This window comes from Leptospira montravelensis (assembly GCF_004770045.1).
Lineage (GTDB): Bacteria > Spirochaetota > Leptospiria > Leptospirales > Leptospiraceae > Leptospira_A > Leptospira_A montravelensis.
Map to the genome: position 1 here is coordinate 56,903 of NZ_RQFO01000011.1, position 199,049 is coordinate 255,951.

The window sequence follows — 199,049 nt, forward strand, 5'->3', positions numbered from 1 at the left end:
TTTTTAATGATTAAAAATGGGCAACTAAGTGCTAATAATCGGAACTTTAGTAGGTTATTTGCTGTCATTTATTTGATTATAATTAGCTGTATTTTTTACTGTTTTTGGCACCCAGTCTATTTTCTCCTTCTTTTTTGGGTGGCGGTTTTCGATTTCACTGTTTCTAGATGTCTTTGGGGTGTACGGTCCTTGGGGATACGCCGATTTCTTTTGTTTGTTTCTTTAGCAAATAGCCTAGGGATCTTGTTTTTCTTTAAATATGGTCATTTTATTGCTGAAAATTGGGCAAATATTTTTGGCTTAGTCCCTGCTTCTCCCGATTTTTGGAACCAATGGTTGCTTCCGGTAGGGATTTCCTTTTACACCTTTCAGTCTATATCCTACGTTGTGGACGTATACCAGAAAGAACTAGAGCCAGAGAGCAATTTTTTCTCCTATTTGTTGTTTCTTTGTTTTTTCCCCCAGCTGGTAGCAGGTCCCATCGTAACGGCAAAGTCCTTTTTGCCCCAAATTCGCAGACCGCTTCCCTTCCTTAGGATCCCTATTTTCTTTGCAACCTTTCTGATTTTGTTAGGCCTTTTTAAAAAAATGGTTTTGGCAGACCATTTGGCCGAAACTTCTGATTTTGTTTTTGTTCGACCAGCGGACATGGCAACCAAGGGACTTTGGATTGGGATGTTTTCTTACTCCTTACAAATCTATTGTGATTTTTCAGGATACACCGATATTGCCCAAGGCGCGGCACTTCTCTTTGGGTTTCGGTTGCCAGAGAATTTTAGGATGCCCTACCTTTCGGCAGGATTTTCCGAATTTTGGACTCGCTGGCATATTTCCCTTTCCCAGTGGCTGAAAAAATACATTTATATTTCGCTTGGGGGAAATCGTATTGGCAGGGTTTTTACATACAGGAATTTATTTTTAGTGATGGCCATTGGTGGCCTTTGGCACGGTGCTTCCTGGAATTTTGTCATCTGGGGGGGCTGTCATGGGATATTACTCATTTTGGAAAGATGGGTAACAATTCAGTTCCCATATAGACTTCCCTCCTATTTGCGGCCCGTTCGAATCTTGGGAACTTTTCTTTTTGTAAGTTTTCTTTGGATTTTTTTTCGAAGCACGGATATTACTTCCTCCCTGTGCTACCTACAGGGACTTTTTATCAAAAAAGAGGGTTTTTCACTTCCGTATACTTTTGAAATGAATTTTCTTTACTGCGGTTTTGTAATTTTGTTAGGCCATATTTGGGCTAGTTTTTATTTTAAAGACAACAAGCAATTGTTAGATGGTTTTCGAAAATGGGAAAATTCCTTAGGAAAAGTGGCTATTTTTGGTGTTTTGGCTGCAATTTCTCTCGTTTTGATAATTTTGTTTTCTGCCGATAGTAAGCCGTTTGTGTATTTTGTATTTTAGGTGGGTATATGAAACAGAGGTTCTTATTTATATGCCTTTTTTTAATTTCTTTGGTAACCTTTGATTTTTTGGTTTTTAAAAAATTGCAATTTTTTTTGCCAAATGAATCTCCTTGGAACACAAACCATTTTTTCAATTTTTTGTATGAATATGAAAGAATCAGACACTTGCCGAAAACCAAAAAGAGAATCATCGTTGTCGGAAGTTCTGTTGCTTATTATTCCATTGATGCAACCAAATTAAAAGAGACATTGCGGAAGGATTTTGATTTAGATCTGGATGTATTTTATTTAGCTTACGCAGGGAATAGTCCGCTATATGTATATTTATTACTTAATTGGTTAAATCCTTTAAAACCTGACCTTGTGGTTTATCCGGTTAATTTTATAGACTATAGACTTCACCGAACCTATGTTATCTTTCCCGAGGGGAAAAACGATTCAGTGGACGAATCGGAAGTGATTAAGGATGCGCTTACCTTTGGAGAAGCTCCTCAATCGCTTTGGGTATTTCCTTGGGAAACACTAAAGGAAGTTGGCCCCTCTATGGACTGGGATACTTGGTCTCGTTATGTGATTTCCTCTGGGTTTTCGTTTTATCGTTATAAAGATATTTATCTGCAAAATTTGCAAAATTTAATCCAACACCGTTTTGGGCGAAATACCAGTTATCATGCGTATGCAGGTGTTCAAATTCCGGAAGGTATCAGCGGTCTAGGTTGGACCGGGCAAGAATTTAGTTTTTATCCGACTGAGAAGATCAAAAACAAAGGATTTTGGGTGGAAGTGACTCCTTTTCTTTTGGCGGGAAAACCCTGCCGAATGAAAGTTTCCAATGGGATCACTACCCAAGAGATCCTTCTTGCTAAAGCAGGATGGGTTCGTATTTCCCTGGACCCAAAATTTTTCGATAAACGAAAATTGATCACGGCAAAACTCGAACGTGTGTGGTTTGCCAATGAGGCTATGGGTGCGTATTTGGATTATCATTTTGATCCGATGGGGGTTCGGCTCGAACAGACCTTTGGGTTGGAAAATGCTAAGTCGGGAATCCAATACGAAAGGGAACCAAGAACGGAGGATTTTCGTTACATCGGTATGAAAGACAAAGAATACAGAAAGTACTTCTATTACCGATTGTTGGAAGGATTGGAAAAACGGCCCGGGATTGGCTACCTTGTCGCCTTAAAATTGGCAAAAGAGAAAATCCGTGAAGAATCATTTCGACCGTATTTTCACTTTCGCTACTTGAAAAAAATTGCAGACCATTTCCGTGAAAGAAACCTACCTTTTTTACTCATTAATAATCCAGAAAATCCCATTTCACTGGAGTGGTATGAAGATTCCCAGTGGTATAAAGACCATCTTGCCTATTTACAATCCTTGGAAGGAGGGTCGGTCCATTATTGGGACATACACCGAAGTTTGCCCATGCAAGGGTTCTCTGACTTCCATCATTTTACTTATGTCGGAATGGAACAAATGAATCCGATTTATGCTAAAAGAATTGGAAATCTCTTTCCGAAATAGGATGTTTTTCAATCCTTACATTAGATAAGGAATTTTATGGAAAAAATCAAAGTTGGAGTCCTGGGAGCAACAGGTTCCGTCGGTCAAAGATTCATTCAACTTTTGGAGAATCACCCTTATTTCACGGTGACTCATTTGGCAGCTTCGGAAAAAAGTGCCGGCCAAACGTACGGTGAGGTAATGAAATCTCGTTGGAAGATTTCATCTGATATCCCGGCATATGCAAAAGACATTATTATTTCTTTACCAAATCCGGAAGTGACTAAGGGCGTACAACTCGTGTTTAGTGGTCTGGATGCATCGATTGCAGGAGAAGTGGAAACTGCTTATGCAGAAGCCGGTGTGATGGTTCTTTCCAATTCTAAAAATCATAGAATGGATCCGAACGTGCCGATTCTTTCTGCAGAAGTCAACGCCCACCATTTGGATGTTTTGAAATTTCAAAAAACCAAAGGTAAAATTATTACCAATTCCAATTGTACCATTATGGGAGTTACAATTTCTCTCAAACCTTTGATGGATGCTTTTGGATTAAAATCTGTTATGTTATTTTCTATGCAGGCCATTTCAGGTGCAGGATATCCAGGAGTTCCGACAATGGACATTCTTGGAAATGTTGTCCCTTTCATTGGTGGAGAAGAAGACAAAGCCGAAGTAGAACCACAAAAATGTTTGGGAACTGTGGAAGGGGGAGTCATCAAATCAGCTGATTTTAAAATTTCTGCCCATTGCAATCGTGTTCCGGTTTTTGACGGACATACTGTTTGTGTCTCTGTTTCTTTTGATAAAAAGCCAAAAAAAGAAGATATTCTAAAAGTTTGGGCCGATTTTCAAGGAGAACCTCAGAAATTGGGATTGCCGTTTGCACCAAATCCGGCTATTCTTTACCGCGAAGAAAACGATAGGCCTCAACCCCGTCTTGATTTAGAGACTGGTAGAGGAATGACAACAGTTGTCGGAAGGCTAAGGGAAGATCCAATTTTGGATTGGAAATGGGTGGTGCTTTCGCATAACACGATTCGAGGTGCTGCAGGAGCTGCCATTTTGAATGCAGAGTTATTGTATAAAAAAGGATTTTTTAACTAAGGACAATCACAGATACCATGTTAGATCCAAACCTCCCTGAATTAAAAGTTATGGATTACACAGCCTGTCTCCAAAAGGTGCAGGCTATGGATTCACGGGGAGATTTCTCATACAAAGGGATCTATAAAGTTTTACTAGTGATCTTTGAGTGGACTGACAAGTTTCTACAAAACAGAGTCCTTCCCAATGTAGAACAAATTGAACGTGATAGTTCCATAGATCGTGACCGTACTGAAAGTTATGTGATCGATCTTAGTTACAAACAAAATCCGGCCATCATCAGAAAGATGAACGTCCTAGAGTTTCATCCCAATGAACCTGGGGATCCGGAAAATCCGAAGACCTTTATCAAACACAATACCGTATTTGCAAGGCCTACAACTTCTGATGGAGGGACTGCCTTCCGTTATGCGCTCGGCCTGAATGAACTTTCTACAGCAGCCATCAAAGGTTGGTTTAATGAAAAAAGAAAGTATCCCGGTAAAGAAAAGATGCGTAAAGTTATCAAAGCGGCCGTGGATTCTAACAGGTTATTTGATACTTATGCCTCTACCGAAATTGGAAATTTGTTTCAATGCCCTTATGACAAAACAAAGGCCCAAAAAGATGCAACGATTGTCATTCATCTCAAGCCAATTTTAAAACAATTGGTAGATGACAAGATCCTGTTTTTCTTTCGTAACGATTCCGCTTCTCGGCCAGCAAACAAAAGTGTATTTCTTTATAATAAACCTTCTGAAATTGCAGACCGTTATGATGGTTATATTGATTATACAAAAAATACGATTTACCCTGCCTTAAAAAATCTTGGGGTTATGGGCGAGGTGACAGAAGACTCATGGAATAGTCCACGTAATCTTTTAATAGAAATTAAAGGATATATGAATGATTCTTATGGGGATCAAAAAACTCTGATAGAAGAATGTTTGGTTTTAAACGAAATCATAGAAAAAGATAAAGAAAGAGAAGAAAAACAAAAACGAAAACAGCAGGTTGACGATTTAATGGCTTTTCTTGCTGAAGCAGGTAGAATCGTTGAGGTTAACTTACTTCGTGTGAGTGGGGAACCATTAACAGATGAGTTTCGTGCTACTTTACTTTCTCAACCAGAACTTTTATATACTGAGTATGCAGATAATAGAATTTATAATGAATTTATACTTCATAAATCTTGTATTCCTCAAGCAATCGAGTCCGCAAAAAGGACATTTCAAATTAAACATTCTGATTTAGAAATCAGGGTATTAAATCAAATGAATGTGACTCTTCACCTGAATGATGAAAGTCCGAAACGATTGTTAGAAGAAATTGAGGCCCAAAGTCTTTTCCAGTTTCTTCCTTTTTTTACAAGAATTTGGCGGATGATTATGGGGAGTATGATTGTCCATAAGTTTGAAATCCCTCCTATCAAAGCAAGATTGCAACAACAGCTGAACAGAGATTTGGCGAGTCAAAAAGCTAAAAAAATATCACAAGAAAAAGAGCGATTGGTAAAGGCCCGTCTGAAAGATCGCGAAGAAGCGGAAAAAGATGCCGAAAAAAAATCCAAACAATCGCAACAAGCAGCTAATTCCACTTCAGGATTTAATGGTGGAGAAGAAGAATCTACTGAGCCTGTCAAACAAGGTAGCCCTGAAGAAGAAAAAAAATGGAAAGAGTCCATTGAGGCAATCATTCGTATTTTAGATGAAGCATGGGAGTTTGGTGTATATCCAGACCGTGAGTATGTGCTTTCGAAATTAAACGGAAAGTTTACTGAAGAAAATTTGATCTTTTTCTTAAAGAAATTTGGTGGAAAGGAAATCTACAGTTTTCCGATTCGAAACCAAAGAGAAAAGTTCCCTTGGCCGATTCTTGTTTCTACGGGTTATCTGAAGAAATATGGTAAAAAACTTTTAGAAAAAGTGACGGCTGAAAGTGAACGCCAACGAAGCGAAAAATTTCCAAACCAAGAGAAATTTGACATTGCGGAATCGCAATTAGACTTTCTTAATAGAATCTTACCTCGGTTAAAACCTTAAAATTATGCCTGCTATTGAACAACTAAGAGCTCGAAAAACAAAAATCGTTTGCACCATTGGTCCTGCGACTGCCTCCAAAGAAATGATCCGAAGTTTAGCTTTGGCAGGAATGAATATCGCAAGAATCAATATGAGTCATGGCGACCATGAATTTCATAGAAAGATCATTCGAATTATTAAGTCTTTAAACAAAGATGAATTACATAAACATCCAATTTCCATCCTGCTTGATACACAAGGACCAGAAATTCGAACGGGAGATGTTCAAAATGACCTTCACTTAAAAGTGGGTGAGACATTTACTTTTCATATCATTCCTGGAATGGAAGCAGAGGCACAAAGTGTTTTTGTAAATTATCGTGATATTGTAAAAGATTTAAAAGTAGGTGATAAAGTCACTGTTGACAACGGTCTCATCAATCTTGCTGTACAAGAGATTCGAGAAAATGAACTCGTTTGTACCGTGTTAGATGGTGGAAAGCTAGGGTCAAGAAAACATATCAATCTACCTGGAATTCGTGTTAATTTGCCTTCTATAACTCCAAAAGATTTAAAAGACATTATATTTGGATTAGAAGAAGATATTGATTTTGTGGCTTTGTCATTTGTTCGTTCCCAGGAAGACGTAATACAATTACGTGGGATCATAGATGAAAAAAATCACCATGCACAAATCATTGCAAAAATTGAAGACCAAGAAGGTTTAAAAAACCTTGATGCCATTATCCGCGAATCTGATGGGATTATGGTGGCCCGTGGGGATTTGGGTGTGGAAATTGAAATCGAAGAACTCCCGATTGTTCAAAGACGGATCATCAAACGTTGCCAAGAAGAAGGGAAACGTGTCATCGTTGCTACTCACTTATTAGAGTCGATGATTCAGAATCCTTCTCCTACAAGGGCAGAAGTCACTGACGTTGCCAATGCTGTGTATGAAGAGGCTGATGCAATTATGTTGTCAGGTGAAACTGCAATGGGAAAATTCCCTGTGCGTTGCGTGGAGATGTTAGATAAAATTGCACGCCGTATGGAGCTTTCGATTAACCTCGGTCTTGCGGCCCAAAGAAAACCTAAAGACCAAAAAGAAGAGATGGCGCGTTCTGCAGCAAATTTAGCTGATTCCATGCAAGCCCATGCCATAATTGCCATCACTCGACGCGGCATCACAGCAAACAATTTAGCGTCATTTCATCCGAAATATCCAATTGTACATGCATTTACAAATATGACCTCTGTTAGGCGAAAACTTTGGCTGACAAGAGGTGTAATTCCTTATCGAGTCGATTTTTCTTCTGATCCAGAAAAAACCATTAAACTTGCCATCCAAACTCTTGTGAATAATGGATACCTGCAAATGGGAGAAAAGGTGGTCATCCTTTCCGATATCATTGCAGGGGAAGACAGAGTCGAAACCATCCAAGTCCGCGAAGTTAAATAACCTAACTCCAATGGTTTTCCGGAATCTGATTTCTGTGTTGGTAGTAATATCAACATGGATTTCCGGTACCTTACTTGCAGAAGAAAGAAAATCCGATGTTCCCGAATGGTTAGGTGAGTTTAAGAAATTAGACGAGAAAGAACTAACCAATAAAAAAGAAGGTTGGTATGCGACGGGTCTTCCTTTGTTTGGAAATGATGCCGTAAATGGATCAGGCCTCGGAATCCTTGCCAATATCTTTTATAACGGAACCAAATCTGATTCTTCCTTTAAGTATACTCCTTACGAACATTTGTTCAATGTAGGTGTATACCGAACAAACAGAGGGACACAAAATAATTATCTTGCTTGGGATGCGCCGTATTTTGCCGATACAGCCTACCGACTTAGGGCATACGTCGGACATGATGCCAGTTTTTATAATCAGTATTTTGGTGTGGGAACTGAAAGTTTACAGCCTCTGTATTTCAAAGATCGTAACGCCGATGGCAGTCGGATCACTCGAAACGCTACCTATTCTGATTTTGAAAATGCAAATTCTTATGCACGTAACCGTGGGCCGGGGAAAGAGTTTACCTCAAACCAACATTATCATGATTACCAATTTGAAACTACCTATGGACAATTTGCAGCAGACAAAACGATATTTCAAGTTTTCAGGGTATGGGGAGGGGTGGAGTTTTCGAAAAATTCTGTTAGGCGGTATGACGGAACTTCCACTGAAGCGCGGGAACCATTAACCAATGTGAAAGTTCCTGCCATTGAAGATAGTTCGAAACTCACTGAGGATGCAAGTGCTGGAAAAATCATAGGTTTACAAGGTGGAAATTTAAACTATGTTCGTGCTGGGATTGCTTATGATACAAGAGATTATGAGCCCGATCCCGATCGTGGTTGGCTCATTGAATACAATATCAATAAAGCAGAAAGAACCATTGGATCTGATTTTAATTATTTAAGACATTTCGCACAAGTGAAGAATTTTTACCAACCCTTCCCGAAACTTTTTGAAGAGTTTGTCATCGCGCAACGTGCGGCACTTACAAAAATTGAAGGAGAGGTTCCATTTTTTGAATATCGTTATCTTTTTTCCATTGATGGCCCGTTTGGTGCACTGGGTGGGCAAAACACACTCCGTGGGTATAGACAAGAACGTTTTTTTGGACCAGTGATTGGATTTTATAATATAGAATTACGATATCGGGTAGGAAGTTTTTCGTTTTGGGACCAATTTTTTCAATTGAGTATTGTCCCATTTTATGATGTGGGCCGTGTTTGGGACAAACTTCGAGATGTGAATGCAGTAGGCTACAAACATGCACGTGGATTGGGATTACGGCTGATTTGGGACCAAGCAACCGTAATCCTATTTGACTACGCTTATTCCAGAGAAGACCAATTGTTTTACTTAGACATTGGTCATACATTTTAAAAGCTAGTGACCAATTTAATTGAATCTATCTTTACGGATAACTTCAACATCATTCATAAAAATCACCATCGGGTATTTATCGATGTATTTCTCTGCAATAATTTCAAAAATTTTTTTTGCTTTTGTTTCCGAAACCAAAGATTCCAATCGAATATTTTTTCCTTCCCAAGACGTTAGGTGTTTCTGATTAATACCTTCGCCGATTGCATCGCTTATAGTATAACCTTTAACTGCTACAGATTTTAGGTCCATAACTAGTCTATCTTGAATTGCTTCATCTGCGATAATCGTAATCAATTTTGCTTTTTCTAATTTCATATTAAACTCCGTAAAGATACTTGGAGACCGCAAGATAGAGTGGTAATCCAATTGATAAATTGAAAGGGAAGGTGATCGCAAGAGAAGACGTTAGGTATACGGCAGGACTTGCTTCAGGAATAGCGATCCGAATGGCGGCAGGTGCGGCAATGTATGAGGCACTAGCGCTAAGCGTTGCCAGGATGGTGGCTCCACCCATCGAAAGGCCTACCGTTTTACCTAAAATTAAACCGACCATCCCGTTACAAATGGGGAAAAGAATCCCAAAGGCAATTAGGAATACTCCGGCTTTTTTTAAGTCAGTAATTCTACGACCTGTGACAATACCAACTTCCAGTAAGAATAGAATCAACATCCCTCTGAAAGGAACTTCAAATAAAGGGGCAAATTGTTCGTGCCCTTTTTTACCTGAAATCATACCGATGATTAGGCCACCAATCAAAAGTAAGGTGCCTTTCCCTGTAAATAGTTCGTGTGCCACTTTTTTCCAGGACATACTTTCTTTTTCTTTTGAGGAATTGATTTTGAGTATAAAGAGTGCCACTATAATTGCCGGTATTTCCATAATGGCTAACATACTTGGCATATAACCTTCATAAGGAATATGTAACGATTCCAAAAATGCAAGTGCTTCACTAAAAGTTACTGCTGACACCGAGCCATAATGTGCTGATAACGCAGCTGCATTTTCTTTATCATACCCACCCAATTTGGTGAGTATGTAATATGCTATGATTGGAATTGATATACAAAGAGTTAAAGCAGCTATGGCAGGTTTGAAAAATTCCTCAATAGTTGTGCTGTTTAGTTTGACCCCTCCTTTTAGTCCAATGGCAAAGAGTAAGTAAATTGTGATTCCCGTATACATCCCATCGGGAAATTTTAGATCGCTTTTCACAAGTGTGGCGAAGATTCCTAATAAAAAGGCGAGGAACATCGGTGTTTGGAGATTGGCAATTAGAGAATTGAGTATTTCCATTGGAGTACCTATTTTGTGATAGAAAGAATATAATCTTCATCTAAAAAACTTACTTTTCCTGTTTCCAAATCATAAACAGCTCCAACAATTAAGAGTTTTCCACTGTTGTATTGTTTGGAAAGAATCGGATCAAGTTTTCTAAGAGAGGTAACTTGTAAGGCAACGTTTGCTTTTACTGCATTTTGTAACCAATCACCTTCTAAGTGTTTTGTTTTTTCTGCAGCAGGTTTGATTGCATTTGTCAGAGTGATGATATGGCCTGGTACTTCATTTGATTTGCAAGCCGCGTCTACAGCACCACACTTGGAATGACCTAAAACTACCACTAAGTTCACACCGAGGACAGCCACAGAAAATTCGATAGATCCCCAAGATGCATAAGTGGAGACTTGGCCTGCTGTTCTTATGATGAATAAATCACCGAGTCCTTGATCGAATACAATTTCGTTTGGCACTCTGGAATCGGAACATCCAATGATGGTCGCAAACGGAAATTGTTTTTTAGAAACTTCTCGAATTCTTTCTGGGGACTGGTTGGGGCGTTTTGCTTTTCCTTCGGTGAATCGGTTGTTCCCATCGATTAACCTTTGTAAGGCAACATCTGCCGGAACACCGGTTGCACTTTCTGCAAAGAGATTGGAAGAAAGTGTCCAAAAAACAAAACACAAAATCCACTGGTAACTTTTCATTTTGATTCTCCTTCGATTTTTCCTTTTTTGAAAAAGTCCTACTTTTGCCAAATTAGACTAATAGGAAAAAATATTCACGAAAAAAAATTCGTATAAAATCGAGAGATACAAAAAATAGTGTGGATTGTTAAAATGAATCGGTAAATCCCTAAGAAAAAGGAACCCACTTTCGCAGGTTCCTTTGATCCGAGTGTTTCTTACTTCATCGGAACTTCAATGACGAGAAGTTCCGATTTTACTTCAGCTTGGAATTTGTATGTATCGTTTCCCCAGTATCCAACTGCATCTCTACGTTCCAAGAGTGTATCTTCGACTTTTAGTTTACCACTAATCACAAACGCAAAGATACCTTGGCCAGGAGAATGGACGGCATAAGAAAGTTCCTTCCCGGGATCTAAAGTAGCCAAAGAAAAATATGCGTCTTGGTTGATCCAAACGGCATCCTCATCAACGGGGGAAACAACGGTTTGGAATTTGTTGATTCGACCCGCTTCCGAGAAGGTTTTTTGGGCATAACGTGGTTCGATTCCAGCTACTTTGGGAAGAATCCATATTTGCAAAAAATTGACTTTTTTCTCGTTACTATGGTTGAACTCCGAGTGAAGGATGCCGGAACCCGCAGACATAATTTGTACGTCCCCAGTGCGAATGATACCATTCGTACCTGTACTATCTTTGTGAGCAAGCTCACCAAATAAGGGAATAGAAACGATTTCCATATTTTGGTGTGGGTGAGTACCAAAACCCATACTTGGTTCGACTATGTCATCGTTCAGTACGCGAAGTGCGCCAAAGTTTGTTTTTTCAGGATGGTACCAATGGCCAAAGCTAAAGGAGTGATGGCTATCCAACCATCCGAAATTAACGTGTCCACGCTCCGATGCAGGATGGAGTTTTTTATGTACGGAATTGTGATCGGTATTTAATGCTTCCATATTGAATAGTTTAATATTAAACTATATTTAGTCAACAGAGTTTTGTTTTCAGAAAGCAAAAAAAGAAAATCACTTCCCTTTCACTTTCCCTTCCCAATCATCATCCTATGTCGAGAACTAGTTTAGAATCTATAAAAACAAAAAAGACCTGGGTAGAATTAGGACCTGTGTATGTGAATCGAGTCAGGTTTCTTTTGGCTGGATTCTATATCATCGCTACTCTTGGATCATTTAAAACATCTACTACATTGCAAACCATGAGTTATTTGGTCGGAATTACTTGTATGTTTTTATATGGAGGGCTGCAGGCTTATCTTTTTAAAAAGGAAAGGTTAAATGCTTTTTTCCCTAAGTTACTCATAATTTTGGACATCTCTGTTTTATTTGCAGTCACTGCCTCTGGGCTTATGGGAGGAAGTACGGTTGCTGCGGATTTAATTAAGTCACCAACCTTATATGCGTTATACTACTTTTATGTAGTATATTCTGCATTTTTATTTTCTAAACGAACACTTCTGATGAGTACATATTATTCTGCATTTTGTTTGATTCTTATTCTTGTGATTGGTTTTGGGCAAGGGGTTGAATTTAAAGAAGCAGAAGATCTTCAAAGTCAAAAAGGAACCGTTGCTATCTCGAATGAAGTTTTTAAAATCCTCTTTTTGATTTGTTTTGGATATTTAACCTCTGCCGTTCTCAATTTATTAAACGAAATTAAAAACGAATCAGAAGAAAGACAAAAAATAGCAGAAACGGAAAGAACGACAGCAGACAACTTAAACCGTGATTTGGTAAAAATTGGTTCTGAATTATTTAAAACTTTAAAATCAATTCGTGAAATAGCTACAGATTTTAATTTTCAAATAGAATCTCAAGATAAGTCCATTCATGAGTTGACAGATTTCGTTTCTTCCTTTTCCGAGAGTATTCAATCCTCGGTGGACAATATTGGAAAACAACACAACCAAATTACATTGTTAAATCACAAGTCGGATACTCTCAAACAAAGTATTTCGGAAATTGGGGTCGTGGTGGAAGAGTTGAATTCGAATATGAGTGACTTCCAAGAAAGAAGTAATGTCCTTTCAGGAACCGTCAAAAATTTAGAGGAAAGGCTTAGATCTGTCAATGAATCTCAAAAAGAAGTGAGCGAAGTAAATGATATCATGGCAGAAATTGCAGATAGAACCAACTTACTGGCGCTCAATGCCTCTATTGAAGCCGCAAGAGCGGGAGAACATGGTCGAGGATTTGCAGTAGTCGCACAAGAAGTAGCAAAATTAGCAGAAAATTCGAATGAAAATGCTACTAAAATTAAAAAAATCATTACAAATTCAAATAGGTTTATTCAGGAAGGGACTGAACTTGCTTCTGTTTCTCTAAAACAAACAGAAACACTTCAATCTAAGTATGAACTGTTGAGTGGGGTGATACGAACAGCAACGAATAAAATCAGTTCCCAAAAAAACATAAATAATGAAGTACTTGAATCATTGGATTTAATTGAATCGATTTCAAAACAACTAGATATGGAATCAAAAGTTTTAAATCGAGATAAAGATCAGATGATTACAGTTGTGCAAAAAATGGAAGAAATCAACAGAGAAGTTGTGATTAATGCTAGAAAAGTAGGTGAGAATACTCTAAGTTTGGAAAAACAAGCCGAAGATTTGGCAGTTCACCGCTAATATTGATGAAGTCAAAGATTCTAATATTCTTATTTATTACTGCACCAACAATGATTGCGGCAGATCCTGGGCCCAAACGATTCGGATTTATTGTTGGTGTGAGTGAATATAAAAATTTGACACTCGGCGATTTGAAAACGGCTAAAAACGATGCTTTAGGCATGACTAAAATTTTGTTCAGTTACGGTTCTTATAATCGTATCCAGACGTTGGTTCAGGAAGGTTCGGCAAATTCAACTCCTACAAAATATAATATTTTGTCTAATTTTGAAGCCATGTTAGAGGAAACAAACCCCGATGATTTATTGGTGTTTTATTTTTCAGGGCATGGGGTTGTTGATTACAATGACCGGGTCTATTTACTTCCAGAAGACGCTAATCCATCAGCTCCATTCGAATCAGGAATTGCAGTAGAACAACTTCTTGAAATGACAAGGAAGTTTAAGATAAAACGAGTTATCTTTTTTATTGATGCATGTCGTAATCCAGATGATGGGAAAGGTGAAGAAGGCAGGAAATTTTTAGTGGAAACTGCCTTTCGTGATTCGGAAATCGTATCAGTTTTTTATTCCACAAAAGTTGGATACTCTAGTTTTGAAGATCCAAAGTCGGGTTATGGAATCTTTACCAAGTTTCTTATTTATGGATTGGAAGGTAGAGCGGATTCAAACTTTAACGGAGAAGTTTCGTATTCGGAATTATCAAATTATGTCATTACTTCATTGAAGGAATGGAGTAAAACCAACCAAAAATTACAAAAACCATACACAAAAGAATATGCGGAGAAATCCGAGGATACTGTTTTAACTTATGCGGTCAATCCTGAGACTTCTTTGACGGACGCCCCGCTGTTTAATCCATACAATCCTACTTATGCCTTCCGATCGTTTTTGTTTCCTGGTTGGGGACAGTATGCTCGCGGACAAGAGGATAAAGGTAAAGTATATATGTCTATCTTTACCTTGGGAGTTCTTTATGCAGGACTTCAATATAAAACTTACATGCAAGATAAATCTAATTACGAGTCAGCCCTAGGTATTCCTCCCAACCCTCGAGTAACGGAAACTGTCACATTAAATTACTACTTAATTGAACCATATCGACAGAAGATGGAGTCTTCCCGAGCTCACTTGTCACAAGCCCTCACCGTACTTCTTGTTTTGTGGTCGGCAAATGTGTTTGATTTTTATCTGTTGGGACCCAATCCTAAGGAAAAGTCAGGAGTTTTACTCGAGTTTGATTGGGAAAACCAAGGTGTTATGGGAATCGACAGGGTTGGGAAGTTAGGATATGCGATGCGGTTTTAATTTACTATTAGCATTACTATTAGTTCACTGTAATATAAAAAATACTTCGCAAAATATATTTGATCCCACTACTTTTGCAGGAGGTACCGCTGCCGTCTTGTCTACGTTAGTTTCACAAGACCAAGTAGAGATTAATTCCCGATACAATCCCACTGATTATCCTTCTTTTGTAAAAACTGAAATTTTGGATTTGGATTTAAACCGTCCAGTAGCAATTCACTTTGCAAAGAACCATTTCCGCATTTCCGAGAATTATAAGGATGACTTGGTTTTGCGGGATGTTTTCCCATTATCTGAAAATAAAATTCGCGTATTATTTTCAGTTTCCTCTCGGTCGGAATGGAGAGACCCAATTTCAATATTCATTCAGAAACCAGACTCAATGGATAATTTCTCTTTTTCTGGGAAAGTATTGGAATTCAAATTTCCTTATCCGCGTTATATCGGTAACATATCCGAAGCAAAAGGTCAAATAACAACAATTCCATTGTTAGATGGCAGAATCCTCTTAGTAGGAGGTGTTTCTATCTTTGGAAACACGCTCCCCACAGTAGAGATATTTAATCCTGAATTAGGGACTTCAACAGTTCTTCCTTCGTTAAGCAAAAGTTTGACGGGAATGGCAATTTGTTCTGATCCAAAAGGGAATGTTTATGTTTCTGGCGGGAAAACTACAAGGGTAGATCCTTCCGCAGATTCTCAGATCAACGATCGAATATATAGAATTAATGGAAACAATCAAACTGTGGTCGAACTTCCGATACCAATGCAAAGGAGAAGAGTTGGTCATACAATGCTTTGTTTGTCTAATGGTGATTTACTTATTTCTGGTGGGCAATTTCGAGTTGGGAGTGATGAAAATGCAATCTCCAACGATCATGAATATATTTCTATCCAAAACGGAACTTCCACTTTATTAGATTCATCAGCAAACTTCCCAGTAAATACAGTGTTTCATTTTGCAGCGTATGATGAAAATAAACAACGTGTATTGTTTTTTGGAGGTAAGGACCGGCTCGCGGTATATGCACTTTATTCAAAATTTATATATAGTTTAGATCTTAATTCTAAAAGTTTTAACACCTTACCAGCCGTACTTCCTACTTCCAGATCAAATGTAACAAGTATATCTGTATCTGGTGGAGATCGATTGATTTTGGGAGGTGTTACGGGAAGTGGAGTGGGTTCTCGAAGTATTGAATCCTGGACCGAAGAAGGATCTATCACAAAAACTCATGGTTTTACAAGTAGAATCAAAAATGGTAGCTCAATTGCTCCGTTTTCAAATTCGCAAGTTCTTTACACTGGTGGTGTAGATACTTATTATAAATCAGGAATTTTAGAACTTTACGACCATATAGAGAAAAAAAACTTTATTGTTGATACAATGATGAATGCACGTTCGGAACATTCAGCGATCCAAACTACAAAGGGGATTGTAATATTCGGCGATTCTGCATTGGATGATACAAGGGTGGAGTTGTATGGCAAAGACTAAGATTCTTTTCCTAATTGCTTTATTCGTATCTTGTAAAATAGGGACAGGGAAAAATTTATTTGATCCAAATTCTCCTGCCAGTTTAGGCCTTCTGCTTTTAGGTTCGGAACCAGTGGTTACAATGGAATTTTCAACCAATCGGGTGCAACCTGGTGGAGTCATGTATGTATCCACTAACCATGATTTTACGACAAAAACAGAAGGATTAAAATTGCCAATATCTGGGATTAGTGACAGCCCAATTTCAAAAATAATTCCACGTAGTAAATATTTGTATGAGATCCGGATGAAACCATCTGTTACTACAGGTAGATTTCGTATTAACTTAAAGGATTATTATCTAAACGAATCTCTTCAAGTGAATCCTGAGAGTTTTGAATTCGAAATTGATTCAGAACCTCCTATCCTGGAACTCCGTACTGGAAACGGAATCGATATTTCGGAATTGGAATCTGGATTTTTGGATATTGTAGCAAACGAAGATATTGTCTGGGATGGTAATCTGTCTCAAGTTGGCCTCTCAGGTACTGCGAAAAATACTTTAGTTGTGTCGGACGTCATTACTTCGGAACGCAACATACGTTTGTTATTTGCTGGAAATCCGAATTCAAATGGTGGGATATTAACTATTTCTTTCGCAGACATTAAAGACAAAGCATCCAATTCTCAGGGAACATTGATGTTGCCAATTAATGTTTATGCTTTTAAAAGTGGGCCAAACTTAAATGTGGCAAGAAGGTCTTGCGTTGGTGTTGAGTTAGACGATGGTAGGCGTTTAGTTCTTGGGGGAAGGGCAAAAAAAGATGTTATGATCAATGGGAATGGAACATTAAGTCATGCAGAATTCTACGATTCCGTTTCCAAAAAGTTCGTACAAGGGCCGGATATGGTGTATCGACGCCAAGAATTTGATGCAGTTAAACTCCTTGATGGAAGAATTTTTGTTTCCGCAGGGTTAGGTGGTAAAATTGGTCCTTCCAATGATGCTTTAACTTCCACGGAAGTTTTTGATCCTATCTCCAATACTTGGACTGAGGGACCGCAACTAGCCGATCCGCGATTGTTTCATAAGATGACAGTGCTCCCCAATGGCGATGTTCTCGTTGTTGGAGGATTGAGTCCATATAAACCAATTCAATCTGTTGGATCAGTGGAACTAGTTCATATCACAAATAATCCAGCTACAATGACTGTAGAACCTATTGGTAATCTTAGTGATTCTCGAGGTAAACATACTCAAATTCTATCCCATGAGGCTGGGAAAGTCATTATCTTCGGGGGAGAACGTTCCGATGTGTTTGGACCATTGACAAATGACTTCACACCGAATGCGTTAGAAACAATTGAAATATATGATATCAATACAAAAACTCTATCCAAGTCTACAGCCAAATTATACAAAAGATTTAATCATTTTGTCCACAGGTTGAAAAATGGAGAGATACTCATTTTTGGTGGAGTGAATTCTCGGTTTGATAATGCCCAACCAGTATTACGGGCTCAAATTTATAACCCGATAACCGATACCATTCGTGATCATAAAAATTTACTTTTTGGAAGAGAGTGGGGTTCTTCATTTATTTTTCCTTATGGTAAGGATCAATTGATTGTTGCCGGTGGTTTAGAATATCGAACAGTCAATGGCTCTACATTTGATTCGATACATGATACCGAGTCATGGTCGGAATCAAACAACCGATTTTATATGACGAGTCGTTCTCTAAATGCTCGTTGGGATGGTTGCGACATTCGTTACAATTCTGTTGGTGGTGGAATGATTCTTGGCGGTAGAATTGGAGATATCCTTGGGAATACAGAGGAATACAGTTTTGAATAAATTTGTTTTTCCTTTCTTGTTATTTACCATTGGATGTATGATCCCCGAGAAATACGGGAACCCTTTTGATCAAAAAGCAAGTGGCGTTTTATTCCTCAGTGCTTTTTTTGATTCAGCGCCTTTCCATTGCGTGAATCAATCAAATCAAAAATCACTTGGAACAGTGGATCAGGTTTTGCTACAGTGTAACCGCGATCTTGCCAATATTGATTCTAACTATCTTGCAGAGTCGAACCATGTTGTTTTTTCAAATGTAAGTTTTGCAAAAATTGATAAAGATCGTCTACTTGTAAAATTTGATCCTTTAACCGCAGATGGGAAGTATGAACTGAATTTATTGGGTGTGGTTTCTAATTCCGGTGAGACACTTGTTGAAGATAAACTTCCGATTATTGTTGATACACAAATTCCAACCATATCTTTAGTTGGTTACATTCCCATTACTGATTATACTTTTTTTTCACCACATTATTGGGATTTTACGACATCTGAGCCACTTGCAAATTTTGGCCCTCCTATTTTAAGTGGATCGTTAGCTTCAAAAGTAATTCTGCGATCAGTTCAAAAAGTGAATGAAACTACGTACCGTGTTTACTTCGAAGATAATTTTTCTTCGAATAGTCCTGGTTCGCTTACTATGCATTTTTACAATTCAAAAGATAATGCTGGTAATGAAGTGTCAAATTCACTAACGATACAATTCATTGGTTTAGTGCAAGGTCCTAATTTAAATCATGGTCGGTCCGAATTTGAAGCATTTCAAAATGCCAATGGTGATGTGATTGCCATTTATGGTTTTGCTTCGAGCGCAGAAATACTAAGAAAAGGTTCGTCCAGTTTTGTTCTTACGAATCCAAGTTTGCCAGTCATTTCTCGTGGTGAACGAGGAGTGATGTTAGATGGAAAGAATCTTTTGATTACGGGTGGAATTCAAGCCCCCAGTCCTTATGCGGTCACTTCGAGTTATATTTTTGATACGGAAACAACAACCTTCGCTCCAACTGGGAATATGAATGGACGTAGGCATTTACACAATATAGTAAAACTTCAAGATGGACGCGTAATGGTATTAGGTGGAATTAGCGAATATGATTTTGACCCTATGACACCTTATAGTTTTATTACTTTAAACACTGCAGAGATATATAATCCAACGACAGGTCTATTTACTGAAATATCGAATCGAATGATGACTCCCAGATCATTTTCATGTTCCGTGTTGCTTGATGATGGCCGTGTATTTATCATTGGTGGAACGGATGGAATTTTTGCACCTAAAGACACTACAGAATTTTTTGATCCTAATACACAGACATTTTCTTGGGGACCAACATTGCCTGTACCAGTAGGTGCATTAAAATGTACGAAACTAACCGATGGGAATGTGCTCATTTACGGAGCACAATTGTCAAACTTAAACAATTCTACCATGTTATATGATCTTACTCGAAATCAGATTCTAACAGTTGCTAATTCAAAGTTTAGAAGAGAATGGAGTTTTGCTCAAGAGTTGCCAGATGGTGGAATTCTTTTTTATGGTGGTGGGTATAGATACAATACAAGTGAACCGAGCCGAGTAATGGAAAAACTAGATTACGGGAAAAGTAATAATTTTTTCGATATGGGAATGGCTAAGTACAGTGTTACAAAACATAGTGGTGTGAAATTTTCTGATGGAACTTTGTTTTTTCTTGGTGGAGAAATTGGAGGAGCATTCAATTTGGAAACAGAGTATTACGGTTTATCTAACTAGTTTTTTATGCCTCACGATAACGGCCTTATTTATGGTTCATTTAAAAAAATTTGTATCCCTGAATCAGAATTAAAGGCAGAAGCAGAGATTCTTCGGCCTTTTTTAACTTCCCTGAAAATTGATTGGGAGACAGGTCAAATATCCGACAGCCAGTTGGCTTTCCAAATCGTTTTATTGTATTTAGAGAGACGTGTAAAAAAACATCCCTTCCTAAGAATGGGGAAACCACTTCCCAATCGTAATCAGTCTCAGGAATTTTTAGAAGTAGTTAGATTTTATGGGATGCCTGATACTGTACGTTTTGCACTTTGGAAATGGAATATAGGTGAATGGGATATTCGATTAATCGATTATAATCCTAGTTCTTTAGAAATGTTGGAATCACAAAGTAATGGTTATCGATATTCAACCATCAGTTGGATTCATGCGTTCGAAGGGAATTTAGTTGAAGGAAAACGTGATGCGTTTGAACATTTGCTTCACGACTTGGCTCATGCCTATATGTTTTTCCGAGAAGATTATGATTTTGAAGGACAAAAACGTTTTTTTCAAGGAATGTATTTAGATTATTCTAAGTATGAGAATATATTAGAGACCAATCCTATTTTTCGTACTAAGTTTGATTATTGTATATCTGATATGAATTCTCATCCTGCGCACCTATCTGCCTATTGGAACGCTATTCGGCGAGAAGCAGGAATTTTTGTTCAATGATAAAGTATAGATATTAAAGTTTGGGATTGTTTTTGTGTCGGTCTATATCTCGTTTTGTATTTTTTTTAATCGTCGTTCTAATGGCATCTTGAAGAGAGATCCCCATTTGGTTTGCTAAACAAGTAAGTACAAATAAAATATCACCAATTTCGTTTGGTATGTTGTTTTCTGCTTCTCCTGATTTGAAAGATTGGTCTCCATACTTTCTTGCCATTAGTCTCGACAGTTCGCCGACTTCTTCCATGAGAATGGCTAGGTTTGTAAGCTCTGAAAAATATCTGACTCCTATATTCTGAATCCAATCGTTTACTTCCGATTGCATTTGGTTTAGAGTGATATCATCGTTTCCCAAGTTTTTTCTCCAAATCTTTCGCGAGGATTTTTGTGAATTCATACATTCCTGCTTCATTTAAATGAATTAAATCAAAACAGTATTTTCCGTTGGAATCTCCAAGGGAATCTTGAAGGTCCATTTCATCAAGTGGTTGGTATGGAGTTAATGCATTTGATAATCCATCATGCCAAACCTTCATTCTTCCTTCGTTATTGACTTTTCGAATTACATCAGAATAAGGAGCAAAGACATTGATAATGTGTATTTTGCGTTCTCCTATGAATTGATACATTTTTTTTAATCTTCTAAAGTATCTTTCGGTATCTTCTGTGGCATTAGAATCTTGAGGAACTACACTTGCAATTCCACAAGTTTCAAACAACATTCTCCTATGGTCAGGATTGGATGCTTTGGGAATTTCTAAAGGCTGGTGTAAGGCCAATCGATTGAGACAATCTTCTACACTTGTTAAGTGGTATTCGTCAATGGACTCTGGATGATCGTTTTCATAATCCCAAGGATTCAAATTTGGGTTTTTGTTTTTTCTTGCAATTGCTTTAAATCTTTCATTAAAGTTAATCACCAAATCAGACAAATCTTTGCGATAAGCAACAGATTTAAAAATCAGATAAAGATAGTTCGAAAATTCTAGATTGTATTCGAAGTCAAGGACAGTGGGAATGGCCTTGAAGTTTCCAAGTTCCGATAACATCGCAAGTGTCGGATCCACTATATACTTTCTATCGACCCAGGGCATGCCCGGTTCCATCACATGGAGTATGATTTTTACGTTAGGGAATTTGTCTAAGTACTCTTCTAAAATCCGATGTTGCACTACAAGTTCTGAACCTCGAACTGCAATCGACTGAGTTTTCCAGCCTGATTTTATTAGTTCTTCGTTTAACATGCGTATGCTAATTCCTTCGAAGGCAACCGATGTTCCCACTATCAAAATATCTGGATCCAAAACATCTCGTTTGGAAACTACATGTTCAGTAACTCGATTGATATTAGATGCATAGGAATTTTTCTTTAAATAAGGTTTGTACAAACCAAATTGTAGTAAACATTCCATTGTTAGTAAAAAGATGATTGCAGTGACTAATTTTTTATCAGTCAGAAATGAGATGGTTTCTTTATGTAAGCTCATAATTAAAATTGAAAGTAGAGAAAGTTCTGACTTTCAGTTACTCCAAAAAGTAATAATAACAATACGTTAACAATAACAAAGGTTGTGTATTTTAGCCAATTTCCAGTCAGAAGCGTAGGAATTTGTCTTTTCGAAAAAACATAACTCGCCGTAAAACAAATCAATAGCAAAATTCCAAATCTATAATTATTCCACCTGGCTATTGGAGCTACGGAATCATTTAAGAAAAGCAGAGCTTTCATCATAGGAATAGCTTTTTCCATTGTTTCCGCTCGGAACATGATAAAACCAAATGCCAAACAGAACATGGTAAAAACTCGCGCAAATAAATCATAAACTCGACCACCTTTCCCGTTCAGAAACTTTGCAAGTGTTGTATCACTATAGAATTTGTGAGAAAGTAACATGGTTCCTTGCCAGATTCCCCATCCTACATAATGATAGGCTGCACCATGCCATAACCCAGCAAATAACCAGGTGATCATAATGTTTCGAATGTACATGATAACACTCACTCTTGAACCACCTAACGGAATGTAGATGTAATCTCTAATCCATGTGGAAAAAGAAATATGCCACCGGGACCAGTGGTCTGCGATATTTCTGCAGGACATAGGGAAGTTGAAGTTTGGATTGAATTGGAATCCAAAGAGTCTAGCAACTCCTATGGCAATGTCTGTATAACCTGCAAAGTCAAAATAAATTTGCCATCCGAAGGCAAGAGCACCTGTCCAAATTTCGATTGAGTTTAAGTTTTGGTAATTTGAAAACGTTGAGTCTACCACACGAGCTAGGTTGTCTGCGAAGACGATTTTTCGAGTGAATCCGATTAAGATTAATGCGAAGGCAGCATCAATATTCTCTTTATATACACCGAGACGAAAATCTAAGTCGCGAAAAAAAGTTTCTGCACGTACGATGGGTCCCGCAACCAATTGCGGGAAAAAAGCAACATACAGTGCAAAATCAAGAAAGGATTTCCTGGCTTCAATTTTTCGATTGTATACATCGATGGTATAACTCATTGATTGGAATGTATAAAAGGAAATTCCTACAGGAAGTATGATGTTTTGTTTTGCGAATTGGAAGTCACCTAAGAGATGGATGTCGTTAATGACTCCTAATAGAAAGTCTGTATATTTGAAAAATCCAAGTGTTCCAATGTTGACAACAAGAGATAATACAAGTAACCATCCTCTGGCACTATCCCCATCTTGTTTTTTTTCAATCAGTCTTGCGGCAAAGTAATCAATAATCGTTGAGAAAATTAAAATAAAAACATAGGGATTGATCTTATAATCACAAAAAAGTCTATCTGTAAAAAATTTGAAACCATCGGAAGCCATCGCCGTACAAGAAATAGACGATGGTTGCCAAGCCATGTAAAAGTAATAACTGGTAAGTAGAAAAAAAAGTTTTTGCCAACGATTTTTTAAAAGATTCCCAACAATGATTGTGATAAAGAAAAAGACTAAAAATTCAAACGAGTTAAATAACATTTTTTTATCCTAGCGGTAAATTGATTCTTCGGCTAATTTTTCAACAGGTCCCTGAATTCCTTCTGTGTAGCCAAATTTTGGGCCAATGGATCTGGGAAGGGTAGAAAAGGTAAAATTGGTACTGAAATAAAATAGGAATAAGATCAAATAAACTGTGTGGAGTATAGCATTAGAAAATTTTGGCAACAATGGGATCGATAATGATTTTAAAGTATAGGAGTTTAAGATCCATAGTGCAATGGTTGTGCCAACCCAAAATTCGAAAAAATAACCTTCCCACCATGTATAAAATCCAATGGAAGGTAGGATCCAAAACATCATTACCAATAGTTCTTGTTTATAACGTGCCCACATAGTACGGAAATTCAAAATTCCCAAACATAAACTAAAAATCCAGAATAAAAGATTTAAATTGTAGGGTAGGTGTTTCGGGTTTTGGAAGTCAAAAAGGTTCACCCGAAATTTTGGAATGACGTTCTGGAATACTAGAAACGCATCTCCTATGCCTCGATAGAAATACAATACATAGTTTTTTTCTTCGCCGAGACTAGTTCCCCAACGGTTGATGGCAGCATATAAGAACATCCAAAATGAAAAATGTTTTTCATCAAGGGGGCCAAGACCTCGTTTTAGGATAATGAATCCAACAAATAAGTAGGAGAGGATGGTGGCAACACCAAGGCATGTTAAATAGACAAATATGGTTCGAAGTTTTTTCCCCAATGATCTGTTAGGTGAAAGAAATACCGCCATTGGAACCATTCCAAAATGAATCACATTCGATTGATGAAAGTAAATACTAAAAAGTTGAATCACCCATAGAATGATTAAATGTTTTGCTTTTAGCCCTGATTTTAAAAAGTAAACTGTAAATAAAAATAAAAGAGCCATCAAACAGGAATGAATGAGTGGTGTGTCATTGTGTAAACTATAGAACCAAAAAGCTTGGCTTACTTGAATGACTAGGGCTAATATGATTCCTAAAACTAAATCTTTATACAGTTTGTAATAAATCCAAATAAAAAGCCCAAGAAAAAATAAGGAAAAACTAAGAATCCGTAATCGTAAAAAGAACATGATATCCGTAGTTGGATAAATGGATCTAAGCATTTTCCAATACAGAAGTCCCGATGATTCAAATCCTAAATGATGTGGATTAAAAAAAGCAGATTCTATCCTATCTTTTTGGATATTAAGAGCGTAAACACAAGAATCCCAATCGAAGGCTCGGGATAGATACCTAAGATGAAATAAAAATAGAAATAAAAGTAAAAGGAGAATGAATAACTTTTTCAAAAGTTTTATTCCACTCTAACGTTTTAATATCCGATTCACGATGGATTTATTTTTTCGATAAGGAAAAAAATATGGAGTTCTCAATAGTGTTTTTCCATTTTTTTCCCAAACCAATCGGTTCCATCCTAAAAAATCACTAAGTCCACCATGTTCGTATCCTAATTCTAAAACATCAGTTTCTAAGTTAAACTTAATTAGTTTTTTGCCGAATCCAAATTTCTGAATTTGCCAAACTTCATTTTTTACAAAGACGGTTCGTATGTTCCATCGATTCAAAAGGCGACTCATATCGATTAAGAGAGAAATTGCAATATAGAAATAAACAAAAGCGGATAGATAATGGTAATATCTAAGTTCATCTAAAAATGGAATTTTTAAAACTTTAGTAATTTCTAAAACTCCTACAAACCAATAAAAAAACTTACCCAAATAGTAAATATAAGGCAAACTATATGTAAAAAATAAAACAGCAAATAGAATGAGTAATAAAGAAGGAATCGGATTTATCGTTAACTCATCGTATAATGATGTCCCAAAGTAAGCGATTTCTCTTTTGCTTCGGAATTCCTTCCATTTCGATATCCATTTCTTGATGATTTTCACTGAAAAATTACCTCTTCAATTTTTTTTGCTGTTTCTTCCCATGTCCATTGTTTGGCGGGAAATTTGGGAGACCTTGATTTTTTGGGGCCAGACATCAGTTCAAAACTACGAGTCCAATCCTTTGTTTCTTTGGCAGGAACATAGAGATCACATTTGTCTGAGAGAATTTCTTTAAAAACAGGAATATCGGAAGCAACACAACGTTTGTCCTCTAACATTGCTTCCAGCAGTGGAAGACCAAAACCTTCATGTAGGGAAGGGAAGAAAAAGGCCTTACATTGTTTAAATGCTTCTGCCAGAGTTGCATCATCAGGATTTTCTATAAATTGAATTCCTAGGTTTTGGATTTTTGGATCTTTTAATTTTTGGTATAAAAAATCACCTTCTTCTCCCCAACCTTTTCGTCCCATAATCAGAAGCGAGTTTTTGTCCTTTGGATATTTGGTTTTAAAATCTAAAAAAGCATCTACTAATCGATTGATGTTTTTTCTTGGTTCTAAAGTACCTACTGTTAGAAAAAATTCTTTTGGAAAAGTAACTTTTGATTTTGGTAATTTCTGTTTGGAAACACCAGGATAAACTAATATACATTTTTTTTCACAATCTGGACGAAAGGTCGCGATTTCCCTTTTTGTATTCTTTGACAGACAAAAAATTTTATCTGCATTTTTTAAGGTGATAGGTGAAAGTAGTTTGTGTTGCCAAAAGTTCCACTTAGCCATAGTTTCCGGTGCGGAAATAAAATTAAGGTCATGATAATTCACATAACTTGGTATAGGAAGTTTTAGAATCGGTAACATCTGTATGGTGGCCCAAAAAACTTCTATTCCATCTTGTTTAAGACGTTTGGGTAAAACAAAATTCAAATAAATGGGGCCTGGAATTTTTTTGGATTCTAAAACTACTTTTGTATTGGGTCCGAGTAGGTCTTGAAAGATCGGATGAATCGGTTTGTTTGTATAAAGAAAAAATTCTTTTTTTGAATATTTGGGTAAAATGACTTTGAGTACTTCGGCCAAATACCGAGAATTCCCAGTCATCCCGTAGGCCAGTGGCCTAACATCAATTCCGATTTTCTGTTTCACTTAGTGTAAACCTTACAATATAAAAATACAAGAGACTGGTGGAATAAAATAAAATAGAAAACATAGATAATGCCGCTTCGATTTTTGAACCTACAAAGGTTCTATGCGAAAGAAGCGGTAAAGATAGAATTAAGAGAAGAATATAAATTTCCTTTTTGTCCTTAGAGGAACTAAGCACTTGGTTCAGGATAAAATATATAGGAACCAAACAAATGATAAAACTATGAATCCAACTAATTCCACTAAAAAGAGCAGAAATTAAAAACAATAGAGAAATGATTTCCCATTTTTTATTTTTCTTTCTCCAGAGTAATAAAAGAGGAATCCCAAACAGTATAATAAAAACAAGTTGGATGAATTTTAACATGGGAAGCGATAAAACTAAAAAAGGTAAACTGTAGGTGGGTTGGTTCATCATATCCGCACCTGGAACAAAATACTTAGCAAGGGTCGAACTTAGAGATTGGTTATTTTTCCAAGAACGAAGTAGAGGGTTACTAAAAGCATTTCCTAAAATTTCAGTAATCCATTCGTTTGTCATCTGAATGGTATAGTCCCAATTGTAAAGAAGTGGAGTTGCATTCCAAACAAAGATTCCCAGTAGAAACCAAAAGATTCGTTTGTATTGCTTTTCATATATAAATACAAAAAGGAAAACGAGTGGGGTAATCTTTATGCTTGTCGCAAGGGCCAAGATCATTCCACTTTGCCAATCCGATTTTGAGATAAGAGATACTAACACGAGTAAGATAAGCAGTAATCCTACTTGGTTATTTTGGATATGGCTTTCTAAAAAACGAAAGTTGAAAAGGATTGTGGTGAGTAGAATTAAATAAGGAAATGAAGACTTTGGGTTGGTAATTTCTTTATTTTGGAAAATAAGATAAAGAATGGCTAATAAAGAAATCCAACTTACGATTTCAAAGATAAGAGCTGCATTTGGTTCTGAGAGATAGGTAAAAGGGATGAGTAAAAAGGAAAATAGTGGCGGATAAATATAGGTTGCTGTTTCGTTTTGAAGCGCCGTTAATAGGTGAAAATTTTCAGGTAAGAATAGGTCTTCCATCTTTTTGACTTTGGACTGGAGTTCAAAGGCGGCATCAAACCGGTATAGGTTCTCACCTGTGGCCCAACGCTCTGCGGCATGGTAATAATCCAAAAAATCCGATTTTTGTTTGGATCTAGAAACGGATAGGACAAGAAAAATCACAAGCAGAATGCTGAGTATCCATTTCCCACGTTTCTCTAGGGTTTCTAAAAAATTCCACATAGTTCTCCTACCATTCCCAATATTTCTGGTTAATTGACAAGGTTTTCCCAAGGCTATACAAAGATGGATTTTTTACAGGAATTCGATTTTAACCTACCCGATGAACAAATTGCCAAATTTCCCTTAGAAAATCGAGATCAGTCTCGGCTTTTAGTGGTAAACATAGGGCAATCAAAGTTTTGGGAAGCACCATTGTTTCGAGACATTCAATCACTGGTTCGCCCCGGTGATGTTTTTGTTTATAATGAGACAAAAGTATCATCACGCCGAGTGTATTTACAAGTGGAATCTGGTCGCATCCATGAATCGATCTTTTTGGAATCGTTGGATCCATCTGAAAAAAGTTGGTTATGTATCTTAAAAAATAGGGCAAAATTAAAGTTAGGTGAGAAACTATTTCCCGTTGGTTTTAATGACTACCAGTTTTCTTATCAAGGTCCAAAAGAAGAACTTTCCATTTTATTTTCCGAAATTCCCATTTCTGATTCTGATTTTGGAATTTTTGGAAATATCCCAATTCCACCCTATCTCAAACGTAATGTGACAGAAGAAGATAAAATCCGATACCAGACTATTTTTGCCAACCGTTCAGGATCTGTTGCAGCACCTACCGCCGGATTACATTTTACAGAAGAATTAAAAGAGAACCTAAATAAGAAGGGTGCTGAATTTGTCCCTGTGGAATTGCAAATTGGTTATGGGACATTTCGTCCTCTGACTCCCGAACAATGGGAATCAAAAACCTTACATAGGGAAAAGTATTTTGTTTCCGAGTCCACAGCATCAAAGTTAAACGGTGCAAGAAAGGAAGGTAGAAGGATCATTGCAGTGGGAACCACTACACTTCGCGTCTTAGAAACTGTATTTGATTCTCAATTAAAGAAATATAAGGTGGGATCAAGTCAAACTGACATCTTTTTGTCGCCAGGAGACAATATTCAATCCGTACAAGGCCTGATCACAAACTTTCACTTACCTAAATCCAGCTTATTGCTTTTAGTCAGTGCGTTTGCCAATACCCAACTTGTGTTGGATGCTTATCAGTATGCACTACAGAACGGGTTTCGTTTTTATTCATATGGCGATTCAATGTTCCTTTTCCAAAAATAGATTTACATTCATCCGAATTTAGGAAATATGTTTCATAGTCTCTTTATGTACTCCCCGAAATCTTCGGTATTTGTTTCCTTATTCTCAGGCTTAGGTCTTCTGGGGGTTGTTTTTTTTGCACCCTTAAAAGACTCTGGTATCAGAGAAGCTGATGCGTCTAACTTACGTGAGTCGGACTATGTTTCCTCACGCCAAGTAAGATTGGGATATGAAACAAATGTTGAGGAGAGCCGATCTTCCGAATATAAAAGTAATCTAAAGTTCCTTTCTACAAATCCTTTATCCAGGTCTAAAAAAGAAGGCCAAACCCCTTCGCAGTGGAATCCATTTGCAAACACGGGCTCAAAATTAGAATTTGATTTTTCTCCCCAGACAACTTTAGTTTGGGATGCGAAGTTAAGTGGAGAACCATCTCTTTCTCAACCTTCTCTTGTAGGTCCAGTGCATCCATCGGCAGCTCTTATTTTTCGACAAATTGAGGCCAATAAACGGTCATTATATGACCCTAGGCAATCGTATGAATTTCAGGGAAGTTTTAATCCATCGCAATTTTTGAAAGTTCAAACTGCCGTTTACAATGTAAAAACAGAAAATCCTGTTACCGCCTATGGTGCAGAAGGTGGTAAGTTTTCTTTTTTTTTCGGTAGTGACAAAATCCAATTAAATGTAAAATATAATTATATAAATCCCAGGCCCGGCACTGTTCCTCATGGCCAATTCGGATTTGGTTCTGCTCAGGACAATGCCTCTCTTGGTCTTATCTTCTTTTTAGGTTCGTCTAAAAGTTATTCACTCTACGTTGGAAATCAGATTTTCAATGTCTTTAATGATCCGCTTTTACAAATTAAAGATCAAAATGGTAGGTCTCCAGAAACTTTCTCTGCCTCTTTTCGTGGGAAACATCCAGGAAAACTAAAAACCACTTTTTTTCTTAATTTTCAGAACCAATTTTATAAAGACGGTTTGCTAATTGGGGTTCCCGGTGGTTATATGTATGGGAATGGGTTTAATGGAAAATCGTTTTATGAATATGTTACATCGCTTGGGATGGAACTTGCATTTTAAAATTTTATTTTTTGTTTTTATATTGCTTGGCGTTAGCGCTTGTTATTTGGGAGAGGAGAGGGAATCTAAACCTCAGAAAAAAACCGTTCCCCCTTTGGAACAACTGGCAGTTTCACTTTCAGAGAAAGGGTTTTACTTCCAACCACAAAGACTTGTTGTTTTAACTTTTTTAGACCAGGAAGGCAAAAAAAGCCCCTATGGTGAAATCCTTGCAGAGAAACTAACCACAGAACTTGTAAAAAAAGACAGATTCCAAATCTTAGACCGTTTGGCCAACCAAAAGGTTTTAAAAGAAGCCGGTCTAGGTCTTGATTCTCCTACCGACACCGCCACCTTGCGCAAAATAGGCGATGTTTTGAAACTGGACGTTATCATCACAGGAATTGTGACTCCATACCAAGACGGAGTTTTTGTCAATACGAGGCTTATCGAAATTCAATCTGGACTTATCCTCAAAGCGGATGAAGTTTATGTCCGTATTGACGGTTAAAAAAGAAACTGGTTCTCACTATGGAGCCAAATTTACTGATTTTAGCACTCGTAGTTTAATTTTCGATTGATTCCCTTTTTTCCTGCGGTCTGATAGGTATAAGAGGTTCAGATGGCATTTGATATAGAAATGATTGCGGCACGTTATTCCAAAATGGAAGCGGCCATCGCACAAGCCAGGAAGGTAGTGGGTCGACCCCTCACACTTACAGAAAAGATTTTATACAACCACCTTTGGGATGGAAATCCAACAAAGAGTTTTGGTCGCGGTGTCGACTACGTTGACTTTGCACCAGACCGTGTGGCAATGCAAGATGCAACAGCGCAAATGGCGCTTCTCCAATTTATGCAAGCTGGTCGTAAAAAAGTAGCGGTTCCCTCCACCGTTCACTGTGACCACTTAATCACGGCAAAAGACGAATCCGGTGTGGATCTTGGAATTGCTGTCAAAGAAAACAAAGAAGTTTATGATTTTTTATCCTCCGTTTCTAATAAATATGGAATCGGTTTTTGGAAACCAGGTGCAGGTATTATCCACCAAGTAGTATTAGAAAATTATGCCTTCCCAGGTGGAATGATGATCGGAACTGATTCTCATACAGTGAATGCTGGGGGACTTGGAATGGTTGCCATTGGTGTTGGTGGAGCTGACGCTTGTGATGTGATGGCCGGCCTTGCTTGGGAACTCAAATGGCCAAAAGCAATCGGTGTCAAACTTACTGGAAAGTTAAATGGTTGGACATCCGCAAAAGATGTAATCTTAAAAGTGGCAGGTATCCTCACTGTGAAAGGGGGAACTGGTGCGATTGTAGAATACTTTGGTCCAGGTGCCGAAGCCCTCTCTTGTACGGGTAAAGGTACAATCTGTAACATGGGAGCAGAAATTGGAGCAACCACTTCTACTTTCGGTTATGATGAATCAATGGAACGTTACTTGAGATCCACTAACAGAAGTGATGTGGCAGACCTTGCTAACAAATACAAAGCTCACTTAACTGCTGACCCAGAAGTGTATGCCGATCCTTCCAAATACTTTGACCAAGTGATTGAAATTGATCTTAATACATTAGAACCTTATGTAAACGGTCCATTCACGCCTGACCTTGCCACTCCTATTTCCAAAATGAAAGAAGAGGCGGCAAAAAATGGTTGGCCACTCAAAGTAGAAGTAGGTCTTATCGGATCTTGCACTAACTCTTCTTATGAAGATATCTCGAGAGCCGCATCTCTTGCCAAACAAGTAGCTGCCAAAGGTTTAAAAACCAAAGCAGAATTTACAATCACTCCTGGATCAGAACTAGTTCGGTACACCATCCAAAGAGATGGTTTTATCGATTCCTTCCATAAAATTGGAGCGAAAGTTTTCTCTAATGCTTGTGGACCTTGTATTGGAATGTGGTCTCGCGTGGGTGCAGAAAAAAAGGAAAAGAACACCATTGTTCACTCCTTCAATCGTAACTTCCAAGCCCGCCAAGATGGAAACCCAAACACTTATGCTTTTGTGGCTTCCCCAGAAATCACAACGGCACTTGCCATCGCTGGGGACTTAGGTTTTAATCCACTCACTGACACTTTAACTAACGAAAAAGGGGAACAAGTAAAATTGGACCCACCTACCGGGGAAGAACTTCCTAACAAAGGTTTTGCGGTAGAGGATGCAGGTTTTGTGGCTCCGGCGGCAGATGGTTCAGGAGTGCAAGTCATTGTGGATCCAACATCCACAAGATTACAACTTCTTGCTCCATTCAAAGCGTGGGAAGGCACAGATCTCAAAGGTCTAAAACTACTCATCAAAGCCAAAGGAAAATGTACAACAGACCATATTTCGATGGCGGGTCCTTGGCTTAAGTTTCGTGGTCACTTGGATAATATTTCCAATAACCTTCTCATTGGTGCTACTAACATCTTTAATGGCAAAACTAATGAAGTAAAAAACCAACTGAACGGAAACTACGAACCGGTTCCGCAAACCCAAAGAGCTTACAAAGCACAAGGGATTGGATCTATTGTGGTTGGGGATGAAAACTACGGCGAAGGTTCTTCACGGGAACATGCGGCAATGGAACCAAGACATTTAGGTGTTAGAGCCGTTCTCGTAAAATCCTTTGCTAGGATTCACGAAACTAACTTGAAAAAACAAGGGATGTTAGCACTTACCTTTGCAAACAAAGAAGACTACGATAAAATCCAAGAAGATGATGTGATTGATATAGTAGGACTCACAAGTTTTGCCGAAGGAAAACCGCTTACACTTGTTCTTAATCATAAGGATGGGAAAAAGGATGAAATTTCTGTGAACCATACTTACAATGCGCAACAAATCGAATGGTTCAAAGCAGGTGCTGCTTTGAATTTGATGAAAGCGTAAGTAAAAACCAAAGAACAAAACCTAACAGTCGCCAGGTCCAGTTGATCTGGCGATTTTTCCTTCTCCTGTATGCCAAAACAAAAATCCAAACCGAATGCCACCCATGAGGAAACCCTAATCTGGACGGGTGTTTCGTCCAACCAAACCAAGGCTCAGAAAGAGTTTAACGATGCTCTGCGTAAACATAAGGAAACCTTAGAACGTTCAAAAGAAATTGAACCTTTATTTCGACTAGTCAATGAAACTTATTTGAATGATGTTTTGCCGGAGTTGGAAAAACAGAAAAAGTTAGAGAAGGAACGATTTGCCCTTATGTGTTCCATTCTCCTAGAAGAAAAACTTTCCTTTGGAAAAATGCAAAGAGAATTCCTTCGCCGTTACCTTTTGGAAATGTGTAACGATTCCATGATGGATGACACAAATTTTTATGGGCCACTGCGTGATCAGTTAGAAACCAAATTTGAAAAGATGGAGAGGCTACGGTATAAAAATCAAATGGAAGCCAGGATAAAAAATACCTTTGGCATTGACATTGATTTGGATGACATGAATCGTACTGGGTTTGATTCAGAAGAGGAAAGAGAGTCGCACGAAGAAAAGTATAGAGAGTTTCGCGAAAAATATGAAGAATACCGATCGGAATATTTTAGAGGAAGAGATTCCAATTCAAATCACCGCAAAAAAACAAAAACGCAAAACCAAAAAGAAAAAAAACAATTAGAAGCAGAACAATTGCTTAGCACAGACATCAACACCTTATTCAAAAATTTAGCTAAACTCATCCATCCTGACAAAGAACAAGATCCTGTATTAAGGGAACGTAAATCTAAACTTATGACCAAACTTTCTAGTGCAAGAGATACAATGAATATTGCAGAAATTTTAGAAATTAAGTTACAGGTAGATGAACTATTACCAAACCAACAAACTAATGTATCATTTCACGATACTTCCATCAAACGATTTGTTGGTATCATCAAATCAAAAATACGCGAATTAGAAGATTCTATCAAACAGAGATTTTTTTCTCATCCACTTATGGCTGATTTTTCTGAAAAAAAGATCAGTAAGGAATCGTTGGATAAATATCTAAAACGAGTTAAACTAGACAATCAAATGGTGACGAAGGCCTATGAAAAGGAAGTAACCCAACTGACTTTGGAACCAAAATACATTAAAGAAATGATCAAAGAATTACAAAGTCTTGGGGTTCAATTTTAGTGAAAGGATTCTTAAATAAAAAAAGTTTTGGCTTCGGTAAAAATGGCAAAAAGTTTGATGACTCGTATTGGTCGGATATCTACGGCAATGGTTTGGATGTAGATGGTTCTTATAATGCAAAACAACATGCGGAATATTTAAAAGCGCTCTTTCAATTAATGGAAATCCCTGTTTACAAAATGGCCGATTTTGGATTTGGAAAAGCCATTTTACTGCGAGAGATGGTAAAAACATTTTCTCCCGTAAAAGTATATGCAGTGGATGCATCCAAAGAAGCTTACGAAGATCTAAAGAAAAAAGACTGGGTCAAAAAATCTGATAAGTATCATATTTATCACGAATCTCTAGAGACACTCAAACTCCCCAAATTGGAAAAAGAACCAGTGGAACTTGGGATTTGCAATTCAGTGATTCAGTATTTGCCAGATTCGATGATTCCCGGTGTTTTGGAAAAAATGGCAAAGTATTGTAATTATTTGTATTTTACAGTACCAACTAACGAGGATTATTTGGCTATGAAAGAAGAAATGAATTTCATGGATCCTTATGCATTTTCTAGGTCCAAAAAAAAATATAGAAAATGGATTTCTCGGGATTTTGAAATCGTAGGTTATAATCTTTTGCAAAGTAAATGGCTTGGTGAAAAAGGTTTTAAAGAAGATTTTTTTCGAATTTAATCGCCAATTTCAGTTCGCTTATCCAAATGAATGTTTGGAATCAATGAATACAAGCCTTCTTTTTTAGTGTCTATCTATGTTTGATTTATCCTTATATTTTTCCATAAAGTTTGTAGTATTCACTTTTTTCGGGAATCCGATTAGTTTTGTCGAACTCCTCGGCACAAGCACGGGACTTCTTTGTGTTTACTTAGCTTCTAGAAATCATATCCTTACTTGGCCTTTTGGGATTTTGACATCTATTTGTTTTTTCTTTCTATTTTTTCAAATCCAACTTTATTCCGATATGTTCTTACAAATTTATTTTTTTGGATCTAGTGTGTATGGTTGGATCGTTTGGCGTAAAAGAACGGGTGCTTATATAAAAATCCAATCTTTAGGCAGATCAAAAAACTTGGTTCTTGTTTTTGTGATTTTTTTTGGAACTTATATTTTGGGAGCAATCACAAGTAGATTACCAATTTGGTTACCAAACATATTTACAAGACCGCCTGAGTTTTTGTATTGGGATGCATTTACTACAGTGGCAAGTATCATTGCTAATTTTTTACTGGCTCAAAGAAAGTTGGAGTCATGGTTTTTATGGGTGTTTGTGGATGTAGTTTGTATCACCATTTATTCCTTAAAGGAAATTCCCTTTGTGACATTGGAATACATTGTGTTTTTACTCATCGCATTTTATGGATGTTACCATTGGTATCAGGAATATAAACTAAATCCTCCTTCCATTGAAGGATAACTTGAAAAATATGCAAAGAACTAAAGGAATTTGTATATTTGGACCGACTTCATTATACTGAAAGTTGATCCAAAATTGTTTTATGGAAATGGTTTGGATCACAGGTTAACTTTTGATTTTTCTACCTTCAGGTCGTAAATACCAAGAGATCACTGTGAGTGATAGAAGTAGTAAAGAAGGAAATATTTCTCCAAAAGCATGGCCACAGACAATATGCGAAATGGCTGCCCCAGACATCGCAAAGAAAAATCCCGCGTAAGCCCATTCTTTAAGTAGAACAAAATTTGGTGTAAGCACTGCGACTACACCTAGCAGTTTCCAAACCCCAAGAAGCGTAAGAAAGTAAGTAGGGTAACCTAGTTGATTGATTTTTTCCACTTCTTCGGGAAGTTTGATTAGTTGTACAATCGCTGTGGATACCATCCCGAGTGACAACCAAAGGGTAAAGAACCAATAAGCTATTTTTTTTGATTTTTCTGACATCTGATTTCTCCTAAATTAATATATAATCCTTGTTTGTCGGTTTTCCTTACTAAATCCTTTGAAAAGGCAAAAGATTTTTGCAAAATAAGTTTAACTTTAGTCGTTTAAACCCTTACCTTTTAGAATATTAGGTATTTGTTTTTCGATTCTTTCTAAAAACTCAAATTTAGTTTGTTGGATGAGTATTTTTTTCGGATCTTTGAGTAAGGCACCTTTAAAAAATAAAATCGCAAAGTATTCTTTGAATCCGTGAATTAGGAATATGTTTTGTCCATTTAAAGTATAACAGGGTTGTCCCCATTTGATTTCTTCTTGTAATCTAATTTCTAATACAATTGATCTTAAGATTTGAAATTCCTGTTTCCAGTTTTTGATTTTTTGGAAATATAAATCGACTTGGTTCATTTTGGAATTTGTTTGTTTCATTTCAAATGGCTCCAATTTCCTTCTGATCTATTACATGAAAGTTACTAATTAAACTTTCTCACTAAGGACTTGTTCCAATCGGTTGTGCGCCATGTTGATTCCTTGTGCAAATGGCATCTTTAAAATTTGGTCCCTTTGTTCGACTGACTTATAAATAATGTGCATGATTAGTTTGCTTTTAGTTTCTGAAATTTTCAGAAATTCAAAAAACTCAAGTTGGATTGGGAAATTTGTGTTTTCCATTTCGAAGGTTCGCACAAAACTTTCATTTTCTTTTATATTGAGTAAAACACCATTGGCTCGAAACAATACGATTCCATCTGGGTTTTTAGTTTCAAAGATCCAACTTCCATGATTTTTTGCTTCAAACTTTAGGACTTTGTTCCCCATCCATTGTTCGATGAGTTCTGGTTCTGTGTGGGCTTTAAAAACTAAAGAAGTTGGTAAATCAAATTCACGTTCGATTCTTAGCTCTTGTTTCCCGTCTTCTGCATAAACTTTTGTTTTGAGTTCCATTTGTTTCTCCTATCTTGTTTCGACATTTACCCTTTTTTTTGGTAATTCTTCATTACCGATTCCAATTTGTTAAACCGGTCATCCCAAAGTTTTTGGAAAGGTTCAATAAAGTTTGCAATCTCTTTCATTTTATTTGGGTTTAGGTGGTAATAAATCTCACGGCCGTTAGGTTCCTTTTTTAACAATTCGCATTCAGTTAAAATTTGTAAATGTTTGGAAACCGTAGGTCGTTTGGTATCAAACTGTGAGGCAATGGCTCCGGCCGTCATAGACTGGGTGGCCACAAGGAGGAGGATGGCTCGCCTTGTGGGATCTGCAATTGCCTGAAAAACATCTCTTCGTAAATCCATTGTGTAGCCATTTGACTAATCAATAATATGTAGTCATTTGGCAACACTTTTTTTGATCGGGAGGGAGTAGTTTCGAAAATCTTTGTTTGTTTTCGATTGACTTAGTCCGTTAGATTAGCTAATCTATAGGTATGGAATATAACATTCATGATGCGAAATCCAATCTTTCGAAGCTCATCGTCCAGGCAATTGAGGGTAAGGAAGTGGTGATTTCCAAAGCGGGAAAACCAGTTGTGAAGTTAGTGCGAATTACTTCTGATAAGAAGAAGAAACGAGAGATAGGGATCTACCAAGGGAAAACAAAGATATCAAAAGAATTTTTTGAACCTCTTCCTAGTGATGAAATCTCAGGCTTTTTCTCTTGAGGTATTTATTAGATACACATACATATTTATGGATATTATATGAACCGGCGAACCTTTCTAAAAAGGTTTTGCGAATTATCGAAAATCCAGAAAATGAGTTGTATTTGAGTGTAGCCAGTATCTGGGAAATCATCATTAAATTTAAATTAGGAAAACTTAATCTACAAAATTCTCCGGATAAAATCATTCCAGAATCGTTAGCTGCCATTGATTGTAATGTTTTGGAGATAACGATGGGGCATACATTTGGACTTCTCAATTTGCCTGATTTACACAAAGATCCGTTTGACCGTATTTTGGTTTGTCAATCAAACTATGAAAAGATGGCGATCTTGACAAAGGATTCGCTGATTACTCAATACAAAGGGAATGTCATCTGGTGAAGAAAATGTTAGTAAATAGGGAGTAATAGATAGATGAAGATTCAGAAAGAGATGAAAAAATGTGCTATATCGTTAAAGTTATTCTCGATTCTTATAATACTTTCTTTGCTATCATGTAGGTTCTTTTCTAAAAATGATCCTGATTTTGTAGATGATATAATCGACGGACCAGAGAAATTCCAATTTGATCCAAACAAACTGCCAGTGATTGGTAAGACAACCGAACAAGAATTACTTGAAATATATCCCAGACCTTGGTCGAGAATGACATTTCAAAAACCAATCGCTAAAGAAATCTTGGGACGTAAGTTTGAAATGAAGAAAATTATCAGTTATGTAAATTATATAACCTCGTCTTTACCAAATGGTGGATATGTGGGTACAGATTATTTATATTTCCATGTATTCTTTGATAAAGATGGAATTGTACAACAATATATAATAGATCATAAAATTAATGAAAAAGTGGATAGAAACAGCCCATGGATTCAAGGTAAATTTTCCAATATTAAAGATAAAAAAAATTGGAAGAAAAGCGAGCTCTGGCCAGAAAGTGGCGATGACGGGGATTGTTATTGGGCACAGAGAAGAGACAGAATAAAATATCATCAAAGTGAGCAGATTGAATGTCGTTATTGGGATGCAGTTCCTGTGTATTAACTTATTTTCTGTATCGTTTTCCGAGGCTTGTAAAAGCTATCATAGTGAGTAAAATATTTTTGCTGTTATGTGATGAGTAAAGGACTTAAAAATATCATTGGAATACAAATAGTGTTTATGGATACAATAGCTCGATTTTCAATTCCCATTCAGGAAAAGCAGCCGAAGTAATCTTCCCATTTGTATTTTCCGTAATACAAAATAGAGAATACTTCCCGGCCTTTAAAGTAAAAACTTCAATCACCTTCTGTTCCGGGAAAACCAGCCAATACTCACGGACTTTATATTTTTCATGGTTTGATTTTTCCTATATCGATTCCAATTCCTTTCGTTTTCCAAAAACCAAGTAGAAAAATTAGATCCCGCGCCAGGGCATACGAAGGGCTTGGTCTGCCTTTAGGCAGACGGGAGCGAATGCGGACCCCGCAGTACGCCCGGTCGTTTTTACAAATGAGGTTGGTTCTACCAAAAAATTCGAGGCGCCCACTCACAAAAAGCAAAGTAGGCACTTGTTCCTTAAGAAGGTTTGGTTGGTTGTGAATTAAGTTTGAATTTAGGTCCTAACTATTTTTTTTGATTTTGTCGGCAACAAACGCTTTATAGGCGGGACTACCAAAACTTACGTCCATACGTATGATTTCTGGGGCAATGTAAGGATGACGTTTCATAATGTATTCTTCGATCGCATTGTACTTGTCAGCTTTTGCTTTGAGAAGGATTTTGTTTTCAGTATCGACAGTGATTTTTCCTTCCCATAAAAAAACAAGTTCCACTTCAGGGAAGATGGTTCCGGAAACAATAATTCCTTGTTCTAACATTTCGGAGATATGTTCTTCGGCCATATCGCGATCGCCAATTGTGGTAAATACTAAGATTTCATCGGAAGCCATAGATAGTCCTTCTTTGTTTTTACAAAGATCGGCTTTGCGAGGCGAAACCCTTATTCTTTTGAGGATTTATTTTGTAAGTAGGACTGGATTCCTTCTTTTACTTGGTCTACCATTCCTGATTCGCGAACGGACCTTACCATTCGTTGCCAGAATTTGATTTTGCCTTCAAACTCATTCCAACCAAGTTGTAAATCCATTCGTTTGATTTTTAGTAACATCCTAAGTTCAGTGAGAGACATGTCTTTTGGATCTTTGTCTAAATACCGTTCGTGGTCTGTTAGGGGATTGAATCTCATGGAATTATTTTTTCTTTAAAACGAGTGATAAAAAGAAAATTGCAAAAATTAAAAATCCAAATCCTGTTCCAAAACTAGAAAGGATGGGATCTCCTGCCGCCAAATACTTTTGAATGCTTAAATACACACCGTAGGATATGTAAACTAGACCTAGGAAAATTAGGAAAAAAGCAGTGAAAACCCAAACAGAAGACAAAACCAAATTTCTAATATAAATTTGGAGGTTTTTCTGGATGTAAATCACCATCACTTCGCCGTACGCAAAAACCTTGGCGACTAATTCTTCGAAGGCGGCTTTGATTCCGCCTTTTTTTCGATGTTTCGTGTGTTTCTCGTCCAATTATTTCTTCTTAAAGATCAGGCCAAGTGCGAGTCCAAGACCAAGACCTACACCAAATCCAATGATTGCGGCTTTTTGTGGGTGTTCTTTTACATAAGAACCTACGTTGTCTATGACTTCTTTTGCTTTGATAGAAGCCTCTTCACTGGCTTTACCTAACTTTTGTTTGATGTCGCTTACTTGTTCCATATACTTCTCCTTGGCTCTTTGTTCAATTTCTTTGGCTTTTTTCTCATACAACTTAATTTCGTCGATGAGGGATTTGTCCTTCTTCACTTCTTCCATATTGTTTAGTCGGGAACCACAATGTTTTCGAAATTGTCTGTGAAACGATATCCGATTCCCCAAATGGTTTCGATCCATTCTGGTTGTGCGGAATTTTTTTCTAGTTTAGAACGAATCCGTTTGATATGGCTGTCGATCATCCTTTCAAATCCATCCCATTCCACTCCCCAAACCGATTCCAAAATCATTTCACGAGAAAAAACTTTTCCTGGAGATCCTGCTAGCAGTTGTAAGATGTCAAATTCCTTTCTAGAAATGTTGATGATGTTTTCGTTGAGAGTGACACGTCTGCGGATGGAATCAATTTTTAGAGCGCCACGAATGATTTCTCCTGCTTGGCCCACATTGGGTTTGATTCCAATTTTTTTATCCCATCTTCTAAAGAACACATCCACTCTTGTTTTTAGTTCGCGAACGGAAAATGGTTTTGTGATGTAATCATCAGCGCCTAACTCAAGTCCCATGATGCGATCGATTTCTTCTGTCCTTGCGGATAAAATGAAAATCGGAGTACTTTCATCGGCTTTTCGGATACTACGGCAAATCTCCATTCCATCAATGTCCGGTAGAGATAAATCCAGAATCACTAAATCAGGATGATTGGACTTGTAAAATTTCAAACCTTCTTCGCCGTTTTCAAAAACGGAGGTTGTGTAATGAGCAGAATCGAGTGATTTCCGAATTAGGTTCCCAATATCCGGATCATCCTCAATTACCAAAATATTTTTCATGTTTTTCCCTTGAGTTCTTTCTCAATTTGGTTCTTGTAGTAGAAAAAAAAAGTAAAAAATGGAATCGGGAACACAAAGAGAAGCAAAATCGTGGGCGATGTTCGCCATCACAGGACCGAGGCTTAGGCCGCAGGAACTGACGGAAAAATTGGGCATCCAACCGGACTATTACCACGGAGCGGATGTAAAAGACATCGAAAATATGACAATTCCGAGTCATTGGCAGATCAATTCTAAATTGGGACCCGAATTTCCAGTATTAGATCATATATGGGATTTGCTTAAAACTTTAGCACCTGTTCGAAAAGAACTAAAAGAATTCACCGAAAGTTATGAATCTACCATTTACGTTTCTGTAGAGTTTGCCTCCGAGTTCACAAAAGGAGTGATCCTCGACAAAAGGACTATGCTTTTGTTAGGTGAGTTGGGCGTGAATTTGGAAATTATTCCCTGGGAACTCGATGAGACTCTTTAAGGATCGCAGGGCTCGGAAAAACAAGTCGAACTAGCTCAAATCGTTTTAAATACATATAACTAGAAATGGGTAATCCGAGTAGTACTAGAACCCTTTTTTTTAATCTTAGGTCACGAGCCATATTTAAAAGTTTGGTAAGAAGAGTGATGGGAAGATAAGGAAGGTTGGTAAGATCCATTTGAATATGAGACCTTGTTTGGAAAAACAACATATGCATGACAGAATCCAATTCTTCTTCCAATTCGCTGTGAACGTCCTTAGACAAAATAACAATTTCATACGCGTTTTGCACTTCTCGAATATTGAGGTATTTTGTTTTTTTTGCCATTGGAGGTAATGGTATGATTTCACTTACAAAAGATACAGTTATTTTTCGATCTCAAGTTTTCAAAATGGTACGTGAGATTCTATCGCGAAATGAGTTTTTGGAGGTAGATACACCGACGTTAAAACCCGTAGTGGGTATGGAACCATATTTAGATCCTTTTGAAGTGCGTTCGCCAAACGGGAAAGAAACAGGATACCTCATCACTTCTCCCGAATACAGTTTAAAACAAATGATGGCAACAGGCCTAGATCGAATCTTTGAACTTGCTCATACTTACAGGTCGGGAGAGATGGGAAGTGGGGTTCATTCCAAAGAGTTTGTGATGTTAGAGCTCTATGCAAAAGAAATGGATGATGTGATTCTACGTCATTTTATCGAAAAATTCCTGAGAGAATTGATTTATACTTTTGGAAGAGAAAAAGATAAGAAAAACCTTTCGAAACCGAATTGGATTCGTCACCTCTCTGTGGAAGAAGTATTTTTACAGAACCTTGGACATGGTTTTTTAAAAGAAGATCTAATCAAAACCATTGTCTCAAAAAAATTATCGAATGTGCCTGTTTCAGAACTGAATCGGTGGCAATACGAGGATCTTTTCTTTTTAGTTTTTTTAAATCTGGTAGAGCCTAAGTTAGGTGATGGAATTGTCTTTTTATACGACTATCCACCTGAATGTGCGGCCCTTGCCAAAATTGTAGATGGTGTTGCTAAAAGATTTGAGATTTATTGGGATGGAATGGAACTTGCCAATGCATTTTATGAACTTAGCGATGTAAATGAACAGAAAAAACGTTTTAGCGAAGAACAGAAGTTACGTGCCAATTTGGGGAAGGAAGTATTTCCTATGGATGAGGATTTTTTGGGAAGTTTAGGGAATGGTTTTCCAGATTGTTCTGGAATTTCGATTGGGATGGACCGACTGATTTTAAAATTATCTGGTAAAAACGGACTAAAAGAGATTAGCCCGTATTGGATAGAAATTTAGATTTTTTGGTTTAATCTTCTTCTTGGAATTTTTCACAAGACTCTGGAACTTTTCCTTCTTCTAATTCGGTACAAGAAAATGCCGCCATGTCTTTGGCACATTTTTTCATATCTTCCATATCTTGTTTGGTGAGTTTTTTAGTAGGTTGGTTGGTTGCCGGTTTTTGACCTTCAACAACGTAGTTTTTATAACGAGATTCACAGACGTTCCCATTGACAAATTGAGACTCGATCATTTTCCTTTGGTCTGCGGGAAGATCTTTCAATTTTTCTTTCATACACTCAGACGATTTTGCACACATTTTTTTGGAGAGAGCTTGGAATTCTTTTGCATCCTTTAATGTTTGTGAGGTGATAAGAAAAGGAAGAAAAAAGAGAGAAATAAAAAATATTTTTTTCATGAAAGAAGTTTACCGTTTCTAGTCATTTGGTAAAGAAAAAAATGAAGAAAAAAGATTGAAACCAAATCCAAATGATTCTAGTATTCTCGACCATGAAAACGATCACTTGCGTATTAATATTTTGTTTTTCCTTACCCATTGTGGCTCAAAACTTGACAGAGAGAAATCCTGTTAGTATTTCTACCGAACCTACCACAGTCGAAGAGTTCAAATCCTTACAATCGAAAGTGTCCTCCTCACCAGAAGGAGGAGTTGCAATGTTAGTCCTTGCCATCTCCATGTATGGCAAAAATTCAGAATTGGGAACAAAAGCTGTGATCCTTTCTGTTCTCTCTAAAAACAGACAAAAGTCTACTAAACCTTCCGCGGTAGAGGGAATGGACTTGGGAGGAAGTGACAAATATTTATTAGGACAACTTGATAAATATAAGATGTTATCCAATGGATATTGGAAAGGGGCAGAACCAACTAACGGTTATACGCCGAGTCTGCCTTTGACAGTCGAAACTTTCACAAACCCCTATTCAGGTGAGGAATCAGCGGGGAAGCTGAAACTTTTTGTTGCTACACGTGGAGCTTCCAGTTTTCGGCCAGTATCAATGGAAAAAGATGTGGATGGACTTTGGCGAGCCAAAGAAATGAGTTCTCTATTTGTGGGAATGATGCCACCTAAATAAATGTTAGATTCTATTCTATTATTACACCCAGTGGTTTTGGCACTTCTTGCCACTGGGTTTACTTGGTTTTGTACAGCTTTCGGGGCAGGATTTGTTTTTTTCTTTCGCACGGTGCCAAGGCCTGTGTTTAATGCCATGCTTGGTTTTGCATCCGGGATCATGATTGCTGCCAGTTTTTGGTCTCTACTTTTGCCATCGATTGAACTATCCGAAAAGGCAGGAAATCTCGCATGGTTTCATGTAAGTCTTGGCTTTTTATCAGGTGGGCTTTCTTTGTATTTATTACATAAACTCCTGCCCCATTTGCATGTTGGATTAGAAGAAAATCGTTTGGAAGGAGGGAAGTCTTCTTTCCAAAGAAGTTTACTTTTAATTCTTGCGATTACTCTTCACAATATTCCGGAAGGTTTGGCCGTGGGAGTCGCCTTTGGTGCGCTTGGTGATGGATTTTCATATGAAGCACTGATGGCAGCGGTTGTTGTTGCTTTTGGAATCGGAATCCAAAATATTCCAGAAGGTGCTGCTGTTTCCATTCCCTTGTTACGCGAGGGATTTAGCGCGCGGAAAAGTTTCTGGTACGGACAACTCTCTGGGTTTGTGGAACCAATTGGGGGAATTTTAGGTGCCGCTCTTGTTTTTTATGTAGAAAGTTTATTACCTTTTGCTCTCTCGTTTGCGGCAGGGGCTATGATTTTTGTAGTTGTGGAAGAATTGATTCCTGAATCCCATACGGGTAAGGAAACGGAAATGTCTACACTCGGTGCCATGTTTGGGTTTGTTCTGATGATGGCTCTTGATGTCGGGCTTGGTTAAACTTTTAGAATAATTTGAATATTCTACGATACTTAAAAGTATTCTTGCCAATTTCTATAGATTCCCGTAAAATGATCAAAAAGTAAATAAGGTATATTACGGCTGTTATACTAAGTTTCATTTTTTTTATTTCCTTTTCTATTTATGGTTATATAGAAAATAATATAAGGAAGATAATATGAGAATCTTTAAAAAAATCATTCTATTGGGAATGACGTTACTATTGTTTCAATGTGCCAACACGTCTTATTACCAAACTTGGGGAAAACATAAGGTGCGCTTGAATGGTTTTTCGGCAAACGAAGGTTACAGCGTAAGCGAATCATTCGATATCACTTTCACAAGGGTGTATATGTTTTGGGGACTATCTAATATTAGGGATAAAACTTTGGATGAATTGTTGACTGAAGTGTATCTCAAACACCCTAATTCGAGTATTGGCGACTTGAAAATTACCGAAGAATATGAACTGTCTGATAGTTTTTATGATATGTTTACATTTGGAATTCTACGTCCCTATACGCTTCATATTAAAGGGAATATATATTCGTATTCAAAAGGGAGCAATTTAAAATGAAAAAAATATATTCATTAATTTTAGTATCCTTCTTATTATTTAATATTGACTGTGCCTCTTATCAATATGAAATTAGAGATACCAAAATACCAATCAGCTTTTCTTATGAACTAGAAAAGGATGAAAAATATAGACATTTCTCCATCGAAACTAAACTATCTTGGTTTCTCTTTGATACACAACCTATTGATACCTTAGACCTGGATGAAATTATAAGAAATCAACTTCCTAATGCGAAGAAAATTTTTAATCTTAGGATTTATTCTAAAGAGAATGTTATGGATTCTTTTATTAGAACACTGACGACAGGTGCACAAATTCTTTTAGCTTCCAATCGGGCCTTATATTCACAAAGGACGATTGTAATTGAAGGTCTGGTTGTGGAATAATTTTTAGTATTTAAATATTTTGACAATCAGCTAGTTGTATTAAAATGAATAGAATGAAATTTGCTAAAGTTTTCTTTTTAGTTATCTCTTTATTGCTTTTGCATCAATGTATCACAAATTCTGGCTGGAAATGCGTGAACCAATGCAAAGATAATTTTGGTGAATACACAGCAGGCGTAAATGACCAATACATTGGCCCAACTGTTGAAAGTCCCAAGTTGAGTAAAAGTATTTTTTCCTTTGGTAATATTTTCCCATATGGCAAAGGCAAACTCATTTATGGAAAAGAAACTCCCGGTTACAAACGTGCCTTTCATGACACTGGCGATTCTTATGAAGGAAATTTTGGATGGGATAAAGCGTTGATGTATAGTGTTAACAGAGTATCATAGATCTTACCCCGCTAACAAATACAAAGGGTATCTAAACGTTAAGGATATTCCTATTGACTAAATATTGAGAAAGGATTGAATGTAGAAGTAAAAATCGTTTCAGTTCATTGTGAAACTACAACTACATGCACAGTCACTAAAACCATCATAAGATAAGTAAACTGTGCTAAAGGATTATAGCGAGATTCTGTCGTTAATCACAATTGGTTTATAATAAATTTGTTATGTATTATTTTTTAGAAATTCTCATCCTTGTGCTGCGTTGGAAATTTCCTGTCAAGCCTCCGATGTGGCAAAACGATCGGCATAGGCACCAGGTTCTACAATGGTTACTTTGATTCCAAAGGGTTTCACTTCGCTCGCCAAACTTTCATGAATCGCTTCGAAGGCCCATTTGGAAGAACATTAATATCCAATCAAAGGCGCCGATACAAGGCCCATCGTGCTGGAAACACCAATGATATGACTTCCACCACACGTTTGACCTGATCGGGTTTTGTGACATCGAGCTCTAAAGTTAGAACTTGATCACCATATTTATCTTTTAGGTCTGTTAAGTTTGATAAAGAACGTGCGGTGACCGCCACAGTGCAAGCTCCGACTCTTTATCGTTTGTTTGGTGATTTGCGAGGATTACTGCCGAGTGTTATATCTCTTTCGGAGGGAGAACGCACCCTCCTGAAAGAGATATTAGATAGAATCGCAAACCAAAAATAACTAATATCTGTAGGAAAAACATTTGCAAATCGATATTTGTTTTTTGGTTCTGCTATACCTTTTAGTAGTGTATCTTTAATTCTCTATTCCCAACTCACCACCACTTTTCCAAAATGTTTTCCTGTTTGTAAATATTGTAAGGCTTCTGGAACTTCATCCCAACCGTACACTTTGTCCACAACTGGTTTCATTTTGTTTTGTTCGATGGCTCGGTTCATTTTTTCAAAATCAGCACGGCTTCCCACAATCACACCTTGCACTTTGACTCCTTGCATAAGAATCGGGTAAAGAGAAAGGCTTGATTCTCCACCAGCAAGGACACCAATCAGTGCAATGGTTCCGTACGGTTTGACACTCATCATAGATTTTTGCATGGTGCCGGCACCACCCACTTCGATGATGAGATCGGCTCCTGCCATTTTAGTTACTTTTCGAACATCTCGTTCCCAGTTGGTTTTGGTTGCATAGTTGATGGTAACATCCGCGCCGAGGGTTTTGGCACGTTCCAGTTTTTCATCACTGGAAGAAGTAATGATGACTCGAGCACCCATCATTTTTGCAAATTGTAAGGCAAATAGAGAGACACCTCCAGTGCCAAGACAAAGCACATCGGATCCAGGTCCAATCCCTCCAAAATTCACAACGGCATTATAAGCGGTTAAGCCCGCACAACCTAAGGTGGCTGCTTCCTTGTCTGTAAGGTGGCTAGGTGTGGAGACAAGTCCATCTTCTTGGAATTTCCCAAAATTCGCTAAACAGCCGTCATGTGGGCCGCCGAGAGTGGAACGGAGGTTGTCCATATTAGGTGCCCCATCCATCCACTTCTGGGCAAAGATGGGAAGCACCCGGTCTCCTTTTTTCCAAAGAGTGACCTCAGAACCAACGGCTTCCACCACACCGGCTCCATCAGAACAAGGAATGAGGGGAAGTTTTTGCCTCGGGTTATAAGTTCCAATCACCATTAAATAATCTCGATAATTCAGTGAAGTCGCAGTTAGGCGAACTAAAACTTCTTTGGGAGACAATGATTCAGAAAGATCCCTTGTTGATTTTTTTAGATTTTCTAATCCGAACGATCCTTGGATTTCCCAAACTTGATTTAACATATACCCTCTAAAAATTTAGAATCAAAATTCACTCGTCAGATCCTCGTCTGTCCTTATCCTTTGTCGAGTGGGAATCAGAAGAAAGGGGCCTTATGAAAAAAGATTTTTGGAACGATAGGGTGGTAGTGATCACTGGAGCAACAAGTGGGATAGGAAAGGCCTTGTATGAAGAATTGGCTAAATTTCCCTGTGAATTGGTTCTTGTAGCAAGAAGGGCTGCCGAAATTACCGAACCCAAAAACAAACACGAAGGTGTTATCATTCACAAAGTGGCCTGTGATCTCGCTGATCCCACATCTGTATTAGATGCCACCCAGTGGATTGGAAAACAAATTCCTAAAATTGATGTTTTGTTTAATAATGCAGGAATCACGGCGCATGGTCGTTTTGACTCCCTTTCGATGGAGGTGTATCGCAAAACCTTTGCCACAAATTTTTTTGGCCCGGTCCAATTCATCCGTGGTCTTTTACCTCTTCTCCTTACTGCCAAAGGAAATATTGTCACCACATCCACAGTCTCGGCTCTTTACGGAGTGCCAGGTCGTGCGGCATATTCTGCATCTAAGTCTGCTTTACATGCGGCACTTGAATCCCTTAGGATCGAAACAATGGATGCGGGACTTGGTGTATCCCTAGTTTGTGTTCCTTATACAGACACGGCTCTTCGTACTTCAGGACTCGACGCAAGTGGAGGGATTTTATCGGAGGCACCCGCAAAAGGAAAACGAAAGAGTGCAAAAGAAGTGGCTCATGTTTTAATGTCTGTAGCCAAAGACAAAGAAGCAAGGCTTGTGACATTCAACTTGTCAGGAAAATTTTTGGAATGGATGCGATTTTTCTCTCCTAAGTTTTTAGAAAAAATTCTTTATAAAAAACTTTATGAGGACTTCAAACCACACTGACCTCCGTCTAAACCAAGGTATAGGGAGAGAATCTATCCTTTGGAAAATTTATTGTTTTCGTATTTAGCGGCTGTTATATTTACATTTCTCTTTATGTGTCTTATGTGGTTTTGGGGAAAATCCAGGGACAACTACGCCGTCATTGATGTAGGTTGGGGACTTGTGATTGCAGGGATTGCCAGTATCCTTGTTTTATTGGGAAGAGGAAACGTTTTTGCAAAAATCGCAATCCTTGTTCCCGTTTGGATCTGGGCTCTACGTTTGTCTGGGTTCCTATACTGGACTCGCATTCGTACAAACCATCCAGAAGACAAAAGGTACGCTGGATTTCGGAAAGACTACGGTGACAAAGTCCATAGTAAGATGTTCACCAACGTGTTTCTATTACAAGGTTTTCTTGCACTTTTTCTTTCTTTTCCTTTTTACTTTGCCGCGCAGTGGAACTTATTTCCCAACACTGGGATGATGGGGCCTAACGGGTATTTGATGGTGGTTCTTGGTTGGATTTTCTTTGTGGTAGGGGTCATCGGGGAAGGAATCGCCGATAGGGACCTTCATCAATTTGTAGCAGATCCGAAAAACAAAGGCAAAGTCTGTGATTTAGGTCTTTGGAAGTATACAAGACATCCCAATTATTTTTTTGAATGGGTAATATGGCTTGGGATTGGGATCATTCCGATTCTTTCTACGCCTTGGGCTGCCCTTTCGCTTTTTACCCCAGTCTTTATGTTTGTATTGTTACGATTTGTTTCCGGTGTTCCATTTGCAGAAAAATATTCCCTTCTTTCCAAAGGTGATGTTTTTCGCGAATACATGCGCACCACAAATGCATTTTTCCCTTGGTTTCCCAAACAAAAATAATAAAGGATAATACATGAATTTTACGGATTCAAAAGAAAAAGAAGGAAGTTCTTCTTTTAACATCAACTCACTTTTAGAAAAGGATATCTTTCCTGATTGGCTCATTCGGTTTCGCATCCGCCAACTATTGAAACTTCGGATTCGCCAAGAGAGAAAGGAGAATGTTACGGCTGGGCTCCAACACAAAATGAACTATGTGAACGAGTTAAAGAAATCTCCGATTGCCGTACATACAGAAGCGGCAAACGAACAACATTACGAAGTTCCCAGTGATTTTTTTACTTATGTTATGGGGCCTAGGATGAAGTATTCTTCTGGGTATTGGCAAAGTCTTGATACAAGTTTTGCTGAATCTGAAGAAGAGATGTTACGAATCACAGTGGAGCGAGCGGAGATTCAAAATGGAATGAAAGTTTTGGATTTAGGTTGTGGTTGGGGAAGTATATCTCTCTACATTGCAGAAAAATTTCCGAAATGTAAGGTTACAGGTGTTTCCAACTCGCGTACACAAAAAGAATTTATTGATAAACGTGCCAAAGAACGTGGATTAAAAAATCTAACCATCATCACAAAAGACATGAACGATTTTACCACCAAAGACAAGTTTGATCGGATTGTTTCCGTAGAAATGTTAGAACATATGAAAAACTACGAAAAACTCTTTGAGAAACTATCGAAGTTTCTTGTGGCAGATGGAAAGTTTTTCGTACATATCTTCACTCATAAGGAATTTGCTTATCCGTTTGAAGTCATTGATGAAACGGATTGGATGGCAAAATATTTTTTTACAGGTGGGCAGATGCCATCGGATGATTTATTTTTATACTTCCAAAAAGATTTCCTTATCGAAAACCATTGGGTTGTGAATGGGACTCATTATGCGAGAACGAGTGAAGCTTGGTATGATAATATGATAGAAAACAAGGACAAACTAATGCCTATCCTTGCGAATACTTACGGCGAAAAAGAAAAAACCAAATGGTTTGTCTATTGGAAAGTTTTCTTTCTCGCCTGTGCTGAGTTATGGGGTTACCGAAACGGTGAAGAGTGGTTTGTGAGCCACTACTTGTTTCGAAAACGCTGAGTTTTTTTCCCAGCAGCTTTTACGTAAACGCCACCTTCTTTTTTAGAAGAGGGTGCGCTGCTACTACGGCGAGAATCCCCACCTCTTTCGCTTCTTTCTCCGCGTTCACTTCTGTCACTGTTGGATCTGCCACCTCGGTATCCACCGCGACCGCCGCCACCACCAGATCCACCTTCATCACGGCGTCGTCTTCCACCAGATCCACCACCAGGAGGCATTTCGCTCCATTCCGCAGGTGTTTTTCCGATTTTTTCCGGTCCACTGATTTTGGTTTTATCAAGCATAGTCGAAAGGAGTTTTAGAGCTAACGAACGTTTGTCGTCTAACTTTAAAAGTTTTTCTAAAACTTCTTCTGCGTCAGCATGAATTTCTGTTTCCACAACTTTGTTTAAAAAGTCTTCTTCTCTTCTTGCAAGTACTTCCTTTTTGGTTGGAAGGGCCGCAATGGTAAGATTGGTTCCAGAAGTCCCTTTGAGTCGGATGAGGGCACGAGATTCTCTCGTTGTCACAAGAGTCACAGCTTTTCCCGATTTTCCGGCACGACCTGTACGACCAATTCTATGAGTATAACTTTCGCTATCAAAAGGTAAGTGGTAGTTGATCACAAGTGACAAATCTTTTACATCTAGTCCACGTGCCGCAACGTCAGTGGCAACGAGGATTTTCACTCGGCCATCATGTAGGCTTTTTAAAACTTGTTCTCTTTGTTTTTGGTTTAGATCTCCGTGAAGTGCTTCCACAGGGTATCCTTTAAAACTGAGAGTAGATTTTAAATCATCTGCTTCTTTCTTCGTTTTTGTGAAGATGATTGCCTTATATGGATTTTCATAATCCAAAATTCGAACTACAGAAATTTCTCGTTCTGCTTCATCGATCACGTAGTACACTTGTTCGATGTTCTTAGAAGATTTTTCTGTTGCTGCAATTTTTACATGTGCAGGGTGCGTTTGGTATTTACTTGCCAACTTCTTAATCGGCTCCGGCATAGTTGCGGAGAAAAGTAAAGTTTGTCGTTTGGTTGGCAGTAGATTAAAGATGGATTCAATATCATCCATAAAGCCCATATCGAGCATTTCATCTGCTTCATCCAAAATTACCATGGAAGGTTTGAAGTTTTTAAGTTCCTTTCCTTTCAATAGGTCGAGAAGTCTTCCAGGAGTTGCAACGGCAACTTGGGCACCTTTGGCCACTTGTGTGATTTGTTTAGAATAGGAACTTCCGCCATAGATAGTGGTGGTTTTGATTCCTAAATGTTTTCCCAATTTAAACAATTCATCAGATACTTGCAGAGCAAGTTCACGAGTTGGAGTGAGGACAAGCACTTGCATGCCATCGTTCACACTAATTCGGTTCAAACAGGGGAGTCCGTAAGCTGCAGTTTTTCCGGTACCGGTCTGCGCTTGTGCGATTAAATCTTTTCCTTCCAATACGAGCGGAATCGCTTGTTTTTGGATAGGGCTTGGTGATTCGAAGCCTGCATCAGTGATTCCTTGTAGTATTTCAGGACGTAATCCGAAGGATTGGAAGTCATTTCCAACTTCGGTGTCATTCTTAGTCATGGAAATAGGATACAATAAAAAAACGGCCTAAAAAAGAAAGGGAAAAACTACCATACCGCCAAAGGACAACGTTACGGGTGTTTTTTGGCAATTTCTGTCAAATGGGCGTATAATTCTTCTTTTAGGTAGGGTTTGGGCATAAAATATTCAAATCCTGAGTTTAGAATTTGTTCTTTTTCCTCTGGCATACAAAGCCCAGTACAAGCAAAAAGAACAGGTCGATTTGGTTTTCCGCTGATTCCCTTCGCAATTTCAGTTCCGTGTTTCCCTGGCATTTCGATGTCCAAAAAGGCGATATCGTAGGGAGAATGGAGTAGTTCTCTTTCTGTATCAAATCCATTGCTTGTTTCTTTGATTTCAAATCCGAAGGGTTTTAAATAACTTTTAAGGACTTTCCTGTTCAGATCGTTGTCATCGGCGATAAGTACTTTTTGTTGTTTAGAAAATTTTGGTATTTGGTTCAGATTGGTTGCCAAGGCACAAGAATTGTTCCCATTTTTTTCCTCTAATTTCCAAAGGATGGGAATCGTTACTTTAAAAGTAGAACCTTCACCTAACTTAGATTCTACTTCAACGGCTCCCTCCAACTCTTCCAATGAAAGTTTAACAATGGATAGTCCAAGGCCAGATCCTGATATCCCACATCCTTCTGGAACGAATTGGTTGTATTTCTGAAAGAGTTTGTCCTTAACCTCAGGAGAAATGCCAGGACCTGTGTCTTTTACTTCTATCAACAAAATTCCCTTTTCATTCGTTTTTGTTTCCAGAGACACGGAGCAAGTGATTTCTCCTTTGTTTGTAAATTTAACTGCATTGGCGGTTAGATTCCATAAAATCTTTTCGATTTTTCTTTTGTCTGAATGAATTAGTAAATTTTGATTCGTAAAGTTTTGAAGTTTAAATTCTAATTGTTTCCGTTTGGTTTCTGTTTTGAAAAAAGAATCTAAAATATGTAAACATTGATAAAGTTCAAACCATTCAAGATTCGAAACACTGGCATTCTCTTCTAGTCTTGAGATTTCAATTGTATCATTGACTAAATGTAAAATGACTTCTCCAGCATTTTTGATATGATCCACATAACCGAGAATGGTTGGATCTAAATCCGTTTCACGAATCATTTCCGACATACCAAGTAGGGAATTTAATGGGTTCCTAATATCATGACTAATCGCTGCAATAAAATCACGTTTGGCGGCGGTGGCTCTTTCTGCAGATAATTTTTCTATTTCTAAACGTTCAGTTGCCTTTCGCATTTGTAAGAGACGAATGGTTTGTTTTCCAAGAAGGCGAAGCATTTGGATTTGATTTTCATTGAGTTCTCTCGGTTTGTTATCAATCACACATAAAGTTCCGAGTTTAATGTGGTCATCGAGAGCCAGTGGGATCCCGGCATAGAAGATTACATTGGGAGCTTCATTCACTAAGGGATTATTTTTAAACCGAGGGTCTAGTTTCGCATTGGGAACAACAAAAAGTTCATCTCCTAAAATTGCATGGGAACAAAAGGCAAGGGACCTGGGAGTTTCTCGTGTATGTAATCCATGATGCGATTTGAACCATTGTCTTGTTTCATCAATGAGACTAACAAGTGAAATAGGAACATTACAAATCATCGATGCAAGTTTTGTAATTTCATCAAACATCTCCTCTTCGGGAGTGTCTAGAATTTCGAGCCCTTTTAACGCCGAAAGACGCGCGGTCTCATTTTTCGGTAAAGGGGCGATCATCATACCTATCTTAGACGAAATCATTTTCGTATAAAGAAAAGCAAAATTTTTGAAATCCAATCGGTCTAACCACTATGAAACGAGCCTTTCTTCCCATTTTATTTTGTTTCTTTTTTGTACTCGGATGGTTTGTGATACCTTCCTGTTCTGAATCCTCTTCTCATTCTCCAAAAAAAATAGAGAATCCTGAACTCCGAAAAAAACTCACCGATCTTCAATACCGTGTTACACAAGAAGGTGAAACGGAACCTGCTTTTCAGAATGAATATTGGGACAATCATGAAGAAGGAATCTATGTTGATATTGTTTCGAAAGAACCTCTCTTTAGTTCGAAAGACAAGTTTGAATCGGGGACAGGTTGGCCAAGTTTTACAAAGCCGCTTGTAGGTGGCAATGTGGTGGAAGTCGCTGATCATTCTTATGGGATGACACGAACCGAAGTACGTTCTAAAAAAGCCAATTCTCATTTGGGCCATGTATTTGATGATGGACCCGCGCCAACAAACAAACGTTACTGCATGAATTCGGCTGCGATGGAGTTTATCCCCAAAGGTAAACTAAAAGAAAGAGGCTATGGGTCTTTTCTTTCGGAATAGATTCAATCAGGTAAGGAATAGGGTAGGTTCTTCTAATAAAGTTTTGCTCAAAGTTATCAACTAAAAAATAGTCGATATCGAACCGATAAACCTTAGGTTTTTACGCCCAAAGATTCATCATAAATTCTTCATCGTTACGTAGAGAGATCAGTTTGTATTTGGTTTCGTGGATATCTTCTCTAGAAACTTCTCGTTTCCAACGAATATCCACTTTTAGTTTGCGAACACGGGTTTGGAGTTCTAAAAGTTCCCAAATGGAGTCTTCCATTTCTTTTCTGTAAAGATTACTAAAAAGGGGAGCTACTTGGTCTGGAGTGTCCATTTTCAAAAGTTCAATATGAGTTAGGTCATGGATATTTTGCAGGGCCCAAATATGTAGTGTGAGAGTAGTGATTCTTTCGAGTTGGGAAATTTCATCCTTTGTGTTTCTTGTTACCTGTTGTTTAAAAAAACGAATTCGTTTTTCTAGGTAGGTTATGAGATCCGATTTAGGAATTTCTCGCCCTTTCCATTTTTCCCAATCGGCTTTTAGATCTTCATAAAGGCCTTCGCCGTAGAACACGGATGAGGCTTCCATCAGTTGTAAACTACCTGGTTCCGAAATTTTGATTCTATGACGAAGAGAATCGGCATCCCCTGCAATCATATTTACAGGAGCCACATCTTCCAACTTTTGTAAGGCACGGGAGATGGAATCAATGAATTGGGATTTCATCTGGTCTGTAGAATGAGCCACCAAATAAAAATTGAGGTCGGATTCCGAGTGAAAATCCCCACGTTCGCGGGAACCATAAAAAAGGATTTGGTAGGGTTTGGTCGAGGGGATGAGTTCTAATTCATCCAAAACTTGCGCATAGAGGTTAGGGTTTAGTGCTTCAAATTCCATAGTTCATTCAAAGTATAATTTCATTCGAGAAAGATTTTCTAATATGGCTTTGAAGGCGCGGTCGCGTTCTTCTTTGCCGGGAAAAGGAAGGGATTTTACATTATTGAGATCTTGGTAAATGATTTCAATCGAAGGTTGGTTAGGATTTTTTTTGATAGAGGCAACGTAATCCAAATTGATAACTTCCGATTCACCGAGTTTTAGCCACATAGAAATTCTCCTCATAGCCTAAGGGTTCCATTCTATTTGCCTAATCTTTTTTTCTAAAAAATGAGGCTTTGTTAGGATTCTTGTGCCTAGTACAATTCCAAAGATTGGAGGACCATTTGGTGGAGATCCTTGGCTAGTTCTTTGGGATCTGTGGTTTGGGAAGTAATGGTCTCAAAAACGAGTAAAAATCCGTTATGGATTCCTTCCCAACGTGCATAAAGTTGCGAATCCTTGTAGGGATAAACAAGGACACTGCATTTTTTGGATCCCCAAACAAAATAAGATACATCTGGGTTTTTGTTTTCTTCTTTATAAAAATAGGGGAATTGGGACTGGTTCTCTCGGTCCGTGGAAGATAAACGTAACCAAAGGATGTTTTGTCCTTCCCCCAAACGAATTTCATAACTATTCCCTGTCCCAAAAATGGATCCAGATTTTAGAAGTTCAAAGTTTTCTTTTGCCACCCATACGGCATGGTAGGTAAGGCGTAGCTCTTTGGTTAGGTGATGGTTTTTTGTTTCTACCTTGGGACTAGAATGGGTAGTTTCTATGTTTTTTTCTTTCGGTGGTTCCTGAACACTTTGGCAGGCGTTGGTTAAAAATAATGAAAGTATAAAAATGATTTTAATGTCCGACTTCATATTCATCTCCTAAATAGTTTTGAAACAGATATCCACTTGGTGTTTTCTTTTGTAAATAGTTAGGAGAGAGAAGCACTTTTCCCCCACCACCAGTAAGATCTTTTACATAATTGGGAATAGTGATTCCAGAATGATAACCACGGAGTTTTCGATAGATTTCAATTCCTCTTTCTATGGGTACAACAAAGTCAGAACTTCCAAATACTTCATCACATTGGTGGAGGTAATAAGGTTTAATTCCTATACTGATTAGTTTGTAGTTGAGCTCTGACAAAATTTTTTCATCATCATTGATTCCCGATAATAAAACAGATTGGTTAAAAATAGATACAAAACCTGTTTTGATCATTCGCATAACATACATTTTAGTTTCTTCCGAAATTTCATTCGGATGGTTAAAATGAGTGACCATATACAAAGGAAAATGTTTGGCAAAAACTTCGTTTAAAGATTCTGTCAGTCGCATTGGCATAGTGACTGGGTGTCGGGTGTGAATCCTTACTTGATTGATATGAGGGATAGATTTTAATTCCCCCAAAAGATAATCAAGGGAAGAATCGGATAAGGTAAGTGGATCTCCACCGGACAGGATGACCTCTCTTACTTCTGTATGAGTTTTAAAGTAGGAAAGGGCTTTCTCCCATTCGCTTCGATTGGGAGTTTCTTCCGGATCTGATACCTTTCGTTTCCTGGTGCAAAATCGACAGTACACAGCACAGACATGAGAAATGTACCAAATCGCACGGTCTGGATAACGGTGGGTCACTCCTTTCACAGGCATATAACGTTCTTCTGCTAGGGGATCTTCTACTTCGTTTGGTTTTTTTCTAAGTTCACCTGATCGAGGGATGATTTGTTTTCGAATGGGACAGTTGGGATTTTTTTTGTCGATCCTTTCTAAATAATAGGGAGTGACGGCAAAACTAAATTCCGCAAGTGCGGGGGTAAAACTTTCCCTCTCTTCTTCGGTTAGAGTTAGTTTTTCTTCCAAATCGCCAAGGGTAGTGATTCGGTTTTGTAATTGCCATTTCCAATCCGACCAGGTCATCGCTTATGACCATACTTAGGTTGACACAGGGCCAAGTCCCTCGGATTTTGTTTACGAGTAACGAAATTATGAACTTAGGCATTACAGAAGTAAAAAAAGGAATGATCCTCAAGATCGAGAATGAGCTTTATTCCGTCGTCAAAACCGAGTTTGTGAATCCTGGAAAGGGTTCTGCATTCATCCGTACCAAACTAAAAAATATTATCCGTGATTCTTCGATTGAAAGAACTTTCAAAGCAGCAGAAAAATTGGAAAGTGTGGATTTAGAGCGCCGTAAAATGCAGTATTGTTATGCGGATGGCGACCAAATCATTTTTATGGACGTCAACGATTACGAACAAATCCCGGTTTCCAAAGATTATGTGGAAGACATCCTTCCTTTTATGAAAGAGGAAACTCCGGTTGAAGTATCATTTTATAATGACAAACCAATTGGTGTCACACCTCCTAACTTTGCTATATTGGAAGTAACTTATGCAGAAGATGGTCTCAAAGGAGATACTACTGGTCTTGCGCTCAAACGAGTGACTGTGGAAACTGGTGGAGAAGTTCAAGTTCCTATCTTTATCAAACAAGGGGACACTGTTAAAATTGACCTCAGAGATTTGAGTTACGTGGAGCGCGTGAACAAATAGATTTGGATTCTCACCTTTCCTTACAGGAACTGACCAAACTTTCCCATACTTATTATGAAAGGCAGTGGATGTATGCCACTGCTGGGAATCTCTCCGCTCGCGCTGGAGATAATTTTTGGATCACGGCCTCTGGAAAACATAAGGGAGAACTTACAGACAAAGACTTTGTTTGTGTTTCTGTAAACGACGGATCCTTGGTTTCTGCAAGTGCGGGACTCAAACCCTCAGCAGAAACTAGCATCCATCAGGTGGTGTATTCTAAAATGGACGATGCGGGGGCTGCCCTCCATGTTCACACTTTAGATTCTAATCTTTTAGAATTTGGAATTGGGAAAGAAGAAGGTTTCCGAGACATCCCTCTCCCTCCGATTGAAATCATCAAAGCCTTTGGAATTTGGGATGAAAAACCTAATTTAAAATTTCCAGTTTTTTATAATCATACAAATGTACCCACCATTGCTTCAGAAATCAAACGTTACATGGAAACCAAAGGGAAACCACAAGTTCCCTTTCTTCTCATCGAAGGCCACGGTCCCACGGTCTGGGGAAAAACTATAGCGGAAGCCAACAAACATTTGGAAGCTGTTCATTTTCTATTACAAGTGATGGCTAGACGTATATGAAACCGAAAGCCCAAGTTTATATTTTTGGAATTGGTTCCGGAATTGGACAAGGGCTTTACCACCGATTTTTAGAAGACAAATCTGTTTCTCTCTATGGATTCTCCCGAAAAGGAGAACTTCCACTCAATGTATTTTCAAAAAAAGAAAATGGAACTTTTGTTTTTGATGCCACAAAAAAAGAAGATCTAAGAACATTAGAAATTTCACTTTCAGAGAAATATGGATTTAAAAAAGAACCAACTGCACCTAATTACATGCAAACAGAACTTTATGTTTATTTTGCTTTAGGTGACGGAATCTTTGGGCCCATTGACTTACTGAAGAAAAAAGATCTCGATGCCCATTTCCAACTCAATGTTCATTCTCTTCTTTTATTATCTAAATATTTTTCGCAAAATTTGCCTTTCTTTCAACAAGCTACTTTTGTGTTTTTAGGATCCACCGCGGGAAAACAAGGTTTTCCAGAATCGGCAGCTTATTGTGCCTCCAAACATGCGGTTCTTGGAATTGCCAGGGCGTTGCGAGAAGAGTGGAAACCATTCGGAGCCAAGGTGGTCCATGTGAGTTTAGGGGCAGTTGCCACTGAAATCTGGGACACTAGACCCCAGTTTGACAAGAATGATATGGTTTCTATTTCGGACATTTCCGAGTATTTGTGGAGTATTTCCCACTTGCCTAAATCGATCTTTGTGGATGACTTATCCATTACCCCAAGAAAAGGAATTTTGTAGGTCCGATGGAAATCAAGGAATCGATTGTTCTCGTGACAGGTGGCAGTGGCGGGATTGGAAGGGAAATTGTAAGGACTCTCGTCCTAGCAGGTTTTTCTGTTTGGAATTTGGACAAAGTCCGCCCCAGTTCCCCGATCCTCCAAGAAACCTATCGTGAACTGGATTTATCGGAAACACCTTTTGTAGTAGAGAGGGGACTTTCCAAAATCATCCAAGAGAGTTCCGAAGTGGGAGACCTCTATGGACTTGTCCATAATGCAGGATTTGGTGGCCCTTACCATCCCATCACTGAAGTTTCCATCGAAGAATGGGATTCTATTTTCAGAATCAACCTAAACAGTTTGTTCCTACTTTCTAAGTTATTACTTCCCATTTTTAAAACTCATAATTTTGGAAGGATAGTGGCCATCGCTTCTTCTTTATCCATTGTAGGTTCAGCCAATTCAGTTGCATATTCTTCATCCAAACATGGGTTAGTTGGTTTTATTCGTTCCGTTGCTGATGAATGGGGGAAGTTTGGGATCACCGCCAATGCAGTGAGCCCCGGTTATGTCGATACCAATATGGGAATCCAAGAAGACCAAGTTTCTGATCATAAATCGAAAATTATAGAACAGACACCTGTTAGGCGAATTGCAGAACCATCCGAAATAGCTCGTGTAGTCAATTTCCTTCTTCAAAAAGAATCTGGATATATTTCTGGATCGAATTGGACCGTCGATGGCGGACTCACTGCCATTTAATTTATGAGAATATCACCTCCGCACGACCATTTTTTGCAACTAACAACGAAAGAAACGTTAGGAAGGTCTTCTGGGATCATCTTACAAAAAGAAGCTTTGTCTATAATGAAGACTGTGGAAGTGCAAAGTTCGCGCGAAAATATTGAGGCAGGTCATTTATTTCGTCCTACCGATCCCAATTTCGAAAAACTAAAAATGGATCATGAAACTGCAATGGATGCCATGTGGCAACTGATTGATTATGGTCTAACTACGCAACTTTTTGAAATAAAGTTCGATGCGGATGTGGGTGAGTTACGATTAGTTACTTTTCTTGTAGGTCTTCCGGGCGGAATGCCATTGGAAGAACCTTATAAATTACTAATAGCAAGATCTACTGATCACTTATTCCAATACATTCAAGCCAAACGAATCTTAACAGAAGATACTTGGCGCCTTGTTTTAAACAAATTAGCTGATATTGATTATAATGAAGAAAGTGGTTCTGGTGATGAATTGGATCGTTTATTGGATCCAAAGCAATTCCCCTTGCAGCCGTCAGCTGAAATGTTGAAACGGTCCCGAGGACTAATCGTTGACGAGTTTGATGCAGATCCTAGAATCGTAGTCCTTCCTCATGTTGGATTTTATACGGTTCCGGAAGTGGAAGCGGCAAACTTTTTACAAATTGCCAATGAGTATTTGGTAACCAAAGTGGAACCGTTGGCAAAGGCCTTTGACACTGAAATTCGTTTGGCATTTGATCGAATTCATTCGACGACACCAGTGACTAGTGTAAACGCAGAACCAAGTGAAATAGATCTAATTCGTTCTAAAATTGATACATTGTATGAATTTAAAGAAATTCTGAAAGAAAATGGATTTTATCCGTTAATTCATAACCTAAGAAAAGTAGCCGAGATGGCTGCCAAGTATGCGGAAGTGGAAAAAAAACGGGAAGTAGACCGGCTCCTAAAAGTTTATATGAAAATGTTGGATAGCCAGTTCGACTTTGATTCTAGACTCCTTCGTATCAATTTGGAAAAAGATAACGAACACGATACAATCATTGTTGATTTACTCCGAAAAAATCCGAAAGTGCTTTCTGCCGAATGGTTTGATCAAGATGCAAAAATTGCCATCTTTGTGAATAACAATGAAAATAACATCAAAGACATTAACCATTTAATTTTCCAAAATTATAGGTTCACAACAGAACATATTTTATATTTGAAAGCCATCATTGAATTGAATGAAAAAGAACTAAAACCTTTGTTCAAAGATGATGAATTTGTAAAAACCTATGGTAAAAATTTACAATCAGTGTATTTTAAATACATACCTTGGTTTTATAAACTTTTTTATTTTTTAGGTGTGACTCCCATTGTAAACTCTGGGTATGCGAAAGCGAAATCAATTCTTACTTATGCGCAGATGGACCGTCAGTTTTTGTATCAGAAACGCAGGGAAAATTTTTATAAGAAGAAACTAAGGGAAAGGGAAGAACGTTTAGAAAAAGAAAAAAAACAACAACTCAAACGGGCATTAGTTTCTGCTTTGAGTGATGCGTATTTTCAGAAAAATTGTTTGCCATCAGTGGATTGGTTAGGTTCAAATTATCCAGCGTTTTCAGCTGAGACCTTAGAGAAAATGATCCCCGATTTTGCATTTTTATCCACAACAGGGAAAACAGTTAAACCAAATTCCGTAATTTTATTTCCTAATTCTCCTGAATTTGACTCGCTTAACAAACGTTTAAAGGAGTTGTTTAATCAGTGGACAAGGGGAGAAATTGATCCTCCCGTAGAAGACCCTGAATTATTGGTTCAAATTCGTGGATTGATTTAAAATCAATACCAACGTTTGATCCTAAAGTAAAGTAACATCAAAATCCCTAAAAATCCCATAGCTCCCAGTGCGGTAATAAAACCATATTCCCATTCTAAGGTTGGGATATGGCGAAAGTTCATTCCATAAATTCCTGCAACGAGTGACATGGGTAACATGATCGCAGTCATAATGGTAAGTATTTTCATGATTTCATTTGTTTTTCGAGTGGAGATAGCAATGTGAGCCTCAAGAGCGGAGGAAATTGATTCAATATTGCTATCAACTAATTCTAAAATACGAAGCGAATGGTCACGTACATCTCGAAAGAAGGCATCAGCTTCATCACTAAAAAAACTGTTTTTGATTTTTTCTAAGTCTTCTAATACTTCTTTGTTTTGTAACATCCCTTTTTTAATGGAAAGTAGGCTTGCTCTCAAACTATAAACGTTACTGATATCCAAAGATTTTGCATTCCCAAAAATCTGTTCTTCAAAATGTTCAATTCTTTCTTCAATTTTTTGTGTGATGGCCAGTGTATGATCTGTTTCAATGTCTAGAATTTTATGAACAATAAACTCATAACCGCGAGAGAGAATTTTATTGTTAACCTTCCACTGGTCAATGATATCGCCGATGCTATCACGATAATCCAATGTTAAAGAAATGATTTGGTTTGGAGTTAGGATGAAGTTAAAGTTTTTTTGAGTGAGTTGGTTCCTTTCAAAATGAAAACCACGGAATACAAAAAAAATATAGTTTGGAAAAATTTCTAATTTAATCCGACTATTGGGGTTTAGAATGTCTTCAATAGTTAATTGGTGGATATCATGTTTTTGGAAAAGGAACATGAGTTTTTCTTCATTCTCCGCCGTGATATGTATCCAATGTTTCGGATGTCTATGTGAAAGCGGGAGAGGTCTATCGAGAAGCACTTCATCTTTACTGGAGGGAGTTAAAATGTAATTAAAGAGAGCTGGCATTTATACAATATTCCTTAAGAAAAATTCTCTGAGTTCTTTTCTGTCTTCTGTGCAGTCTTCTGCGATCACAAATTTTTTTGTTTTATAAAACCCTGAAGCAGTGATCATCGATTCCTTGATTTTCCCGGCACGGGAAAGGATAAGATGGAATTTTTCGCCGGGCCTCAAGTTTTTTTCCAATTTTTGTAAGGTGTTTACGGTTGCTCGTTTCCCGTTGATGGCAAGGATTTCGTCATCTAACATCAAATCAAAAGAGTCCATATCTGATTTGTGAAGGAGTTTTTGGATATAAAGGTTCCCGTTTTTTTCTTTTGTTTTGAAACCTGTTTCTCCCACCATATCGGTTTGAATTCTTTGGATCCCAATGAAATCTAAATAATAGTCTATAGGAATTGGTTTCGGTGATTCTAAATATTCGTTGAACTCTGTTTTAAGATCTACTCCCGTGACATCCTTGATAGTATCAAAGAACTCTTGTTTGGTGAATCCTCTTTTTTTTGTTTTAACAAAAACTTCGTTTAGTTTATGGAATACATGGCGAATTGTTTTTCTTTCTTTGGATTCTTTTAGCAAAAACAAATTCATACATAATGCAATAACACCACCTTTGGTATAATAGGAAACCGTGATATTGTGACTATTCCCATTTCGCTTATAGTACTTTGTCCATGCCGTAAAGGAAGACTCTTCAAGACTCATCCAAAAATCAGCCTCGTTGTCTTCCAAAGCAAATATATCGGACTGGAGTTTAGATAAATATTCTTCTTTTGACAAAAAACCAGAATGATATAAAAAATAGGCATCATAAAAACTAGTAAAACCTTCTGCAATCCATAACTCTCTTGTTAAGTTTGGTTTCTGATAATCAAAAGGCCCCAGTGCTATCGGGCGAATTCGTTTAATATTCCAAAGATGAAAGTATTCATGAGATAGAAGTTCTAGTAATTTTTTATATTCCTCTTCATCAGAAATAAGTTCTGGGTTAAAGTAATTGATACTTGATGCTTTATGTTCCAACCCACCATAAGCTGGTAAACTAAGGTTCAATACAAACAAATAATAAGGATTTGGACTTTCCATCATCCATTCTATTTGAGTTTCTGTAATTCGTTTTAGATCGAGGGCTAACTTGGTTTTAAAATCAAAATTTACATCCCCTTCAATGAGTAATTCATGTTTGGTGGTGCCTGCCGTAAAAAAAACAGAATTTTGTTTACTCAAGTGAAATGGGGAATCGAATAGTTCATCAAAATTTTCTGCGACAAAAAGATGGGAATCGTTTTCGCTGCGAGTTAAACTGGAATACACAAAAGGGAACTGGTTAGAAACCTGGAATTGTATAGTAGAAGAATGTTCCAGTTTACCTTCGGGATACAAAAAAAGTGCAGGTGGGTTGATAAATCCAAACTCTGTTTCTAGATAATTGGTCCTAACAGTAAAGTCTTCGAAAGCGTAGATGATATAGGAAATTTCAATTTCACCTGGAAGGTTTTTAAGTTTCCAACGGTGTAGATCCACCATTTCCCAAAAAACGGGTTCATTCGTTTTAGAGTTCTTAACTTCGAACTTGTGCAGGTGGGTTGCGTAGTCTCGGATCATGTAAGAACCTGGAGTCCAACAAGGTAAACAGAAAGTCATTTCAGGTTCTTGTGTTTTGACGCGGAGCCTAACTTGAAAGTAGTGTTTGAAGAGATCAAAAATGGAAACTTCAAAATCCAGTTGGAGCGGGTTAGACTGGTTTTCACTCTCTAAGGTTTTTTCCTCTTGTTCTTTTGCCATTCTTACACTATCTTCTTTTATTTTTAGTTTTGATCAAATGTTTTCTTGACGTTATTTCTTTATAGTACTAGAAAAGGCTTAGCTAAGGTATAAGCAAAGGAGGTGGTCTATTTGGATAGTAGTTGTTACAACAAAAGATTTTTGACTCGCGAGGTGGCTGGGCAATAACGCCTCAAGCTTTGTTGCAAAACCGACCAGACACAGTCTTTCCAAGTTCCAAACGGGTGGTCTCCTTTGGGCGAATGCAGTCGCTTGGAAAGATTCCTTCTTTTCTTTTTCGATTCTAAAATTCTTAAACAGTCAGTTTTTATGTATTTGGTCCCTAAAGCACCTATAAATTGAATTTTAGTAATACTTCTGATAATTTTGAACTAATTCCTGTCATGCGAAGAGAATTGGCAGACATGGTTTCCGATTGTTCCGATAAAATTTGTGACCCATTGGATATATTGATGGTCATATTAGATAATTCATAAGTGGCTCTTTTTTGTTCTTCAGTTGATTGTTGGATGGATTCAACAAGAGAAGTGATTTCTTCGATTTCCGTATATATTTGATCTGTTTTTGTTTTTTGATCTTGAATGAGGGGAACAATGTCTTTGGCCTTTTCAAAGATTACAGATACCTCTTTAATTATTTCGCGAAGTAAATCGATGAGTTTTGTGACTTGGTTGCTTCCATTTTGGATGGAGTCTAATGCTTCTGCTGACAAAGTATTGATTTGCGATACAGACTCTGCTGCTTGCGAAGCTAATTTAGAAATTTCTTCTGCTACGACGGCAAACCCACGACCGGACTCACCAGCCCTTGCTGCTTCGATTGCAGCGTTTAACGCTAGTAAACTTGTCTTTTCGGAAATATTGGAAATGACATCAGAAAATTCAGTAATGGCCAAAGACTTTTCTTCGATTTCTTCAATGGCCTGAGAAGTTAGACCTGCCATAGTCCGTCCTTCCTCAGCTTTTTTGTTGGCACCAACTGCAATCTCACCAAATGATTCCACTTCTTTTGTGATTTTTTGGACAAGAGCCTGGATCGCGTGGAGTGAATTGTTAATGGATTTGGAATTATTAACCGCATGTTGTACATTGGAATTGATTGTTTCGGAGGAGGCATTAAGTTCTTCAACTGTGGCACTGGCTTCTTCAGAAGAGGCAGCCTGGCTTTGAGCTAAATCAGAAAGTTCAATGATTGTGTTTTCCATAAATTTGGAAGTATCAGTAAGGTCTGAACCAGATGTTTGTGCCACACTTAAAATATGCCTGATGTTTGTCACCATACCCACCACAGCTTCTACTAAATGGCCTATTTCATCTTTTTTTTCATCGACTATTGCTTTCGATAGATTCCCGTTAGCTGCATCTTTAGTAAATCCAATCAATGTTTGTAGTCTTTTATCCACTAAATTACGAAAGATTGCCATATTTGCAAGAGTAGAAAAAAGAATTCCAGTGGCACCAAGGCCTAAAGCAATCCAAAAAATAAATTGGATTTCGTTTGTGATTCGAACTTGCGGATAAGATACTCGGAGGGTCCAGGGAGCTGTGTTTTCTATGAGTTGTATGGGTAAACTTACATGGAAATATTCGGAATCGGAATAACTTTGTTTTTCCTTAGAAGACATCGCTAAATTAATATATGTATCTTCTTCATCCTTCCATTGTACATCCTTTTTGTCTGGATGGATTCCATTAAATAAAACATAACCATTACTGGCAACAAGTGTGATCTTTACTGCCCCATCTAATATTTTTAAATTTTGAAGATAGGTTCGAATGGTTTCTAAGGAAAGATCAGCTCCCGCAATACCTAAAAAATTTTGATTTCTGATGACAGGATAAACAAGTGAAATCATAGTGATATCTTTTCCGTCCACTTTATAATCAAAGGGAGGAATCAGTTCTGGTTTTCTATTTTTTTTGGGGAGTTGGTAAAATTCGGATTCTGGAAGATCAAACCCAACCACAGGTTCAATAATAATTTTGTTATTTGCTTTCACTGCATAAGGAATCAAACGACCGGAGTTATCATGAAATTTCGCATTGCGATAGTTAGAGTCTCTTCCATCAAAAGCATTTGGTTCAAAAACTACGTAAGTCCCAAGGATAGAGGCATTAGATGACGTCATTACTTTTAAAATTTTGAATACTCGTTCCCGATCTAAGATGTTTGTTTCTTCTAGAATTTGTTTTAGCAAATAAACTTCACCAAGTGGAGCTGATAAATAGTTTCCAACATCAAGTGAAATTTTGTCGGCAAGGTTGGAAATTTTTTCCAGTGCATCTTCTTTTGCATTTTTGTAAATAACATAAGAGATTAGTGTGAGGATTACTCCTAATGAAAAAAGTGTGATGATGGAAGAACCTAGTGCTAACTTCTGTTTGATGCTCATTCTGTTGGATTTCTATTCCTAAGTGAATGTTACATTATGTAGAATAAGTTGTTTTCTCAACTCATTTCTAATAGAGGTTCTAGTTTTTCTGGATAACTACTTACTCCTAAAAGATTTTTATCAGGATCAAAAAAATAAATAGTATAATCAGTTCTTCCTTGGATATTGCTCTGTTTTAAAAATTGAGTCCATTTAGATTGATCGATTACTTGATAGGAAAAAACAAGGGCACGAGGGGACTTATTTTCTCCATCTTCTAACATAACGATGATAGAACCAAACTGAATCCAAACAGAACGTAAAATCCCAGATTCATAATGGAATTCTTTTAATTTGTGGGAACCTGGAATTTTTAGGTAAAAATCTGCTAAATGGGAAGGATTGGGAGTTCCTATGGCAATATGGTGGATCATTTTTTTGTTTTCAAATCCCTTTCTAAAATAGAAGTTATCATGAAATCTATGTATCGGAGTTTTTCATGAAAAAATCCCTCATTTTGGCGCTCGCTCTCGGGCTTTTCTTGGCTAATTGTAAATCCAAAGTGTATACCCAAGAAGAGTGTGAGTCTGCTCTCGCTAGCACTTTTGTTCAAATTGAAGAAGAAGCTAAAAAGAACCCAGCGGCTGCACCAGTTCTCGCAGGATTACAACAAGGTAAACAAAAAATGATCGATCAGTGTATGGAAGGAAAATTTGATCCTAACTGTTTGAAAAATGCTCCAGGTTTTGCTGGCATTATGGGTTGTGTAAAAAAATAATAATTCTACAGATCCTACCGGGGATTCGCATTCCCGGTTTTTGTTTCTTCTTCTAAACTTTCAAAACCACCAGGTTCTTTGTAACAACCGTGCGTCCGGTAAGGACCATCTTCAAAAAATCGAATTAATTGTGCATACCGTTTCCCTTCGCGTAAACATTGTTTGCAGATAAAGGGACGAATGGCCCAGTCTTGGCATTCTTCTGGCCTAAAACTTGGGAACACTCGTAAAAGAGGTTTGGATAATTCCTCTGAAGGATTTGCCCCCATCGCAAAACCAAACAACAAAAAGGTTCCCAATAGCAAAGTTAGTTTCATTCAATTAAACTATCGGGATTTCCTAGGTTTTTCAGGATGGGCTTGTGAGAGAAAATACAAGTACAGAATGGAAAGGGGTAACTCTCGTACTTATGGGAGCACTTTTATTTAGCGCAAAAGCTGTGATAGTTAAGTTGACTTACCGGTATGAAATTTCAGCCATCGGATCCCTTTTTTTTCGCATGGTCTTTGCCTTTCCTTTTTTAGTTTGGATTGCTTGGAAGGCTGAAAAAGAAGAGGGAAAAACGATACTTTCCAAAAAGGATGTGATCCAGGTGGTCTTTATGGGTGTCGTAGGATATTACTTAGCGAGCCTTTTTGATTTTTTAGGACTCAAGTACATCAGTGCCGGACTTGAAAGGATCATCCTTTTTATTTATCCCACTCTAGTCGTGATCTTATCATTTTTATTTTTGAAAAAGAAAATCCACCTGAGGGAAGTATTTTCTCTCGTGCTTACTTATACAGGTGTTTCTTTGGCCTATGGACAAGATGTTCAACTTGGTTCTGCCAAAGAAGTGAGCCTCGGGGCTTTTTTTATTTTACTTTCTGCTCTTACTTATGCTATTTATCTAATGGGTAGTGGCTCTATCATTCCAAAGTTAGGTGCAAAAAAATACACAGCATGGGCTTTAATTACCTCTTCTTTTGCTGTATTTATCCATTATGCAATTTTTGGTAGTTACAAGGAACTCATCCAACCATTCTCATTCTACGCACTTGCATTTATTATGGGAACTGTAAATACTGTGATCCCAGCCATTTTTGTATCTGAAGGAATTAAACGTGTGGGCAGCAAAACAGCCGCTATAGTTGGCTCGGTTGGACCAATGTCGACTCTTTTCTTGGCATATTGGCTACTAGACGAACCCATTACCATACTACATAGTATTGGTACATTATTCGTACTTACGGGAGTTTTTTGGATTAGTACGGCAAAAAAAGCAAAAGAAGTCTCTGTTTAGGAGAGAAATTTCCTTTCCAATTGTTTAAAATTGGTAGAGAATTAAGGATCTATATGAAGTTACGTAACCTACTGCTCATACTCGTATTTGCCATAACAGCCTCGCAATCCGAACTGTATGCACAATTTACTTGTGAAGGATCAGCCTGTAGTTTTTTACCAACACCGCTTACGGAAGCAGGGAATGGTACCCTTAGAAAATTTGAAAAAGAATACTTAAACGAAGTACTCAAAACTAATTTAGAAGCCGGATTTTTAGCGAATATCGGCGCCAGTAATATAGGAACCGGTATGGTTCGCCGAGTTCAATTCGGTGTCAGTGCTTCGGCAGCTGGATACAAAAAAGACGACATTCAAATTCAAGATAATTATATTAAATTCCCCAAACTTCCGAACGTAGGTGGTGCTGTGATTCCATCTTTCCATTTGGATTTTAATCCTGGGTGGTTATTCGGAACTTCTGAAGGAGGATACATCCGTCGGATGGGGATTTTTCTTCATGGTATGAACGTAGCTGTTTCAGAAGATCAAATTCAATCAGCTTCTAATAACAAAAATTACGAAGGCCGCATCGCCGTACGGTCGTATGGTGGTATGATTCGATACCAATTGTTAGAAAAAGAAGGTTTTTTAATGAACCTAATTACTTGGAATGGAATCAACGTAGGTGTGGGTCACCATGTTATGGAACAAAATATGAGTCTTAGTTACCTCGAAGGTAAAGCAGCTCAAATTGAATTCCAAGGGGTCAAAGGGAAATGGGGAGGGGATACAAACTTCCAATTTAATACAAAAGTGCAAACCACGAATGTCGACCTTCGTACTGGTCTTGGTTTATTTTGGATCGCCAATGTCATTGTGGGTGGGGGTTATAGTTGGAATTCGGGGAGTAACTCTGCAAATTTAAGCAGGAGAGGACCTTTCTTAATCAATACGAATGAATCCCAACCATTGGAATTGCCTAGGGAATACCAATCAGCAGTAAACAAAGAACTTTTGGCACAAAATCCCAATGCCACTCTCGGATTTAGAGCTAGTAGCGAATCTAACTCCAAACGAGGAATTGGATACGGGATAGTAGGATTAGAATTTGATTTGTATCTTCTAAAAGTGATTGCCGAAGGGTTGTACGGAGGAAAGGACCTTTACTCTGCCAATCTGGGTATCAAACTCGCTTTTTAGTAAAACTTCGGGGAAATCCATAAAACCTTGCCATAAGGATCGTAGAAATTACCCTTCGTCTTAGGTCTAAGTTTTAATGAAGTTATACAAACGCTACACAAGGGCATTTACTCTCGCATCTCAGGTTTTCTCTTTGGGCATTGTTGTTCCCATCGGAATCGCACTGATCCTTTTCTATGTTGATTTAAGTCCTAAACAAGTGAAAACTTTCGTTGGTGCCGCCATTGCGGCAGCCCTTGTGAGTTTGCTTCTTCCTGCGCTCATCTTTCCTAAAAAACTAAAGGCTATTAAAAAGGGACTAGTTGAACTAGAATCGCAATCCGAAAAAGATCCCAAAACCTATGTGGCTGTTTGGGATCTGATTGCGAAGATGCCTGTAGTAGGGGCTTTGGTCGGGAGTGCCCAATGGGCTCTTTCCCTTCCTATTGTGCTCGGTCCGCTTCTACTTTTAGAAGAAACTAGTAAGTCAGATTCTTTTTATATCGTAAGTATTCTAATCTTAACGGCAATTCTCAATGTCATTTCTTCGTTTATTTTACTCGAAAAATCATCACATATTGTTTTGGACGATGATATCTTTCAGGCAGAATTAAAAGAAAGTATTTCACCTTATTATAGAAACCTTAGAAATACAGTACCAATTATATTCTCACTCATGGTTATGGTGCTTTCTATTTTCCTTTTGATTTATGCATTTAACGTCAATGCTAAGTCATTGGAAAAAGCTTTTTCCAACCAATTGTATAATTTTAATCAAAGTAATGAAGCGGGAATTAATGTTTATTTTGAGTCAGTGGAAGCTAACTTAAAAGAAGTAGCATCTTTACCTACCACCAAATTAGCCCTTGAAACCAAAAATTACAAATTAGCGGAACCAATCCTTGCGAAAGTGCTAAGTGATTCACAACTACTTTTAGAAAATGCATTTATTGCTTCCTTTGCGGATGGTTTTCCTATTGTCGCTTCTGGTCTTTCGAATGGAACTAGCGTTGGTTATTCCTTAGCTTCCAATCCAGACCTTCTAGAAAATATAAATGCAGCCAAAGAAGGGAAAAGTCATGTTGGTGTTGCTGTAAAATCTCCATTTAACGGTGATATAGTGATTATTGTCACAAATCCGGTAAAAAATGCAAATGGTACTGTGATTGGAATCGTAGGTATGCCATTTCTTGTGGGAAAAGCAATGGAATCCTTTCTAAAAAATGTAAAAATTGGAACTTCCGGTTATTCCTTTTTACTCGATAAAAATTCTACGATGGTTTATCATCCCAATCCTAAATACTTAATGCATAGTTTTAAAAATACGGAATTTGACGAACGCGCGAAAAAAGCGGGGGAATCGGATTCTTTTCGTAATCCTTGGGAAGGATCTACCTTTTTACTCAGACGAAAGATCAGTGAAAAGTATGGACTTCAGTTTTTTTCAACAATTGATTTGAAAGAAATTGAAGTGGAAAGTCTTTCTTCTCTTCGTGGGTTAACAATCATTAGTATCATTGGTGCTGTATTCATTGCCATCTCCATTTATTTATTGTTTACTGCTCGATTCAAACCAATGAAAACTGTAGGTAAAATTCTACATGATATTGAAATTGGAGACCTCCGTCATAATGCTAAGATGGAATCTTCTGATGAGTTTGCAAGGCTTGCTCGTGGTCTTAACGCTACATTAAAACAAATTTCCGAAGTAGTGGGTTCCAATCAGGTATTTTCAGAAGACCTAGCTTCTTCTGCAGAACAAATGTCAGCGTCACTCAATATGTTATCTTCTAATGCTCAAACACAAGCGGCTTCTGCAGAAGAAATTTCAGCTTCCATTGAAGAGATTTCGGCAGCAGTTCAAAACGTAGATGCCCAAGCTGAAGATCAGTTTTGTAAAGTTGATTTTTTAAAATTAAAAATGGCAGAATTATCCACTTTGATTGAAGCCACTGGTAGACAAGTAGGGAAAGCTTCTAAAGACGTAACGCTTATTTCAGAAGAAGCAAGGTCTGGGCAAACTTCTTTGGATTCCATGCGAAATTCAATTACCAAAATCAGTAACAGTTCCGAAGAAATTGGAAGTGTGATTGAAATTATCAATAATATCTCCGAACAAATCAACTTACTTGCGTTAAATGCGGCAATTGAGGCTGCAAGAGCTGGTGTTTATGGAAGAGGATTTGCTGTGGTCGCCGATGAAATTGGGAAGTTGGCTGAAAAAACAGCTATGTCCATCGGTGATATTGGAGAACTCATCCAAGCCAATGAAAAAGAAATTGACAACGGCCGAGAAAATATTGAAACCACCATTTCCCTCATCCAAAGAATCATCCAAGGTGTGAACTCCTTTAATGAAATGACAGATTCGATTGAGGCCAGTACAAAAGAGCAGCTCGTCATCAATCAAAAAGTTGGGGAAGAGGTAGACAAGGTGAACCAAATCAGCCAAGCCATCCGACTTTCAATGGAAGAACAGAAAAATGCGATCGGGGAAGTGGCCCAAGCGATTTTTAGCATCAATGACTTAACCCAAGGCACGGCGGCAGGACTTGAAGAAATGACCGCCACTTCCAATGGGATTGCTAATTTGGCAGAAACACTGAAAAAGAAGATCAATTTCTTCAAAATATCATAAAAATAACCCCATTTTTCGGCCTTTCATCAAAAAGATGGGCCAAAAAATCGCTTGCCGGAATCTACATATCAAGATTTCTTGATATGTAGATATCTTGGATATGGCTATTGAAACGCTCCCACAATCTAGACCCTCTGGTCATTTACTTTCTGCCACCAAGGCCATTTCCGACGAAACACGGATTCGTATCCTCCATATCCTGAGTTTTGGGGCCTTTTCTGTGAACGAAGTGGTGGAAATCCTTGGGATGGGCCAATCTCGGATCTCAAGGCATTTAAAAATATTAACTGAGGCAGGCCTGATTGGGTCACGTCGAGAAGGGAGCCTTGTGTATAGTTTCCTTCCAGAGGAAGAAGAGTCAGATTTAAAATTCCCTCTAGAACTCACCAAACTATTATTATCATATAAAGAAGATTTACCTTCCAGAGAAAGAGACCAAAGGATGGTTCATCAGATTTTGGAAACCAGAGAAAGGAAATCCAAATCCTTCTTTGATGGAGTGGCGGAAAGTTGGGAAAAATTACAGGAAGAAACACTCCATCCCAAACTATACAGGTCTTGGATTTTACAAGAACTACCTCTTTGTGAAAATATTTTGGATTTGGGCTGTGGTCCGGGAGGCCTAATTCCCTTTCTTTTAAACAAAGCAAAACATGTTACGGGAGTGGATAACTCCTCTAAAATGATTGAAAGTGCTACTTCCCATTATGGGAAAAATCCAAGTGTCAGTCTCATCCAAACACCAATGGAACATCTGCCTTTGTCAACTAATTCCTGTGATGCGGTAGTTGCTTCAATGGTGATGCATCATATTTCTCATCCACCTACTGTTTTGGAAGAGGTCGCAAGGGTACTAAAACCAGGTGGGGTTTTGTGTATCGTTGATTTAGGAAAACACAATGCGGAATATATGCGGGATAATTTTGCAGACCTTTGGCTTGGATTTGAACCAGAACTTTTTGAGTCATGGCTTTCGAATGCAGGTTTTAGCGTAGGGTCAATGAATGAGATCTCAACAGAATCAAGTTTTAAAATTTTAACTATCAAAGCAACAAAGGAATAAGGAGGACACTATGTCCATAGCAACTGAAACGAAAACGGAAAGATTGCCATATAAAGTGAAGGATATCTCTCTTGCAGAATGGGGAAGAGAAGAGATCATTTTGGCAGAAAAAGAAATGCCGGGCCTTATGGCTCTTCGCAAAGAATTCGGAACTTCTAAACCATTGAAAGGTGCTAGAATTTGCGGATCTCTTCACATGACGATCCAAACAGCGGTTTTAATTGAAACCTTGGCTGCATTAGGTGCTGACATTCGTTGGTCCTCTTGTAACATTTTTTCAACACAAGATCACGCAGCAGCAGCAATTGCAAAAGCGGGAATTCCTGTATTTGCATGGAAAGGGGAAACTGAAGAAGAATATTGGTGGTGTATTGAACAAACACTATTTTTCGAAGGTGGAAAAGGACCAAACATGATCCTTGATGACGGTCATGACCTAACTCACTACATCCATGAAAAATACCCACAACTTCTAACAGAAATTAAAGGTGTTTCGGAAGAAACAACTACAGGTGTGATTGCACTTCATAAAAAATTGAAAGCGGGAACTTTGAAAATCCCTGCAATCAACGTAAATGACTCTGTCACAAAATCTAAATTTGACAACCTATACGGTTGCCGTGAATCCCTTGCTGACGGAATCAAACGTGCAACAGACGTGATGTTAGCTGGGAAGGTGGCACTTGTTTGTGGTTATGGTGATGTAGGAAAAGGTTCTGCGGCTTCCCTTCGTAACTTTGGTGCACGTGTGATTGTCACAGAAATCGATCCAATTTGTGCTCTTCAAGCGGTGATGGAAGGATACCAAGTTTTACGTGTAGAAGATGTAATCGAAAATGCTGACATCATTGTCACAGCAACTGGAAATGATGATATCATTTCACTTGAACACATGAAAGCTATGAAAGACGGTGCGATCCTTTGTAATATTGGTCACTTTGATACTGAAATTCAAATGTCTCGTTTGAACTCTGAAAAAGATGTGATTAAAAAAGAAATCAAACCACAAGTTGATAAATACACTTTCCCTAATGGAAGATCGATCATCGTTCTTGCGGAAGGTCGTTTGGTAAACCTTGGTTGTGCGACTGGTCACCCATCTTTTGTGATGTCAAGTTCTTTCACAAACCAAGTTTTGGCTCAAATCGAACTTTACACTACTAAATATGAGTTAGGTGTTTACCGCCTTCCTAAACATTTAGATGAAAAAGTAGCTGCTCTTCATTTGGAACAACTGGGTGTTCGTTTAACAAAACTAACTCAAAAACAAGCTGATTATATCAGTGTTCCACTCGAAGGTCCGTACAAACCAGACCACTACCGATACTAAAAAATAAGCTCTTTTTGGTTAAGACCAGAAAGAGCAATGGAGTTTCTCATGGCTTATGTTGTAACTGAAATTTGCGTTGATTGTAAATACACAAGTTGTGCTGCAGTATGTCCGGTCGAAGCTTTTCATGAAGCTCCGGACACTCTGTACATCGATCCAGACACTTGTATTGACTGTAATGCTTGTCAATATGAATGCCCGATTGATGCAATTTTTCCGGACTACGATGTCCCGGAAAAACACAAACCTTCGATTGAAGTCAATGCAAAAGAAGCAAATAAATTCCCGGTCATAGTAACCACTAAACCACCTCTAAAAGGTGCAAAGTGTTCTGATCCGAGCAAATAATTGATTTTTAGAGTATGTGGTCTTTTGGCCATGTACTCTTTTTCCTATATACTGATATAATAATATGAAATTTGAATATACCAATCCTTCTGCAAAATCCCTTTTAAAATTGATTAACGAGAGAATTCTCGTATTAGATGGTGCTATGGGTACCATGATCCAAAGACATTCTTTGGAAGAGGATGATTTCCGTGGGGATCGTTTTAAGGATTGGCCCGTTTCCATCAAAGGAAACAATGATGTTCTCGCCATCACACGTCCTGATATCATCGAATCTGTCCACTTAGAATATTTGGAAGCTGGTGCTGATATCATTGAAACCAATACATTCAGTTCCAATATTGTTTCGCAAGCGGACTATCAAATGGAATCGGCAGTAAGGGATCTAAATCTGGCTGCCGTACAGTGTGCAAAAAATGCAGTGGCCAAATACAAAGAAAAAACGGGAAAAACGGATGTTTTCATTGCAGGGTCCATTGGACCAACAGTAAAAACAGCATCTCTATCACCAGATGTAAATAATCCTGCATTTCGCGCAGTCACCTTTGATGAGTTAGTGGATTGTTTTCATGAACAAGTATCGGCACTTCTTGATGGTGGTGTAGATTTACTTTTACCAGAAACCAATATTGATACTTTAAATTTAAAAGCATGTATATTTGCGATTGAGAAAGTATTTGAAGAACGTAAAATTCGAATTCCTGTTGTACTTTCTGTAACGATCACAGATGCCTCTGGCCGAACTCTCTCGGGCCAAACAGGGGAAGCATTTTATATTTCGATCAAACATGCAAAAGCACTAGCAGTGGGCATCAACTGTGCGCTAGGTGCAGGAGAGATGCGTCCTTATATCGAGGAACTTTCTCGTGTGGCTGATTGTTATGTGTCTTGTTATCCCAATGCAGGACTTCCCAATGCCTTCGGTGGTTATGACCAAACTCCTGAAGAATTTGGTGGTTGGATGAAAAACTTTGCAGAAGCAGGTTTTCTTAATATTGTGGGAGGATGTTGTGGAACAACACCTGACCATATCCGAGCGGCAAAAGAAGCTGTTTCTGGAATTGCTCCCCGTCCCCTAAAAGAACAACCGAAACTCAGTGCTTTTGCGGGCCTGGAACCTTTGAAACTGACCAAAGACCAAGGCTTTATAAACGTGGGTGAAAGGAACAACGTCACAGGCTCTCCTAAATTCAAAAAACTCATCTTAGATGGAAATTTTGAAGAAGCAGTACAAGTCGCCTTACAACAAGTCCAAGCTGGTGCCAATATCATTGATATCAACTTTGACGAAGCTCTCCTTGATGGGGAAGCTTCTATGACTAAGTTTTTAAACTTAATTGCTGGGGAACCAGACATTGCACGAGTCCCGTTTATGGTCGATTCTTCAAAATGGTCTGTACTACTTGCGGGTCTAAAATGTATCCAAGGAAAACCCATTGTAAACTCAATCTCTTTGAAAGAGGGAGAAGAAGTTTTTTTAAGTCATGCTCGCACTATTCAAAGGTTTGGAGCCGCAGCGATTGTGATGGCATTCGACGAACAAGGACAGGCGGCAACTAAAGATGATAAAGTCCGTATCTGTAAAAGGGCATACGATTTACTTGTCGAAAAATTAGACTTTGATCCAACAGATATTATCTTTGATCCAAACATCCTGACAGTGGCCACAGGGATAGAAGAACATAATAATTATGCGATGGATTTTATCGAAGCCACTCGTGAAATTAAAAAAGTTTGCCCTGGTGCGAAAGTATCAGGTGGTCTCAGTAATATTTCTTTTTCATTCCGTGGGAATAATCCCGTTCGGGAAGCGATGCACTCAGCATTTTTATACCATGCCATCCAAGCAGGAATGGATATGGCCATTGTGAATGCAGGGATGTTAGAAGTTTACGAACAAATCCCCAAAGACTTATTGGAACTAGTAGAAGATGTACTTCTAAACCGTAGGCCAGATGCCACTGAACGTTTGATTGAAGCTGCTGGAAGTTTCCACGGGGAAGCCAAGGTTCAAAAGAAGGATGATGTGTGGAGGAGTGGATCTGTAGAAGAGCGCCTAACGCATGCTCTTGTGAAAGGGATTGATGAATTTGTCACTCAAGATACAGAAGAAGCACGACTTAGTTTTGCAAAACCTCTCGAAGTGATCGAAGGGCCCCTCATGAATGGAATGAAAGTAGTAGGGGAACTTTTTGGAGCCGGTAAGATGTTTCTTCCTCAAGTGGTAAAAAGCGCAAGGGTTATGAAAAAGGCTGTTGCTTATTTACTCCCTTATATGGAAGAAGAAAAACGAAACCAAAAAGACGAAAGCAAACAAGCTAAATTTCTAATTGCTACTGTAAAAGGAGATGTCCACGATATTGGAAAAAATATTGTAGGTGTGGTTTTGGCATGTAACAACTATGAGGTGATTGACCTCGGAGTGATGGTTCCCTGTGAAAAGATTTTAGAAACTGCTAAAAGAGAAAATGTAGCGGCAATTGGTCTTTCGGGCCTCATTACACCTTCCCTTGATGAAATGGTATATGTGGCCAAAGAAATGGAACGCCAAGGATTCCAAGTTCCTCTCCTCATTGGTGGGGCAACCACTTCGCCAGCCCACACTGCTGTAAAAATTGCCGAACAATATTCAAAACCTGTGCTTCATGTGATGGATGCATCTCGAGTTGTGAACGTAATGAACAGTGCCCTCAATCCACAAACCGCAGTGGATTATGCAAAACAAGTTGTAGAAGAACAATCAAAAATTCGTGAAGAATTTTATTCGAGAGAAAACGAAAGAAACATTTTACCAATTGAAAGTGCAATTAAAAACAAATTTCTCGCGGATTGGGATTCTTATACGCCACCGAAACCTAGTTTTACTGGTGTTAAAAAAATTGAAGATGTCACCTTACAAGATTTACTTCCTTTTGTTGATTGGTCTCCCTTCTTTTTGGCTTGGGAATTAAAGGGTCGTTACCCACAAATTTTAAAAGATCCTGTCATTGGAAAAGAAGCCACATCTCTGTTTAATGATGCGCAAATCATCTTAAAAGAAATGTTAGAAAATCCAAATCTTAAACCGAGAGCCGTAGTGGGGATGTTCCCTGCTGTTTCTCTAGGGGAAGTGGTAGAAATTTTCGAAGATGATTCCAAAACAAAATCTTTGGGAACCTATCCAATGTTACGCCAACAAACTACCAAAATGACAAATCAACCAAACTATAGTTTGGCGGATTTTATTGCTCCAAAAGATAAAAAGAAAAATGATTATATTGGATATTTTGCAGTCACTGCCGGTCATGGAATTGAAGAATTAGCAAGATCCTACGAAGCAAAACAAGATGATTACAATTCCATTTTGGTGAAAGCACTTGCAGACCGATTTGCAGAAGCCTTTGCTGAATATATGCACCACCGTATGCGAGAAGAATGGGGATTTGGAAAGGATGAGAATTTAACCAAAGAAGACCTCATTCGAGAAAAGTATCGTGGCATTCGTCCGGCACCTGGGTATCCCGCATGTCCTGACCATACCGAAAAAAGAAAAATTTGGAAACTTCTGGACGTCGAAAAAAATGCAGGAATTCAACTGACCGAATCCTGTGCGATGTGGCCTGCAAGTAGTGTGAGTGGCTATTATTTCTCACATCCGGAATCTCGTTATTTTGCCATTGGTAAAATTAATGAAGACCAAGTGGTAAACTACGCGAAGGACAAAGAAATGGAAATTTCGGAAGTGGAACGTTGGTTGTCACCAATTCTCAACTATGATCCTTCTCGTAAGTCTAAGTCTTAAAGACTTAGTCTATGACTAAAGTTAGGAGGGTTCTGTGAGTTTCATTCAAAACAACCACAACCACGGATGGAAATCTGTCGCCAAAGGAACGCTTGGTGGTGGGTTTCCTTTTCATTCCAAACTAGCCACTTGGTTGCGAGAATATACAAATATACCCCAAGATACCGAATTAGAAATTCTAGAAGTAAGTTGTGGGGAAACCAGTTGTCCAACAGAAGAAACTATGATTGTTTGGCAGGATCAAAAATTTCGAATTTCCAGGAAAAAAGAAAACATATCAAAAATGGATGTGGATTTGTCTTGGAAACGGTTTGTGAACAAAGTATAATGAGAATTTAGAAAAGTTTTTTCATTCCCAAAAATATATAAACGATTCGATTGAATTGACACCAGAAGCTGGGTTGTCGCCACTACGATTCAGAGAATTTTCCCAAATGTAATTCCGCACTTACGTGCGATTGACTTTGCGAAAGATGTCATTCGTTATTGTTCTGAATACGATTTTAATATATATTTGATGCCCATTAAAATTGATTTAGGGGTTTATTTAAATGGTATATTCAAATCTTAAAGAAAAGTACAATTAACAAAAGCCGGTTGAGTAATTTTCCATTTTGTCTTTTCCCCGCACAAGGGATCGAAGCGAAAATCCTTTCCAGAGTTAGAAAAGTGATCGATACAATAATGAATTTGGAAAGATTGTAGCGGAGAGCCCGGTCGTTCTAGAATTAGGTTCTGGTATCACATCAAATTCGATGTGCCCAAAGGGAAAATAAATCAATTTATGAATTCACAAATTCAGTTTTTAAAAAACAATCCAAAGTATATTTTTTTAATCGATGGTCTTGGTGCCATCCTTTCGGGAGTGTTACTTTTTTTCGTCCTTCCTTTGTATGCAGATTTACTTGGTATGCCAATTGACACACTGTATACTTTATCAATCTTACCTTTTGTTTATGCCGTTTATTCTTTGTTATGTTATTTTTTAAATCCTTTTCAGTGGAAATTTTATTTACGAGTGATTGCCATAGCCAATTTTTTCTACTGCACTTTCACTATGTTTTATTTGGTTATGAATTTAGACCAAACTACGACTCTATGTGAAATTTATTTTGTTTTGGAAATGTTGGTGGTCGTGAGTTTAGCTAGTTTTGAGTGGAAGTTAACGAATGACTAACTAATTAGCGTGTTTGGATGGTGCCACTGGCATATAGTATTTGAGGCCTAAGTTTCCTTGGATTTCTGGCGCCCAAAGGTCATCCAATGTGCGGCCCGCTTCCCTTGCGTTGAGTGGAACTCTCACCATTCCTTCTAGAGTCAGGTTACTATTGGAGATACTGATTCCTGGTGTTACGTAAACCTGTCTTCCCACAAAGTTGGTTCTAGAAGGTTCTTGTGCGCGAATGGAAGAGTTAAATCGGTTGGCGTACTCTGAAGAATCAAACCTATGTAATTCGGAAAGTTGTAAAAATAGTTCCCAACGAGAGTTTTTGATAAAGGAAAACAAATTGCGATTGAGTCGGTATTTGATCCGAACTTTTGACTCTGCTACATCCACATAACCGGAACCACCTTGGTTCAAAGACATTCCCATGCTAAGACCCAAATCAAAGGTAAATCCATTTCGATAATACACATAAGTCACATTGGGTTGGTAGGAAAGTAGGGCCGAGTTCATACGTTCCGGACGGACATCAAAGTTTCCTTCAGGATTTCTGTATGGGTTCGTTGTTGCGAATGGAATGACAGGGGAAAAAATTTGGATCCCAGCCATTGGGTCATTGGATTTTGGAAGTTTGCCATCGAATCCAAGTTCCAATTCTTTTGGGAATCGAAAAGGGATTAGGATCGCCAAATTCCCGTTATGTGAACCTCCGACTTGGAACAAAGAAGCTCTAGGATCGGAAAAAGAATAACTAGAAAAGAAAGGTAACCCTTGCGCAAAAATAGTATGGCTCGTCATAGAGGCGAGAATGGTTGTAAGTACTATCTTTTTAAGCATCTAAAAGCATTTCTGCCTGCTTTTCCTTAGTTTGGCAATGAAATTTGCTTTCTTCTCGCTCTTTTTTTGTTATAAGTGGATGCGATGAATGAAAATGATACCAAGGTTGAACAATTTGGACCCTGCACCATCCCAAACCCAGCAGGGTATGACTACTGGACCGAAGATAATTCCGTTGTACTTTTCCAAACCATATTTTCAGGGCCAGAGGACGCTAGAAAAACCGTAGAAACAAGCCCCGTATTTTTTGAACAAGCAGGCCCTAAAGAGAAAATCTATTTTCGCCCTGAAGAAGTCACTGCGGGGATTGTGACTTGCGGTGGACTTTGCCCTGGAATCAACGATGTAATCCGTGCTCTTGTGATGGAATTACATTATCGTTACAAAGTGCCACGTATTTTGGGTTTTCCTTTTGGATACGAAGGCCTTGTGAAAAAATATGGGCATAGGCCAGTAGAACTCACTCCCGATAAGGTAGCTCATATCATGAACTTTGGTGGTTCGATATTAGGATCATCTCGTGGTAGTCAAAATATTGGAGATATGGTCGATACATTATTCCTCTATGGAGTGAAGATGCTTTTTTGTATTGGTGGTGATGGCACTCTTCGTGGTGCGCAGGCCATCCAAGAAGAAATTCGCAAACGAAAAGAAGACATTGCCATTGTTGGGATTCCCAAAACAATCGATAACGATATCAACTACGTCCAAAAAACCTTTGGGTTCTCGACTGCTTTTAGTAAGGCGGTAGAAGCAGTAAATTGTGCTCATGAAGAAGCAAAAGGGGCACCGAATGGAATAGGTCTTGTGAAACTTATGGGACGCCATTCTGGTTTCATAGCTGTGAATGCAGCACTTGCTTCCAAAAATGTAAATTTTGTCCTCATCCCAGAACTTGATTTTGATTTAGAAGGAGAGGGTGCCTTTCTTACCGTTCTAAAAGAAAGAATCCAAAGAAGAGGTCATGCCGTGGTGATTTTAGCGGAAGGTGCCGGTCAAAAGTTCTTTGAAGATAAGGGCGAAAAAGATTTATCAGGAAACAAAAAGTTGGCGGACATAGGAATATTTATCAAAGATAAAATTACTGAGTATTTTAAAAAGGAAGGAGTGAACCTCAATTTAAAATACATAGATCCTAGTTATATCATTCGTTCGGTTCCTGCCAACGCGGAAGACTCTGTGTTTTGCGGGTTTCTTGCTCAAAATGCAGTCCATGCTGCTTTTGCTGGAAGGACTGGATGTGTAGTAGGGATCTGGAACAATGTGTTCACGGTTATGCCCATCTCCCTTGCCATTGCAGAAAGAAAGGTACTACGACCAGAAAGAAGTACACTCTGGCGGGCTCTTCTTTCTTCGACGGGCCAACCCAATGAGATGAAGGCGAAAGGCTGATCATTATGATCAGCTGTTCTCAACCTTCTTCTGAAATTTAAGAATATTATCTCGAATTTCTTCTTCTTTTTTATGGAGTTCTTTTAGAAACTCTGTATCCAAAATCATTTCTGGTTTTTTGATGAACTTACTTTCGTCATAGTTATCAATTTCGTATAACAGATCTTCGATGTTGGATTCAACTTTTACCAAACTTTGGATGGATTCCACTACCTTTTTGTTTACAAATAGAATCTCTTTGAATCGTAAAATATAATGTTGGAATCTATTTTCGCGGATCATTGCTTGGCGTTGCATTTCTTTTACAATTTCGCGTTCTTTGAGAACTTCTTTTTTCTCAACAAGGATCTGGTTTTTGAAAATGCGAATTAGATTTTCTGTTTCTAGTTTATAATTTTCAAAACTGCTGTTATGGTTGTTTTGTAGGTCATCCAATTGTTTTCGGAATTCTTTTTCTCGCAACCGGTCTTGTTCTTTGCGTAACTTGTCGGATGCCTGTAACGCGTTTTTGACACGTGTTTCAATGACAGCATCTAACATGGCTTTGTGCAGTTTATCCAATCGTAAGGACACTGCCATTGCATATAAAATGCGTTTCATAAAAACTCCTTTATTATTAGTTTAGACGAATAATAAAGAGAGAAAGGTCATCGTGTGGTTCTGCTTCTCCCACAAATTCACTTACTTTTTGTAAAATAGCTTGCCTGATGACTTCTGGCGGATCGTTGATATGAGATAGAATTACCGATTCGAGTCTTTCTTCTGAAAAAAGTTCCTCTTTTATGTTCATAGCTTCTGTAACACCATCTGTATACAGAACCAATAGATCACCCGGCAAATAACTCACAGTATGTTCTGAAAATTCGCAATGCCCAATTCCCATCGGTTGGCCTTTGCCAGAAAGATGTTGGATTTTATGATGTTTTTTGCGATAGATGATTTGTAAGTTATGACCTGCAGAAGAATAAGTTAATTCTTTTTTAGTCATATTGATTCTCACAAGCATCGCAGTGACAAACATAAGAAATCCCGATTTATCTTGTAAGATCTGGTTTGCATTAAAGAGCGCTTCACTTGTGGAAGTTGTTTTCGCCACCTCTTGTTGTAAAACCGTTTTAGAAAACTCCATAAAAAGAGCTGCAGGAGTTCCTTTTCCCGAAACATCAGCAATGATGACAGACACTTCATCTTTTCCATGTACTACCATATCATAGAAGTCCCCGCCAATTTCACGGGAGGCTTGGTAGTAAGTATCAAATTCTAATAGGGAATACTGTTTTGGGATAATAGGGAGTGAATGTTTTTGAATCATAGCGGCAACTTGCATGTCACGATCAATGTTTTTCAAACGTTCACTTTGTATCTTTACTTGTAAGGCAGTATAAGCTTCCCCCACTTGGTTTGTAAGAGTTCTTAAAATCCGAATGTCCATCTCATCAAATCTTGTACGAGATGTTTTGTCTGAAACTATTAGAGAACCTAACCATTCTTTGTTTTTTAAAATGGGGAATAGGATCATACTATGTTGAAACAAACCTTTGTGAGTCAGTTGCATTCCTTGGGGTGAGTTTGCAGTGATAATTTTAAAACCTTTAAACATCCAATCTGCTTTGTCTGCAAAAAGTAGAACTTCTACATCTTCGTCATGGATTTGGTCAGAAAACCCTTTTGATTTAGTACGTGGCAGGCCTTTTTTTTCAATCTTTTCAAAGTGAAGGGAAACTCTATCTACTTGTAAAACATCAGAAATGGTTTTTACAGCAAGGTCCATAAATTCGTCGGAACTTTGGATATTGGCAAGTGCTTGCGAGATTTGGAATAAACCATTGAGTTCGTTGGCTCTTAAATTAAGGCTATCGATTAGAAGGCGATTTTTAACGGCAATTGCTGCTAAGTTAGAAAGATATTTTAGAATTTTAATATCGGTATGATTGAATTCCCGGTTGTCGAGAGAGTTGACTGCTTCGAGTACACCTTGTACTTCTCCTTGCGCAACCATAGGTACACAAAGTAAGTTCCTCGTGACATACCCCACTTTTTGGTCAATGGCCTTAAAAATTCTTGGATCGTTGGCGGCATCGTTCACAATCTCTGGTTTGAGAGTTTCGAGCACCATTCCTGCGATCCCTTTTCCCCTAGGAACTGTTAGGTGGGCAAGTGATTCTTCTTTTAAACCACTAGTGGTATTAAAAACTAACTGATCATTTTCTTTATCATAAAGGAGTAGGGAAGAACCTTCCGTTTGGAGAACATCACGAGTGATTCCCATGATCTCACTAAGTAGTGTGTCCAAATCTTCATGAGAATTGATGCGGCTTGTAATGTCTGAAATCAGACCTAATGTCAGTAGTTTTGTAGGCATCCGAATCTATCCTTGTTCGATCAAACTTCCAATCCCTTGGTTGGTCAAAATTTCAATTAAGACGGAATGGGCAACACGTCCGTCGATGATGTGGGCTCTTTTGACTCCTGAGTCAATGGCGCGCAAACAACACTCTACTTTTGGTATCATGCCACCAGAGATCTGTCCACTTTTTATATGGTCGTGAATATCCGCTTTTTTGAGACCCGTTACCAATTGGCCATCGATCAGAATTCCTGGAGTGTCAGTGAGTAAAATGAGTTTGTCTGCATGAAGTGCTTCTGCGATGGCTCCAGCCATTGTATCTGCATTGATATTTAAAGTTTGTCCTTCTTTTGACATGGCAACAGGTGAGATAATAGGTATAAAACCTTCTCGTTGTAAGGTGAGTAAAATATTGGAATCAACTTCAGTTACTTCGCCCACAAGACCCAAATCCACTTTTTGAACCTTACCGTCTTCTGCTTCCACTTCCATTAGGTATTTTTCAGCGATAGCAAGCCCCCCATCTTTTCCAGAGAGACCCACTGGTTTCCCACCTTTTTCTTGGATGAGAGAAACAATTTGTTTGTTTACTTTTCCCGTAAGGACCATCTCCACCACTTCCATTGTGGGTTCGTCAGTCACCCGATGTCCACGAATGAACTGTGTATTGAGATTAAGAGATTTGATTAGGGCATTGATTTCTGGTCCACCACCGTGAACCACAACAGGATTGATTCCTAAATATTTTAAAAGTACAATATCCTCAGCAAAAGAAGCTTTTAATTCTTCTTCCACCATCGCCGCCCCGCCGTATTTGATGACAATGGTTTTTCCAGAATATTTGATCAAATAAGGAAGTGCTTCCAAGATATGATTGATTTTTTCAGAATGGTGGTTCATAAAAGTCCTCATTTATGATAATGAAATTTAAAGCCGCCGCAGTGCAAGTCACAAGTACAGCAAGAGTCTCAAATAACCTAACTAAGTGTAGGCAACTCGTAGAGGAGGCGGCAAGTGCTGGTGCCAAGGTCATTGGTCTTCCTGAAAATTTTTCCTTTATGGGAAGTGAGACCGAGAAAAAAAATCTTCTTGGTCAAATTGAAGAAGAAACAAATGTTTTTTTACAAGAAACAGCAAAAGACCTGGGGATCTATCTTCTCGGAGGAGGTTTTCCTACCCAAGCACCTACAGGAAAAGTATACAATACTGCTATCATGAGAGATCCTGAAGGAAAAGAAGTGTTTCGGTATCACAAAGCCCATTTATTCAACGCTGTGGTGGGCGATGGTTTTAATTATAGCGAATCCAATTCCACAGAAAGTGGGGGAAAGGTTCCCGATGTGATCCAAACTGAATACGGAAAAATCTCTTCCGCCATTTGTTATGACCTTCGTTTTCCTGAGCTCTTTCGTGCGCTCTCCAAAAAAGGAGTCGAACTTTGTTTTTTGCCAGCAGCCTTTACTGTTCCTACGGGGGAGGCACACTGGCATGTACTCCTACGGGCTCGTGCCATTGAGAATTTTATGTATGTCATCGCACCGGGCCAGACAGGAGTCCACGATCCACATGGGAACCGAAAGACCTTTGGCCATTCTCTCATCATTTCGCCTTGGGGGGAAATTTTAGATGAGATTCACAATACGGAAGGATTTGCGATTGCGGAAATCGACTTACAAAAGTTAAGCGAAATCAGAAACCAACTTCCTAGTTTAAACCATCGTTTGTTTTAGAAAAAGGATTTTTTTATGGGAGAGGCCTTTTTCATAAGAATAAAATCTTTCATAACTTTTTCCGCTGCCTTTTGTTTTTCCATGTGTACGAAATGTCCGCATTCAGAAAATAACACTGCTTTGACATGAGGAGTGGTTCTTTCTAGTTCCATTACATCCTTTCCTGGAATGATCGGATCCTCTTCTCCTCGCATAATGAGTGTCGGAACTTGATTTCCAAAAACTAAGGGACGAATGTCCGTTCTGTCTAACATTTCCAGGATCATTAGGATTTGTCTTGGATTCAAACATTCAAATTGTGGATTGTAATCTTTTAAAAATTGTTTGATATCTTCGCGTGCATGGAAAGCGCTCGAATCAAACACTCCATAGGAAAACCCAATTTGTAAGGCTTTGGGAAGGGCCTTTCCAATTTTGAATCCAAAATCAAAAAAACTACCTAAGTTCGCACGGAGTCCCATAACTCCAATTTTTAAAATTCCAGGTACGGGTCCGTGGACAAAAGGTGCTATCGAAATGACTTGTTTAATCCTTTGTGGGAAAAGGGAAGCAATGGCAAGGACAGCCATCCCACCTGTCGAATGACCCACAAGAGTAATGTCTTTTTCACCTGCAGAGGCCCAAATTCCTTGTGCCTGTGTTTCTAAAAAGTCTTGGAGGGTGAGCCCTTTTTTTTGATCAAAAATTTCTGCTGGATAATGACCAACTAAGTCAAGTTCAATGACATCTCCAAACTGGCGAAAAAAAGGAATGTTAAGACCCCAATAACCAGCGGCAGAACACCAACCACCAATAAGGACAATTATTTCTTTTGCCTTGGGGTTTAACGACTTATGCTTAACGTAAGTTAGTCTATGATTTTTCCAGTTATATATTTGTCTCTCTGACATAATTTCCTCTAGTCTTCAATGATACGAGGGAAAGATCCCAAAATTCTTGTGACCACTTCGTAGTTAATAGTCCCAGTCCAAGCGGCATGATCATCAGCAGAAATGAATTCATTTCCTGACTTACCCAAAATGACAACATCATCACCAAGTTTTGCATCAGGAATATGTGTGATATCAAGCATTGTCATATTCATACAAATCCGACCTAAAATTTTTGCTCGTTCTCCACGAACTAACATATATCCATGATTCGAAAGTTTCCGATCCAGTCCCTCATAGTATCCGACGGGAACAACTGCCAATTTTGTATCATGTGTAGTTTTATAAGTAGATCCGTAGCCAATAAATGTACCTTGGCTCAGATTCTGGATGTGTTGGATTTGGGTTCTCCAACTAAGTGCTGGTTTTAACATCCCCACATCTTTTTTCATAAGAGATAAGGACAATTTTGTTTCAAGACTTGGCCAAAGTCCATAGAGAGAAATTCCCACACGAACCAAATCCATCCTTGCTTCTGAAAATAACATAGCAGACGCAGACGAGGCGCAGTGGCAAATAAGATCAATAAACCCGTGTTTAGCGAATGTGTCGATTGTATCTTGAAACTTACTTAATTGTAACATGGAATAACTATGTTCTGTAAAATCTTCGGTGCTCGCAAAGTGGGTGGCTATCCCCGAAAGCGGGAGTTTTTTTTCAAAAATTTCTTTGGCCAGGGCATCAGCATCGCTTGCGGGAATTCCAAGCCTTGACATCCCTGTGTCCACTTTTAAATGAATTTTAGGTGTAGGGGAAAGTTTGGCGAGAGTCTCAATTTCATCAATTCGAGAGACCATAACCCAAAAATTTTCATCTGCCAATGATTCCTTTCTTTCTTTCAGATCAGGAATGCTCCCCATTATCAGAACAGTGGCTTTGGTAAAAACGCGCCGAATGGAAAGAGCTTCCTCTAGGGAATTGACCCCCAAATAATCGGCACCTGCATCGAGGGCGATGGAAGCTGTGGCAAGAAGGCCGTGCCCATAGGCGTTGGATTTGATAATAGCAGTAAACTTGGTTTTGGGTCCAATCAGCTTTCGAAAGAGGGCAATATTGTGGCTAAACGCCGACCTTGAGAGGTAAATCCGAGAAGAGAGCACGTTCCCATTTTTTTTTACTTTTCTCTTCTGTCGCTTCAGATATTTCTATTTTTGCATGACTCTGAATCCATCTGAACTTCCATCGTTTCCTTCCTTTCCCCATTGGAAAGGGATCTCCCAGTATTTCCCCGTACAGAATGATTCCGTCTGGTTGAATTATTGTGGGACCACCCCCGTTTCTACTTATGCCATTGATATGATGAATCTCTACTTTCAGGAATATGCAAGGTATGGGATTTTTGCCCCCAGTTTTGCAGAACCTGTGATTAAGTCGAAAATCAAAGGTTATATTTCAGAAATTCTAAGTTGCGATCCATCGGAAATTGGGATTGTACATAACACAAGTGAGGGGATGAACCTTTATTCTCATAGCATTCAAATTCCAAAGGGAAAACGAATCCTTGTTTTGGAAAATGAATACCCTAGTAATGTTTATCCCTGGGAACATTGGAAAGAAAAGGGAGTTGGTTTAGATTTTATCCCAGTGGGAAAAACTCCCGATGAATTTTTAACAAATCTCAAAACCGAATTAGGAAAAGGGGATGTATACATTCTTAGCCTATCGCCTGTTCATTGGTGTACGGGAGTGGTTTTTGATATGGAAGCCGTTTCCAAACTTTGTGAAACAAACTCCACCAAACTTGTAATTGACGGAAGCCAAGCCGTAGGTCATATCCCACTTGATTTTGGGAAATTGAAAGTGGCATTTTGTGCTTTTGCCGCTTGGAAGTGGTTACTTGGACCATTGGGTTTGGGAGTGGTGTATTTATCCAAGGAAGAATCTAAAGGTTTTAAACTGATCTTTAAAGGCCAAGCCAGTGTCGTCAACGATTCCAACTATTTCCCTTATCGGGATGAGTGGAAACCCGCTGCCGACCAATTTGAACAAAGTACCATCAATTTCAATGATTGGATTTATTTTTATGCCTCACTAAAGATGTTATCAACTCTTGGGTTTACTCGGGTTAGGGAACGGATTTATGAAGTGGCAGGAATGTTTAAGGACGCAATTCACGATCTTGGATTTACTTTAGAATCAGATGCATTTCCCCAAATAAAAACAGGAATCCTTGCCATCACAGGACATAAGGATCCGTCCAAATTCCAACCGGAAGCCATCCAGGCCTTTCTAAAACAAAGGAAAATCACAACAGCGGTGCGTTTAGGACGGTTACGAATGGCTCCTCATATTGCTATTGAAGAAGAACATGTGACCCGTGTGAAAGAAGCCTTATCTGACTACCTAAACCAAAGTTAGGTGGAAATTGTTTTCTAAAATTAAATATGCTCACACAAATATCTAAATTCATAGTCAATGCCTTCCCCCTTGTGCTTCTTTTGATTTCGGGGATTGGTTTTGTATCTCCCGACAATATCATTTGGTTCAAAGGCCCTTGGATCACTTATAGTTTAGGTGCCATTATGCTTGGGATGGGACTCACTCTGGAAGCAGAAGATTTTATTCGTATTTTAAAACAACCAAAACCAATTCTAATTGGAACAGTATTACAATATACGATTATGCCAATCCTTGGATATTCTCTCGGATATTTGTTCCAACTACCACAAGCATTTGCTGTAGGGCTAATCCTTGTCTCATGTTGTCCCGGAGGAACGGCATCCAATGTGATCACATTTTTGTCCAAAGCGGATGTGCCTTTAAGTGTTACTTTAACTTCTGTTTCTACAATCCTTGGAATTTTAATGACTCCCTTTCTTGTTGCGGTTCTTATTGGGAGTCGATTGGAGATTGATCGGTTGGGACTTGTATTGACAACCTTCCAAGTGATTTTAGTTCCCGTAGGTTTAGGATTATTCTTAAAATCCCTTTTCCCAAAACTTACCAAAGAGGTTCAGGATTTTTTCCCCGTACTTTCTGTACTCTTGATTGCGATGATCGTGGCTTCGATCATTGCCAGTGGAAAAGAAACCATCCTAAATTCTGACTTTCGTATCTTTTTTGCAGTGATCCTTTTGCATTTAGGTGGGTTTGGATTTGGTGGAATTTTTAGCCTGTATCTGACAAAGAATGCAAAAACAGCCAAAACCATCTCCATCGAAGTAGGGATGCAAAATTCGGGGCTTGGGGCCGTGCTCGCCAGGACTCATTTTCTCGATCCGAACACCGCCATTCCTAGTGCTTTATCGAGTTTGACCCATTCGCTTCTGGGAAGTCTATTTGCTACCTATTTCAGAAAGGAACAGAAAAAACCCTCTATTGTCGATTGACTATATATGGGGTCGGTACGTCATGGCATAAATTATGAGAGAAATCATAAAACTAACCTGTGTCCCATGTGCGATACCTGGGCGGTCAAATTACTTCCAGACTAAAAACAAGAAGACTAAGTCGGAAAAACTTGTGACTAAAAAATATTGCAAATTTTGCAAATCACATACGGATCACAAGGAAACCAAAGTCTAAGGGATAAGATGCCTAAACCAGCTGCAAAATCTTCATCATCAGAGAAGGGAGTGGACAAAAAGTTCATTGAAGAGGTGCGAGAGCTCCTCCAAGAGAAAAAAGAGTCCCTCTTAATCAAACTCAATCAGTGGGAAGACACTAGTTCTCCTTCTGGATTGAAAGAGATGGGTGATATTGCCGATATCGCATCCGAACTCAATTCAGAGGCTCTAACTTCTGTTTTGACTGAAAACGAAATTGAAACACTACGTGAGATTGAACTTGCGTTAGAAAAGATCGAAAACGGAACCTACGGGATCTGCGAAGGAACTAAGAAAAAAATTCCACTCGCTAGACTCAAGGCCATCCCGTGGACGAGATTCACTGTGGAATTTGCAGAACAAATGGCAAAGAGCCGTAACCGTGCCGGTGGATACCGCATGGATTCTTTATCTGCATACCCAGTTACCGGAATGGATGTGGATTCTCTGGACTAAGAGAATCCTTACTTCTTTTTTCGAACCTGGTCTCGAATTCTCCCGCTTCTTAAAATTTTACAATTGATTCGTCACGTAAGCCACTAAACTCTTTCTATCGTGAGTTTTCTAGGCCGCCTTCGATCGTTACCGATTTATGACCTCCTTTTCTTTTTTTTCTGTACCTTCTCCTTATGGAGCCTTCACAGATATGTAGAACCGGTCCCTGTTTCATCCTTCTATCCTTCCTTTCTTTTACAATTTGCCTTTGGATTTTTTCCTCAATTATATCAGAGGAAATGGGGTAGGATCTTTACCGCACTGGGAGTGTTTACGTTTTTACGCCTTCCGTATCTTTCCGGTTTGCCGATGTTGGGTTCCTATCAGTTGGTGGGTTTGTTTCTTGGAGCTATTTTAGGAATTTGGACTAGGGAATTCATTTTAGTCCTTCTCGGTAGAAATGAAATTGCCCTACCCAAACAATCCGATCAAATTTTAACCGACTGGATGATTCGTAATCCCACAGGTAAATCCACTCTTCCTATTTGGTATTCCACTTACTTTGGGATTGTATTTTTTATTTTGATTCTTACAGTGCTTTGTTTTTTCCAATACCAAGGTCTTGGTTTGGTAACAGGACTTGGGATCCAAGAGTATTTATATTTTCCATCTCTTTCTTCTAGAGAAGCTATGGGCCTTTCTTGTAAAATCTTAGTGCCAGTTTCACTTGTGATCCTATATCTTTTTTCAGAAGAAAGATCTATGCCTACACCATCTAAAGATAGTTTGTCGGAGCAAATTAGGTTCGGGATTTTTTTAGGTTTTGGGATCAATTTACTTGTGATGTGTATCCAATCTGTATGGAGTTTGGATTTTTTTTCTAAAGGGACTTTAGAAAGTGTGAGTGCAGGCCGTACAACAGGCCTCTTACAAGATTCAGGTTCTGCTTCCTGGATTTTACCAATCCTTTCATTATTATGGATTTCAAAACTTGTCAATACTTGGCGTAAATCCAAAGAAAGATTCAGTTTGATACTTGCCATATTCACTTTCTTTTTTGTCACTTGGCTTGGTTTAAAACAAGGAAAAGCATTTTGGGTTATATGGACAATTTCCATTGCGATTGGGATGATCCACCTAACGACTGATCTCTGGATTGTATCCATTACAAAAAAAAGAATCACTAGGATTGGATTGTATTTTTTAATTCCCATAGTTGGTTTTTTTACTTTGTATGGGCTCAGTTTTTTACAAAAAGATTGGGACCTAGTTGAGTTATCCAAAAGAACTATGACCGCCATTCCTGTTTGGAAATCGGATCCATATTTGGCTCTAAAAAGAATGGATGTAGTTCGAGCAGAACTTCTTACCATTTGTATAGAAGGAATCAAAAACAATCCTTGGTTAGGAAATGGAATTGGGTCTTTTCCACTGGCCATGCTTGACCCGTTTCGCATAGGTACAAAAACATCTAGTCCACTCATCGACTTCCCACCCAATTTTTATCTTTGGTTGGTGTATGATTTGGGAATTTTAGGTGCCATTGTATTTTTATTTTATATAGGATTGTTTCTCTGGGAAAGAGGGCTTTGGAAACAAACCTTACTTCTTGTTTTGCCACTATTTTTTGGAGTTCAGATACAAAACTCTGATGGTGCCTTTCTTTGTTTTTACCTAATCCTTCTTGGTGAAAAAGGAACAGGGTATTCTCTTTCTTTTGATAAACTGAGAAAAACCATTTGGTTTTCTCCTTTGCTCCTGATCCTTTCTGTCGGTCTTCCTCTAAACTACGCTTTATTTTATTCACAAAGGTACTGGGATTTTGGAATTGGTTCCGAGTTTCGAAAAACGCAGTTAAAAGAATTTCAAACTGCAGCCACATTGCCGCCAAGAGCACCTAACTTTGAATATGAGTTTCACGGAAAAGTATGGGAATGGAAATTGTCAGAATTTGGATCTGCCAGGTCAGGTAGAATTTTTTTAGAAACAAACAACAGAAGTCCTGTTGTTGAAATTTTGTTTTTAAACTCTGATCGAAATATCATCAAACAAGAGTTATTTGCAGAATCGAAACAAGGATACGAATGGACAGGAGAATGTCCGAAAGGAGCCTCCTTTATCCGATTAAAATCAAGATCTAAATTAGAATTTCGATTGCCCAGGTCTCAGTTTGATGGGAACAATCGAATCCAATTTTAAATACTTAAACCAACCTTCGAATGTATAAATCCTTGGTGATTTTGGCGACAGTTTTCCCATCTTCACCGACTACTTGGGTTTCATAGGTTCGAATGGTTTTTTTCTCTTTTTTTAAGAGTTCCTTTAAATCATCAAATTCACTATTTGGAATATGGAAGGTGGCGGTAACCGTGCCTTCCCCTGGTTTGACAAAATCGATTTTTGCCCCTTTGTCCCAAACCATATAATCTTTTCCAAGATTCATCATAAGTAAAAACATAAAAAACGGATCACACATAGAGTAAAGGGAACCACCGAAATGAGTGCCCACATAATTCGTGTTTGATAAAATCAGCGGCATAGATACTACCATTGTATTGTTGTCTACGAGTTTCGGTAGAATGTTTGCACCTTCATAGGGTTTGAACATTCGGAATGCTTGTTCAAAACCGTAGGTTTGTTCTAAAAATTGCCATAAAGGATGGACTTTGTATTCCAGTAGGATTTCCCTGTGTCTCATAAAAACAAGATTGAATAGTATAGAACGAACGGTCTACTATTTCTTCTTTGTTTTAAAAGTAGGTAATGATAAAAATTATGTTTTTGGTAAACTAAATAAGTTCATCTGCTCCATTTGAAATTTCGCCTAATTTTCTTTTCATAGTAAAACTAAGTTGTAAAATTTCTTGTTGGGCATCTCGTATATCTTCACATTCTTTTTGAATTGTATCCGATAGTGTTTGTATGTCTTCTAAATTCGTATGAATCGTAATGATTTCGCCGTAAACTTCACCTGAGGTATCTCTGACTCTTTCTGCTACATCATCAAGAGTTTTTGCTTTGGAAAGGATCGCACCACCTCTTGATTTTAGTTCTTGAATGGATTGAATGACCTCTGCAATCGTACCGTGGACAATGTGAATTTCGTTCGCAATAAACTGGAATGCATTACCAGATTCAATTCCCAATTTTTCTGCTTTCCCATAATCGCTTACATTTTCTTTAAGTATCGTTGTGATTTGTTTTGCATTGTTTGCTGTCACAGTTGATAACTTACCAATTTCGTCTGCGATTACAGTAAAACCTTTTCCTTCTGAACCCGAATGAGTTGCTTCAATGGCAGCATTAATTGCAAGTAAGTTTGTTTCTTTAGAAACGCCGTTGATCAAATCAATCAGTTTTAAAATACTCCCAGAAGATTCACTAAACTTCCTTATAGTTTTATTTGTATCTTCTACCTTCAAACGACCGTCCCTACTTAGAAATACAAGATTTTCCATCGTTTCATTTCTGCTTTGGATTTCTGCAATGACGATGTTTACAATATCAAACATAATATTGATTTCTTCTGAAGTTTTTCCAACTGCATCCATTAGTTTTACTTCCTCTAGAGCAAGTTGTGAAACGATTTTATATACATTGTTTATATCTTGTCCAGTCGTGTGGATTTTATCATTCAAATCTAAAATATGTTTTGTAATTGTGTCCATTCGTTCTTTGACCGAAGAACTGTGTTGTAAAAGTGTACCAGAAAAATCGTTTATATTGATGCCTCGTCCTGAAAGTAAAAGTAAGGGATCTACCATTTGGGACTTTGGTCCCACCCAATCTCTTATCATTTTACGTTTTTTACGCAGAAGAAAAAAGGAAAAGGCTGTAAGTAAAATGATTCCTCCACTGGTTAAAACGGAGAAAGTAAGAGGAATGCCACTCATGGCAACTAGCACGAGGTTTGTAACAGTAAAAACAACCAGGATTAATGCTAAGTAAATTTCTAAACGTACGATCTGTGGATAAATCTCATATTTTTCGTTTTGTAATTCCTGTTTGAATTTATCATTTCCCATTTGTGAATCAAAAATCGCTTTTTTTATATTTTTTTTAGAGGAATTAATTCATTTCTCTATCTAATCTATTAGACTATGATATTTACCAAAAGGGAAATTGAAGAACACTATCCTCTTGCTGAAAGATTACGATTAGAAAAAGCAAAATCTCAAAACTCCGTCATCTATTGGATCAATGAGTTGGTTCGTAACCAAGTGCGTGGAGCGGAGGATGTTACTAGCCTGATCGAAGTGACTAAAGATTTGATTGCACAGGTGGAAGCTTTGTACGCAGAAAAAGAAAATTCTGCATCCAATGAAACAACAATCCAGTCCAATCTTCCGGAAGCAGAGTTATTAGAAAACCAACTTGTTAGCTTATATGAAGAAAAGGAATTATTGTTTTCGAAAACCAAAACAAATTCTATGGAAGAGGTAATTGCTCTTATCCAAGGAATGGAAGAACAATTAAATTCTATGTATTCTGAATACGAAACTTAAAAAAAAATAGGAACTAAATTGATGAGCAAATTTATAGACACAAATACTCTAAGTAAACTGGGAACCTTAACACAATCAGAAGCAGATGCGGCTCCATTCGGAATTGTTAAGGTTGATCAGAACGGAAAAATTTTATTATATAATAAATATGAATCAGAATTAGCAAATGTACCGATACAAACGGCAGTCGGTAAAAACTTTTTTACTGAAGTGGCTATTTGCACTAACAACAGAATTTTTTATGGTAGATTTAAAGAAGGAATGGTTACAGGCGACTTGGACATTGCCTTCAATTATGTATTCACCTATAAAATGAAACCTACTAATGTTGTGATCCATTTATATCATGATAAATCATCAGATTCTAATTGGATCTTTGTTAAACTGAGGTAATGATTCCTTATTTTAATAAGTAGAGTTTTTCCTGAATATACTCTTTTATCCCAGATAAACTAGCAAAGTAACTGGTTTGTTTGTCTTCATCTGGGATTTTATGTTTTATTTTATTTTCTAACTTTAATATAAGTTCTGTATATTGAATTGAGTCCATTCCATAATCATAAACTAAATGTTTATTGTCTTCAGGTTGTATTCCGAGAATTGATTCTAAAATTTCGGTTACACTGGAATGAGAATCGATAGATCTAGTGGTTTTCAAATTTGATTTTCGGTTTTGTAAGAGCCTATATTCCTCATTACAAAGTTTGGTGATGGTTGGGTAGTCAGGTTTGCCATTCGGAAGTTTAGGAATAGAATCATTTTTTAAAACTATTCTTGGTACGTGACTATCCGGTAACTCCTTTCGCAAAATTTTTAAAATTTCTGCCCCGGACAATGGTCCAGTCGAAAAAAGACCTATCGTTTCCCCAAAACCAAAACTGTCTGTTACAGGAACACAAAGAAACTCTCCTTCAAGGGAGAGTCCCAGGATTTCAGATTCGATCCGATCTAAAGAAACTCTTTTCCCGTTGTGTTTAATGATTCTATCTTTTCTTCCAAGAAGATACCAACCAAGTTCGGACCAATTTCCTGAGTCTCCAGTCGCATAATATGTATTTGATGGAAGGGAATGTTTGGTCCATCCTTCTTTTTCTAAAAGAAAGGTCTCGTGTGAAAGAAAGGGACTTTGTATTAGGAGTTCGGTTTCCTCAGATCCAGATGTGAACTTAGTTTGTACCGCAGGTAGAATTTGAAACCGATTTTGTCTGAGTGGGTCTCTATAGCCGATTCCTCCAGTTTCTGTTGATCCATAAATTTCAAGAACGGAAACTCCACCCATGTCACGTAAACTCCGAGACAAAGGAACAGGAAACTTCATTCCAGAAACAACCGCAGATTTAGGTAGCGGTTTGCCTGAAGACAAGGTTGATTGTAACTTGGGAGCGGAAGTGATCCAGAGTTTTTTATTTTCCGAACTTGGTTCACAATCGATAGAGACACCCAATCGTTTGGGAATTAAGTAACCCCAAAGTAAACCGTAGAGATGACAGAGGGGAACTTGTACGTGAATCTTACCGGCGTTTTGGTAGAGGGCTTGAATTTCTGCTAAATTTGCCCAATAAAAAATTTCTTGTTCTATTTCGTTCCAATGTTTTGAAACCATTTTGGGAAGTCCTGTGGACCCTGATGTCACAAGACAAAAGGCCTTAGAGGTAGTAAAAGAAGGTAGAGAGAAGGTCGTTAAATGTTCTTCGAGTTTGGTTCCTTTCCAAAGTGGATCAACCAGGATAGGATTTTGGGAAGTTAAATCGGATTCAAAGTTTCCAGATAGAAAATATTCGTTGTCTGCGAATCGAAGGACAGAGGTCATAAAACAAAAAATCCTTCCCCCAGCGAACGAAGGAAGGATTTCTTAGGAAAGTTAGATTTATATTTAGGCTGCTTGTTGTTTTTCCAATCGTTTTTTCATTAGAAACCCAAGAGCCGCTCCCACAACAATCAAACTTGCCGAAACTTCGAAAGCGTTTTTGCGAACTGCTTTGATAAGGTAGGCAGAGAATCCATTGTCAACATAGAAGTCGCTCACCCGAACCACATAAGAAGGTCGGCTTGCGGTTGGAATTTGGTCTACATGTAAATACCAGTCTTTATGTTCTACGCCATTGGAAGTCATCCAAGTGTTGAAGAAGTAATAACCTGTCGTTGAAGATTTCCGAATGTCTGCCCCTTCTGTTGGGTGGTTAAAAACTCCAGGAACTACAATGGCCCAAGGGAAACCATTTTTGTCTAGGTAGGAGTCCTTACCTTTAGCATCTTTAAAATATCCAGGACGATAAATTTGTCTAAACACACCGTCTGTCTTTTGGTTGATCGCTAAGAAGTAATTTAAGTGTCCACCCACTAAGTTTTTAGTTACATTCAAGTCTACTGGTTCTTCAAATGTAATGGTAACTTGAGCTGTCACTCCGCGAACAAAGTCATTGATAGAAAAAGTGGTTCCCGCACTTGGCGCATTTTTTTTGCCAAATAATGTTTTGTCAGAGCTTGGTAAAAGCAGGACTCCTCGTTTGAGTTGTGCGGAATTTAAATTACCACCGGTGCAATCACCCGCAACATTTGCAGTGTACTTAGGCGCTGAAGCACAGCCGTTCCATGTGTTCCCACTTCCATCCAAATAACTTACTTGAACGTTCGCATTTGTAGGAACATCTAAAGCAAGTCTCAATTCATGGTTGTATCCTGCACCTTTGGCTACGTGAGTATACGTTCCGCGAATCGTCTTAACTTTGTTTGTTGGAGTTTTGTCCATTTCTGTGCTGAAAATTGTGGAATGGTCATTTAAGTCCGCATCTCCCGCAGATGGATACATGTCCTCGAATGCAATAGTATATCTACCGGATCTAGCGGTAGAGGCAAGGCTTGGATCTTCTGGAAATTCATCATAAACATTAGCAATTCCATCACAGTCTGTATCAACCGCTTGCACACAACCATTCACAGGTTGGAAATTAGTTGTACCAACATTGACGACTGGCGCTACTACAACCGTGCCAGTTCCCGACGTAGAACCAGTTGCAGGTTGTTGTACGGGAGCTGATCCTGTAATTTCCACCACTTCTCCTGTTGTAGGATTCACACCAATAATGCTAACATCCACTGTATTCACCGTAGGGGGAACACTGATAGGGATGGTAACGGAACCATTGGAATCTGTTGTTCCTGTTCCCACTACATTTGGTTCACCAGTCGTTGTGGATTCAGTCACAGTGACTGGTGCATTTGCCACTGGGCCAGCTTCGTTAGCAACTACGACAGTGACTGGAACCGTAATATTGGTTTCAAAATTAAAACTGCCACCACTGGTTTGGTCCACGACCACAACGGTTGTGTCATTATTGACAGTAGTAGGTGCTGGGGTGGCCACTTCGGGAGTGGTTGATGAGGATTGGTCCCCATTTGTATTATTACTTGTAGTGTCACCAGTTGTATTTCCTTCTGGTGAAGTCACTTGCGTTGGGTCAGTCGTTTCTAATCCGACTACAGTAAAGGCTCCATCTCCCGCACTTGCGGTTTCCGCTTTCGTTTCTGTGGAACCGTCTCCTAGTCCCAAAAAGGGAAGGAGTAATAAACCCTTCTTCTTATTGGAACAATCCAAAATTAAGAGAGGAATTGATAAAAGAACTAACCATCGTTTCATATTGAAATTTCCTATTATATAGTGAATTAAACGACAAAAGTTTGAAAAAATCAACGTGTATTTAGGAAAAATTAGGGAAATCCATTGGAATTTTGGGGGAAAGTACGAACACGGATCAAAAAAAGTACAGCTGGACAAACAAATTAGACATAAGTCCGATCAATTTGTCATATAACTTTAATTTGTTGCAACATGGGCCACAGCATTCCCAAAAACAAAATTTTGAAATCGAACATTTTGAAATCCCAATTCCAATAAAATTTTTGCCAATGTTTCTTGGTCGGGATACACTTTTGAGGAGTGCGGGAGATAATCGAACATCTCGTTTTCTTTTCCGTAGAGTAAATACCCAAAAATAGGAACCACTTTGAAAAAGTAAAAATCTGCAAAGAATTTAAGAAATTTGGGTCTCACTCGTCCCACATCTAAATTCACAAATACCCCATCTTTTTTTAACACACGTTTGATCTCGAGCAGGCATTTTTTTAAATCAGAAACATTTCGTAGACCAAACCCCATAGTCACAATATCAAAGCTGCCATCGGCAAATTGGCTTAGATCCATTGCGTCTCCGATGAGGAGTTTGACTTTTGGGTTTTCTGGGATTTTATGGATGGCAAAGGATAACATCTTTTCCGAAAAATCAAGTCCCACCACTCGTTCCAAGTTTTTGTCTTTGGAAAGGCGAAGTGTGATGTCTCCCGTCCCACAACAAAGGTCTAAGGCCGATTTTGCCGTAGGAACGCTTTTTTTGGCCTCTCTCACTACCCAATCTTTCCAACGGCGATGGAGAAAAAAGCTATTCCAATCATTAAACCTGTCATAGGCCTTAGCGATTCCATCAAAATTGGTTCGTACATATTCGGGTTTCTTTTCCTGGGATGGCAGTTGGTATTGGTTCATAGAGGTCGATACATCCATGAATTGGACATTTTCAATTCCCGCAATTTTGATTTTTGTTCTTCTTTTTTGTTTTTCTCTTTCCTCGTTTTATTTTTTCTTTCGAACCATACTTGGACTAAGGAAATTAGAAGACAAAAATTTTAGATTGGAAGTTTTCCCAAAAGAACCAACGGAAGCGGAAGTGGAATTGTTTTTTTCTCCCTTAGAAAGGACCGTCCGTTGGTTACCAACCATTGCTTCTCTTTCGATGTTACTAGGGCTTTTAGGAACTGTCATTGGTATAAACTCAGCTTTTGGCTCAATGGAAGCCCAGGGGAAAGTTAGTTTAGAAGTACTTGCTGGTGGGATTAAAGATGCATTAAACACCACGATTGTAGGGCTACTTGTGGCGATCCCATCTTTGTATTTTCATCGATTTACAGAAAACAAAATTCGATATATTTCCGAACTAATGGTAAATGATTTTTCTACTAAAGGTCCATGAAACTCCGTAAATCAATTTCAGATTCGTCAATTGATATCAGTAGTCTGATAGATGTATTGTTTATATTGTTGATTTTTTTAATGTTAGCTGTTAGGTTTACGGAAACTACCTCTACTATGCAATTGGATCTCCCAAAAACTAATACAGAGTCCATAGGTGAAGAAACTCCCACCTTCAAAATTCAAATCAATCATTTAGGGACAATTTTTATTGATAGTAAGGAAACAAACAAAGATTCATTAACAATCGTTATTCCAAAAAATGTAGAAGGAAAATCTTCAATCGTTTTGGAAGTGGATAAAAGGGCAGTTTTTGAAAACTTTGTTTTTGTAACGGATTTGTTAAAATCGAAGGGTTACCAAAAAATAAATATCATTACTCTGAAGGATTAGTGGATTGAACTAAATCAATCAAGAATTTGTATTTTTTGTTTTTCACTTTTTGTTCTAAGATTTTTTTCCCTTTATCTTCTGTTTGGATCTTATCTAACAAACCAATTAGTTGGCCGAAGTTTTGGATCCTGATTAATTGTAAGATTTCTTTTTTTAATTCTGGTGGAGATACCTTCAAAAATGTTTGTACAAATTCTACTTCAGGTTCCTCGGGTTTTGTAACATGCTCAAGTTGGTTTGTATGTGTGGGACCAATTTTTGATTTTTGCAATAATGGTTCTGGAATGACATCTAATCGTGTTAATGGGATCTCAAACCAAAATTCAGAACCTTGATCGAGAATACTGTTTACACTTATGGTTCCTCCTAAAAATTCCACTAACTGGTGACAAATGGATAAGCCGAGCCCTGTTCCTTCCTTATAAGAACTACCTTGTTCTGTTTGTTGGAAAGCTTCAAAAATAGAATGCAATTGGTCGTTAGGAATTCCAATTCCAGTATCTCGAACAATAAACTTTACCATATCAAAAGAATGTCCTGGGTCACTTTCGATTTTAATTTCTAAGCTGACAGATCCTTGATTTGTAAATTTTAATGCGTTCCCCAATAAGTTAACAAGTATTTGTCGTATTTTTTGTAGATCTGCTATGTAATAAGAAGTTACAATTACGGAAGCGTTTAATAGTTCGAAACTAATGGATTTTTCCGAAAAACGGTAGGAGAACATAGAGAACAAAGTGTCCCAAAGTTGCACTAAAGAAAACGGTTCTCTAAATTCAGTCATTTTGCCGGCTTCAATTTTTGAAAGATCCAAAATATCATTAATCATTCCAAGTAGATGAACTCCATTTTCATACAATGAATTTACATAACCTTTTAGGTGGTCAGGTAAGTTTGGATCTTTTTCTAATATTTGTGAAAAACCGATTACTGCATGAAGGGGAGTTCTAAGTTCATGTGTAATTTTAGAAAAGAAAGCGGACTTGGAACGATTTGCTTTAATTGCTGCTTCGACAGCTTTTTGTAATCTTTTGTTTTGTAATTGGATTTTTTGCGAATAGTCGTTTAATTTATCTTCCGCTAGTTTTCGATCTGTGATATCAAAGACAGTAGATTTGCTAATAATGAAATTACCGGCTTTATCAAAAGTTGCAGTCGTATTCAAACTCACGAAAAAAGTAGATTTGTCCTTTCTCACAAACTCTAATTCTACGCCCGTTAGGTTTTCATTAGGAAATGAATCTGTTATCAGTCGGTATTTGTCTCGGCTACTTTCCGTGAGTAATTCGTTAAATTTAAAATTACCAACAATTTCTTCTCTAGTATAACCTAACCAATCTAGTTCTGTATCGTTTATGGAAACGATTATATTATTTTTATCTAATGAGTGATAACCACATGGTGCGTTATTATATAGATCCAAAATCCTTTCATAGGATTTCATTAAATTCTCTTCGGCTATTTTTCGATTAGTGATATCGTTTCCAATTGATAACACTTCGTAAGGATACCCAAATTCATTTTTTAAAATACGATTTGACCAAGTAACCGTGCGTTTATCATTTTTCCCAATAAAAACATCATATTCTTGTCGAATATTTTGTTCCGGTCTATGGAAGATATTCCATAACTGGGACTTTACTTCGTTGGATTTTTCGAAAGGTATTTGGAACAAATCTAAAACTACATCTTTACCCTCTGCATCTTCTTTTCCAATTTGAAAAAATTCTTCCGCGTAAGGATTGATCGAATGAATTTTGAAATCGGGGCTCCATCGAATGATGATTGAGTTTGCGGTATCATAAATATCTTGGTATTGTTTTTCCTTTTCGCGGATGGTGCGTTCTATTTCTTCTGAATTGTTTAAATTCTTTCTAAAAAGGATTAACCTAAGTTTTTTTTCTCTCCTGTATGCATTGTGATAATAATAGGCGACTAACAACAATCCAGAAGCAATCAAAATCGCTAAGAGTTCATCGATCATTTGATTTCCAATAATAACATAGTCATATCATCTGCCACTTTTCCGTTTGAATACACCAGGACTTCTTCCTGAACCGATTCGAGGAATTCTTTTGATGGCAAGTGAATTCTGTTTTCAATGATTTCAGAAAATTTTAAATCACCTAGGTAATCTTCGTTTTCATTGGGAACTTCAAACATTCCATCGGAAAACAAAAATAATCTGTCCCCTGAAATTAAAAAAATATCTTCGTTTTCCGTATTCAGTTGGTCAGGAAACATCATGAGACAAAATCCTTTTGTTCCTAGTTTTATGATCTTTTGATCACGAATTAGAAACATATTATGGTGTCCTGCCATCGAATAAGAGAGTAAGTTTTCTTCGGCTTTATATCTTAAGTAGATAGCACTGATAAAATGAGTACTAATCAGAGGCGTAAGAGTGTGATGAATCCAATATAAACTTTCGCTAGGTGATAAAAAAGATTTATCCATAGTTTTAAAGGTGATGATGGCCATTAGAGAAACCATTGCAGCGGCAATTCCGTGGCCAGTTACATCTCCAAATAAAATATCTAAATCTCCAGAAGGTAACAAATCATAGGTGATAAGGTCTCCACCAACCAATTCCATAGGTTTATAGGAAGTATAAATTTGATAAAGAGGAGAAGGTGGGAACTGAAAAGTGACTAAATTTTCTTGGTTCGATTTTGCAAGTTCCAAATCTTTCTGAATTGCCTGTAATAAATCAATCCTTTCCTTTTCTAAAGTTTTGATTTTTATATGGGTACGGATCCTGGCTAAAATTTCTGATTCTTGAAAAGGTTTTGTAATATAATCGACAGCTCCTGTTTCCAATCCTTTGACTATATCACTCGTTTCATTTAAGGCAGATAAAAATAGGATAGGAGTATTTTTGGATCTATCCATACAAAGCAGTTGTTTGGCGACATCAAGCCCACTGATTCCTGGAAGAAGAATATCCAGTAAAATTAAGTCAAAGTCGAGTGCTTCTGCCAGCTCTAAAGCATATTCGCCGTCATAAGCGACTGCAACTTCATATCCTTGATTCAGTAAAATATGCGTAATAATTTCAATATTTGTTTCGTTGTCATCGACAACCAAAATCTTTGCCGCTTGCTTCGTGTGCACAATTCATGAAGGATTTGATAAAAAAAACATTTGGCAAGAGATTTTTGATTTCGTTTGCTTCTATTAGACAAGAGAAATGAAAAAGATCATCCACATTGATATGGACGCGTTTTATGCGTCAGTGGAACAAAGAGATTTTCCCGAAATGCGCGGGAGACCTGTTGTTGTGGGTGGATCTCCGCATTCGAGAGGAGTGGTTTGTGCTGCCAGTTACGAAGCAAGAAAGTTTGGGGTTCGTTCCGCTATTTCTTGTTACCAGGCTTATAAACTTTGTCCTGAAGCTATATTTACTCCCCCAAGATTTGAAGTTTATAAATCGGTTTCAAAAGAAATCCGGTCCATTTTTTTAGAATACACAGACCTAGTAGAACCACTATCTTTAGACGAGGCATACTTAGATGTAACATCTAATAAATTGAATATTCCTCTTGCGAGTACAATTGCCAAAGAAATTAGAAAAAAGATATTTGAAAAAACCGGACTCACTTGTTCAGCAGGAGTCGCTCAAAATAAGTTTTTAGCTAAAATGGCTTCTGAAAAAAATAAACCTAACGGTCTTTATGTGGTTTTGCCTGGGGAAGAAAAAAAGTTTTTGGCTGATTTACCTTTAAATCATTTTTTTGGGATCGGGAAAAAAACCTACGAACGGCTTTCCCAATTAGGTTATACAAAGGGTTCAGAACTCCGCGAAGCGGAGGAATCTATTTTAATTCAAGAATTTGGAAAGATGGGTGCTGTGTTTTACCGGATGGCAAGAGGGCTTGATGACCGGGAAGTGATTCCTTTTCGCGATCCCAAATCGATTGGAGTAGAAACTACCTTTTCCCATGATTCTGGAGATTTTTCTTTTTTGATTCTTACATTAGAATCCTTATCGAAGGAATTAGAAGAGAGAATGGGACGTAAAAACAAACAAGGAAAAACTCTCACTTTAAAAACAAAATTTGAAGATTTTACAGTGAAACAAAAATCTATTTCTTCCGATTCCGTTTTCTACTTGGCAGACAACCTTTTCCAACAATCCTCGAATTTGTTGGCAAATGTTTGGAAGGAAAATACAGATCCATTCAAAAAAATTCGGCTCTTAGGAATTTCTGTTACTAACTTTGTTTCAGAAACGAAAGATCAGGACCAACCATCTCTTTTCGGTTAAACTATGTTAGAAAATGAAAACGAATTAGAACCTCTTGGACCTTTACAAGTACTGCGAGTCAAAGGAGACCCTGATGCACCAACGGTGGTTTTATTTCATGGTTATGGTGCCAGTGCATTTGATTTATTTCCCATTCATGAAGTATTAGTCACAGACCAAAAATTCAATTGGGTTTTTCCTCATGGACATTTAAGTGTTCCTCTTATGCCAGGGTATTCGGGTCGTGCTTGGTTCCCGATTGATATGGCAGCTTTGGAAGAAGCAATCCGCAAAAATGATTTCAGAAATTTTGCAGATAAAGACCCAGAAGGAATGGAAGTAGCAAGACAGGCCGCCTACTTGATGTTAGATGCTCTTGGAGTCCCTTGGAACCAATTAATCCTTGGTGGATTTTCCCAAGGCGCTATGCTTGCAACAGACTTAACACTTAGAAAAGAAGATGTATCTAAAGGACTTATGATTCTTTCTGGTGCACTTGTGAATGAATCTCTTTGGAAAGATTTGGCACCTAAAAAATCTATTTTACGATTTTTCCAATCCCACGGAGAATTTGACCCTATCCTTGGTTATGCGAATGCTAAAAAATTAGAGAAGTTACTTCGTAGCGCAGGACTACTAGGTGAATTTATCGCATTTAATGGTGGTCATGAAATTCCGGCACCAGTGATCCAAGGAATCAGTCGATATTTGAACAGTTTATCATAAATTTTCCTTGGTACACCCAATTCGGATCAGTCTAACTGTTTGGATGGTCTTTATGAAACAGTTTCTCATTTCGTTCCTTTGTATTGGCTTATGGCAAGGCATTTATGCCCAAGGTTTTGATCATAAACATTCTGTTTGGGATTCCATCCTAAAAAAGAATGTGAAGAATGGACTTGTTTCTTATAAAGGAATTCAATCGGAAGAGGGCACTTTTCGACAGTATTTGGAATCGCTTTCTAAGGTAACAGAAGCCCAATACCAAGGTTTTAATGAAAAAGAAAAAATTAGTTTTTTAATCAATGCATACAATGCATTCACAGTAAAACTAATATTGGATCATTATCCTGTAGAAAGCATTACTGAAATTGGATCTCCATTTTCCAAAATTAATTTAGCGCGTGGAATCCCTTGGAAAAAAGAATTCTTTACTCTCCTTGGCAAATCCAGACATCTAGATTGGATTGAACATGAAAAGTTAAGAAAGGATTTTAATGAACCTAGGATTCACTTTGCCATTGTTTGTGCTTCCATTGGTTGTCCCATTTTAGTTTCTGAATCCTACACACCAATGACTCTCGAGAAACAACTCCAATCTGCTAAACTTGGGTTTTTAAAAAATCCCAAAAAGAATTCTTACGATAAATCCACAAACACTTTGTATTTAAGTAAAATTTTTAATTGGTTCCAAACAGATTTTACAAAAAAAACCACTCTCATTCAATATTTGCAGGAAGGGTTTGAAGAAACAATTAAACCAGATGCGAAAATTGTTTATAACGAATACAATTGGGACTTGAACGAATTAAAATAAGTAATAAGATACCTTACCAATCTCAGCAATATCTACAATGAATCAATAGATCACGGATTCATTAATTGTAATGGATTGGTAAAACTTTCCAATGCCAAACTGCGAAAGGATTAACTAAGAAACTAACTCAAATTCGTAAGTGATTTTTGCGGTTTTTTCGAGTGTTTTGGCAACGGAACAGTATTTTTCTAAACTAAGATCAATTGCACGTTTTACCTGTTCTTCTTTAAAATCACCTTTTACTTTAAACTTCAAATGGATGTTTTTAAATAGATTGGCTTCTTCCACTTTTTCTCTGTCTGCATCGACTTCTACGGAATAGTCTTTTACTTCGATTCTGTGTTTGTTTAGAATCATCAAAACATCAATGCTACTGCATCCAGCAAGACCCATAATCAAAAGTTCCATAGGCCTTGGACCAGAATTTTTTCCGCCTATTTCGGGGGAGGCATCAATAAGAATGGAATTACCAGATTCATTCGTTGCTTCTAATACGTATGGAGATTCAATGCGACTTAGTTTGATATGCATAAGTATAAAATAGGCGGGTGAAAAAACCCGCCAAGTTTAAATTACTTATTTGGTTGTGGTGTGTAACGCAAATAAGGTTTGATGGTTCTAAATCCCTTAGGAAATTTTTTCTTAGCATCTTCATCAGAAACAGAAGGAACGATGATTGTGTCTTCGCCATCTTTCCAGTTTGCAGGAGTTGCTACGCTAAACTGTGAAGTGAGTTGTAAAGAATCAATCACACGTAAAAGTTCATCAAAGTTTCTTCCAGTGGAAGCAGGATAAGTAAGAGTTAATTTTACTTTTTTGTCAGGTCCTACAACAAATACAGAACGAACAGTTGTTGTTTCACTTGCATTCGGGTGAATCATATCATAAAGGTTTGATACCTTACGATCTGCATCCGCAATGATAGGGTAGTTTACTTTGGTACCTTGTGTTTCGTTGATATCAGAGATCCAACCTTTGTGGCTGTCTACAGGGTCAACGGAAAGTGCGATCACTTTTACATTACGTTTTTCAAACTCTGGTTTAATTTTTGCCACGTATCCTAGTTCTGTAGTACAAACTGGAGTGTAGTCTTTTGGGTGAGAGAATAAAATCCCCCAACCTTGTCCTAAATATTCATGAAAGTCAATTTTGCCTTCAGAGGTTTCCGCTTGGAAATTCGGTGCTTCGTCGCCTAAACGTAGTGCCATAGTTTGTCTCCTGTAAGATGAGTGATTCCAATTCTAAAATCCACCTCTGAAAATGCAAGAAAATGTTATACTTTATTGGATGAAATTTCCATTTTATTGAAATATTTCGCAGATTTCCTACTTTTTTGTCCTTGTAAATGCACCGTCCCAATCTGGTTCTGGGGGAGTTTCTAAGTAATATTGGCACCTTTCCCAAAGGAGTTTGCAGGCTTCATCTCCATTTGTGGTCAGTAAGGTGTAGAATTTTTTCCCTGCTTCCTCAAACTTTCGATTCAAATAAGAGAAAAGGGCAGATTCGTAGGCTTCCACGAATTTATGATCTTCTTCTGTTTCATCGCCTTTTTTGGTTCGGATTTCGAATAAAGTAACGGGTTTGGATTTTCCTTTCACTCGCACAATATCCAACTTTCTTGTAAAAAAATGGTCTTTGACTTCATCATGAACAAATTCCGAAACCAAAATACAAACTCCATAATCTTTTCCAGCCGCTTCTAACCGTGCCGCCAAGTTAACAGTATCACCCATCATTGTATAAGAAGCTAGGGCATCGGTTCCCATAAACCCAACCTTCGCATAACCCATGTTTAGTCCAATGCGGAACTTCATCGTATGGGCTTCTGGAATGTATTTATTTTTTTCGATCCATTCTTTTTTTAATACCTCAAGTTTATCACGCATTTCAACACTGGCAGATACAGCTTTTAAACAATGATTCTCTACATCTAGTGGGGCATTAAATACTCCCACGATGGCATCCCCAATGTATTTATCCAAAACTCCATCATGATGTTTTAAGATGATGGTCATTGCTGATAAATATTCATTGAGAAGATTGGCAAGTTCCTTTGAATTTAATTTTTCAGAAATGGTGCTAAATCCAGCAATATCGGAAAAGAAGGCGGTGATGATTTTTTCACTTCCTTGTTTTAGTTTTTCTAAATCTTTAAGGGCTTCCCCGACCACCACCGGGTCCACCATACTTCCGAGAACTCCTCGCATTTTTTCACGTTCCTTTAATCCGGAAACCATCTGGTTTAGTGCGACTGTTAGGTTCCCAAATTCATCATTCCCTCCATCATCAAAATGGACGTGAAGATTCCCTTGGCCAACATCTTCTGCACTTCGAATGATATTTCGAATTTTTTGAACCACCACTCCAGAGATAAAAATAGCAAATAGAATTGCCACCAAACAAATGGTAATGGCTGTGAATACAATTTGATTTCTATTGTCTTTGATGGCACGAATTCCATCTGTCCTATCAACCAATGTTCGAATCAGGCCTGAAAAATTATCACGTAAAACAAGATTGGGAACATTTTCCGATTCCAAAAGATGAGTCCCATCTAACTTCCACATGATCTCTTCTGATTCACTTCGGGAATGACCAAAACTTCCATCCGGGAATAGTTTCTTTAGTTCTTTTGTGGGAGTTTCTTGTTCCGCATTTAATATCCATTTGCGAATGGCTTTCCAACGGTTCCTTTGGATTTCTCGAACTTCTGGATCTTGGTAATAACGTTCGTATTCAGTGGGATCTGTTTTGAATTTCATCAAAACCCAGTCTTCCAAGGTGACATCTCGCAAACTGCGCAAGGCCTCAATTTTTTCCCAAGTTTCTAAGGGAATGGGGTAGTTTTCCGTAACTTCGTCAAAAATTTTGTCTCTTTCTGCTATGAGTTCACCGTAAGATTTATAAAAACTGGTAAAAAGTTTGTCCTTTGCAGGTGGAATCGGAGGTTTTGCATTTTTCAAAAACTGGATTCTTTCTCTCAGTTTTGGAATGAGTTCTGTTAGTTCTTTTGTGATTCGGTAATCTTCCTTGATGACTTCTCTGTAATCTCCTAAACTAGATTTAATACTACTTAGGTTAAATGCTCTTTTGGTTGAATTCTGGTGTCGAAAGAGGGGAGAATGAAGGGCTTGGATTTCTCTATCTTCCCATTCGTAAACATACTGTTTTTCATTTTCGTCAAGGGACGAAATATCATCAGATAAACGTTGGAAGGATTCCACCAAACTTTCTTCCATTGGTCCAAACTGGTCCATTTTAGCGAGTGGAGATGTATTGTCTATGATCTGTGTATCAAAGGAAGCAAGGGAAGTTTCCCCTTGGATCATTGCCGAAAGTGGAAAGGTTTGGATGCGAAAGAGTTTGGTATCAAGACCCAGTTCTTCTAATTTTCTTTTTTTGGAATCAGCATAGAACTTTGCAATAAATAGATCTAGTTGTGATTTATGATTTCGAATTTCTTTTTTTAGATTTTTTAAATTCGTTTCCCATTTTAATTTTTCGTCTGGATCTTCTGGTGGAGTTTGTTTTTGAATTTCAATATACTTAGCTTCATTTCGAACATACGAAGAAGCTAAACTAACAAGTGTATTCCATTCTTTTTCACTGATATTTCGATTTGCTGCTTCTCTAAGTTGGTGGCGAATTTCTCTTTCCAATACATCTACATCATCTTTTGTCAGATATACGGAAAAAAAGGTATCCACTTTTTTTATCACTTTGGAAGTTCCAAGAGAACCAAAGAGATTGGTTTGAAATCCGAAGACAGATACCGTTTTTTTTTGGGTCACTACTTTCGCAGTTCGATATTTTTTTAGTTCTTCTCTTTGTTTTTCTATTCTAGATTTGAATTCTTCGATCCGAATTAAGTTTTGCGAAATATTCTCAATCTCCATCACCAAACTTGCGATAAAATTTTTGGAGACTGCTGCTTGTTTTTCATAACTCTCAGAGAGGATGGCCGTCTGTTGGCGAACCGTGATGATGGAAAGTAAAAGGATGGTCAGGGCAATTAAGGTACCAGTAAACCATGCAAGTTTGGCTCTAATTCCTTCGGAAAGGATTTTCCAGACTGAAGTGAGTCCGGATTGGATCATTTTAAAGAATTCCATAGGGATGAATGAAACATGAGATCGTGACTTTTCAAAGCAAGATTTTTTGTATTCCACGTTTTGCTCTGTTAGGTGAAAAATATCAAAGAACTTTGTGATAGAATCTTATTGTCAATTTTTCCTTGCTATTTTCCACTTTGTCGGTATTGTTTTTTTAGCAAATGTCCATCAATCGTTTCGATTTACTCGCCATCGGGGGCGGTCCTGCCGCACAAAAAGCTGCTATCCAAGCAAGCAAAATGGGAAAAAAAGCAGCCATTATAGAGAAAGACCCTTACTTGGGAGGAGGTTGTGTCCATTACGGAACCATCCCTTCCAAATCTTTACAAGAAACAAGTAGGTTCTATCGTAACTTAAAATTGTCCAACCTTCACGGACTACAATCACCCAAACCGGCCATGCTTACCTTGCAGGAACTGATGTTTCGTGCAGGGACTGTGATTGAAAAAGAAGAAGATGTCACCCGCGAACAAATGATCCAAAACCGTGTCACGACACTTACCGGTTGGGGAAAGATCGTAGATGCCCACCACGTAGAAGTCACAGACTCTGCTGGTAGGAAAAAAGTTTATGAAACCGAGAACATTCTTATAGCAACGGGCAGTAGTCCTCGTAGGCCAACGAATGAAAATATTCCATTTGAAGATGGACTCGTATATGACAGTGATGGGCTCTTTGCAATGAAAAAGATGCCTACCTCTTTGGCAGTGGTAGGAGCAGGAATCATTGGATCAGAATACGCCACGATTTTTGCGCACATAGGCGTGCAGGTCCACCTTTTCGATTCCCAAAGTCGAATCCTTGGTTTTTTAGATGAAGATGTATCAAGTGAAATGACTCGGATTATGCAACAGTCTGGGATTTCAATCCATGTGGATTCATCCATTACAAAGTACAACAAACTTCCCAATGAGGAAGGTTTTGAACTCACGACTAACAGAGGCGAGGTGGTCCGAGTCAATCAAGTCCTCATTTCTCGCGGACGTTTTGGGAATGTCGATAATTTAGGTTTAGAATCGGTGGGAATCATTCCTAATGATCGAAAACAAATTTTGGTGAATGAAAACTATCAAACCAATAACCCCAATATCTATGCTTGTGGGGATGTCATAGGATTTCCTAGTTTAGCTTCTGTTTCTATGTATCAGGGTGCATACGTCGCAAAACACATGTTTGGTCATCCTTCTGTTCCTGTAGATTCCGAAGAATTTCCAATTGGAATTTATACTCTTCCCGAGATTGCAACCATTGGACCTACAGAAGAAGCTCTCAAAGCTCGTGGGGTTTCTTATGGAGTGGGAATGGCAAAATTTGACACCATTACACGTGCCCAAATCAGCGGGGACCAAGTGGGGCTTTTAAAAATCCTTTTTGATAAAAAATCCAGACGAGTTTTGGGAGTGCATATCATTTCTGACAAAGCAACAGAGCTCATTGCACTCGGGCAATGTGTGGTCAATCTGAAGGCACCCATTGAGTACTTTACCGAACACATTTTTAATTATCCTACAATGATTGGTGCTTATAAAAACGCAGCAAATGACGCCCTTTTAAGAGAAAAATAATCTGGTTCCCTTGAGAATCTGACCTTTCCTGTTTGTTTACTTTTATAGAGAGGAACGGGATTTTACTTGTCAGAGACTCGGTTTTACCAACACATACAAGATTGTGTCAGACAAAGCTGTCTCTATGAGTCAAATTTATGAAAGAAGCCATAAACGTATTTATGACTTCCTCTACAAGTACACTCAAAATGCGGACACGGCAATGGATTTGATGCAGGATAGTTTCTTAAGTTTCCATAAGCACTATAGCGAAGCCGGCCTCTCGGAAGAGAAGTCCGTTATGGTTTTGTATACCATCGCACGCAATTTATCTATCAATTATGCTAAAAAATTTTCCACAACAAAAGAGATTGTCTCTGATGAAATCGAGTTTCATAGCCACAATCCAAAACTAGAAACGAGAGCAGAATACCAAGACTTAGAAGATAGGCTTTATTCTTTTTTGGGAGAACTGTCAGAAGAAGAACGTTCGGCTTTATTACTTAAAAATGTGGAAGGATTTCAGTTAGTGCAAATCGCTGAGGTCTTGGGAGTTTCGGTTTCTACGGCATCTCGTTTGGTCATAAGGGCCACAGAGAAAGTGTTGGCCATCGCCAAAAGAGAAAATCTGGTACCGGATTAGAATCAATGAACGAATTTGAGAAACAACAGACATTCGCTAAATGGGAAGAACTCTTACGTAAACCTTCCAAGGTTACAGAGTCCAGAGAATTCCCTACTTGGGAAGTTGTTTCCAAACGAAACATCCAATTCGAATATATACCCCAAAAAAGTTCTGTTTCTAATGTAATTTCTTTTTTCCGCAAACCAATTGGACTCACGTTAGTTGGTGGGTCTGCTTTATCCTTGGCTGCCGCACTAGTCTTTGTTTTTTTACTGAATCCATCCAATGAAAAACTGTCGGAAGTTGCAAATGCATCTGTGGCCAAAACTTCAAAAGCAATCGTTTCTCCATTGAAAGTCATTGTTTCTTCTGTAAAAGGGAAGGTGTCTGTTTTGCCAGAAGGAAGTTCTCATCCTGTGGCCCTTGTAAAAAACTATCAATTGGTATCAGGGGATGTCATCATTACTGATGGAAACTCGCAAAGCGATTTAGATTTTGAAACTGGATCTTGGATGCGCATCACACCAAATTCAGAAGTCATTTTGGATCAAATCGAAAAAACAGAAGATGCCCAAACCCAAAAGTTTTCAGTGAAAAAGGGGAAGATCTTTGCTTCTGTTTCCAAACTATCAAAGGACAGCCAATTCGTTGTGCAAGCCGGGGAACATCTTACGCAAGTTAGAGGAACAGTATTTAGTGTTCAATTTGATGGGACGTTAGAGGTAGTATCAGTTCGAGAAGGTTCTGTCTCAGTGGGAGATCTGATCCTAAGTTCGAAGCAACAGACCATTGTGAAACTAGGTGAAAATCCGGTATTGGCTGCTCCAGTCAGCGCTAAAGAAGACAAAGAACTCAAAGCCTTTCAAACACAAACAATTCTTGCACGTGAGTCCAAACTGTACGAAGAACATGCAAGATTAGAACTTGTACGATTAGAAGATGGAACAGAATACCGTGGAGTGATTCTTGGACAATCAGAAACACATCTGCACTTCCAGGGACTAGAAGGTTTGATCGAAATCCCGATCCAAAAGATATTAGAAACAGAAAAAATTCGTTAATCTTTATAAGTTTTTGACAATATTGTCTTTTTATGAGAGGGTCTTTCCTAACACCCAAGGGGAATACCTTAAAAGAAGCCATGTCTCAAAATCACAAAAAAACCTTTCGTTTTCATTATCTCATCGATAAGGAATTCCAATTAAAGTTTTTAGCGCATTATTCGCTTTTGTTTATATCCGGGGTACTAGTGACTTTAGGTTTTCTCTATTGGTTGAACCAGTCAAAATATGACGGTGGCGCCGTATTTCGTCTTCGACAAGATGCACAAACTGTTTATTGGAAAATTGAGAACGAAGACGCGGGTCCAGGCGAAGCAAAAGAGAAATTTGTTCCTAGGGAAATTTACCTTCCAAACTACGACCACCAATTGAATATGTATACCATTCAATTCGATGCGGTGGTGACACTTTCCATTCTTTATTTACTCTTAATCACTGTGTTCTCCGTTTTCAAATCTCACAAAATGGCAGGCCCCGTTTTTAGTATCAAACGGTCTTTGCAGCGAATGGCTTCGGGAGAACCTATTGAAACCATTCGCATCCGGAAAGGTGATGAGTTCCAAGAACTTGTTCAAGTGCTGAATGAAGTCATTCAAAAACGTGTGAGTGACGGTTCAAAAAAGTAACTTTAATTAAACTATGTCACATTGATGCCTACTTTGCCCCCGCCCTGAATTGGGTGGTGGAGGTGGGCTAGTGGGCTTTGACAAACCACGCCTAACAGAAAATCCATAAAACCGCAAGAAAGATCCGCGATTCCCCATTTTTTATCCTGAATGGTTCATGTTTTTGATCTCTTCGAATACTTTTACTTTTGAAGCATTATTTCGATTTCAGATACTATCAATTATGAAGCAATATGGGACTTCCCATAATTGATCTTATGTCACATAATAGGAAGTAGCGGTATGAATGTACTCTTACATCTTTTACAGTTTTGTCTCAATACATGCTTTACAAAAAGGCTTCACACACGTAACGGAATCAAAAACATCCATGTCTATGGGTTTATTCAAGTGATTCCCACTGGAAACATTGACTGCGGTGTAATGGTTCCTTATTTTGTACCGCAGGTTTTTTTCTTAATGTCTTCGCATAGGTATGAACCTATCAGTCGTTCGGCGTCACATTGAAATTTAGCATCCGCTTTAGTTTCTGCACTCCCAGTGACCGCAGATGACCTTTCTCCGCAATAAGTATAGGATTGGTATACAACAAGGGAACAAGCCAGGTAGTCTAAATCGGCCCTTTCACAAGCCTCATAAGAAGGATTGGTTTTTGTACATTGGTTAAAGATGAAAAACAATAGGAAAAGTAAACTAAAACGAAGGAATACCACTGCCATTTAGACAGGAAGGGAAGAAAAAGAATTTAATTTTTTATAGTTGAATATAGACTTCGATTTGTAGAAGAAAATTTCCACACGAAAATACGGTAACGGTGGAAATAGAAATCATTTGACCCCACAAAGAGCATGTAGGGACAACCGTAAAATTACAGAAGAATTAACTAATTGGTTTTTTTCTTCAAATGTAGGTCTTCTGTTGCGTTTTGGTTTTCCGTATTTGAATTAAAATTCTTTTTGATTTTTGAATCTAAAAGTGTACGAACTGTTTCTCCAATTTTTGCATCATTACTATACTGGCTTAAATACGCATTCACCTGATCTGACTTTTTCCCAATGAATCCATCGCGGTAAGAACGCGCAGAGAACTTGCGCAAACTAGGATGGAGTGTTTGGTTTGCCACGTTACTTTTAAGAAAGGTTTCTGATTCTCCATCTGGATAGTGAGAAAGGAGCAACAAGGATCGCTCTTTCACATAAATCCGAACTCCAGGTTCTTCACTGAGAGTTCGAAGATAGGGAGCCGGATAACTCACAATGGATTCCATCGAACGTTTCATGTCTTCCAATTCAACATGCCCGGTTTGGCTTAAAATACGTTTGATTTTTTGGTAACGGTTGGGATCCAAAGATTCTGCAACCAAAGTTGATTGCAGAAGGAGTAAAGTTAAAATCCATTTCATCATATTCATTATCATATCCTTAATACGTCAATGGGTTGTTACGTAAGAGCCACCCCTGCTCGCCTGTTAGTTGTCCTTGGTCGGTAACACCATCTCCTGCCCAGAACATCAAATTGTATCCACCCGCATTGGTAAATCCCGTTCCAATACATTCGTCAATATCAACAACATTATTGTTATAAACTGTATTAGCATACGAGGATGAGCAAGAAGGAGTATCGCGAATTGGATCACGAGCATTTAAACCAGTAGGAGAAAGGGAATTATAACCGCCTCTTTCGTTGATATGAAAAAGTCCCAAAAAGTGTCCGGCTTCGTGTGCCATTGTATTCCCAAGGAAGACCAAATCAGCATTCGAGAGTAAACCTCCAGCGGATCCGGAAGATCTATGCGGTTCGATGAAGAGAATCATACCAGACTTTTTACTTCCTGTAACTCCTGGAAGGCCAGGAATCCCTGAAGAAATTCCAAGAACACCTCCCACTTGGGTTTCATCCGCCGTTAGGTAAATGTTAAGTGATGTTGCTACTTGGGAAGAACCTGTTGATGTATATAGTTTTGTAAGGGAAGCTGTGACATTTCCCATATCATTATCCAAATTCGCTATGGTTTGAAATTCTGCTGCAGTCACAGTAGTGGCAGTAAACTGAAGGTCTATTTTAACAGAGTTTTGTGCATACACTTGGGTCATTCGATCCACTGCTGCTTGAATCCCTGCAACAGTTGGAGTCGCATAGGTTCCAGCAACAAAGATCAAATTAACATTCAGTTTTTTGCGATATGTCCAAACTTTGTCCAACCCATTGGTGGAAGAAGTTCCCTCGGATGAAGTAAATGCTTGGTCTTCCAAAAGCATTGGATTACAACTGGACACCGTTGTGACTGTCGCATTGGTAGAAGCTAACGAAACAATTGTATTCGGTTCAAACTTTAGAGCAAATGTTAAGGATGGATTGTATGTGGGAATCGCTTGTGCTCCATCTTCAAGTGACAAATAATCCGTAGAATAACGCGAATATGGTATCATTCCAGACATGGAAGTTGTACCGCGAGAATCTCTGCTACTCATAAGTGGATTACCATCATAATCATATAGATAACCCAATACTAGTCCCGATGAATTTGAATGTGGTTGGTTCATATAATATACAATACTTGGCCTAGAAACAGTAGTGACTATATCTACTGTACTTCCCCAATATAAAGTTCCGCCATTGATGGCTTGAGAACCTGCATTTGAACTTTTGGTTACGTTTGCAATGATTGGGCTACAGGGAGAAGATGGAACATTCCCGGTACCAGAGAGGTTCACTGTGTAAGTTCCTTCATTATTATCATTATTTGTGATTTGGAAAGTGGAGGTCCTTGCCCCAGCAGCTGTTGGTGTGAAACGAACTTTGAATGTCAAAGTAGAGCCTTCTAAAATAGTATTTGCAGAAGGTTGACTAACAATCTCAAAATCAGATGCATTCCCACCAGTGATCAAAACTCTAGGAGTTCCTGTTAGGTTGAGTGTTGCATTCCCTTGGTTTTGGATTGTGACGGTTGTATCAGAGGTGCCAGTTCCTACTCGCACAGTCCCGAAAGATGCCATAGATCCACCGCTGGCAATATCCACGCTACCTACTTGTAAATTGATTTCTGGGGCTGGGGCTGCTGTACCCGTTCCTGAGAGATTGATCACAAAAGTAGCTTCATCCGCATCGTTCGAAAGGATGTTGAGTGCAGCAGTTTTCGTCCCTGTGGAACTTGGATTAAATCGCATTGTGAACGAACTATTCCCACCAGCAGCAACATTCAAAGGAAGTGTTCCTGGTGTAATTGTGAATTGGGACGTGTCTCCTGAAGCCAATGTGATATTGGAAACATTCAACGCAGCAGTTCCTTGGTTGCGAATGTTGACTGTCACATTGGAACCGGAAAGACCTTCTTGTACGGAAGTAAATGTATAAGTATCACTACTAGTTTTCTCAACGTTTGCCACTGTTACTGAAATCTCAGGTGTTGGTACAGGAGTAGCAGTGCCAGTGATGTTGATTTGGAACGTTGGTGTTGTAGGATCGTTAGAAACAATCGAGATTTGCGCTGATTTAACTCCAACAGCTGCATTCGGGTTGAATTGGATGGTAAAATTCACTGTTTCATTTAGTTCTAATTCTAAATCAGAAGGTTGAACAATCACAAACATGGAAGCATCCGTTCCACTCTTCGTAATTGCTGGTGGACCAACTAAACTGAGTTTCTCTTTTCCGTAGTTTTTAATGGTGAATGTAACTGGGGTTCCTGAAGTACTAATGACTACAGATCCTAAGTTCGCTGTACCAGAATTGAAAATTTGACTTCCGTCTCGAAATAATTGTAACTGTGGAGTTGCAGTTGGTGGTTCTGGAGGATTGGAAACGGTCTCTGGCGCTGCAGATGAACCTCCAAAACCTAACAAAGCAAAAGCAGCTCCTCCACCTCCACCGCCTCCAGCAGGGCAACCGATCGTAAATAATGATATAAATGTTAAGAATATTAGTAGATTCAGTTTATGATTCATAAGCAGTGTACGCATAATTGTTTACCTATAATTTTTTAATACGAATTTCTTTCAACCGTACCTTTGCGTGTTTTGGAATTGGAAACCACGATAAATGTTTTTATAACGAATTCAGAACGTGCATTCTGGTTGGTAACAAAAAAAATAATTTTTGGGGACCAGTGAGACGATTCCATCCCTCACCCGCTACCCCTAGTTTGGCGGTCAGTCTTCTTCAGGCGGACTCACCATACCATTTTTAGGGATTTCCTTACGATGACGAATGTCATTTTCGCACTCCAAATGCCTGTAAGACGATAGAGAGGGAATGGTTTTGTCAGTAATTTTGCTATGATCGAGATCGTATTCCCAGTATTTGGTGAGGTTCCCTTGCCAATCATATGGAACCATTTTGTAAAATAAAAAATCTTTTGTTGGGAAAGATTTTGTTTGTTGGATCTCCAAATGTAATATCCCTTGAAAAAAATTCGGGATAGGGAAAAAATACAAACAACCAACAAGTAACATTTCTTCGTTGTATTCCGATTTCGTAGAAAGAGGCAAAAAAAATGGTTCCTTTGGTTTTGCTAGCGGAAGTGGAAATATACGTAACCTTTGTTTTGTGGTATCTTTGTTATTTTCGAATGTTAAGTTCACAGAAATTTCTTCTACATTCCCTATGGATTGGTCTTTGCCTCGAACCAATCGTAAGACTAAATAACTTTCTTTATCCTCCAAGTTTGTGGGAGAAATTGGAATACTTTTCTCTTTCTCTAAAATAGAATTTGTTATACAATTTGAGTCAAAAAGAAACAGAAGAAGTAAAAAACCAAAGGAGAAAGATCGATTCATCCAACTTACTGATTGCATTCCCTTTTGTTTCATGTTAAAATCAAGTATGGTATACTACTTAATTCTCACAACCATTCCTATAGCCATCATTTCGGCATTTTTTATCCATTGGTATACGTTACAAGGGGAAACAAATCCACTCAAACGTTTAGAACTTTCCCGTGGAATTTATCTAGGTTTTTCCTTTCAAATCCTACTTTTTGCTTGGTTATTATTCCAACTGGGTCATGCGCGATTTTCTTACCCTTTATATGCCATAGGATTTTCTTTTTTAGGAGATTGGTTTAACCTTCAATTTCCGATTGCCACAAAACAAATGGAAGATCCGGTCCTTGGTGGAATTTTTAGTTTTGCCATCGCCCAAGTTTTCTTTTTGTTATCCTTTTGGAAATTAACCACCTGGAATGAAATATATACGGGTGTATTGCCTTATGCGGTAACCATTGTTTTATTGATTTTACCAGCGCTCATTTTTTATTTTAGAGTGTACAATCCCAATCGTTCCAAATGGGTCATGGCCTCTGCGTTTGTTTATGGATTGGTTTTGTGTTTTTTTGTATCCTTATGTTTTAACGCCTATCTAGTATTTGGTGGAGTTTGGATTTATTTAGCCATAGGAGCCGGTTTTTTCCTTCTCTCTGATGCTGTGATGGGAGAAACAACGATCAATGGAACAAGGCACCCTAGGTGGGAATTTCAAGTTCCTTGGGTCACCTACTTGATTGCCCAAAGTTTTTTACTCGTGGGATTCTTTTTAGTTTCTCATACAAGGCATTTAGGTTAAAGAAAACCAAATAAGTATCTATTCGTTTTTTTAGAATTATATTTCAGAAATTACGACAAATCATTGTTTGGTGAAACAAGTTTGGACTGTTCCCAGGCAATGATCATTCGTTTTCGATTCGGATCCCACCTGTATCCGCCAAACAAACCTGAGGTTTGGATCACACGATGACAAGGGATAAGGTAGGCAATGGGATTTTTACCGATTGCGGTTCCCACAGCCCTTTGCGCAGATGGTTGCCCTATCGTCGCGGCAATGTCTCCATAAGTGAAAAGACTTCCCATTGGTATTTTTAATAAAGATTTCCAAACTTTAAATTGGAATTCTGTTCCATAAAGATAAAGGGGAATAGGAGTTTCGGGAATTATAAATTTTTGAAAGTAATCTTTTAATTTTTGGTGTTCCTTAGATTCCCCTTCTTTCCAAATCGCATTTGGAAATTCTTTTTTAGAATCTTTGATCCCTTGTTCCAGTGTATCAATAAATTGAAGGGATTGGATTCCTCGTTCTGATGAAACTAAAAGAATATCTCCAAAAGAAGAAGGAAATACTTCATATTGTAAAATCAATCCTTCCCCTCCTCGTTTGAATTCACCAGGAGTCATGGCTTCTAGTTTAACAAATAAATCATGTAACCTTCCTGTGCTGGATAATCCTAGAGAATACGTTGTATCCAAAAGATTTGATTCTTTTAGCAGCTGTTTGGCGTGTGTTACAGTCACAAATTGTAAAAACTCCTTTGGTGAAACACCAGCCCAAGTCCGAAATACTTTTTGAAAATGGAAGGGACTTAAAGAAACTCGTTCAGCCAAAACATCTAAATTGGGTTGTTCTTCAAAATGTTCCAAAACATATTCGATGGAGTTTTTTATGATTTCGTAGTGTTTGTGATTGGAATCCACAAGGAAATCTTAACGAATTCGATGGATCTTGGAAACCCGATTCTTGTGATTTCAGAAAATAAAATACAAATTGTTTGATTTTTTCTTTAGGAATCCTACCCTCTTCCATAAGTATAAAAGTGTCACCTCCTTTGGATCCATTCCCAGTACTCACCGCCTTACAATCCATTGTCGATTCGATACAAACAAATCCTGTCACCATCTTAGATGCTCCACCAGGGACAGGAAAAACTACGGCTCTCCCAATAGAACTTTTGCGAGCGGGCGTTTCCTCAGGGAAAAAAATCTGTATTTTAGAACCTAGACGAATTGCCGCTAAAAATGCCGCTAAAAGGATTAGCCAAACATTAAATGAAAACCTGGGCGATACGGTCGGTTACAGGGTTCGGTTTGATACAAAGGTTGGAAATAATACAAAAATTGAATTTCTCACAGATGGGATTTTAACTAAAATTCTTCTCTCTGACCCAGAACTTAAAGATTACGGACTCGTTGTCTTTGATGAATTTCATGAAAGGCGAATGGATTCTGATCTTTGTTTTGCTTTGGCGAGACGAACCCAAGAAGTCTTTCGTAATGATTTAAAAATCCTCGTTATGTCAGCCACTTTAGACGGACAAAATTTTGAATCACTAGGGATCCGGTCAAAACCTATTGAAGTTCGGGCGGTCACCCACCCTCTGGAAATTTTTCATATGGGAGATTCCAATAAAAATACAAATCAAAGATTATTGGATCTGATTCCCAAAGCCGTAGAACAAACAGAAGGTGATATCCTTGTTTTTTTATCAGGAAAAAAAGAAATTCTTGATTTAAGGAATAGTTTGGAATCCATTCCTGGCATCAAATCTAACGCGAGTGTATTAGGATTATACGGTGATATGGATTTAGCCGACCAAGAAAAAATCTTTTTACCTTCTTTGCCTGGAAAAAAGAAAATCATACTTTCTACAAATATTGCCGAGTCTTCCGTTACCATTCCAGGAGTTCGCATTGTATTTGATTCCGGTTATGAAAAACACCTCCACTTCGATTCTGAATCAGGTGTTTCTCATTTAATCAAAGAACGTATTAGTTTAAGTAGTGCCAAACAACGGGCAGGGCGAGCCGCAAGAGAAGGAAAAGGTTTAGTTTACCGACTTTGGTCAAAGGAAGAAGAAAATTCTTTTTTAGATCGGACCAAACCAGAGATCCTATCTGGCGATATTGATCGTTTGGTTTTAGAAATTAAGTCATGGGGAGAAGAAATCCAACAGTTGACTTTTTTAGACCCACCTAACAAAGGATCAGTGATTCAAAGTATAACCAGATTGAAACTCCTTGGTTGTTTGGATTCCCAAGAGAACCTTACCTCAATAGGAAAAGAATGTTTAAGATACCCTCTACCAATACGACTAGGGAAAATATTGTCTATCCTACCCAAAGAAAAAGAAAATCTAATTGCCGACATAGTCTCGTTAGTTGGTAAAGAAAATACGGGGACAGTGGCAAAAAACTTTTCAGACGAGACTTCGCCCTCTCCATTTTCCTATGATTTAAAGGCAGTTTATGAGCAAATCTTGCGTATTTACAGGGAAAAAACTGACTTTTCTGTTATAAAACCAAATCAAAATCGACTTTATTATTTGTCCTCTGGATTCCCGGATCGAATCGCAAAAGGTAAAGTGGGAGGAGGGAAAAGTTTTAAACTTTCCAATGGGAAACTCGCCACCTTAAACACAACATCCATCCAAATCCCAGAATATATTATAGTTTTAGATACTTTTTCTTTCGGCCAAGAAATTTACATCACACAGTATCTTCCAATCGAAGAAATAGAAATTGAGAAATATTTTTCCAATCTCATATCAATCAAGGTTGTTTCAGATCAAAGAACCAACCAAAGAGGGGAATCATTTCTTGTTGTCAAAGAGGAAAGAAATTTAGGAGATTTGGTCTTAGATTCCAAAGAAACAAACCATCCAAACCAAGAGATACTGAGTTTGGCACTGGAAGGATATCTAAATCAATCTTCCCTAGAGGAAGAATGGAAAAAAAATCAGGAGTTAATCCAATTCTACAACCGTGTGAAATTTTTAGAACGACATGAAGTTCTTAATACAAAAACAGATTTCAACCATTTAAAACAAAATTTCAAAGAATGGTTATTTCCTTTTATCAATTTTGATTCTGGAAAACTTTCTTTAGACAGACTCCCTTATTTGGAAGCATTCAAATCCTATGTGGGATATGAAAACTTGAGTTTGATTGATTCAGAGGCGCCAATATCCATCCAAGTTCCTTCAGGATCTAAAATCCCATTGCATTATGATGGAATCGAACCTGAACTTCATGTCAAATTACAAGAGTTATTTGGACTAAAATCCTTGCCGAAACTGGCAAAGGGGAAGGTAAACATTCTCATTCACCTACTCTCCCCTGCAAGAAGGCCAGTGCAAATTACCAAAGATTTAGAAAGTTTCTGGAACCAGGGATACCATGAGGTAAAAAAAGAGTTAAAGGGAAGGTATCCGAAACATCCGTGGCCTGACAAACCTTGGGAAGCAGTTCCTACCAAACATTTAAATCACACCAAACGTTCGTAAGTGGAGACCCAACCTTTTTTATTCACAAAAAATTTAATTTTGCAACTAGGGCAGAGGTAATCTCCCGCTAGTTTCCAACGAAGGAGAGTTTGGCACTCAGGGCAATGGATGGTTTTTTCTTCCGACTTGGGGGTAAGTTCGTTTGCAGGAGTTTCGTTTAAAATCAGAGATTCTAGAGAATGGATACAATCAGATTCCGTTGGATATAAAACGAGAAGGGAAGAAACTTCCTCGGAATCCGGCACTGTCAGCCCAAATCCGGCGACATGGGAGCCTGTTTCTTTGCAGCGTTCAGCCATCTTTCTGATGAATTCCAGACCCACTTCCGTAACTTCTTCGACTTCCGAAAAATCAAGGCAAAAAAGAGAGGGGGAAAGCGTTTCCTCTTTCAATTTTAAATAGAGTTCGGAGCCAATTTCCGCAGAAAATGTTCCCGCTAAGCGGAAAAGAAGTGATTTCAAACAGGTTTTTCCTCTTTTCTATTCTTCGGAAGAGATTCTGTATTTACAAGGAATTTTGTTCCAAATACCCTTATTTATCAGATATGAAATCGATTCCGAGACGATACTGGGTTTTTCCTGTAGACATACTCTTTATGTTCTTGTCGTATTTTCTCGCACACCTTGTGCGTTTTGAAAATATACGATTTTTAGATAATTATCCAGACTTTTGGGTCTGTGCCACAATCGTTGTGGTTTCGCGCAGTTTGGTTTTTTTATTTTCTGGAATATACAGATCTCTTTGGTCCTATGCTTCCTTACACGATCTACTCGCAATCATCAAGGCAACGGTTTTATCGTCTCTAGTTTCCACTCTTGCCCTACTTTTTTATAATCGATTCTATCAACTCTCACGAATGGTGCCTATTTTAGACACACTCATATTACTCGGGTTTTTATGTTTGCGAAGTTTGAGTTGGAGGATGTTAAGAGAACAAATTTTTAGTTCTGAAAAATCCAAACGAGGAACACCTGTGATTCTCGTTGGTGCCGGAAAACTCGGTAGTTCTTTCTTAACAGAGATCAGGCGAAATGTTGACTTAGATTACCAACCCATTGGATTTTTAGATGATAACCTTTCCAAAAAAGGTGGATACATCCAAGGAGTTCCCATTCTAGGATCCACAGACGAAATTGGTAAAGTTCTTGTTCAATACGGTGTAAAAAAAGTGATTATGACCGTACCCCAACCTGACGGGCGTGTGGTGAGTAAACTCAAAAAAGAATGTGAAGGTGCCGGTGTTGATTTTAAAATTTTACCAACGTTTGGTGAGTATTTATCGGCAAAACCAAATATTACACAACTTCGTGAAGTGCAAGTGGAAGACCTTTTAGGCAGGCCCACAGTCGATTTAGAAATTGAATCCATTCGATCTTATTTAGAGAAACGTGTCATCCTTGTTACTGGCGCTGGTGGTTCCATCGGTTCAGAAATTTGTAGGCAAGTGGCTCTTTTTAAACCAAGTGTACTTGTTATTTTAGATGCCGCCGAAACTCCGTTATACGAAATTGATTATGAACTTAGAAAAAGTTTTGCTGATTTAAATATTGATATTCGGCCTGTTGTAGCTGATGTCAAAAACCTTTCTCGTATTTCTGCCGTTTTTGAAGAACATCGCCCTTCTGTGGTTTTTCATTCGGCTGCATACAAACATGTTCCTATGATGGAAATCAATCCATCAGAAGCAGTTTTAAATAACGTAATGGGAACTAAAAATGTAGCAGACGTTTGTCGCCTCATTGGTGTGGATCGTTTTGTTCTCATTTCTACTGACAAAGCTGTAAATCCTGTTAACGTAATGGGAGCTTCAAAACGTGCCGCCGAAATTTACCTGCAACATATTTCTCAAAATTCAAGGACTAAATTCATTACAGTTCGATTTGGGAACGTCCTCGGTTCTAATGGAAGTGTGATCCCACGTTTCAGAGAACAAATCAAACGTGGTGGTCCAGTTACTGTGACTCATCCGGAAGTCATTCGATACTTTATGACCATCCCTGAAGCCACACAACTTGTGTTACAGGCTGGAAGTATGGGAGAACATGGAGAAATTTTCCTTTTGGATATGGGAGAACCTGTCAAAATTTTATCTTTAGCAGAAGAGATGATTCGTCTTTCAGGTTATACTCCTCACAAAGATATTGCCATTGAGTTTTCTGGGCTACGTCCAGGTGAAAAGTTATACGAAGAACTTCTCCTAAACCAAGAAGGGATTAAAAAAACTCACCATCCAAAAATTCGAATTGCTGCCCCTTTAGAAAACTATAACCTACTTCTTTTCCAGAACAAACTAAACCGATTATTTTCGCTTGCAAAAGCCAATAAAAATAGAGAAATTTTCGGAGCATTCAAAGACATTATCCCTGAATATAAAATCCACGATGAATATATCGAGTGGGAAAAAACTTCACATGGTAAAAGGAATTTATGAGTCAAAACCTCACGCAGGAAGAAATCACAACATTACGTGAGTTTAAAAGAGATTTATTCAATCTTTATTGGGAACGGTTTGGAGTATTTTATATCCATGTAATGCCACATCCAAAATTAGAAATTGGTAAACGTGGTTTACTCAATGCAGAAAAAGAATCTGGCATCGTACTCGTGTTTGGTGACAAAGCTGTAAAAGTTTTAGATAGCAAACCAGATTACTTGTTTGCAGAACTTCAATTTGGGTCCGCTTGGGAACCTACTGTGATTCCTTGGGATGCAGTATTTCGTATTTACGATAAGTTTCAAAATTCCGCAACTCAACTCAGATTTTTGCAAGTGGAAGTGGCACCTGGTGCAGAAGAAACCAATACGAAACCTAAAGTGGCAAAACCTGAGATTACAGGGGATGGGAATGTGATACGTGTTGATTTTGGAGGGAAACGAAACGAATGAATTTTTTTACCATCACTAGAGGAGACCTCGACGGTTTTTTTGGCCTCATGGTAGACAACCTCATCCAAATTTTGGTACTATCTGCCCTTTGCATCGGAGTTTGTGGTTTCCCCCTGATTTTTGTTACCTCCGTAGTTTTACCGGGAGCAGCCGTCTCTTTACTTGTTGGCAATGTATTTTATGCATGGCAGGCTTGGAAATTAGGTCAAAAAACAAAACGAACTGATGTTACCGCCATTCCTTATGGAATTAATACTGTTTCCCTTTTTGCATTCGTATTTTTTGTTATGTTCCCCACCTATCAAGCAACAGGTGATTATATTGCCGCTTGGAAAGCAGGTCTACTCGTTTCTTTTATATCTGGCTGTATTGAAGTCATAGGTTCTTTTGTTGCTGCCAAAATTCGTAAATATACACCTAGAGCCGCATTACTTTCTGCTTTAGCAGGAATTGCCATCACATTTATATCGATGGACTTTTTACTTCGAACTTTCGAAAGACCAATTATCGCCCTTATTCCGTTAGGCGTTATTTTGTTACAATACTTTGGGAAAGTTCGTTTTCCTTTTGGAATTCCCGGTGGATTACTTTCCGTTGTTCTAGGAATTCTATTATCTTTCCTTTCTGGTTTTTGGGGAGATCCCGTTTACAAACCGGGAGCTGTCCAAAGTGGGTTAGAAACTCTGGGGATTTATTTCCCAAAACTTTCCCTAAGCCCCCTACTTGATACTCTAACCTACGCCAACGTAAAAGCTTACTTTTCTGTCATCCTTCCGATGGGAATTTTTAATGTGATTGGTTCTCTCCAAAATATTGAATCGGCGGAAGCCTCAGGCGATAGTTTTGATACAAAAACCTCTCTCCTTGTGAATGGTCTTGGGACTCTGGCGGGCACTGCCTTTGGTTCCCCATTCCCTACTACGATTTATATTGGTCACCCAGGTTGGAAGGCACTTGGAGCTAAACATAGTTATTCGATGTTATCAGGAGTATTTATGACTTTCGTAAGTTTATTTGGACTTATGGGACTCATCCAAGCTCTCATTCCCATAGAAGCCGGAATGGCCATTGTACTTTGGATAGGAATTGTGATCACAAGCCAAGCCTTCCAGGCGATTCCCAAACACCATTCTCCTGCTGTCGTTGTTGGACTTTTACCAGCCTTTGCTGGTTGGGCAGTCCTTATCATCCAAAATGTTTTTATCTTTTTAGATGGAAAATTACAGTCAACCTTACAAGAGTTAGGTGTGAAGCAAACAATTCATTTTTCTTTATCAGACATTCCTCCTCATTTACCTTTTCTTCCTTATGCACTAAGCGGTTTACTTGCCTTGTCACAAGGATTTCTTATCACTTCCATGATTTGGTCGGCGATGGTAGTTTTTGTTTTAGAAAGAGAGTGGAACCGCGCCGCCATTTGGGCAATGATTGCTGCAGTCCTTTCCATGATCGGCTGGATTCATGCCTATGAACTACAAGGGAATGCCATTCTCAACCGGTTTACAGAATTAGCAAACTTTGACTTTCCGATTGCCTATTTATCCCTAACTACCTTATTTTTATTGGTTTGGTTCCTGGATGCCAAAGGAAAAGCGGGAAAATTAGAACATTAATTTGCTTGTAATCTTTTGATAAAACAAGTACTGTTTTAGTCTAATGAATAGGTCTTACAAAGGACCGTAAGGAGAACAATTTCCTATGACTTGGATCAAACGAATCGGTTTTTTCCTGTTAACCAATATTTTGATTATGACTACCATCTCCATCGTGACCACATTACTTGGTTCGATGGGATTTAGTATCCGCGCCTATGGTTTGGATCTAACTAGACTCATTGTATTCTGTTTAATGTGGGGTATGGCGGGATCTTTTATTTCGCTCTTACTTTCAAAAATGATGGCAAAATGGACGATGGGCGTAAAAGTCATCGATCCGAAAAAAGCTTCCGCTCCTGAGATGGATGTATATCGTCGTGTGCAATCACTCGCACAAAGAGCCCACCTTCCTATGCCAGAAGTGGGGATTTACGAATCTCCTGAAGTGAATGCGTTTGCAACAGGCCCAAGTAAATCGAGTGCACTCGTTGCGGTATCTACGGGACTTCTTGGTCGTATGAATGCCCAGGAACTAGAAGGTGTGCTTGCTCACGAATTGTCACACGTTGCCAATGGTGACATGGTGACACTCACTCTGATCCAAGGTGTTGTGAACTCCTTTGCTATGTTTTTCTCTCGTATCATTGCCTACATCGCATCAAACGCAGTGAAAGAAGAGATGGCACAAATCGTAAGAATTGTTGTCACGATAGCACTAGACATTGTTTTCTCGATCCTTGGTTCGATGGCAGTGGCTTACTTCTCACGCCAAAGAGAATTCCGTGCTGATGCTGGTGGCGCCAAACTTGCGGGAAGAGAGTCCATGATTTCTGCATTGGAATCACTTCGTCAAATGGTGGAGATGCCCGAAGATCCAAGAGGAGAGGCTTTGGCTTCCCTTAAAATATCTTCCAACAAAGGGGGGTTTCTTTCCCTATTTGCAACTCACCCTGCCTTAGAAGAAAGAATCTTAGCTCTCAAACAAATGAGATAAAAGTTTCAAAAGATACAGTATTTACGGTATCTCAAAAGGAAAGGTCGGCAATTTGCCGGCCTTTTTTTATTGCAAAGGCCTAGTCTTCTTTGGTTTCATCCTATTATGTCCATTGTTAAATCAAAGATTCGTACCATTCCCGATTACCCGAAACCAGGAATTCTTTTTCGAGATATTACTTCCCTTCTCATTGATCCGGAAGGTTTCCAACTCACCATTGGAATGTTTGTAGAACGATACCAAAATGCTAAATTGAATAAAATCGCTGCCATTGATGCCCGTGGTTTTATTCCCGGTGCTGCCCTTGCCTTCCAACTCGGCGTAGGATTTGTTCCTATTCGCAAAAAAGGAAAATTACCTGGAACCACAATCTCTGAATCCTATGCTTTGGAATACGGGGTAGACCACGTAGAAATTCATACAGATGCCATTAGTCCTGGCGATAGAGTGTTGATTATGGATGATTTAATTGCAACAGGTGGGACTTTAGAAGCATCGATAAAACTCATTCAAAACCTAAAAGGTGTGATTCATGAATGTTCAACTATCATCAACTTGCCAGACTTAGGTGGTGCGAAACGAATTAAAGACACTTATGGGATCGACGTATTTTCTATTTGCGAATTTGAAGGACACTGATTCGAAAAACCAAAAAGAAGATTCATTAAAAAGGGTTTTGATTAGGATACAGACTTCCAATCAGAACTCTTTGTTTTATCCACTCGGATACTTACTTCGTTACCTAGAAAATTCCACCTCACCACAAATAATTTTTTTAAAATATGAATACCCCTTCCCCCAGTGATCAATTTCCGATCTGATTCTGTAGGACTGGGAACATGTCTTGGATTAAATCCTTTACCACTATCAATCACATAAACATCGATATACTGACGTGATTCAAATACATGGACGGTAATGATATCGTCTTCTCTTTTGCCTCCGTGTTCTAAGGCATTGTCCAGGGTTTCATCAACAAGAATCTGAAACCAAAAACTATCCATGATTTGGCGCCAATTCCTTTTGTCATACAAACTCCAAAGTTTTTCTTTGGTGAGTCTAGAATGTGATCTTGTCGCAAGAATTTGATCTTCAAATATCTTTGTGGTTCTTTCAAAAATAAACGAAAACGGATGGGTCAAATAACTTTCTGTGAACGAATAATGAAATAAAAAGACAGTAAAACAAGAAAGGAATAATAAATTTAAGAATAGAAAAAAGTGTAAAAAATACTTAGTTGTAAGTGGAATCCAGGTTGGGAAAAAACATAGAAAAATAAAAAATACACAAGTTAAAAAAGTAACAAAATAAATGTATTCCATGAATTTTTGAATAGCTGGAAAATTATACTGTAGTTTAGCAATGATTAGGTAAGAAAAAGCTAAAAAAGCCAGCACATAATAAGTGTTATAATAGTACTTTAGTAAAATTAAACTGGCCATTGGGTATACTTCGTTTAGAAGACCCAAATCTATAAATAATAACATAATCCCCATACCTAATACAAAGGAACAAATGACTACCAAACGAGGAAAGTTACGAAAGAAAGTGGGGAACTGTAATCCAAAATAAAGTAAGATAAAAGATTCAAATACAAGGTATGTGGAGATAGTATGAGGTTGGTTTAAGATGGAATTTTCTAAGAACAAAGTGTCGCCAAGAATTGTCAAATCACCGAAACAGAAAAAAGCCGCGAGAACTGAAAAACTTGTTTTCATCCTTGTCCGAGGATTCTTTCTAAAGGAAACAATACCGGCGATCAGTGAAAAAAAGGCGGTAACTCCGAATATAATGGATTCAAACAAACTCATGCAAAAACAGAAAAAAATTCTCCACTACCCATCTCTCTTTGCGAGTACTATTTTATTTTTTATTAGTTTATTCCTAATCCCACTGGGAGCCGAAGAATCCAGACAATCCATTGACGAAATCAGGAAATCTGTAGTCCAAATCCGAGTGTTTTCACAAGCAAAAGATCCTTTCTCTCCTTGGATGTCCTCAGGAATCTCCGCATCGACTGGCTCTGGTTTTTTGATTTCCAAAAACCGCATCCTTACCAATGCACATGTGGTATCCAATGCCAAATTTATGGAGACCCAACGGAACAACCAAACGGAGTGGTACGAATTAAAAGTATTATTTATAGCGCATGATTGTGATTTGGCGCTTCTTGAAGTTTCTGACCCAGAATTTTATAATGACAGCAACTATTTAGAACTGGGAACTTTACCAGAACTTGCAAGTCCTGTAGACATCGTGGGTTACCCAATTGGTGGAAACAAAATTTCTGTTAGTCGAGGAATTGTGTCTCGAATTGAACAATCAACCTATGCTCATTCCCAAATTGATAGCCATTTGGTCGTACAAGTAGATGCTGCCATCAATCCAGGAAATTCTGGTGGCCCAGCCATTCAAAATGGGAAAGTTGTAGGAGTTGCATTCCAAGCATCCACTAAAGGAGAAAATATAGGTTATATTATTCCAACAGCGGTAATCCAACATTTTCTAAAAGACATTGAAGATGGAATTTATCACGGTTATGTTGAATTAGGAATCCAAACACAATCCTCTTTTTCAGAATCACATAGACAATTCTATGGAATTCCCAATACTGAAGAAGGAGTATTTGTTACAAAAGTATTAAGCCAAGGATCGGCGGATGGACATTTAAAACCTGGGGATTATTTAACAGCTATTGATGGACGTAAAATTGGTAGGAATGGAAATCTATTAGAATCAAATTCTATAGATTTTTTGGAAATCGTAGACAATAAATTTGCGGGAGAAGAGATACAATTTGATCTGATTCGTGATAAAAAAAAGATGAAGGTAAAATTTGCGGCAAAAAAAATGCCACAAATGGAAAACCAAAGAGCAAGGTATGGAATGAACTACGACTATCTTGTGTTTGGTGGACTAGTATTTCAAACTGTAAATAGAGATTTATTGGAAGCCTGGAGTAAAAATGGACAAACCCAAGGGGGAAGCCTCCTTGTTTATCGATTTTATGATGCCACTACTCTTTCCGTTGGACAATCAGAGGATGTTGTATTATATAGAAAGTTACCACATCCGATCAATTCCAACTCCGATTTTTATTTAAATATGGTAGTGGAATCTTTAAATGGTGTTAGGGTTAAAAACTTAAATCATTTAAAAGAATTGGTGGAGTCTTCCAAAGAAAAAACCTTACGAATCCAATTTTATGGAATCCAATTACCTATGATTATGGATCGAGAAGAAGCAGAACGTGCTGACCTTGAAATAAAAAAATCCTACCACTTAACAGGAAATTAATCCTATGCCTTTTTTTAAACTAAATTCAAAACTAACATTTGTATTACTGCTCTTATGTATTGGTCCGATATTTGGAAAATCAATTCCAGTAGTGCCAACCGACAACTCCATTCTCCAGGTAAAAGTGACGGTTCAATATCCACATTTCATTCAACCTTGGAGATTTAAAAATCCAGAGGTTCGCCAATCCACTGGGATCTATGTTGGTGATCAAAAAGTATTAATCCCTGCTCAAGCAGTTTATTTTTACACAAGCATTGAAATTAAAAAGCCAGATTCTCTGAAAGTTTTTACAGCAGAACTGGAAAGATTAGATCCAGATTTGGGACTTGCCATTCTAAAGTTCAATGATCTGAATGCTGCAAAAGACCTCAAACCAGTCACATTCCCCAGTGAAATTTTTTTACCGGGGACAGCCCTTGTCATGGAAAGTAAAGACCAAAGAAGTTTGGAAGAGAAAAAAATTAGAATGATTCGTTTAGATATGGATTCATATTCTAGTGGTTACACAGAACTTCCCTATATCGAAGTACAATCGGAAGACAAACTAGATGGTGTGGGAGAACTAATTGTAGATACAACCGCACGTATACCGCAAGGTATACTATACCAATTTAAAGAAAACAACATGGGTAGAGTGATACCTTCTTTTGCAATCCAACATTTTATTGAGGGTAAATCATTTCCTTTCAAAGGTTTCCGTTTCAAACCTCTGATCGATAGTGCTACAAGAAATTATTATGGATTAAGAAAAGATGACCTTGGTGTTTTAGTAGCAGAGATTTATCCAGGTTCTTCTGCAGATGGGATTTTACAATTAGAGGATGTATTACTCGAAGTTGCCAATTTTAAAATAGATCCTAAAGGTTATTTTGATCACCCCAAGTTTGGGAAACTCAATTTATCTTATTTGTTCCATAATACCAATGATAACGACTCTCCTTTTGAAAAAAAAATTAAACTAAAAGTATTTAGAAACAAAAAGCCAGTTTCACTCGAAATGGATTTAAAACCGTTACCTGAATCTGCTATCCGCATTCCTTACGGAAATTCAAGATTCCAAACTCCCAAGTATTTAATGTTAGCTGGATTGATTTTTCAAGAATTGTCAGAACAATACCTAACAGAACATGGTAACCAATGGAGAAATCGCGTTAATAAAGAGCTTCTTTATCTCAATGATTTTTACCGGATTAAAAGGAACGCCAACGAAGGGAAAATTGTGTTTTTATCCCAAGTATTACCTCTTTCCGGGAATAAAGCATATCATACGGCAAACCAAATGATTTTAAAAACTATGAATGGGATACAAATCCAATCTTTGGATCAATTGCAAACATTAGTAAAAGAGTCAAATTCTCCCTACATTCATTTTGTGACAAATGATGGTTTTGAAATGATATTTAAAAAAGAAGAAATACAAAAACTAAACGCAGAAGCAAAACAAAGTTTTCAAATCCAGAAGGATTCTAATTTTTAGAATCCAACTTGGTAACTTAACTGCCTAGAAATCAGTAAAACTTTGATTAGAAATAAAACTAAAATCATAAGAGTCATTAAGATATATTCTTGTTTTCGAATGGTTTTATCTTCATTCACTAATAACAATAAAACAGGAATCGACAAGGTAAACATGCGGGAAACGTTTTCATAAACTGACCAAAAATGATAATACCCAGCAGTTCCCACCATAAACATAATTAACAAAAATGAAATTCGGAATTCCCAACCCTTTCGAATTTGTCCTGTGAATGGTAAAAATAATCCTAAAAAAAATAATATAACTAAAGGAAATCTGGATAATAACCGCGCGAGATCTTTCCAATGAGATCCACCACCTAACAACCTCCAAATCGACTCCATATAGGAAATCAAACCTTCAAATGGCAAAATAAAATCGGTAAGTCTACCTGGTCTCCAATTGGGGAAACGATAAGCCAAATACAAATGCCAACAAACTGGGATCAAAAGAACCGATCCAACGACAACCATTCGTTTCCAATCTTTACGAAACAATGCGGCAAGGCCCAAAGGAAATAACAAAAACAAAGCTGGTTCTTTGGTTAAGATTGCCAAACTAGAAAGGAGAATAAAAGGGATGTAATTTTCTTTTACATAATAGTAATAAGCGATGATTAAGATAGAAACCATCACGGTATCGCTTACTAGTACATAATAACTTCCTAAAGCAAAAGGACTTAACAGATATAAAATCGCATAGGGTTTTGTATCTGCATTTAAAAGTTTGCGTAAATAAAAATAGGATACTAAAGTAAGGAAAATATTCCAGAAATACATTCCAAAAATGGCGGATGTTTTTCCAAAAAAACCAAAAACTGCAACTAACAAAGGATATCCGATTCTTGGAGCCCTGTAAGATTCATCAAAACCTTTTGGCCAATTTAAATTAAATTCAGAAAGGGGTCTCGAAAAATAATAAAAAATCTGACCGTCATAACCCGCACCTAAATCTCCCTCTTCCCCTTTGAATAAAACAGCTTTCTCTGGAGTTTCTTTTTGGTTTTGTAAGGCAAACTCGTATCCGAAGTTCACCATAGAACTTGGGTTCCATTCATATTTTTTCCAATACCCTAAAGTAGCAATTCCCCAAACCAGAAAAAAAGAAAATATCGATAACCATTGTTTCGAATTGAAAAATAAAAAAATAGGGGATAAACGTTTCAAAATCATAATTTGACTCCAAATTAAGGATGTGGTTGTAAAATCGAAGGTTCTAAAGATTTAGAAAAAATTGAATTATAAAAATGAGCACCTTCGTATGTTAAATGGTGCGGATCAAAAAAATGCCGAACATCACTCACGGCTTCTGTATGATCAATGAGTGTCTGACCTCTACTTTCTAAATGTTTTTTAAGATTAGAAATCCAATCCTTTCTCCACTTCGAATTTTTATAAAAATCAAATTCGATTGGATTCTCTGGACTAAGGATCAGTACAAATGGGATTTTGTTTTGATAAAAATAATCAGAGATAAGAAGAATACGATTGAATTCCAACCAAGATTCGAAGGTAACAGAATTTACACTTTTTTTTGCTTCGCGAACAAAATGTAATCTCCAAAGTTCGTTTCGCGAACCGGAATCTCGGATCATCCGTTCAAAGTAGTCTTCTTTAAAATCTTCCTTAGTCATCGTAACCAAACGTGTGTCATCCCAATAACTTCCACGTGAGTAAGATCGATTTTTTACATCCGCAGTTTTACAAAAAAAATGAGACAGGCGAATCCCTACGGATTCATCTTTTCCATACCGAATGAGATTTACTTCTTTTGCAGAAGGGAATTCTGACAAAACTTGGATTTTTACAACAGACCAATCTTGCGGTTTTTCGATTAAATCAGTCCAAACCAAATCATTCCAACCCGAACGTTCATAGTTTTTTTCCAATTCCAAAATAGGCTGATTGCGATTTATCGAATCGTTATCTAAGTAAAAACTGAATTTTAATTTTGTATTTGGTTTTTGTGTGAAAATAGACTCTTTAGATTTTTTTTCCGAACAAACGAGCGTTGCTGTTTCTTTGGTCCATCCCTTAGACCAAATACCTTCCCTCGGTTTTTCACCTTGGTAAAGATGATACTTTCTTCCACTGCGGAAATGGTTATCTATATAAACTTCAATGGGATCCAAAAAGAAAACTCTAAATCGGCTCACATAAAAAAGGGATTTAGTTGCAAGTTTGGAAATTGTTTTTCTAGGCAATTCCTTCCAAAAATCTTTTAAAAAAGCAGTTGGATAAATTGTTTTTGCAGGATAACGATCCCCAAATTCACGAACCCATTTTGATTCATCAAATGAAAATTTACCGTCTTTAGCTTCTAAGTATTCCCACTGCAAATCAGCAAAATTATGAAGGTAAACCACCAAATCAGGGTTTGATGCCAATAGATTTTCTTTGTAATAAAAAAGATCTGTGGGTGCCATTGCCACATGAGAAAAAAAGGAATACTTTGTTTTTGAATTTTCCTTTTCGTTTAATTCATCAGGCAAAACTGAATATAAGGCAACTGAACTTCCGGTGATGATCGTTCTATGTTTGTCTTTCGAAGATTGTAATTCTTTCGTTTTATGGATGAAATTATACCATGGAGAAGAATCCCATTCTGTCTCGTTGGGGAACAAAAAATATAGTTCAAAAAAGAAAACTCGGTCTAAAAAAAGTATAGCACCTAATAAACTACAGGTGATTACAAAAACTTTCCATTTCAAACTGAAACGAGATTTGTTTACGGATATTGTGGGATCAGTTTCCATTTTCGTAACAAAAGTTTTTTTGCAAATTGAATTGCCAGTTTTAAAACCTTACGGTTAAAGCTGCTATTGGAAAAAATATAACGTATAGGAAGTTCTCTAATAGTTCCGTCATGATTTGCTACAATAGAGAGAGCTTCCATATGAAAATCGAAAGCAACAGACTCTAATGGATAAGTTGCAATTTTTTGTACCATCGGTTTCGAATACCTTCTGTAACCACTTGTGCAGTCTCGTAAATTGGCACCAAATAGATTGAAAATTCCTTTGGACAAACAATAGTTCATCACCTTTGCTGCAAGCCAGGAAATAAACTTACGATACAAAGGTACATTTACAGTGGAAGTTCTGGAACCAATAACTAAATCACATTCTGGAAAAGATTGAAATTCTTTCAAATAACTGGCGTCATGCGAAAGCCCTGCATCCATTGTAATGACCCAATCGTAGCCCTTTTCCACAGCATATTTCATGCCGTCTTGGATTCCTTTTGGGATATGAGTATTTTTTTCATGCCGAATCACATGGAGTCTATTGCCAAACTCTTTCTGCAGATTGGCCAAAATGGTTGGTGTGGCATCTTTACTGGCATCATCTGTTACAGAAACATCTGCATAAACAATGGCACCCCGTACCACTTCTTCAATCGTTGCGGCTTCATTGTAAGCAGGGATGACAACCAGTGTTTTATTTGACATTCTACTTCCCAGAAATATTGAATACGTCTTTATTCGCTTCAATCCATTTGAGAAGTCTAGTGACTCCTTCTTTTGGAAGAATTTTAGGATTAAAGCCGAATTTTTTTGCTTCCGTGATGTCACAAATAAAATAACGCATGTCACCTGGTCTTTCTACTTCAAAAAGTATCTCTTGTTTTTTTCCTAGTATTTCACCAATGAGACTTATACATTCCAAAAGTGAAATTTTATGAGGGCTTGCACCACCAATATTATAAACACCAGGGATAGGATTTTTAAAAAAATCTAAATAAGATTTTGCGCCATCTTCGGCATGCAAAATATCGCGAGTTTGTTTTCCCGTTCCAAAAATACGGAGAGGCAAACCAAAAACTGAACGAATCGCAAAATTTGCAACCCAACCATGATCTTCGCCACCAAACTGACGTTCGCCGTAAATACCCGTAAAACGGAAACTAGCTGCCTTTACACCATACATATCCGTGTAAGAACGGACATAGTGTTCAGCACTCATTTTCGAAGCATGAAGAGGAGAAATTTGACCCACCATTGTTGGTTGTGCAACGGAAATTTCCACTGGATTTCTTTCGTATGATGTTTTCCCTTCCGTTAAACTATCGTTAATTGAGTTCCCGTAAACGTGAATGGAGGAAGTATTTACAACCGGAATTTTATGTTTCCTTGCTGCTTCCATTACGTTAAAAGTACCAATCACGTTGGTTGAAAAATCAAGCTCCGGGTCTTCCCAAGAAATGGTCATCGCAGGTTGTGCCGCTGTGTGAATGATATAATCACAATCAACAGAACGATCCATCAAATGTTCTAGGTTTCGAATGTCACCTTTTACCATTGTGACACCAATTGATTTTAAATAATTCCAGTTATAATCCCGAGTGGCATCACTTCCATAACCTGTGCGTTTTAATTCATATTTTGTCATGTTGTCAAAACTAACAACATCCCAACCTTCTTTACGAAATAATTCACAAACATGGGATCCTAAAAATCCGCATCCGCCTGTTACCAATACTTTATTCGCCATCGCGATCTTCTCCTAGGTAAAACTTTTTAGATAATATTAATTTCATTATATGGATAGAATCAGTGATCATGTCACGTAACCGGTATTCCACCTGGCCCACTGGTTTGAAATAAGATACTGGGATTTCAATACAACGCATATGAGACCTTACGATATCAATCATAAGTTCAACAATAAACTTACGGTCTTCTACAACAAGTTGTGGTTTAACTCGTTCGTAAGACTCTCGCCAAACAGAAAAAAACTGACAGTCAACGTCGGTAAATCGTGGTTCTTGTCCCCACCAAAATACTTCTACCAACTTACCCATAAGCAGATTCACCAAACGATACAAAGGTTTTAAATTAGAGCCTTGTTCGATCATCTGTCTTGTGGTGCGAGTCCCAATTACCATATCCGAGTCTTTCATGTATTCGAGTAATTTGGGAAAGTCTTTAGAGCGAAAAGAACCATCAGGAGATACTACTACGATGATATCACCTGTTGCATATTCTATCCCCCTTCTCACTTGTTCTCCGAGTCTCGTAGAATCACCATCACCAGGGAAGGTATAAGTTTTTACTTTTTCTTTTTTACTGAGAGTCAGAGTTTCGTCAGTAGATTCGTTATCGATAACAATGATTTCATTAAATTTATCTTTGAAGTCAACAATCACATCTGTGATTGATCTTTCATTGTTATTTGTGGGGATTACCAAACTGGTTTTAAATTTATGAAACAAATCATTTCTTACTTCATAAACAGCATGGTAATAATCCTGCATGGAGTTGATGTTGAAGTAATCGCAACTGAGCATGGTTGCATACACTCCCCCTTTGGACTCCTTTGCCATCTTATCGATAACATCCGTTATCTCTATCACACCTGATTTTGAAGAAACTGGCGTTTTTTTAAAAAACTCAAAATACTCGGGCGTAAAAAAATAACTGCCCAATCCCAAAAGTTCGTTCGGTGGATTTTCTGGTTTTTCAACTAAATTTAGAATTTTCTCATTTTCTAATACAACTGAATAATTTTTACGAATTCTGGAAAGTAAGGATGTTTTCACAACCCCGATGGAGGCTGCCATTTGTGGGTGTTTTTTAAAAACTTTTAAAAAGATTTCATGATCGGTTCGGTAATAAAATTCATCACCAAGAATTGTCAAAAAAGGTTCATGGATGGTTCTTTCGAGACTGGCCACATCAGATGCCAAACCCTTTTCTGTCCAATCCACAGGTTCAATCACAACTTTGGGAAGTGCCAAACGAATATGATCGATCTCTGCAATGATTTGTTCTTTGAGATGTCCTACAAGAACATAGACTTTTTCAATCCCAAAGGTTTTGACCATTAGTTCCACATTGCGGTGGAGAATGGACTTACCTTCGATGACGAAGAGTGGTTTTGGAATGAAACTGGTTCGGGGATATGCTCGGGTTCCTTTTCCGGCAGCCGCAATGACCCCAATTCTGATCTTTTTCAATGTAAAAGGAAAGTCCCTGAAACGGACTAGAGGGTCAATTAGAAAAGGTTCGTTTCCAACGGTAGAATTGTAAGCCCTCCCCAATTCGGTATCCTTGGAATGGTTCCCAGTGCCGCTTAGAAGGATTCCAGGTCCATCCTGGGTTCTTTCCTCCTAAGCCGTTCAAATGGAAGCCCCAAATGCCTTCTGTTGTCATCCCATTTGATTCAAACCGGACTGCCACTGGATTCCCTACGGAATGATCTAAAACATATGGCAAAACCACTTCCTTTTTAGTACCGAGTAAGGATTCGGAGAGGACGAATTTTCCCGAAGGCAAAAGGTCTAATCGTATTTCTATATGGTCACAATCGAACCTACGAAGAAGGGCCATTTTTTTACCCCAAGTCTCTGTGGCTCGGATTTGGCAGGCCTCGGGAACTAGTAAAAAATGATTCCCTAGATCAGTGATTTTTCCTACAAATAAAACCTCTTCAAAACCACGGGAATTTTGGAAACGGAGTTCTTGGGCATTGTAAAAAGACTTTCCCTTTTCTGTAAAAATTTCTATCCCTAATAATAGGTATCCATTCTCTGTTGGCAGTTGCTCGGAAAAATATAACCCATCCAACGACTTTGCTTGGTTTGGAATCGTCAAAAAGAATATCAGGATAAGAAAACTCAATTTCAGAAATTTATGCATTTAAAACAATTGGTCCTCTTCCCTCTGATTTTCATAACATCATTCACTTTTTATTGCAATCCGCTAAATCCCAAAAAAGAAAAAAATGACGATCTTGTACTTCTGCTTGGTTTGTATTCTCTACTAGGTGGAAGCTGTTTTACTGGTCCCGACCTTTGGGCCAGAGATTTAGTTTCACAAAACAGTGTTTGTGTTCCTGTCGAATTGGTTGGCGAAGGAACTAATGTAGTAGTTTATAAAGAAAGGTCTTTATCCGTTAACTATGATTTAGCGAAGTTTGCAAAAGACTTTGATACAATCACTTTTCCTAAACTCATAGCAACATTTGGAACACCTAGTGATGTGGATGGGGATGGCAAAGTGAAAATTCTTGTTATGGATATAAAGGATGGAGCCACAGCAAACAGTGCTTATGTGGCAGGATACTACGATCCAGTAAATTTTTTCCCTGACAATTTTTTATCCTCCATTCGATCCAATTATGCAGAAGTATTATATTTAGATGGGAAAGAACTGATTGCAGCACTTAGCCGGGATCCAAACGCTTTTGCTTCCACAGCTGCCCATGAATTTCAACACCTACTAAGGTTTCCAAGAATGCGCGCTGCTAACCAAACAGATGAACTATGGATCAATGAAGGTACAAGTGAAGTGGCTAGTGACATCGCAGGTTATGGACCACAAACCGGTCGTATGGATTGTTATTCAGGCGTAAATGACTCAAGGTGTAGTGACGGAATCAATGGAGTATCTCTAATAGATTGGGACAATAACAGTTCCAATGTCTTAAAACAATATTCTTTTGCGTATGTGTTTATGCGTTATTTATATGATAGTTCTGGAACCACTGAGGCTGAGAGACAAACCTTCTATCGGAACACTGTGATTGGTTCGGGGGGGATTCGAGCGAATTCTACAGGAAGTTTAATGAGTTTATTTCGAACTTCCGCCAATTTTAATTCTACATTACTTGGATCTCAAAACTCAGAAGTCTTTTTTCGAATTTATGCCCTTCTTGTAACCCAGAGTTTTGGACTTACCAACAGTCTTTCTTCTGTGGAATATGTAAATGCCGATGGAGCCACAGCCACTACCGTAGACTTGTCATCGGCTTCTGGAAATTATCTTTTGGCAAATAGTACAACACTTACAAGAATCATCACAAATCCCGTGGCACCAACAGTCAATCGTTCCTCAATCAAACAAGGTGCTGCAAACTTTTATACGGCTACCTGGGGAACTCCTGCCATGCCAGGGAGTACTAGAAAAAACTATGGAAGAGTCACAGGCGCAGGAAACAAAGGTGTCTTTTTTTGGGCAGACTCCCCCTCTGGATTCAATGCGAGTACAAAATACCTTCCCACGAGTGAAGAAGGAACAAATCTATCCTTACCAAAAAAACCTAGATCCCTAAAATCGGTAATTGAAGAGACACCAACTTCCGGACCAACTCCAATTTGTGGAATCGAGTTTATAAACGATTCGGCTCGTACTTTCGAAAGTATTCCAATAAAATAGACCGCATCAAACTTCGGTAACAATCTTTTGCAACATGGCCTCCATCTGCGAACGCATTACACGTATAAGATGGATCATTCTTTAGTTTTAATAGAGGGAAATTGTAATTATTTGTAAGTTCATCAATTTCTTTTTCCCAAGTTTTCACTAACGCTTCTTTTTCCATTAGAGTTTCGAAATCTGGAGAAGAAAGAGGCCAGACAATAATAGTTTTAATTTTTTCAGACTGCAATCGATTTAGAATTTTTTCATAAAACCCAAACTGCATTGGGCTACGAACATAGGATGCAAATAACCAATCCAAAGTTCTATGGCTAGTCATCTGTAAGGAATTAGAGTCCTTTTCCATATAATTATCAACGGGAGACAATCCATTTCCATTATGACTGAGGATATAATCATAAGTGTCTTTATGCATCACAAAGGCATTTTCTAAAAATGGATTTTTATAATTTCTCCACATTTGATCTATATACGGCTTATAAGTTCCTACAGCAAAAAGTTTACGACCAAGATAAAAGGAAACATGATCTTTCCCAAACAAACTGATATTAGAAAGAACGTATGGTAAGTCGAAACTATAAGTTAAATTAGAACTTTTGAATACAGAATTCTGATTAAACTGATTGGGATCCGTTTCCATAATGACTAAATCTGGTTTGATTCCTGCATCCAATACTTTTGTCAGTTGGAAATCGTAATAAGCGGGAGTTGTTACGGCAGAAGACAAATTATAAATTTCCCAATCTGGGTAAAAAGATACAAGTTCGTCGTGATCAAAATAGAGAAGGCGAGAAGATCCCAAAATCAACATGATTTTTTTCGTTTTTGGCGAATGGACACCTGGTTTTTCAGTTACCAGTTTTTTCAAAAAATCTGATTTGGCTTTATAGTTAATGGCTGTTAAATCAATTTTGGTAATTGTCTGAATGTAGGGGATTCGAAATAAAGAATCTACCAAAAACAAAAATAATAAAAGGATAACCGGGTAAAAAAGAAACCGTGCCTTGAGCATATCTGAAAGGAGAAAGGAAATGGATTTAATTGTAAAGCGAATTGAAGAGACTCCCCCGAGCTTTCGACCAAGGGAGTGGATCGTCTAAGCGACTTGTGTGCGAGCGAGTTTACGTTTCTTTTTGAGATTGGCAAACCAATCTTCCGAGTTACGGATATGGCTTACTAATTTTTTTACATACTCTCTGTTTTCAGGATTCAAAATTTCGCGTGCTTCTTGAATGATTTCTTCCACAGTCTTCACGTGGAAAGTAAAATAACTGGTAAAGAGTTCATAATACTCTCTGTCCGTATTTTCCCAATCCTTTGATTGAATGTCTGCGAAAAACTCAGATAACTGTGGTATGTCGATCTCAGGTGTCGCATCAAAATGATTATTCATCATTGCGATACGGTCTGTTATATCAGTTAATTTCTGGAAATACGTTTCCAATTCGGGATATTCCATCTTCCAACCCTCCTTAACAACCCTTACTTTTACCAGGATTTTAGAAAGGCCCTAGAGATCAAGATTTTTTAAAAAATTTTGTAATGTCTGGATTCTCTTTTAAAAAGTCTTTTAACTGAACAGCTTGTCCATCCCAAGCTTCTTTGGCACCTTCGATCCAAACATCTGAACTTTCTCCACCAGGGAATCCTCCATTAACAATTGTTAGTTTAGATTGATTAGGACCTAAAGATTCAAACAATAATTGTAAATAAATGGATCCTGTTGGATCAGCAGGATGATCTTTCCATTCCATCACCAATTCTTTTAATGGTTCGATTTTTTTATAAATTCCATGAGTGGTAAAATCACCTTCGAGTCCCAATTTCCAAGTCCAAGAAAAATCACCGCCTACTTTTGGCCTTCCTCTTACCTCGTCTGCCAACCAATGGACTAACACTTCATAGACGGTAACACCCGACCATAATTTCTCAATTGGTTCATCAAAGGTGAATTCGGATTTTGTTTCTCTCATAGACTGAGTAGTAAAGACTTAGGTATTCTTTGGCAAGATGTTTTTTTTAGAACAACTACCGACAACCTCCCTATCGGCAGTTTTGTTCTGTAATCACTCAGAGGTTCAGGTTGTTTGGTCTTACGTAAACAGATTGAACAACACTAATATTTCTCATTTGAAATGCCGCTGCACAATATGCCAAATAGTATCTCCATTTTCTAATAAAGGTTTCACTATAACCTTGGGTTCTTACCTCTGTCAAATTTTCTTCAAAGGCTTTGAGCCAAAGCCTAAGTGTCTTCGCATAACTTAATCCCATATCTTCCAAGTGGAATAAATACATATCCCCCGTACGATTGATCGCTTGGTTCATACGACCTATGGAAGGCAATAGAGAACCAGGGAAAATATGTTTCTGGATGAAATCGATTCCGTTTTTAAAAGAGGTAAATCTAGAATCGGGACAAGTGATTACTTGTAATGCCATAATCCCATCTCTTGTTAAAAGGTCCTGGCACTTTTGGAAAAATGTTTCGTAGTAGGCATCCCCTACTGCTTCCAACATTTCTACAGATACAATTTTAGTAAATTGTCCTTCAATCTTTCGGTAGTCTTGGATCCGAATTTCGATTTTGTCAGTAAGGCCTTCTTTCTCGATTCTTTCTTTGGCATAGGCATATTGTTCTTCTGAAAGTGTAACAGTTGTCACACGACAGCCGTAATTTTTTGCTGCATGAATCGATAAAAACCCCCAACCACTTCCAATCTCCAAAAGATGGTCCGCTGGGTTTAGTTTTAACTTTTGGCAAAGTTTATCCACTTTTTTAGTTTGGGCTTCTTCCAAACTATCTTCTAAGGATTCAAAATACGCAGAACTATAAGTCATTGTTGGATCTAAGAACAATTTATAAAATTTGTTTCCTAAATCATAATGTTCTACTATATTTTTTTTACTTCCTGTTAAGGTGTTTTTTCTTAAAAAATGTAGGAATTTATTGCCTAAATTGAATAAATCCAAATGAAATAGTTTCTTTTTTGCACCAGAAAGACTTGGGCTATCATCCACATTCAATATAAACCAAGAAATTACATTTTCAATGGAATCAGTTTCCCAATCTCCCGTTAAATAAGATTCAGAAAATCCAATATCACCATATATCACTGATTTCTTGAAGAAAGCAGGGTTTTTTACATGGATCAGTGCTGAATGAAATTTTGGATCAAAAGAAGAGTTTTGATTTCCAATAATCACTTGTTCTCCATTTGGTAGGATCATTCTAAGAGATCCACGTTTCATGGAACTCATTGCTTTAAAAAAAAATTTTTTGTAAATAGGGAACTGATCTGCGATAGACTTGTTCTTTAATTCGGTAAAAAGTTCTGAATCAATCGTGTCTTCTAAGAGGGACTGGTTCTGTGATTTTTCCAAGGGGAACTCCTGTTTGTTTCTCTAAGTTTTGGTGTTTTTGAATGTACGGAATTTTTTTGATCCAAAGTTTGAACGCTTGCCAATGAATCAATGTTATTACTTTGACGGTGATAAATGGAAATTCGATAAAAAGTTTTAACAAGTATTTTGAATGAAATGGAATTTTTTTTCCAAGAAAGGAAGTTGTTAAAATTCGTTTTCCATTTTCAAAAGAGTCGACACCAATCTGCAATTGATCCCCCGGTAGGTTCAATCGAAATTCAAATTCTGAATCCAAACTGATAAACGGTGAGACATAAAAATTCTTTTGTTCGCGGATATAAACATCAGGATCCGCAATGGTACCCTTCGCTTTCTTAAAATAACCAACGTAAGGTTTGATTTCCCCAAAGGTATTCCCTACTTCTGCGATCGATACGAGTGGCCTGCCATCGGTATCATAACAGAAATAGAAACTTACGGGATTAAAAACATATCCAAGTACTCGGAGGTTGGTAAGTAAATAAATCTTTCCAATGTTTCTGACTCCAGATGCTTCCAAAAAGGACTTAACATTTTCATATACTGTTCCTTTTTCAAATTGGATATGGTCTTTATCATAAAAAGAAAACAAATTCCAACGGTTCCTGGAAAACCAAAAACTTTCGTGGGACAACTGGTCTATTTCTGATAAGTCCAAATAAAAATTAAAGATTCGGTATTGGAATTGATTGGGTTTTGGAGCGGTACGTGTATGAAACACGTCCGCTCGATACATACAAGAACTTAAGTCCACGGATCCCTCTTTAGAATTTTATGCGATACATTGACCGCTGATAAAAATCCGTCTTCATGAAATCCATACCTAAAGTAAGCACCCGCATAATAAATGGGTCCAGATTCATTTAATTCCTGTAAACGGTTTTGCCCAAGAGAGGCTTCTACAGAAAAAAGTGGATGTTCATAATCTATTTTTCGAATGATTTTGTTTTTTGCGACACGATTCGGATCATTGATGGTCACAAAATAATTTTGTTTTTTAGAAACGTTTTGCAAACGATTCATCCAATAAATTGTGTAAGGGTTTTGTTTTCCCGTTCCATCTTCTACAATTTTGTAGTTCCAACTTGACCAACAAGAGGCTAGGTTCGGCATATCACTCGCATCTGTATGTAAGGTGGCGGTGTTGTGTTGGTATTTGTAAAGTGGTAGGAGCTCCTTTTCCAAATTTGTAGGATTTCCTAACATTTTCGAAGAAATATGGCCATGAGTGGCAAGTAAAACCTTATCAAAAATCTGTTTTTTCCCTTCACCAAACACAAGTTCCACTTTCCCATCAGCCGTTCGGTTCACTTGTTTGACGGGACTATTCAATCGAAATCTGTCTTGGATCGGGGGGACGATACGTTTGATATATTCATGAGAACCGCCATCCACCGTATACCATTGGTGTTGGGTATTTAGCCCCAAAAATCCGTGGTTGTAAAAAAACCGAATGAGTGATTTAGCCGGAAATTCCAACATCAAATCGGGGGGTGTGGACCAAACGGCAGAACTCATAGGAATTAAATAAAAATTGAGAATATCTTTTCCATACCCGAATGCCTCCATGTACCGACCCAAATTCCAATCATCATATTTAGGATCGTCTAAAACCTTTGGGGCTGACTGATTGAACCTATCGATTTCGAGTAACATCTTGAGATACCGAGGCCGAAATAGATTCTTTTTCTGAGCAAATAAACCCGAAAGGCCTGACCCACAGAACTCCAGTTTGGTGGGATCATGTTGCACACTAAAAGACATATCTGATTTTTTAGTGGGAACATTTAATGTTTGAAAAAGCCTAAGAAGATTAGGATAAGTCACATGATTAAACACAATAAAACCGGTATCAATAGGGATCTGAATCCCTTCTTCTTCTACCATCACTGTGTTTGTATGACCTCCGATATAATCGGCGCTGTCAAAAATCGTTATATCAAAATCATTTTTTAAAAAATATGCGGAACCAAGACCTGCGATTCCTGTACCAACAATAGCTAAAGTTTCTTTCACTGATTTCCCTTTTGGTCATTAGACCGTTAGAGAAAGAGTTGGTTCATTTGTAGATGTACTTCTTCTGATTTCTTTTTTGCTACTTCACCAAAATGTTCTTCTAAAGAACTGAGAGTAATTCCCCGAGAAGAATTAATCAAGGAACGTTTTCCCGAAGCTTGCACTATCGATTTTAATTCCCCACCTTGCGCACCAAACCCAGGGATAAGAAAATACAATTCGGGATGGCGAGTCCGTAACGACTGAATCTCCGATGGATGAGTTCCTCCCACAACAAGTCCTACTTGGTCTGGGTACTCCTCCGCTAACTTTGCCATCTGGTCACTCACTTCTTCATAAAGATAAATGCCCTTACCCAAAAGTTTTTGTTTTTGGAAGTCCTGTGAACTAGGGTTTGATGTGAGTCCGAGAACAAAAATATAACCACCTAAGTCTAGGTACGGAACCAAACTATCTCGACCCATGTATGGATTGACAGTCAGGGCATCCACACCCAACGTTTCAAAAAAATACTTAGCATACTCTTTGGAAGTATTGGCCAGGTCCCCCCGTTTAGCATCCATCACAATCGGAACTTCTGGTGAAACCTCTTTCATCACTCGAATCATATGTTCTAATGCAAAATACCCCTCTGCCCCTATTCTTTCAAAAAAGGCCACATTGGGTTTCCATGCCGCTGCATAAGAATGTGTATAACGAATGATAGTTTCTGTAAAATGGACAAGTGGAGCTTTGGAATCCAAACTAATTTTTGGTAACTTTTCCAATTCGGGATCAAGACCAATACAAAGTAAAGATTGTAAATGATCTCTACGCGAATTATATTTTTGAATGAAATTAGACCTTGGTTTTAAATTCACTTGGATTCCTTAATTTGGATCTTTTGTTTTCTTTTTTCTAATTCTTTGTCTATATCTCGTTTTTTATAACGACCATAAATATGCCCAGGAATTACAGTCAGTGCAGTGATAGGGTTTGCTGCCACATCTCCAACTGCTCCTCCAACATATGTAGAATAAGCTGGCGTAAGTAATTCATAAGATGAATCGAGTTGCTCTTTGTCATTTTTTTCGGCAAAGTAATTAATGGCATCATCAGAGGCCCGTGCTTCATGATACAAAGCCCCAATCACAGGGATGGCATAAACAGCCGCATAAAGGGTTCTTTTTTCTCTTTGTGCAAAGTCTTTGGCATGCCCGCCTTCATGAATCACTACAGGAGGCAAATCAGAATAGACATTGATTGTGTTCGTAAAGGAATTATAATGATCACCGCCAATGGTTCCCGCAAACAAACGGCCTGGCAAAAAAGTATAAGCTAACAACGAAATGGATCCAAAAAAATATCGAACCACTGGATTGATGTTTTTATTTTTCGGAAGGCGCTTCCATTCCGAAAGTGGTGCATATTGGTTAAAACGCACCTTAACATCCCGTAAATTATTCTCTTTGATATAACGGATCAAATAATCTTTGGTTTCTTTGGAAATATGATGGTTGTCTGCTTTTAGGTTCCAAAGCACTAGTTTGGAAGGAAGTGAAAAAATCCAATTTCCAGTTTGGTCTAAGATCCAAACTGGTTCCCCTTCTTCAAATTGTGGATCGTCTTCTGCAAATTCAGGACTTGGTAAATAAGGGTTTCCGTAATTGTATTGTTTTTCTAAAGAATAACACTGCGTTACACTAAAACCAATCCAAATTAAAATAAAGAGAACTTGAAATTTCATAAACTCTCAAGAATTTCCTTTAATTTCGGATCCACTGGTTCTTGTTTGGCGGGGATTTGTTTTGGTTTTGTCGGCAATGTTTCCTTTAGTTCTTCCACTGGCAAACTTCCGTTAAATCCTGACAAAGATTCCAACTTAGTAAAAAATTCAGATAAGGAATTTCTTCCCAATTGGTTCAACTGATCTTCCCGATTCCCTCGAAAACCATTATACGGAACGTACCAGATTAGAGGTACAATCGTTAATAAACTTCCCGTTAAATAACAATTGGTGACATGTGAATCGATTTCATCATAAAAAGAAAATTCCTCTTCAGCATAACCTACAATTTGAACCCTTGCTTTCAAACGTACAAACGTTAAATTTTTAGAACATCTGTCAATTGAAGCTAACTGAAACTCGTCGATAAAAATCTTACCACCACGATCGATTAACAAAGGGAAACGGTTACCACGTAATGAAAGTTCTTTTCGTATCAAATAAGAAAGTGGGCCGTATTCATTTGGTAAACCTTCTGGCTGAAAAAAATACCCATCGTAGATTCCCATTTTCATTCGACTTTCATCTTTGACTAGAACCTGAATATGATCCATTTTTTTTATATAATCAAAAGATTTTTCATTTGGGAATGGACGGTAAACGCGAAGTGAAATCCCGCAACCCATTCCTAAAAAAGAAATGAGAATCAGTGAAATCGTATATAAATTCATTCTAAAAGACATAAGTATATCCGAAGTATAAATTCGAAACTAGGTAACTTCTGGAAGGACGTTTATCCCGGCCATCTGCTTCATAAAATGCAGAACTTAAATAATAATCTCTGACTCCCGAATCAAAAGACTCTGCGTTTAATGCACGAATCCCTGGAGCAGAAGATTCATTTGCCCTCCATATATATTGAATGATTTGTAGGCCTAAATGGAATTTGTGGTGTTCCAATGGTTGCCAGTTAAATTGCCCGAGCAAATCAATCCCTGTGATCGAAGTCTGGATTGGTTTTTCTGAAAATAAAGAATATGCCTCATCATTAATGGTGAGTCCTTCCCCAAATCTACGTGCCCCACCCGCTTGAGTCAGAACATCGCGTCTATAATTTAGTTTACCAAGAGGTGTAACAAACAATGCCCCTCCCAAATCATAAGACAACCCCTCTCCCAATTTGTGATAGAACCTAAACCCTGCACTTGGCGCTAGATATTGAATCGTATCTCGCATAACTCCTGTCTGCCCCAAAGATTGAGACGAAAAAACGGAATTGGTATGAAAGGTACCGGTCCTAAGACCAAAATCCCAACTAAAACCTATACTTTTTGAGTATTCTTCGTAGATTTTAACCACTAAGTTGTGTTCGGAATTATAAAGCCGATCGGAATGAATCGCTGATAATGGTCCAGAAGCAAAACCCAAAGAAAGATATTCGTTAGTTGTTTGAAATTGAAAGTAATTATATTCCAACCCCCATTTCGCTGACTTGTGTTTATATGCAATCCTAGGCGAAAAAGACCTGGAGTTTTCATAGGGATTTTTTAAATCGTAAGTAAAAGGAAGAGACCGAATGTTTTGATATCCAATCGGCGAACGAGGATAATACGGTGATCCTGCCTGAAAAGCGATACGTCCATCGTCTAACGCAGATTCTTTACCAGAAGAAAATACTCCAAACTGACTCATACCCCGAAATCCTATCTCCCAAGTTCCCAAATTCCACACCAAAGAACCGTTGTTAGTAGCAGGAATATCAGAAGTGATAGGATAGTTTTTTTGGACGTTTCGATCACGAAACTGGTCTTCGCGAATCCGTTTTACTTTCAAACGAAGTTCTTCTGCTTTTTTAGGATACCCTCGTTCCTCAAAAGATTCCGCCTCTAATTCCAATTTCGTTGCTTTTGTTTCCTGGGTCCAAAGAACAGGAATCCCAGATAGAGACAAAAAAAAGGAAAGGAAAAAGAAGGCAGGAATCTTTTTCACAAAGTTTTAGCCTTTTCGTTTGATATAAGCTTTTGCAAATTCAGGAAGTACAAAAGCCGCTTTGTGAATTTCTGGACTATAATATTTGAGGCCTTTAGGAACTCGTTTTGGATCTGGTGTTACCGAATAAGGATCAATCGCATTCGATAAAAATGTAAATCCAATGATTCCAGAAGGATACGTAGGAATGGTTGTGTAATAATAACCATACTCAGGAAAAATTTTAGGAATAAAATCGAAGAGGGAAGAGATCACATCTCCATGATACCAAAAAGATTCTGCTTGTGTGGCAATGATTCCCGTTGGTTTTAAGGCACTTGCCATGTCTCGAAAAAACGGTTCTTTGAACAAAACTTCCGCAGGACCTACAGGATCACTCGAATCCACAAGGATCACATCAAAACGACCTTTGTTGTCACGAGCAAATTTTGCTCCATCATCATAGTGGTGAATGACTTTAGGATCTTTCATGGCATCAGCACATTCAGGAAAATATTTATAACTAATATCCACAACTGCTTTGTCAATCTCGCATAACACAACTTCTTTGACAGAAGGGTGTTTTAATACTTCACGAACTGTTCCCCCATCTCCCCCACCAATCACAAGGACTGATTCCGGATTGGGATGGCTCATCATCGGAATATGGGCAATCATTTCATGATAAGAATGTTCGTCTTTGTTAGTAACCATCGTTACACCATCAAGTGTAAACATTCTGCCAAAGGATTGTGTTTCAAAAATATCGATTTTCTGGAACGGAGATTGTAGGCTTTCGATTGTTTTTGTTACCCGGTAACTTACAGCTCGCCCTTTTTCTAATTCCAATTTTTCGGTATACCAAATCTCCATTAATTTCTCCTAAGGTTTCTCTCTTTAAACCAGATTTGTTATGGGAATAAGGAGGTGTAGTTTTTTTTAAACTTTCTTTGTTTGTATGCAATTAAAAATTCAACTTGGCGGGAACTGGGTGTTTGGGTTCCATTGCCTTGTATGCAGAAATATTCTCGTGTTTTTTACCTACTTGGTTTTTTATCCATGCCACTTTTCATTTTGTTACTTGTTTTTGGTTATATCAAAATCAACGAAATGGTTAGCCAAGAAATCCACTGGGGCCACAACAAATCCTTTGCTTTTGGACAAGCTTCACGAGAAGGAAAACTCATTCTTCTTGCCGTCACTAAATCCCGATGTGAAATGTTACAGGGTTTGGAATGCGGTGAAGGAAAACCCGACCTTGGCACTTATGTACTCCTCAACTACACCCCAAGAGAACAAGAGTTCCAAACTCTGATTTTGGATGACAGATTTGCTTCTCTTAAAACAGAACCTCTCCCGCAATACTTTCTCCTCAATGCCTCTGGGGAAATCCGTCATATGTCAAAACAACTTCCCAGTGTGGAAGAAATGCAAAAACTTCCCAAAAAGGAATGATCTTTTTCCTCACTTAAATAAAATTCTCTTGCAAGTTCCCAAATCCCATATACCCTATGGGGTATAGACCCAGCGGAGGATTTATGTTAGGACTCACCGTTCACAGAAAAAAAAGTTTTGAAGAAACAATCACCGACACAACCGAAGCCTTAAAAAAAGAAGGTTTCGGGGTTCTTACCACCATCGATGTCAAAAACACTCTTAAAGAAAAAATTGGAGTGGAATTCAAACGTTACACCATCCTTGGAGCATGTAACCCTGGTTTTGCGCATAAAGCCTTACAAACCGCAGATGAAATTGGCTTATTACTTCCCTGCAACGTAGTGGTCACCGAAGAAAAAAACGGCGAAACCAAAGTTTCCATCTTTGATCCTATGACGATGACCAAACTGGTCCAAAATCCTGAACTTGAAAAAATTGCCAAAGAAGTCCAAGAAAAACTAATCCAAGTCATCCACCACTTACACGAATGAATTCGTTTTTTTGTTAAGTTTTGCGGGCGCCTCGCCAATGGGAATCAGTCTTCACATACTTTCCATTAGGCGATCCCGCTGTCCGCTCCAATCTTTCGCTTTGCGAAAGGATTTCCGCTACCATCGGTGGCGCGGGGGAGTTTTATCTTAACAACAAAACTCTATTTGTAACAAAACTTTTTTCACTACTTACAAAATGTTGGAGGGTTTTGTTTGGCACTTTTAACCCGAGTATAACAAACAGTAACTCCTTCTGTAGTCATTCCAAATAAATTCAAAGGGCCACCCACCGGATATTCTGCTGTAGAAGCAGGACCTTCTGACCAGTTGATATTATAATTTCCTTCACTTTGTTTGATGAGTGATCCCTTCACAACAGAACTAGTTTTTTTATAACAAGATTTGATATCCCGGTTGTTGCTAATGATGAGCCAAGCTGTGGCACTCGGGCCAGGATTTTGAACACAATTATTCGTTAATATCCAATTCCCTTCTAAAATCGTTTTTGATTCTTCTAGAGATGTTTTATCGCCCGACTGACAATAAAAAACGGTAACAGCCAAAACAAGAAAAAAAATAATTTTCTTCACAACGAACTCCTTTGTCGAAATTTATTATTTCTACAAGAGGATAGTAAAGACTAGAAAACGAGAGGTTTGTCAAACAGAAATGTGAGAATTTCCATTTATTTTTGTTAGGTTTCGTTTTTGTGAGTTTCCTGTTTTCTCGGAATCAAATTTTAAATTGTACAAAATTGAAAGTGAAAAATCGGAACTATTTCCTTTACAAAAAATCGTCCAGAAAACTCAATTTTTTTTCCCCTCTTCTGTCACAACCTTCCTTTTGGTGTGTATCCAATATAGAGGCCAAAAGTCCTCTAAGGAAACACTGATTATGTTAGAAAGTTTAAAAAGCCAAGGCCAAGATTTAATAACCCTGGAAAGCCTACCGCAAACGACAGCGATTGAAATTGCCATCGTTGAATGCGCCATTGAGGATTCTGAAAAGTACCACAATATGAGAAAACAAATGTTACCTCTAATGCAAAGCCAACCAGGTTTTTTAGCTTGGCGAGCCTTCCGGTCAAAAACTAGAGAAGGGATTCTTTTGGATCTTTTGTACTGGGAAAATGTAGAGGATTGCCATAAGGCTGGAGAATCACTCCAAAACATGGAAATAGGAAAAGAATTTTTCGCATTGATGAAACAGACTTTGGTCTTTGAAATGTTCGAACGGCAACCACTGTAATGAAAACAAACCAACCAGAGGAAATACAACTCATCGAAAGAGCGCGGACGGGAGACCGCCGTGCTTTGGAATCGTTACTTTCCGCAATACAAACTTGGATCTATAATGTCATTCGTCGTATCTTGTTGAATCCGCAAGAAGCGGAAGACCTTACTCAAGAAGTGCTTCTAAAAATTGCAACGAATCTTGCCGCATATGATCCAACTCGAGCCAGTTTTAAAACATGGGCTTATAGGATTTCCATAAATCACGCGTTAAATGGGAAAAGAGGGATGTTGGAAGAAATAACAACAGGCTTTTCAGACTATGCAAATGAATTAGAAAAAATGCCAAATATAGATATACCGGCAAACGAACTTTCTAGTCCAGAAAACTTAGTTTTGATAGAAGAAGCAAAGGCCTCTTGTACTTTGGGAATGTTATTATGTTTAGATAGAGAACAACGGATCGCTTTGATCCTTGCTGACTTAATGGGACTTAGTGATCGTGAAAGTTCGGCACTACTAAATATATCGAATGAAGCTTTTCGTAAACGATTGAGTCGAGCGAGAAAAGACCTCTACTCTTTTATGGATGACAAATGTGGACTTATGAACGAAAAAAATCCCTGTCGATGTTCCAAAAAAATGAAAAGTTTTCAAAACAATGGTTGGATCGATCCGACGAATCCTCGTTTTTCTATGCCACTCGTTCGCCGCCTGAAAGAACAAGTGAAGGAACTAAATTGCGAATATGAAGATTTCAATGAGCATAAGTACCAAGAAATATATCGCGATCATCCTTATTTTACAACTCCTCCCAAAATTTTGGAAGAGTTACTGGTAAAATATAGTCCGACAATTTAAGGCTCTATTTGGATAGAGGAGAATTCTTAAACCTTCTCCTCTTCTCCTCCTTTCCCACCTTCCGCTTGTTTACGAAACACTTCCAAAACCGCACAAAACAAAATCACTCCACCACCTAACCAAAGCCTTTCGGGAGGAACTTCTCCCAAAAAATACCATGCCGCCAAACTCCCGTAAATGGGACTTAGCGTTGACAAAGTCCCTGCCGTTGTCACTGACAAATTGGATAAACTGCGAATCCAAATGGTATGTGCAAGGGACGTAAAGACTCCCGCAAGAACCACTTGGAATACGAGGTATTTGGGTTCTGCGAGCATCACAAATAACCCATCGGCAAAGGGAAGGAGGACAAGGCTTGTGGCAATGAGTTGGGTAAAAAGAATTTGTGCACTCGGATAATGTACATGCATTTCTTTGGTAAGCAAATTGCGTATGGCATAAAGAACTGCAGAAATTACTCCCCAAACAACTCCTTGGAACATTTGGTTGTCCCAAGAAAGATCTGGCACAATAAGAAAGAGTCCAAAAAAAGAAAAACAGGCGAGAAAGAAGGCAAAGGGGTCAGGGCGTTTTCCACCAAACATTGGTTCTAAGATGGCAGAAAACACAGGATAGGTGAAAAGTGACAACATCCCCACAGCCACAGTGGAAACCTGGATGGAGTGAAAATACGTAACCCAATGCAGAGCAAATAAAATCCCAATCCCAAAAACAAACAAAAAGTCTTTAAAACTGCGATAGGAGACTGACTTTCCACGAAGCCAAAAAAACAAACCAAGGATTAGAACGGAAAACAGTGCGCGACCAGAGATAATTGTGACAGCTGGAAAGGGAAGGAGTTTGGCAAACAAAGTGACGTTCCCCATAATGAGGATCGTCAAATTGAGTTCTAAAACAGATCGTAAAAAACTAGGAGAAGAAGACTTCACTTCTACTTAGGATTCAACCCCCAAAAATTTGGCGATGGATTTTCTGTCTTTTTCTAAACTATGTTTGTGAATTTCTTCAATGGCCTTTTCGACAATGGGCGAGACAAATAGAAGACTAGAAACTACATCCACATCGTAAGAACGTTTGGATTCTGCCCCATCCTCTTCGTATTTACTTTTTCCTTTGATCACAAATACATTGTCTTTCCCTGGAGGAGAGATTTTAAATTCATGAGTGTTGGTAGTAATATCAAAAGTTGATTCTTCCAAAAGCGAAAGGTCATTTAAAGCCGCCGATAGAACGGCAGGCATGGATCCTTCCAAACTCACTTTTCGTTTTTGGCGAATGATATTCCCTTCTTTGGTTTCTTCTAACAAAGTTACATTTTTTAAATCAGGAAACTGATCTAGATGTTTGTATCTTTCCTCCCTTGCGTGCAAAAGTTTTTCAAGGGAAACGGGAAATGTATGAGTTACTTGGTATTTCACTATTTTTTCTTACCTTTCTTTTTCGCAGGTTTTGCTTTTTTACCAGCTTTCTTTACGGATTTTTTCACTGCCTTTTTCGCCGACTTCTTGTTAGCAGGTTTTGCAGCAGGTTTAGAAGTTTTTTTAGCAGAGGTTTTTGTTTTTGCCGATTGTGGTTTTGATGTCGGTTTCGAAACTTTTGGTTTAGAAGCAGCTTTTGCAGTACGATTGACTTGTTCCAAAAGCTCCTCATCTTCCCAATAAAAAACTTGGTCCGCAGGAGTTGACTGTTCCATCGCCATAGCTTGGGCTTCTAACAATGAATTGTTGGATTCATTGAAATTGGCCAACTTTTGGAATAACAAATTGATTTTTGGATCTTGAAATTTGTTACGAATGGTAGCATAAAAATTACGAGCGTCTTCCCCTTCTCTGATGGCAAGTTCTATCGCTTTTCTTTCGTCTGCTTTCACTTCTTCATTTTTATTTCGATCGAGTCTTTCCATTACCTTTTGGATGGTGGAAGAATGAAATTTTTCAATTTCAGAAAGTTGTTTTAAGTTAGGAAGTTCTTTCCCTTCTGCACTTTTATAGATTTCTTTGATGAATTTAATGTGCTCATCACCATCTAACGCAAGTTGGCTGAATAATTCTCTGATTTGACCTTCTGGCAAACTTTCGGAAAGTTTTAGATAAAAATTGAAACATTGAACCTCATGTTCAATCGCAGCCGCAACTGCCTCAATAAAGGATGTTTTTTTTAGTGATTTCATAATCCCATTCCCTGGTTTTTAAAAACCATAAGTACGATACTCGCGAGTTGCAAGTGAATCAAGTATTTTTCACAGTTTGAATATCAATCTCTTCTACCTTTGTAGCAGAATAGATTAGCAACTGCGCTATATAATAGGTTACCATAATTCCCATTGAAGCAGTGAATCTGTCCATTTCTGGTTTTAGAAACATAGAATAGGCAATGATCGAATCCGAAAGGATAAAAACCAGTGCCCCAATTAAACCCAAATAAAATGCTTTGGAGTTGGAGTTTCTAGCAGCAGCACGCCAACCCATTAGGCAAATGGCAGAAATATAAACACCAACGGGAACAAGTAGGGATCCTAACTTTGGTACAAGTATTAGAAAAAAGGAGCAACCAAAAAGTAAAAAGGGAATGGCAAGGATGGGTTTGATCTTTGAATCCAAGGTAAAAGCGTAAGAATAAATCAATTGTGCAATGAGAAAGGATCCAAGACCAAAAACAAAATATCCTTGTTGGGGTAAGGCCAAAAAACTATCGCCAAAAAGAGAAAACACAAGCCCTATCGCAATCAATTTGCCTCGTTTTTCCAAACTGGGGAAGTAGCGAAAAAGGGCCACAATGAGAATCAGTATGGGGATGATTTTGGACGGGAGATAAAAAACATCTTCTCTTGTGATCGTTGCGATCGCAAAAAGATGCACAATAGAATAGAGAACAAACAAAACAATTTCTTTAGCCATATTTCTTACTTTACAGGGATATCATTCTCGAGATTTCATCAGATGAAAGCCCGAGTGATCAGCCTATGAAACAAACACGACCCTTGTCCATCCTTTTCTTAATTTGTCTCTTATGGACCCAAACTTTATCCGCAAGAGAAGTGCCCTCTGGTGGCGAAATGTTGATTGATTTGATTTTAGCGCGCCCGATGGGACTTGCAGGAACCGTATTAGGAACTGCTGCTTTTATTGTAGCTTCCCCTTTTACATTAATGTCAGGTACGTTTTTACAATCAGGCAGACGACTAGTTGTTTATCCGGCAAAATTCACCTTCACACGTGGGTTAGGCGACTTTCCAGGGTATATGGAAGATTACCAAATCGTAGAGGAATAAATTGAACGAATTTTTATTTTCAGACTTTCCTGAAGTATCCACTGAGGATTGGAAAAACCAAATCCTAAAAGATTTAAAAGGCAGTCCTTGGGATAAAGTCACTTGGGAAACCGAAGAAGGTTTCAAAATTGAACCTTTCTACCGCAAAGAAGACCTTTCCAAACTTCCCCGAGTTTATAAACGAAATCCAGGCTGGCATGTCACAGAAATTGTTAGTGCTGAATCTGAACTCACCAACCTTTCCAAAAATGGGGCTGATGCTGTAGTTCTAGTTGCTGAAACACAAAACGAGAAATCGCCGACACTAAAAATTAACTCCTCTGCTGACCTTGAAAGATTGGCTGGCCTTACAGGAAACCTTCCCCTAGTGGTTGCTTTGGGTGATAAAACACCAACTTTCTCGGACTCATTAAAGAAACTTATTTCTTCGCATAACACTGTACTCAGTGATTTTGACCCTTATGGATCTGCTTTAAAAAACGGAGAATTAGGAACCGATGAAAATACAATAGGCAAAACCCTCTCTTCACTTGCAGGAACCAAAGGATTTGCGGGAGTGGGCATTCATAGTTATTACCTTCGTGATGCTGGCGCCTCTATTGGACAAGAACTGGCTTATTCTCTTTCTTGGGGAGTGGATTATTTAAACCGCCATCTTGATGCCGGTGTTTCCATCGAAGAGGCAAGTTCCAACCTTTGGTTTTGGATGGGAATTGGTTCTGACTATTTCACAGAAATTGCAAAATTTCGTGCATTTCGTATCCTTTGGACTGAAATCTTAAATGCATACAAACCAGGTCTTGGGGAAACACTTCCTGCCCTGATTGTCGCAAGAACTTCCAATTTTCAATTCACGGCTTACGACCCACATGTAAATATGTTAAGAGGAACCACCTCTGCCATGTCTGCTGTAATGGGCGGGGCTGACTTTGTTACCGTATTACCATTTGATTCCGAATACTCCGCACAACAAGAGTTAGGCAAACGAATCGCAAGAAATTCCCAACTCCTCCTCCGTTACGAATCCTTCCTAGACAAAGTAGAAGACCCAGCTGCCGGATCTTATTATCTAGAAGTGCTCACAAAAAAATTAGCGGAAACTGCTTGGGCTAAATTTCAGGAATTGGAGAAAGATGGTGGGTTTGGAGAGGCACTGAAAAATGGATCCATCCAAAAAGAAATTAGTGTCCGTGCAGAGAAAAAAAGAAATGCCCTGGCCAACAAAAAAGAAATTTTACTGGGAACAAACCAATACCCTCTCGCTTCCGAAAGACACCCAGAACTAAAAAGTTCTCTAGAAGAAACGAAAGGACAAATCTCTACCCAAAAACAAAGTACCTATTTACGACTTCTACCGGTTCGTCTTTCCTATGAATTTGACAAGTGGAGAAATCTCACAGATAATCATGTGGCGGAAGGGAAAAAACTTCCAAAAGTTTTTTTACTCACCATTGGGGATCTGACCATGAGAAAAGCTCGCGCTGGTTTTAGTTCCAATTTCCTTGGTTGCCTTGGATATGAAATCATAGACAACTTAGGATTTTCTTCTGTGAAAGATGGGGTAACAAAGGCCAAAGAACAGGGATGCGAAATCGTTGTCCTTTGTTCGTCTGACGAAGAGTATGCGGCATACCTTCCTGAATTTGCCTCGGAAATGAAATCCCTACTTCCCAACTCTTGGAAACTCCTGGCAGGATACCCAAAAGATCTCATCACCCAAGCAGAATCGCTCGGAATCGACGACTTCATCCATATGAAACGAAACATCGTGGAATTTATGGAAAAAGCCCAAACCAAATGGATCGGGAAATAAACATGAACAAACCAAATTTTGCAAATACTCCCCTTTCTTTTAGCGAAGGAAAACCGGATCCCAAGTCCATTTCCCTTTGGCAAACAGCAGAAGGAATCTCCATCCAATCTCGTTATGCGAAAACGGATTTGGAAGGAATGGAACATCTAAACTATGCGGCAGGGATTCCTCCTTACCTACGTGGCCCTTATTCCACAATGTATGTGAATAAACCTTGGACCGTCCGCCAATATGCTGGGTTTTCCACAGCGGAAGAATCCAATGCCTTTTATCGTAGAAATTTAGCTGCCGGACAAAAAGGTCTTTCTGTTGCCTTTGACCTTGCCACTCACCGTGGTTACGACTCTGACCATGAACGTGTGGTGGGAGATGTGGGAAAGGCCGGTGTGGCCATCGATTCGGTTCTGGATATGAAAATCCTCTTCGACCAAATCCCTCTGGACCAAATGTCTGTTTCCATGACTATGAATGGTGCAGTCATCCCGGTCCTTGCCTTCTACATAGTGGCGGCAGAAGAACAAGGTGTCTCTAAAGACAAACTTTCTGGAACCATCCAAAATGATATTTTGAAAGAGTTTATGGTGCGTAACACTTACATTTACCCACCGAAACATTCCATGAAAATCATTGCTGATATCTTTGGTTATACTTCCAAGTACATGCCTAAGTTTAATTCCATTTCCATTTCGGGATACCATATGCAAGAAGCGGGTGCTACGGCAGACTTAGAACTTGCTTATACACTTGCCGATGGATGGGAATACATCAAAACAGGAATTGCTTCAGGACTTTCTGTGGATGAGTTTGCCCCTCGCCTATCTTTTTTCTGGGCCATCGGGATGAACCATTTTATGGAGATCGCGAAGATGCGTGCGGGAAGGCTTCTTTGGGCAAAAATAGTCAACCAGTTCCAACCCAAATCGACTAAGTCTTTGGCTCTACGAACACATTGCCAAACCTCTGGTTGGTCACTCACGGAACAAGACCCTTTCAACAACGTAGGAAGGACTTGTATCGAAGCGATGGCAGCAGCTCTTGGTCACACACAATCTCTACATACAAATGCACTGGATGAAGCCATTGCCCTTCCTACTGACTTCTCAGCAAGGATTGCAAGAAATACACAAATTTATCTCCAAGAAGAAACTAACATCCACCGAGTCATCGACCCTTGGGGTGGTTCTTTTTATGTAGAAAAACTCACAAACGATTTAGTCCACAAAGCCTGGGCCCTCATCACCGAAGTACAAAAGTTAGGTGGTATGGCAGAGGCAATCGAAACAGGAATTCCTAAGATGCGAATCGAAGAAGCATCGGCAAGAAAACAAGCCCGTATCGATTCTGGAAAGGATGTGATTGTTGGGGTCAACCGGTTCCGTTTGGATAAGGAAGCCCCTCTTGATATTTTAGACATTGATAATACTGCCGTTCGGATTGCCCAAATCAAACGATTGGAACAAATGAAAAAAGATAGGGATAGTTCTGCCGTAGAAGCTGCGTTAAACGCCATTACCAAATGTGCTGAAACCGGTGAAGGGAACCTTCTTGAACTCGCAGTGGATGCTGCACGAAAACGTGCTTCTCTTGGTGAAATTTCTTATGCAATGGAAAAAGTATTTGGGAGGTACAAAGCTGTGATTCGTTCTATCTCTGGAGTGTATTCCTCTGAAATTTCCGAAGACAAAGGGTATTTAGAAGCAAGAGACCTTGCAGATGAATTTGCCAAATTAGAAGGTCGCCGTCCACGGATCATGGTTGCCAAAATGGGACAAGACGGACACGACCGTGGTGCCAAAGTAATCTCCACTAGTTTTGCGGATATGGGCTTTGACGTTGATATCGGGCCACTTTTCCAAACACCAGCCGAAGTCGCCAAACAAGTAGTAGAGAATGACTGCCATATTTTGGGAGTATCTTCCCTTGCTGCCGGTCACAAAACTCTCGTACCACAAGTGATTGAAGAGTTAAAAAAACTGGGAGCAGAAGATGTGCTCGTGGTTGTGGGAGGAGTGATTCCTGCCCAAGACTACGACTTCCTCTACAAATCAGGTGCTACGGCCATTTTTGGACCGGGAACTGTGATTTCAGAAGCTGCCAAACAAATTCTGAACATCCTTCTTGGTGAAAGAAGAGCTGCCTAAGTTCTAAATTAGACAAGGGTCTTATCCCACCAAACACCGATTTGCTGAAATTTATCAGTGGATCGGTGTTTATTAGGATCTTTTATAAAAAATCAATATGGAAACACCAAACGAGGACATTGGCAAAAAGAATCAGGATTCTGGTAAAACGAATCCCAAATCGGCACTTTCTGTCAATCCAGGTGTGGCCGATGCCCCAGCCATTTCTCCTTACATCCGTGACCAAAGAAAAACATTAAGCCGCAAAGAAATTTCTGTAGTCGAACTTGCCGAAGGGATTCTTTCGGGAAACCGCACCCACCTCTCCAAAGCCATCACACTTGTGGAAAGTAATTTAGAAGTCCATAATGACAAAGCCCAAGCCGTCCTAGAACTTGTGATGCCAAAAGTGGGAAATTCCATTCGGATTGGGATCACTGGTGTTCCCGGGGTTGGTAAATCTACCTTTATCGAAAGTTTTGGAAGTTACCTTCTAGAACAAAATCATAAATTGGCCGTCCTTGCCATTGACCCGAGTAGCCAAAGAACCAAAGGTTCCATACTCGGTGACAAAACAAGGATGGAGATTCTTTCCAAATCAGAAAATGCCTTCATCCGCCCTTCACCTAGTAGTGGTTCTCTGGGAGGAGTTGCTAGAAAAACTCGTGAATCCATGTATCTTTGTGAAGCTGCCGGATTCGATACCATCATCATAGAAACTGTAGGTGTCGGACAATCCGAAACCCAAGTCCACTCCATGGTGGATTTCTTTTTATTACTCATGTTAGCCGGTGCCGGAGACGAACTCCAAGGAATCAAACGAGGAATTATGGAAATGGCAGACCTGATTGCTATTAATAAAGCGGACGGAGCCAATGAACCTTTTGCGATGCGTGCTCGTGTGGAGTACGAATCAGCCCTCCACCTTTTCCCAATGCCAGAATCCAAATGGACACCTAGAGCCACCACTTGCAGTGGGATTGGCGGAAAAGGAATTGATGAAATCTGGAAACTGATTTTAGATTATATTTCTACCACAAAAACAAACGGATATTATGCGAAAAATCGCGAAAACCAAACCCGGATGTGGTTTGAAGAAACTCTGAGAGAAGCGGTTTTAGAAAAGTTCTTTATGCAACCAGGTAAAAAAGAATCCATTTTGGAATCGGAAAAAAAATTGATGTTGGGACAATCCACACTTCTAAAAGAAATCAAACGATTGATGGAATGACAAAAAAAACCACCGTGGCGGTCACACACGATGGCGTTTGCAAGGGGGCAAATAGATTGTCAAATGGAAATCGTTCGCTAGTACCAATCAATGAATAGGAAAGACTGGCATATAAGGTTTCATTTTACCGGAACATTTAGGGATTGTCTATGTACCAAATGGTATAAAAATTAAAAGGCTATGATGGCAACTAATCCAAAATAGCGGGTTTTAGTTGAGTTTACAAAATCCAATTCATTAGAAATACGAGTGCGATGTACACACCAAACCAAAGCACAAACCTTAGTTTGACCCAAAAAATAGAGATCCAATCCATAGTCTCAGCTTGCAATTGTAAGTATTTAGGTAAGTTGATCTTCGGATGATATCGTAATTCCTAGGGTTTGTCCATTTACCAGATGGTATAAAAGTCAGAATTGCAAATTAGTATTTAGAAAGTCAAAAAAATGCTTTTAGAAAATTCCAAATTGCCTGGCTTTTTTCACCATTTGTACCCGAGTGTTCACTTGAAGTTTTTTATAGATAGCTTTGATCTGTTGGCGGACGGTTCCAACTGTGGTTCCAAATAATGAGGCAATTTGGTTTGGGTTGTCTCCTTCCACAATGAGTTCTAAAATTTGCCTTTCCCTCGGAGTGAGGACTTCTACACCCACTCCCAAATCTTGGTTTGTTTGGGGTTTACGAAAACTTAACAACACTTTTGCGGCTATGGAAGGAGAAATTACACTTCCCCCTTCAAGAATTGTTTGAATGGTCTCTGGTAAAGAATCCAGTTCGGATTTCCAAATATAACCAGAGGCCCCATTCCTAAGAGCAGAAAAAATGGCATCATCGGTTTGTAAGGCAGAAATCACAAGGCTCTTTCTTGCCTCAACGGCATGGTAGGTTTTGAGTACATCAATTCCACTCATGCCAGGAAGTCCAATATCCAATATTAACAGGTCCCATACCTTGGATTGTCCATTGGCCCAAAATTCTTCTGCAGAATTCCAAGTAGATAAGTGAAAATTTGGATATTGTTCCAAAACTCCGCATAACGAGAGGAGAAAATCTAAATTATCTTCGATGATACCAATATAAATAGGATTCATAAATAAAATAAACTGAAAGGAAGTTTCATTTCGATTTGGTAAGGAGATTCGGTGATTTTAATATTTCCATTCAAAGATTTAATTCTATGGTGTAATCCTTGTTCACCAATGCCGAAAAGAACACCTACTACTTCTCCATCTTGGTTTTTAGTTTTCGTCCATTTTTCTGAATTCTCCAAACTTTGTGACTCAGTAGTAAATTGAAATTCTAAATGGTCCAAATTTCGTTCGATCCTCCAAGTGGAAATCCCATTCCCATACCGTAAATCATTGGTTGTAATTTCTTTAAAAATTTGAAGGATATGGTGGGCCATCTCTGGATCTTCTATTTTAATAATAGGTTCTTCGCCGTGACCGACCCACTCTAAATTTACATTTCGCCCCGCCAGTTTGTATCTTTTTTTGATCGATAATTTGATTCCGTCTAACAAGGACTCTTGGAACAATTCCCTTTGGTTTTCTTCCTGTACTTGAGTACGTAAAGATTGTAGAGCTGACTCGGAAAGCTGTTTTAGTTTGTGTAGATGAGTTTCGGTAACTTCTCCTTGTGACTTTTCCATTTTTTGTGTAAGCAAAACTAAATCAGTAAGCCTTGAACCCAAACTATCATGAATGTCTTGGAAAAAAGTTCGACGTTTCTCTTCGAGTAACATTCCCCGGTAAGCAGCTATGTACCGAGTGCGAAACCACCAATGGTTTAAGAAAAATGCAACTAGAAACAATGGGAATATGGTGGACATCTCTCTCCAAGTTTCCATTGGGATGGTTGTTTCGTTGGCATAGTAAACCCTAAGGATGTAAAGCAGAAGTACGATGGACCATTCGAAGATATACTGCCATACAAGACCTGGATAAAAGAAGGAAGATGTTGCAAGTAAGGCAGTAATGGTAAGCCAATTTCTGGGATCAAAATAGGGAATCGAAGGATCGTGAAATCCAGTTTCAATTTCGACCAATACCAAAAGAAAAAAAGTTAAACGAACCACTATGGGAGCAAAACTAAAAAAACCTCTATAAAAAAAGGAGGTCAAAACCAAAATGAAACTAAGTACGAGTTGGATGGCAGATAAAATACAATTTGTTTGGTCTTCCGCATTCCATTCTAAATACACACTTTGGATATAAGCCAAACAATATGCAAATCCTAGGAAATATAGTTTGCTAATAATCTCAGAATAAACTGCAAGAAGAGAAATCGGTTCCAAAGGAATCCCTCGGAAAAGAGCCAAAAACTTTTGCAACATAGGTGTTACCTGAGATTAAAACCGTTTATCGGGTGGAAACCTAATTCAGATTAAATGGCCAATCGACCGATATGATCTAATAGAAGTTTTTGGTCATCATCGAACATCTGACTGAATTCAAGTCCCACTTCATAAAAAGCCCCTTCCCCAAATTCTTCCAATCGGACCACCTTTGCCTTAGGGTACAAAACGTACTTAACATCAGGGAATCTTAATTCTAATTCCAAACGAGTTCCAAGTGGCATTGGTTCTTTTGTACGGAATAATAACCCACCTTCAGAAATGTCTTGGGAATCACCTTCCCCTTTATCTTTAGGTAAAAATTGGGCCGAGCCGGCCCCCGATTGGATCACACGGTAAGTGAGATGGACTTTTTCGGAGATTCGTTTGTAGATTCGGCGTTCGCTGGACATGTAAGCAAGAGAACACCGAATTCAAAGTTTGGGCAAGTTTAAATTTATGCCAAAGTATTTCCTAGGAGAAAGGTTTAGTCCTCTAAATCCTCTGGACGAATTTCATAATCAGGGCGGAAAGCTCCCTCAATTTTTTCGCGGATGCGGTCAATGTACCCAAACACAGCCGGGACCACAATCAGAGTGATGAGTGTGGAAAGGACAAGACCCCCAATGATCGCAATCCCCATAGCGGTTCTTGATTTAGAAGCCTCACCAATTCCAAGTGCAATAGGCAAAGTTCCTGCAATCATCGCAAGGGAAGTCATTAAGATAGGACGGAGACGTTTGGATCCGGCATCAAAGATGGCTTCATCTCTTGTCATTCCATGTTCTTTCATGGCAAGCATTGCATGGTCTACAAGAAGGATGGAGTTTTTGGCCACAAGTCCCATAAGTAGGATAAGTCCAATCATACTAAATAAATTCAACATCTCACCAGTAAGTGCTAGTGCAAAGAAGGCTCCCGAAATCGCAGGTGGGATCGCAAATAAAATCGTAATCGGTGTGATAAAAGATTCATAAAGTGAAGCTAACACCAAATAGATGAAGATGATTGCCATTCCAAAAGCGAGGACTATGTTTTGTAATAGTTCCTTAAAGTCTTCCGATTGTCCCACAAACGAATATGTGATTCCAGGTGGCGGTGGAAGTTTTTCTTTTAGAATTTTGGTTGCTGCCTCCGATGCAGAAGCAATGGCCCCACCTGGTGCCAAGTTTGCATTGATAGGAACTACCCGAGACCTGTCTTCTCGAATGATCCGCGCAGGTGAACTACTTTCTTTTCCATCGGCGATGGCATTCAGAGGAATGAGTTTGTTTTGAATGTTCGGCACTCGAGTTTCATAGAATGACTTTCGTAAGTTTCGTTGGTCTTCTTTCAGCCTAAGTCTTACATCATATTCGATTCCATTTTCTAAATACTTAGCGACTTCTCCACCTTCGATATGGTAACGAAGTTCGGCTCCCATGACCCCGGCCACAACCCCAACGGTTTGCATTTTTGCTCGGTTTGGCACAACTTGGAATTCCGGTTTTCCGGTTCTGTAAGTTGTGTCCACATCAGTAAGGTCAGGAATTTTTCGTAATTCTTCCATGACTTTAAATGAATATGCCTCTAGGTCTTTTAAGTTTTCACCTTTTAGATTTAAGTTAAAGGGATATTGAACTCCACCACCTATCGCCGAATAGTCGTTTACTTTAGGTCTTGCTTGCGGGTATTGTTTTAGATATTCACGAATTTGGTCTTTGACATCAACTGTGGTGCGTTTGCGGTATTCGGAAGGAAGGAGAGCCACGCCAATAGTGGCGATGTTTGATTCTCCATCACTATTCCCTACAACCGTTGCCAAAAGTTCCAACTCCGGTACCGTTTTAATAATGGCATTCTGAATTTCTTTTACCACTTCCGCTGTCCCTTGTAAGGAAGTTCCTGGTGCCATTTCCACATTGACCATAAACTCACCTTGGTCGTTGGCTGGTAAGAAGGTCTTTTTCACAAATGCGAGGGAAAAAATACTAGTAATTAGTGTAAGAAAGGTTAACAAAATCACTGCCCAAGGTTTTTTTAGGGCAAATTTCATAATGATTCCGTACATTCTGTCCAGAAAATCCTGAAACTTATCAAAGTTACGAAGGACTATATTCTTCTTTTTATGGATATCGGTTTTCCCTGCAAAATAAGCAGATAACATTGGAGCGACGGTCAATCCATCAAATAACGAAATGATCATCGCAAAAACTACAGTGAGGCCAAATTGTTTGAAAAACTGCCCCACAATCCCGGATAAAAATCCAATGGGAAGGAATACAGCAATTACAGTTAAGGAAGTTCCGATTACCGCAAGAGTAACCTCTTCTGTTCCTTTCCTTGCAGCAACAATCACCGATTCCCCTTCTTCTAGTTTACGGAAAATATTTTCCCGAACTACAATGGCATCATCCACAAGAAGTCCCACGGCAAGGGAAAGAGCAAGTAAAGTCATTACGTTCATGGTAAATCCCATAGCATACATAATGATAAAGGCACCTAACATAGAGTTGGGGAGTGCCATCCCTGTAATTAAGGTGGAACGAACGTTTCCAAGAAAAAGATAAACTACGATGACGGCTAGTAAGATCCCAAGGATGATGGCAATCGTTACATCTTCAATATTGGCGCGAATCCATTTGGATCCATCCCGAATGAGGATGACTTTTGGGGCGCCTTTTAGGTCTTTGATCTGTGCGTTGATAGTATCAATTTTTCCAAGGATCCCATCGGCCACTTCCACAGTGTTGGCACCTGACTGTTTGTACACATCCAAGAAGAGAGCTGTTTTTTGAATTCTTTCTTTTTTAGGTGGTTCGTATTTGAATAATAACTTTCCAATGATTGAGGGTTCTTCATGTTCTTCCGTTTTGATGGGAGCATATAACATACCCAATGTTTGGCGGTCCTGAAGAGTGTCCTTAACTTGCCCAAGGTCTTTGACTAAAATCCCTCTCCCAAATTCTCCCCCAAAGGATACAACTGTGTTTTCAATTTGAGATAAGGATTCATACTTAGCAACTGTTCGAAAGGAAGTTTCTTTATCTCCACCTTCCACTTTACCTGCTGGGATATTGACACCTGAGTTTTTGATTTGGTTCCCAATGGCAATGGCTGGGACTTGGTAGGAATTGATTTTGTTACGATCTAGTTCAATGTGAATTTCCCTGCGAGAACCGCCGATGATTTTCACTGCACCAACGTTATTCACCTGCTCTAGTTTGGTTTTAATTTTTTCTTTTGCCAAATCATAGAGTTCCCCTTCCGGTAAATCAGCAAAAAGAGAAATCCTCATGATTGGTTGGTCGGAAGGATCAAACCTCTGGACTAATGGTTCTTTAGAAGATTCGGGGAATAGAGGTTTAACCCGGGCCGTTTTATCACGTACTTGTTGTTCGGCATATTTAATGTCTGTGGTTAAGTTGAATTCCGCAAACACCATAGAGATCCCTTCTTGGTTTCTTGAAGTGATCCGTTTGAGGCCGGAAATAGAACTGAGTTCCTCTTCCAATGGTTTGGATATGGAAGTCTCAATTTCTTCCGGTCCAGCTCCTGGATACACTGTCGAAACTACGACAAAGGGAATATTGATGTCGGGGAAAAGATCAACACCGATTCGTTTTAAGGAAATAAATCCTGTAATCACCATAATGATGACTAACGAAGAAATAAAAATGGGACGTTTGATGGAAAAGGAAGCTATACTCATAATACCCTTTCTTTATTTGAGAATTTTATATTCTTGAAGGCAGGCAATGCCAGAACTTTCTCTATAAGTAGACAGTAATGTTGATTTACTATTCAAAATTTTCGTTCGATTTTCAAACTTTTCTTCTACAAAACTATCCGGGCAAACATCACTCAATAAAAGAACGGAATCAAAATCTGTCCATTCCTTCCAACGATATTTGTTATCATTACGAACCATCCCTTGTTTATATGTTTTTAGTTTCATGGCAAGATCGAAATCTGAGGCGAGCACCCGACCGCGAGAACTATACTTTTCTTCAAAATGGAAGGCATTGATGAGGATGTACTTTTTATCAGGTACGATCTGTTCGGAGATCTCTCTTGCTGGTTGGAAATCACTCGCATTCATCCCTCGATAACAAAACATCTTTGTTTCATAAAATTTCCCTGACAAAATTCCTTGAGAATACATGGAATTCGAAAACACAAAAAGTGAAGTTAGAAGGAATACAGAAACCGACGCCAACCTTTCTATTTTTGTCTCAGCTAACTCGTACAAACGTAAAATCCAAAGAAAACTCAAAAGTCCAATGGCAGGGATAAACTGCAACACATGCCTTGGTTGTTTATTTCCTGTAGTCAGTTCTAAAATGAGAAGTTCCAAAAACAAAATCAAAGTCCCCGCAAGAAGAGGATCTTTTAATTTCGAAGGAAATTTGGTTCCAGATCGAAACAAAAAATAAAGAAGAGATAAAACAGAAAAAATGATTAGGGTTCGAAATCCCCATATAAAATCGAATATCCCTGGAACAGAAGGATCAAGTCCTGGTTCTGTCCAAAGTGTTAAGAAAAAACTTCGTGTGTATGCATTCACAATCATTTGGGCATCAATGAGTGCATTGACCCGGTCTGGGTTCATAAATAACCATAAAAAGGCAGGGAAAATCGCATAAATCCAAAGAACCACAGCGGTTTTTGGAAATACTTTTTTAACTTCATCTCGTTTACGGAAAAAATAAATGGATAAATCAACAAACAAGAGAAAGGTGATTCCAAACATAAACTGTTTGAATCCTTTTTGGTTAAGATTGATTTTTGTAACTACCCTTAAAATAGGTAAAGAAAATACCATAAGCACCACAAAAACTAAATACACCAACCTTAAACCTTTCGCATAATGTTTTAATAAATATACAAATGCATCTTTGTATTTAGCAGGGGACCTTAGTAATTCATAGGCAAAACATGCCATAAAAAATAAAATTCCATACGGATACTTAGTAAAATAGAAACCAAACAAAGAAAAGAATACAAGCCACTTCGTACTGGAATCAATATCCGATTCTCTGTTGTCCACGTCGTACAAACGGTAGATTGCATAAACAGAAAACAATAGAAAAAACATGGATTGTGTTTCTAACATGGAAGAAAGCGAATAAGCTGGCACTTCTCCCGTTTGGATGGTAAGGATAAATATCAGTCCCGAGAGAATTCCTGCCCATAACAAGGATTTTGTGATACGATAAGAGATATAAACCAAACCAGGATACACTAAAATTAAAAAGAATAAACCTAAAAAAGAATCTCGATAGGTTTCATAAGCATCGATTGGTAGGTAAAGTGTAACAAAAGTTAGGACCGAACGAAGTGGAGGCCAAGTGGGGCTTTCCAAAAATGGCATTATCCCGCGAAACCAACTCCCATTCCGAAAATCAACATACTGATCCAAAACTTGATTGAGTCTGATGTTTTCATCCCAAGATAAAAAATCTTTGTTGGGACAAAGATTAAGGAAAGTCTCCCAAGACTTTGTAGCATAGAACACTACCAGAGAAACTCCGAAAATGATGAAAATAAACCCCAAAACACTGGGAAGAATGTTTTTTGCCTTCATACCAATCCTTGGAATCATTCTTTCTCCCAGGTCGGCTTGGAATCAACCTAAGTTCTTTTTCTGCAATTTTTCTCTTTGATTACAGTCCAAGGTAGAGAATTCTGTCCGTTAGAAGGTTCCAAAAATGCAAGATTTCGTAGACCTTGGGGAAAAAATCATCTTCCTCGTTATGTTATTTGCGAGTATTCTCGCGATTGCTGTATTTATTGAAAGGTTGATTGTTTATAAACGTAATTTTAACAAAGAATCAGAGTCACTTCTGGATTCGCTCACTCTTCTTATCCGCCATAGAGACTTAAAAGGGACTGAAAAACTCCTGGAAACCCATCCTATGGAAAATTCCTACACTCGGTTCATGCATTTTGTATTGGAACGAGAAAAGGAAAACCACAAAGGCCTCGAGGAATTGATGGAAGGGAAAATTTTGAAAGAAAAATTGGGTCTGGAAGAAAGACTTCCGATTCTCAACACCCTTGGAAACAACACTCCCTTCATTGGACTTTTGGGAACCGTTCTCGGGGTCATCAAAGCTTTTTATGGCCTAGGAACTTTAGGAAATTCAGGTGCGGAAGTGGTGATGCGTAGTATCTCGACTGCCCTTCTTGCAACGGCAGCTGGACTTGCTGTGGCAATTCCTGTGGTGATGGCAAATAACTACTTCACACGTAAAATGAAACTCATCATTGGTCATTTAGAAATTCTTTCTAAGGAAATCCATGCAAGTTTTATCACGAGTGGAAAACACAACCAATCCTCTAGTTCTACACCTAACATTCACCACTAGAAGATCAATTCATGCAATCATTTACCTTGTATCTGCAATACAAACTGAGACGGTTCGGACTCTTTCGGGCCAGTCTCTTTGCTTCCGTGGGATTGCATTTATTTTGTTATCTGATTTATTTTATACTCACACTTCCGAGCAGTGCTGCTTTCCAGGAAACATCGATGGAAGACATGGATGTATCTTTTGAAGAAATTCCTCCCGAACTCATCGGTGGAACTTCGAGTCCTGCTCCTGTCGAAAAACAGGAATGGGTGGAAGGATCAAACAAAGATGCCGAAGAAAAACCCGATAACTCAGACTTAAATCCCAACCAACTCTCTGGAAATGGAACCGATAAAGACGGGTATTTATTTTCCTTTAATGGAGATCGTCCTCCCACTCCCATCATTGACTTTGATTTAAAAGCTTATTTTCCAGAAGCGGCTAAGGCCGCCAACATCAGCCAAAAGACTGTGGTGGTTATGGTGCAAGTTGACGAACATGGAGTTTTGCAAGGTGTCAAAATTGTTTCTGGTAGAGCCGGTTATGGTTTTGATGAAGCTGCCATTCGCATCATCCAAAGAGCTCGATTTTCACCTGGTTATGACAAAGGAAAACCCACTCGAATGGCACATAGACTTCCCATCAGTTTTGATTTAGAAGAGGACTGAAATGTTAAGGAACAACAAACAAAGAATTGCCATTGGAACCGTTTTTATTGTGGTTTCAGTGATCATTGCAGGGTTCCAGGCCAAACCCATTACCGGGAAAACTGAATCTAAAACTTCTGCAAGAAAACCAGGCCTTGTTCCCGATCCATTCGAACTGTACCAAACCATCCCCCCGTTCCGAGCTCAAGGGACCAGTTCCGACCTTCCTGGAAGTTTGGATCTTAGTAATGAATTCCCATCTCCCCCAGACCAAGGAATTTACAAAGATAATGTAGGTTATACGGTGGGTTTCGGACTCATTTCTTATTTGGAAGCCAAAAAAAAAGGGATTCGGAATTTATCTTCCATATCACCCACTTCTGCGAATGGACAAAAAATACTCTACTCACCTAACTTTATATACAACCAATTAAACAGTGGGAAAGACCAAGCAGTATCTCTTTTGGATGCGTTGGTCCTTGCAGAAAGCCGAGGTTCTGTCTCTTTAGAACAAATGAACGAATCCTCTTCCAGTTTCCGCACAAGACCGAAAGCTGATATAGTTGAGTTTGGAAGAAAAGCTAGGCTTCGAAGAATTTATCGAATCGAACCACATGACCTGACGACCATCAAACTTGCATTAATTGAAAAAAAACCAGTGCTTGTAAGTTATTTGGTGTTTGAAAATTTTCGTGACCCAAAACCAGATACAGTTTTTGAAATCGGAACGGGCGAAATTGTAGGAGCCCAGTCTCTTGTCATTTTAGGTTTTAATGATAAAAAGAAAGCATTCAAAGTATGGAATTCTTGGGGATCTACTTGGGGAGACCAAGGGTATCTATGGGTTTCATACGATACATTCCCTAAATATACAAAATCTGTATATGTTGCCGATTCCGAAACCGAAAACGAACTCCTGACTCCAAACAAACTGAATGATGCTTTGGAATCATTAGAATATGGGGAGCACAACCTTTATCCTCCAAAAGAAGTATTTGCTTCCCGGGGAGATTTTTCCGATCGCATTCGCATAAGTTGGTCTAGAGAAAAAAGAGCCATAGGTTATGAAGTCTATCGCAAACGAAAAATCGATAACAAATACCAATTGGTAGGGCTTTCCAAACAAGCTTTCTTTGAAGACTTTGGAATTCAAAAAAACACAGCCTACAATTACCGAGTGGCTAGTTTAGATGAAAACTTTCTTTCGAAAGCCTCTCTGGATTCAAACGATGGTTATGCGGTTGAACCTCCGAAACCTGCGGGAATCCTTCCTGTAACTAACCTTAGGGCAACGGTAGCTCCAACAAATGATCGAATTTTATTAGAATGGGATCCGCAACCTATCTCTACCACTTATGCCATTTACAAATGGAATCCAATGGCCAGGATCTACCGATTTTTAGGCAAAACAGAAAAAACTTCCTACATTGATTTAAAAGCAAGTCGCAATGGAGATAGCGAAATCTACCAAGTGGTCCCAGAAAGAAACCAATTGATTGGTGAGTCGAGTTATTATGTTTCGGCTCACTTAGACCCTTCGGAAGTATTAAAACCACGGCCTATCAACCTAACTGCTTCCAAAGGATTGTATGCAGGAACCACGATTCTGCAATGGGAAGGTTCGCCGAGTGCTCTTGCCTATCATATCTTTCGTAAATCGAATGGATCATGGAAAGAAATTGCAAAAACTACAGAACTTCAATTCAAAGATAATGAATCCACTGATAAAGAATCATTTTATGCAGTAGCTTCTGAATTTGAGGGAAATTTGTTTAGTCATCCATCGGAACCGGACATTGGGTTTCCATCTCTTGTGGCCGGCAGGTCTTTAGGAATCAAACCTCCTGAACTCAATGTTTCTGAAAATCGAAAGACAAGCGAATTTTTATTCAGCTGGAATGCGATTCCCAAAGCAACGTCTTACAAAATCTATATGCGCAAAAAAAATGATCCTGAATGGAGTCTTGTCAAAGAAACTCCAGATACAAATTTCAAATTACAAAATCTAACCAAAAATCAGTTTTATTTTTTTGCAATCCAAACTGTTTCCAACGGAAACGGTGAAAGTTTATTTTCAAAACCTGTGACATCAGTGATTTCAGAAACTGTGATCGATACAAAAAAAGTGAAAACTTTTGGAGAGTCCGCCATACAAAAGTTTATTGGTCCTTGGACTGCTATGTATTGGGACGGGAAAAACAAAGTGAAACCAGTTCGTTTGACCATTGAAGCCGAAGATGTGGAAGGAAACATCATCATGAAATGGAATGAAAATGAAATCTTCCGTGGCAAAAACATTGTAGACTCTGACCTATTAGAAGAAAAAGGCAAATGGAAAATTAAACTATCACCTAACTACGATTCCTTATCAGGTGAATTTGAAGACAAAGGATTAGTTCCAGAAAAAAGCCAAATGTCTTTTATTAGAGAGTAAACCAAAACTCGAAACTAAAAGATAGTTCCGCTTTCGCAGTTTTTACGACAAGTTTTCTCTAAACCTATACAACTTCCTACAAGTGCGGCCAAGTCTGGGCCGCTATAATCGGGACTGTTCGTCGCGATTTTATAAAATGCGTCATTTCTTAAAAAACAATTACCTTCTATCGTAGAACATTTATTTCGTTCGTAACAAGCCGAACGAAACGAAAATGGCGAACCACAGTTTATAAAAAAAATCAATGCCAGCAGTGGAAAATAAATTTTCATAATGTGATGGTTTCGTTTTCAAATTCATTTCTACCAAATGAAGAAATGGATTTTAATCCACCCGATACATTCTGAAACAGAACTTTACCCTTGATCGTGATGGGGATATCAAATAAAATTTCACCTGTTACTTTCAATTCTTCACAATGCACTAAAGACGGATACTTTTGGAAAAGATGATCGAATTGATGTATTTTTTTATAATAGGTTTCATCAAGTTGGACAAGAATTTCCCCAAGCCCTGCGGCCTTTCTTTCCTTTGTCATCGTGAGTGAAAAGTCAGAATTAAGTACATAGGCATCGGAACGACGAATCAAATAATCTTCAGTTTTTTTAACAGGGGCAAACCTGTCTCGTGGGATGATGATTCCTTTAAATTTAGAAAAATTTCCCACAGCACTTCCCATAGCCGTCTCTAATTGGATCACTGATTTCCCTTCTACTTGTTTGGGATTGACAATAAGTGATAAGGAAAAGTTTCCTTGGTTAAATCTTTCTTTTAAGGCACGAAGATTGATCCAGAGATTGTTCGTTGAAAAAGTTCTAAATTTGCCTAGCCCACTAAACTCATTTTCATGTTCTTTGGGAACTTGAGCTGTTTCTAATAACTCATATTTTATAAATTTCCCACCAACCATTTTGCGGTAGATGGCCCCTCCCTTTTTGTCTGCTAAAGTTTTAGGAGTCATTTCCATTGCAAAATGAATGTCTTCTTTTAATAGATAACTAACAATATGCGGATCAACAGTGGCACCTAAGTTGTCCCCATTGGAAAGAAAGGCAATTTCATAACCTTTAGAAAGTAATTCATCCAAAATGCCTTCTTGGACCATCGTAAAATAAATATCACCATGACCAGGTGGGCACCAGTTTTCTTTTTCATTTTTGTTTTGGATGGGCGCAAATGTTTCTGCATCTAACCTTGGAACTTTGTTTTGTAAAAAACTAGTTCTAAGAGTTTGTTTGAATCCGTTTTTTTCTAATTCCTTTTGTGAGTCTTTTTGTGTATTATAAGAATCCATAAAAAGGAGAGGAACATCTATCCCATACTCGGAACGGATGTATTCAATTTGTTTTGCCATAACGGCAAGAAAAGACATCGAATCCTTAATCGGTATCAGGGACTTGGCCTTGTCCAAACCCATACTGGTTCCAAGTCCGCCATTGAGTTTGATGACAACCAATTTGGAAAGTAAACCTAAATCTGTAGGATAGGATGAATGTATGGATTCTAAAGAAATTTCATCGGTTTTTGGATCTAAATCGCCAACTTCTTCCCATTTGACAATTCCGGTTTCGCCGTTTCTCACAGCATCCACCTTCGTGATAAAATCGGCAATGAATGCATCTGTGAGGCCTGCCGCTTTCATGGTTTCTCTGATCAGTTGGTCCGATTTCTGTTTTTCCATATCATTTCCCTTCGTGTGGTTCCCCAAGTTCAATCCTGTAGGGCTCATCCGAAATCCCTGGATTCCATAAAAAAAATACGAGAATACTGCGGCCCTCTACTTTGGGAACAGCAACAGTTTCCTTTCTTTCGTATTTTGGCATAAAAACTTCGAAATTGTACATCCAATACTTACCCTTTTTTCTGGTTACTTGGCGTATCCCCTGTTTCAAAGGATCGTTTCTAGTCAATTTTCCATAAGGAAGGGGGTATTTTGTTTCCCAAATTTGGGGCAAAAGCTTCGCTGCATCTTCATAATTCCCGGGATTTGCCCAGAGAAAGCTTGAGAAAAACCCAAAACATAAAATAAGTGAGAAACTCAAACGCATACGATTCTAAAAGGCAATCCTATGTGAGTACGGTTATCGGTCAATTCAGGAATTCTTCTGGTGTAGGAATTGATTTTCATAGACAAGAATTGAGTCTGGCAGAATTATTTAATTCATGTTTCGATTTATAGAATATCTGGAACGTTTTTGGGCGCTTCTATCGTTTTATCTCCCCAGCCATTTGTTTGTGGAAAACAATAAGGATAAAAACATTTTGATAGTCCCTGGTTTTCAGGCTGGGCGTTCCTACTATTCGAGACTTAAATCCAATTTAGATAATTTGGGTTTTAAAGTAGGAATTCTTTCCACTCTCAGAAACCCCCTTTCCTTGGAAGAGGCTGTCAAACATCTTGCCAGCCAAATCCTAACGGCACCTAACGAAGTTACTTTGATTGCACACAATACGGGAGGACTCCTCGTTTTGATTTTGCCTGATGAAGCCAGACGAAAGGTGAAACGACTCATCACTCTCGGAACTCCCTTTCATGGTTCAGATCGTTTTACGAACACAAGACAATCCTATTGGGGTTATGAATCTGATTGGGTAAAAACAAATTACAAAAATGCATTGTTCTTTCCCCTCTTCCAACCTCTATCTGCGATTGAAGATTTTTCCTTTCCTCCACAAGAAAGTACAGAATTTGGCCAAGGCCGTGATCTTTGGTTCGACATTCCAGGGAATTATAACTTAGTTCGTCGAAACGAAAACATTCGGACTCTTAGAGAATTTTTAGGTACACCCAAAGACAATATAAACATTCCTGCTTCACCAAAAGCAAATCCAGAGTTTGCTGTCCCTAAAAAGATTGAAGTGGATTTTTCAAAATACGAACCATCAGTTTACAAAAAGAACCAAAAACAATTAACAGCAAAAAAGAAATCGGCAGCAAAAAAAGCCAAACCAACACAGAATCAAAAACAGATAGCGAAACCAAAAGCCAAAAAAAAGACGAAAAAACGTTAGATTTTTAGAGTTTTTACAAAAAAAACTGCCCGCCAAACAGCGGACAGTTTTTTCATTCTAAATCTGTTCTTTAGTAGAATCGATTTATTAAACTTTCTTTAATTCCTTTACGCAAGCAAGGCAGCTGTCTCTGCATTCTTTACAAACTGCGTGGTGGTTCGCATGTTTATCACATTCTTTAGCACAAGCCTCACAAACTTCAATACAAAGGTTTGCTAACTTCTTTGTATAAGTAGAAGATTGGCTTGCGAGTTTTACAAAGGATTCACATAAACTAATCACTTCTCTTGTACTTGTGGCGCAAGCCGCTAGTGACTTATCTCCCTTTCCTAGTTCGGTAAGACAATGACTTAGGCAAACCTCAGCCGCAAGTTGGCAATGCATTGCTGCCATCATTGCTTTTGAATATTTGGATTTTCCAGAAGTGGAAGCTGCCATAGTGGAGTGATCATGGTCTTCTGCGGAAAGTGTAGATAAAATCCCTGAAACGGCAACTGCCATTCCGGCTTTTTGTAATAATTCTTTGCGATTCATAATATATAACCTCTGTTAAGTTTTAAAAACAAATAAATTCAAAATCACTTCACCTAAAAAATAGGTGTGGCGATCTCAAATCAGAAGTCGTATCGTCTTTGTGGGGAAATAAATAGGGAAATGGCGCTGGTCCGAAATAAGACGCGTTGTGAATGAATTTTGTAGAAACTGTGGTTTTAAAACGGAGAACCCGTTTCCGCTCCAAGCCAGAAATTTTATCTGCTTCCAGATCGAAAAATCTGTCCCACTAGAAGATAGAAGTTCTTCATGTGTGATAGGGCATTCGCAAGAATTTGTAGAATCCTCTTTGGAATCTGTAGTTTGGTGACAAGGCGGAACACTGACACGTTCTACAAATTTCTCTGCAGAAGTACAAAATCCGAATGCGGAGGATTTACACCCTAAATAGGCGAGAAAAATTAGAATGAATCCAATTACAAACTTACGTTTCATGCTCTTCCGCTACAGTGCTTAGACGATCTTATCTTACTCTTTAAAATAAATTCTTCAAGCCTTTTCCTGCCACAATAAAGGTTCCGATGGTAGATCCTATCTGAGGAAGAAAAAAAACGAGAAAGATATGAAGGACACGATTTTTCCAAAACCCAGCTACAGATTCTGAATCATCTGCAATGTGTTCGAAGTCTTCCACAAGTGGTTTTCGCAAATAGGATTCGGATAAAGCACTCACCCAACCTGCTTTAAAGATGGGAACAAAGGTTCCAATCGGTGCTGTGATAAAAGCAAGTAAAATAGAGATGGGATGTGCCCAAGCAATGAGAGCACCAAGGGCAGCAAGTCCACCTTTGATATAAATGAGTTTTGAGAATAAATCCATCCCTGCTTCGCCGCCTTGACTCCAAGTGGTATACCCAATCAGGCCGGCAAAAAAAACAGGATACAAAATAAGACTAATATTGTCCCACCATTTGCGTTTAGGAACTTCATCTAACACAGATAAATCGTTAATTGATTGAATATTTCGTTCGATCCCAGCTAAATGTCCTGCACCCACAACAGCCAAAACTTTTTTGGCCGAATTTCCTTCTGCAGCTTGGCGAATTTTTTCTGCTAAATACACATCCCTTTCATCAATGATGACATGTTTGACAGACTCATATTTTTTGGGAATTTGAGAGAATAAATCTTTGAGAATGTCATCTGATTTCATCTCTTCAATTTTATCATCTGAAACATCTTCACGAACCAGAAGAGAAGTAAGTAGAGCGCTAAAAAGATACATTTTAGAGAAAAATCCTACGTTTCCCCAAGACCTTTTTAATGTGGTTTGGATTTCGCGGTCTACGGCAATGACTGGTTTTTCCAGTTCTCGACCCAGAGTGATTGCTTTTCGCATTTCATCTCCAGGTTTGATATCTTTGTTTCCAATTTTTTTCTGGAAGGAAGACAGAATAAGACTGGATAAAAGTAACCACATCTTTCTTTCTTTAAAAACTTTAAATATATCTAATTTTTTTAGATAATCGGGGTCTTCTACAGACTTCATCCTAGATTCACATAACTCTACACAAATGATATCTGGTTTTAGTGTCTGAATCATTTTTTCGACTTCTTCTACACTTTGTTTGGACACATGGGCCGTTCCAAGGATGTGAACTTCCGTTTTTCCTATGGTTTGGAAAAGATATGGTTCCGTTGTTTTGGAACCTTTTTTGGTAGAATTTCTTGGGGGAGTTGATTTTTTGATTGAACGCATAAGGAAAGGTTACTATCTATAATACCTAAGTAACGGTTCCACTCTCTAGAAACAAGTAGAATGTCTATAAAATCCAAAATCATCAATGTGGGAATTGCCGACATCAAGGTCGGAAAAGATATGGATGTGCTCCGAACTACATTGGGTTCGTGCATAGGAATCGTTTTGTATGATCCAGAACAGAAAGTGGGAGCCATTTCCCATATCATGCTTGCCAAAGATCCCACAGGTAAAGATGCGATAAAGTTTCCGCACAAGTACGGAGAAACTGCCCTACCCATTCTCATTGAGATGATGAAACAACAAGGTTCCAATATTGGGCAATACTCTTGCCGTATGTTTGGTGGGGCCTCCATGTTCAAAGGAATCAACTCCCAGTTTTTGCAAAACATTGGGGAACAGAATATCATTATTGTCAAAAAATTTATGGAAGAGAATAAAATCCCTGTCATTGTGGAAGATGTGGCGGGGAACGAAGGAAGAACGATCAGTCTTTACTGTGACGATGGACGCGTGTTGTTAAAAAAAGCTGGTATGGAAAAATACCTTTATAAGGTGCGTTAGGCGAATATGCTAAAATCGAAGGTTGATGAAATATTACAAGACGTAAATAAACTACCTGCCATTTCGTCGGTTGTATCAAAGGTATTGGAAAAACTCCAAAAACCAGACGTAAATATTGCAGACCTAGCTCAGGAAATTTCTAAGGATCCTGCCATTACCGCAAACGTAATTAAACTTTCTAACTCGGCTTATTACAGAGCATCCAAACCCATTCGTACGGTCCAAGAGGCACTTATGACTCTTGGAATCAAAACAGTAAAAGAAATTGTACTACTCACTGCAGCCAAAGGCATCCTATCGCAAGACCTAAATAGTTACCAACTAGAGGCAGCCCAACTTTGGTCCTCTTCTTTACTCGTAGCAGAACTTTCTAGTAAAATCGTACAACATAAAAAACTTAAAATTGATAAGGACCTTGCCTTTACTTCTGGATTGTTATGTAGTGTTGGTAAAATCGTTTTGGCCCAGTTCTTTAGTCCGGTAATGATGCAAATCAAAGCAGATCTAAAAGACAACCAAGAACCCTTCCCTAACTTAGAGAAAAAGTACTTTGGATACACTCATATGGAAGTGTCCGAAAACCTCTTAAAACGTTGGAACTTTCCACAAGAACTTACAGATGTAGTTGCTAATTACCTAACCCCAGAAAATTCGAAAAATAATCCAATTTTAACATCTGTGGTACATATTGCGAGTATCCTCATTGTTGTGTCTGGAATTGGTATCGATATCGGTGGGGAATCTGTCCCTATTTCCCCTTTTGCACTTAGCCAAACAGGTGTTACAGAGGCAGATATCGAAACCTACTTTGTTCACATCCCTGACTTACAAGCCGGTTTAGCTGATTTGTTAAACGTATAGTTTTTAACCATCGTACTACAAAAGTTTGAACCAGATTTTATGAACATTATATTTATTGGAGCAAGAGGCGCAGGTAAATCGAAGGTCTCTCGTTCTCTTTCGAAAAAAACAGAATTCCCCGTTGTTTCTACTGATTCTATTGCTGTTTACGAAGCTGGCGGCATTCCCATTCCTAATTTTGTAGAAAAGTTTGATTGGAAAAAATTTCGTGAATTAGAATATTCCATTTTGCAAAAACTAGAAAATGCTGATGGAATTATTTTGGATTGCGGCGGTGGAATACTATTCGATTTGGATGAATCTGGAAACGAAATTCCAAGTAGGAGAAAACTAGATCTCTTACGAAAAATCGGACGAATTGTATATTTAGAACGAGGTCTGGAAGAATTACTAGAAAAAGTGAAAGGAGATGCAACAAGGCCCGACCTTTCCAAAGTGGCGTCTTACCGTTCTATTTTAGAAAAAAGATTACCGGTCTACCAAGAAGCTGCTCATTTTAAGCTGAATTTATCCAAACTCACGAAAGAAGAAGCCGCCGAACGAGTACTCGACTGGCTTGGGATCAAATCCAAATAATCAGATTTTTTACGAGCTATCAAGCCAAGTGATAAGGCGAAAAGTTAACTCAGGCATTCTCCAAAACCAAACTTCAAAATTTCTCTGGTCTGCCCTAAAAACGAACCAAAACCTGCCGCCAGGATTCTCTCAAAGATACGCTTGGAATTAAACAAATTACCTACGGAATTTACAGTTCGCTTGTTTCTTGTACTCTAAGATTTTTTAGACCATATCCGATCTTGTTCAAATAAATAGCTAAATGATGCGTATATAAACCGATTGTACTAAAAACATGCATTTTCTTATGTTTGATTTTGCCTAAAAATAAATCATTTTGCTGAAAACAAAATAATTGGACAGTACACCTAAATTCAAAAACAAGGTACAGTAATTGCTTTAGAGTAGGGTACGTATGTCAAAATCTAACCAACCACCCATCCTTCCGCCACTTGGCCCACAGGCCCAAGGTATGTATGATCCTGCCTTGGATAAAGATTCCTGTGGTGTTGGTTTTATCGCAAATTATAAAGGCAAACGTTCCCGGGACATCGTAGACAAGGGAATCCGCCTCATGTGTAACCTAGAGCATAGAGGGGCAGAAGGTGCTGATCCAAAAACCGGTGACGGGGCAGGGATCATGATTAATATCCCTGATGCATTTTTTAGAAAAGTTCTCCCCTTCTCGTTGCCAAAAGAAGGCGACTATGCAGTGGGATTTTTGTTCCTCCCTCAAAACACAGAAGCCCGAACTGCCGTTGAAAACGTAATCGAAAAAATCATAGTCGATGAAGGGGAAGAGTTTCTCGGATTTCGCGATGTCCCCATTAACAAAGAATATGCGGGCGTTGTCGCATCGAAAACCATCCCAGTTTTCAAACAAGTATTCATAGGTAAAAAATCCAAAAAAAATAAAACTTCTGACGACTTCGAAAGAAAACTATTCCTCATCCGTCGCCTCATTGACAGACGAATCCGTACAGAGATGAAACTGGATCGTTCCCAGTACTATGTACCAAGTTTTTCATCCCGTACGATTGTATACAAAGGGATGTTACTTGGTGACCAAGTCAAAAAATTCTATGAAGATTTAAAATCTCCTGACTTAACTTCTGCGTTTTGTTTGACTCACACTCGGTTTTCAACAAACACCTTCCCTACCTGGGATTTGGCTCACCCTTACCGACAAATTGCCCACAATGGTGAGATCAATACTCTACGGGGGAACATGAACTGGATGGCGGCTCGCCAAATGGTGATGCAATCTCCACTTTACGGTGATGAACTGCGCCGTATGCTTCCTATCGTGATGGAAGGCCAGTCTGATACGGCAACCTTTGATACAGTTCTTGAATTACTTGTAATGGGTGGTAGATCTCTCCCTCATTCAGTGATGATGATGATTCCAGAAGCTTGGTCCAAAAACAAAGCTATGGATGCCGACAGACGCGCGTTCTACGAATACCATGCAACCTTCATGGAACCTTGGGATGGTCCAGCTGCCATCGCTTTCACTGATGGTAGAATCATTGGGGCTACCTTGGATCGTAACGGACTTCGCCCTGCGCGTTTCATTGTTACCAAAAACGATGAAGTGATCATGTCCTCGGAAGCAGGTGTACTCAACCTTCCACCAGAAGAAGTTTTAACCCAAGACAGACTTCGTCCAGGCCGAATGCTTCTCATCGATATGGAAAAAGGACAAATCCTAGACGACGAAGAAATCAAAAAACAAATCGCTACCCAAAAACCTTATCGCAAATGGGTAGAAGACAATATGATTCGTCTAGGATCTTTGCCAGATCCTGAGAACGTAAAACAACCGCAACACGAAACTATTTTAGAACGCCAAAGAGCATTTGGTTACACTCACGAAGATGTGTTTACCATCATCAAACCGATGGGTGTTTCTGGAGAAGAACCAATTGGTTCTATGGGTGTGGATTCTTCCCTTGCAGTACTCAGTGAAAAACCACAACCCCTATTCCGTTATTTCAAACAAAACTTTGCGCAAGTTACCAATCCACCGATTGATCCAATTCGGGAAGAACTTGTGATGGAACTTACAACCTATATCGGACCAGAAGGAAACCTTCTTTCCGAAGAGCCGGAACATGCACATCGATTGGAATTGGAACACCCAATTCTTACCAACGAAGATTTCGAAAAAATCAAACAAATCAGTGAAGGACATTTCAAAGCCAAAACTTTTGAAATCCTTTTTGATCCTTCTAAAAAACATGATATGAGAAACTCTCTCGACCGTGTTTGTGCCGATGCTGCCAAAGCGGTTCGCGAACAAGGGGTAAACCTCATCATCTTAACCGACCACGGAGTGGGTGAAAAAAAAGCAGCCATCCCTTCCCTTCTTGCTGTAGCAGGACTCCATCACTATTTAATTCGGGAAGGTCTTCGCACTCGAGCAGGAATTGTTTTAGAATCAGGGGAACCAAGAGAAGTGGCCCACTTTGCCTTGTTATGCGGTTATGGTGCAAATGCCATCAATCCATACCTTGCTTTTGAAACTATTGCCGATCTTTCCCAACAAGGTTTACTCCCAGAAGTCCCTAATTACAAGGATGCAAAAAAGAAATACATCAAATCCATTGGGAAAGGACTTTTTAAAGTATTCTCAAAAATGGGAATTTCCACATTACAATCGTATTGTGGGGCTCAAATTTTTGAAGCCGTGGGACTTGATTCCGAACTCGTTAACACATACTTTGCAGGAACTCAATCTCGCATTGAAGGACTTTCTCTTGAGATGTTGGAAGAAGAAACCGTTCGCCGCCACAAAGCAGCTTATGATCCTACTTTTTTCCCGAACAACCTAGAACCAGGTGGAGTGCACTACTATCGTAAAAATGGTGATAGCCATCTTTATACACCGATTACAGTTCACAAATTACAAAAAGCAACTCAAGACAACGATTACAAAGTGTTCAAAGAGTTCTCAAGCCTAATCGATAACCAAAACGAAAAGGCAATCACTCTTCGCAGTTTGTTCCAACTTGATTTTGAAGGTTCGAAAGCAATTCCTATCGAAGAAGTGGAGTCTGTAAAATCCATTCTCAAACGTTTCCAAACAGGTGCTATGAGTCATGGTTCCATTTCTTGGGAAGCACATACCACTCTTGCGATTGCCATGAACCGAATTGGTGCTAAATCGAACACAGGTGAAGGTGGAGAAGATCCAGTACGATTCAAAACCCTTCCGAATGGAGATAGCATGCGTTCGGCGATCAAACAGGTTGCGTCTGCAAGGTTTGGTGTGACTATGGAATACCTCACCAATGCCGATGATATCCAAATCAAAATGGCACAGGGCGCCAAACCAGGTGAAGGTGGACAGCTCCCAGGACACAAGGTAGACAAATACATTGGTTGGCTTCGTTATTCCACTCCAGGTGTAACTTTGATTTCACCTCCTCCTCACCATGATATTTATTCCATCGAAGATCTAAAACAGTTGATCTTTGATTTAAAAAACTCGAATCCAAGAGCCCGTGTATCTGTGAAACTTGTCTCTGAATCGGGTGTAGGAACTGTGGCGGCCGGTGTGGCCAAAGCACATGCGGATCATATCCTAATTGCAGGTCACGAAGGTGGAACTGGGGCAAGCCCGATTTCTTCCATCCACCATGCAGGAACTCCTTGGGAACTGGGACTTTCCGAAACTCACCAAACTCTTGTCGCCAATGGACTTCGTGACCGTGTGTATCTGGCTGTGGATGGGAAACTCCTCACTGGAAAAGATGTGGTTGTCGGAGCTCTCCTTGGTGCAGAAGAATTTGGATTCTCTACTTCCGCACTGGTTTCAGTGGGTTGTATCATGATGCGTAAATGCCATCTCAATACTTGCCCAGTAGGTGTGGCAACTCAGGACGAATTCTTACGAAGTAAGTTTACAGGAAAACCAGAGTATGTTGTAAATTTCATGACCTTTGTTGCAGAAGAAGTTCGTGAGATTATGGCAAAACTTGGATTTAGAACGTTTGAAGAAATGATTGGCCAAGTGGAAAAAATCAAATTCAAACGACCTCACCACCATTGGAAGGCTCGTGGTCTTGATTTTAGTAAAGTGCTCCATAGACCAACTCCTGTGTTCCCTACCGGACTCTATCGTGCTAAAGAACAAAACCACCACTTGGATGAACAGATTGATAACGAACTGATCCGTAAGTCACTTGCTGCGATTGATCACAAACAACCTGTGAAAATCCAAACATCCATTGTGAACCTGAACCGTTCTGTAGGAACCATGCTTAGCCACGAAGTGACTAAAAAATATGGTGTGGATGGATTGTCAGAAGACACAATTGATATCGAATTTACAGGAACCGCAGGACAGTCGTTTGGTGCTTTTGTGACGAAAGGAATGACACTTCGCCTGGTGGGTGAAGGAAATGACTATGTAGGAAAAGGACTTTGTGGTGGAAAACTCATCTTCCAAACTCCTAAAAATGCTCCTTACAAAGCAGAAGAAAACATAGTCATAGGTAACACTTGTTTCATTGGGGCAACGAGTGGAAACGCTTATGTCAATGGGATTGCTGGCGAAAGATTCTGTGTTCGTAACTCAGGAGCACATGTCATCGTAGAAGGAACCGGAGACCACGGTTGTGAATATATGACTGGTGGTCGGGTCATCATCCTCGGAGACATTGGACGTAACTTTGCCGCTGGAATGTCAGGTGGAATTGCTTACCTTTGGGATCCAAAGAAAAATAAAGAAGCTCTCATCAACAAAGAGATGGTCGACTTAGATCCGTTAACTGATGCTACCGAAATTGCAGAAGTGAAAAAGATGATCGAAGATCATAAAACTTATACTGGGTCCAAACGAGCAGAAGAAGTGCTGAAGGACTGGGAAACTGTAGTCAAACAAATGATCAAAGTCATTCCAAGAGATTATAAAAAAGCTCTAGAAAAAATGGCGGAAGAAAACGCTTCAGGAAAAGCAAACAAAGAGGGGGTAACGGCTCGTGGGTAAACCAACAGGATTTTTAGAATTTAAAAAAGAATACCTTCAGAAGATTGAACCAAAGGAACGTGTTAAGAACTATAAAGAGTTCGAAAAACCCTTTCCTGAAGCAATTGCCAAAGACCAAGGGGCTCGTTGTATGGACTGCGGGATTCCTTTCTGTCATGGTGATACAGGTTGTCCTGTGGATAACCTGATCCCTGAATTCAATGACTTTGTCTACAGAGGTCGCTGGAAGGAAGCATGGGAAAATCTTTCGAAAACCAATAACTTTCCTGAGTTTACAGGAAGGCTCTGCCCTGCTCCTTGTGAGTCGGCCTGTACATTAGGAATCATCGAACCACCAGTATCGATCAAATCGATTGAAAGAACGATAATCGATCGTGCTTGGGAAGAAGGATGGGTCATCCCACAACCTCCTGTTTCTAAATCTGGAAAAAAAGTAGCAGTCGTTGGTTCAGGTCCTGCAGGTCTTGCCGCCGGACAGCAGTTAGCTCGTGCCGGACACACTGTAACCATCTTTGAAAAGAATGATCGCATTGGTGGCCTACTCCGTTACGGAATTCCCGATTTCAAAATGGAAAAAAGACATATTGACCGCCGCATGAAACAAATGGAAGCAGAAGGTGTTACCTTCAAAACCAATGTCAATGTAGGTGTTGATATTACCGCAAAACAATTACTTGCTGATTTTGATGCAGTGGTTCTTGCTTGTGGATCAGAAGTTCCAAGAGACCTACCCGTCGAAGGTAGAAACAGTAAAGGCGTTTATTTTGCTATGGAGTTCTTGTCTAAAAACAACAAACACGTAGCAGGTGATGCCATTGAAATCATCAATGCCAAAGACAAACATGTGATTGTTATTGGTGGAGGTGATACTGGATCTGATTGTGTAGGAACTTCTAACCGTCATGGGGCAAAATCTGTCACTCAAATCGAACTTTTTCCAGAACCTCCCAAAGAAAGAGATGTTTCTACTCCTTGGCCTTTGTATCCAAAAATGTTCCGCACTTCCACCTCACACGAAGAAGGTGTAAATCGGAAATGGGCTGTTTCTACTATGGGTTTTAAATCCAATGAAAAAGGCGAATTAACTTCCATTTACGGATCCGAAGTAAAAGAAGAAAATGGAAAGTTTAACCCAGTTCCTGGAACCGAATTTGAATGGCCTGCTGATTTAGTTTTTCTCGCTATGGGATTTGTAAACCCCGTCAAAGAAGGATTACTTGCTGATTTGCAGAAAGAAGGATTGGAACTAGACGGACGAGGGAATGTGAAAGCGGATTTCGGAACCAAACCAGGATCCTTTGCTACTTCCGTTCCTAAAGTTTATGCTTGCGGAGACGTAAGACGAGGGCAATCCCTCATTGTTTGGGCCATTTCGGAAGGAAGGAAGTGTGCGGACCAAGTTCACCATTTCCTAATGCAAGAAGTAGAGGCATAAAAACCCTCTACTTACTGTCCACATTTGGAACATACTTTATCATAACAGGGATAATTTATTTCCAATTGTGGATTGACTTTAGAATCGTCTTTTCCAAAAAAATTCTTGCCTAACTTCCAAATTGCAAAAATCATTGGTGAGACCAATTGAAACGTAGCAAGTAACACTATAGAGATTGTTATATAATATTCCAACACCTGAGATACCCTTGAAACTGACTATTACACAATTCATTAAAATCGCAACACTTTTGGTAGTGCTCACAGGAAACCTATCCGCCGAGAACATCCTCCTCAAAAAAGGGGGAACTCTCCAGGGGAAGGTAGTCGAACAAGACCAATATAAGCTAAAAATTCGAAAAGAAGACGGAACCATAGTCGTTTTAAATAAAACAGATATTCTCAAAGTAGTTTATAAAGACCACCTAACTGCTGCAGAGGAAGACAAACTCAGAAAAGCAGAAGAAGACAAAGAAAGGCTTAAAAGAGAAAAAGAAGAAGCCGCAAGACTCAAAAAAGAACAGGAAGAAGCAGCAAAACAAGAAAAAGAGTTGGCTGCCAAAAATGCATCCGCTGATGCAGAAGCAAAACGAAAAAGAGAAGAAGAACTTAGACTTGCAGAATTAGACCGAAAGAACCTAACACGAGGTGGGGCAACTTGGAGATCTGCTGTCCTTCCTGGTTGGGGTCAATGGAAACAAGACCGAAAAGTACAAGCCATTGTTTATCCATCGATCATTGCGATTGGTCTCTTTTTCACATACGACAAACATCGTATGTATTTAAATGCAAAACGTGATTATAACAATTTAGATAACCCATACACAACCAATGGGTATTTTCGTGCTGCCTTTTCTCCTCAAACAGCAGCCACAGTTTCCCCAGCGGAAGCAGTTGTATCAAGTCAGTTTGGACCTTTCAAAGGACAAAGAGAATCTGTGGAAAGACATTACCGAGATATGCAGTACATTGGTGTAGCTACATTGTTAGTTTATTTTTGGAATATCTTCGATGCTTATTACTTCCATCCAACAGGTACTGGACTAACACAAGAAGACACACGCAAAGAAAAATTCTTTATGCATTCCACAGTGGACCGCGTAGGATTCCACCCTACTGCTGTTGCCGGGGATCGCGGCATCGAACATCGTACTCAATTAGGATATGAATTTACTTTTTAACTCGCATTAAGGGAGTGATCCCCTAATCCCCACATTTTAGATTAATTCTAACTCTCAACTACCCCCCTTGACAAATATCAAGGGGTATGAATCAGAACCTCATTCTGTTTTTCTTTCTTTTCTTCGTCACTTTATAGACAAAGGAATTAGTTCTCTATATAAATGGAACTGATAAAGATTAAGGAGAGAAACATTGGCTACGGAAAAAACTCAATATGACGATTTTATCGTAAAAGGGTTTATCATTTCAGCGTTAGTCTGGGGCGTTGCATCAATGACATTTGGTGTCATTATTGCCTTCCAGCTTGTATATCCACAGCTGAATTTTGAATTACCTTGGACGAGCTTCGGAAGGTTACGACCTCTACATACCAATGCAGCCATTTTTGGTTTCGCGTTGAGTGTTATCTTCGCCACAGCCTACCATACGGTACAAAGATTGTGTCGAACAAGAATGTGGAACGACACACTTTCCAAAATACACCTGGCACTGTATAACCTAACTATTGTCCTTGCAGCGATTACATTACCACTTGGATACAGCCAATCAAAAGAATATGCCGAATTAGAATGGCCTATCGATTTATTGATTGTTGTATGGTATGTAATTTTCTTTGCAAACTATTTGATGACGGTAATCAAAAGAAAAGAAGAGCAAATGTATGTAGCGATTTGGTTCTACATTGCTTCCTTTGTAACAGTTCCACTTCTTTTTATCGTAAACAACATTGTCATCCCAGCAGGTCTTTTAAAATCCTACTCGGTATACGCTGGTGTGTTTGATGCCAACATCCAATGGTGGTATGGTCACAACGCGGTAGCCTTTGTTCTTACGACTCCGTTTTTGGGACTTATGTACTACTACCTCCCAAAACACATCAAACAACCCATCTACTCACATAGACTTTCGATCATCCATTTCTGGTCGTTAATCTTTATCTATATTTGGGCGGGTCCTCACCATTTACTTTACTCTCCAATTCCAGAATGGTTACAAACAACAGGGATGGTTTTCTCCATCATGTTATGGATGCCTTCTTGGGGTGGTATGTTAAACGGATTTTTAACGCTGACTCAAGCCAAAGACAAAATCAAAGTGGATGCTACCCTCAAAATGATGTTAGCTGCCGTAACTTTTTATGGTATGTCGACTTTTGAAGGTCCTCTTCTATCCATTCGTGCTGTTTCTGCTCTTGGACACAACACTGACTGGATCATTGGTCACGTTCACTCAGGAACTCTTGGTTGGGTTGGATTTATGTCAGCCGCAGCACTTTACTACTTAGTTCCAAGACTTTGGAATGCAAACCTTTATAGCGAAAAACTTGCCAACGCACACTTCTGGCTAGGAACACTCGGTATCCTACTCTACATCATCTCCATGTGGGTATCTGGTATTACTGAAGGTTCTATGTGGCGAGCAGTTGGCGAAAATGGCGAACTCGTTTATAAAGATTGGGTGGAAATTGTTGAGTTCTTAAAACCATTCAGATTATTCCGCGCGATCGGAGGAACACTCTATCTAACTGGAATTGTTCTTATGGTGTATAACTTTATCAAAACCATTCAAAACAAAGATAGTGGGTTTGTAGAACAAGACTTACGTATAGGAGTGAAATCATAATGTTTGGATTTAACAAATTCTTAGATTGGTTTTCTGAAATAGCAGACCATTGGGATACAAAGGGTGTTAAGTTTACTCTTTATACAACGATTGCCGTTGTGATTGGTGGACTTTTCGAACTCATCCCTCCGTTTTTTCTTACAAAAACGGTAACTCCGATTTCAACTGTGAAACCATATTCCGCATTGGAACTAGCGGGTCGTGACACTTACCAAAGAGAAGGTTGTATCGGATGCCATACACAAATGGTACGCCCTTTCAAATGGGAAGTAGATCGTTTTGATCCAACTAAGGCTTACGGACGAACTGGATATTCAAAAGGTGGAGAGTATGTTTATGACCATCCATTCCTTTGGGGATCCAAAAGAACTGGTCCAGACTTAGCACATGAATCTCAAATGCTTCGTTCTGATGAGTGGCATAAAAACCATTTGATCAACCCAAGAACAGTGGGTGGTGTACCTAACTCGATTATGCCAGCTTACCCTTGGTTATTCGAAGAATCTCATAAAGTGGATGTAGAACAAGTTGTTGCTAACATGAAAGCTTTAAAGTCCATCGGTGTGCCTTATACAGAAGAAGATTTTGCCAATGCACCTTCTCTTCTTAAAGACAAAACCGAAGGTCAAGCACTTGTTGCTTACCTACAAAAACTTGGAAGAGATTCAGCTGAGTTACAAAAAGGTATGAAATAAGATCATGAACGATGCAGATATTCTACTCGTTTATAAAAGTCTGAGATTGCCGATCCTTGTGATCGCAATCTCTTACATCACCTACTACGTTTATAAAAAACGTACAAAAGACGAAATGGAGAAACCCAAGTATAGAATGCTTGAGGAGGATTAATACGAATGAAAGAACCAAAAGAAGTAGACGGAATCTTCCAAGCCGACAACCCCATGCCCACTTGGTGGAAATTGGTCTGGTTGATCAGTATCATCGTTTCCATCGGTTACGTTGTATACTTTCACTGGTATTCTGAATGGCCACAAGAGGTTGCCTTTGAAAAAGAAGTTGCAGAACACGAAGCGCAATTTCCAGCAAAACAAGCCGTTGTTGCAAATACAGAAGATGGCTCAAACCCTTATCGTGATGATGCAGTGGCGATTAAAGAAGGCGAAGGAACATACAAACAAATTTGTTCTGCTTGCCACGGCCCAACTGCAGAAGGTGCTGTAGGACCAAGTCTTGTGGACAAGGATTGGATTCATGGAAACACTGATAAAGAAGTGTTTAACAACATCATGAAAGGAATTGGACCTGAAAGACAAAAACTCAACCGAGGTGGAATGCCAGCTTGGGAAGGTTTAGGTGCGGAGAAAGTTTATGCTGTTATGGCATGGCTTGCAACTAAAAACAGTAGTTTGGTAAAGGCAAAGTAAAATGATCATTTCAAGACCACAAACAGGGAAGGTAAGAACACGAAGAAACTTCGTAATGAGTTTTCTCGTAGGTTTATTTTTAATCGCTCCTTGGGTGGTGTTACCAGAAGGTAGCCCCCTCATTCGGTTGGATATCCCACATAGGGTATTTCACTTGTTCGGTGGTCTTTTTATCCCACAAGAAGGACTGATCTTATGGTTTTTCCTTCTTACGATGGGACTTTCACTTTTCTTTTTCACCTCCGTCATTGGCCGTGTTTGGTGCGGATGGGGGTGTCCTCAAACCATTTATACCGATCTTTTCGATCGAATTGGTCGGTTTGTACTAGATTCTAAATATGGAAAAAAAGATGCCTCCATCGTAGGCAAATACACAGTTTATTTTCTTTGGATTGTTGTCTCTTTTATCGCATCTTTTCATTGGATTGCTTACTTTGTTAGTCCTTACGAAATGTTGGCGGACTATGTAAATCTCTCTTTCGTAAATCAATCATACTTTTATTTTACATTATTTTTTACGGCAGCAATGTTTATTGATATCGGATTTATCCGGGAACAATTCTGCAGATATGCCTGTCCTTATGCAAGGTTCCAAACTCTCCTTATGGATGAACATTCTTGGAACGTCACTTATGATTTCAAACGAGGAGAACCTCGTAGAGACGGAAAAACCAAAATTGGGGATTGTATCGCCTGCAATATGTGCGTGGTGGTCTGCCCGACTGGGATCGATATCCGCGATGGATTACAAGTGGGATGTGTGGCCTGCGGAAAATGTGTGGATGCCTGCACTTCCATCATGGCCAAAGAAAACAAAAAAACTTTAATTGGATACTTCTCTCTCAAACAAATTGAAACAGGCGCAAAAATCAAATGGATCAGACCAAGGACTGTGATTTATGCCATCTTACTCACAGTTGTGATCACAGGTGCCATCATCCAACTTATAACGAGAACTCCTATGTCGATGATTGCTGCATCAAATAAATCGATGCCACCCATCTTAATTCCGGACAATAAAATTAGAGCCTTCGTCGCTCTACGCATTCAAAATATTGCACCGATTGAAAAAGAATTCCAACTTTCGGCTTCTGATACAAGACATGGAAAAGAAATCCTAATTCGTTCTGGCGAAGAAAACAACAAGTTCAAATTAGGATCAGGCGAAATCAAAAGTATTTCTGTGGTATTAGAGACACAGTCCCTCACAGAACAAGAATTAAATGAAGGTTACTTACCAGGATCCATTGTATTAGAAAATGCAGAAGATCCAGAGGAACGATTGGAGAAAAAACTCTCCTTAACATTACCAAGGAGGTAATGATGTTTAAAGAATTACACCCCAGCTTAAGAAATGCCATGTATGTGGTTCTGTTTAGTTTTACAGCACTTGTGGCGGCTACATTTTATACCATTCGTTTGACCTACAAAAACTTTGAACCTGTAATGGACAAAAACTATTACGAAATAGGTTTGAACTACGAAAAAGCCATCGAAAACCAAAAGGAACTTTTGAAAGAAGGTTATCTGATCAAAACCAATTGGGACAACCAAGTCCTACTCCCAACGGGAGAATCAGAAATTTTGGTCCAACTAGAAAAAGATGGAGTATTAACGAACGTTAGTGCAAAATCGATGACAGTATATTTGGAAAGAAATGCCACTACCAAAAATACAGCACATTTTAATTTAAAACCAACTAACAATGGATTTGTTGGAAAAATCCCACTCCTAGAAAAGGGCACTTGGAATTTAAGACTGGTTGCTGATATAAATGGAAAGGCTTTTGAACGAGAAGGAAAAATATCTGTTAAATGAACGAAACTGTTTCCGATCTAACAAAAACAGAATGTGACCACTGCGGTAATCAGATCCGGTTGGTAAGGATCGAAGCAAAAGTTGGAAATGCTACAAAGGTTTTTTGTTGTGAAGGATGTGAGACAGTTTATTCCATCATTAACTCACTCGGTGGAAGTTATTACTACAATTTAAAAGGAAATACAAAACTCGATCCAGTTAGGATCGAGGACTCTGATGCAGATGTAGAAAACGAACTTGTTTATGAAAAATTTGTTCGTAAGTCAGGAGAATTTTCCGAAGTTTCTGTACAAATTACCAATATCCATTGTTCTGCTTGTGTATGGATCAACGAAAAAGTTTTAAACGAAGAAGAAGGAATCCTTTCCGCTCAAATTAACTTTGCCTCTGGTCGTGCTCGGATTCGGTTTGACCGATCCAAAATCAAAATCTCTCGCATTTTATCTCTGATTCGTGCCATCGGTTATAAACCCGTACTGTTTTCGCCAACAGAAGGCACCTTGGAAAAAACAAAACAATTAAAGACCCTACTCTTACGCATTGGAGTGGCAGGATTTTGTTTTGGAAACATCATGATCCTAAGTGTGGCTTTATATTCCGGTTACTTCACTGGAATTGATTTGGACATCAAACGTCTCTTCCATTATGCATCCTGGGTTTTTGCGACACCAGCTTATTTATATTCCGGTTATCCTTTTATGTCCGGATTTTTAACAAGCATCAGGCGACGAACCTTATCTATGGATTTCCTATTATTTTTAGGAATATCAATGGCCTACTTCTATTCGGTATATGTAACACTGACTGATATTGGTGAAGTATATTTTGATTCTGTCGCAATGATTTACTTCTTTATTTTAATTGGGAAGTACTTCGAAGAAAAAGCAAGAGTGTTTGCTTCCGACAAATTGGAGTCCATTCTTTGTAAACTTCCCGAAACATCGGTGAGAGTTACAGAGTCAGGAGAAGAAACCATCCCGAGTTCGGAAATTAAAATTGGCGATACGATTCGAGTGGCTCCAGGAAAACGAATCCCTGTCGATGCCATCCTTGTATCCGAACAAACCTATGTAGATGAATCTTTTTTGACTGGTGAGTCTTTACCCATTCGAAAAAAGAAAGGAGACTCCATCCTGGCCGGGTCCCTCACTATGGACAACCCAGCTCTCATCGTTGCGGGGTCGGACTACCATGCATCAACTCTATCTTCCCTCAAACTCAGATTAGAAGAAGCCTTACATCTCAAACCAAAATTACAAATCCTGACAGAACGAATTGCTTCTTACTTTATCACTGTTGTCTTTGGCCTAGCCTTTCTTTGTTTTTTTGTATGGTATTATGTATCAGGTGGAAATTTAGAACAAAGTCTTGTCACAACTATTTCTGTCCTAATTGTTGCCTGTCCATGTGCACTTGGGATATCTGTTCCAACGGCTCTTGTCACCAACCATATCCTCAATGCTGATAAAGGTGTGCTCTTAAAAAATCCATCTGTTGTGGAAGCACTTGCAAAAGCCGATACCATTTTCTTAGATAAAACAGGCACACTAACAGAAGGGAAGTTTTTAGTAAGACAAGTATCAGTCAAAGAGGAACACCTACCACTTGTTTATCGAATTGAAAAAGAAGTCAATCACCCTCTTGCAAAATCTCTTGTGAAGTATTTACAACCCTTTAGTTCTGTTACCAAACGAGCTGAGTCTATTGTACTATCCCATTTAGAAAACATTCCAGGAAGAGGGGTCAAAGCGGAGATAGAAGTGGATTCTAAAAAACTATTGGTCCTCATAGGGAATAAAACTTTACTCGAAACTGAAAAAATCCCTATGGAAAATTTACCTGAAGGAGAAGGTTCTTTGATTTTACTAGCTGTGAATGGAATGTATCTGGGAAGTTTTTTACTCGCCGATGAAATCCGTCCAGGGGCTCGTTCCTTCGTTTCCTTACTCAAACATTTTGTTCCGAATATTTCAATCCTTTCCGGAGACCGTTTTGCGGCAGTGAAATTTATTGCTGACTCACTTGGTATTGAAAAATATGTTTCAGACCTTTCCCCTGAAGACAAAAGAAATATCATCAGTAGTGCGCAAAACTCGGGGAATGTAGTCATTATGGTGGGAGACGGGATCAACGATAGTTTGTCTTTGGCACAAGCCAACGTTTCCATCTCGCACACAGAAGCGGAAGACCTTTCTTTAGAAAAGTCAGATGTAGTGCTGACTTCTGGAAATTTAAATGGCCTTGTCCACTCCCTACTCTCTGCAAAAAAAACAAGAGAGGTGATTTTACAAAACATTATCATTTCTTTTTGTTATAATTCAATTATGTTGCCTCTTGCCATGTTCGGACTTATGTTACCTGTGATCTGTGCTGTATTTATGGCATGTTCTAGCTTGACAGTCCTTCTCAATTCTCTTTCTATAAGAATAAGGATCCCCCAATGGAAGCCCTCTACTTAACGATACCGATGGCAATGTGTATTGCCGCATTTTTTCTTTATGTCTTTATCACAGCCTTTCGCAAAGGCCAGTTCGAAGACATTGAATCACCTAAATATAGAATGTTCTTTGAAGAAGAATATCCTCAAGAAAACCAATCTAAATCAAATTCAACTGATGGACCAACTAGCAAATCTTAGTTTTTTTGGTTCCATTTTTTTATATGGATTTGTTAGCAGTTTCCATTGTTTAGTAATGTGCGGTCCCTTTATTTCGCTTTTACAAACAGATAAAGGAAAACAAATCCCAATTTATCTCTATCATTTCGGAAGAATGGTTTCCTATTCATTTCTTGGTATGGTATTAGGATTTCTTGGGAAAGGTGCGAATG

At 38.5% G+C, this 199,049-nt stretch carries 192 protein-coding genes and 2 pseudogenes; 103 read left to right on the forward strand and 91 right to left on the reverse strand.

The features are described 5' to 3' along the window. Window positions 1–6: 6 nt before the first annotated feature. From EHQ31_RS08250 to omp85, 6 genes are read left to right on the forward strand one after another with little or no spacing between them, the layout of a single operon-like run. Window positions 7–1,410 (forward strand): MBOAT family O-acyltransferase, encoded by a 1,404-nt coding sequence (locus EHQ31_RS08250; protein ID WP_276401038.1) that lies wholly within the window; start codon window positions 7–9, stop codon window positions 1,408–1,410. An 8-nt stretch (window positions 1,411–1,418) separates the two neighbouring features. Continuing rightward, window positions 1,419–2,939 (forward strand): hypothetical protein, encoded by a 1,521-nt coding sequence (locus EHQ31_RS08255; protein WP_135568376.1) that lies wholly within the window; start codon window positions 1,419–1,421, stop codon window positions 2,937–2,939. A gap of 36 nt (window positions 2,940–2,975) precedes the next feature. Then, on the forward strand, window positions 2,976–4,025 hold the full coding sequence (gene asd, locus EHQ31_RS08260; protein ID WP_135568377.1) for an aspartate-semialdehyde dehydrogenase: 1,050 nt from the start codon (window positions 2,976–2,978) through the stop codon (window positions 4,023–4,025). Window positions 4,026–4,042: 17 nt separating this feature from the next. Next, window positions 4,043–6,046: a hypothetical protein gene (locus tag EHQ31_RS08265; RefSeq protein ID WP_135568378.1), complete on the forward strand. Its 2,004-nt coding sequence runs from the start codon at window positions 4,043–4,045 to the stop codon at window positions 6,044–6,046. A 4-nt stretch (window positions 6,047–6,050) separates the two neighbouring features. Further along, a complete protein-coding gene (gene pyk / locus EHQ31_RS08270; protein WP_135568379.1) occupies window positions 6,051–7,484 on the forward strand; it encodes a pyruvate kinase in 1,434 nt (477 codons plus the stop codon). A gap of 34 nt (window positions 7,485–7,518) precedes the next feature. After that, complete coding sequence (gene omp85, locus EHQ31_RS08275; protein ID WP_244247321.1) at window positions 7,519–8,916, forward strand: Omp85 family outer membrane protein; 1,398 nt, start codon at window positions 7,519–7,521, stop codon at window positions 8,914–8,916. 15 nt (window positions 8,917–8,931) lie between these two features. Here the strand turns inward: omp85 and EHQ31_RS08280 are convergent, their stop codons facing one another. From EHQ31_RS08280 to EHQ31_RS08295, 4 genes are all read right to left on the reverse strand, one after another. Further along, window positions 8,932–9,234, reverse strand: a complete 303-nt coding sequence (locus tag EHQ31_RS08280) for a P-II family nitrogen regulator (protein WP_135568381.1) — start codon at window positions 9,232–9,234, stop codon at window positions 8,932–8,934. 1 nt (window position 9,235) lies between these two features. Continuing rightward, window positions 9,236–10,213: a sodium-dependent bicarbonate transport family permease gene (locus EHQ31_RS08285; RefSeq protein WP_135568382.1), complete on the reverse strand. Its 978-nt coding sequence runs from the start codon at window positions 10,211–10,213 to the stop codon at window positions 9,236–9,238. Window positions 10,214–10,221: 8 nt separating this feature from the next. Further along, window positions 10,222–10,902 (reverse strand): carbonic anhydrase, encoded by a 681-nt coding sequence (locus tag EHQ31_RS08290; protein ID WP_135568383.1) that lies wholly within the window; start codon window positions 10,900–10,902, stop codon window positions 10,222–10,224. A gap of 197 nt (window positions 10,903–11,099) precedes the next feature. After that, window positions 11,100–11,837: a pirin family protein gene (locus tag EHQ31_RS08295; protein WP_135568384.1), complete on the reverse strand. Its 738-nt coding sequence runs from the start codon at window positions 11,835–11,837 to the stop codon at window positions 11,100–11,102. Between the two features lie 107 nt (window positions 11,838–11,944). Here EHQ31_RS08295 and EHQ31_RS08300 point away from each other — a divergent pair, with 107 nt between their 5' ends. From EHQ31_RS08300 to EHQ31_RS08325, 6 genes are read left to right on the forward strand one after another with little or no spacing between them, the layout of a single operon-like run. Continuing rightward, the gene (locus EHQ31_RS08300) at window positions 11,945–13,525 is read left to right on the forward strand and encodes a methyl-accepting chemotaxis protein (protein WP_135568385.1); all 1,581 of its coding nucleotides are present in this window, start codon (window positions 11,945–11,947) and stop codon (window positions 13,523–13,525) included. Between the two features lie 5 nt (window positions 13,526–13,530). After that, a complete protein-coding gene (locus tag EHQ31_RS08305) occupies window positions 13,531–14,832 on the forward strand; it encodes a caspase family protein (protein WP_135568386.1) in 1,302 nt (433 codons plus the stop codon). Next, the gene (locus EHQ31_RS08310; RefSeq protein ID WP_135568387.1) at window positions 14,816–16,330 is read left to right on the forward strand and encodes a Kelch repeat-containing protein; all 1,515 of its coding nucleotides are present in this window, start codon (window positions 14,816–14,818) and stop codon (window positions 16,328–16,330) included. The genes EHQ31_RS08305 and EHQ31_RS08310 overlap by 17 nt, the downstream gene beginning before the upstream one ends. Then, window positions 16,317–18,167, forward strand: a complete 1,851-nt coding sequence (locus tag EHQ31_RS08315) for a Kelch repeat-containing protein (protein WP_135568388.1) — start codon at window positions 16,317–16,319, stop codon at window positions 18,165–18,167. Before EHQ31_RS08310 ends, EHQ31_RS08315 begins: the two co-directional genes overlap by 14 nt. Further along, window positions 18,160–19,920, forward strand: coding sequence for a Kelch repeat-containing protein (locus EHQ31_RS08320; RefSeq protein WP_135568389.1), 1,761 nt, complete (start codon window positions 18,160–18,162; stop codon window positions 19,918–19,920). The genes EHQ31_RS08315 and EHQ31_RS08320 overlap by 8 nt, the downstream gene beginning before the upstream one ends. 6 nt (window positions 19,921–19,926) lie before the next feature. Next, complete coding sequence (locus EHQ31_RS08325) at window positions 19,927–20,634, forward strand: hypothetical protein (protein ID WP_135568390.1); 708 nt, start codon at window positions 19,927–19,929, stop codon at window positions 20,632–20,634. A gap of 13 nt (window positions 20,635–20,647) precedes the next feature. On the opposite strand, the gene EHQ31_RS08330 is transcribed toward EHQ31_RS08325, so the two are convergent. From EHQ31_RS08330 to EHQ31_RS08360, 7 genes are read right to left on the reverse strand one after another with little or no spacing between them, the layout of a single operon-like run. Beyond that, complete coding sequence (locus tag EHQ31_RS08330) at window positions 20,648–20,986, reverse strand: nucleotide pyrophosphohydrolase (RefSeq protein ID WP_135568545.1); 339 nt, start codon at window positions 20,984–20,986, stop codon at window positions 20,648–20,650. Continuing rightward, complete coding sequence (locus EHQ31_RS08335; RefSeq protein ID WP_135568391.1) at window positions 20,973–22,118, reverse strand: hypothetical protein; 1,146 nt, start codon at window positions 22,116–22,118, stop codon at window positions 20,973–20,975. Before EHQ31_RS08335 ends, EHQ31_RS08330 begins: the two co-directional genes overlap by 14 nt. A gap of 2 nt (window positions 22,119–22,120) precedes the next feature. Continuing rightward, the gene (locus EHQ31_RS08340) at window positions 22,121–23,617 is read right to left on the reverse strand and encodes an MBOAT family O-acyltransferase (protein WP_135568392.1); all 1,497 of its coding nucleotides are present in this window, start codon (window positions 23,615–23,617) and stop codon (window positions 22,121–22,123) included. Between the two features lie 9 nt (window positions 23,618–23,626). Continuing rightward, entirely contained in the window at window positions 23,627–24,913 is a 1,287-nt protein-coding gene (locus tag EHQ31_RS08345) for a hypothetical protein (RefSeq protein ID WP_135568393.1), read from the reverse strand. 15 nt (window positions 24,914–24,928) lie between these two features. Further along, on the reverse strand, window positions 24,929–25,516 hold the full coding sequence (locus EHQ31_RS08350) for an LIMLP_18675 family protein (protein ID WP_135568394.1): 588 nt from the start codon (window positions 25,514–25,516) through the stop codon (window positions 24,929–24,931). Next, entirely contained in the window at window positions 25,513–26,556 is a 1,044-nt protein-coding gene (locus tag EHQ31_RS08355) for a glycosyltransferase family 4 protein (RefSeq protein ID WP_135568546.1), read from the reverse strand. Before EHQ31_RS08355 ends, EHQ31_RS08350 begins: the two co-directional genes overlap by 4 nt. Window positions 26,557–26,578: 22 nt before the next feature. Continuing rightward, the gene (locus EHQ31_RS08360; RefSeq protein ID WP_135568395.1) at window positions 26,579–27,871 is read right to left on the reverse strand and encodes a glycosyltransferase family 87 protein; all 1,293 of its coding nucleotides are present in this window, start codon (window positions 27,869–27,871) and stop codon (window positions 26,579–26,581) included. 63 nt (window positions 27,872–27,934) lie between these two features. On the opposite strand from EHQ31_RS08360, the gene queA reads away from it, so the two are divergent. The 7 genes from queA (at window position 27,935) to pnuC (ending at window position 35,540) form a co-directional block, all read left to right on the forward strand. Further along, window positions 27,935–28,981 (forward strand): tRNA preQ1(34) S-adenosylmethionine ribosyltransferase-isomerase QueA, encoded by a 1,047-nt coding sequence (gene queA / locus EHQ31_RS08365; RefSeq protein WP_135568396.1) that lies wholly within the window; start codon window positions 27,935–27,937, stop codon window positions 28,979–28,981. Between the two features lie 27 nt (window positions 28,982–29,008). Continuing rightward, on the forward strand, window positions 29,009–30,046 hold the full coding sequence (locus tag EHQ31_RS08370) for a hypothetical protein (RefSeq protein ID WP_244247322.1): 1,038 nt from the start codon (window positions 29,009–29,011) through the stop codon (window positions 30,044–30,046). Then, window positions 30,006–30,536 carry a FlgO family outer membrane protein gene (locus EHQ31_RS08375; RefSeq protein WP_135568397.1) on the forward strand — a complete coding sequence of 177 codons (531 nt, stop codon included), beginning with the start codon at window positions 30,006–30,008 and terminating at the stop codon, window positions 30,534–30,536. Before EHQ31_RS08370 ends, EHQ31_RS08375 begins: the two co-directional genes overlap by 41 nt. Window positions 30,537–30,647: 111 nt before the next feature. Further along, a complete protein-coding gene (locus EHQ31_RS08380; protein WP_135568398.1) occupies window positions 30,648–32,903 on the forward strand; it encodes an aconitate hydratase in 2,256 nt (751 codons plus the stop codon). A 69-nt stretch (window positions 32,904–32,972) separates the two neighbouring features. Beyond that, window positions 32,973–34,124, forward strand: a complete 1,152-nt coding sequence (locus EHQ31_RS08385) for a hypothetical protein (protein ID WP_135568399.1) — start codon at window positions 32,973–32,975, stop codon at window positions 34,122–34,124. Further along, window positions 34,124–34,801 (forward strand): class I SAM-dependent methyltransferase, encoded by a 678-nt coding sequence (locus EHQ31_RS08390; protein ID WP_135568400.1) that lies wholly within the window; start codon window positions 34,124–34,126, stop codon window positions 34,799–34,801. The genes EHQ31_RS08385 and EHQ31_RS08390 overlap by 1 nt, the downstream gene beginning before the upstream one ends. Before the next feature lie 76 nt (window positions 34,802–34,877). Continuing rightward, complete coding sequence (pnuC, locus tag EHQ31_RS08395) at window positions 34,878–35,540, forward strand: nicotinamide riboside transporter PnuC (RefSeq protein WP_135568401.1); 663 nt, start codon at window positions 34,878–34,880, stop codon at window positions 35,538–35,540. A 105-nt stretch (window positions 35,541–35,645) separates the two neighbouring features. On the opposite strand, the gene EHQ31_RS08400 is transcribed toward pnuC, so the two are convergent. The 4 genes and pseudogenes from EHQ31_RS08400 to EHQ31_RS08415 form a co-directional block, all read right to left on the reverse strand. Further along, window positions 35,646–36,023, reverse strand: a complete 378-nt coding sequence (locus tag EHQ31_RS08400) for a DoxX family protein (protein ID WP_135568402.1) — start codon at window positions 36,021–36,023, stop codon at window positions 35,646–35,648. A 165-nt stretch (window positions 36,024–36,188) separates the two neighbouring features. Beyond that, window positions 36,189–36,449, reverse strand: a pseudogene (locus tag EHQ31_RS08405) (DUF1801 domain-containing protein); the annotation flags it as partial. Between the two features lie 48 nt (window positions 36,450–36,497). Next, a complete protein-coding gene (locus EHQ31_RS08410; RefSeq protein ID WP_135568404.1) occupies window positions 36,498–36,965 on the reverse strand; it encodes an SRPBCC family protein in 468 nt (155 codons plus the stop codon). A gap of 26 nt (window positions 36,966–36,991) precedes the next feature. Beyond that, complete coding sequence (locus EHQ31_RS08415; RefSeq protein ID WP_135568405.1) at window positions 36,992–37,315, reverse strand: ArsR/SmtB family transcription factor; 324 nt, start codon at window positions 37,313–37,315, stop codon at window positions 36,992–36,994. A 131-nt stretch (window positions 37,316–37,446) separates the two neighbouring features. Here EHQ31_RS08415 and EHQ31_RS08420 point away from each other — a divergent pair, with 131 nt between their 5' ends. The 3 genes from EHQ31_RS08420 to EHQ31_RS08430 are packed head-to-tail and all read left to right on the forward strand — an operon-like array spanning window position 37,447 to window position 38,723. Continuing rightward, on the forward strand, window positions 37,447–37,680 hold the full coding sequence (locus EHQ31_RS08420) for a type II toxin-antitoxin system Phd/YefM family antitoxin (protein ID WP_135568406.1): 234 nt from the start codon (window positions 37,447–37,449) through the stop codon (window positions 37,678–37,680). Then, entirely contained in the window at window positions 37,677–38,063 is a 387-nt protein-coding gene (locus tag EHQ31_RS08425; protein ID WP_135568407.1) for a type II toxin-antitoxin system VapC family toxin, read from the forward strand. Before EHQ31_RS08420 ends, EHQ31_RS08425 begins: the two co-directional genes overlap by 4 nt. Before the next feature lie 33 nt (window positions 38,064–38,096). Continuing rightward, entirely contained in the window at window positions 38,097–38,723 is a 627-nt protein-coding gene (locus EHQ31_RS08430) for a hypothetical protein (protein ID WP_244247324.1), read from the forward strand. 115 nt (window positions 38,724–38,838) lie between these two features. Here the strand turns inward: EHQ31_RS08430 and EHQ31_RS19065 are convergent. The 6 genes and pseudogenes from EHQ31_RS19065 to EHQ31_RS08460 form a co-directional block, all read right to left on the reverse strand. After that, window positions 38,839–39,006, reverse strand: a pseudogene (locus EHQ31_RS19065) (Uma2 family endonuclease); the annotation flags it as partial. 277 nt (window positions 39,007–39,283) lie between these two features. Continuing rightward, window positions 39,284–39,613: a divalent-cation tolerance protein CutA gene (gene cutA, locus EHQ31_RS08440; protein WP_135568408.1), complete on the reverse strand. Its 330-nt coding sequence runs from the start codon at window positions 39,611–39,613 to the stop codon at window positions 39,284–39,286. A gap of 50 nt (window positions 39,614–39,663) precedes the next feature. After that, the gene (locus EHQ31_RS08445; RefSeq protein WP_135568409.1) at window positions 39,664–39,909 is read right to left on the reverse strand and encodes a hypothetical protein; all 246 of its coding nucleotides are present in this window, start codon (window positions 39,907–39,909) and stop codon (window positions 39,664–39,666) included. A 4-nt stretch (window positions 39,910–39,913) separates the two neighbouring features. Further along, complete coding sequence (locus tag EHQ31_RS08450) at window positions 39,914–40,249, reverse strand: LBF_4227 family protein (RefSeq protein WP_135568410.1); 336 nt, start codon at window positions 40,247–40,249, stop codon at window positions 39,914–39,916. Continuing rightward, entirely contained in the window at window positions 40,250–40,534 is a 285-nt protein-coding gene (locus EHQ31_RS08455; RefSeq protein ID WP_135568411.1) for a DUF883 family protein, read from the reverse strand. 5 nt (window positions 40,535–40,539) lie between these two features. Then, window positions 40,540–41,265 (reverse strand): response regulator transcription factor, encoded by a 726-nt coding sequence (locus EHQ31_RS08460; protein ID WP_002975764.1) that lies wholly within the window; start codon window positions 41,263–41,265, stop codon window positions 40,540–40,542. A 58-nt stretch (window positions 41,266–41,323) separates the two neighbouring features. On the opposite strand from EHQ31_RS08460, the gene EHQ31_RS08465 reads away from it, so the two are divergent. Further along, a complete protein-coding gene (locus EHQ31_RS08465; RefSeq protein ID WP_135568412.1) occupies window positions 41,324–41,740 on the forward strand; it encodes a DUF4279 domain-containing protein in 417 nt (138 codons plus the stop codon). Here EHQ31_RS08465 and EHQ31_RS08470 read toward each other — a convergent pair. Beyond that, on the reverse strand, window positions 41,709–42,068 hold the full coding sequence (locus EHQ31_RS08470) for a hypothetical protein (protein ID WP_135568413.1): 360 nt from the start codon (window positions 42,066–42,068) through the stop codon (window positions 41,709–41,711). The two genes, EHQ31_RS08465 and EHQ31_RS08470, sit on opposite strands and share 32 nt — an antisense overlap. Window positions 42,069–42,081: 13 nt before the next feature. On the opposite strand from EHQ31_RS08470, the gene EHQ31_RS08475 reads away from it, so the two are divergent. Next, entirely contained in the window at window positions 42,082–43,053 is a 972-nt protein-coding gene (locus tag EHQ31_RS08475) for an amino acid--tRNA ligase-related protein (RefSeq protein ID WP_135568414.1), read from the forward strand. A 10-nt stretch (window positions 43,054–43,063) separates the two neighbouring features. Here the strand turns inward: EHQ31_RS08475 and EHQ31_RS08480 are convergent, their stop codons facing one another. Next, window positions 43,064–43,453, reverse strand: a complete 390-nt coding sequence (locus tag EHQ31_RS08480) for an LA_2478/LA_2722/LA_4182 family protein (protein WP_135568415.1) — start codon at window positions 43,451–43,453, stop codon at window positions 43,064–43,066. A gap of 71 nt (window positions 43,454–43,524) precedes the next feature. Here EHQ31_RS08480 and EHQ31_RS08485 point away from each other — a divergent pair, with 71 nt between their 5' ends. The 5 genes from EHQ31_RS08485 to EHQ31_RS08505 all read left to right on the forward strand — a co-directional run bounded on the left by EHQ31_RS08485 (window position 43,525) and on the right by EHQ31_RS08505 (window position 46,301). Then, window positions 43,525–44,130, forward strand: coding sequence for a DUF6935 domain-containing protein (locus EHQ31_RS08485; protein ID WP_409996932.1), 606 nt, complete (start codon window positions 43,525–43,527; stop codon window positions 44,128–44,130). Then, complete coding sequence (locus tag EHQ31_RS08490) at window positions 44,131–44,943, forward strand: ZIP family metal transporter (protein ID WP_135568416.1); 813 nt, start codon at window positions 44,131–44,133, stop codon at window positions 44,941–44,943. A 178-nt stretch (window positions 44,944–45,121) separates the two neighbouring features. Then, window positions 45,122–45,520, forward strand: coding sequence for a hypothetical protein (locus EHQ31_RS18930; protein WP_135568417.1), 399 nt, complete (start codon window positions 45,122–45,124; stop codon window positions 45,518–45,520). Further along, window positions 45,517–45,909, forward strand: coding sequence for a hypothetical protein (locus EHQ31_RS08500; protein WP_208652751.1), 393 nt, complete (start codon window positions 45,517–45,519; stop codon window positions 45,907–45,909). The genes EHQ31_RS18930 and EHQ31_RS08500 overlap by 4 nt, the downstream gene beginning before the upstream one ends. Window positions 45,910–45,962: 53 nt before the next feature. Next, window positions 45,963–46,301: a hypothetical protein gene (locus EHQ31_RS08505; protein ID WP_135568418.1), complete on the forward strand. Its 339-nt coding sequence runs from the start codon at window positions 45,963–45,965 to the stop codon at window positions 46,299–46,301. A gap of 416 nt (window positions 46,302–46,717) precedes the next feature. On the opposite strand, the gene EHQ31_RS18875 is transcribed toward EHQ31_RS08505, so the two are convergent. Both EHQ31_RS18875 and EHQ31_RS08520 read right to left on the reverse strand, forming a co-directional pair. After that, complete coding sequence (locus EHQ31_RS18875) at window positions 46,718–46,888, reverse strand: hypothetical protein (RefSeq protein WP_208652752.1); 171 nt, start codon at window positions 46,886–46,888, stop codon at window positions 46,718–46,720. A 213-nt stretch (window positions 46,889–47,101) separates the two neighbouring features. Continuing rightward, on the reverse strand, window positions 47,102–48,124 hold the full coding sequence (locus EHQ31_RS08520; RefSeq protein WP_135568419.1) for a zinc-dependent alcohol dehydrogenase family protein: 1,023 nt from the start codon (window positions 48,122–48,124) through the stop codon (window positions 47,102–47,104). Between the two features lie 92 nt (window positions 48,125–48,216). Here EHQ31_RS08520 and EHQ31_RS08525 point away from each other — a divergent pair, with 92 nt between their 5' ends. From EHQ31_RS08525 to EHQ31_RS08535, 3 genes are read left to right on the forward strand one after another with little or no spacing between them, the layout of a single operon-like run. Beyond that, on the forward strand, window positions 48,217–49,026 hold the full coding sequence (locus tag EHQ31_RS08525; protein WP_135568420.1) for an SDR family NAD(P)-dependent oxidoreductase: 810 nt from the start codon (window positions 48,217–48,219) through the stop codon (window positions 49,024–49,026). Between the two features lie 39 nt (window positions 49,027–49,065). Next, window positions 49,066–49,887 (forward strand): DUF1295 domain-containing protein, encoded by an 822-nt coding sequence (locus EHQ31_RS08530; RefSeq protein WP_135568421.1) that lies wholly within the window; start codon window positions 49,066–49,068, stop codon window positions 49,885–49,887. A gap of 13 nt (window positions 49,888–49,900) precedes the next feature. Then, window positions 49,901–50,971 carry an SAM-dependent methyltransferase gene (locus EHQ31_RS08535; protein ID WP_135568422.1) on the forward strand — a complete coding sequence of 357 codons (1,071 nt, stop codon included), beginning with the start codon at window positions 49,901–49,903 and terminating at the stop codon, window positions 50,969–50,971. Here the strand turns inward: EHQ31_RS08535 and EHQ31_RS08540 are convergent. Beyond that, the gene (locus EHQ31_RS08540) at window positions 50,950–52,530 is read right to left on the reverse strand and encodes a DEAD/DEAH box helicase (RefSeq protein ID WP_135568423.1); all 1,581 of its coding nucleotides are present in this window, start codon (window positions 52,528–52,530) and stop codon (window positions 50,950–50,952) included. The genes EHQ31_RS08535 and EHQ31_RS08540 overlap by 22 nt on opposite strands. Window positions 52,531–52,601: 71 nt before the next feature. After that, window positions 52,602–54,263: a hybrid sensor histidine kinase/response regulator gene (locus EHQ31_RS08545; RefSeq protein ID WP_135568424.1), complete on the reverse strand. Its 1,662-nt coding sequence runs from the start codon at window positions 54,261–54,263 to the stop codon at window positions 52,602–52,604. A 71-nt stretch (window positions 54,264–54,334) separates the two neighbouring features. On the opposite strand from EHQ31_RS08545, the gene msrB reads away from it, so the two are divergent. After that, a complete protein-coding gene (msrB, locus tag EHQ31_RS08550) occupies window positions 54,335–54,856 on the forward strand; it encodes a peptide-methionine (R)-S-oxide reductase MsrB (protein WP_135568425.1) in 522 nt (173 codons plus the stop codon). 100 nt (window positions 54,857–54,956) lie between these two features. Here msrB and EHQ31_RS08555 read toward each other — a convergent pair whose 3' ends face one another. The 4 genes from EHQ31_RS08555 to EHQ31_RS08570 all read right to left on the reverse strand — a co-directional run bounded on the left by EHQ31_RS08555 (window position 54,957) and on the right by EHQ31_RS08570 (window position 57,641). After that, on the reverse strand, window positions 54,957–55,742 hold the full coding sequence (locus EHQ31_RS08555; RefSeq protein ID WP_135568426.1) for a hypothetical protein: 786 nt from the start codon (window positions 55,740–55,742) through the stop codon (window positions 54,957–54,959). Window positions 55,743–55,745: 3 nt separating this feature from the next. Beyond that, the gene (locus EHQ31_RS08560) at window positions 55,746–55,952 is read right to left on the reverse strand and encodes a hypothetical protein (protein WP_004787999.1); all 207 of its coding nucleotides are present in this window, start codon (window positions 55,950–55,952) and stop codon (window positions 55,746–55,748) included. 86 nt (window positions 55,953–56,038) lie between these two features. Continuing rightward, window positions 56,039–56,593 carry a hypothetical protein gene (locus tag EHQ31_RS08565; protein WP_135568427.1) on the reverse strand — a complete coding sequence of 185 codons (555 nt, stop codon included), beginning with the start codon at window positions 56,591–56,593 and terminating at the stop codon, window positions 56,039–56,041. After that, the gene (locus tag EHQ31_RS08570) at window positions 56,577–57,641 is read right to left on the reverse strand and encodes a KamA family radical SAM protein (protein ID WP_135568428.1); all 1,065 of its coding nucleotides are present in this window, start codon (window positions 57,639–57,641) and stop codon (window positions 56,577–56,579) included. Before EHQ31_RS08570 ends, EHQ31_RS08565 begins: the two co-directional genes overlap by 17 nt. A 68-nt stretch (window positions 57,642–57,709) precedes the next feature. Here EHQ31_RS08570 and efp point away from each other — a divergent pair, with 68 nt between their 5' ends. Genes efp through EHQ31_RS08595 form a run of 5 tightly spaced genes read left to right on the forward strand, consistent with a single transcriptional unit; the run spans window position 57,710 to window position 62,200 of the window. Continuing rightward, the gene (efp, locus tag EHQ31_RS08575) at window positions 57,710–58,276 is read left to right on the forward strand and encodes an elongation factor P (RefSeq protein ID WP_135568429.1); all 567 of its coding nucleotides are present in this window, start codon (window positions 57,710–57,712) and stop codon (window positions 58,274–58,276) included. Window positions 58,277–58,278: 2 nt separating this feature from the next. Continuing rightward, the gene (gene mtnB / locus EHQ31_RS08580; protein WP_135568430.1) at window positions 58,279–58,899 is read left to right on the forward strand and encodes a methylthioribulose 1-phosphate dehydratase; all 621 of its coding nucleotides are present in this window, start codon (window positions 58,279–58,281) and stop codon (window positions 58,897–58,899) included. Then, window positions 58,896–59,630, forward strand: coding sequence for an SDR family oxidoreductase (locus tag EHQ31_RS08585; protein WP_135568431.1), 735 nt, complete (start codon window positions 58,896–58,898; stop codon window positions 59,628–59,630). Before mtnB ends, EHQ31_RS08585 begins: the two co-directional genes overlap by 4 nt. A gap of 5 nt (window positions 59,631–59,635) precedes the next feature. Then, on the forward strand, window positions 59,636–60,373 hold the full coding sequence (locus EHQ31_RS08590; protein WP_135568432.1) for an SDR family NAD(P)-dependent oxidoreductase: 738 nt from the start codon (window positions 59,636–59,638) through the stop codon (window positions 60,371–60,373). Between the two features lie 3 nt (window positions 60,374–60,376). Next, a complete protein-coding gene (locus tag EHQ31_RS08595; RefSeq protein WP_135568433.1) occupies window positions 60,377–62,200 on the forward strand; it encodes a hypothetical protein in 1,824 nt (607 codons plus the stop codon). Between the two features lie 2 nt (window positions 62,201–62,202). Here EHQ31_RS08595 and EHQ31_RS08600 read toward each other — a convergent pair whose 3' ends face one another. From EHQ31_RS08600 to EHQ31_RS08615, 4 genes are all read right to left on the reverse strand, one after another. Continuing rightward, a complete protein-coding gene (locus tag EHQ31_RS08600) occupies window positions 62,203–63,162 on the reverse strand; it encodes a magnesium transporter CorA family protein (RefSeq protein ID WP_135568434.1) in 960 nt (319 codons plus the stop codon). After that, window positions 63,163–64,941 (reverse strand): M61 family metallopeptidase, encoded by a 1,779-nt coding sequence (locus EHQ31_RS08605; protein ID WP_135568435.1) that lies wholly within the window; start codon window positions 64,939–64,941, stop codon window positions 63,163–63,165. Window positions 64,942–65,272: 331 nt separating this feature from the next. Next, complete coding sequence (locus tag EHQ31_RS08610; RefSeq protein ID WP_135568436.1) at window positions 65,273–67,333, reverse strand: methyl-accepting chemotaxis protein; 2,061 nt, start codon at window positions 67,331–67,333, stop codon at window positions 65,273–65,275. Window positions 67,334–67,389: 56 nt separating this feature from the next. Continuing rightward, window positions 67,390–67,746, reverse strand: coding sequence for a VOC family protein (locus EHQ31_RS08615; protein ID WP_135568437.1), 357 nt, complete (start codon window positions 67,744–67,746; stop codon window positions 67,390–67,392). 65 nt (window positions 67,747–67,811) lie between these two features. On the opposite strand from EHQ31_RS08615, the gene EHQ31_RS08620 reads away from it, so the two are divergent. Beyond that, complete coding sequence (locus EHQ31_RS08620; protein WP_135568438.1) at window positions 67,812–68,090, forward strand: TIGR04454 family lipoprotein; 279 nt, start codon at window positions 67,812–67,814, stop codon at window positions 68,088–68,090. Window positions 68,091–68,104: 14 nt separating this feature from the next. Here the strand turns inward: EHQ31_RS08620 and EHQ31_RS08625 are convergent, their stop codons facing one another. Next, a complete protein-coding gene (locus EHQ31_RS08625) occupies window positions 68,105–68,407 on the reverse strand; it encodes a hypothetical protein (protein WP_135568439.1) in 303 nt (100 codons plus the stop codon). A 44-nt stretch (window positions 68,408–68,451) separates the two neighbouring features. Here EHQ31_RS08625 and EHQ31_RS08630 point away from each other — a divergent pair, with 44 nt between their 5' ends. The 9 genes from EHQ31_RS08630 (at window position 68,452) to EHQ31_RS08675 (ending at window position 80,869) form a co-directional block, all read left to right on the forward strand. Next, window positions 68,452–69,372 (forward strand): DMT family transporter, encoded by a 921-nt coding sequence (locus EHQ31_RS08630; protein ID WP_135568440.1) that lies wholly within the window; start codon window positions 68,452–68,454, stop codon window positions 69,370–69,372. A gap of 53 nt (window positions 69,373–69,425) precedes the next feature. After that, window positions 69,426–70,553: an Lsa36 family surface (lipo)protein gene (locus tag EHQ31_RS08635; protein WP_135568441.1), complete on the forward strand. Its 1,128-nt coding sequence runs from the start codon at window positions 69,426–69,428 to the stop codon at window positions 70,551–70,553. Window positions 70,554–70,629: 76 nt separating this feature from the next. Further along, a complete protein-coding gene (locus tag EHQ31_RS08640; protein ID WP_135568442.1) occupies window positions 70,630–73,170 on the forward strand; it encodes a methyl-accepting chemotaxis protein in 2,541 nt (846 codons plus the stop codon). Window positions 73,171–73,270: 100 nt separating this feature from the next. Continuing rightward, complete coding sequence (locus EHQ31_RS08645; protein ID WP_135568443.1) at window positions 73,271–74,233, forward strand: ArsR/SmtB family transcription factor; 963 nt, start codon at window positions 73,271–73,273, stop codon at window positions 74,231–74,233. A gap of 10 nt (window positions 74,234–74,243) precedes the next feature. Continuing rightward, window positions 74,244–75,563, forward strand: coding sequence for an adenosylhomocysteinase (gene ahcY / locus EHQ31_RS08650; RefSeq protein WP_135568444.1), 1,320 nt, complete (start codon window positions 74,244–74,246; stop codon window positions 75,561–75,563). Window positions 75,564–75,611: 48 nt separating this feature from the next. Then, window positions 75,612–75,911, forward strand: a complete 300-nt coding sequence (locus EHQ31_RS08655; RefSeq protein WP_002980754.1) for a ferredoxin family protein — start codon at window positions 75,612–75,614, stop codon at window positions 75,909–75,911. Window positions 75,912–75,975: 64 nt separating this feature from the next. After that, window positions 75,976–79,692 (forward strand): methionine synthase, encoded by a 3,717-nt coding sequence (gene metH, locus EHQ31_RS08660; RefSeq protein ID WP_135568445.1) that lies wholly within the window; start codon window positions 75,976–75,978, stop codon window positions 79,690–79,692. Between the two features lie 34 nt (window positions 79,693–79,726). After that, window positions 79,727–80,020: a hypothetical protein gene (locus tag EHQ31_RS08665; RefSeq protein WP_135568446.1), complete on the forward strand. Its 294-nt coding sequence runs from the start codon at window positions 79,727–79,729 to the stop codon at window positions 80,018–80,020. 456 nt (window positions 80,021–80,476) lie between these two features. Next, complete coding sequence (locus EHQ31_RS08675) at window positions 80,477–80,869, forward strand: hypothetical protein (protein WP_135568447.1); 393 nt, start codon at window positions 80,477–80,479, stop codon at window positions 80,867–80,869. Here the strand turns inward: EHQ31_RS08675 and EHQ31_RS08680 are convergent, their stop codons facing one another. Then, entirely contained in the window at window positions 80,870–81,694 is an 825-nt protein-coding gene (locus tag EHQ31_RS08680; protein ID WP_208652753.1) for a hypothetical protein, read from the reverse strand. It abuts the gene before it with no gap. Window positions 81,695–81,778: 84 nt separating this feature from the next. Between EHQ31_RS08680 and EHQ31_RS08685 the strand changes: the two genes are divergently transcribed. Beyond that, a complete protein-coding gene (locus tag EHQ31_RS08685) occupies window positions 81,779–83,086 on the forward strand; it encodes an ATP-dependent 6-phosphofructokinase (RefSeq protein ID WP_135568448.1) in 1,308 nt (435 codons plus the stop codon). A 9-nt stretch (window positions 83,087–83,095) separates the two neighbouring features. Here EHQ31_RS08685 and EHQ31_RS08690 read toward each other — a convergent pair whose 3' ends face one another. The 3 genes from EHQ31_RS08690 to argB are packed head-to-tail and all read right to left on the reverse strand — an operon-like array spanning window position 83,096 to window position 86,333. After that, the gene (locus EHQ31_RS08690) at window positions 83,096–83,686 is read right to left on the reverse strand and encodes a hypothetical protein (protein ID WP_135568449.1); all 591 of its coding nucleotides are present in this window, start codon (window positions 83,684–83,686) and stop codon (window positions 83,096–83,098) included. A gap of 16 nt (window positions 83,687–83,702) precedes the next feature. Next, window positions 83,703–85,448 carry a SpoIIE family protein phosphatase gene (locus EHQ31_RS08695; protein WP_135568450.1) on the reverse strand — a complete coding sequence of 582 codons (1,746 nt, stop codon included), beginning with the start codon at window positions 85,446–85,448 and terminating at the stop codon, window positions 83,703–83,705. A gap of 6 nt (window positions 85,449–85,454) precedes the next feature. Continuing rightward, window positions 85,455–86,333: an acetylglutamate kinase gene (argB, locus tag EHQ31_RS08700; protein WP_135568451.1), complete on the reverse strand. Its 879-nt coding sequence runs from the start codon at window positions 86,331–86,333 to the stop codon at window positions 85,455–85,457. Window positions 86,334–86,353: 20 nt separating this feature from the next. On the opposite strand from argB, the gene EHQ31_RS08705 reads away from it, so the two are divergent. Continuing rightward, on the forward strand, window positions 86,354–87,163 hold the full coding sequence (locus EHQ31_RS08705; RefSeq protein WP_135568452.1) for a carbon-nitrogen hydrolase family protein: 810 nt from the start codon (window positions 86,354–86,356) through the stop codon (window positions 87,161–87,163). On the opposite strand, the gene EHQ31_RS08710 is transcribed toward EHQ31_RS08705, so the two are convergent. Further along, window positions 87,160–88,053, reverse strand: coding sequence for an alpha/beta fold hydrolase (locus EHQ31_RS08710; protein WP_135568453.1), 894 nt, complete (start codon window positions 88,051–88,053; stop codon window positions 87,160–87,162). The two genes, EHQ31_RS08705 and EHQ31_RS08710, sit on opposite strands and share 4 nt — an antisense overlap. A gap of 8 nt (window positions 88,054–88,061) precedes the next feature. Then, complete coding sequence (gene alr / locus EHQ31_RS08715) at window positions 88,062–89,192, reverse strand: alanine racemase (protein ID WP_135568454.1); 1,131 nt, start codon at window positions 89,190–89,192, stop codon at window positions 88,062–88,064. A gap of 55 nt (window positions 89,193–89,247) precedes the next feature. Here alr and EHQ31_RS08720 point away from each other — a divergent pair, with 55 nt between their 5' ends. The 5 genes from EHQ31_RS08720 to EHQ31_RS08740 all read left to right on the forward strand — a co-directional run bounded on the left by EHQ31_RS08720 (window position 89,248) and on the right by EHQ31_RS08740 (window position 94,271). Then, entirely contained in the window at window positions 89,248–90,450 is a 1,203-nt protein-coding gene (locus tag EHQ31_RS08720) for an aminotransferase class V-fold PLP-dependent enzyme (RefSeq protein ID WP_135568455.1), read from the forward strand. A gap of 26 nt (window positions 90,451–90,476) precedes the next feature. Next, window positions 90,477–91,421 carry a bile acid:sodium symporter family protein gene (locus EHQ31_RS08725; RefSeq protein WP_135568456.1) on the forward strand — a complete coding sequence of 315 codons (945 nt, stop codon included), beginning with the start codon at window positions 90,477–90,479 and terminating at the stop codon, window positions 91,419–91,421. 34 nt (window positions 91,422–91,455) lie between these two features. Then, window positions 91,456–91,617, forward strand: coding sequence for a 50S ribosomal protein L33 (rpmG, locus tag EHQ31_RS08730; RefSeq protein ID WP_081581570.1), 162 nt, complete (start codon window positions 91,456–91,458; stop codon window positions 91,615–91,617). 8 nt (window positions 91,618–91,625) lie between these two features. Beyond that, entirely contained in the window at window positions 91,626–92,093 is a 468-nt protein-coding gene (locus EHQ31_RS08735) for a TraR/DksA family transcriptional regulator (protein ID WP_135568457.1), read from the forward strand. A 99-nt stretch (window positions 92,094–92,192) separates the two neighbouring features. Continuing rightward, window positions 92,193–94,271: a hypothetical protein gene (locus EHQ31_RS08740; RefSeq protein WP_208652754.1), complete on the forward strand. Its 2,079-nt coding sequence runs from the start codon at window positions 92,193–92,195 to the stop codon at window positions 94,269–94,271. 4 nt (window positions 94,272–94,275) lie between these two features. On the opposite strand, the gene EHQ31_RS08745 is transcribed toward EHQ31_RS08740, so the two are convergent. Together EHQ31_RS08745 and EHQ31_RS08750 are read right to left on the reverse strand one after the other, a co-directional pair. Beyond that, window positions 94,276–94,770, reverse strand: coding sequence for a YiiD C-terminal domain-containing protein (locus tag EHQ31_RS08745; protein ID WP_135568458.1), 495 nt, complete (start codon window positions 94,768–94,770; stop codon window positions 94,276–94,278). 91 nt (window positions 94,771–94,861) lie between these two features. Continuing rightward, window positions 94,862–96,097, reverse strand: a complete 1,236-nt coding sequence (locus EHQ31_RS08750; protein ID WP_135568459.1) for a methyl-accepting chemotaxis protein — start codon at window positions 96,095–96,097, stop codon at window positions 94,862–94,864. Window positions 96,098–96,172: 75 nt separating this feature from the next. On the opposite strand from EHQ31_RS08750, the gene EHQ31_RS08755 reads away from it, so the two are divergent. Continuing rightward, window positions 96,173–96,577 (forward strand): hypothetical protein, encoded by a 405-nt coding sequence (locus tag EHQ31_RS08755; protein WP_135568460.1) that lies wholly within the window; start codon window positions 96,173–96,175, stop codon window positions 96,575–96,577. A 21-nt stretch (window positions 96,578–96,598) separates the two neighbouring features. Continuing rightward, complete coding sequence (locus EHQ31_RS08760) at window positions 96,599–96,970, forward strand: PAS domain-containing protein (RefSeq protein ID WP_135568461.1); 372 nt, start codon at window positions 96,599–96,601, stop codon at window positions 96,968–96,970. A 7-nt stretch (window positions 96,971–96,977) separates the two neighbouring features. Here the strand turns inward: EHQ31_RS08760 and EHQ31_RS08765 are convergent, their stop codons facing one another. The 3 genes from EHQ31_RS08765 to EHQ31_RS08775 form a co-directional block, all read right to left on the reverse strand. Continuing rightward, on the reverse strand, window positions 96,978–98,387 hold the full coding sequence (locus EHQ31_RS08765; protein ID WP_135568462.1) for an AMP-binding protein: 1,410 nt from the start codon (window positions 98,385–98,387) through the stop codon (window positions 96,978–96,980). Window positions 98,388–98,450: 63 nt separating this feature from the next. Next, the gene (locus EHQ31_RS08770; RefSeq protein WP_135568463.1) at window positions 98,451–100,214 is read right to left on the reverse strand and encodes an LruC domain-containing protein; all 1,764 of its coding nucleotides are present in this window, start codon (window positions 100,212–100,214) and stop codon (window positions 98,451–98,453) included. A 177-nt stretch (window positions 100,215–100,391) separates the two neighbouring features. Then, on the reverse strand, window positions 100,392–101,117 hold the full coding sequence (locus EHQ31_RS08775) for a ubiquinone/menaquinone biosynthesis methyltransferase (protein ID WP_135568464.1): 726 nt from the start codon (window positions 101,115–101,117) through the stop codon (window positions 100,392–100,394). Window positions 101,118–101,133: 16 nt separating this feature from the next. Here EHQ31_RS08775 and EHQ31_RS08780 point away from each other — a divergent pair, with 16 nt between their 5' ends. Both EHQ31_RS08780 and EHQ31_RS08785 read left to right on the forward strand, forming a co-directional pair. Continuing rightward, window positions 101,134–101,601 carry a MotA/TolQ/ExbB proton channel family protein gene (locus tag EHQ31_RS08780; protein ID WP_167481647.1) on the forward strand — a complete coding sequence of 156 codons (468 nt, stop codon included), beginning with the start codon at window positions 101,134–101,136 and terminating at the stop codon, window positions 101,599–101,601. Then, entirely contained in the window at window positions 101,598–101,993 is a 396-nt protein-coding gene (locus tag EHQ31_RS08785; RefSeq protein ID WP_135568465.1) for an ExbD/TolR family protein, read from the forward strand. The genes EHQ31_RS08780 and EHQ31_RS08785 overlap by 4 nt, the downstream gene beginning before the upstream one ends. Here the strand turns inward: EHQ31_RS08785 and EHQ31_RS08790 are convergent. Together EHQ31_RS08790 and EHQ31_RS08795 are read right to left on the reverse strand one after the other, a co-directional pair. Further along, the gene (locus EHQ31_RS08790) at window positions 101,977–103,977 is read right to left on the reverse strand and encodes a PAS domain-containing sensor histidine kinase (protein WP_135568466.1); all 2,001 of its coding nucleotides are present in this window, start codon (window positions 103,975–103,977) and stop codon (window positions 101,977–101,979) included. The genes EHQ31_RS08785 and EHQ31_RS08790 overlap by 17 nt on opposite strands. Next, the gene (locus EHQ31_RS08795) at window positions 103,974–105,107 is read right to left on the reverse strand and encodes a PP2C family protein-serine/threonine phosphatase (protein WP_135568467.1); all 1,134 of its coding nucleotides are present in this window, start codon (window positions 105,105–105,107) and stop codon (window positions 103,974–103,976) included. The genes EHQ31_RS08790 and EHQ31_RS08795 overlap by 4 nt, the downstream gene beginning before the upstream one ends. A gap of 76 nt (window positions 105,108–105,183) precedes the next feature. Here EHQ31_RS08795 and dinB point away from each other — a divergent pair, with 76 nt between their 5' ends. From dinB to EHQ31_RS08810, 3 genes are read left to right on the forward strand one after another with little or no spacing between them, the layout of a single operon-like run. Next, a complete protein-coding gene (gene dinB, locus EHQ31_RS08800) occupies window positions 105,184–106,260 on the forward strand; it encodes a DNA polymerase IV (RefSeq protein WP_135568468.1) in 1,077 nt (358 codons plus the stop codon). 3 nt (window positions 106,261–106,263) lie between these two features. Next, window positions 106,264–106,965 (forward strand): alpha/beta hydrolase, encoded by a 702-nt coding sequence (locus EHQ31_RS08805; RefSeq protein ID WP_135568469.1) that lies wholly within the window; start codon window positions 106,264–106,266, stop codon window positions 106,963–106,965. A gap of 52 nt (window positions 106,966–107,017) precedes the next feature. After that, entirely contained in the window at window positions 107,018–107,776 is a 759-nt protein-coding gene (locus EHQ31_RS08810) for a DUF547 domain-containing protein (RefSeq protein ID WP_135568470.1), read from the forward strand. 114 nt (window positions 107,777–107,890) lie between these two features. Here EHQ31_RS08810 and EHQ31_RS08815 read toward each other — a convergent pair whose 3' ends face one another. From EHQ31_RS08815 to EHQ31_RS08825, 3 genes are all read right to left on the reverse strand, one after another. Beyond that, window positions 107,891–108,307 (reverse strand): OsmC family protein, encoded by a 417-nt coding sequence (locus EHQ31_RS08815; RefSeq protein ID WP_135568471.1) that lies wholly within the window; start codon window positions 108,305–108,307, stop codon window positions 107,891–107,893. A gap of 41 nt (window positions 108,308–108,348) precedes the next feature. Continuing rightward, window positions 108,349–108,984: a peroxiredoxin gene (locus EHQ31_RS08820; RefSeq protein WP_002975579.1), complete on the reverse strand. Its 636-nt coding sequence runs from the start codon at window positions 108,982–108,984 to the stop codon at window positions 108,349–108,351. 117 nt (window positions 108,985–109,101) lie between these two features. Beyond that, window positions 109,102–111,873 (reverse strand): adenylate/guanylate cyclase domain-containing protein, encoded by a 2,772-nt coding sequence (locus tag EHQ31_RS08825; RefSeq protein ID WP_135568472.1) that lies wholly within the window; start codon window positions 111,871–111,873, stop codon window positions 109,102–109,104. A gap of 176 nt (window positions 111,874–112,049) precedes the next feature. On the opposite strand from EHQ31_RS08825, the gene sthA reads away from it, so the two are divergent. The 4 genes from sthA to EHQ31_RS08845 all read left to right on the forward strand — a co-directional run bounded on the left by sthA (window position 112,050) and on the right by EHQ31_RS08845 (window position 115,744). Continuing rightward, the gene (gene sthA, locus EHQ31_RS08830) at window positions 112,050–113,453 is read left to right on the forward strand and encodes a Si-specific NAD(P)(+) transhydrogenase (protein ID WP_135568473.1); all 1,404 of its coding nucleotides are present in this window, start codon (window positions 112,050–112,052) and stop codon (window positions 113,451–113,453) included. 124 nt (window positions 113,454–113,577) lie between these two features. Further along, window positions 113,578–114,075, forward strand: coding sequence for an RNA polymerase sigma factor (locus tag EHQ31_RS08835; protein ID WP_135568474.1), 498 nt, complete (start codon window positions 113,578–113,580; stop codon window positions 114,073–114,075). A gap of 5 nt (window positions 114,076–114,080) precedes the next feature. Further along, entirely contained in the window at window positions 114,081–115,118 is a 1,038-nt protein-coding gene (locus tag EHQ31_RS08840) for a FecR domain-containing protein (protein WP_135568475.1), read from the forward strand. Window positions 115,119–115,198: 80 nt separating this feature from the next. Next, window positions 115,199–115,744, forward strand: a complete 546-nt coding sequence (locus EHQ31_RS08845) for a HAMP domain-containing protein (RefSeq protein ID WP_135568555.1) — start codon at window positions 115,199–115,201, stop codon at window positions 115,742–115,744. 431 nt (window positions 115,745–116,175) lie between these two features. Here EHQ31_RS08845 and EHQ31_RS08850 read toward each other — a convergent pair whose 3' ends face one another. The 4 genes from EHQ31_RS08850 to EHQ31_RS08865 all read right to left on the reverse strand — a co-directional run bounded on the left by EHQ31_RS08850 (window position 116,176) and on the right by EHQ31_RS08865 (window position 120,552). Further along, the gene (locus EHQ31_RS08850; RefSeq protein WP_135568476.1) at window positions 116,176–116,463 is read right to left on the reverse strand and encodes a hypothetical protein; all 288 of its coding nucleotides are present in this window, start codon (window positions 116,461–116,463) and stop codon (window positions 116,176–116,178) included. Between the two features lie 164 nt (window positions 116,464–116,627). Further along, window positions 116,628–117,149, reverse strand: a complete 522-nt coding sequence (locus tag EHQ31_RS08855) for a hypothetical protein (protein ID WP_167481648.1) — start codon at window positions 117,147–117,149, stop codon at window positions 116,628–116,630. 16 nt (window positions 117,150–117,165) lie between these two features. After that, window positions 117,166–119,703, reverse strand: coding sequence for a choice-of-anchor D domain-containing protein (locus tag EHQ31_RS08860; RefSeq protein WP_135568478.1), 2,538 nt, complete (start codon window positions 119,701–119,703; stop codon window positions 117,166–117,168). Window positions 119,704–119,892: 189 nt separating this feature from the next. Beyond that, window positions 119,893–120,552, reverse strand: a complete 660-nt coding sequence (locus tag EHQ31_RS08865; RefSeq protein WP_135568479.1) for a hypothetical protein — start codon at window positions 120,550–120,552, stop codon at window positions 119,893–119,895. A gap of 13 nt (window positions 120,553–120,565) precedes the next feature. Here EHQ31_RS08865 and EHQ31_RS08870 point away from each other — a divergent pair, with 13 nt between their 5' ends. Continuing rightward, window positions 120,566–121,303, forward strand: a complete 738-nt coding sequence (locus EHQ31_RS08870) for a lysoplasmalogenase family protein (RefSeq protein ID WP_244247326.1) — start codon at window positions 120,566–120,568, stop codon at window positions 121,301–121,303. A 50-nt stretch (window positions 121,304–121,353) separates the two neighbouring features. Here the strand turns inward: EHQ31_RS08870 and EHQ31_RS08875 are convergent, their stop codons facing one another. Continuing rightward, window positions 121,354–122,205: a methylated-DNA--[protein]-cysteine S-methyltransferase gene (locus EHQ31_RS08875; RefSeq protein WP_208652755.1), complete on the reverse strand. Its 852-nt coding sequence runs from the start codon at window positions 122,203–122,205 to the stop codon at window positions 121,354–121,356. Window positions 122,206–122,324: 119 nt separating this feature from the next. On the opposite strand from EHQ31_RS08875, the gene hrpB reads away from it, so the two are divergent. Continuing rightward, the gene (gene hrpB, locus EHQ31_RS08880; RefSeq protein ID WP_135568482.1) at window positions 122,325–124,790 is read left to right on the forward strand and encodes an ATP-dependent helicase HrpB; all 2,466 of its coding nucleotides are present in this window, start codon (window positions 122,325–122,327) and stop codon (window positions 124,788–124,790) included. On the opposite strand, the gene EHQ31_RS08885 is transcribed toward hrpB, so the two are convergent. Next, window positions 124,772–125,251 carry a hypothetical protein gene (locus EHQ31_RS08885; protein ID WP_135568483.1) on the reverse strand — a complete coding sequence of 160 codons (480 nt, stop codon included), beginning with the start codon at window positions 125,249–125,251 and terminating at the stop codon, window positions 124,772–124,774. The two genes, hrpB and EHQ31_RS08885, sit on opposite strands and share 19 nt — an antisense overlap. Window positions 125,252–125,334: 83 nt before the next feature. Here EHQ31_RS08885 and EHQ31_RS08890 point away from each other — a divergent pair, with 83 nt between their 5' ends. The 5 genes from EHQ31_RS08890 to EHQ31_RS08910 all read left to right on the forward strand — a co-directional run bounded on the left by EHQ31_RS08890 (window position 125,335) and on the right by EHQ31_RS08910 (window position 130,904). Then, window positions 125,335–127,221, forward strand: a complete 1,887-nt coding sequence (locus EHQ31_RS08890; RefSeq protein ID WP_208652756.1) for a polysaccharide biosynthesis protein — start codon at window positions 125,335–125,337, stop codon at window positions 127,219–127,221. Continuing rightward, window positions 127,218–127,676: a ClpXP protease specificity-enhancing factor SspB gene (locus tag EHQ31_RS08895; RefSeq protein WP_135568485.1), complete on the forward strand. Its 459-nt coding sequence runs from the start codon at window positions 127,218–127,220 to the stop codon at window positions 127,674–127,676. The genes EHQ31_RS08890 and EHQ31_RS08895 overlap by 4 nt, the downstream gene beginning before the upstream one ends. Further along, the gene (locus EHQ31_RS08900; protein WP_135568486.1) at window positions 127,673–129,289 is read left to right on the forward strand and encodes an NCS2 family permease; all 1,617 of its coding nucleotides are present in this window, start codon (window positions 127,673–127,675) and stop codon (window positions 129,287–129,289) included. The genes EHQ31_RS08895 and EHQ31_RS08900 overlap by 4 nt, the downstream gene beginning before the upstream one ends. A gap of 85 nt (window positions 129,290–129,374) precedes the next feature. Next, entirely contained in the window at window positions 129,375–130,265 is an 891-nt protein-coding gene (gene htpX, locus EHQ31_RS08905; RefSeq protein ID WP_135568487.1) for a protease HtpX, read from the forward strand. Between the two features lie 105 nt (window positions 130,266–130,370). Then, window positions 130,371–130,904, forward strand: coding sequence for an adenine phosphoribosyltransferase (locus EHQ31_RS08910; RefSeq protein ID WP_100744998.1), 534 nt, complete (start codon window positions 130,371–130,373; stop codon window positions 130,902–130,904). A 41-nt stretch (window positions 130,905–130,945) separates the two neighbouring features. Here EHQ31_RS08910 and EHQ31_RS08915 read toward each other — a convergent pair whose 3' ends face one another. Continuing rightward, window positions 130,946–131,983 carry an ATP-binding protein gene (locus EHQ31_RS08915; RefSeq protein ID WP_135568488.1) on the reverse strand — a complete coding sequence of 346 codons (1,038 nt, stop codon included), beginning with the start codon at window positions 131,981–131,983 and terminating at the stop codon, window positions 130,946–130,948. Window positions 131,984–132,014: 31 nt separating this feature from the next. Here EHQ31_RS08915 and EHQ31_RS08920 point away from each other — a divergent pair, with 31 nt between their 5' ends. Together EHQ31_RS08920 and EHQ31_RS08925 are read left to right on the forward strand one after the other, a co-directional pair. Next, complete coding sequence (locus EHQ31_RS08920; protein ID WP_135568556.1) at window positions 132,015–133,562, forward strand: S1C family serine protease; 1,548 nt, start codon at window positions 132,015–132,017, stop codon at window positions 133,560–133,562. A 4-nt stretch (window positions 133,563–133,566) separates the two neighbouring features. Further along, a complete protein-coding gene (locus EHQ31_RS08925; RefSeq protein ID WP_135568489.1) occupies window positions 133,567–135,042 on the forward strand; it encodes a PDZ domain-containing protein in 1,476 nt (491 codons plus the stop codon). Here the strand turns inward: EHQ31_RS08925 and EHQ31_RS08930 are convergent. From EHQ31_RS08930 to EHQ31_RS08955, 6 genes are read right to left on the reverse strand one after another with little or no spacing between them, the layout of a single operon-like run. Continuing rightward, window positions 135,039–136,253, reverse strand: a complete 1,215-nt coding sequence (locus EHQ31_RS08930) for an AZOBR_p60025 family cell surface glycopolymer formation protein (RefSeq protein WP_135568490.1) — start codon at window positions 136,251–136,253, stop codon at window positions 135,039–135,041. The genes EHQ31_RS08925 and EHQ31_RS08930 overlap by 4 nt on opposite strands. A 14-nt stretch (window positions 136,254–136,267) precedes the next feature. Beyond that, the gene (locus EHQ31_RS08935) at window positions 136,268–137,836 is read right to left on the reverse strand and encodes a hypothetical protein (protein WP_244247327.1); all 1,569 of its coding nucleotides are present in this window, start codon (window positions 137,834–137,836) and stop codon (window positions 136,268–136,270) included. Then, on the reverse strand, window positions 137,809–138,531 hold the full coding sequence (locus EHQ31_RS08940; RefSeq protein WP_135568491.1) for a glycosyltransferase family 2 protein: 723 nt from the start codon (window positions 138,529–138,531) through the stop codon (window positions 137,809–137,811). Before EHQ31_RS08940 ends, EHQ31_RS08935 begins: the two co-directional genes overlap by 28 nt. A gap of 1 nt (window position 138,532) precedes the next feature. Then, window positions 138,533–139,573, reverse strand: coding sequence for an NAD-dependent epimerase/dehydratase family protein (locus EHQ31_RS08945; protein WP_135568492.1), 1,041 nt, complete (start codon window positions 139,571–139,573; stop codon window positions 138,533–138,535). Further along, window positions 139,563–141,038, reverse strand: a complete 1,476-nt coding sequence (locus EHQ31_RS08950; protein ID WP_135568493.1) for a nucleotidyltransferase family protein — start codon at window positions 141,036–141,038, stop codon at window positions 139,563–139,565. Before EHQ31_RS08950 ends, EHQ31_RS08945 begins: the two co-directional genes overlap by 11 nt. Before the next feature lie 34 nt (window positions 141,039–141,072). Continuing rightward, a complete protein-coding gene (locus EHQ31_RS08955; protein WP_135568494.1) occupies window positions 141,073–141,720 on the reverse strand; it encodes a hypothetical protein in 648 nt (215 codons plus the stop codon). Here EHQ31_RS08955 and EHQ31_RS08960 point away from each other — a divergent pair. Next, window positions 141,715–143,238 carry a peptidase MA family protein gene (locus EHQ31_RS08960; RefSeq protein WP_208652757.1) on the forward strand — a complete coding sequence of 508 codons (1,524 nt, stop codon included), beginning with the start codon at window positions 141,715–141,717 and terminating at the stop codon, window positions 143,236–143,238. The genes EHQ31_RS08955 and EHQ31_RS08960 overlap by 6 nt on opposite strands. Here the strand turns inward: EHQ31_RS08960 and EHQ31_RS08965 are convergent. From EHQ31_RS08965 to speE, 11 genes are all read right to left on the reverse strand, one after another. After that, on the reverse strand, window positions 143,192–144,253 hold the full coding sequence (locus EHQ31_RS08965) for a DUF1574 domain-containing protein (RefSeq protein WP_135568495.1): 1,062 nt from the start codon (window positions 144,251–144,253) through the stop codon (window positions 143,192–143,194). The two genes, EHQ31_RS08960 and EHQ31_RS08965, sit on opposite strands and share 47 nt — an antisense overlap. An 84-nt stretch (window positions 144,254–144,337) precedes the next feature. After that, window positions 144,338–144,700, reverse strand: coding sequence for a PLU-1-like domain protein (locus tag EHQ31_RS08970; protein WP_135568496.1), 363 nt, complete (start codon window positions 144,698–144,700; stop codon window positions 144,338–144,340). A gap of 58 nt (window positions 144,701–144,758) precedes the next feature. Then, a complete protein-coding gene (locus EHQ31_RS08975; RefSeq protein ID WP_135568497.1) occupies window positions 144,759–145,214 on the reverse strand; it encodes an SRPBCC family protein in 456 nt (151 codons plus the stop codon). Window positions 145,215–145,311: 97 nt separating this feature from the next. Beyond that, the gene (locus EHQ31_RS08980) at window positions 145,312–146,625 is read right to left on the reverse strand and encodes an SAM-dependent methyltransferase (protein WP_135568498.1); all 1,314 of its coding nucleotides are present in this window, start codon (window positions 146,623–146,625) and stop codon (window positions 145,312–145,314) included. Next, complete coding sequence (locus tag EHQ31_RS08985) at window positions 146,582–147,382, reverse strand: DUF1365 domain-containing protein (protein ID WP_135568559.1); 801 nt, start codon at window positions 147,380–147,382, stop codon at window positions 146,582–146,584. The genes EHQ31_RS08980 and EHQ31_RS08985 overlap by 44 nt, the downstream gene beginning before the upstream one ends. Window positions 147,383–147,390: 8 nt before the next feature. Beyond that, a complete protein-coding gene (locus tag EHQ31_RS08990) occupies window positions 147,391–148,662 on the reverse strand; it encodes an NAD(P)/FAD-dependent oxidoreductase (RefSeq protein WP_135568499.1) in 1,272 nt (423 codons plus the stop codon). A gap of 26 nt (window positions 148,663–148,688) precedes the next feature. Continuing rightward, a complete protein-coding gene (gene pyrF, locus EHQ31_RS08995; protein ID WP_135568500.1) occupies window positions 148,689–149,522 on the reverse strand; it encodes an orotidine-5'-phosphate decarboxylase in 834 nt (277 codons plus the stop codon). After that, the gene (locus EHQ31_RS09000) at window positions 149,519–150,388 is read right to left on the reverse strand and encodes a hypothetical protein (protein ID WP_135568501.1); all 870 of its coding nucleotides are present in this window, start codon (window positions 150,386–150,388) and stop codon (window positions 149,519–149,521) included. The genes pyrF and EHQ31_RS09000 overlap by 4 nt, the downstream gene beginning before the upstream one ends. Further along, window positions 150,385–151,110 carry a hypothetical protein gene (locus tag EHQ31_RS09005; protein WP_135568502.1) on the reverse strand — a complete coding sequence of 242 codons (726 nt, stop codon included), beginning with the start codon at window positions 151,108–151,110 and terminating at the stop codon, window positions 150,385–150,387. Before EHQ31_RS09005 ends, EHQ31_RS09000 begins: the two co-directional genes overlap by 4 nt. After that, window positions 151,100–152,356, reverse strand: a complete 1,257-nt coding sequence (locus EHQ31_RS09010) for a hypothetical protein (protein WP_135568503.1) — start codon at window positions 152,354–152,356, stop codon at window positions 151,100–151,102. Before EHQ31_RS09010 ends, EHQ31_RS09005 begins: the two co-directional genes overlap by 11 nt. 6 nt (window positions 152,357–152,362) lie before the next feature. Further along, window positions 152,363–153,208: a polyamine aminopropyltransferase gene (speE, locus tag EHQ31_RS09015; RefSeq protein ID WP_004787861.1), complete on the reverse strand. Its 846-nt coding sequence runs from the start codon at window positions 153,206–153,208 to the stop codon at window positions 152,363–152,365. Between the two features lie 141 nt (window positions 153,209–153,349). Between speE and EHQ31_RS09020 the strand changes: the two genes are divergently transcribed. Both EHQ31_RS09020 and EHQ31_RS09025 read left to right on the forward strand, forming a co-directional pair. Next, on the forward strand, window positions 153,350–153,790 hold the full coding sequence (locus EHQ31_RS09020) for a hypothetical protein (RefSeq protein WP_135568504.1): 441 nt from the start codon (window positions 153,350–153,352) through the stop codon (window positions 153,788–153,790). A gap of 83 nt (window positions 153,791–153,873) precedes the next feature. After that, window positions 153,874–154,263 (forward strand): DUF302 domain-containing protein, encoded by a 390-nt coding sequence (locus EHQ31_RS09025; protein WP_135568505.1) that lies wholly within the window; start codon window positions 153,874–153,876, stop codon window positions 154,261–154,263. 185 nt (window positions 154,264–154,448) lie between these two features. Here the strand turns inward: EHQ31_RS09025 and EHQ31_RS09030 are convergent, their stop codons facing one another. Continuing rightward, a complete protein-coding gene (locus EHQ31_RS09030; RefSeq protein WP_135568506.1) occupies window positions 154,449–154,853 on the reverse strand; it encodes a hypothetical protein in 405 nt (134 codons plus the stop codon). Between the two features lie 304 nt (window positions 154,854–155,157). Here EHQ31_RS09030 and EHQ31_RS09035 point away from each other — a divergent pair, with 304 nt between their 5' ends. Together EHQ31_RS09035 and EHQ31_RS09040 are read left to right on the forward strand one after the other, a co-directional pair. Further along, complete coding sequence (locus EHQ31_RS09035; protein WP_135568507.1) at window positions 155,158–155,511, forward strand: antibiotic biosynthesis monooxygenase family protein; 354 nt, start codon at window positions 155,158–155,160, stop codon at window positions 155,509–155,511. Then, window positions 155,511–156,356 carry an RNA polymerase sigma factor gene (locus EHQ31_RS09040; RefSeq protein WP_135568508.1) on the forward strand — a complete coding sequence of 282 codons (846 nt, stop codon included), beginning with the start codon at window positions 155,511–155,513 and terminating at the stop codon, window positions 156,354–156,356. The genes EHQ31_RS09035 and EHQ31_RS09040 overlap by 1 nt, the downstream gene beginning before the upstream one ends. Before the next feature lie 26 nt (window positions 156,357–156,382). Here EHQ31_RS09040 and EHQ31_RS09045 read toward each other — a convergent pair whose 3' ends face one another. The 4 genes from EHQ31_RS09045 to EHQ31_RS09060 form a co-directional block, all read right to left on the reverse strand. After that, window positions 156,383–157,222, reverse strand: coding sequence for a DMT family transporter (locus tag EHQ31_RS09045; RefSeq protein WP_135568560.1), 840 nt, complete (start codon window positions 157,220–157,222; stop codon window positions 156,383–156,385). Between the two features lie 69 nt (window positions 157,223–157,291). Beyond that, the gene (locus EHQ31_RS09050; protein WP_135568509.1) at window positions 157,292–157,774 is read right to left on the reverse strand and encodes a DUF2505 family protein; all 483 of its coding nucleotides are present in this window, start codon (window positions 157,772–157,774) and stop codon (window positions 157,292–157,294) included. Then, window positions 157,774–158,526: a ferritin-like domain-containing protein gene (locus EHQ31_RS09055; RefSeq protein ID WP_135568510.1), complete on the reverse strand. Its 753-nt coding sequence runs from the start codon at window positions 158,524–158,526 to the stop codon at window positions 157,774–157,776. Before EHQ31_RS09055 ends, EHQ31_RS09050 begins: the two co-directional genes overlap by 1 nt. Before the next feature lie 58 nt (window positions 158,527–158,584). Continuing rightward, window positions 158,585–159,253, reverse strand: coding sequence for a lysoplasmalogenase (locus EHQ31_RS09060; protein ID WP_135568511.1), 669 nt, complete (start codon window positions 159,251–159,253; stop codon window positions 158,585–158,587). Window positions 159,254–159,318: 65 nt separating this feature from the next. On the opposite strand from EHQ31_RS09060, the gene EHQ31_RS09065 reads away from it, so the two are divergent. The 4 genes from EHQ31_RS09065 to meaB all read left to right on the forward strand — a co-directional run bounded on the left by EHQ31_RS09065 (window position 159,319) and on the right by meaB (window position 164,791). After that, window positions 159,319–159,627, forward strand: a complete 309-nt coding sequence (locus tag EHQ31_RS09065) for a hypothetical protein (RefSeq protein WP_135568512.1) — start codon at window positions 159,319–159,321, stop codon at window positions 159,625–159,627. Window position 159,628: 1 nt separating this feature from the next. Next, entirely contained in the window at window positions 159,629–161,440 is a 1,812-nt protein-coding gene (locus EHQ31_RS09070; protein ID WP_135568513.1) for a methylmalonyl-CoA mutase family protein, read from the forward strand. A gap of 2 nt (window positions 161,441–161,442) precedes the next feature. Then, window positions 161,443–163,581: a methylmalonyl-CoA mutase gene (gene scpA, locus EHQ31_RS09075; RefSeq protein ID WP_135568514.1), complete on the forward strand. Its 2,139-nt coding sequence runs from the start codon at window positions 161,443–161,445 to the stop codon at window positions 163,579–163,581. Window positions 163,582–163,678: 97 nt separating this feature from the next. Then, window positions 163,679–164,791, forward strand: a complete 1,113-nt coding sequence (meaB, locus tag EHQ31_RS09080) for a methylmalonyl Co-A mutase-associated GTPase MeaB (protein ID WP_135568515.1) — start codon at window positions 163,679–163,681, stop codon at window positions 164,789–164,791. 452 nt (window positions 164,792–165,243) lie between these two features. Here meaB and EHQ31_RS09085 read toward each other — a convergent pair whose 3' ends face one another. From EHQ31_RS09085 to EHQ31_RS09105, 5 genes are all read right to left on the reverse strand, one after another. Beyond that, window positions 165,244–165,882, reverse strand: a complete 639-nt coding sequence (locus EHQ31_RS09085; RefSeq protein ID WP_135568516.1) for a response regulator transcription factor — start codon at window positions 165,880–165,882, stop codon at window positions 165,244–165,246. Then, entirely contained in the window at window positions 165,879–167,126 is a 1,248-nt protein-coding gene (locus EHQ31_RS09090) for a sensor histidine kinase (protein WP_135568517.1), read from the reverse strand. Before EHQ31_RS09090 ends, EHQ31_RS09085 begins: the two co-directional genes overlap by 4 nt. A gap of 50 nt (window positions 167,127–167,176) precedes the next feature. Further along, complete coding sequence (locus EHQ31_RS09095; protein ID WP_135568518.1) at window positions 167,177–167,539, reverse strand: PilZ domain-containing protein; 363 nt, start codon at window positions 167,537–167,539, stop codon at window positions 167,177–167,179. A 74-nt stretch (window positions 167,540–167,613) separates the two neighbouring features. Then, entirely contained in the window at window positions 167,614–170,817 is a 3,204-nt protein-coding gene (locus tag EHQ31_RS09100) for an efflux RND transporter permease subunit (RefSeq protein ID WP_135568519.1), read from the reverse strand. Window positions 170,818–170,829: 12 nt separating this feature from the next. Next, the gene (locus EHQ31_RS09105) at window positions 170,830–172,710 is read right to left on the reverse strand and encodes a hypothetical protein (protein ID WP_135568520.1); all 1,881 of its coding nucleotides are present in this window, start codon (window positions 172,708–172,710) and stop codon (window positions 170,830–170,832) included. A gap of 106 nt (window positions 172,711–172,816) precedes the next feature. Between EHQ31_RS09105 and EHQ31_RS09110 the strand changes: the two genes are divergently transcribed. Genes EHQ31_RS09110 through EHQ31_RS09120 form a run of 3 tightly spaced genes read left to right on the forward strand, consistent with a single transcriptional unit; the run spans window position 172,817 to window position 176,542 of the window. Beyond that, window positions 172,817–173,476 carry a MotA/TolQ/ExbB proton channel family protein gene (locus tag EHQ31_RS09110; RefSeq protein ID WP_004788069.1) on the forward strand — a complete coding sequence of 220 codons (660 nt, stop codon included), beginning with the start codon at window positions 172,817–172,819 and terminating at the stop codon, window positions 173,474–173,476. 11 nt (window positions 173,477–173,487) lie between these two features. Next, on the forward strand, window positions 173,488–174,129 hold the full coding sequence (locus EHQ31_RS09115) for an energy transducer TonB (protein WP_135568521.1): 642 nt from the start codon (window positions 173,488–173,490) through the stop codon (window positions 174,127–174,129). 1 nt (window position 174,130) lies between these two features. Beyond that, window positions 174,131–176,542: a fibronectin type III domain-containing protein gene (locus tag EHQ31_RS09120; RefSeq protein WP_135568522.1), complete on the forward strand. Its 2,412-nt coding sequence runs from the start codon at window positions 174,131–174,133 to the stop codon at window positions 176,540–176,542. Between the two features lie 14 nt (window positions 176,543–176,556). Here the strand turns inward: EHQ31_RS09120 and EHQ31_RS19070 are convergent, their stop codons facing one another. The 3 genes from EHQ31_RS19070 to EHQ31_RS09135 are packed head-to-tail and all read right to left on the reverse strand — an operon-like array spanning window position 176,557 to window position 178,497. Beyond that, window positions 176,557–176,814, reverse strand: coding sequence for an LA_0364 family Cys-rich lipoprotein (locus tag EHQ31_RS19070; protein ID WP_135568523.1), 258 nt, complete (start codon window positions 176,812–176,814; stop codon window positions 176,557–176,559). After that, window positions 176,811–178,223, reverse strand: coding sequence for a UTP--glucose-1-phosphate uridylyltransferase (locus EHQ31_RS09130; RefSeq protein ID WP_135568524.1), 1,413 nt, complete (start codon window positions 178,221–178,223; stop codon window positions 176,811–176,813). The genes EHQ31_RS19070 and EHQ31_RS09130 overlap by 4 nt, the downstream gene beginning before the upstream one ends. A 1-nt stretch (window position 178,224) precedes the next feature. Beyond that, window positions 178,225–178,497: a hypothetical protein gene (locus tag EHQ31_RS09135; RefSeq protein WP_244247328.1), complete on the reverse strand. Its 273-nt coding sequence runs from the start codon at window positions 178,495–178,497 to the stop codon at window positions 178,225–178,227. A gap of 208 nt (window positions 178,498–178,705) precedes the next feature. Here EHQ31_RS09135 and EHQ31_RS09140 point away from each other — a divergent pair, with 208 nt between their 5' ends. Further along, window positions 178,706–179,554 carry an esterase/lipase family protein gene (locus EHQ31_RS09140; RefSeq protein WP_135568526.1) on the forward strand — a complete coding sequence of 283 codons (849 nt, stop codon included), beginning with the start codon at window positions 178,706–178,708 and terminating at the stop codon, window positions 179,552–179,554. 87 nt (window positions 179,555–179,641) lie between these two features. Here the strand turns inward: EHQ31_RS09140 and EHQ31_RS09145 are convergent, their stop codons facing one another. After that, complete coding sequence (locus EHQ31_RS09145) at window positions 179,642–180,088, reverse strand: four-helix bundle copper-binding protein (protein ID WP_135568527.1); 447 nt, start codon at window positions 180,086–180,088, stop codon at window positions 179,642–179,644. Window positions 180,089–180,581: 493 nt separating this feature from the next. Then, window positions 180,582–181,805 (reverse strand): TraB/GumN family protein, encoded by a 1,224-nt coding sequence (locus EHQ31_RS09155; protein ID WP_135568529.1) that lies wholly within the window; start codon window positions 181,803–181,805, stop codon window positions 180,582–180,584. Window positions 181,806–181,865: 60 nt separating this feature from the next. Here EHQ31_RS09155 and EHQ31_RS09160 point away from each other — a divergent pair, with 60 nt between their 5' ends. The 15 genes from EHQ31_RS09160 to EHQ31_RS09230 form a co-directional block, all read left to right on the forward strand. Continuing rightward, window positions 181,866–182,369 (forward strand): chemotaxis protein CheD, encoded by a 504-nt coding sequence (locus tag EHQ31_RS09160; RefSeq protein WP_135568530.1) that lies wholly within the window; start codon window positions 181,866–181,868, stop codon window positions 182,367–182,369. A 6-nt stretch (window positions 182,370–182,375) separates the two neighbouring features. Then, on the forward strand, window positions 182,376–183,230 hold the full coding sequence (locus EHQ31_RS09165) for an HDOD domain-containing protein (protein WP_135568531.1): 855 nt from the start codon (window positions 182,376–182,378) through the stop codon (window positions 183,228–183,230). Window positions 183,231–183,269: 39 nt separating this feature from the next. Next, a complete protein-coding gene (locus EHQ31_RS09170; protein ID WP_135568532.1) occupies window positions 183,270–183,806 on the forward strand; it encodes a shikimate kinase in 537 nt (178 codons plus the stop codon). A 394-nt stretch (window positions 183,807–184,200) separates the two neighbouring features. Further along, window positions 184,201–188,778, forward strand: coding sequence for a glutamate synthase large subunit (gltB, locus tag EHQ31_RS09175; RefSeq protein ID WP_135568533.1), 4,578 nt, complete (start codon window positions 184,201–184,203; stop codon window positions 188,776–188,778). Then, window positions 188,771–190,213, forward strand: a complete 1,443-nt coding sequence (locus EHQ31_RS09180) for a glutamate synthase subunit beta (protein WP_135568534.1) — start codon at window positions 188,771–188,773, stop codon at window positions 190,211–190,213. Before gltB ends, EHQ31_RS09180 begins: the two co-directional genes overlap by 8 nt. Window positions 190,214–190,421: 208 nt before the next feature. Continuing rightward, the gene (locus tag EHQ31_RS09185) at window positions 190,422–191,393 is read left to right on the forward strand and encodes an LA_0442/LA_0875 N-terminal domain-containing protein (protein WP_135568535.1); all 972 of its coding nucleotides are present in this window, start codon (window positions 190,422–190,424) and stop codon (window positions 191,391–191,393) included. A gap of 193 nt (window positions 191,394–191,586) precedes the next feature. After that, window positions 191,587–193,017 (forward strand): cytochrome-c oxidase, cbb3-type subunit I, encoded by a 1,431-nt coding sequence (gene ccoN / locus EHQ31_RS09190; protein ID WP_135568536.1) that lies wholly within the window; start codon window positions 191,587–191,589, stop codon window positions 193,015–193,017. Continuing rightward, window positions 193,017–193,712, forward strand: coding sequence for a cytochrome-c oxidase, cbb3-type subunit II (ccoO, locus tag EHQ31_RS09195; RefSeq protein WP_135568537.1), 696 nt, complete (start codon window positions 193,017–193,019; stop codon window positions 193,710–193,712). The genes ccoN and ccoO overlap by 1 nt, the downstream gene beginning before the upstream one ends. Window positions 193,713–193,716: 4 nt before the next feature. Then, the gene (locus tag EHQ31_RS09200; RefSeq protein ID WP_002991638.1) at window positions 193,717–193,866 is read left to right on the forward strand and encodes a hypothetical protein; all 150 of its coding nucleotides are present in this window, start codon (window positions 193,717–193,719) and stop codon (window positions 193,864–193,866) included. A gap of 5 nt (window positions 193,867–193,871) precedes the next feature. Next, window positions 193,872–194,402 (forward strand): c-type cytochrome, encoded by a 531-nt coding sequence (locus EHQ31_RS09205; protein ID WP_135568538.1) that lies wholly within the window; start codon window positions 193,872–193,874, stop codon window positions 194,400–194,402. A 1-nt stretch (window position 194,403) separates the two neighbouring features. Continuing rightward, window positions 194,404–195,723, forward strand: a complete 1,320-nt coding sequence (gene ccoG, locus EHQ31_RS09210; protein ID WP_135568539.1) for a cytochrome c oxidase accessory protein CcoG — start codon at window positions 194,404–194,406, stop codon at window positions 195,721–195,723. Further along, window positions 195,723–196,220, forward strand: coding sequence for a FixH family protein (locus EHQ31_RS09215; RefSeq protein ID WP_244247329.1), 498 nt, complete (start codon window positions 195,723–195,725; stop codon window positions 196,218–196,220). The genes ccoG and EHQ31_RS09215 overlap by 1 nt, the downstream gene beginning before the upstream one ends. Beyond that, a complete protein-coding gene (locus EHQ31_RS09220; protein WP_135568540.1) occupies window positions 196,217–198,679 on the forward strand; it encodes a heavy metal translocating P-type ATPase in 2,463 nt (820 codons plus the stop codon). Before EHQ31_RS09215 ends, EHQ31_RS09220 begins: the two co-directional genes overlap by 4 nt. After that, window positions 198,661–198,858 (forward strand): cbb3-type cytochrome oxidase assembly protein, encoded by a 198-nt coding sequence (locus EHQ31_RS09225; RefSeq protein WP_100744836.1) that lies wholly within the window; start codon window positions 198,661–198,663, stop codon window positions 198,856–198,858. The genes EHQ31_RS09220 and EHQ31_RS09225 overlap by 19 nt, the downstream gene beginning before the upstream one ends. After that, on the forward strand, window positions 198,836–199,049 hold a 214-nt coding region (locus tag EHQ31_RS09230), incomplete at its 3' end, for a sulfite exporter TauE/SafE family protein (RefSeq protein ID WP_135568541.1). The genes EHQ31_RS09225 and EHQ31_RS09230, both read left to right, overlap by 23 nt.

Excerpts from the sequence above, each read along its gene's own strand:
- EHQ31_RS08250 (WP_276401038.1), top strand. The coding sequence starts at position 7 with ATGATTAAAAATGGGCAACTAAGTGCTAATAATCGGAACTTTAGTAGG.
- EHQ31_RS08255 (WP_135568376.1), top strand. The coding sequence starts at position 1,419 with ATGAAACAGAGGTTCTTATTTATATGCCTTTTTTTAATTTCTTTGGTA.
- asd (WP_135568377.1), top strand. The coding sequence starts at position 2,976 with ATGGAAAAAATCAAAGTTGGAGTCCTGGGAGCAACAGGTTCCGTCGGT.
- EHQ31_RS08265 (WP_135568378.1), top strand. The coding sequence starts at position 4,043 with ATGTTAGATCCAAACCTCCCTGAATTAAAAGTTATGGATTACACAGCC.
- pyk (WP_135568379.1), top strand. The coding sequence starts at position 6,051 with ATGCCTGCTATTGAACAACTAAGAGCTCGAAAAACAAAAATCGTTTGC.
- EHQ31_RS08280 (WP_135568381.1), bottom strand. The coding sequence starts at position 9,234 with ATGAAATTAGAAAAAGCAAAATTGATTACGATTATCGCAGATGAAGCA.
- EHQ31_RS08285 (WP_135568382.1), bottom strand. The coding sequence starts at position 10,213 with ATGGAAATACTCAATTCTCTAATTGCCAATCTCCAAACACCGATGTTC.
- EHQ31_RS08290 (WP_135568383.1), bottom strand. The coding sequence starts at position 10,902 with ATGAAAAGTTACCAGTGGATTTTGTGTTTTGTTTTTTGGACACTTTCT.
- EHQ31_RS08295 (WP_135568384.1), bottom strand. The coding sequence starts at position 11,837 with ATGGAAGCATTAAATACCGATCACAATTCCGTACATAAAAAACTCCAT.
- EHQ31_RS08300 (WP_135568385.1), top strand. The coding sequence starts at position 11,945 with ATGTCGAGAACTAGTTTAGAATCTATAAAAACAAAAAAGACCTGGGTA.
- EHQ31_RS08305 (WP_135568386.1), top strand. The coding sequence starts at position 13,531 with ATGAAGTCAAAGATTCTAATATTCTTATTTATTACTGCACCAACAATG.
- EHQ31_RS08310 (WP_135568387.1), top strand. The coding sequence starts at position 14,816 with ATGCGATGCGGTTTTAATTTACTATTAGCATTACTATTAGTTCACTGT.
- EHQ31_RS08315 (WP_135568388.1), top strand. The coding sequence starts at position 16,317 with ATGGCAAAGACTAAGATTCTTTTCCTAATTGCTTTATTCGTATCTTGT.
- EHQ31_RS08325 (WP_135568390.1), top strand. The coding sequence starts at position 19,927 with ATGCCTCACGATAACGGCCTTATTTATGGTTCATTTAAAAAAATTTGT.
- EHQ31_RS08335 (WP_135568391.1), bottom strand. The coding sequence starts at position 22,118 with ATGAGCTTACATAAAGAAACCATCTCATTTCTGACTGATAAAAAATTA.
- EHQ31_RS08340 (WP_135568392.1), bottom strand. The coding sequence starts at position 23,617 with ATGTTATTTAACTCGTTTGAATTTTTAGTCTTTTTCTTTATCACAATC.
- EHQ31_RS08355 (WP_135568546.1), bottom strand. The coding sequence starts at position 26,556 with ATGACTGGGAATTCTCGGTATTTGGCCGAAGTACTCAAAGTCATTTTA.
- EHQ31_RS08360 (WP_135568395.1), bottom strand. The coding sequence starts at position 27,871 with ATGTGGAATTTTTTAGAAACCCTAGAGAAACGTGGGAAATGGATACTC.
- queA (WP_135568396.1), top strand. The coding sequence starts at position 27,935 with ATGGATTTTTTACAGGAATTCGATTTTAACCTACCCGATGAACAAATT.
- EHQ31_RS08370 (WP_244247322.1), top strand. The coding sequence starts at position 29,009 with ATGTTTCATAGTCTCTTTATGTACTCCCCGAAATCTTCGGTATTTGTT.
- EHQ31_RS08375 (WP_135568397.1), top strand. The coding sequence starts at position 30,006 with ATGAATATGTTACATCGCTTGGGATGGAACTTGCATTTTAAAATTTTA.
- EHQ31_RS08380 (WP_135568398.1), top strand. The coding sequence starts at position 30,648 with ATGGCATTTGATATAGAAATGATTGCGGCACGTTATTCCAAAATGGAA.
- EHQ31_RS08385 (WP_135568399.1), top strand. The coding sequence starts at position 32,973 with ATGCCAAAACAAAAATCCAAACCGAATGCCACCCATGAGGAAACCCTA.
- pnuC (WP_135568401.1), top strand. The coding sequence starts at position 34,878 with ATGTTTGATTTATCCTTATATTTTTCCATAAAGTTTGTAGTATTCACT.
- EHQ31_RS08400 (WP_135568402.1), bottom strand. The coding sequence starts at position 36,023 with ATGTCAGAAAAATCAAAAAAAATAGCTTATTGGTTCTTTACCCTTTGG.
- EHQ31_RS08410 (WP_135568404.1), bottom strand. The coding sequence starts at position 36,965 with ATGGAACTCAAAACAAAAGTTTATGCAGAAGACGGGAAACAAGAGCTA.
- EHQ31_RS08415 (WP_135568405.1), bottom strand. The coding sequence starts at position 37,315 with ATGGATTTACGAAGAGATGTTTTTCAGGCAATTGCAGATCCCACAAGG.
- EHQ31_RS08420 (WP_135568406.1), top strand. The coding sequence starts at position 37,447 with ATGGAATATAACATTCATGATGCGAAATCCAATCTTTCGAAGCTCATC.
- EHQ31_RS08430 (WP_244247324.1), top strand. The coding sequence starts at position 38,097 with ATGAAGATTCAGAAAGAGATGAAAAAATGTGCTATATCGTTAAAGTTA.
- cutA (WP_135568408.1), bottom strand. The coding sequence starts at position 39,613 with ATGGCTTCCGATGAAATCTTAGTATTTACCACAATTGGCGATCGCGAT.
- EHQ31_RS08445 (WP_135568409.1), bottom strand. The coding sequence starts at position 39,909 with ATGAGATTCAATCCCCTAACAGACCACGAACGGTATTTAGACAAAGAT.
- EHQ31_RS08455 (WP_135568411.1), bottom strand. The coding sequence starts at position 40,534 with ATGGAAGAAGTGAAGAAGGACAAATCCCTCATCGACGAAATTAAGTTG.
- EHQ31_RS08460 (WP_002975764.1), bottom strand. The coding sequence starts at position 41,265 with ATGAAAAATATTTTGGTAATTGAGGATGATCCGGATATTGGGAACCTA.
- EHQ31_RS08465 (WP_135568412.1), top strand. The coding sequence starts at position 41,324 with ATGGAATCGGGAACACAAAGAGAAGCAAAATCGTGGGCGATGTTCGCC.
- EHQ31_RS08470 (WP_135568413.1), bottom strand. The coding sequence starts at position 42,068 with ATGGCAAAAAAAACAAAATACCTCAATATTCGAGAAGTGCAAAACGCG.
- EHQ31_RS08475 (WP_135568414.1), top strand. The coding sequence starts at position 42,082 with ATGATTTCACTTACAAAAGATACAGTTATTTTTCGATCTCAAGTTTTC.
- EHQ31_RS08480 (WP_135568415.1), bottom strand. The coding sequence starts at position 43,453 with ATGAAAAAAATATTTTTTATTTCTCTCTTTTTTCTTCCTTTTCTTATC.
- EHQ31_RS08485 (WP_409996932.1), top strand. The coding sequence starts at position 43,525 with ATGATTCTAGTATTCTCGACCATGAAAACGATCACTTGCGTATTAATA.
- EHQ31_RS08490 (WP_135568416.1), top strand. The coding sequence starts at position 44,131 with ATGTTAGATTCTATTCTATTATTACACCCAGTGGTTTTGGCACTTCTT.
- EHQ31_RS18930 (WP_135568417.1), top strand. The coding sequence starts at position 45,122 with ATGAGAATCTTTAAAAAAATCATTCTATTGGGAATGACGTTACTATTG.
- EHQ31_RS08500 (WP_208652751.1), top strand. The coding sequence starts at position 45,517 with ATGAAAAAAATATATTCATTAATTTTAGTATCCTTCTTATTATTTAAT.
- EHQ31_RS08505 (WP_135568418.1), top strand. The coding sequence starts at position 45,963 with ATGAAATTTGCTAAAGTTTTCTTTTTAGTTATCTCTTTATTGCTTTTG.
- EHQ31_RS08520 (WP_135568419.1), bottom strand. The coding sequence starts at position 48,124 with ATGTTAAATCAAGTTTGGGAAATCCAAGGATCGTTCGGATTAGAAAAT.
- EHQ31_RS08525 (WP_135568420.1), top strand. The coding sequence starts at position 48,217 with ATGAAAAAAGATTTTTGGAACGATAGGGTGGTAGTGATCACTGGAGCA.
- EHQ31_RS08535 (WP_135568422.1), top strand. The coding sequence starts at position 49,901 with ATGAATTTTACGGATTCAAAAGAAAAAGAAGGAAGTTCTTCTTTTAAC.
- EHQ31_RS08540 (WP_135568423.1), bottom strand. The coding sequence starts at position 52,530 with ATGACTAAGAATGACACCGAAGTTGGAAATGACTTCCAATCCTTCGGA.
- EHQ31_RS08545 (WP_135568424.1), bottom strand. The coding sequence starts at position 54,263 with ATGATGATCGCCCCTTTACCGAAAAATGAGACCGCGCGTCTTTCGGCG.
- msrB (WP_135568425.1), top strand. The coding sequence starts at position 54,335 with ATGAAACGAGCCTTTCTTCCCATTTTATTTTGTTTCTTTTTTGTACTC.
- EHQ31_RS08555 (WP_135568426.1), bottom strand. The coding sequence starts at position 55,742 with ATGGAATTTGAAGCACTAAACCCTAACCTCTATGCGCAAGTTTTGGAT.
- EHQ31_RS08560 (WP_004787999.1), bottom strand. The coding sequence starts at position 55,952 with ATGTGGCTAAAACTCGGTGAATCGGAAGTTATCAATTTGGATTACGTT.
- EHQ31_RS08565 (WP_135568427.1), bottom strand. The coding sequence starts at position 56,593 with ATGAAGTCGGACATTAAAATCATTTTTATACTTTCATTATTTTTAACC.
- EHQ31_RS08570 (WP_135568428.1), bottom strand. The coding sequence starts at position 57,641 with ATGACCTGGTCGGATTGGAAATGGCAATTACAAAACCGAATCACTACC.
- efp (WP_135568429.1), top strand. The coding sequence starts at position 57,710 with ATGAACTTAGGCATTACAGAAGTAAAAAAAGGAATGATCCTCAAGATC.
- EHQ31_RS08585 (WP_135568431.1), top strand. The coding sequence starts at position 58,896 with ATGAAACCGAAAGCCCAAGTTTATATTTTTGGAATTGGTTCCGGAATT.
- EHQ31_RS08590 (WP_135568432.1), top strand. The coding sequence starts at position 59,636 with ATGGAAATCAAGGAATCGATTGTTCTCGTGACAGGTGGCAGTGGCGGG.
- EHQ31_RS08595 (WP_135568433.1), top strand. The coding sequence starts at position 60,377 with ATGAGAATATCACCTCCGCACGACCATTTTTTGCAACTAACAACGAAA.
- EHQ31_RS08600 (WP_135568434.1), bottom strand. The coding sequence starts at position 63,162 with ATGCCAGCTCTCTTTAATTACATTTTAACTCCCTCCAGTAAAGATGAA.
- EHQ31_RS08605 (WP_135568435.1), bottom strand. The coding sequence starts at position 64,941 with ATGGCAAAAGAACAAGAGGAAAAAACCTTAGAGAGTGAAAACCAGTCT.
- EHQ31_RS08610 (WP_135568436.1), bottom strand. The coding sequence starts at position 67,333 with ATGAGCATCAAACAGAAGTTAGCACTAGGTTCTTCCATCATCACACTT.
- EHQ31_RS08615 (WP_135568437.1), bottom strand. The coding sequence starts at position 67,746 with ATGATCCACCATATTGCCATAGGAACTCCCAATCCTTCCCATTTAGCA.
- EHQ31_RS08620 (WP_135568438.1), top strand. The coding sequence starts at position 67,812 with ATGAAAAAATCCCTCATTTTGGCGCTCGCTCTCGGGCTTTTCTTGGCT.
- EHQ31_RS08625 (WP_135568439.1), bottom strand. The coding sequence starts at position 68,407 with ATGAAACTAACTTTGCTATTGGGAACCTTTTTGTTGTTTGGTTTTGCG.
- EHQ31_RS08635 (WP_135568441.1), top strand. The coding sequence starts at position 69,426 with ATGAAGTTACGTAACCTACTGCTCATACTCGTATTTGCCATAACAGCC.
- EHQ31_RS08640 (WP_135568442.1), top strand. The coding sequence starts at position 70,630 with ATGAAGTTATACAAACGCTACACAAGGGCATTTACTCTCGCATCTCAG.
- EHQ31_RS08645 (WP_135568443.1), top strand. The coding sequence starts at position 73,271 with ATGGCTATTGAAACGCTCCCACAATCTAGACCCTCTGGTCATTTACTT.
- ahcY (WP_135568444.1), top strand. The coding sequence starts at position 74,244 with ATGTCCATAGCAACTGAAACGAAAACGGAAAGATTGCCATATAAAGTG.
- EHQ31_RS08655 (WP_002980754.1), top strand. The coding sequence starts at position 75,612 with ATGGCTTATGTTGTAACTGAAATTTGCGTTGATTGTAAATACACAAGT.
- metH (WP_135568445.1), top strand. The coding sequence starts at position 75,976 with ATGAAATTTGAATATACCAATCCTTCTGCAAAATCCCTTTTAAAATTG.
- EHQ31_RS08675 (WP_135568447.1), top strand. The coding sequence starts at position 80,477 with ATGAATTCACAAATTCAGTTTTTAAAAAACAATCCAAAGTATATTTTT.
- EHQ31_RS08680 (WP_208652753.1), bottom strand. The coding sequence starts at position 81,694 with ATGCTTAAAAAGATAGTACTTACAACCATTCTCGCCTCTATGACGAGC.
- EHQ31_RS08685 (WP_135568448.1), top strand. The coding sequence starts at position 81,779 with ATGAATGAAAATGATACCAAGGTTGAACAATTTGGACCCTGCACCATC.
- EHQ31_RS08690 (WP_135568449.1), bottom strand. The coding sequence starts at position 83,686 with ATGAAACGCATTTTATATGCAATGGCAGTGTCCTTACGATTGGATAAA.
- EHQ31_RS08695 (WP_135568450.1), bottom strand. The coding sequence starts at position 85,448 with ATGCCTACAAAACTACTGACATTAGGTCTGATTTCAGACATTACAAGC.
- argB (WP_135568451.1), bottom strand. The coding sequence starts at position 86,333 with ATGAACCACCATTCTGAAAAAATCAATCATATCTTGGAAGCACTTCCT.
- EHQ31_RS08705 (WP_135568452.1), top strand. The coding sequence starts at position 86,354 with ATGAAATTTAAAGCCGCCGCAGTGCAAGTCACAAGTACAGCAAGAGTC.
- EHQ31_RS08710 (WP_135568453.1), bottom strand. The coding sequence starts at position 88,053 with ATGTCAGAGAGACAAATATATAACTGGAAAAATCATAGACTAACTTAC.
- EHQ31_RS08720 (WP_135568455.1), top strand. The coding sequence starts at position 89,248 with ATGACTCTGAATCCATCTGAACTTCCATCGTTTCCTTCCTTTCCCCAT.
- EHQ31_RS08725 (WP_135568456.1), top strand. The coding sequence starts at position 90,477 with ATGCTCACACAAATATCTAAATTCATAGTCAATGCCTTCCCCCTTGTG.
- rpmG (WP_081581570.1), top strand. The coding sequence starts at position 91,456 with ATGAGAGAAATCATAAAACTAACCTGTGTCCCATGTGCGATACCTGGG.
- EHQ31_RS08735 (WP_135568457.1), top strand. The coding sequence starts at position 91,626 with ATGCCTAAACCAGCTGCAAAATCTTCATCATCAGAGAAGGGAGTGGAC.
- EHQ31_RS08745 (WP_135568458.1), bottom strand. The coding sequence starts at position 94,770 with ATGAGACACAGGGAAATCCTACTGGAATACAAAGTCCATCCTTTATGG.
- EHQ31_RS08750 (WP_135568459.1), bottom strand. The coding sequence starts at position 96,097 with ATGGGAAATGATAAATTCAAACAGGAATTACAAAACGAAAAATATGAG.
- EHQ31_RS08755 (WP_135568460.1), top strand. The coding sequence starts at position 96,173 with ATGATATTTACCAAAAGGGAAATTGAAGAACACTATCCTCTTGCTGAA.
- EHQ31_RS08760 (WP_135568461.1), top strand. The coding sequence starts at position 96,599 with ATGAGCAAATTTATAGACACAAATACTCTAAGTAAACTGGGAACCTTA.
- EHQ31_RS08765 (WP_135568462.1), bottom strand. The coding sequence starts at position 98,387 with ATGACCTCTGTCCTTCGATTCGCAGACAACGAATATTTTCTATCTGGA.
- EHQ31_RS08770 (WP_135568463.1), bottom strand. The coding sequence starts at position 100,214 with ATGAAACGATGGTTAGTTCTTTTATCAATTCCTCTCTTAATTTTGGAT.
- EHQ31_RS08775 (WP_135568464.1), bottom strand. The coding sequence starts at position 101,117 with ATGAACCAATACCAACTGCCATCCCAGGAAAAGAAACCCGAATATGTA.
- EHQ31_RS08780 (WP_167481647.1), top strand. The coding sequence starts at position 101,134 with ATGAATTGGACATTTTCAATTCCCGCAATTTTGATTTTTGTTCTTCTT.
- EHQ31_RS08785 (WP_135568465.1), top strand. The coding sequence starts at position 101,598 with ATGAAACTCCGTAAATCAATTTCAGATTCGTCAATTGATATCAGTAGT.
- EHQ31_RS08790 (WP_135568466.1), bottom strand. The coding sequence starts at position 103,977 with ATGATCGATGAACTCTTAGCGATTTTGATTGCTTCTGGATTGTTGTTA.
- dinB (WP_135568468.1), top strand. The coding sequence starts at position 105,184 with ATGAAAAAGATCATCCACATTGATATGGACGCGTTTTATGCGTCAGTG.
- EHQ31_RS08805 (WP_135568469.1), top strand. The coding sequence starts at position 106,264 with ATGTTAGAAAATGAAAACGAATTAGAACCTCTTGGACCTTTACAAGTA.
- EHQ31_RS08810 (WP_135568470.1), top strand. The coding sequence starts at position 107,018 with ATGAAACAGTTTCTCATTTCGTTCCTTTGTATTGGCTTATGGCAAGGC.
- EHQ31_RS08815 (WP_135568471.1), bottom strand. The coding sequence starts at position 108,307 with ATGCATATCAAACTAAGTCGCATTGAATCTCCATACGTATTAGAAGCA.
- EHQ31_RS08820 (WP_002975579.1), bottom strand. The coding sequence starts at position 108,984 with ATGGCACTACGTTTAGGCGACGAAGCACCGAATTTCCAAGCGGAAACC.
- EHQ31_RS08825 (WP_135568472.1), bottom strand. The coding sequence starts at position 111,873 with ATGATCCAATCCGGACTCACTTCAGTCTGGAAAATCCTTTCCGAAGGA.
- sthA (WP_135568473.1), top strand. The coding sequence starts at position 112,050 with ATGTCCATCAATCGTTTCGATTTACTCGCCATCGGGGGCGGTCCTGCC.
- EHQ31_RS08835 (WP_135568474.1), top strand. The coding sequence starts at position 113,578 with ATGAGTCAAATTTATGAAAGAAGCCATAAACGTATTTATGACTTCCTC.
- EHQ31_RS08840 (WP_135568475.1), top strand. The coding sequence starts at position 114,081 with ATGAACGAATTTGAGAAACAACAGACATTCGCTAAATGGGAAGAACTC.
- EHQ31_RS08845 (WP_135568555.1), top strand. The coding sequence starts at position 115,199 with ATGTCTCAAAATCACAAAAAAACCTTTCGTTTTCATTATCTCATCGAT.
- EHQ31_RS08850 (WP_135568476.1), bottom strand. The coding sequence starts at position 116,463 with ATGGCAGTGGTATTCCTTCGTTTTAGTTTACTTTTCCTATTGTTTTTC.
- EHQ31_RS08855 (WP_167481648.1), bottom strand. The coding sequence starts at position 117,149 with ATGATGAAATGGATTTTAACTTTACTCCTTCTGCAATCAACTTTGGTT.
- EHQ31_RS08860 (WP_135568478.1), bottom strand. The coding sequence starts at position 119,703 with ATGCGTACACTGCTTATGAATCATAAACTGAATCTACTAATATTCTTA.
- EHQ31_RS08865 (WP_135568479.1), bottom strand. The coding sequence starts at position 120,552 with ATGAAACAAAAGGGAATGCAATCAGTAAGTTGGATGAATCGATCTTTC.
- EHQ31_RS08870 (WP_244247326.1), top strand. The coding sequence starts at position 120,566 with ATGGTATACTACTTAATTCTCACAACCATTCCTATAGCCATCATTTCG.
- EHQ31_RS08890 (WP_208652756.1), top strand. The coding sequence starts at position 125,335 with ATGAAATCGATTCCGAGACGATACTGGGTTTTTCCTGTAGACATACTC.
- EHQ31_RS08895 (WP_135568485.1), top strand. The coding sequence starts at position 127,218 with ATGAGTCAAAACCTCACGCAGGAAGAAATCACAACATTACGTGAGTTT.
- EHQ31_RS08900 (WP_135568486.1), top strand. The coding sequence starts at position 127,673 with ATGAATTTTTTTACCATCACTAGAGGAGACCTCGACGGTTTTTTTGGC.
- htpX (WP_135568487.1), top strand. The coding sequence starts at position 129,375 with ATGACTTGGATCAAACGAATCGGTTTTTTCCTGTTAACCAATATTTTG.
- EHQ31_RS08910 (WP_100744998.1), top strand. The coding sequence starts at position 130,371 with ATGTCCATTGTTAAATCAAAGATTCGTACCATTCCCGATTACCCGAAA.
- EHQ31_RS08915 (WP_135568488.1), bottom strand. The coding sequence starts at position 131,983 with ATGAAAACAAGTTTTTCAGTTCTCGCGGCTTTTTTCTGTTTCGGTGAT.
- EHQ31_RS08925 (WP_135568489.1), top strand. The coding sequence starts at position 133,567 with ATGCCTTTTTTTAAACTAAATTCAAAACTAACATTTGTATTACTGCTC.
- EHQ31_RS08930 (WP_135568490.1), bottom strand. The coding sequence starts at position 136,253 with ATGATTTTGAAACGTTTATCCCCTATTTTTTTATTTTTCAATTCGAAA.
- EHQ31_RS08935 (WP_244247327.1), bottom strand. The coding sequence starts at position 137,836 with ATGGAAACTGATCCCACAATATCCGTAAACAAATCTCGTTTCAGTTTG.
- EHQ31_RS08940 (WP_135568491.1), bottom strand. The coding sequence starts at position 138,531 with ATGTCAAATAAAACACTGGTTGTCATCCCTGCTTACAATGAAGCCGCA.
- EHQ31_RS08945 (WP_135568492.1), bottom strand. The coding sequence starts at position 139,573 with ATGGCGAATAAAGTATTGGTAACAGGCGGATGCGGATTTTTAGGATCC.
- EHQ31_RS08960 (WP_208652757.1), top strand. The coding sequence starts at position 141,715 with ATGCATTTAAAACAATTGGTCCTCTTCCCTCTGATTTTCATAACATCA.
- EHQ31_RS08955 (WP_135568494.1), bottom strand. The coding sequence starts at position 141,720 with ATGCATAAATTTCTGAAATTGAGTTTTCTTATCCTGATATTCTTTTTG.
- EHQ31_RS08965 (WP_135568495.1), bottom strand. The coding sequence starts at position 144,253 with ATGCTCAAGGCACGGTTTCTTTTTTACCCGGTTATCCTTTTATTATTT.
- EHQ31_RS08970 (WP_135568496.1), bottom strand. The coding sequence starts at position 144,700 with ATGGAATATCCCGAATTGGAAACGTATTTCCAGAAATTAACTGATATA.
- EHQ31_RS08975 (WP_135568497.1), bottom strand. The coding sequence starts at position 145,214 with ATGAGAGAAACAAAATCCGAATTCACCTTTGATGAACCAATTGAGAAA.
- EHQ31_RS08985 (WP_135568559.1), bottom strand. The coding sequence starts at position 147,382 with ATGTATCGAGCGGACGTGTTTCATACACGTACCGCTCCAAAACCCAAT.
- EHQ31_RS09000 (WP_135568501.1), bottom strand. The coding sequence starts at position 150,388 with ATGAAATTTCAAGTTCTCTTTATTTTAATTTGGATTGGTTTTAGTGTA.
- EHQ31_RS09005 (WP_135568502.1), bottom strand. The coding sequence starts at position 151,110 with ATGTCTTTTAGAATGAATTTATATACGATTTCACTGATTCTCATTTCT.
- speE (WP_004787861.1), bottom strand. The coding sequence starts at position 153,208 with ATGGAGATTTGGTATACCGAAAAATTGGAATTAGAAAAAGGGCGAGCT.
- EHQ31_RS09020 (WP_135568504.1), top strand. The coding sequence starts at position 153,350 with ATGCAGAAATATTCTCGTGTTTTTTACCTACTTGGTTTTTTATCCATG.
- EHQ31_RS09025 (WP_135568505.1), top strand. The coding sequence starts at position 153,874 with ATGTTAGGACTCACCGTTCACAGAAAAAAAAGTTTTGAAGAAACAATC.
- EHQ31_RS09035 (WP_135568507.1), top strand. The coding sequence starts at position 155,158 with ATGTTAGAAAGTTTAAAAAGCCAAGGCCAAGATTTAATAACCCTGGAA.
- EHQ31_RS09040 (WP_135568508.1), top strand. The coding sequence starts at position 155,511 with ATGAAAACAAACCAACCAGAGGAAATACAACTCATCGAAAGAGCGCGG.
- EHQ31_RS09045 (WP_135568560.1), bottom strand. The coding sequence starts at position 157,222 with ATGGGGAACGTCACTTTGTTTGCCAAACTCCTTCCCTTTCCAGCTGTC.
- EHQ31_RS09055 (WP_135568510.1), bottom strand. The coding sequence starts at position 158,526 with ATGAAATCACTAAAAAAAACATCCTTTATTGAGGCAGTTGCGGCTGCG.
- EHQ31_RS09060 (WP_135568511.1), bottom strand. The coding sequence starts at position 159,253 with ATGGCTAAAGAAATTGTTTTGTTTGTTCTCTATTCTATTGTGCATCTT.
- EHQ31_RS09065 (WP_135568512.1), top strand. The coding sequence starts at position 159,319 with ATGAAACAAACACGACCCTTGTCCATCCTTTTCTTAATTTGTCTCTTA.
- scpA (WP_135568514.1), top strand. The coding sequence starts at position 161,443 with ATGAACAAACCAAATTTTGCAAATACTCCCCTTTCTTTTAGCGAAGGA.
- meaB (WP_135568515.1), top strand. The coding sequence starts at position 163,679 with ATGGAAACACCAAACGAGGACATTGGCAAAAAGAATCAGGATTCTGGT.
- EHQ31_RS09085 (WP_135568516.1), bottom strand. The coding sequence starts at position 165,882 with ATGAATCCTATTTATATTGGTATCATCGAAGATAATTTAGATTTTCTC.
- EHQ31_RS09090 (WP_135568517.1), bottom strand. The coding sequence starts at position 167,126 with ATGTTGCAAAAGTTTTTGGCTCTTTTCCGAGGGATTCCTTTGGAACCG.
- EHQ31_RS09095 (WP_135568518.1), bottom strand. The coding sequence starts at position 167,539 with ATGTCCAGCGAACGCCGAATCTACAAACGAATCTCCGAAAAAGTCCAT.
- EHQ31_RS09100 (WP_135568519.1), bottom strand. The coding sequence starts at position 170,817 with ATGAGTATAGCTTCCTTTTCCATCAAACGTCCCATTTTTATTTCTTCG.
- EHQ31_RS09105 (WP_135568520.1), bottom strand. The coding sequence starts at position 172,710 with ATGATTCCAAGGATTGGTATGAAGGCAAAAAACATTCTTCCCAGTGTT.
- EHQ31_RS09110 (WP_004788069.1), top strand. The coding sequence starts at position 172,817 with ATGCAAGATTTCGTAGACCTTGGGGAAAAAATCATCTTCCTCGTTATG.
- EHQ31_RS09115 (WP_135568521.1), top strand. The coding sequence starts at position 173,488 with ATGCAATCATTTACCTTGTATCTGCAATACAAACTGAGACGGTTCGGA.
- EHQ31_RS09120 (WP_135568522.1), top strand. The coding sequence starts at position 174,131 with ATGTTAAGGAACAACAAACAAAGAATTGCCATTGGAACCGTTTTTATT.
- EHQ31_RS19070 (WP_135568523.1), bottom strand. The coding sequence starts at position 176,814 with ATGAAAATTTATTTTCCACTGCTGGCATTGATTTTTTTTATAAACTGT.
- EHQ31_RS09130 (WP_135568524.1), bottom strand. The coding sequence starts at position 178,223 with ATGGAAAAACAGAAATCGGACCAACTGATCAGAGAAACCATGAAAGCG.
- EHQ31_RS09140 (WP_135568526.1), top strand. The coding sequence starts at position 178,706 with ATGTTTCGATTTATAGAATATCTGGAACGTTTTTGGGCGCTTCTATCG.
- EHQ31_RS09145 (WP_135568527.1), bottom strand. The coding sequence starts at position 180,088 with ATGAATCGCAAAGAATTATTACAAAAAGCCGGAATGGCAGTTGCCGTT.
- EHQ31_RS09155 (WP_135568529.1), bottom strand. The coding sequence starts at position 181,805 with ATGCGTTCAATCAAAAAATCAACTCCCCCAAGAAATTCTACCAAAAAA.
- EHQ31_RS09160 (WP_135568530.1), top strand. The coding sequence starts at position 181,866 with ATGTCTATAAAATCCAAAATCATCAATGTGGGAATTGCCGACATCAAG.
- EHQ31_RS09165 (WP_135568531.1), top strand. The coding sequence starts at position 182,376 with ATGCTAAAATCGAAGGTTGATGAAATATTACAAGACGTAAATAAACTA.
- EHQ31_RS09170 (WP_135568532.1), top strand. The coding sequence starts at position 183,270 with ATGAACATTATATTTATTGGAGCAAGAGGCGCAGGTAAATCGAAGGTC.
- gltB (WP_135568533.1), top strand. The coding sequence starts at position 184,201 with ATGTCAAAATCTAACCAACCACCCATCCTTCCGCCACTTGGCCCACAG.
- ccoO (WP_135568537.1), top strand. The coding sequence starts at position 193,017 with ATGTTTGGATTTAACAAATTCTTAGATTGGTTTTCTGAAATAGCAGAC.
- EHQ31_RS09200 (WP_002991638.1), top strand. The coding sequence starts at position 193,717 with ATGAACGATGCAGATATTCTACTCGTTTATAAAAGTCTGAGATTGCCG.
- EHQ31_RS09205 (WP_135568538.1), top strand. The coding sequence starts at position 193,872 with ATGAAAGAACCAAAAGAAGTAGACGGAATCTTCCAAGCCGACAACCCC.
- ccoG (WP_135568539.1), top strand. The coding sequence starts at position 194,404 with ATGATCATTTCAAGACCACAAACAGGGAAGGTAAGAACACGAAGAAAC.
- EHQ31_RS09215 (WP_244247329.1), top strand. The coding sequence starts at position 195,723 with ATGATGTTTAAAGAATTACACCCCAGCTTAAGAAATGCCATGTATGTG.
- EHQ31_RS09220 (WP_135568540.1), top strand. The coding sequence starts at position 196,217 with ATGAACGAAACTGTTTCCGATCTAACAAAAACAGAATGTGACCACTGC.
- EHQ31_RS09225 (WP_100744836.1), top strand. The coding sequence starts at position 198,661 with ATGGAAGCCCTCTACTTAACGATACCGATGGCAATGTGTATTGCCGCA.